At 52.7% G+C, this 230,686-nt stretch carries 199 protein-coding genes, 3 pseudogenes, 1 riboswitch and 1 other annotated feature (1 of these 204 cut by a window edge); of the genes and pseudogenes, 77 read left to right on the forward strand and 125 right to left on the reverse strand.

Annotated features, from left to right (window positions below; genetic code table 11):
* Nucleotides 1–160 precede the first annotated feature (160 nt).
* The gene (gene gmhB, locus SK32_RS11740) at nt 161–727 is read right to left on the reverse strand and encodes a D-glycero-beta-D-manno-heptose 1,7-bisphosphate 7-phosphatase (RefSeq protein ID WP_048212629.1); all 567 of its coding nucleotides are present in this window, start codon (nt 725–727) and stop codon (nt 161–163) included.
* A gap of 189 nt (nt 728–916) precedes the next feature.
* Between gmhB and metN the strand changes: the two genes are divergently transcribed.
* The 6 genes from metN to proS all read left to right on the forward strand — a co-directional run bounded on the left by metN (nt 917) and on the right by proS (nt 6,511).
* Nucleotides 917–1,948 carry a methionine ABC transporter ATP-binding protein MetN gene (gene metN / locus SK32_RS11745; RefSeq protein ID WP_048212630.1) on the forward strand — a complete coding sequence of 344 codons (1,032 nt, stop codon included), beginning with the start codon at nt 917–919 and terminating at the stop codon, nt 1,946–1,948.
* Nucleotides 1,941–2,594, forward strand: a complete 654-nt coding sequence (locus SK32_RS11750; RefSeq protein ID WP_006686810.1) for a methionine ABC transporter permease MetI — start codon at nt 1,941–1,943, stop codon at nt 2,592–2,594. The genes metN and SK32_RS11750 overlap by 8 nt, the downstream gene beginning before the upstream one ends.
* A 44-nt stretch (nt 2,595–2,638) precedes the next feature.
* A complete protein-coding gene (gene metQ / locus SK32_RS11755) occupies nt 2,639–3,454 on the forward strand; it encodes a methionine ABC transporter substrate-binding lipoprotein MetQ (RefSeq protein WP_048212631.1) in 816 nt (271 codons plus the stop codon).
* A gap of 116 nt (nt 3,455–3,570) precedes the next feature.
* On the forward strand, nt 3,571–3,975 hold the full coding sequence (gene rcsF, locus SK32_RS11760) for an Rcs stress response system protein RcsF (protein WP_043018504.1): 405 nt from the start codon (nt 3,571–3,573) through the stop codon (nt 3,973–3,975).
* Nucleotides 3,972–4,679, forward strand: coding sequence for a tRNA (N6-threonylcarbamoyladenosine(37)-N6)-methyltransferase TrmO (tsaA, locus tag SK32_RS11765; RefSeq protein WP_048212632.1), 708 nt, complete (start codon nt 3,972–3,974; stop codon nt 4,677–4,679). Before rcsF ends, tsaA begins: the two co-directional genes overlap by 4 nt.
* A 113-nt stretch (nt 4,680–4,792) precedes the next feature.
* Nucleotides 4,793–6,511, forward strand: coding sequence for a proline--tRNA ligase (gene proS / locus SK32_RS11770; protein WP_048212633.1), 1,719 nt, complete (start codon nt 4,793–4,795; stop codon nt 6,509–6,511).
* A 44-nt stretch (nt 6,512–6,555) separates the two neighbouring features.
* Here proS and nlpE read toward each other — a convergent pair whose 3' ends face one another.
* Genes nlpE through SK32_RS11785 form a run of 3 tightly spaced genes read right to left on the reverse strand, consistent with a single transcriptional unit; the run spans nt 6,556 to nt 8,249 of the window.
* Entirely contained in the window at nt 6,556–7,254 is a 699-nt protein-coding gene (gene nlpE, locus SK32_RS11775; protein ID WP_086523830.1) for an envelope stress response activation lipoprotein NlpE, read from the reverse strand.
* A 30-nt stretch (nt 7,255–7,284) separates the two neighbouring features.
* Nucleotides 7,285–7,707, reverse strand: a complete 423-nt coding sequence (gene arfB, locus SK32_RS11780) for an alternative ribosome rescue aminoacyl-tRNA hydrolase ArfB (protein ID WP_003018489.1) — start codon at nt 7,705–7,707, stop codon at nt 7,285–7,287.
* Nucleotides 7,704–8,249 (reverse strand): YaeQ family protein, encoded by a 546-nt coding sequence (locus tag SK32_RS11785; RefSeq protein WP_048212635.1) that lies wholly within the window; start codon nt 8,247–8,249, stop codon nt 7,704–7,706. Before SK32_RS11785 ends, arfB begins: the two co-directional genes overlap by 4 nt.
* Before the next feature lie 199 nt (nt 8,250–8,448).
* Here SK32_RS11785 and SK32_RS11790 point away from each other — a divergent pair, with 199 nt between their 5' ends.
* Together SK32_RS11790 and rof are read left to right on the forward strand one after the other, a co-directional pair.
* A complete protein-coding gene (locus SK32_RS11790) occupies nt 8,449–8,649 on the forward strand; it encodes a YaeP family protein (protein WP_005132083.1) in 201 nt (66 codons plus the stop codon).
* Entirely contained in the window at nt 8,636–8,896 is a 261-nt protein-coding gene (gene rof / locus SK32_RS11795) for a Rho-binding antiterminator (protein ID WP_048212636.1), read from the forward strand. The genes SK32_RS11790 and rof overlap by 14 nt, the downstream gene beginning before the upstream one ends.
* Before the next feature lie 59 nt (nt 8,897–8,955).
* On the opposite strand, the gene tilS is transcribed toward rof, so the two are convergent.
* From tilS to rpsB, 20 genes are all read right to left on the reverse strand, one after another.
* The gene (tilS, locus tag SK32_RS11800; RefSeq protein WP_048212637.1) at nt 8,956–10,248 is read right to left on the reverse strand and encodes a tRNA lysidine(34) synthetase TilS; all 1,293 of its coding nucleotides are present in this window, start codon (nt 10,246–10,248) and stop codon (nt 8,956–8,958) included.
* A 61-nt stretch (nt 10,249–10,309) separates the two neighbouring features.
* On the reverse strand, nt 10,310–10,699 hold the full coding sequence (locus SK32_RS11805) for a VOC family protein (protein ID WP_048212638.1): 390 nt from the start codon (nt 10,697–10,699) through the stop codon (nt 10,310–10,312).
* A 64-nt stretch (nt 10,700–10,763) separates the two neighbouring features.
* On the reverse strand, nt 10,764–12,902 hold the full coding sequence (gene ldcC / locus SK32_RS11810; RefSeq protein WP_048212639.1) for a lysine decarboxylase LdcC: 2,139 nt from the start codon (nt 12,900–12,902) through the stop codon (nt 10,764–10,766).
* A gap of 99 nt (nt 12,903–13,001) precedes the next feature.
* Nucleotides 13,002–13,961, reverse strand: a complete 960-nt coding sequence (accA, locus tag SK32_RS11815) for an acetyl-CoA carboxylase carboxyl transferase subunit alpha (protein ID WP_048212640.1) — start codon at nt 13,959–13,961, stop codon at nt 13,002–13,004.
* A gap of 12 nt (nt 13,962–13,973) precedes the next feature.
* Nucleotides 13,974–17,456, reverse strand: a complete 3,483-nt coding sequence (gene dnaE / locus SK32_RS11820) for a DNA polymerase III subunit alpha (RefSeq protein ID WP_048212641.1) — start codon at nt 17,454–17,456, stop codon at nt 13,974–13,976.
* 24 nt (nt 17,457–17,480) lie between these two features.
* Nucleotides 17,481–18,077, reverse strand: a complete 597-nt coding sequence (rnhB, locus tag SK32_RS11825) for a ribonuclease HII (protein ID WP_048212642.1) — start codon at nt 18,075–18,077, stop codon at nt 17,481–17,483.
* Nucleotides 18,074–19,222 carry a lipid-A-disaccharide synthase gene (gene lpxB / locus SK32_RS11830; RefSeq protein ID WP_048212643.1) on the reverse strand — a complete coding sequence of 383 codons (1,149 nt, stop codon included), beginning with the start codon at nt 19,220–19,222 and terminating at the stop codon, nt 18,074–18,076. The genes rnhB and lpxB overlap by 4 nt, the downstream gene beginning before the upstream one ends.
* Nucleotides 19,222–20,010 carry an acyl-ACP--UDP-N-acetylglucosamine O-acyltransferase gene (gene lpxA / locus SK32_RS11835; protein WP_005132096.1) on the reverse strand — a complete coding sequence of 263 codons (789 nt, stop codon included), beginning with the start codon at nt 20,008–20,010 and terminating at the stop codon, nt 19,222–19,224. Before lpxA ends, lpxB begins: the two co-directional genes overlap by 1 nt.
* 3 nt (nt 20,011–20,013) lie before the next feature.
* Entirely contained in the window at nt 20,014–20,469 is a 456-nt protein-coding gene (gene fabZ, locus SK32_RS11840) for a 3-hydroxyacyl-ACP dehydratase FabZ (protein ID WP_003018528.1), read from the reverse strand.
* 103 nt (nt 20,470–20,572) lie between these two features.
* Entirely contained in the window at nt 20,573–21,598 is a 1,026-nt protein-coding gene (gene lpxD / locus SK32_RS11845) for a UDP-3-O-(3-hydroxymyristoyl)glucosamine N-acyltransferase (RefSeq protein WP_040230032.1), read from the reverse strand.
* Nucleotides 21,599–21,601: 3 nt separating this feature from the next.
* A complete protein-coding gene (gene skp / locus SK32_RS11850) occupies nt 21,602–22,087 on the reverse strand; it encodes a molecular chaperone Skp (protein ID WP_005132103.1) in 486 nt (161 codons plus the stop codon).
* Nucleotides 22,088–22,209: 122 nt separating this feature from the next.
* Nucleotides 22,210–24,630, reverse strand: a complete 2,421-nt coding sequence (bamA, locus tag SK32_RS11855; RefSeq protein ID WP_048212644.1) for an outer membrane protein assembly factor BamA — start codon at nt 24,628–24,630, stop codon at nt 22,210–22,212.
* Nucleotides 24,631–24,659: 29 nt separating this feature from the next.
* Nucleotides 24,660–26,012: a sigma E protease regulator RseP gene (rseP, locus tag SK32_RS11860; RefSeq protein ID WP_048212645.1), complete on the reverse strand. Its 1,353-nt coding sequence runs from the start codon at nt 26,010–26,012 to the stop codon at nt 24,660–24,662.
* An 11-nt stretch (nt 26,013–26,023) separates the two neighbouring features.
* The gene (cdsA, locus tag SK32_RS11865; RefSeq protein WP_048212646.1) at nt 26,024–26,881 is read right to left on the reverse strand and encodes a phosphatidate cytidylyltransferase; all 858 of its coding nucleotides are present in this window, start codon (nt 26,879–26,881) and stop codon (nt 26,024–26,026) included.
* 12 nt (nt 26,882–26,893) lie between these two features.
* Complete coding sequence (gene ispU, locus SK32_RS11870) at nt 26,894–27,652, reverse strand: (2E,6E)-farnesyl-diphosphate-specific ditrans,polycis-undecaprenyl-diphosphate synthase (RefSeq protein ID WP_040230029.1); 759 nt, start codon at nt 27,650–27,652, stop codon at nt 26,894–26,896.
* A 188-nt stretch (nt 27,653–27,840) separates the two neighbouring features.
* Complete coding sequence (gene ispC, locus SK32_RS11875) at nt 27,841–29,037, reverse strand: 1-deoxy-D-xylulose-5-phosphate reductoisomerase (RefSeq protein WP_048212647.1); 1,197 nt, start codon at nt 29,035–29,037, stop codon at nt 27,841–27,843.
* Nucleotides 29,038–29,133: 96 nt separating this feature from the next.
* On the reverse strand, nt 29,134–29,691 hold the full coding sequence (gene frr, locus SK32_RS11880) for a ribosome recycling factor (protein ID WP_005132113.1): 558 nt from the start codon (nt 29,689–29,691) through the stop codon (nt 29,134–29,136).
* 139 nt (nt 29,692–29,830) lie between these two features.
* Nucleotides 29,831–30,556, reverse strand: coding sequence for a UMP kinase (gene pyrH / locus SK32_RS11885; protein ID WP_005132114.1), 726 nt, complete (start codon nt 30,554–30,556; stop codon nt 29,831–29,833).
* A gap of 145 nt (nt 30,557–30,701) precedes the next feature.
* Nucleotides 30,702–31,553: a translation elongation factor Ts gene (tsf, locus tag SK32_RS11890; RefSeq protein WP_005132116.1), complete on the reverse strand. Its 852-nt coding sequence runs from the start codon at nt 31,551–31,553 to the stop codon at nt 30,702–30,704.
* Nucleotides 31,554–31,817: 264 nt separating this feature from the next.
* Nucleotides 31,818–32,543: a 30S ribosomal protein S2 gene (rpsB, locus tag SK32_RS11895; RefSeq protein WP_005132117.1), complete on the reverse strand. Its 726-nt coding sequence runs from the start codon at nt 32,541–32,543 to the stop codon at nt 31,818–31,820.
* Between the two features lie 449 nt (nt 32,544–32,992).
* On the opposite strand from rpsB, the gene map reads away from it, so the two are divergent.
* From map to SK32_RS11915, 4 genes are all read left to right on the forward strand, one after another.
* Entirely contained in the window at nt 32,993–33,787 is a 795-nt protein-coding gene (gene map / locus SK32_RS11900; RefSeq protein ID WP_048212648.1) for a type I methionyl aminopeptidase, read from the forward strand.
* A 238-nt stretch (nt 33,788–34,025) separates the two neighbouring features.
* Nucleotides 34,026–36,698 (forward strand): bifunctional uridylyltransferase/uridylyl-removing protein GlnD, encoded by a 2,673-nt coding sequence (glnD, locus tag SK32_RS11905; protein WP_048212649.1) that lies wholly within the window; start codon nt 34,026–34,028, stop codon nt 36,696–36,698.
* 31 nt (nt 36,699–36,729) lie between these two features.
* On the forward strand, nt 36,730–37,554 hold the full coding sequence (gene dapD, locus SK32_RS11910) for a 2,3,4,5-tetrahydropyridine-2,6-dicarboxylate N-succinyltransferase (protein ID WP_003837532.1): 825 nt from the start codon (nt 36,730–36,732) through the stop codon (nt 37,552–37,554).
* Nucleotides 37,555–37,663: 109 nt separating this feature from the next.
* A complete protein-coding gene (locus SK32_RS11915; RefSeq protein WP_003018562.1) occupies nt 37,664–38,050 on the forward strand; it encodes a DUF3461 family protein in 387 nt (128 codons plus the stop codon).
* 87 nt (nt 38,051–38,137) lie between these two features.
* On the opposite strand, the gene cdaR is transcribed toward SK32_RS11915, so the two are convergent.
* The 3 genes from cdaR to dgt all read right to left on the reverse strand — a co-directional run bounded on the left by cdaR (nt 38,138) and on the right by dgt (nt 42,526).
* Nucleotides 38,138–39,295: a DNA-binding transcriptional regulator CdaR gene (cdaR, locus tag SK32_RS11920; protein ID WP_005132128.1), complete on the reverse strand. Its 1,158-nt coding sequence runs from the start codon at nt 39,293–39,295 to the stop codon at nt 38,138–38,140.
* Between the two features lie 150 nt (nt 39,296–39,445).
* Entirely contained in the window at nt 39,446–40,879 is a 1,434-nt protein-coding gene (degP, locus tag SK32_RS11925; protein ID WP_005132129.1) for a serine endoprotease DegP, read from the reverse strand.
* A gap of 129 nt (nt 40,880–41,008) precedes the next feature.
* Nucleotides 41,009–42,526 carry a dGTPase gene (gene dgt / locus SK32_RS11930; protein ID WP_048212650.1) on the reverse strand — a complete coding sequence of 506 codons (1,518 nt, stop codon included), beginning with the start codon at nt 42,524–42,526 and terminating at the stop codon, nt 41,009–41,011.
* 83 nt (nt 42,527–42,609) lie between these two features.
* Between dgt and mtnN the strand changes: the two genes are divergently transcribed.
* From mtnN to SK32_RS11945, 3 genes are read left to right on the forward strand one after another with little or no spacing between them, the layout of a single operon-like run.
* On the forward strand, nt 42,610–43,308 hold the full coding sequence (gene mtnN, locus SK32_RS11935; protein ID WP_048212651.1) for a 5'-methylthioadenosine/S-adenosylhomocysteine nucleosidase: 699 nt from the start codon (nt 42,610–42,612) through the stop codon (nt 43,306–43,308).
* Nucleotides 43,301–44,101, forward strand: a complete 801-nt coding sequence (btuF, locus tag SK32_RS11940) for a vitamin B12 ABC transporter substrate-binding protein BtuF (protein ID WP_048212652.1) — start codon at nt 43,301–43,303, stop codon at nt 44,099–44,101. Before mtnN ends, btuF begins: the two co-directional genes overlap by 8 nt.
* Before the next feature lie 37 nt (nt 44,102–44,138).
* Nucleotides 44,139–44,762, forward strand: a complete 624-nt coding sequence (locus SK32_RS11945; protein WP_048212653.1) for a TRIC cation channel family protein — start codon at nt 44,139–44,141, stop codon at nt 44,760–44,762.
* Between the two features lie 119 nt (nt 44,763–44,881).
* Here the strand turns inward: SK32_RS11945 and erpA are convergent, their stop codons facing one another.
* The 3 genes and pseudogenes from erpA to clcA form a co-directional block, all read right to left on the reverse strand.
* A complete protein-coding gene (gene erpA / locus SK32_RS11950; RefSeq protein WP_003018581.1) occupies nt 44,882–45,226 on the reverse strand; it encodes an iron-sulfur cluster insertion protein ErpA in 345 nt (114 codons plus the stop codon).
* Nucleotides 45,219–45,284, reverse strand: a pseudogene (gene yadW, locus SK32_RS26250) (small protein YadW). Before yadW ends, erpA begins: the two are co-directional and overlap by 8 nt.
* A gap of 23 nt (nt 45,285–45,307) precedes the next feature.
* Nucleotides 45,308–46,729: a H(+)/Cl(-) exchange transporter ClcA gene (gene clcA / locus SK32_RS11955; protein ID WP_048212654.1), complete on the reverse strand. Its 1,422-nt coding sequence runs from the start codon at nt 46,727–46,729 to the stop codon at nt 45,308–45,310.
* 168 nt (nt 46,730–46,897) lie between these two features.
* On the opposite strand from clcA, the gene hemL reads away from it, so the two are divergent.
* Nucleotides 46,898–48,178 (forward strand): glutamate-1-semialdehyde 2,1-aminomutase, encoded by a 1,281-nt coding sequence (gene hemL / locus SK32_RS11960; protein WP_048212655.1) that lies wholly within the window; start codon nt 46,898–46,900, stop codon nt 48,176–48,178.
* Between the two features lie 90 nt (nt 48,179–48,268).
* Here hemL and fhuB read toward each other — a convergent pair whose 3' ends face one another.
* The 6 genes from fhuB to hrpB form a co-directional block, all read right to left on the reverse strand.
* Nucleotides 48,269–50,251 carry a Fe(3+)-hydroxamate ABC transporter permease FhuB gene (fhuB, locus tag SK32_RS11965; protein WP_048212656.1) on the reverse strand — a complete coding sequence of 661 codons (1,983 nt, stop codon included), beginning with the start codon at nt 50,249–50,251 and terminating at the stop codon, nt 48,269–48,271.
* Entirely contained in the window at nt 50,248–51,138 is an 891-nt protein-coding gene (gene fhuD / locus SK32_RS11970) for a Fe(3+)-hydroxamate ABC transporter substrate-binding protein FhuD (protein WP_048212657.1), read from the reverse strand. Before fhuD ends, fhuB begins: the two co-directional genes overlap by 4 nt.
* On the reverse strand, nt 51,138–51,935 hold the full coding sequence (fhuC, locus tag SK32_RS11975) for a Fe3+-hydroxamate ABC transporter ATP-binding protein FhuC (protein WP_048212658.1): 798 nt from the start codon (nt 51,933–51,935) through the stop codon (nt 51,138–51,140). The genes fhuD and fhuC overlap by 1 nt, the downstream gene beginning before the upstream one ends.
* A gap of 47 nt (nt 51,936–51,982) precedes the next feature.
* The gene (gene fhuA / locus SK32_RS11980) at nt 51,983–54,217 is read right to left on the reverse strand and encodes a ferrichrome porin FhuA (protein ID WP_048212659.1); all 2,235 of its coding nucleotides are present in this window, start codon (nt 54,215–54,217) and stop codon (nt 51,983–51,985) included.
* A gap of 306 nt (nt 54,218–54,523) precedes the next feature.
* Nucleotides 54,524–57,058, reverse strand: coding sequence for a bifunctional glycosyl transferase/transpeptidase (mrcB, locus tag SK32_RS11985; RefSeq protein WP_048212660.1), 2,535 nt, complete (start codon nt 57,056–57,058; stop codon nt 54,524–54,526).
* An 80-nt stretch (nt 57,059–57,138) separates the two neighbouring features.
* Nucleotides 57,139–59,568, reverse strand: coding sequence for an ATP-dependent helicase HrpB (gene hrpB, locus SK32_RS11990; RefSeq protein WP_048212661.1), 2,430 nt, complete (start codon nt 59,566–59,568; stop codon nt 57,139–57,141).
* 73 nt (nt 59,569–59,641) lie between these two features.
* Here hrpB and thpR point away from each other — a divergent pair, with 73 nt between their 5' ends.
* The 9 genes from thpR (at nt 59,642) to panD (ending at nt 66,711) form a co-directional block, all read left to right on the forward strand.
* Nucleotides 59,642–60,172 carry an RNA 2',3'-cyclic phosphodiesterase gene (gene thpR / locus SK32_RS11995; protein ID WP_048212662.1) on the forward strand — a complete coding sequence of 177 codons (531 nt, stop codon included), beginning with the start codon at nt 59,642–59,644 and terminating at the stop codon, nt 60,170–60,172.
* A gap of 15 nt (nt 60,173–60,187) precedes the next feature.
* Entirely contained in the window at nt 60,188–60,892 is a 705-nt protein-coding gene (gene sfsA, locus SK32_RS12000) for a DNA/RNA nuclease SfsA (protein ID WP_048212663.1), read from the forward strand.
* 177 nt (nt 60,893–61,069) lie between these two features.
* Nucleotides 61,070–61,525 carry an RNA polymerase-binding protein DksA gene (dksA, locus tag SK32_RS12005; RefSeq protein WP_003829221.1) on the forward strand — a complete coding sequence of 152 codons (456 nt, stop codon included), beginning with the start codon at nt 61,070–61,072 and terminating at the stop codon, nt 61,523–61,525.
* Nucleotides 61,526–61,621: 96 nt separating this feature from the next.
* Nucleotides 61,622–62,518 (forward strand): tRNA glutamyl-Q(34) synthetase GluQRS, encoded by an 897-nt coding sequence (gene gluQRS / locus SK32_RS12010; protein WP_005124711.1) that lies wholly within the window; start codon nt 61,622–61,624, stop codon nt 62,516–62,518.
* Between the two features lie 71 nt (nt 62,519–62,589).
* On the forward strand, nt 62,590–63,984 hold the full coding sequence (gene pcnB / locus SK32_RS12015) for a polynucleotide adenylyltransferase PcnB (RefSeq protein WP_204266837.1): 1,395 nt from the start codon (nt 62,590–62,592) through the stop codon (nt 63,982–63,984).
* The gene (gene folK / locus SK32_RS12020) at nt 63,981–64,460 is read left to right on the forward strand and encodes a 2-amino-4-hydroxy-6-hydroxymethyldihydropteridine diphosphokinase (RefSeq protein WP_048212665.1); all 480 of its coding nucleotides are present in this window, start codon (nt 63,981–63,983) and stop codon (nt 64,458–64,460) included. The genes pcnB and folK overlap by 4 nt, the downstream gene beginning before the upstream one ends.
* 120 nt (nt 64,461–64,580) lie before the next feature.
* Nucleotides 64,581–65,372 (forward strand): 3-methyl-2-oxobutanoate hydroxymethyltransferase, encoded by a 792-nt coding sequence (gene panB, locus SK32_RS12025; RefSeq protein WP_048212666.1) that lies wholly within the window; start codon nt 64,581–64,583, stop codon nt 65,370–65,372.
* Between the two features lie 9 nt (nt 65,373–65,381).
* Complete coding sequence (panC, locus tag SK32_RS12030; RefSeq protein WP_048212667.1) at nt 65,382–66,236, forward strand: pantoate--beta-alanine ligase; 855 nt, start codon at nt 65,382–65,384, stop codon at nt 66,234–66,236.
* A gap of 94 nt (nt 66,237–66,330) precedes the next feature.
* Nucleotides 66,331–66,711, forward strand: a complete 381-nt coding sequence (gene panD, locus SK32_RS12035) for an aspartate 1-decarboxylase (RefSeq protein WP_000621526.1) — start codon at nt 66,331–66,333, stop codon at nt 66,709–66,711.
* A 5-nt stretch (nt 66,712–66,716) separates the two neighbouring features.
* Here the strand turns inward: panD and SK32_RS12040 are convergent, their stop codons facing one another.
* The 4 genes from SK32_RS12040 to SK32_RS12055 all read right to left on the reverse strand — a co-directional run bounded on the left by SK32_RS12040 (nt 66,717) and on the right by SK32_RS12055 (nt 70,243).
* On the reverse strand, nt 66,717–67,946 hold the full coding sequence (locus SK32_RS12040; protein WP_048212668.1) for a polysaccharide deacetylase family protein: 1,230 nt from the start codon (nt 67,944–67,946) through the stop codon (nt 66,717–66,719).
* 61 nt (nt 67,947–68,007) lie between these two features.
* Nucleotides 68,008–68,448, reverse strand: coding sequence for a PTS sugar transporter subunit IIA (locus tag SK32_RS12045; protein WP_048212669.1), 441 nt, complete (start codon nt 68,446–68,448; stop codon nt 68,008–68,010).
* Between the two features lie 101 nt (nt 68,449–68,549).
* Complete coding sequence (locus tag SK32_RS12050) at nt 68,550–69,320, reverse strand: ABC transporter permease (RefSeq protein ID WP_003829467.1); 771 nt, start codon at nt 69,318–69,320, stop codon at nt 68,550–68,552.
* Nucleotides 69,317–70,243, reverse strand: a complete 927-nt coding sequence (locus SK32_RS12055; RefSeq protein WP_048212670.1) for an ABC transporter ATP-binding protein — start codon at nt 70,241–70,243, stop codon at nt 69,317–69,319. The genes SK32_RS12050 and SK32_RS12055 overlap by 4 nt, the downstream gene beginning before the upstream one ends.
* Before the next feature lie 108 nt (nt 70,244–70,351).
* On the opposite strand from SK32_RS12055, the gene can reads away from it, so the two are divergent.
* Nucleotides 70,352–71,014, forward strand: a complete 663-nt coding sequence (gene can / locus SK32_RS12060; RefSeq protein WP_008786227.1) for a carbonate dehydratase — start codon at nt 70,352–70,354, stop codon at nt 71,012–71,014.
* A gap of 93 nt (nt 71,015–71,107) precedes the next feature.
* Here the strand turns inward: can and hpt are convergent, their stop codons facing one another.
* The 3 genes from hpt to cueO all read right to left on the reverse strand — a co-directional run bounded on the left by hpt (nt 71,108) and on the right by cueO (nt 75,352).
* Nucleotides 71,108–71,644 carry a hypoxanthine phosphoribosyltransferase gene (gene hpt / locus SK32_RS12065; RefSeq protein ID WP_003018658.1) on the reverse strand — a complete coding sequence of 179 codons (537 nt, stop codon included), beginning with the start codon at nt 71,642–71,644 and terminating at the stop codon, nt 71,108–71,110.
* A 278-nt stretch (nt 71,645–71,922) separates the two neighbouring features.
* The gene (tcp, locus tag SK32_RS12070; protein WP_048212671.1) at nt 71,923–73,578 is read right to left on the reverse strand and encodes a methyl-accepting chemotaxis citrate transducer; all 1,656 of its coding nucleotides are present in this window, start codon (nt 73,576–73,578) and stop codon (nt 71,923–71,925) included.
* Between the two features lie 154 nt (nt 73,579–73,732).
* A complete protein-coding gene (gene cueO, locus SK32_RS12075; RefSeq protein ID WP_048212672.1) occupies nt 73,733–75,352 on the reverse strand; it encodes a multicopper oxidase CueO in 1,620 nt (539 codons plus the stop codon).
* Between the two features lie 153 nt (nt 75,353–75,505).
* Here cueO and SK32_RS12080 point away from each other — a divergent pair, with 153 nt between their 5' ends.
* Nucleotides 75,506–75,853: a YacC family pilotin-like protein gene (locus SK32_RS12080; RefSeq protein ID WP_003018667.1), complete on the forward strand. Its 348-nt coding sequence runs from the start codon at nt 75,506–75,508 to the stop codon at nt 75,851–75,853.
* Between the two features lie 106 nt (nt 75,854–75,959).
* Here SK32_RS12080 and yacL read toward each other — a convergent pair whose 3' ends face one another.
* Nucleotides 75,960–76,322: a protein YacL gene (gene yacL, locus SK32_RS12085; RefSeq protein ID WP_048212673.1), complete on the reverse strand. Its 363-nt coding sequence runs from the start codon at nt 76,320–76,322 to the stop codon at nt 75,960–75,962.
* Nucleotides 76,323–76,496: 174 nt separating this feature from the next.
* A complete protein-coding gene (gene acnB / locus SK32_RS12090; RefSeq protein ID WP_048212674.1) occupies nt 76,497–79,094 on the reverse strand; it encodes a bifunctional aconitate hydratase 2/2-methylisocitrate dehydratase in 2,598 nt (865 codons plus the stop codon).
* A gap of 404 nt (nt 79,095–79,498) precedes the next feature.
* On the opposite strand from acnB, the gene SK32_RS12095 reads away from it, so the two are divergent.
* Both SK32_RS12095 and SK32_RS12100 read left to right on the forward strand, forming a co-directional pair.
* The gene (locus tag SK32_RS12095) at nt 79,499–81,136 is read left to right on the forward strand and encodes a DUF3300 domain-containing protein (protein ID WP_048212675.1); all 1,638 of its coding nucleotides are present in this window, start codon (nt 79,499–79,501) and stop codon (nt 81,134–81,136) included.
* A gap of 9 nt (nt 81,137–81,145) precedes the next feature.
* Nucleotides 81,146–81,940 (forward strand): DUF2950 family protein, encoded by a 795-nt coding sequence (locus SK32_RS12100; RefSeq protein ID WP_048212676.1) that lies wholly within the window; start codon nt 81,146–81,148, stop codon nt 81,938–81,940.
* 110 nt (nt 81,941–82,050) lie between these two features.
* Here the strand turns inward: SK32_RS12100 and lpdA are convergent, their stop codons facing one another.
* The 4 genes from lpdA to pdhR all read right to left on the reverse strand — a co-directional run bounded on the left by lpdA (nt 82,051) and on the right by pdhR (nt 89,145).
* A complete protein-coding gene (gene lpdA, locus SK32_RS12105; RefSeq protein WP_003018686.1) occupies nt 82,051–83,475 on the reverse strand; it encodes a dihydrolipoyl dehydrogenase in 1,425 nt (474 codons plus the stop codon).
* A 175-nt stretch (nt 83,476–83,650) separates the two neighbouring features.
* Nucleotides 83,651–85,537: a pyruvate dehydrogenase complex dihydrolipoyllysine-residue acetyltransferase gene (aceF, locus tag SK32_RS12110; protein ID WP_048212677.1), complete on the reverse strand. Its 1,887-nt coding sequence runs from the start codon at nt 85,535–85,537 to the stop codon at nt 83,651–83,653.
* Nucleotides 85,538–85,551: 14 nt separating this feature from the next.
* Nucleotides 85,552–88,215 (reverse strand): pyruvate dehydrogenase (acetyl-transferring), homodimeric type, encoded by a 2,664-nt coding sequence (gene aceE, locus SK32_RS12115; protein WP_040229997.1) that lies wholly within the window; start codon nt 88,213–88,215, stop codon nt 85,552–85,554.
* A 165-nt stretch (nt 88,216–88,380) separates the two neighbouring features.
* Nucleotides 88,381–89,145 carry a pyruvate dehydrogenase complex transcriptional repressor PdhR gene (gene pdhR / locus SK32_RS12120; RefSeq protein WP_003018699.1) on the reverse strand — a complete coding sequence of 255 codons (765 nt, stop codon included), beginning with the start codon at nt 89,143–89,145 and terminating at the stop codon, nt 88,381–88,383.
* A gap of 564 nt (nt 89,146–89,709) precedes the next feature.
* Between pdhR and aroP the strand changes: the two genes are divergently transcribed.
* The 3 genes from aroP (at nt 89,710) to SK32_RS12135 (ending at nt 93,595) form a co-directional block, all read left to right on the forward strand.
* Complete coding sequence (gene aroP / locus SK32_RS12125; RefSeq protein ID WP_086523581.1) at nt 89,710–91,083, forward strand: aromatic amino acid transporter AroP; 1,374 nt, start codon at nt 89,710–89,712, stop codon at nt 91,081–91,083.
* A 155-nt stretch (nt 91,084–91,238) separates the two neighbouring features.
* A complete protein-coding gene (locus tag SK32_RS12130) occupies nt 91,239–92,645 on the forward strand; it encodes a glycoside-pentoside-hexuronide (GPH):cation symporter (protein WP_048212679.1) in 1,407 nt (468 codons plus the stop codon).
* A complete protein-coding gene (locus tag SK32_RS12135; protein ID WP_048212680.1) occupies nt 92,645–93,595 on the forward strand; it encodes a glycoside hydrolase family 43 protein in 951 nt (316 codons plus the stop codon). Before SK32_RS12130 ends, SK32_RS12135 begins: the two co-directional genes overlap by 1 nt.
* A 92-nt stretch (nt 93,596–93,687) precedes the next feature.
* Here SK32_RS12135 and ampE read toward each other — a convergent pair whose 3' ends face one another.
* Together ampE and ampD are read right to left on the reverse strand one after the other, a co-directional pair.
* On the reverse strand, nt 93,688–94,542 hold the full coding sequence (ampE, locus tag SK32_RS12140) for a beta-lactamase regulator AmpE (protein WP_048212681.1): 855 nt from the start codon (nt 94,540–94,542) through the stop codon (nt 93,688–93,690).
* Nucleotides 94,539–95,102: a 1,6-anhydro-N-acetylmuramyl-L-alanine amidase AmpD gene (gene ampD / locus SK32_RS12145; RefSeq protein ID WP_048212682.1), complete on the reverse strand. Its 564-nt coding sequence runs from the start codon at nt 95,100–95,102 to the stop codon at nt 94,539–94,541. Before ampD ends, ampE begins: the two co-directional genes overlap by 4 nt.
* Before the next feature lie 87 nt (nt 95,103–95,189).
* Here ampD and nadC point away from each other — a divergent pair, with 87 nt between their 5' ends.
* The 4 genes from nadC (at nt 95,190) to hofC (ending at nt 99,335) form a co-directional block, all read left to right on the forward strand.
* Nucleotides 95,190–96,083 (forward strand): carboxylating nicotinate-nucleotide diphosphorylase, encoded by an 894-nt coding sequence (gene nadC, locus SK32_RS12150; RefSeq protein WP_048213473.1) that lies wholly within the window; start codon nt 95,190–95,192, stop codon nt 96,081–96,083.
* Between the two features lie 227 nt (nt 96,084–96,310).
* Nucleotides 96,311–96,748 (forward strand): prepilin peptidase-dependent pilin, encoded by a 438-nt coding sequence (ppdD, locus tag SK32_RS12155; RefSeq protein ID WP_048212683.1) that lies wholly within the window; start codon nt 96,311–96,313, stop codon nt 96,746–96,748.
* A gap of 9 nt (nt 96,749–96,757) precedes the next feature.
* Nucleotides 96,758–98,143 (forward strand): type II secretion system protein GspE, encoded by a 1,386-nt coding sequence (gene gspE, locus SK32_RS12160; protein WP_048212684.1) that lies wholly within the window; start codon nt 96,758–96,760, stop codon nt 98,141–98,143.
* Entirely contained in the window at nt 98,133–99,335 is a 1,203-nt protein-coding gene (gene hofC, locus SK32_RS12165; RefSeq protein ID WP_048212685.1) for a protein transport protein HofC, read from the forward strand. The genes gspE and hofC overlap by 11 nt, the downstream gene beginning before the upstream one ends.
* A 107-nt stretch (nt 99,336–99,442) precedes the next feature.
* On the opposite strand, the gene SK32_RS12170 is transcribed toward hofC, so the two are convergent.
* Entirely contained in the window at nt 99,443–100,486 is a 1,044-nt protein-coding gene (locus tag SK32_RS12170) for a GMP reductase (protein ID WP_040229985.1), read from the reverse strand.
* 225 nt (nt 100,487–100,711) lie between these two features.
* On the opposite strand from SK32_RS12170, the gene coaE reads away from it, so the two are divergent.
* The 3 genes from coaE to yacG are packed head-to-tail and all read left to right on the forward strand — an operon-like array spanning nt 100,712 to nt 102,279.
* Nucleotides 100,712–101,332 carry a dephospho-CoA kinase gene (gene coaE, locus SK32_RS12175; RefSeq protein WP_048212686.1) on the forward strand — a complete coding sequence of 207 codons (621 nt, stop codon included), beginning with the start codon at nt 100,712–100,714 and terminating at the stop codon, nt 101,330–101,332.
* Complete coding sequence (gene zapD, locus SK32_RS12180) at nt 101,332–102,075, forward strand: cell division protein ZapD (RefSeq protein WP_048212687.1); 744 nt, start codon at nt 101,332–101,334, stop codon at nt 102,073–102,075. Before coaE ends, zapD begins: the two co-directional genes overlap by 1 nt.
* 9 nt (nt 102,076–102,084) lie before the next feature.
* The gene (yacG, locus tag SK32_RS12185) at nt 102,085–102,279 is read left to right on the forward strand and encodes a DNA gyrase inhibitor YacG (RefSeq protein ID WP_005124648.1); all 195 of its coding nucleotides are present in this window, start codon (nt 102,085–102,087) and stop codon (nt 102,277–102,279) included.
* An 87-nt stretch (nt 102,280–102,366) separates the two neighbouring features.
* Here yacG and mutT read toward each other — a convergent pair whose 3' ends face one another.
* From mutT to leuO, 23 genes are all read right to left on the reverse strand, one after another.
* The gene (mutT, locus tag SK32_RS12190; protein ID WP_048212688.1) at nt 102,367–102,756 is read right to left on the reverse strand and encodes an 8-oxo-dGTP diphosphatase MutT; all 390 of its coding nucleotides are present in this window, start codon (nt 102,754–102,756) and stop codon (nt 102,367–102,369) included.
* Between the two features lie 56 nt (nt 102,757–102,812).
* Entirely contained in the window at nt 102,813–105,518 is a 2,706-nt protein-coding gene (gene secA / locus SK32_RS12195; RefSeq protein WP_048212689.1) for a preprotein translocase subunit SecA, read from the reverse strand.
* Nucleotides 105,519–105,577: 59 nt separating this feature from the next.
* Nucleotides 105,578–106,084 (reverse strand): secA translation cis-regulator SecM, encoded by a 507-nt coding sequence (gene secM, locus SK32_RS12200; RefSeq protein ID WP_048212690.1) that lies wholly within the window; start codon nt 106,082–106,084, stop codon nt 105,578–105,580.
* Nucleotides 106,085–106,491: 407 nt separating this feature from the next.
* Complete coding sequence (gene lpxC / locus SK32_RS12205) at nt 106,492–107,409, reverse strand: UDP-3-O-acyl-N-acetylglucosamine deacetylase (protein ID WP_048212691.1); 918 nt, start codon at nt 107,407–107,409, stop codon at nt 106,492–106,494.
* 100 nt (nt 107,410–107,509) lie between these two features.
* Nucleotides 107,510–108,661, reverse strand: a complete 1,152-nt coding sequence (ftsZ, locus tag SK32_RS12210) for a cell division protein FtsZ (protein WP_003018753.1) — start codon at nt 108,659–108,661, stop codon at nt 107,510–107,512.
* 185 nt (nt 108,662–108,846) lie between these two features.
* Nucleotides 108,847–110,109 carry a cell division protein FtsA gene (gene ftsA, locus SK32_RS12215; RefSeq protein WP_003018755.1) on the reverse strand — a complete coding sequence of 421 codons (1,263 nt, stop codon included), beginning with the start codon at nt 110,107–110,109 and terminating at the stop codon, nt 108,847–108,849.
* Nucleotides 110,106–110,939 carry a cell division protein FtsQ gene (gene ftsQ, locus SK32_RS12220; RefSeq protein ID WP_048212692.1) on the reverse strand — a complete coding sequence of 278 codons (834 nt, stop codon included), beginning with the start codon at nt 110,937–110,939 and terminating at the stop codon, nt 110,106–110,108. Before ftsQ ends, ftsA begins: the two co-directional genes overlap by 4 nt.
* 1 nt (nt 110,940) lies before the next feature.
* Nucleotides 110,941–111,861 carry a D-alanine--D-alanine ligase gene (locus SK32_RS12225; RefSeq protein ID WP_048212693.1) on the reverse strand — a complete coding sequence of 307 codons (921 nt, stop codon included), beginning with the start codon at nt 111,859–111,861 and terminating at the stop codon, nt 110,941–110,943.
* On the reverse strand, nt 111,854–113,329 hold the full coding sequence (murC, locus tag SK32_RS12230; protein ID WP_003018763.1) for a UDP-N-acetylmuramate--L-alanine ligase: 1,476 nt from the start codon (nt 113,327–113,329) through the stop codon (nt 111,854–111,856). The genes SK32_RS12225 and murC overlap by 8 nt, the downstream gene beginning before the upstream one ends.
* A gap of 51 nt (nt 113,330–113,380) precedes the next feature.
* Nucleotides 113,381–114,448, reverse strand: coding sequence for an undecaprenyldiphospho-muramoylpentapeptide beta-N-acetylglucosaminyltransferase (gene murG / locus SK32_RS12235; RefSeq protein WP_048212694.1), 1,068 nt, complete (start codon nt 114,446–114,448; stop codon nt 113,381–113,383).
* Nucleotides 114,445–115,689: a cell division protein FtsW gene (gene ftsW / locus SK32_RS12240; protein ID WP_048212695.1), complete on the reverse strand. Its 1,245-nt coding sequence runs from the start codon at nt 115,687–115,689 to the stop codon at nt 114,445–114,447. Before ftsW ends, murG begins: the two co-directional genes overlap by 4 nt.
* The gene (gene murD / locus SK32_RS12245; protein WP_048212696.1) at nt 115,689–117,005 is read right to left on the reverse strand and encodes a UDP-N-acetylmuramoyl-L-alanine--D-glutamate ligase; all 1,317 of its coding nucleotides are present in this window, start codon (nt 117,003–117,005) and stop codon (nt 115,689–115,691) included. Before murD ends, ftsW begins: the two co-directional genes overlap by 1 nt.
* A 2-nt stretch (nt 117,006–117,007) precedes the next feature.
* Entirely contained in the window at nt 117,008–118,090 is a 1,083-nt protein-coding gene (gene mraY, locus SK32_RS12250) for a phospho-N-acetylmuramoyl-pentapeptide-transferase (protein ID WP_003018774.1), read from the reverse strand.
* A complete protein-coding gene (murF, locus tag SK32_RS12255) occupies nt 118,084–119,442 on the reverse strand; it encodes a UDP-N-acetylmuramoyl-tripeptide--D-alanyl-D-alanine ligase (RefSeq protein ID WP_048212697.1) in 1,359 nt (452 codons plus the stop codon). The genes mraY and murF overlap by 7 nt, the downstream gene beginning before the upstream one ends.
* Nucleotides 119,439–120,926, reverse strand: a complete 1,488-nt coding sequence (murE, locus tag SK32_RS12260) for a UDP-N-acetylmuramoyl-L-alanyl-D-glutamate--2,6-diaminopimelate ligase (RefSeq protein WP_048212698.1) — start codon at nt 120,924–120,926, stop codon at nt 119,439–119,441. Before murE ends, murF begins: the two co-directional genes overlap by 4 nt.
* The gene (gene ftsI / locus SK32_RS12265) at nt 120,913–122,679 is read right to left on the reverse strand and encodes a peptidoglycan glycosyltransferase FtsI (RefSeq protein ID WP_003018783.1); all 1,767 of its coding nucleotides are present in this window, start codon (nt 122,677–122,679) and stop codon (nt 120,913–120,915) included. The genes murE and ftsI overlap by 14 nt, the downstream gene beginning before the upstream one ends.
* A gap of 15 nt (nt 122,680–122,694) precedes the next feature.
* Nucleotides 122,695–123,060, reverse strand: a complete 366-nt coding sequence (gene ftsL, locus SK32_RS12270; RefSeq protein ID WP_000625651.1) for a cell division protein FtsL — start codon at nt 123,058–123,060, stop codon at nt 122,695–122,697.
* Nucleotides 123,057–123,998 (reverse strand): 16S rRNA (cytosine(1402)-N(4))-methyltransferase RsmH, encoded by a 942-nt coding sequence (gene rsmH / locus SK32_RS12275; protein WP_006686694.1) that lies wholly within the window; start codon nt 123,996–123,998, stop codon nt 123,057–123,059. Before rsmH ends, ftsL begins: the two co-directional genes overlap by 4 nt.
* 1 nt (nt 123,999) lies before the next feature.
* Entirely contained in the window at nt 124,000–124,458 is a 459-nt protein-coding gene (gene mraZ, locus SK32_RS12280; RefSeq protein ID WP_003018792.1) for a division/cell wall cluster transcriptional repressor MraZ, read from the reverse strand.
* Between the two features lie 611 nt (nt 124,459–125,069).
* Complete coding sequence (cra, locus tag SK32_RS12285; protein ID WP_048212699.1) at nt 125,070–126,074, reverse strand: catabolite repressor/activator; 1,005 nt, start codon at nt 126,072–126,074, stop codon at nt 125,070–125,072.
* A 265-nt stretch (nt 126,075–126,339) separates the two neighbouring features.
* Nucleotides 126,340–126,831, reverse strand: coding sequence for an acetolactate synthase small subunit (gene ilvN, locus SK32_RS12290; RefSeq protein WP_003829566.1), 492 nt, complete (start codon nt 126,829–126,831; stop codon nt 126,340–126,342).
* 2 nt (nt 126,832–126,833) lie between these two features.
* Nucleotides 126,834–128,558 (reverse strand): acetolactate synthase 3 large subunit, encoded by a 1,725-nt coding sequence (gene ilvI, locus SK32_RS12295; protein ID WP_075551414.1) that lies wholly within the window; start codon nt 128,556–128,558, stop codon nt 126,834–126,836.
* A 319-nt stretch (nt 128,559–128,877) separates the two neighbouring features.
* Nucleotides 128,878–129,825 carry a transcriptional regulator LeuO gene (gene leuO, locus SK32_RS12300; protein ID WP_048212701.1) on the reverse strand — a complete coding sequence of 316 codons (948 nt, stop codon included), beginning with the start codon at nt 129,823–129,825 and terminating at the stop codon, nt 128,878–128,880.
* A 652-nt stretch (nt 129,826–130,477) separates the two neighbouring features.
* Between leuO and leuL the strand changes: the two genes are divergently transcribed.
* The 5 genes from leuL to leuD all read left to right on the forward strand — a co-directional run bounded on the left by leuL (nt 130,478) and on the right by leuD (nt 135,335).
* Nucleotides 130,478–130,564 (forward strand): leu operon leader peptide, encoded by an 87-nt coding sequence (gene leuL / locus SK32_RS26730; RefSeq protein ID WP_075551415.1) that lies wholly within the window; start codon nt 130,478–130,480, stop codon nt 130,562–130,564.
* 89 nt (nt 130,565–130,653) lie between these two features.
* Nucleotides 130,654–132,225, forward strand: a complete 1,572-nt coding sequence (leuA, locus tag SK32_RS12305; protein WP_048212702.1) for a 2-isopropylmalate synthase — start codon at nt 130,654–130,656, stop codon at nt 132,223–132,225.
* Entirely contained in the window at nt 132,225–133,316 is a 1,092-nt protein-coding gene (leuB, locus tag SK32_RS12310; RefSeq protein ID WP_048212703.1) for a 3-isopropylmalate dehydrogenase, read from the forward strand. Before leuA ends, leuB begins: the two co-directional genes overlap by 1 nt.
* 2 nt (nt 133,317–133,318) lie before the next feature.
* Nucleotides 133,319–134,719 carry a 3-isopropylmalate dehydratase large subunit gene (gene leuC, locus SK32_RS12315; RefSeq protein WP_048212704.1) on the forward strand — a complete coding sequence of 467 codons (1,401 nt, stop codon included), beginning with the start codon at nt 133,319–133,321 and terminating at the stop codon, nt 134,717–134,719.
* A 10-nt stretch (nt 134,720–134,729) separates the two neighbouring features.
* Nucleotides 134,730–135,335, forward strand: a complete 606-nt coding sequence (gene leuD, locus SK32_RS12320; protein ID WP_048212705.1) for a 3-isopropylmalate dehydratase small subunit — start codon at nt 134,730–134,732, stop codon at nt 135,333–135,335.
* A 100-nt stretch (nt 135,336–135,435) separates the two neighbouring features.
* Here leuD and SK32_RS12325 read toward each other — a convergent pair whose 3' ends face one another.
* Nucleotides 135,436–136,614, reverse strand: a complete 1,179-nt coding sequence (locus SK32_RS12325) for a sugar efflux transporter (RefSeq protein ID WP_048212706.1) — start codon at nt 136,612–136,614, stop codon at nt 135,436–135,438.
* Between the two features lie 115 nt (nt 136,615–136,729).
* Nucleotides 136,730–136,852: a glucose uptake inhibitor SgrT gene (sgrT, locus tag SK32_RS12330; RefSeq protein WP_048212707.1), complete on the reverse strand. Its 123-nt coding sequence runs from the start codon at nt 136,850–136,852 to the stop codon at nt 136,730–136,732.
* Between the two features lie 99 nt (nt 136,853–136,951).
* Here sgrT and sgrR point away from each other — a divergent pair.
* The 4 genes and pseudogenes from sgrR to thiQ all read left to right on the forward strand — a co-directional run bounded on the left by sgrR (nt 136,952) and on the right by thiQ (nt 142,045).
* A pseudogene (sgrR, locus tag SK32_RS12335) lies at nt 136,952–138,606 on the forward strand (HTH-type transcriptional regulator SgrR).
* Between the two features lie 33 nt (nt 138,607–138,639).
* A riboswitch (TPP riboswitch) is annotated at nt 138,640–138,763 on the forward strand.
* Between the two features lie 30 nt (nt 138,764–138,793).
* Nucleotides 138,794–139,777: a thiamine ABC transporter substrate binding subunit gene (gene thiB, locus SK32_RS12340; protein ID WP_048212708.1), complete on the forward strand. Its 984-nt coding sequence runs from the start codon at nt 138,794–138,796 to the stop codon at nt 139,775–139,777.
* Complete coding sequence (gene thiP, locus SK32_RS12345; RefSeq protein ID WP_048212709.1) at nt 139,753–141,363, forward strand: thiamine/thiamine pyrophosphate ABC transporter permease ThiP; 1,611 nt, start codon at nt 139,753–139,755, stop codon at nt 141,361–141,363. Before thiB ends, thiP begins: the two co-directional genes overlap by 25 nt.
* Complete coding sequence (gene thiQ / locus SK32_RS12350; RefSeq protein ID WP_048212710.1) at nt 141,347–142,045, forward strand: thiamine ABC transporter ATP-binding protein ThiQ; 699 nt, start codon at nt 141,347–141,349, stop codon at nt 142,043–142,045. Before thiP ends, thiQ begins: the two co-directional genes overlap by 17 nt.
* A 44-nt stretch (nt 142,046–142,089) precedes the next feature.
* On the opposite strand, the gene SK32_RS12355 is transcribed toward thiQ, so the two are convergent.
* Together SK32_RS12355 and araC are read right to left on the reverse strand one after the other, a co-directional pair.
* Complete coding sequence (locus SK32_RS12355) at nt 142,090–142,857, reverse strand: DedA family protein (RefSeq protein WP_048212711.1); 768 nt, start codon at nt 142,855–142,857, stop codon at nt 142,090–142,092.
* Between the two features lie 119 nt (nt 142,858–142,976).
* Nucleotides 142,977–143,822 carry an arabinose operon transcriptional regulator AraC gene (gene araC, locus SK32_RS12360; protein ID WP_048212712.1) on the reverse strand — a complete coding sequence of 282 codons (846 nt, stop codon included), beginning with the start codon at nt 143,820–143,822 and terminating at the stop codon, nt 142,977–142,979.
* 339 nt (nt 143,823–144,161) lie between these two features.
* On the opposite strand from araC, the gene araB reads away from it, so the two are divergent.
* The 3 genes from araB (at nt 144,162) to araD (ending at nt 148,185) form a co-directional block, all read left to right on the forward strand.
* Nucleotides 144,162–145,871, forward strand: coding sequence for a ribulokinase (araB, locus tag SK32_RS12365; protein ID WP_048212713.1), 1,710 nt, complete (start codon nt 144,162–144,164; stop codon nt 145,869–145,871).
* Nucleotides 145,872–145,881: 10 nt separating this feature from the next.
* Nucleotides 145,882–147,384 (forward strand): L-arabinose isomerase, encoded by a 1,503-nt coding sequence (gene araA, locus SK32_RS12370; protein ID WP_048212714.1) that lies wholly within the window; start codon nt 145,882–145,884, stop codon nt 147,382–147,384.
* A gap of 105 nt (nt 147,385–147,489) precedes the next feature.
* Entirely contained in the window at nt 147,490–148,185 is a 696-nt protein-coding gene (araD, locus tag SK32_RS12375; protein ID WP_048212715.1) for an L-ribulose-5-phosphate 4-epimerase, read from the forward strand.
* Between the two features lie 42 nt (nt 148,186–148,227).
* Here the strand turns inward: araD and SK32_RS12380 are convergent, their stop codons facing one another.
* Nucleotides 148,228–148,611 carry a DUF4751 family protein gene (locus SK32_RS12380; RefSeq protein WP_048212716.1) on the reverse strand — a complete coding sequence of 128 codons (384 nt, stop codon included), beginning with the start codon at nt 148,609–148,611 and terminating at the stop codon, nt 148,228–148,230.
* 596 nt (nt 148,612–149,207) lie between these two features.
* Between SK32_RS12380 and polB the strand changes: the two genes are divergently transcribed.
* From polB to rluA, 3 genes are all read left to right on the forward strand, one after another.
* Complete coding sequence (gene polB / locus SK32_RS12385; RefSeq protein ID WP_048212717.1) at nt 149,208–151,559, forward strand: DNA polymerase II; 2,352 nt, start codon at nt 149,208–149,210, stop codon at nt 151,557–151,559.
* A gap of 177 nt (nt 151,560–151,736) precedes the next feature.
* Nucleotides 151,737–154,643, forward strand: a complete 2,907-nt coding sequence (rapA, locus tag SK32_RS12390; protein ID WP_048212718.1) for an RNA polymerase-associated protein RapA — start codon at nt 151,737–151,739, stop codon at nt 154,641–154,643.
* Nucleotides 154,644–154,654: 11 nt separating this feature from the next.
* Nucleotides 154,655–155,314 (forward strand): bifunctional tRNA pseudouridine(32) synthase/23S rRNA pseudouridine(746) synthase RluA, encoded by a 660-nt coding sequence (rluA, locus tag SK32_RS12395; RefSeq protein WP_003018849.1) that lies wholly within the window; start codon nt 154,655–154,657, stop codon nt 155,312–155,314.
* Between the two features lie 95 nt (nt 155,315–155,409).
* Here the strand turns inward: rluA and djlA are convergent, their stop codons facing one another.
* Nucleotides 155,410–156,225 carry a co-chaperone DjlA gene (gene djlA, locus SK32_RS12400; RefSeq protein WP_048212719.1) on the reverse strand — a complete coding sequence of 272 codons (816 nt, stop codon included), beginning with the start codon at nt 156,223–156,225 and terminating at the stop codon, nt 155,410–155,412.
* 257 nt (nt 156,226–156,482) lie between these two features.
* Between djlA and lptD the strand changes: the two genes are divergently transcribed.
* From lptD to apaH, 6 genes are read left to right on the forward strand one after another with little or no spacing between them, the layout of a single operon-like run.
* Entirely contained in the window at nt 156,483–158,843 is a 2,361-nt protein-coding gene (gene lptD, locus SK32_RS12405) for an LPS assembly protein LptD (protein ID WP_048212720.1), read from the forward strand.
* A gap of 54 nt (nt 158,844–158,897) precedes the next feature.
* Nucleotides 158,898–160,184: a peptidylprolyl isomerase SurA gene (surA, locus tag SK32_RS12410; protein WP_048212721.1), complete on the forward strand. Its 1,287-nt coding sequence runs from the start codon at nt 158,898–158,900 to the stop codon at nt 160,182–160,184.
* Nucleotides 160,184–161,176, forward strand: coding sequence for a 4-hydroxythreonine-4-phosphate dehydrogenase PdxA (pdxA, locus tag SK32_RS12415; RefSeq protein ID WP_048212722.1), 993 nt, complete (start codon nt 160,184–160,186; stop codon nt 161,174–161,176). Before surA ends, pdxA begins: the two co-directional genes overlap by 1 nt.
* On the forward strand, nt 161,169–161,990 hold the full coding sequence (gene rsmA / locus SK32_RS12420; protein ID WP_048212723.1) for a 16S rRNA (adenine(1518)-N(6)/adenine(1519)-N(6))-dimethyltransferase RsmA: 822 nt from the start codon (nt 161,169–161,171) through the stop codon (nt 161,988–161,990). Before pdxA ends, rsmA begins: the two co-directional genes overlap by 8 nt.
* Nucleotides 161,991–161,992: 2 nt before the next feature.
* A complete protein-coding gene (gene apaG, locus SK32_RS12425; RefSeq protein ID WP_003018867.1) occupies nt 161,993–162,370 on the forward strand; it encodes a Co2+/Mg2+ efflux protein ApaG in 378 nt (125 codons plus the stop codon).
* A gap of 10 nt (nt 162,371–162,380) precedes the next feature.
* Nucleotides 162,381–163,229 (forward strand): bis(5'-nucleosyl)-tetraphosphatase (symmetrical) ApaH, encoded by an 849-nt coding sequence (gene apaH / locus SK32_RS12430; RefSeq protein WP_048212724.1) that lies wholly within the window; start codon nt 162,381–162,383, stop codon nt 163,227–163,229.
* Nucleotides 163,230–163,325: 96 nt separating this feature from the next.
* Here the strand turns inward: apaH and folA are convergent, their stop codons facing one another.
* From folA to SK32_RS12475, 9 genes are all read right to left on the reverse strand, one after another.
* Complete coding sequence (gene folA, locus SK32_RS12435; protein WP_003018873.1) at nt 163,326–163,805, reverse strand: type 3 dihydrofolate reductase; 480 nt, start codon at nt 163,803–163,805, stop codon at nt 163,326–163,328.
* Nucleotides 163,806–164,003: 198 nt separating this feature from the next.
* Nucleotides 164,004–165,866 carry a glutathione-regulated potassium-efflux system protein KefC gene (kefC, locus tag SK32_RS12440; protein ID WP_048212725.1) on the reverse strand — a complete coding sequence of 621 codons (1,863 nt, stop codon included), beginning with the start codon at nt 165,864–165,866 and terminating at the stop codon, nt 164,004–164,006.
* A complete protein-coding gene (gene kefF / locus SK32_RS12445) occupies nt 165,859–166,389 on the reverse strand; it encodes a glutathione-regulated potassium-efflux system oxidoreductase KefF (RefSeq protein WP_048212726.1) in 531 nt (176 codons plus the stop codon). Before kefF ends, kefC begins: the two co-directional genes overlap by 8 nt.
* Nucleotides 166,390–166,492: 103 nt before the next feature.
* Nucleotides 166,493–166,726, reverse strand: a complete 234-nt coding sequence (locus tag SK32_RS12450) for a YgdI/YgdR family lipoprotein (RefSeq protein WP_003018880.1) — start codon at nt 166,724–166,726, stop codon at nt 166,493–166,495.
* Between the two features lie 90 nt (nt 166,727–166,816).
* The gene (locus SK32_RS12455; protein ID WP_048212727.1) at nt 166,817–168,160 is read right to left on the reverse strand and encodes an MFS transporter; all 1,344 of its coding nucleotides are present in this window, start codon (nt 168,158–168,160) and stop codon (nt 166,817–166,819) included.
* Nucleotides 168,161–168,307: 147 nt separating this feature from the next.
* A complete protein-coding gene (gene fixX, locus SK32_RS12460; RefSeq protein ID WP_000203736.1) occupies nt 168,308–168,595 on the reverse strand; it encodes a ferredoxin-like protein FixX in 288 nt (95 codons plus the stop codon).
* Nucleotides 168,592–169,878 (reverse strand): FAD-dependent oxidoreductase, encoded by a 1,287-nt coding sequence (locus SK32_RS12465; RefSeq protein ID WP_048212728.1) that lies wholly within the window; start codon nt 169,876–169,878, stop codon nt 168,592–168,594. The genes fixX and SK32_RS12465 overlap by 4 nt, the downstream gene beginning before the upstream one ends.
* A 49-nt stretch (nt 169,879–169,927) precedes the next feature.
* A complete protein-coding gene (locus SK32_RS12470; RefSeq protein ID WP_048212729.1) occupies nt 169,928–170,869 on the reverse strand; it encodes an electron transfer flavoprotein subunit alpha/FixB family protein in 942 nt (313 codons plus the stop codon).
* 15 nt (nt 170,870–170,884) lie between these two features.
* The gene (locus SK32_RS12475) at nt 170,885–171,655 is read right to left on the reverse strand and encodes an electron transfer flavoprotein FixA (RefSeq protein ID WP_048212730.1); all 771 of its coding nucleotides are present in this window, start codon (nt 171,653–171,655) and stop codon (nt 170,885–170,887) included.
* A 480-nt stretch (nt 171,656–172,135) separates the two neighbouring features.
* Here SK32_RS12475 and caiT point away from each other — a divergent pair, with 480 nt between their 5' ends.
* The 6 genes from caiT (at nt 172,136) to caiE (ending at nt 179,218) form a co-directional block, all read left to right on the forward strand.
* Nucleotides 172,136–173,653: an L-carnitine/gamma-butyrobetaine antiporter gene (gene caiT / locus SK32_RS12480; protein WP_048212731.1), complete on the forward strand. Its 1,518-nt coding sequence runs from the start codon at nt 172,136–172,138 to the stop codon at nt 173,651–173,653.
* Between the two features lie 34 nt (nt 173,654–173,687).
* On the forward strand, nt 173,688–174,830 hold the full coding sequence (gene caiA, locus SK32_RS12485) for a crotonobetainyl-CoA dehydrogenase (RefSeq protein WP_005124373.1): 1,143 nt from the start codon (nt 173,688–173,690) through the stop codon (nt 174,828–174,830).
* Between the two features lie 111 nt (nt 174,831–174,941).
* Nucleotides 174,942–176,159, forward strand: a complete 1,218-nt coding sequence (caiB, locus tag SK32_RS12490) for an L-carnitine CoA-transferase (protein ID WP_048212732.1) — start codon at nt 174,942–174,944, stop codon at nt 176,157–176,159.
* 62 nt (nt 176,160–176,221) lie between these two features.
* Nucleotides 176,222–177,775 carry a crotonobetaine/carnitine-CoA ligase gene (caiC, locus tag SK32_RS12495; protein ID WP_048212733.1) on the forward strand — a complete coding sequence of 518 codons (1,554 nt, stop codon included), beginning with the start codon at nt 176,222–176,224 and terminating at the stop codon, nt 177,773–177,775.
* Nucleotides 177,776–177,829: 54 nt separating this feature from the next.
* Nucleotides 177,830–178,615 (forward strand): crotonobetainyl-CoA hydratase, encoded by a 786-nt coding sequence (caiD, locus tag SK32_RS12500; protein ID WP_048212734.1) that lies wholly within the window; start codon nt 177,830–177,832, stop codon nt 178,613–178,615.
* A 6-nt stretch (nt 178,616–178,621) separates the two neighbouring features.
* Nucleotides 178,622–179,218, forward strand: a complete 597-nt coding sequence (gene caiE / locus SK32_RS12505) for a carnitine operon protein CaiE (RefSeq protein WP_048212735.1) — start codon at nt 178,622–178,624, stop codon at nt 179,216–179,218.
* A gap of 76 nt (nt 179,219–179,294) precedes the next feature.
* On the opposite strand, the gene caiF is transcribed toward caiE, so the two are convergent.
* From caiF to SK32_RS26440, 11 genes and pseudogenes are all read right to left on the reverse strand, one after another.
* Nucleotides 179,295–179,690 carry a carnitine metabolism transcriptional regulator CaiF gene (gene caiF, locus SK32_RS12510; RefSeq protein ID WP_003018912.1) on the reverse strand — a complete coding sequence of 132 codons (396 nt, stop codon included), beginning with the start codon at nt 179,688–179,690 and terminating at the stop codon, nt 179,295–179,297.
* A 273-nt stretch (nt 179,691–179,963) separates the two neighbouring features.
* On the reverse strand, nt 179,964–183,191 hold the full coding sequence (carB, locus tag SK32_RS12515; RefSeq protein ID WP_048212736.1) for a carbamoyl-phosphate synthase large subunit: 3,228 nt from the start codon (nt 183,189–183,191) through the stop codon (nt 179,964–179,966).
* 17 nt (nt 183,192–183,208) lie between these two features.
* The gene (carA, locus tag SK32_RS12520) at nt 183,209–184,357 is read right to left on the reverse strand and encodes a glutamine-hydrolyzing carbamoyl-phosphate synthase small subunit (protein ID WP_048212737.1); all 1,149 of its coding nucleotides are present in this window, start codon (nt 184,355–184,357) and stop codon (nt 183,209–183,211) included.
* Between the two features lie 455 nt (nt 184,358–184,812).
* Nucleotides 184,813–185,634 carry a 4-hydroxy-tetrahydrodipicolinate reductase gene (gene dapB / locus SK32_RS12525; RefSeq protein ID WP_048212738.1) on the reverse strand — a complete coding sequence of 274 codons (822 nt, stop codon included), beginning with the start codon at nt 185,632–185,634 and terminating at the stop codon, nt 184,813–184,815.
* Between the two features lie 173 nt (nt 185,635–185,807).
* Entirely contained in the window at nt 185,808–186,722 is a 915-nt protein-coding gene (gene rihC, locus SK32_RS12530) for a ribonucleoside hydrolase RihC (RefSeq protein ID WP_048212739.1), read from the reverse strand.
* A gap of 66 nt (nt 186,723–186,788) precedes the next feature.
* Nucleotides 186,789–187,739: a 4-hydroxy-3-methylbut-2-enyl diphosphate reductase gene (ispH, locus tag SK32_RS12535; RefSeq protein WP_003018925.1), complete on the reverse strand. Its 951-nt coding sequence runs from the start codon at nt 187,737–187,739 to the stop codon at nt 186,789–186,791.
* A gap of 1 nt (nt 187,740) precedes the next feature.
* Nucleotides 187,741–188,190 (reverse strand): FKBP-type peptidyl-prolyl cis-trans isomerase, encoded by a 450-nt coding sequence (fkpB, locus tag SK32_RS12540; protein WP_003018929.1) that lies wholly within the window; start codon nt 188,188–188,190, stop codon nt 187,741–187,743.
* Between the two features lie 117 nt (nt 188,191–188,307).
* Nucleotides 188,308–188,805, reverse strand: coding sequence for a signal peptidase II (gene lspA, locus SK32_RS12545; protein WP_048212740.1), 498 nt, complete (start codon nt 188,803–188,805; stop codon nt 188,308–188,310).
* Nucleotides 188,805–191,621: an isoleucine--tRNA ligase gene (gene ileS / locus SK32_RS12550; RefSeq protein ID WP_048212741.1), complete on the reverse strand. Its 2,817-nt coding sequence runs from the start codon at nt 191,619–191,621 to the stop codon at nt 188,805–188,807. Before ileS ends, lspA begins: the two co-directional genes overlap by 1 nt.
* Nucleotides 191,622–191,658: 37 nt before the next feature.
* Nucleotides 191,659–192,597, reverse strand: a complete 939-nt coding sequence (gene ribF, locus SK32_RS12555; protein WP_003829725.1) for a bifunctional riboflavin kinase/FAD synthetase — start codon at nt 192,595–192,597, stop codon at nt 191,659–191,661.
* A 7-nt stretch (nt 192,598–192,604) separates the two neighbouring features.
* A pseudogene (locus tag SK32_RS26440) lies at nt 192,605–192,808 on the reverse strand (DUF2575 domain-containing protein).
* Nucleotides 192,809–192,925: 117 nt separating this feature from the next.
* On the opposite strand from SK32_RS26440, the gene rpsT reads away from it, so the two are divergent.
* The 3 genes from rpsT to SK32_RS12570 all read left to right on the forward strand — a co-directional run bounded on the left by rpsT (nt 192,926) and on the right by SK32_RS12570 (nt 197,090).
* Nucleotides 192,926–193,189, forward strand: a complete 264-nt coding sequence (gene rpsT, locus SK32_RS12560; RefSeq protein ID WP_003018940.1) for a 30S ribosomal protein S20 — start codon at nt 192,926–192,928, stop codon at nt 193,187–193,189.
* Nucleotides 193,190–193,636: 447 nt separating this feature from the next.
* Nucleotides 193,637–195,010: an MFS transporter gene (locus tag SK32_RS12565; RefSeq protein ID WP_048212742.1), complete on the forward strand. Its 1,374-nt coding sequence runs from the start codon at nt 193,637–193,639 to the stop codon at nt 195,008–195,010.
* 40 nt (nt 195,011–195,050) lie between these two features.
* Nucleotides 195,051–197,090 carry a glycoside hydrolase family 31 protein gene (locus SK32_RS12570; RefSeq protein WP_048212743.1) on the forward strand — a complete coding sequence of 680 codons (2,040 nt, stop codon included), beginning with the start codon at nt 195,051–195,053 and terminating at the stop codon, nt 197,088–197,090.
* A gap of 49 nt (nt 197,091–197,139) precedes the next feature.
* Here the strand turns inward: SK32_RS12570 and nhaR are convergent, their stop codons facing one another.
* From nhaR to dnaK, 8 genes are all read right to left on the reverse strand, one after another.
* Entirely contained in the window at nt 197,140–198,039 is a 900-nt protein-coding gene (nhaR, locus tag SK32_RS12575) for a transcriptional activator NhaR (protein WP_048212744.1), read from the reverse strand.
* 37 nt (nt 198,040–198,076) lie between these two features.
* Complete coding sequence (nhaA, locus tag SK32_RS12580) at nt 198,077–199,243, reverse strand: Na+/H+ antiporter NhaA (RefSeq protein ID WP_048212745.1); 1,167 nt, start codon at nt 199,241–199,243, stop codon at nt 198,077–198,079.
* A gap of 133 nt (nt 199,244–199,376) precedes the next feature.
* On the reverse strand, nt 199,377–200,636 hold the full coding sequence (locus tag SK32_RS12585) for an IS1/IS1595 family N-terminal zinc-binding domain-containing protein (RefSeq protein WP_048212746.1): 1,260 nt from the start codon (nt 200,634–200,636) through the stop codon (nt 199,377–199,379).
* Between the two features lie 26 nt (nt 200,637–200,662).
* Entirely contained in the window at nt 200,663–201,859 is a 1,197-nt protein-coding gene (locus SK32_RS12590) for an anaerobic sulfatase maturase (RefSeq protein ID WP_048212747.1), read from the reverse strand.
* A 103-nt stretch (nt 201,860–201,962) separates the two neighbouring features.
* Nucleotides 201,963–203,456: a sulfatase family protein gene (locus SK32_RS12595; RefSeq protein ID WP_048212748.1), complete on the reverse strand. Its 1,494-nt coding sequence runs from the start codon at nt 203,454–203,456 to the stop codon at nt 201,963–201,965.
* 20 nt (nt 203,457–203,476) lie between these two features.
* Nucleotides 203,477–204,241 carry an outer membrane protein OmpK gene (locus SK32_RS12600; protein ID WP_048212749.1) on the reverse strand — a complete coding sequence of 255 codons (765 nt, stop codon included), beginning with the start codon at nt 204,239–204,241 and terminating at the stop codon, nt 203,477–203,479.
* Nucleotides 204,242–204,682: 441 nt separating this feature from the next.
* Nucleotides 204,683–205,816 carry a molecular chaperone DnaJ gene (gene dnaJ / locus SK32_RS12605; RefSeq protein ID WP_003837322.1) on the reverse strand — a complete coding sequence of 378 codons (1,134 nt, stop codon included), beginning with the start codon at nt 205,814–205,816 and terminating at the stop codon, nt 204,683–204,685.
* An 85-nt stretch (nt 205,817–205,901) separates the two neighbouring features.
* Nucleotides 205,902–207,824, reverse strand: coding sequence for a molecular chaperone DnaK (gene dnaK, locus SK32_RS12610; protein WP_003018959.1), 1,923 nt, complete (start codon nt 207,822–207,824; stop codon nt 205,902–205,904).
* A 383-nt stretch (nt 207,825–208,207) separates the two neighbouring features.
* On the opposite strand from dnaK, the gene SK32_RS12615 reads away from it, so the two are divergent.
* The 3 genes from SK32_RS12615 (at nt 208,208) to satP (ending at nt 210,067) form a co-directional block, all read left to right on the forward strand.
* Entirely contained in the window at nt 208,208–208,612 is a 405-nt protein-coding gene (locus SK32_RS12615) for a DUF2541 family protein (RefSeq protein ID WP_048212750.1), read from the forward strand.
* A 26-nt stretch (nt 208,613–208,638) separates the two neighbouring features.
* Complete coding sequence (gene msyB, locus SK32_RS12620; RefSeq protein WP_048212751.1) at nt 208,639–209,346, forward strand: acidic protein MsyB; 708 nt, start codon at nt 208,639–208,641, stop codon at nt 209,344–209,346.
* A 154-nt stretch (nt 209,347–209,500) separates the two neighbouring features.
* Nucleotides 209,501–210,067, forward strand: a complete 567-nt coding sequence (satP, locus tag SK32_RS12625; protein ID WP_003018969.1) for an acetate uptake transporter — start codon at nt 209,501–209,503, stop codon at nt 210,065–210,067.
* Between the two features lie 34 nt (nt 210,068–210,101).
* On the opposite strand, the gene SK32_RS12630 is transcribed toward satP, so the two are convergent.
* From SK32_RS12630 to tal, 3 genes are all read right to left on the reverse strand, one after another.
* Nucleotides 210,102–211,409: an MFS transporter gene (locus SK32_RS12630; RefSeq protein ID WP_048212752.1), complete on the reverse strand. Its 1,308-nt coding sequence runs from the start codon at nt 211,407–211,409 to the stop codon at nt 210,102–210,104.
* A gap of 124 nt (nt 211,410–211,533) precedes the next feature.
* Nucleotides 211,534–212,121: a molybdopterin adenylyltransferase gene (gene mog / locus SK32_RS12635; RefSeq protein ID WP_003018973.1), complete on the reverse strand. Its 588-nt coding sequence runs from the start codon at nt 212,119–212,121 to the stop codon at nt 211,534–211,536.
* 110 nt (nt 212,122–212,231) lie between these two features.
* Nucleotides 212,232–213,185, reverse strand: coding sequence for a transaldolase (gene tal / locus SK32_RS12640; protein WP_005124064.1), 954 nt, complete (start codon nt 213,183–213,185; stop codon nt 212,232–212,234).
* A 274-nt stretch (nt 213,186–213,459) separates the two neighbouring features.
* On the opposite strand from tal, the gene SK32_RS12645 reads away from it, so the two are divergent.
* Complete coding sequence (locus tag SK32_RS12645) at nt 213,460–214,890, forward strand: alanine/glycine:cation symporter family protein (RefSeq protein ID WP_048212753.1); 1,431 nt, start codon at nt 213,460–213,462, stop codon at nt 214,888–214,890.
* Nucleotides 214,891–214,967: 77 nt separating this feature from the next.
* Nucleotides 214,968–215,741: a peroxide stress protein YaaA gene (gene yaaA, locus SK32_RS12650; protein ID WP_048212754.1), complete on the forward strand. Its 774-nt coding sequence runs from the start codon at nt 214,968–214,970 to the stop codon at nt 215,739–215,741.
* 84 nt (nt 215,742–215,825) lie between these two features.
* Here yaaA and thrC read toward each other — a convergent pair whose 3' ends face one another.
* From thrC to yjjY, 6 genes are all read right to left on the reverse strand, one after another.
* Nucleotides 215,826–217,112 carry a threonine synthase gene (gene thrC / locus SK32_RS12655; RefSeq protein WP_048212755.1) on the reverse strand — a complete coding sequence of 429 codons (1,287 nt, stop codon included), beginning with the start codon at nt 217,110–217,112 and terminating at the stop codon, nt 215,826–215,828.
* 3 nt (nt 217,113–217,115) lie between these two features.
* Nucleotides 217,116–218,045 carry a homoserine kinase gene (gene thrB / locus SK32_RS12660; protein WP_048212756.1) on the reverse strand — a complete coding sequence of 310 codons (930 nt, stop codon included), beginning with the start codon at nt 218,043–218,045 and terminating at the stop codon, nt 217,116–217,118.
* Between the two features lies 1 nt (nt 218,046).
* Nucleotides 218,047–220,509 carry a bifunctional aspartate kinase/homoserine dehydrogenase I gene (gene thrA, locus SK32_RS12665; RefSeq protein ID WP_048212757.1) on the reverse strand — a complete coding sequence of 821 codons (2,463 nt, stop codon included), beginning with the start codon at nt 220,507–220,509 and terminating at the stop codon, nt 218,047–218,049.
* Between the two features lie 23 nt (nt 220,510–220,532).
* Nucleotides 220,533–220,659: a sequence feature (Thr leader region), on the reverse strand.
* Complete coding sequence (gene thrL, locus SK32_RS24770; protein WP_032337689.1) at nt 220,589–220,654, reverse strand: thr operon leader peptide; 66 nt, start codon at nt 220,652–220,654, stop codon at nt 220,589–220,591. (Overlaps the previous feature by 66 nt.)
* A 206-nt stretch (nt 220,660–220,865) precedes the next feature.
* A complete protein-coding gene (locus tag SK32_RS12675; protein WP_048212758.1) occupies nt 220,866–221,552 on the reverse strand; it encodes a tRNA/rRNA methyltransferase in 687 nt (228 codons plus the stop codon).
* A gap of 399 nt (nt 221,553–221,951) precedes the next feature.
* Nucleotides 221,952–222,092 (reverse strand): YjjY family protein, encoded by a 141-nt coding sequence (gene yjjY / locus SK32_RS26035; protein ID WP_001541509.1) that lies wholly within the window; start codon nt 222,090–222,092, stop codon nt 221,952–221,954.
* Between the two features lie 95 nt (nt 222,093–222,187).
* Between yjjY and arcA the strand changes: the two genes are divergently transcribed.
* Nucleotides 222,188–222,904: a two-component system response regulator ArcA gene (gene arcA, locus SK32_RS12680; RefSeq protein ID WP_001194359.1), complete on the forward strand. Its 717-nt coding sequence runs from the start codon at nt 222,188–222,190 to the stop codon at nt 222,902–222,904.
* 60 nt (nt 222,905–222,964) lie between these two features.
* On the opposite strand, the gene creD is transcribed toward arcA, so the two are convergent.
* Genes creD through creA form a run of 4 tightly spaced genes read right to left on the reverse strand, consistent with a single transcriptional unit; the run spans nt 222,965 to nt 226,968 of the window.
* Complete coding sequence (gene creD / locus SK32_RS12685) at nt 222,965–224,311, reverse strand: cell envelope integrity protein CreD (protein WP_048212759.1); 1,347 nt, start codon at nt 224,309–224,311, stop codon at nt 222,965–222,967.
* 57 nt (nt 224,312–224,368) lie between these two features.
* Nucleotides 224,369–225,793: a two-component system sensor histidine kinase CreC gene (gene creC, locus SK32_RS12690; RefSeq protein WP_048212760.1), complete on the reverse strand. Its 1,425-nt coding sequence runs from the start codon at nt 225,791–225,793 to the stop codon at nt 224,369–224,371.
* Entirely contained in the window at nt 225,793–226,482 is a 690-nt protein-coding gene (gene creB / locus SK32_RS12695) for a two-component system response regulator CreB (RefSeq protein WP_048212761.1), read from the reverse strand. The genes creC and creB overlap by 1 nt, the downstream gene beginning before the upstream one ends.
* 12 nt (nt 226,483–226,494) lie before the next feature.
* The gene (gene creA / locus SK32_RS12700) at nt 226,495–226,968 is read right to left on the reverse strand and encodes a protein CreA (RefSeq protein WP_048212762.1); all 474 of its coding nucleotides are present in this window, start codon (nt 226,966–226,968) and stop codon (nt 226,495–226,497) included.
* Between the two features lie 211 nt (nt 226,969–227,179).
* On the opposite strand from creA, the gene robA reads away from it, so the two are divergent.
* The gene (robA, locus tag SK32_RS12705) at nt 227,180–228,049 is read left to right on the forward strand and encodes an MDR efflux pump AcrAB transcriptional activator RobA (protein ID WP_048212763.1); all 870 of its coding nucleotides are present in this window, start codon (nt 227,180–227,182) and stop codon (nt 228,047–228,049) included.
* Here the strand turns inward: robA and gpmB are convergent.
* The gene (gene gpmB, locus SK32_RS12710) at nt 228,046–228,693 is read right to left on the reverse strand and encodes a 2,3-diphosphoglycerate-dependent phosphoglycerate mutase GpmB (protein ID WP_005123948.1); all 648 of its coding nucleotides are present in this window, start codon (nt 228,691–228,693) and stop codon (nt 228,046–228,048) included. The genes robA and gpmB overlap by 4 nt on opposite strands.
* A gap of 52 nt (nt 228,694–228,745) precedes the next feature.
* Between gpmB and yjjX the strand changes: the two genes are divergently transcribed.
* The gene (gene yjjX / locus SK32_RS12715; protein ID WP_048212764.1) at nt 228,746–229,261 is read left to right on the forward strand and encodes an inosine/xanthosine triphosphatase; all 516 of its coding nucleotides are present in this window, start codon (nt 228,746–228,748) and stop codon (nt 229,259–229,261) included.
* A 55-nt stretch (nt 229,262–229,316) separates the two neighbouring features.
* Here the strand turns inward: yjjX and trpR are convergent, their stop codons facing one another.
* Both trpR and sltY read right to left on the reverse strand, forming a co-directional pair.
* The gene (gene trpR / locus SK32_RS12720; RefSeq protein WP_003837292.1) at nt 229,317–229,643 is read right to left on the reverse strand and encodes a trp operon repressor; all 327 of its coding nucleotides are present in this window, start codon (nt 229,641–229,643) and stop codon (nt 229,317–229,319) included.
* 89 nt (nt 229,644–229,732) lie between these two features.
* On the reverse strand, nt 229,733–230,686 hold the end of the coding sequence (gene sltY / locus SK32_RS12725) for a murein transglycosylase (RefSeq protein WP_048213474.1). 984 nt of this gene lie beyond the right edge of the window; only the last 954 of its 1,938 coding nucleotides appear in the window; its start codon lies off the right edge, out of view; it ends in the stop codon at nt 229,733–229,735.

The raw sequence follows: 230,686 nt of genomic DNA on the forward strand, positions 1-230,686 counted from the left end.
AACCCTCATTTTCAGGTTTTTCTCTTCAACCGGCCCGGCTGTTTGTGTGAAGTGATTCACATCCGCCGTGTCGATGGAGGCGCATTATAGGGAGTCGACTCAGGAAGACAAGCGGAAAAATGCATTTTTGTTTCAACCGCTCACCTTTTATCCATAACGTTTACTTTTGCTGCTTTTTTATCGCCATTGGCAGGTCCGCCAGACTATTTAGCACTAAATCTGCCGCATTTTCTGCTTCCGGAGTGACTGGCTTGCCAGTGCGCACTAATACCTTCGTTCCTACATTTGCAGCTGTCGCCGCCTGCATATCTTCTATTTTATCGCCCACCATATAAGAAGCAGCCATATCGATGTGCAGAAAGTCTCGCGCTGAGATAAACATACCCGGATGCGGTTTACGGCAGTCGCAGACCTGGCGGTACTCTTCGACTGTGCCCTGCGGATGATGAGGACAATAATAGATACCATCCAGATCAACATCACGATCGGCCAATGACCAATCCATCCATTCAGTCAACGTTTCGAATTGTGCCTCGGTAAATTTGCCACGGGCAATACCAGACTGGTTCGTCACGACAATCAGCGCATAACCCATCTTTTTAAGTTCACGCATGGCATCAATAACGCCGTCGATAAATTCAAACTCGTCGATCTCATGGACGTAACCGTGGTCCACATTAATAGTGCCGTCACGGTCGAGAAAAATTGCGGGTACAGATTTTGCCACCTTTTATAGCTCCTGAATAAGGCATGTGGCTCTAGTATCGCATGTTTCGGCGGGCAAGAAAGTGCTCATCGTGCAAAGCTAGATTGATTTAGACGTCTGGATGCCTTAACATCCATCTTGTTGACGGCGTCGACCGTCCCAGACAGACGAAAATGCCACGGCTAACTTAATTACGATAATAAATAACCAATGATTAAACTTTCGAATATCACCAAAGTGTTCCAGCAGGGGACTCGCACCATTCAGGCGCTAAACAATGTCAGCCTGCATGTTCCTGCCGGGCAGATTTATGGCGTTATTGGCGCCTCCGGTGCCGGTAAAAGTACGCTCATCCGCTGCGTAAACCTGCTCGAGCGCCCCACCGAAGGCAGTGTTCAGGTCGGCGGCCAGGAGCTGACGACGCTATCTGAATCCGGGCTGACTAAAGCGCGCCGTCAAATTGGCATGATTTTCCAGCACTTTAACCTGCTCTCTTCCCGCACCGTGTTTGGCAACGTTGCGCTGCCGCTGGAACTGGATAACACACCAAAAGAAGAGATTAAACGCCGTGTAACAGAGCTGCTGGATTTAGTCGGTCTTGGCGACAAGCACGACAGCTACCCGGCCAACCTTTCCGGTGGACAAAAACAGCGTGTGGCGATCGCCCGTGCGCTGGCAAGCAATCCCAAAGTACTGCTGTGCGATGAAGCCACCAGCGCCCTTGACCCAGCAACAACCCGCTCGATTCTGGAATTGTTGAAAGACATTAACCGTCGCCTGGGTCTCACCATTCTGCTGATTACTCATGAGATGGACGTTGTAAAACGTATCTGTGACTGCGTCGCGGTCATCAGTAATGGCGAACTGATTGAGCAGGACACCGTCAGCGAAGTGTTCTCACACCCGAAAACACCACTGGCACAGAAATTTATTCAGTCCACGCTGCACCTGGATATCCCGGAAGATTATCTGGAACGGTTAAAAGCAGAGCCGCAAGCCGACAGCGTGCCGATGTTGCGTATGGAATTCACCGGCCATTCCGTTGATGCGCCATTACTCTCTGAGACGGCTCGCCGCTTTAACGTGAATAACAACATTATTAGCGCGCAGATGGATTACGCCGGCGGCGTGAAGTTCGGCATCATGCTGACTGAAATGCACGGCACACAGGAAGATACACAAGCAGCCATTAGCTGGTTGCAGGAACACCACGTAAAAGTAGAGGTACTGGGTTATGTCTGAGCCGATGATGTGGCTGCTGGTTCGCGGCGTATGGGAAACGCTGGCAATGACCTTTGTGTCCGGTTTTTTTGGTTTTGTGATTGGTCTGCCGGTTGGCGTGCTGTTGTACGTCACGCGCCCGGGGCAAATCATTGAGAATGCGAAGCTCTACCGTACGCTCTCTGCACTGGTGAACATTTTCCGTTCCATCCCGTTCATCATCTTATTGGTGTGGATGATTCCGTTCACCCGCATGATCGTAGGCACCTCTATCGGACTGCAGGCCGCTATCGTCCCGCTGACCGTCGGCGCCGCGCCATTTATTGCTCGTATGGTGGAAAACGCCCTGCTGGAAATCCCGACCGGGCTGATTGAAGCCTCACGTGCGATGGGCGCTACACCGCTGCAGATTGTTCGTAAGGTATTACTGCCAGAAGCGCTGCCAGGGCTGGTCAATGCGGCCACCATCACCCTCATCACGCTGGTTGGTTACTCGGCGATGGGCGGTGCTGTCGGTGCCGGTGGTCTTGGCCAGATTGGCTATCAGTATGGCTACATTGGGTATAACGCTACCGTAATGAATACAGTACTGGTATTGCTCGTCGTTCTGGTTTATTTAATTCAGTTATCTGGCGATCGCATCGTCCGGGTAGTCACGCACAAATAACGTTACACACAACACTAAAAACTCATTAAGAAAAGGAAATAAGCATGGCGTTCAAATTCAAAACCTTTGCGGCAGTTGGAGCCCTAATCGGTTCTCTGGCACTTGTGGGTTGTGGCCAGGATGAAAAAGATCCTAACCACATCAAAGTGGGTGTTATCGTTGGCGCAGAGCAGCAGGTTGCTGAAGTCGCCCAGAAAGTGGCTAAAGAAAAATACGGTCTGGACGTTGAGCTGGTCACGTTTAACGATTACGTTCTGCCTAACGAAGCGCTGAGCAAAGGCGATATCGATGCTAACGCCTTCCAGCACAAACCGTACCTGGATCAGCAGATCAAAGATCGTGGTTACAAACTGGTTGCCGTAGGTAATACCTTTGTTTATCCGATTGCAGGTTACTCCAAAAAAATCAAATCACTGGATGAACTGCAGGATGGCTCTCAGGTCGCTATTCCAAACGACCCGACTAACCTCGGCCGTTCCCTGCTACTGCTGCAGAAAATCGGTTTGATTAAACTGAAAGATGGCGTTGGCCTTCTGCCGACCGCGCTGGACGTGATTGAAAACCCGAAAAACCTGAAGCTGGTTGAACTGGAAGCGCCGCAGTTGCCACGCTCACTGGATGACGCGCAAATCGCGCTGGCAGTCATCAACACCACCTATGCCAGCCAGATCGGCCTGACGCCAGCAAAAGACGGTATCTTTGTTGAAGATAAAGATTCTCCGTACGTAAACCTGATCGTGACGCGTGAAGACAATAAAGATGCTGAGAACGTGAAGAAATTCGTTGAAGCATACCAGTCAGACGAAGTTTACGAAGCGGCAAACAAAGTCTTCAACGGCGGTGCTGTTAAAGGCTGGTAATTTTAGGCTGTTTTCACAATCTGTAATATCATCAGGACGGGCGCTTGCCCGTCTTGTCATTTATGCAAGCACCTGATTCAATATCTGACGTTTAGATCATTCATTGAGGAAATATTATGCGTGCTTTACCGATCTGTTTAGTAGCACTCATGCTGAGCGGCTGTTCTATGTTAAGCAGATCCCCTGTTGAACCCGTTCAAAGCACCGCTACCCCGCCAAAAGCGGAGCCGGAAAAACCAAAAGCACCGCGCGCGACGCCGGTAAGAATCATCACTAACGCTGAAGATTTAGTGGGCAAACCGTTCCGCGATCTTGGCGAAGTTAGCGGTGAATCCTGCCAGGCATCCAACCAGGATTCCCCTCCGAGCATTCCAACCGCGCGCAAACGCATGCAGATTAACGCCTCTAAAATGAAAGCTAATGCGGTATTGCTGCACAGTTGCGAAGTGACCAGCGGAACGCCGGGTTGCTATCGTCAGGCGGTTTGCATCGGTTCTGCACTGAACATTTCGGCGAAATGAGCCATTTTCAGTTCGAGCAAATAGGCGTTATCCGCTCTCCTTATAAAGAAAAGTTCGCTGTGCCGCGCCAGCCGGGTCTGGTGAAAAGCGCCAACGGTGAACTGCATTTGCTCGCGCCCTATAACCAGGCCGATGCTGTTCGCGGCCTGGAAGCATTCAGCCATTTGTGGGTGATTTTTGTTTTTCATCAGACAATGGAAGGTGGATGGCGTCCAACCGTGCGCCCACCCCGTCTGGGCGGGAACGCCAGAATGGGCGTCTTTGCCACGCGTTCGACCTTTCGTCCTAACCCTGTCGGTATGTCGCTGGTTGAGCTGCGGGGCATCCGCTGCCATAAAGAGCACGTAATCCTCGAACTCGGTGGACTGGACCTTGTTGACGGAACGCCAGTTGTGGATATTAAGCCGTATCTGCCGTTTGCCGAATCGCTGCCTGATGCTCGCGCCAGCTATGCCCAGGACGCACCTCAGGCTAGCGTCGAGGTGACGTTCAGTGAAGATCTCGCGGAGCAGCTACCGAAGCTCGAACAACGTTACCCGCGTCTTCGTCAGTTTATTGCCGAAGTGCTGGCGCAGGATCCGCGTCCTGCCTACCGTAAAAATGAGGAAGAAGGCAAAACCTACGCCGTCTGGTTGCTGGACTTTAACGTCCGCTGGCGCGTCACACCGTCAGGATTTGAGGTCTTTGCTCTGGAAGCCCGCTAATTTGCGTCGCGTACTCTTTTGACATCCCTTTCTCGCTGGTAAACTAAACCACTTTTGTTTTGTGCCAGGCTCGTTTTGAGCCTGTTCGATCGTTCAACTGGAACCGTAACAACATGCGTACTAGCCAATATCTGCTCTCCACTCTGAAGGAGACACCTGCCGACGCCGAAGTCATCAGCCACCAGCTGATGCTGCGCGCCGGGATGATCCGCAAGCTGGCCTCCGGGTTATACACCTGGCTGCCGACCGGCGTGCGCGTCCTGAAAAAAGTCGAAAACATCGTGCGTGAAGAAATGAACAACGCCGGTGCGATCGAGGTGTTGATGCCGGTCGTTCAGCCTTCTGAACTGTGGGAAGAGAGCGGTCGTTGGGAACAGTACGGCCCGGAACTGCTGCGTATCGCAGACCGTGGCGATCGTTCATTCGTACTCGGCCCAACGCATGAAGAAGTCATCACCGACCTGATCCGTAATGAGCTGAGCTCTTACAAACAGCTGCCGCTGAACTTCTATCAGATCCAGACGAAATTCCGTGACGAAGTCCGTCCGCGCTTCGGCGTGATGCGTTCCCGCGAATTCCTGATGAAAGATGCGTACTCTTTCCATACTTCTCAGGAATCTCTGCAGGAAACTTACGACGCGATGTATGCCGCGTACAGCAAAATTTTCAGCCGTATGGGGCTGGATTTCCGCGCAGTACAGGCTGATACCGGATCTATCGGTGGTAGCGCTTCTCACGAATTCCAGGTACTGGCACAGAGCGGCGAAGACGATGTGATCTTCTCCGACTCCTCCGATTATGCGGCGAACATCGAATTCGCCGAAGCCGTTGCGCCGAAAGAGCCGCGCGCAGCAGCAACTCAGGAAATGACGCTGGTTGATACTCCGAACGCCAAAACCATCGCCGAACTGGTTGAGCAGTTCAACCTGCCTATCGAAAAAACCGTGAAAACCCTGCTGGTGAAAGCGGTTGAAGGCAGCAGCTACCCGCTGGTCGCCCTGCTGGTTCGCGGCGATCACGAGCTGAACGAAGTCAAAGCAGAAAAACTGCCGCAGGTTGCCAGCCCGCTGACTTTTGCTACTGAAGAAGAAATCCGTGCCGTCGTGAAAGCAGGTCCGGGTTCGCTCGGTCCGGTGAACATGCCTATTCCCGTAGTTATCGACCGTACCGTTGCGGTAATGAGCGATTTCGCCGCCGGCGCCAACATCGACGGTAAGCACTATTTCGGTATTAACTGGGATCGTGATGTTGCAACTCCGGAAGTGGCAGATATCCGTAACGTGGTCGCCGGCGACCCGAGCCCGGACGGCAAAGGTACGCTGATGATCAAACGCGGTATCGAAGTGGGCCACATCTTCCAACTGGGTACCAAGTATTCTGAAGCGATGAAAGCTGCTGTTCAGGGTGAAGATGGCCGTAATCAGATTCTGACCATGGGCTGCTACGGTATCGGGGTGACTCGCGTGGTTGCTGCTGCTATTGAGCAGAATTTTGACGATCGCGGCATTGTATGGCCAGACGCCATCGCACCGTTCCAGGTCGCTATTCTGCCAATGAACATGCACAAATCCTACCGTGTGCAGGAACTGGCTGAGAAGCTGTACGCTGAGCTGCGCGCACAGGGCATCGAAGTGCTGATGGACGATCGTAAAGAGCGTCCGGGCGTGATGTTTGCCGATATGGAGCTGATCGGTGTTCCGCACACTATCGTGCTCGGCGACCGTAACCTCGATAACGATGATATTGAATACAAATATCGTCGTAACGGCGAGAAACAGCTGATTAAAACCGGCGACATCGTCGACTTCCTGGTCAAAGCCATTAAAGGCTAATACCAACAAAAAGGCCCTGATTATCAGGGCCTTTTTTCTATCGATTAATTACACGCTTTACCGGGGATAAATTTCGCGTCTTTATCCACCATCAACGTTTTCACTTTCTCACCCGTATCCGGGTTTGACTCCAGCGTGAAATGCGCCTCAAGCGTCAGCAATACGGACTGTCCGTTTTCTGCACGCGCAGCTAAATAGTCACGTTCAAGCTGAGCATTATTCGCCACCGGCATCCGTTTACCCGTTGCGCAGTCGGTAAAGATTGCCGCGTCAGCCATATAGAAATACATGCCTCGCATCGGCATTGGCGTCACCGGTAAGCTGGCGGAAACTGGCTGGAGCGTGTAGTTAAACTGTGACTCAATCGGGTTACCTTCACGATCGAGCATTTCCAGCGCCTCGCCTTTAGCCCGGTAGTACGACTTTTCACCTTTGCTGTCCGTCAGCACCAGCTTATCAGCCGTACGCGCCCACGAGCCATATGAAGCAAACGAAGACGGTTCATCACGTACGCCCTGATAGCGTTCGTTCATTACCCATGTTCCATCTTTTTCCAGGAACAAAGAAGTTTCAATCCCTTCGCAGTCAGCGCAAGGCAAGATGCCACGCCAGCTTTGCTGCATCGGTTTTAATTCTGCCGCCCGCGTCGGCTGTAGTACTTCAACTTCAGTACGGTTATTACAGCCGATCAAGGAAAAAAGCGTGCATGCAGCGACTACGGACAATATTGCTGTTTTCACTATCAATTCCTTATAAATTTTTATTCCCGCTCGTCAGTCTTGCGTTCGACGAACTCTCCCACGCAGTGCTTTCACTGTGGATTTTTGCGCCTTCGATGACAACCTGCGCTCTTTCGAGGCGCGTGTAGGGCGAGTTGCCTGTCGGCTTTTTTGCACTGCGGTTAATTCTTTTATCACCGCTACCAGCCGGGAGATTGCCGCTTCCCGATTAAGTTCCTGGCTACGGTATTCCTGCGCCTTAATAATAATCACGCCATCACCGCTAATCAGATGATGGCTGGCGGCAAGCAAGCGTTCCTTGTAATACTCTGGCAGGCCAGAGGCCCGAATGTCAAAGCGCAAATGGATAGCCGTCGAGGTCTTATTAACGTGCTGTCCACCTGCACCCTGTGCCCGAATCGCCGTGATTTCCAGCTCGTTATCTGGGATAGAGACATTTCGGGAGATAACAATCATGAACGCGGCTGCCACGTGGTCAGGTGAATTTCCAGATTATTCTGAGAATCAGACAGCCAGATAGCGCCATCCTGAATAGTCGCCTGTAGCGCCATTGTACGACCGGCAAAGTCACTCAGTTGTGCCAGTTGTTCATCATCCAGATACCACACGGTAAGATTCTTAAACTGCGCGCATTTGCTTTGGTTCTGCTGCCACCAGATTTGCGCTGCACGGCTGTTATAGGCAAACAAAGCGACTTCAGCAGACTGGGTACACGCCTTCTTAAGGCGACGCTCATCCGGCAAGCCGAGTTCAATCCAGAGATCAATGCCCAGGTGGTCGTTGCGCAACCATGCTTCGGGTTCGTCTTCAGCGCTTAAACCCCGCGTGAATTGCAGCCGCTCGTCAGCATATTTAATCCATGCCAACAGACGCAACATCATGCGTTCCTGGGTTTCTGAAGGGTGACGCGCCAGCGTCAATGTCGCGTCAAGAAACTGGCTGCGGTCGAGATCCGCTACGTTGACGACGGCTTTATAGATTGTCGCTTTAAGCGCCATGGGAGAACTCCTTTTGAATCAGGCAGCCATTGTAGCGAAAACGGCGGCAAAAGGCTGCTAACGACTGACGTGTGTACCGTCTATCAAGGCGCTGATATTGCTTGAATGAGTATGGTATAGTCACCTTGCTAAACAGAGTTTATCTTCGTAGGCTTAGACTTGCATCCACGGTTAAGTCAGAGTGCTGACAGGAGGGCATGTGGAAAAATATTGTGAGTTAATACGCAAGCGGTACGCGGAAATCGCCAGCGGAGACTTAGGATATGTCCCGGATGCGCTGGGTTGCGTATTGAAGGTACTTAATGAAGTGGCGGCAGACAGCGCCCTTTCAGAGTCGGTCAGGGAAAAGGCGGCCTATGCTGCCGCGAACTTACTGGTGAGCGATTATGTCAATGAATGAAACGTATCAACCCATCAACTGTGATGATTACGACAATCTTGAACTCGCCTGCCAGCACCATTTGTTACTGACGCTGGCGCTCAAAGATGGCGAAGTTCTACAGGCAAAAGCAAATGACCTGGTTTCCCGTAAAAATGTGGAATATCTGGTCGCCGATGTTTCGGGTGAAACCCGTGAGCTTCGCCTCGACAAAATTGCCAGCTTCAGTCACCCGCAAATTGGTACCGTGGTGGTCAGCGAATCTTAACCTTTCTTGCACCTTATCCGGCCTACTTTCCATACGATACGTAGGCCTGATAAGCGCCATCAGGCACGCCACACCAGACTCACACCTTCTTCACCTTTTGCCAGCCCTTCATGCGTCACGAAAACCCCTGCTGCCGCAATCAACGTGTCACCGTAAAACAGTAATGGCGTGGTATCTCGCCGCCAGGGAGGAATACCCTGCTCCTGCCAGATTTTTTTAAGCTTACGCCCACCGTTGCGCCCGACAATATACAATAACCCAGGCGCTTTAAAACGGATACTGACGACTTCATCCGCTTGCGGCAAGCGCAAATCACCCGCAGAGATTAACTGAACCGAACCCAATCCGGCAGGCAGCGCCAACGGTGTTTTCCACTCTAACCACGGGATAACAGTTTCGCTTTGCCCATCGACTGACTTCACCCACCACAGCTGTGACTGATAACGACGGACCTCGTACTCCCCGAGGCGAAAACTTGGTGACGCATCTTCCCGCGCCAGTGCCACTTCCTGCCAGATACGTTCCAGCCCATCACGGGAAGGCATCGGCGCATTTAACCCCGCCAGCCAGCGACGAAGCAGCGCGGCACGACGCACGCCGCTCATCATCATTAATGGCGTCAGTAACAGTGTTCCGCGGGATGTGATGCAATCGGCTAAATCGCTGGCCAGCAGTTCATCCAATAAACTCTCCTGCTCGGCGCACAGCGCGGCGCTGCGAGCAGTGGCTTGCGCGAAGTGCGGCCAGCGCTGTTGGAGCAATGGGGTAACGCGCAACCTGAGGAAATTGCGATCGTAGGTATCATCCTGATTACTTTCATCTTCTATCCAGCATAATTTATGCTGTCGCGCCCAAGTTTCAAGCGCTTCTCGCGTTTGCGCCAGCAACGGTCGAATCAGTTGGGTTCCGGCGAACGGTGAGTTTTCGCCCATGGCGGAAAGTCCGGCAGGACCGCTGCCACGCTTAAGCGCTAACAAAAATGTCTCACATTGATCGTCCAGATGCTGAGCGGTCATCAGCACCTCTCCAGGCAGCAGCGTCTGCGCAAAGGCCTGATAGCGCGCGCGTCGAGCCTGCGCTTCGATGCCCAGGCCATCATCCTCAAGATGGACCCGTTCAACCACCAGCGGCACCTGCCACTGCGCACATACCGACTCACAGTGCTGTACCCAACTGTCTGCGTGCGGGCTTAATCCGTGATGAATATGGATTGCGCGTAGGGCGACATCAGGATGCTGCGCTCGCCACAGCACCAACTGATGCAGTAGTACGGTAGAGTCGAGGCCGCCGCTAAAGGCAACGAGGATCGCGTTAGTGTTCAGAAGTGAAGTGTTCAGTGTAAGTGTCGTCATAATGATTGCTTACAATAGCATTGCCCGGCACGTTACCGGGCTAACGCCACAATGACAAGCCTTACAGCTCGTACAGTTCAAGCGGTAATCCGTCTGGATCGTTAAAAAACGTAAAGCGTTTGCCGGTAAACGGATCGATGCGCACCGGCTCACATTTCACATGATGGGCTTCAAGATGAGCAATCGACTTTTCCACATCCTCGACGCTGAACGCCAGATGGCGTAAACCGCAGGCTTCCGGTCGACTCGGGCGGCAAGGCGGAAACGGAAAAGAAAACAGCTCAATCACGTACTGGCCGTTCAGCGCCAGATCGCCTTTCCAGGAGTCACGCTCTTCCCGGTAGGCTTCGCTCATTAACGTGAAACCTAATACATCGCAGTAAAATGCCTTACTGGCCCTGTAGTCCGTCGCAATAATGGCAATATGGTGAACCTGTTTTAACCCCAGCATGCTCTTCGCCTCTTTAATTTTACTCTCAGCACGTTACTCGTGCGCAACGGGTTCAGGCAAGTCGTTATGCCATTTTCAGGACTCTCACACGATACACGCCGTCCTCACCCAGTTTAGCGCCATGGATATCGGTTTCAAATCCAGGGTAGCGCTGCCCCACCGAGCACAGCATCAGCAGGAAATCGAGTACAGCACGGCTTTTGGCAGTGATCATTTCTCCGGGCATCAGTAGCGGCACACCGGGAGGGTAAGGCAGGATCATATTGGCGGAAACGCGCCCCACCAGTTGATCAAGCATTACCGTTTCGACCTCTCCTTTGATCTGCCGCTGCCAGGCCTGGTGAGGTGTCATTTTCATTTCCGGTAAGGTATCAAATGCCCGCAGCATCAGCCCGGAGAGATCGTGCTGGCGGATCAGATTGTGGATCCCCTGCGCCAGATCCTGAATACGCATATTACGATAGAAATCAGGATCTTCGGCATACAGATCCGGCAGCATATTTTTCACGCGTAAATTCAGGTCGTATGAACGTTTAAATTCCGTCAGGCCACGTAGCAGCCCCATCGCCCGGGTTTTATCAATACCAATGCTGAACAGGAACAACAGGTTATACGGTCCCGTTTTCTCGACGACGACGCCGCGTTCATCGAGGAATTTCGCCACCAGCGCTGCGGGGATCCCCTCTTCGCTCATATTTCCCTGTTCATCCATTCCCGGTGTCAGAATGGTCACTTTCACCGGGTCGAGGAACATGTGGTCGGCGTCAGCATCGACAAATCCGTGCCAGTCTTCACCTGGCGACACTGGCCAGCACTCTGCTTCATCCACCCTTTCCGGCTGCCAGATGTCAAAGAACCAGCCATCTGACTCTTCGCGTAGCCGCTGCACTTCTTTACGGAAATGCAGCGCCCGTTCCACCGAACGATTGATTAACCGCTTGCCTGAATTGCCACGCAGCATTGCCGCCGCCGTTTCGATAGACGCAACAATCGGGTAGCTTGGAGACGTAGAGGTGTGCATCATAAAGGCTTCGTTGAACGTGTCTTCGTCATAATCGCCCTTAATGTGGATCAGCGAAGCCTGTGACAACGCCGCCAGCATCTTGTGGGTGGACTGGGTTTCAAAAATCACCTTTCCCGGTACCCGTTCGCCGCTCATCCCGCTTTTCCCCTGATAGATCGGATGAAAATGGGTATACGGCACCCAGGCTGAATCAAAATGGATGGAGGGCACATCCAGCGTTTGTTTGATCCAGTTGGTGTTATACAACAGGCCATCATAGGTGGAGTTGGTGATCACCGCGTGGACCGGCCATTGCGCCTGATTGGTTTCCTCAACTTTGCGTTCAATGCTTGCGTGGGTAAATTCCCGACGGGGTATACCGCCGAGGATCCCCAGCGCGTTACGCGTAGGCTTCAGCCAGATTGGCACCACATCACTCATCATCAGCAAATGCGCCAGTGACTTATGGCAGTTGCGGTCAATCAGGAGAGTACTGCCTGCAGGTGCAGCATACATACCGACAATCTTGTTCGATGTCGAGGTGCCGTTGGTCACCATATAGCTCTGCTCGGCACCAAAAGTACGCGCGATATACTCCTCCGCTTCCAGATGCGGACCGGTATGATCAAGCAATGAGCCCAGTTCGGTTACGGAAATGGACACGTCGGCTTTCAGCGTATTGCCGCCAAAGAAATCATAGAACAGGCAGCCGACAGGACTTTTCTGGTACGCCGTTCCCGCCATGTGCCCAGGCGTGCAGAAGGTATACTTCCCTTCCTTCACATAGGTAAACAGCGCTTTGGTAAAAGGTGGCGTAATGTTGTCGAGATATTCATTGGTGTACTGGCGAATACGCGTAGCAATATCGTCAGACTGGCCCAATGCGTACTCAAAGAACCACAGCGCCATGCGCAGGTCGTGTGCGCTGACATCCATCGTCGAATGGGTATTAATAAAAGCGTAGAGCGGGAGATACTCATTGAGCTGATTGATGTCACTGCACAGATCCAGACTGTATTCATCCCAGTCAAAAATGACGCCGCAAATTCGCGGGTTATGCTCGATAAACTTCAGCAGGTCGACGCTATTCTGCGGCCAGATAATCTGAAATCCCTGCTGCTGCAGCGCACGTTCAAGTTCCTTGATGGGCTCATCTTTATAAAAGACGCCATGCGGTCCCATGATGGCAATGATATTCATGCGTTCCTCCTGGAAAAACCTTAGTTAAGCATAGCCTGGTCAAACTGCAGGTAAAAAAAAGGGCCACAGCGTTGTGGCCCTTTTCAGAATTAATGCAGTTTACGCGTAACCATAGCTCATCAGACGCTGGTAACGACGGTTTTTCAAATCTTCTTTGCTTAACACGTCGAGATCGGCGAGATCGGCCAGCAGTTGTGCTTTCAGGGATGCCGCCATCACTTCCGGGTTACGATGGGCGCCGCCCAACGGTTCCGGGATGATAGAGTCAATCAGCTTCAGCTCTTTCAGACGCGGGGCGATGATGCCCATCGCTTCTGCGGCCAGCGGCGCTTTGTCGGCGCTTTTCCACAAAATGGAGGCGCAGCCTTCCGGAGAGATAACGGAATAGGTGCTGTACTGCAGCATATTCACTTTATCACCCACGCCGATCGCCAGCGCGCCGCCGGAGCCACCTTCACCGATAACGGTACAGATAACCGGCACGCTCAGACGCGACATTTCACGCAGGTTGCGCGCAATCGCTTCAGACTGGCCACGCTCTTCCGCGCCCACGCCCGGGTATGCCCCTGGGGTGTCGATGAAGGTAATGATCGGCATGTTGAAGCGCTCAGCCATTTCCATCAGACGCAGCGCTTTGCGATAGCCTTCCGGCGCTGGCATGCCGAAATTACGACGGATTTTTTCTTTGGTCTCACGGCCTTTCTGATGACCAATGATCATCACCGGACGGCCATCCAGACGCGCGACACCGCCGACGATAGCTTTATCATCCGCATAGGCCCGATCGCCCGCCAGCTCATCAAATTCATCAAACGCCAGGCGGACATAATCCAGGGTGTACGGACGCTGTGGATGGCGCGCCAGTTGGGCTACCTGCCATGCGCCAAGATCGGCGAAGATTTTACGCGTCAGTTCTACGCTTTTTTCACGCAGACGATGCACTTCTTCATCGATGTTAATATCCAGTTTCTCATCCTGACGGCTAACCGCAGTCAGAGAATCGATTTTTGCTTCCAGCTCTGCAATCGGCTGTTCAAAATCAAGGAAATTCAGACTCATAGTATTCCTGTATTAGTCAAACTCCAGTTCCACCTGCTCCGAACCAATAAGGCCACGGAGATCGTTTAGCAAACGATCGCTCGGAGAGACACGCCACGTCGCGCCAAAACGCAAACGCGCACGTGCATCCGCCCTCTGATAGTAGAGATGTACTGGAATTGTCCCCGAGCGGTGGGGTTCCAGAGACTGACGGAGTCGGTTTAAAAGCTGGTCATCAATTTGCCTGTCCGTCAGCGAGATAGCAAGCCCGCGAGCATATTTTTCCCGGGCTTCGTCAATATCCATGACTTCACGGGCCATCATTTTAAGCCCGCCACTGAAGTCATCAAAGCTGACCTGTCCGCTGACGATAAGTATGCGGTCTTTTTCCAGCAATTGCTGGTATTTATCCAGAGCATCGGTAAATAACATCACTTCCAGACGCCCGGAACGGTCATCCAGTGTACAGATGCCGATACGATTGCCGCGCTTGGTGACCATTACCCGCGCAGCAATGACGAGCCCCGCAGCCGTGGTGACTTTACCACGTTCTGTCGGATGCATGTCTTTCAGCCTGTGGCCTCCAACATAGCGCTCAATTTCTTTTAAATACTGATTGATAGGGTGTCCCGTCAGGTAAAGACCTAACGTTTCACGCTCACCGTCTAATACCACCTGCTCCGGCCACGGCGTACAGTTGGCATAAGACTGTTCAATTTGTTCCGGCTCTTCCGCCAGTACGCCAAACATATCAGCCTGACCAATTGCTTCGGCTTTCGCATGCTGATCGGCGGCTTTTAGGGCATCGCTGAGCGAGTTCATCAACGCCGCGCGATGCGGGCCAAGGCGGTCAAACGCCCCGGACATGATTAGCTTTTCCAGCACCCGGCGGTTGAGTTTTTTGATATCCGTACGCGCACAGAGATCAAACAGCTCGCGGAAGTAACCACCTTCATTTCGCGCCTCAATAATAGCCTCAATTGGCCCTTCACCCACGCCTTTTATCGCGCCGATGCCGTAGACAATCTCGCCATCATCATTCACGTGAAAATGATAAAGCCCGGAGTTGATGTCCGGCGGCAGGATTTTGAGCCCCATGCGCCAGCATTCATCCACCAGTCCGACGACTTTCTCGGTGTTATCCATATCGGCGGTCATTACCGCCGCCATAAACTCGGCAGGATAATGCGCCTTCAGCCACAGCGTCTGGTAAGAAACCAGCGCATAGGCAGCGGAGTGCGATTTGTTAAATCCGTAACCGGCGAATTTCTCCACCAGGTCAAAGATTTTCATCGCCAGTTCGCCGTCGACGCCGCGCTTTTTCGCCCCTTCTTCAAAGGTGCCGCGCTGCTTGGCCATCTCTTCCGGCTTTTTCTTACCCATCGCACGACGCAGCATATCCGCGCCGCCAAGGGTGTAGCCGGACAACTCCTGGGCAATCTGCATAACCTGTTCCTGATACAGGATAATGCCGTAGGTCGGCTCCAGTACCGGTTTCAGACACTCATGCTGCCATTGTACGTCCGGGTAGGAAATCTCTTCACGACCATGCTTACGGTCGATAAAGTTATCTACCATCCCCGACTGTAGCGGACCCGGTCGGAACAGGGCCACCAGGGCTATCATATCTTCGAAGCAGTCAGGCTGCAGTCGCTTGATAAGATCTTTCATGCCGCGGGATTCAAGCTGGAAGACGGCTGTTGTCTCCGAGCGTTGCAGCATGTCAAAACTTTTCTTGTCGTCCAGCGGAATCGCGGCGATATCCAGCGGCGGTTCGCCGTTCTTCTCACGCCGCGCGTTGATCATCTCCAGCGCCCAGTTAATGATGGTGAGCGTACGCAGACCGAGGAAGTCGAATTTCACCAGGCCGGCGTATTCCACGTCGTTCTTATCAAACTGGGTAACCGGGTGCAGCCCCTGCTCATCGCAGTACAGCGGCGCAAAATCGGTAATTTTGGTCGGTGCGATAACCACGCCACCGGCGTGCTTACCCGCGTTACGCGTGACACCTTCCAGCTTGCGCGCCATATCAATAAGCGCTCTAACCTCTTCATCTGCCTCATAGATTTCCGGCAGTTGAGGTTCGGCTTCAAAGGCTTTAGCCAGCGTCATGCCCGGATCGGGCGGCACCAGTTTCGAAATACGGTCAACAAAGCCATACGGGTGACCCAGTACGCGGCCCACGTCGCGGATAACCGCTTTTGCCGTCATCGTACCGAAGGTAATAATCTGCGAAACCGCATCACGACCGTACATTTCCGCCACGTGTTCGATGGCCTGGTCGCGTTTCTCCATACAGAAGTCAACGTCGAAGTCGGGCATTGAGACACGTTCCGGGTTCAGGAAACGTTCGAACAGCAGGTCGAATTCCAGCGGATCAAGGTCGGTAATTTTCAGCGCGTAGGCCACCAGCGAGCCTGCACCGGAACCACGTCCAGGGCCTACCGGTACACCGTTATCTTTCGACCACTGGATAAATTCCATTACGATCAGGAAGTAACCCGGGAAGCCCATCTGGTTGATAACCTTAAGTTCAACTTCCAGACGTTCATCATAAGGCGGGCGCTTCTGCGCGCGAACTTCAGGATCGGGGAACAAAAATTCCAGACGTTCTTCCAGGCCTTCACGCGATTTCGCGACGAGGAAATCCTCGGTGGTCATGTCGCCAGTCGGGAACTGCGGCAGGAAGTATTCACCCAGGCGCACCGTCACGTTGCAACGTTTGGCAATCTCGACGGTGTTTTCCAGCGCTTCCGGGATATCGGAGAACAGCTCGCACATCTCCTCTTCACTGCGCATGTACTGCTGCGGCGAATAGTTACGCGGGCGTTTGGGATCATCAAGAGTGAACCCGTCGTGGATTGCTACGCGGATTTCATGCGCGTCAAAGTCACCGGTTTCAAGGAAGCGAACATCGTTGGTCGCGACCACCGGCAGGCCGCGTGTTTCGGCCAGCGCTACTGCAGCATGCAGGTAATTTTCTTCATCCTGTCGACCGGTACGGATCAGCTCAAGGAAGTAGCAATCAGGGAAATGCTCTTCATAAAACGCCACGCACTCGTCGACCAGTGCGTTGTTCCCACGCAACAGGCTGCGTCCGACGTCGCCCATACGGCCGCCGGAAAGCAAGATTAACCCGTCTTTTAGCTCAACCAGCCAGTCTCTGTCGATCACCGGCCCTTCTGCGCCATAGCCGCGCTGATAGGCTTTTGATATCAACAACGTCAGGTTCTGGTAGCCCGTATTATTAGCAGCCAGTACAGTCAGTTGCGTGAGTTCATCACCCAATAGTTCGCTACGGACATGAAAATCTGCGCCAACAATCGGCTTAATACCTGCGCCATGACCCGCTCCGTAAAACTTCACCAGACCACACAGGTTGGTAAAATCGGTGATCGCCAGCGCAGGCATGCCCAACGCGGCCGCCTTTTTCACCAGCGGCCCGGTTTTCGCCAGCCCATCGATCATGGAGTAGTCGCTGTGCACCCGCAGGTGAACGAAACGAGGTTCAGACATCTTCAGATTCCTTCGACACAAGAATCAGGACGTGAGTCCCAGTGCGCGTTTGACGGGGCCAAAACTACGGCGATGGTGCTCTGTTGCGCCATGCAGTGCCAACTTTTCCAGATGAAAAGCGGTCGGATAACCTTTATGCTGTGCAAAGCCATACTGCGGGAAAACCGTATCCAGCGCCGCCATTTCAGCGTCACGGGTGACTTTTGCCAGTATCGACGCAGCGCTAATCTCCGCCACGCGGCTATCACCTTTGACCACCGCCATTGACGGCATCGGTAATGCCGGGCAACGATTGCCGTCAATCAGTACGTATTCCGGCGCAATATGCAGACCCGCAACCGCACGCTGCATCGCCAGCATGGTGGCATGCAAAATGTTCAGCTCGTCGATTTCATGCGGTTCCGCACGACCCAAACTCCAGCTTAACGCTTTTTCTTTGATTTCATCGTAAAGTGACAGACGACGCTTTTCCGACAGTTTTTTTGAGTCGTTCAGACCAATAATAGGACGAGCCGGATCCAGAATGACCGCGGCAGTCACTACCGCGCCAACCAATGGACCACGTCCAACTTCATCCACACCCGCTACCAAATGCGTATGTGGATAAACAAATTCAATCATTGTGCTAACTCCAGGACTGCATCCGCCGCCTGCTCATCCGCATTGCAACGGATCTGCTGGTGCAATTCGCGGAACGTGTCGTGCATCGCATGGCTGGTTTTACCGTTCGCCAACAGAGGCAGCAACGCGTGCGCCAGCGCCTGCGGCTCACATTCATCCTGCAACAGCTCTTTAACCAGTTCTCTTCCCGCTAGCAGGTTAGGTAGCGAAACGTAATCAGTCTTCACCAGACGTTTTGCCAACCAGAAAGTGAAAGGTTTCATACGGTAGCCAACCACCATCGGGCATTTCGCCAGCATACATTCCAGTGCAGCCGTGCCAGAGGCCAACAGCGCAGCATCACTGGCGACCATTGCTTCGCGTCCCATTCCATTGAGCATATGCACGGAAAGTTCCGGGGCAACCTCAGCCTTGATACGTTCAAATTGCTCGCGCCGTTTGGCATTGACCAACGGCACGACGACTTCGAGATCCGGATAATGCTGACGTAATAGCTGCGCCGTTTTCAGAAAATCGGCGCTGAGCATCTCCACTTCTGCACCGCGACTCCCAGGCAAAAGCGCCAGGCAGTGAGCATCATGAGGAATGCCTAACACATCACGCGCTGCGTTTTTATCCGGATCCAGCGGCATGGCATCCGCCATAGTGTGGCCGATGAAGCGGCACGGGACGTTAAATTTGTCATAAAACGCTTTTTCGAAAGGCAGAAAGGCCAGCACCATATTGGTGGATCTGCCTATTTTGAAAACGCGTTTCTGTCGCCAGGCCCACACAGAAGGACTGACGTAATGAATAGTTTTTATGCCCTGCGATTTCAGGTTGCCTTCGAGGGTAATGTTGAAATCAGGCGCATCAATCCCGACGAAAACATCCGGCTTAAGGTCGGTGAATCGGCGAGTGAGATCGGCACGGATATGCAGTAAACGGCGCAGGCGCCCGAGCACTTCTACAATGCCCATTACTGCCAGTTCTTCCATTTCGTACCAGGCTTCACAACCTTCCGCCTGCATCAATGGACCCGCAATGCCAACAAACCGCGCATTGGGAACACGGGCCTTGAGTGCACGAATTAAACCGGCACCAAGAATATCGCCGGAGGTTTCTCCGGCGACAAGGGCAATCGTTAAAGGAGGCTGTTCAGTCATTAACGAATCAGACCACGCGTTGAGCGTTCAAAGAAGTCACTAAAAGCCTGAACATCGGGGTACTGCTTCGCCAGTTCGGCGATTTCCGGTTTCACTTCCTCAAGCGTTTTACCGCTGCGGTACAGCGCTTTATAGGCGTTGCGGATCGCAGTAATGGCTTCACGGGTGAAGCCGCGACGCTTCAGACCTTCGATATTAACGCCAAATGGCGTCGCGTGGTTACCCTGGGCGATAACGTATGGCGGGACGTCCTGGGCTACGCCAGAGCAGCCACCCACCATCACGTGTGCACCAATAATGCAGAACTGGTGCACCGCGGTCATGCCGCCGATGATAACAAAATCATCAAGCGAAACATGTCCGGCAAGTGTCGCGTTATTCGCCAGAATGCAACGGTTACCTACCGTACAATCATGCGCAACGTGTGCGTTAATCATCAGTAAGTTATCGCTGCCCACCTTCGTCAACCCACCGCCTTGCACTGTGCCACGATGAATGGTGACGCTTTCGCGAATGCGGTTGCGATCGCCAATTTCCACACGGGTCGGTTCACCAGCATATTTCAGGTCCTGGTTCACTTCACCGATGGAGGCAAACTGATAAATCTCGTTATCGCGACCAATTTTGGTATGGCCATTCACGACAACGTGAGACTTCAGTACGGTACCCTCACCAATTTCAACATGGGGTCCAACAATACAAAATGGGCCAATGTGAGCATTAGCGCCAATGCTTGCGCCGTCTTCGACAATGGCTGTTGGGTGAATAAAGGCGGATTTATCAATCACGTATCAGGCCTCCCGGCTACGGGCACACATCATCGTTGCTTCGCACACAACTTTACCGTCGACCAGTGCAACCCCTTTGAAACGGGTCAGGCCGCGGCGCGTTTTCTCGAAAGTCACTTCCATGATCATCTGATCGCCAGGCACGACGGGACGCTTAAAGCGTGCTTCATCAATACCAGCGAAATAATACAGTTCGCCCGGTTCCAGTTTTCCTACGCTTTTAAACGCCAGAATACCCGTGGCCTGCGCCATCGCTTCCAGAATCAACACGCCAGGAAAAATCGGTTTACCCGGGAAGTGGCCCTGAAAGAAAGGCTCGTTAACGGATACATTTTTCACTGCGCGCAGAAAACGACCTTCTTCAAAATCCAGCACGCGGTCTACCAGTAAAAACGGAAAACGGTGCGGCAGAAGTTCTAAAATCTCTTCAATATGCAGAGTATGAGTGTTAGTAGTCAAAATACTCTTCCTGTCAAAATATACTAAAAGGCAATAATAACACGGCCTGTCGCAATCGTATGAATGGGACAGGCCGAAAAGTCAGACATGCAAAGACGGTGCTTTAGTCTTGTTGATTAACCTTGCGCTCAATCGCTTTGAGGCGCTTGCTCATATCATCAATGTTCATCACCAGTGCAGCTGTTTTACGCCATACCTTGTTGGGTTGTAGCGGAATGCCTGAGGAGTAGACGCCCGGTTCAGTGATAGGACGCATCACCATACCCATGCCAGTTACCGTGACTTTGTCGCATATTTCCATATGCCCATTAATCACGCTGGCGCCGCCAATCATGCAGTAACGGCCAATCTTCAGGCTACCCGCCATAATGACGCCACCGGCTACAGCCGTATTGTCGCCAATCACGACGTTATGCGCAATCTGGCACTGGTTATCAATGATAACACCATTACCGATCACGGTATCGTCCAGCGCACCACGGTCAATGGTGGTACATGCGCCAATCTCAACACGATCGCCAATAATCACGCGACCAAGCTGCGGGATCTTCACCCAGTTACCGCGATCGTTCGCGTAACCAAATCCGTCGGATCCGACAACGGTGCTGGACTGGATCAGGCAATTTTCACCGATCTGAATGTCGTGGTAAATCGTCACATTCGCCCACAAGCGTGAACCTGCGCCGATTTTTGTGTTTTTTCCAACGAAGCAACCTGCGCCGATAACCACGTTATCGCCCAGTTCTACGCCAGACTCAATGACCGCATTCGCGCCCACAGAAACATTGTTACCCAACTTCGCCGTCGCATCGATTACTGCACTCGGTGCAATATTTTGCGCAGGCTGAGGCGTGGTATCTAAAATTTGCGCCATTCGTGCATAGGTCAGGTAGGGATTCTTCACTACCAGCACAGCACTCTTAGCAAATGGAAGGGAGTCCTGCGTCATCACAACGGCAGAAGCCTGGCATGCACTCAGGTGCTCACGGTACTTTGGATTCACCATGAACGTGATATTGCCAGTTTGCGCAGATTGCATGGACGCTACGCCGGTGATGACGATATCGCCATCACCGTGTAATTCTGCATCCAACTGCTCTGCTAAATCAGCCAGTCGAATTGAAGGCATTACTTATTTAACCTGTTTCAGTACGTCAGCGGTGATGTCTTTTACATCGCTGCTGTTGTATGCAACGGTGTTCGCGTCAACAACCAGATCGATGCTCTGGCTGCTCGCAACAGATTTCACAGCTGTCTGGATACGATTAACCAGCTTGCCGCGTTCTTCGTTAGAACGACGTTGACGATCCTGCTCGAAAGCCTGCGCTTTCTGAGAGAAAGTCTGGCGCTGAGCCATTACGTCTTTTTCCAGCTTGGTACGGTCGCTGCCTGCTTTCATTGATTGCAGACGCTGCATTTTAGATTGCAGGTCGGATTCCATACGCTGCAGTTCGCTGGCGCGGCCTTTGAACTCATTTTCCAGCGTAGTAGAAACACCCGTCTTCTGTGCAACCTGTTGGAACAGGCTACCCATGTTGACGATTGCAATTTTGTCAGCAGCCTGTGCGGACGTTGCCATCGCTAAACCGAGACCTGCAGCTAATAACCACTTTTTCACAATTAACTCCTTACCATCCCATTTGCACCCGAAGGTGCAGTTCTTTGCGTGGCCAGGCGATCCCATGCAAGATCGCCTAAAGTCAGCGCTACACTACCACTACATTCCTTTGCGAAGAACAATTACCAGGTTTTACCAATGTTAAACTGGAACTGTTCCGCTTTGTCTCCATCGTACTTCTTGAACGGTTGGGCGTAGGAGAAAACCAACGGCCCCAATGGGGACATCCATTGTAACGCGATACCCGCAGACATACGGATATTATTCGGATCGCTGTAGTCTGGCACGCCAACTGCACGGGTGTCAGCGGTATTCTGCCAGTTCGTATCCCACACGGTACCCATATCCCAGAAGAAGGAAGTACGGACCGAGTTAGCATATTTATCGCTGATAAACGGCGTAGGTGTGATAAATTCCAGGCTCGCTACAGCCATGGCGTTACCGCCGACTGCATCGTCTGATTGACAAGGTTTATTGTCAGTTCTCGAACACTCTTCATAGTTACTCGAATTGGAATCCGATTTAGCACCTGGCAAATAGACTGCTTTTGGACCAATGGTGTTTGACTGGAAGCCACGTACAGTGCTGGAACCACCCGCGTAGAAGTTCTCATAGAACGGCATCTCTTTGCCGCCAATGCCATCACCATAACCCAGCTTGGTGCGTCCCAAAACCACCCATTTGTGGTCGTCATCGATCGGCACATAGGTCGCCGTATCCAACGTCGCTTTATAGTATTCGTTATCAGAACCCGGGATGGTCACTTTACCGTTCAGGTTGACACGCGTACCTTCCGTAGGGAAATACCCACGGTCCAGCTTGTTGTAGGTCCAACCGTAGTTGAAGGTGAAATCATCCGCGGCAAAGCTGTTGGTATTGTCTTCACCCATGGATTCAAGATAACGATCCATCGCAATCTGCGGCTGCATGTTGGACAGTTTGTTATGTACATAACCCAGGCCTGCACGCAACGTGTTGTATTCGTTGACCGGGAAGCCCAGCGTTACGTCCGTACCATAGCTTTTGTTGGTATAGTCGGACAGATCTGCATCATCCGCCTGGAAGTCGTTATAGAAGACACGGCCACCGAGACTCACACCATCGACGGTGAAGTACGGGTTGGTGACAGACAGCTCAGTATAGGTCTGATAGTCGTTTTTGGTGCCGCTAATCCCGACGGAATAACCGGTACCTAACCAGTTATCCTGCTGAACGCCCGCCTGGAAGCTCACGCCACTTTCAGTGCCGTAACCCACACCGAAGTTAAAGCTACCGGTGTTGCGCTCTTTCACCTTATAAACCACATCAACCTGATCAGGACTGCCCGGAACACGTTGAGTATCGGTATCGACAGTTTCAAAGTAACCCAGACGGTTCAGACGCTCTTTACCCTGGTCAACCAGATCGCTGCCCAACCAGGCACCTTCCATCTGGCGCATTTCGCGACGCAGCACGGAATCTTTCGAGGTGTCGTTACCTTCAAAACGGATCTTACGCACATAGAAACGGTTACCCGCATCCACGTTTACACGCAATTTAACGGTTTTGTCTGCATCGTTGATTTCATGCTGCGACTGTACACGCGGGTAGGCATAACCATAGCGTCCCAGTAGCTTCTTGATATCATCTTCCATTTTGGTCACTTTAGTGCCGTTATAGAGTTCACCCGGTTCGATTTTCGTCAGGGTCTCAATTTCGGCAGAGTGCCCGGCCAGATTACCACTCACCTGGACCCCAGAAAGCTTGTACTGCTCGCCTTCTGTGATGTTAACGGTGATGTAGATACCTTTTTTATCCGGCGTCAGGCTAACCTGTGTGGAATCGATATTGAAGCGAGCATAGCCGCGATCCAGATAGTAGCTGCGCAGGGTTTCAAGGTCGCCCGCCAGTTTCTGTTTCTGGTATTTACGATCGCCCACCACGTTCCACCACGGTACTTCATCGCGCAGTTGGAAGTGAGAGATAAGCTCGTCGGTTGTGAAGGCATGGTTGCCGACGATATTGATCTGTTGGATCTTCGCCGAAACGCCTTCCTGGAAGACCAGTTTGAGGTCAACGCGGTTACGCGGCAACGGCGTGACCACTGCTTTCACACTGGCGCTGTATTTACCGACGCTATAGTAGAAATCTTCCAGGCCTTTTTCGATATCGGCAAGCGTTGTGCGATCCAGAGACTCGCCAACACGTACGCCAGACGCCTCGAGGTTTTGCTTGAGCATGTCATCTTTCACCGATTTATTACCGGAGAAAGTGATGCTGGCAATCGTCGGACGCTCTTTTACCTGAACCAGAAGGGTATCACCATCGCGCAGGACGCGGACATCCTCAAAGTTACCGGTGGCGAACAGAGCACGAATGGTATTACTGATATCTTCATCATTAACCGTGTCGCCTGTGCGCACCGGCATACTGAGGAGAGCCGCACCAACGGCGACTCGCTGTAGGCCTTCGAAATGAATGTCCTTCACTACGAACCCTTCAGCACCGTATACGGTGGCGCTGCTAAACAGCAGCGACGCTATGAGCAACTTTTTCATCGCCATCGTTATTATGCGTTCTTCCTAACACTCTCTTACAACCGAGAGAAATCATTGAAAAGTGCAAGCCCCATTAACAACACCAGCAAGATAGAGCCAATGCGATAACTAAAGTCTTGAACCCGCTCGGATACCGGACCGCCCTTCAGCTTTTCAATCGCCAGGAACAGCAGATGCCCCCCGTCAAGAACGGGCAACGGAAACAGGTTGATTATCCCTAAGTTCACGCTGATAAGCGCAAGGAACATCAGGTAATAAATAACCCCGAACTCCGCTGACATCCCAGCCCCCTGGGCGATAGAAATCGGCCCACTGAGGTTGTTCAGTTTTACATCACCGGTAATCAATTTTCCCAGCATACTGACCGTTAGCTTCATCAACTGCCACGTTTTATCCGAGGCTTCGAGGATGGCGCTGAATGGCCCATACTGGCGTACAGTCTTATACTCATCAGGCAGAGGAATAACTTTAGGCACCACGCCCGCAAAACCTTCTGCCTTCCCGTTAACCTGTTTTGAATCTGGGGTTAACGTTAAAGACAAGGAACTTCCTTGTCTTTCAATATCTAGCGCTAACGGCTTATCCGGATTATCGCGCACCAACGTCACGAACGTCATCCATTGCGTCAGCGGCTGACCATTGACTTTAACGATCCTGTCGCCAGCTTGCAAACCCGCCTTACTTGCCGCGGAGTTTACCTGCACTTCTGACAGCACCGGTTCAATCTGCGGACCACGAGGACGAATGCCCAAACTCGTGACGGGGTCCTGTTTGTCTGGCTCAAATGCCCATTGGCGCAAATCCAGCGTTTTATCCTGTCGCTGGTTACTACCAAACGGTGCCACGCTGAGGATAGTCTGCTCATCACCAATTTTGGCTACCAGCTGCAATCGGACGGTATCCCAATCAGGGGTTTCGATACCATCAACCGCTTTTAGTTCCGTACCGGGCTGAATTTGCGCCTGGGCAGCAATCGAGTTGGGTGTTATTTCACCAACAACCGGTCGAACGCCAGGGACACCGATGATAAACACCAGCCAGTAGGCAAAAATAGCGAAGAGGAAATTTGCAATCGGGCCTGCAGCGATAATGGCCGCGCGCTGCCCAACTGTTTTATTGTTGAAAGCATAGTGGCGCAGCTCCGGTACAACGGGCTCAGCGCGCTCATCCAGCATTTTGACGTAACCGCCGAGGGGAATTAAGGCGATCACGTATTCCGTACCCTGTTTATCGGTACGGCGCCAAAGCGCTTTTCCAAAGCCAATGGAAAAGCGCTCGACGCGGACTCCGCAGCGCCGTGCAACCCAGAAATGACCAAATTCATGCACGGTGATAAGTACACCAAGTGCAACGATGAATGCAGCCAGATTCCAGAGAATACTCAGCATAAGACCATCCGTTAGAGCGTCCTGAATACCAGTAACAACAGGCAAGCAAAGACCGGCACCGCAGCCGTCAGGCTGTCAATACGATCCAGAATACCACCGTGTCCTGGGATTAAGTGACCACTGTCCTTAATACCTGCTTCACGCTTAAACATACTCTCGGTCAGGTCACCCAGCACGGAGGCCAGGGCTGCAACGATGGAGCAAATGAGCAAGGTGACAGGCGCAACTTCAAGATTCGCCCACATACCATAACCCCACGAGATTACAGCTGCAGTGGCAAGTCCGCCAATAAAACCCTGCCAGGTTTTACCAGGAGAAACCTTCGGCGCCAGTTTATGTTTGCCAAACATCTTACCAAACATATAGGCACCAGAGTCCGCTCCCCAAACGAGGATCATGACATAGAGCAGCCATAGCGCGCCACTATAATGATTCTCATCATAGTGCCAGGCACGTAGCGCCAGCATTCCCCAAAAGAAAGGAACAATGGTTAACACGCCGAAAATTATGCGTAATGTTTTGGAATTACGCCAGACCGAGGCTGAACCGGGGTAAAACAACACCAGTAATAGCGCCACGGCCCACCAGCCCAGCGACGCCCAAAGCGACACTTCAACCAGCGGTTGGTGAATATTATGATGATACTCAGGCAGCAAAAACAGCATCAGTGCCAGCAATAGCCCGCACAAAACCGCCAACCAAACTCGCTGTGTACGCGTGGCAAAACCGCTTAACTGTCCCCATTCCCAGGCGGCCAGCATACAGACGACCAGCGTAACAATGGCGAACCCCACCGGCGGCAACAAAAACAACGCCGCGATGACAACGGGTATTAAAACAAAAGCAGAAATCAGGCGATACTTCAGCAAAAGCGACCCCCATCAGGCTTTTTCATCACCGGGCTCGGTGCCGCCGAAACGACGCTCACGATTAGCAAAGGCATGTAGCGCACCTTCAAAGTCTTGTTCATCGAAATCGGGCCAGAGAACATCCGTAAAGTAAAGTTCGGCATAGGCAATTTGCCACAACAAAAAATTACTAATTCGATGCTCTCCCCCAGTCCTTATCACTAAATCCACAGGAGCCAGCTCATGCATACACACTTGCTGACCAAGCATCTCTTCATCAATTTGCTCTGGACGCAACAGACCTTCCTGCACCTGTTGTGCCAGTTGCCTGACGCCCTGGACAATATCCCACCGTCCACCGTAATTCGCGGCAATATTCAGCGTTAACCCGGTATTCTGGGCGGTAAGCGCTTCCGACTTGCGAATCCGTTCTTGCAAACGTGTGTTAAATCGACTGATATCCCCAATAATACGCAGGCGCACGTTATGGCGGTGCAGGTTTTTCACTTCGCTATCAAGTGCCCACACAAACAATTCCATTAACGCACTGACTTCCTGCGCTGGTCGGTTCCAGTTCTCACTGCTAAAGGCATACAGCGTTAACGCGTCAATACCGTTATTGGCAGCAAAAGAGACAGCCCGGCGGACGGATTTTGCTCCGGCCTTATGCCCAAAGGCGCGGATCTTCCCTTGCTTTTTCGCCCAGCGGCCATTGCCATCCATGATAATTGCGACATGGCGACAACCATGTGCTGGCAAGTTCTCGCTTAATGGTTTAGTTGCAGACAACATAACGCGTTTTTAGTCCCTGAAAGGATTATACGGTACTCAGGAATACTGAAGCCTATCCACAAAAAAGCCGTGTCAAACCACGGCTTACCCGATCGAAAAAAAGCAAATACCTGCGATCAGGTGGCGCAGACTATATCACTGAAGCCCAACGCTAACAAATAGCACGATCCCTCACAGAGGGATTATCATCAGCTTGAGAGTCGTGTCACTTGTTTTGTCGCGACGTCTCTGGCGATGGCATCGACCCTCAGCACATCTTCAACGCTCTGCGGTTCCTGCAAATCCATCCTATCCAGTACGGACAAATTGAGATCGGCGATATCCGTAAATCGAATCTGCTGCGCCAAAAATGCAGCAACGGTAATCTCATTTGCGGCGTTCAGCGCAGTTGTCGCAGCCTGTCCTTGCTCAAACGCGTCCATCGCCAGTTTCAGGCACGGATAACGCTGATAATCAGGTGCGGAAAACGTCAACGCACTGAGTTTGCAAAAATCGACAGGCTTAACCCCAGAGCTCACACGTTCCGGCCATGCCATCGTATGGGCGATAGGCGTGCGCATATCAGGCTCACCCAACTGGGCCAGGACGCTACCATCCTGATAACGGACCATCGAGTGAATAACCGACTGTGGATGGATCAGCACTTCCATCTGGCTTGCACTGGCATTAAACAACCAACGCGCTTCAATGTATTCCAGACCTTTATTCATCATGGTGGCGGAATCGACGGAGATTTTTCGTCCCATCGACCAATTCGGATGACGACATGCCTGATCGGGAGTCATTAGAGCCAGATCGGGCAATGGCGTTTCACGGAAAGGGCCACCAGACCCGGTAAGCAAAACAGACACAACGCCGTTTTGCTCAAGGTCAGCGTATCCCAGATTGTGTTGGATAGGTTGCGGTAAACTCTGAAAAATCGCGTTATGTTCGCTATCTACCGGCAAAAGCTGCGCTTTATGCCGTTTCACGTCGTCCATAAACAGACGTCCGCAGGTTACCAGAGACTCTTTATTCGCCAGCAAAATGTTTTTGCCTGCGCGGATTGCCGCAAGCGTTGGCAACAAACCTGCCGCGCCAACTATCGCCGCCATGACCTGATCGACATCATCCAGCGCGGCCATATCACAGGCCGCCTGCTGCCCGCACATAACCTCGGTGCGACTTCCATGATCCCGCAATGCGGATTTCACCAGCGCTGCACTTTTTTCGTCATCCATCACCGCGTAGCGGGGGGAAAACTCAAGGCATTGCTCCACCATACGGGCGACATTTTTACCCGCTACCAACGCAGCAACACGAAATTTATCCGGGTTATGGCGTACTACATCGAGCGTACTGCAACCAATAGAGCCGGTTGAGCCCAGGATGGTTAATTGCTTCATGAGACATCCAGAAGAATTGAGACAGGATAAAAAAGCAAAACGCCGCCATCCAGCCTTCTCAGGCCTTCTAAGCGGCGTTTTTAGCGTACAGGCGAATCAGAACTGCATCAGTTCCGCTTCTTTCTCTGCCAGCGCCGCATCAACTTTCTTGATTGCAGCATCGGTCAGTTTCTGTACGTCGTCCTGAGAACGGCGATCGTCATCTTCGCTGATCTCTTTATCTTTCAGCAGCGCTTTCACTTTGTCGTTGGCGTCACGGCGTACGTTACGCACAGCAACACGCGCGCCTTCAGCTTCACCACGTACGATCTTGGTCAGATCTTTACGACGTTCTTCGGTCAGCGGTGGCAGCGGAACGCGGATGTCAGAACCCGCTGAGCTTGGGTTCAGACCGAGGTCAGAAGCCATAATCGCTTTCTCAACAGCCGGACCCATAGAACGGTCAAACACGTTGATTTTCAGGGTACGGGAATCTTCAACCGTTACGCTTGCCAGCTGGCGCAGCGGAGTCGGCGTGCCGTAATATTCTACGATAATGCCATCCAGCAGGCTGGGAGAAGCACGACCCGTGCGAATTTTGCTGATTTGATTTTTGAATGCTTCGACGCATTTGTCCATGCGTACTTCAGCATCTTTTCTGATATCGTTGATCACGTTACGAATCCTTGAAAGCTTGTTTCAGTCAGACCATACCCACCACGCAAGATGTGACAAGTATAGTCTTGATTAATTTTGAGGGACGTATCCCGCGACATTAAAGCGGAATATTACCTGCATTTAGCCGCAACGGGAATTATTCCGTGATTAACGTGCCTTCTTTTTCACCCATCACAACGCGGCGCAACGCACCCGGTTTGTTCATGTTGAAGACACGAATCGGTAATTTGTGGTCACGAGCCAGCGTGAACGCAGCCAGATCCATCACTTTCAGTTCTTTATCCAGTACTTCAGCATAGGTCAACTGTTCGTACATGGTTGCTGTTGGATCTTTAGCTGGATCGGCGGTAAACACACCATCAACTTTAGTGGCTTTCAGAACCACATCCGCTTCAATTTCAATACCACGCAGGCAGGCTGCGGAGTCAGTGGTGAAGAACGGGTTGCCTGTACCAGCGGACAAAATAACCACGCGGTTGTTACGCAACAGGCTGATCGCTTCCGCCCAGCTGTAGTTATCACACACGCCGTTCAGAGGGATAGCGGACATCAGGCGAGCGTTCACATAGGCGCGGTGAAGCGCATCGCGCATCGCCAGACCGTTCATTACGGTGGCTAACATGCCCATGTGGTCGCCCACGACGCGGTTCATCCCTGCTTTCGCCAGACCAGCACCACGGAACAGGTTACCACCACCGATCACTACGCCAACCTGGATTCCCAGCTCGACCAGCTCTTTGATTTCCTGAGCCATACGGTCAAGTATGCTTGCATCAATACCGAAGCCCTCTGAACCTTGCAGAGCTTCGCCACTTAACTTAAGCAGAATACGTTTGTAGACGGGTTTTGCATTGGTAGCCATGTTTCTTTCCTGAGACTGTCAACGAATGAGATGAGTTAATTCCAGCGACATTGTATGTCGCTTTTCAGCCCTGCCACTATAGCGCTTAGCTGAATTTACAAGTCGGGCGCAAAAAGAAGCCGCCCTCAGGCGGCTCCTTTTAAAATTAAGACTGCTTGGACATCGCAGCAACTTCTGCTGCAAAGTCAGTCTCAACTTTCTCGATGCCTTCACCCACTTCGAAGCGGATGAAACCAGTTACGTCAGCGTTGTGCTCTTTCAGCAGCTGAGCAACAGATTTGCTCGGTTCCATAACGAAAGGCTGACCAGTCAGAGAAACTTCGCCGGTGAATTTCTTCATGCGGCCTTCAACCATTTTCTCTGCGATTTCTTTCGGCTTGCCAGACTGCATCGCGATATCCAGCTGAACCTGGTATTCTTTTTCTACTACTTCAGCAGAAACGTCTTCCGGCTTAACGAATTCTGGTTTGCTTGCAGCAATGTGCATTGCCAGCTGTTTAACCAGTTCTTCATCAGCGCCAGTTGCAGCAACCAGAACACCGATACGCGCACCGTGCTGGTAGCTACCCAGAACTTCGCCTTCCAGGGAAGCCACGCGACGGATGTTGATGTTCTCACCGATTTTAGCAACCAGAGCAACACGTTCTTCTTCGAACTGTGCTTTCAGAACTTCAACGTCAGTGATTTTGCCAGCAACAGCAGCGTCCAGTACTTTGTCAGCAAATGCCTGGAAACCAGCATCTTTAGCAACGAAGTCAGTCTGGCAGTTAACTTCCAGAATGAAAGCGATATTGCCGTCGATTTTGGTTTTGATTACGCCGTCAGCAGCAACGTTGCCTGCTTTTTTCGCTGCTTTAATAGCACCGGACTTACGCATGTTTTCGATTGCCAGCTCGATGTCGCCATTAGCTTCAGTCAGTGCTTTTTTGCAATCCATCATGCCTGCGCCAGTACGCTCACGCAGCTCTTTTACCAGGGATGCGGTAATTTCAGCCATTCTAAAATCCTCGGAAGATTTGATCTGCCCGGCATGAAACCGCACAGATTTAAAAGTGAAAAAGGGGGCCATATACAGGCCCCCTAACCAAACGTGATACTACCTGGCCTATATCCGTCATTCTTCAAGCTGCTGGTGCGTTGTTTTCCTTACTCACCCCAGTCACTTACTGACGTAAGCTCCGGGGGATTCGTTGCGTCAACGCCTTCCAGCAACTCGAATTATCTAGGATATATAAGGGGTCGCTCTAACGAGCGTGCCTTATTATTCAGCTTCTACGAAGCTTTCTTCCGCCTGGGAAGCCAGATCCTGAGAACGGCCTTCACGAACGGTAGTAGCTACAGCGCCCAGGTACAGGGTCACAGCACGGATTGCGTCGTCGTTACCCGGGATAACGAAGTCAACACCGTCCGGATCAGAGTTGGTATCAACGATAGCAAATACCGGGATACCCAGGTTGTTTGCTTCTTTGATAGCAATGTGCTCGTGGTCAGCATCGATTACGAACAGAGCGTCCGGCAGGCCGCCCATGTCTTTGATACCGCCCAGGCTGTTTTCCAGTTTCTCAAGCTCACGGGTGCGCATCAGCGCTTCTTTCTTGGTCAGCTTTTCGAAAGTACCGTCCTGAGACTGAGTTTCCAGATCTTTCAGACGTTTGATGGACTGACGAACGGTTTTCCAGTTAGTCAGCATACCGCCCAGCCAGCGATGGTTCACGAAGAACTGGTCGCAGCTGTTAGCAGCGTCTTTCACCGCTTCGCTTGCAGCGCGTTTAGTACCAACGAAAAGGATTTTACCTTTACGAGCAGAGATCTTGTTCAGTTCAGCCAGAGCTTCGTTGAACATCGGTACAGTTTTCTCAAGGTTGATGATGTGAACTTTGTTACGCGCACCGAAGATGAACGGCTTCATTTTCGGGTTCCAGTAACGGGTCTGGTGACCGAAGTGAACACCAGCCTTGAGCATGTCGCGCATGGAAACAGTTGCCATGATTAAAACCTCTATATATAAAAGTTGGGGTTAAGCCTCCACGCATCCCATATTACCGACCCTTAAGGGCACCCCGGAATATGTGTCGATACGTGTGTGTTGTTACACAAAGTGAGATTTGTCGCTCCCGTCCATCGTGTGTAGTCTGCGAATAGAACGGAAGTCCGGCGCGCTTTATACCACAAATACGCCGTCGACACCAATAATTGTTGGTACTGTGTGCTGAATGAACGATGAATTTCGTGTTACAGGAAGGCGGCAAATTTTTGAATCTCCAGGAGCTTACATGTAGTAAGTGACTGGAGTGAAAAAATACAGCCAACGCACCTGTGGCACGAAAGGCGAAGTTTAGAATGATTCTCAATTTGGCAGCATGTATGCGGGACTGATACCATTGGCAGCACTTAAACAATTATTGCCGATATCATCGGCACTGATGGACAGAATTCATGGCTATCTCAATCAAGACCCCTGAAGAAATCGAAAAAATGCGCGTCGCAGGCCGCCTGGCCGCTGATGTACTGGAAATGATCGCACCGTTTGTTAAACCGGGCGTCAGCACCGGCGAGCTGGATCGCATTTGTAACGACTACATCGTGAATGAACAGCAGGCCATTTCCGCATGCCTGGGCTATCACGGTTATCCGAAATCCGTGTGCATCTCTATTAATGAAGTCGTGTGCCACGGGATCCCGGACGATGCCAAGCTCCTGAAAGACGGCGATATCGTCAACATTGACGTCACAGTGATTAAAGACGAATACCACGGCGATACGTCCAAAATGTTTATCGTCGGGAAACCGACCATTCTTGGCGAGCGTCTGTGCCGCGTCACGCAGGAAAGCCTGTACCTGGCGCTGCGCATGGTAAAACCAGGTATTCGCCTGCGTACCCTGGGTGCTGCAATTCAGAAATACGCGGAAGGCGAAGGTTTCTCTGTGGTCCGTGAATACTGCGGTCACGGCATTGGTCGCGGCTTCCATGAAGAACCGCAGGTTCTGCATTACGATGCGGACGACGGCGGTGTGGTACTGCAGCCGGGCATGACCTTCACCGTAGAACCGATGCTGAATGCCGGTGATTACCGTATCCGCACCATGAAAGACGGCTGGACGGTGAAAACCAAAGACCGGAGCTTGTCTGCTCAGTACGAGCATACTATTGTGGTGACGGAAAACGGCTGTGAAATTCTGACGTTACGCACGGATGACACCATCCCGGCGATCATCACACACGGCGAATAATGTTTTGCCTGATGGCGATGCCCCTGCATCTTATCAGGCCTACAAATTGCACCTTTACTCAAAATCATTCGAGTTGCTTCAAGACGGCAAGAGAGTGAATCTCCAGAAGCGTACAAAAGTACGTGACTGGAGTGAACGAGCGCAGCCAACGCAGAAGCAGCTTGAAGGATGAAGAGTAAATCCGTAGGCCGGGTAAGGCGCATTAGCCGCCATCCGGCTTTTTAATGGGTGGCGCATAATGAATACTCTTCCTGAACAGCACGCAAATACTGCCCTCCCCACCCTGCCTGGCCAACCGCAAAACCCAGGGACATGGCCACAGCACGACCTCAACTGCCCCGGCATTAAAGCGCATATCGACGCTTTCCAGCACTGGTTAGGCGAAGCGTTTGACAGCGGGATCTCCGCAGAGCAACTCATTGAGGCCCGCACCGAGTTTATTGACCAGTTACTTCAGCGTCTGTGGATTGAAGCCGGTTTCGGTCAGATTGCCGATCTGGCGCTGGTTGCTGTTGGCGGTTACGGACGCGGCGAACTGCATCCCCTTTCCGATATTGACCTACTGATCCTGAGTCGTAAAAAGCTCCCTGACGCACAGGCCGAAAAAGTCGGCGAGCTGTTAACGCTGCTATGGGACGTGAGGCTAGAGGTTGGGCACAGCGTGCGGACGCTGGAAGAGTGTCTGCTGGAGGGGCTATCGGATTTAACCGTCGCCACCAACCTGATAGAAACACGCCTGCTTATCGGCGACGTGGCGCTGTTTCTGGAGCTACAAAAGCATATTTTTAGCGAAGGTTTCTGGCCGTCCGATAAATTTTACGCTGCCAAAGTGGAGGAACAGAATCAACGCCATCAGCGCTATCACGGCACCAGCTACAACCTGGAGCCGGATATCAAAAGCAGTCCAGGTGGACTGCGCGACATCCACACCCTGCAATGGGTCGCCCGCCGTCATTTTGGTGCCACGTCGCTGGATGAGATGGTCGGCTTCGGCTTCCTGACGCTGGCGGAGCGCGCCGAACTGAATGAATGTTTGCATATTCTGTGGCGCATTCGCTTTGCATTGCATCTGATCGTGAACCGTTACGATAATCGTCTGCTGTTTGATCGACAGCTCAGCGTGGCTCAACGCCTCAATTATGGCGGTGAAGGCAATGAGCCGATCGAGCGGATGATGAAAGACTATTTCCGGGTCACGCGACGAGTGAGTGAACTGAACCACATGCTGCTCCAGCTGTTTGACGAGGCGATCCTCGCCATGCCGGCTGATGAAAAACCGCGCCCAATTGATGACGACTTTCAGTTGCGTGGCACATTGATTGACCTGCGCAATGACGACCTGTTTATCCGCGAGCCCGAGGCTATTTTGCGGATGTTTTACATCATGGTACGCAATAGCGCGATCACCGGAATTTACTCCACCACACTGCGTCATTTGCGTCATGCCCGCCGTCATTTAACTCAACCGCTGTGCTACATTCCGGAAGCGCGCTCGCTATTTCTCAGCATGTTGCGCCATCCGGGTGCAGTGAGTCGCGGCCTGTTGCCAATGCATCGGCACAGCGTGTTATGGGCCTATATGCCGCAGTGGTCACACATTGTCGGTCAAATGCAGTTTGACCTGTTTCATGCTTATACGGTGGATGAGCACACTATCCGCGTAATGCTCAAGCTGGAAAGTTTTGCCAGGGAAGAGACTCGCCCGCGCCATCCGCTGTGTGTGGATCTGTGGCCGCGCCTGCGTCAACCGGAACTCATTCTGATTGCTGCGCTGTTCCACGATATCGCCAAAGGACGTGGCGGCGATCACTCTATTCTGGGGGCTCAGGACGTACTCAAGTTCGCCGAATTACACGGACTCAACTCGCGTGAAACAAATCTGGTCATGTGGCTGGTACGCCAGCATCTGCTAATGTCGGTGACCGCTCAGCGCCGTGATATTCAGGATCCGGAGGTGATCAAGCAATTCGCTGAAGAAGTACAAACGGAACATCGTCTGCGCTTTTTAGTGTGCCTGACCGTCGCAGATATTTGCGCTACTAACGAAACACTGTGGAATAGCTGGAAGCAAAGCCTGTTGCGCGAATTATACTTCGCCACGGAAAAACAGCTGCGTCGTGGAATGCAAAACACGCCGGATATGCGCGAGCGTGTGCGCCATCATCAACTGCAGGCGCTGGCACTACTGCGAATGGACAACATTGACGAAGAAGCGCTGCACCATATCTGGTCGCGCTGTCGCGCCAACTATTTCGTGCGCCACAGCCCAAATCAACTGGCCTGGCATGCGCGTCATCTGCTGCAGCACGATCTCAGTAAACCACTAATCCTGCTCAGCCCGCAGGCCACGCGCGGCGGGACAGAAATTTTCATCTGGAGCCCTGACCGCCCTTACCTGTTTGCCGCCGTCTGCGCCGAACTGGACAGGCGTAATCTTAGCGTTCACGATGCACAGATTTTCACCACCCGTGATGGCATGGCGATGGATACGTTCATCGTTCTGGAGCCGGACGGCAGTCCGCTGTCGTCAGACAGGCACGAAGCGATCCGTTTTGGGCTGGAACAAGCCATTACTCAACGCAGTTGGCAACCGCCGCAGCCGCGTCGCCAACCGGCAAAATTACGCCACTTTACCGTCGATACTGAGGTTACTTTTCTTCCGACCCATACCGACCGTAAATCATTCCTTGAGCTTATCGCTCTCGACCAGCCTGGACTGCTGGCGCGGGTCGGGCAGATTTTTGCCGATCTGGGAATTTCGCTGCATGGCGCCCGAATTACAACCATTGGCGAGCGAGTAGAAGATTTATTCATAATCGCCACCGCCGACCGGCGTGCCCTTAATAATGAGCTGCAGCAGGAAGTACATCAACGGTTGACAGAGGCCCTCAATCCAAACGATAAAGGGTAATGTTTTTATTTATTATGGAAAGAGTTTAACAATGCAGCAGTTACAGAACGTTATTGAGTCCGCTTTCGAGCGCCGTGCCGACATTACTCCGGCAAATGTAGATACCGTAACCCGCGAAGCGGTGAATCAGGTTATTGCTTTACTGGATTCCGGTGCACTGCGCGTCGCAGAAAAGATTGAGGGTCAGTGGGTCACGCATCAGTGGCTGAAAAAGGCGGTCCTGCTCTCTTTCCGTATTAACGATAATCAGGTTATCGAGGGTGCGGAAAGCCGTTACTTCGATAAAGTACCGATGAAATTCGCCAACTACGACGAAGCACGCTTCCAGAAAGAAGGTTTCCGCGTGGTTCCGCCAGCGGCCGTACGCCAGGGTGCGTTTATCGCCCGTAACACCGTGCTGATGCCGTCTTACGTGAACATCGGCGCTTATGTGGATGAAGGTACGATGGTTGATACCTGGGCGACCGTGGGTTCCTGCGCGCAAATTGGTAAAAACGTTCACCTGTCCGGCGGCGTTGGCATCGGTGGCGTACTGGAGCCGTTACAGGCTAACCCGACCATCATCGAAGACAACTGCTTCATCGGCGCACGTTCTGAAGTGGTTGAAGGCGTGATCGTCGAAGAAGGCTCTGTTATCTCTATGGGCGTGTACATTGGTCAGAGCACCCGTATTTACGATCGTGAAACCGGCGAAGTGCATTATGGCCGCGTTCCGGCGGGCTCTGTGGTTGTCTCCGGCAACCTGCCGTCGAAAGATGGCAAATACAGCCTGTACTGCGCGGTGATCGTGAAGAAAGTCGACGCTAAAACGCGTGGCAAAGTGGGTATCAACGAACTGTTACGTACCATCGACTAACAGCAATTTGAAAAAGCGGGCTTAGCCCGCTTTTTTTACATCTGCGAGTGGCATAAACAAGGCTTTTCGTTAATTATTCAATGGTTATAGTGAGCTTAAGGGTACCGCTATGTATGACAATCTGAAAAGTCTGGGCATTACTAATCCTGAAGAGATCGATCGTTACAGCCTGCGGCAAGAAGCCAACAACGATATCCTGAAAATCTATTTCCAAAAGGATAAAGGTGAGTTTTTTGCCAAGAGCGTGAAGTTCAAATATCCCCGTCAGCGTAAAACAGTGGTCGCCGATGGCGTCGGTCAGGGCTACAAAGAAGTGCAGGAGATCAGTCCAAACCTGCGCTATGTGATCGACGAACTGGATCAGATCTGCCAGCGCGATCGCAGTGAAGTCGATCTTAAACGCAAGATCCTCGATGATTTACGTCATCTGGAAAGCGTCGTGACTAATAAGATCAGCGAAATTGAAGCCGATCTGGAAAAACTGACGCGTAAGTAACCGCATGTGAATGTATTCGTAGGCCGGGTAAGGCGAAGCCGCCCCCCGGCATTTTGCCTGATATGTGTAGTGTCATCAGGCAAGGAATTAATGCTGTTCATCCAGTTGCAACGCCACATACAACAACAGTCGGTCGTCAAAATTCCCCAAATCCAGCCCGGTTAGCTCTGAAATTCGGTTCAGGCGATATTCCAGCGTATTACGGTGGATAAACAACGCTTTTGAGGTCGCCAGCGGCTGAACGTTATGCCGAAACCACGCCGCTAAAGTCCGACGCAGCAAGCCGTTGTTATCCATCGCTTTCAGCCGAACCAGCGGACGGGCCAGCTCATTAGCCTGCCAGCCGCCGCGCAGGCTGTCCAGCAGCACTGGCAACATTAAATCCTGGTAAAAATAGCTGCGGCTTTCCGGCATGCGCTGCTTACCGACCATCATGGTCGTGCGCGCCGTACGATACGAACGGGCAATGCTGCCCGGCCCGGTAAAATAGTTGCCCAGCGATACGCGAAAGCGTAGTTGTCCGTTCTCTTTCATACGGGCGATCAACTGTTCAACACGCTTGCGATGATCTTCTGCATCCCAGCGGCCAAACTGATTCAGTGCGGGTTTCAGAACTACCATCTCAGTCAGTGAAACAATCGCAATCAGGTTATTTCGTTCTGGTGTCGTCAACGCATTTTGTAATTGCTGTAGTTCAGCCATGGCACTGTCTACACCAAGCTGACCGCTGTCGACCTCCACCACCGCTACCACGCGCGGCTGGTTCAGATCTATACCCAGCCTCTGCGCCCATTCCACCAGCGCCGGGGTGTTTTCTTCAGCCTGAATCAGGTTCATCACCAGTTCTTCGCGCAGACGACTGTCCTGAGCGAGCAGATGCATCAAACGCGACTGCTCCAGCATCATTTCGGCGGTCATACACACCAGTTCACCGTATTTACGCAAATGCTCCGGCTCACCGGTTAAGCCAATAACGCCAACGATTTCGCCTTCGAGCCGCAGCGGCAGGTTTATCCCCTGACGCACGCCGTGCAAATGTCGCGCTACCGCATCATCAATATCGACTACCCGGCCCTGTGAGAGCACCAGCAGTGCCCCTTCGTGCAATTCACCAATACGTTCGCGATCGCCACTGCCGATTATCCGCCCACGGGCATCCATTACGTTGATATTGGTATCAATGATGCGCATCGTGCGCGCCACAATATCCTGCGCCATTTTGGTATCGAGATGCCAGCCAGCCATAAAGCCCTCCTGTGAGCAGTGCTCAAGCATAGGGAAGAAAACAGGCTGCGACATTGTGCAAATGCACAAAGCAGAAGAGAGAAGTATGGAGTTGTGGTAGGTATCACAAAAAGAAACCCCTTCCCTGATATGGGAAGGGGTTCAGAGGGATTATTGCATCAACAGATAGATAGAGCTGTCACCACGCTGAATGTTTAGCGCCAGAACAGCCGGTTTACTGTCGAGAATTTTGCGCAGTTCCGCGATGTTTTTCACCGGTTGCTGGTTAGCACCAATGATGACATCCCCTTTCTTCAGGCCAATCTGTGCCGCCGGCGAATTCGGTTTCACATCGCTTACCACGACACCTTTGTCCTGGCCTTTGTTACTCATATCCGCACCTTCAATGCCTTTGAAGATAGAGCTGGAATCAACCTGAGTCTGGCTGCTCTGCTGCAGTTCCAGGTTCACCGTTACCGGCTTACCGTCGCGCAGCAGGCCAAGGTTAATTTTGCTACCCACTGGCATGGTGCCGACCTGCGCACGTAGGGCAGCGAAGCTGCTGATTGGTTTACCGTTCAGGGAGGTAATCACGTCCCCAGCTTTGATACCGGCTTTCGCTGCAGAAGAGTTCGGCATAACCTGGCTGACGAATGCCCCACGCTGGGCATCCACTTTCATCGCTTTCGCCAGCTCAGAGCTCAGCTCAGTCCCCATAATACCCAGCTCACCGCGTTTAACCTGGCCGAACTCAACCATCTGCGAAGTCAGGTTTTTCACCATGTTGCTTGGGATAGCAAAACCGATCCCGATGTTGCCACCGTCCGGCGCGAGGATCGCGGTGTTAATCCCGATCAACTCACCATTCAGGTTAACCAGCGCACCGCCAGAGTTACCGCGGTTGATCGCCGCATCCGTCTGGATAAAGTTCTCGTAGTTTTCGGCATTCAGGCCACTACGCCCCAGTGCAGAAACGATACCTGATGTCACCGTTTCACCGAGGCCAAACGGGTTACCAATCGCTACAGTGTAATCACCCACGCGCAGCGCATCAGAATCTGCCAGCTTAATTGCCGTCAGATTTTTCGGATCCTGAATTTGAATCAACGCGATATCAGAGCGCGGATCTTTTCCGACGATTTTTGCGTCAAACTTACGCCCATCGCTCAGTTGAACCTTGATCACCGTGGCATTATCGACCACGTGGTTGTTGGTCACAACATACCCTTTCGCGGCATCAATGATGACGCCAGACCCCAGCGCCATAAATTTCTGCTGCTGGCCACCGCCGTTGTCAGCGCCCGGAGCACCGCCCTGGCAGAACGGTGAGCTCTGGAACGGAGAACCGTCCTGGCAGAACGGAGAGTTATCACCAAAGAACTGCTGGAAATTACGCGGCATACGCGGCGTATTGACCGTCGTGCTCCCCTCGACATTAATACTCACCACCGATGGCATCACTTTTTCGAGCATCGGGGCCAGGCTTGGCATCTGTTGGGCTGTTGTCGCTGAAGACGCTGTCTCAGCCGCCGTTGCAGACAGGGGGGACAACGCCAAACCTAAACTCAGAGCCAGTGCACTCATTGCTAATGTGGTTTTTTTCATGTGTTTCGTTCTCGATTAACAGGTCACGCAAAATTGCTGTATACCTCAGAGTCGTTTTATAGCGCTAAGTTCCAGAATGAAGTTTAAGGAAAAAGTAAAATTTTATTGTCCGTCTTTACAAATGAGTATTTATTGTTCTACCGCCATCAGCCGTCTATATTCATCCCAGGCATACAAGTCAGTCATCCCGCTGATATAATCCTGAATTAAACGGCAGCGGTAATAATATTCCATGACCGGGAACTCGGCACTACCCGGCAATATTTTACTGACCGCCTCAACATAAGCAAGACGATGGCGGGTAGACAACTTTTGAAATAATCGTGATTCGATAGGGAACTGTTTTAATCTTTCGTGTTCAACCAGTCCGCTAAAGTCGGATAATGACATTTTTAGCAGTGGTTGGTAGATTTCCAGAAGCCCACTGATAACCCGATAGCCTTGCAATTCCAGCTGTTCCACATCTGGATGACTAAACACATGTTTTACCGCTACATTTTTATATACCCCTAGCAACTGACTGAAGCTACTGGCATCTTCTAATAAAGCGTGATTAAAACTCCCCTCAAAAATTTGCGGCAAATTATCAATAAAACGCTGAGCGGCGTACGGTACCAGCTTATTCAGCGTATTAACGCGTAAATACATAAAGAACTGATCTTCAGTACTGCGGCTTAATGTATTTGAACGAGATTTTTCCCAGGCGTTCTCAACAACCTGACTAAACAGGGAACCTTTTTCATGATGCCCCCACGCCTCATACAGATGGTGGTAAAGCTGCTCGACGCTGAAGATTCTTTTCTCAACAGCATCCTCCAGATCAGCCACACAATAAGAGATATCGTCCGCTGCTTCCATAATCCAGGTTAATGGAAAGCGACTGTAAGGTGCTAAGGATAATTCTTTACGTAACCGCTCAATATACGGTTCCTCGGAAAGGTAATAGCCCGGTTTCTTCATTAAATAGTTATGCGTCGCCGGCGTACCTCCACGCCACCATGCCGGGCGCGTATATTTTAAAATTCCCCCCACCTGCGACCAGGTCAGGTTCATGCGCATCAGAGTATGCACCAGCCGAATGCCCTGCGCATTGCCTTCAAAATGGCACAGGTCCTGACGTACCTTGCGGCGAATATCATTGAGCGACTCTTCACCTTCACGCAAACGTAACGCAGACACCAGGCAGCGATCGTCGCTTAACGGCTGACTTTCAGCGTCAGCCGGATAGAGTCGCTGGCGAAACCAGTCATTAATCGCTGCCTCGCCAAAATGACCAAACGGCGGATTGCCGATGTCATGCATCAGGCAGGACATTTCGACGATGCTTTCAAAGGGACCGGTCAACTCATCCAGGCCGTACTGCTCCAACAGCTTTTGCTCTTTCAGTCGGCTGAGGATCTCTTTGGCGATATAACGCCCTACCTGCTGAACTTCCATCGAGTGCGTCAGGCGCGTACGCACCGCCGCGTTACGCTCCAACGGAAAGACCTGGGTTTTTTGCTGCAGTCGGCGAATAGCCGGAGAATTGATAATGCGTCCACGGTCGCTTTCGAAAATGCGCAGGATCTCATGCTCAGATTTCACGCCCTGCGGTGAACGGTAACGACGATGCCAGTTTATTTTTTTTCGGAAATCGATCTGTGCCATGTCCTCTCCCGCCTGAGAAATGCGCTACCCCTTAAGCGCATGATAGACTATGCCCTCAAATCTGGCTTATCGCGAGTAAATCTATGAAAATCGGCATCATTGGTGCAATGGAAGAAGAAGTTACGCTGCTGCGTGACAAAATCGAAAACCGTCAGACAATCGCTCTTGGCGGTTGTGAAATTTACACCGGCCAACTGAACGGTACTGAGGTTGCGCTACTGAAATCAGGCATCGGTAAAGTAGCTGCGGCGCTGGGCGCTACGCTGCTGCTTGAACGCTGCAAGCCGGACGCCATCATCAATACCGGTTCTGCGGGTGGCCTGGCTTCTACGCTGAAAGTGGGTGATATCGTGGTTTCTGACGAAGCGCGCTATCACGATGCTGACGTCACCGCATTCGGCTATGAATTTGGCCAGCTACCGGGCTGCCCGGCCGGTTTTAAAGCCAACCCGACACTGATTGCTGCGGCGGAATCCTGCATTGCCGAACTCAATCTGAACGCCGTCCGTGGACTGATCGTCAGCGGCGATGCCTTCATTAACGGTTCCGTTGGTCTGGCAAAAATTAAGCATAACTTCCCACAAGCGATTGCCGTTGAGATGGAAGCAACCGCAATTGCGCACGTGTGTCACAACTTTAATGTGCCGTTTGTTGTCGTTCGCGCTATCTCTGACGTCGCCGATCAGCAGTCCCATCTCAGCTTTGACGAGTTCCTGGTCGTTGCCGCGAAACAGTCAAGCCTGATGGTTGAAACGCTGGTGCAGAAACTGGCACATGGCTAAATACATCTCCAGGGCGCTGGTCGCCCTGCTTTTCATTCTTCCGGCGTGGCTTTACGCCGCGCCGCGCGTTATTTCGCTTTCCCCAGCCAACACTGAACTGGCCTTCGCCGCCGGTATTACCCCCGTTGGCGTCAGCAGCTATTCAAACTACCCGCCCGAGGCCAAAAATATTGAAGAGGTCTCAACCTGGCAAGGCATGAATCTGGAACGTATTGTGGCGCTCAAACCCGATTTGGTTATTGCCTGGCGTGGTGGGAATGCTGAGCGACAGGTTAATCAACTGACCGCCCTGGGAATTAAGGTCATCTGGGTCGATGCCGTCACCATCGAGCAGGTCGCAGATGCATTGCGTCAACTTGCGCCATGGAGTCCCAAGCCTGAACAGGCAAAGCAAGCAGCGCAAACCCTGCTTGATGAGTATGCTTTACTAAAGTCTCAGTATGCCAACAAACCTAAAAAACGTGTGTTTCTCCAGTTTGGCGCAAATCCTCTATTTACCAGTGGAAAAGGTTCCATTCAAAACCAGGTTCTTGAGGTATGTGGTGGAGAAAACATCTTTTCCGGCAGCCGGGTTCCATGGCCGCAGGTCAGCCGCGAACAGGTACTGGCAAGAGCCCCTCAGGCAATTGTTGCTACCGGCGGTTCAGGCGAAATTCTTAAAATTGAGCAATACTGGGGAAATCAGCTAAAAATCCCGGTTATTACTCTTGATAGTGACTGGTTTGAACGCGCGAGCCCGCGTATTATCCTCGCCGCAAAACAACTCTGTAATGCGCTTTCACAAGTAAATTAGCGCCTGCCCCCACCAGGTCTGTTGTGAGGATGTAAAGATGCTCGTCTATTGGCTGGATATTGTCGGTACCGCGGTATTTGCTATCTCTGGCGTATTGCTTGCCGGAAAACTGCGTATGGACCCCTTCGGCGTTCTGGTCCTGGGCGTGGTAACCGCCGTCGGTGGCGGTACGATCCGCGATATGGCGCTGGATCATGGCCCCGTATTCTGGGTTAAAGATCCCACCGACCTGGTGGTGGCGATGATCACCAGTATGTTGACGATCGTGCTGGTGCGTCAGCCAAGACGCTTGCCGAAATGGATCCTTCCGGTGCTGGATGCCGTTGGCCTGGCGGTGTTCGTGGGTATTGGCGTGAATAAAGCGTTTCTCGCCGGAACCGGACCGTTGGTGGCGATTTGTATGGGAGTGATTACCGGCGTCGGCGGCGGAATTATTCGCGACGTGTTAGCGCGTGAAGTGCCGATGATTTTGCGCACCGAAATCTACGCCACGGCGTGTATTATCGGCGGGATCGTGCATGCGACAGCGTTTTATACCTTTAATGTATCGCTGGAAAACGCCAGTATGATAGGGATGATTGTCACCCTGTTGATTCGGCTTGCCGCCATTCGTTGGCATTTGAAATTGCCGACGTTTGCGCTGGATGATAACGGGCGTTGATGTGACGATGCAAAACATGTAGGCCGGATAAGGCGTTTACGCCGCCATCCGGCACATTGCCCGGTGGCGCTACGCTTACCGGGCCTACACCATCAGACCACCGGTATTGCAGACAGCAATCAGATGCTGAAAGAGGAACCACACCCGCAGGTGCTTTTGGCGTTCGGGTTAGTCACAACGAAGCGAGAACCTTCCAGACCTTCGGTATAATCAACCGCACCGCCTACCAGATACTGCAGGCTCATCGGGTCAACCACCAGACCAACACCTTGTTTCTCAATGGTCATATCACCATCGTTTACCTGATCATCAAAGGTAAAACCGTACTGGAAACCGCTGCAACCACCGCCGGTGATATACACGCGTAATTTCAGATTTGGGTTATCTTCATCTGCGATCAGGCTTTTTACTTTATTGGCTGCTGCTTCAGTAAATTGCAGTGGCAGCGCTACGTCATCACTCATATTTTGCTCCAAACGACATTGGCAATTGGGCAAATTATAACCCAATGGTTAAGGCCATTATCTAATACCCTGGTATTTCGTTCAAGTATTCTCGCCCGTGGCGGTACTCTGGCTTTTTGCCGCCTGCTCCGCTTCCTGTTTAGCCAGCGTGCGGGCAAGGATAGTCGAGTATAGCGGTTTTCCCCCCATAAACTGGGCTAATAGTGTTGCGCCAAGACAGGTAATAATCATTGGCAAAATGAGCTGATAGTTATCCGTCATTTCCAGCACCAGCACAATGCCCGTTAACGGCGCACGCACTGAAGCGGCCAGCAATGCCCCCATCCCGGCAATAGCAAACGTCCCCGCCTCCAGATGATACTGCGGAAAAGAAGCTGCTGCAGCCATGCCAAATGCAGTTCCCAGCAATGTGCCTAACGCCAGCATCGGGGCAAATATCCCACCAGGCGCGCCGGATGAGAAGCACAGCAGCGTGGTGATCACCCTGGCGATAAAGATAAACAGCAGCAGGCCCACGCTGAAATTGCCCGCAGCGGCAATCGGGATCAGGTTAAACCCGCCACCTGCAGCTTCCGGTTGAATCAAACCGAGGATCCCGCACAGGCCGCCGATCGCACCGCCCATCAGCACCCATTTTTTAATTTCACCACCGTGAAAGCGTTGAAACATATCCTGGGTACGCAACACCATGGTATTGAACAACGGCCCGACGCAACCAAAAATAATCCCGAGGATGAGGTACAACCACAGCGTATTAACCGGCGCATTGGAGAGTTTCCCGACCTCAATAATCGGGGCCTCGCCGTTGAAAATACGAAATACAATGCTCGACATAATCACGCCGGTAAATACGGCTTTGATCGACACGAGGTTATAACGAAACTGTGGTCGCATCTCTTCAATAATGAACAGAATGCCGGCCAAAGGCGCATTAAACGCGGCTGACAGCCCCGCAGCCGCACCGGTTGCCAGTAAGGTGTGCCGCGCTTCGGCGCTACGCATGCGGAAAATATCCAGCACCATGCGCCCGATATTGCCACCAATCTGCACGGTTGGTCCTTCTCGCCCAAGCACCATTCCGGCACCCAGCGTACCCATACCGCCGATAAATTTTACCGGCAGCACACGCCACCAGCGCACCGGGCGGAGCTCTTCCAATGCGCCTTCAATCTCAGGGATCCCCGAACCACCGGCTTCCGGGGCAAATTTACGCACCAGAAAATAACCCACCATCGCCAGCAATGCAGAAAGAATAAACGCCAAAGGCCATACCAGGACGGCGTGGTCAGCAACCTGTGCCAGCGTGCCAATACGCAGATTCTGCACCCAGGTCACGGCTTTCTCAAACGCCACACCCACCAACCCCGTCACTGTCCCCACCACGGCGGCCATAAAGAGGATCGCCAACGGCGTTTTGTCACGATCAAGGAGTCGACGGATCTGATCCCTGCGCCGTAAACGCACAATTTGTTGTGCTTCAAAAGAAGGGGTGTCTGTTTTCATCAGATAATCATTAATTGGTAATACAAATACGGAAACGGCATTCTACTCGCACGTTTCGTGAAAATCCCCTGTAAATCGTATTGTTTCAAATACGCAAAACTTTCATAACCTTCTCTGAATAACTAGAATAGCGGGCATTTACTTTTTCTACGAACCAGGACCCCATCCATGAGTAAGTCTGAAAACCTCTACAGCGCAGCACGCGAACTTATCCCCGGCGGCGTTAACTCCCCCGTTCGCGCCTTTACTGGCGTGGGTGGTACTCCGCTGTTTATTGAAAAAGCTGACGGCGCATATCTGTATGATGTCGATGGTAAAGCCTATATCGATTATGTCGGCTCCTGGGGGCCGATGGTGCTGGGTCACAACCACCCGGCAATTCGCAATGCCGTGATTGAAGCGGCAGAGCGCGGTTTAAGCTTCGGCGCGCCGACCGAAATGGAAGTAAAAATGGCGGCGCTGGTCACTGAGTTAGTGCCAACCATGGATATGGTACGTATGGTGAACTCCGGCACGGAAGCGACGATGAGCGCGATCCGTCTGGCGCGCGGTTTCACCGGTCGCGATAAGATCATCAAATTTGAAGGCTGCTACCACGGTCATGCCGACTGTCTGCTGGTCAAAGCCGGTTCCGGCGCGTTAACGCTGGGTCAGCCTAACTCCCCGGGCGTTCCGGCTGATTTCGCGAAACACACCCTGACCTGCACCTATAACGATCTTGCCTCAGTACGTGCGGCATTCGAACAGTATCCGCAGGAGATCGCCTGCATCATCGTTGAACCGGTCGCGGGCAACATGAACTGCATCCCGCCGCTGCCGGAATTCCTGCCAGGCCTGCGTGCGCTGTGCGATGAGTTTGGCGCGCTGTTGATCATCGATGAAGTGATGACCGGTTTCCGCGTGGCGCTGGCCGGTGCGCAGGATTATTACGGCGTCGTGCCGGATCTGACTTGTCTTGGCAAAATCATCGGTGGCGGAATGCCCGTTGGCGCATTCGGTGGCCGTCGCGATGTGATGGACGCACTGGCGCCGACCGGACCGGTTTACCAGGCGGGGACGCTTTCCGGTAATCCAATTGCGATGGCGGCAGGTTATGCCTGTCTGACCGAAGTCGCCCAGCCGGGGATTCATGAGACGTTGAACGAACTGACGACGCGTCTGGCAGAAGGTCTGCTGGAAGCTGCCGAAGAAGCAAATATTCCACTGGTGGTTAACCATGTCGGCGGGATGTTCGGGATTTTCTTCACCGATGCCGAAACCGTGACCTGCTATCAGGACGTGATGGCCTGCGATGTTGAACGCTTCAAGCGTTTCTTCCACATGATGCTGGATGAAGGCGTTTACCTGGCGCCGTCCGCCTTCGAAGCGGGCTTTATGTCCGTGGCGCACAGTGAAGAAGATATCAATAACACCATCGACGCCGCACGCCGGGTGTTTGCGAAATTGTAAGTGATGAATTGCCGGGTGGCGCTTACGCTTATCCGGCCTACATTTGCCCCCGTAGGCCGGATAAGGCAGTTATGCCGCCATCCGGCATAATTAACGACTCTGTTTTCTCAGCAGATAGATAAAGTACGGCGCGCCAATAAACGTCGACAGCAGTCCCGCTGGGATCTGATACGGAAACAGCACCATACGCCCACACCAGTCGGCAAACACCAGCAACACGCCTCCCGCCAGCGCCGAAATCAGCATATGCGGCATCGCCCGGCGAAAGCCCATCATACGGGCAATATGCGGCGCCATCAGCCCGACAAAGCTCAACGGTCCAATGGTCATGGTTGCTGTTGCCGTCAGCCCTGCCGCCAACAGCAGTAATCCTACTCGCGACGGCGTAATAGCCATACCGACAGCCCGCGCCGTATCGCCGCCAAGCGGTAATATCGTCAACCAACGACGGCACAGCGGCGTCATTGCCAGCAGCATAACCATTACAATTCCGGTGCGCAGCACCTGTTCGCCCGTCGCGTTATAGGTTGAGCCGGAGATCCAGGTTAGCACCCCCGCCATACGCGGATCGCCGCTGGCCTGCAGCATCATCAGCAGCATTGTAAACGCCGTGCTGAGCGCCATCCCTGCCAGCAACATGCGGTGCGGTGAAAAGCCCCCGCGCCCGGCGGCAATCATAATAATAAGCAAGGTGGCTGCTGCCCCGAGGCTCCCGGCCGGCATCAGCCAGCCAAAGGCATTTCCGGGGACCAGAAATAGCATTAACACCACGCCAAATGCCGCCCCGGAACTAATGCCTAATACTTCCGGGCTGGCCATTGGGTTTCCGGTCAGACGCTGAATAATACAACCCGCCACAGCCAGCATTACGCCAGCCACCAGTGCGGCCAGAATACGCGGCCAGCGCCAGGGCATCAACTCATCCAGCATTGCACCACTGGCCCATGTCCAGCCGTGCGCATCGCGACCAAACGCGAGCGCCACAATAACGGTCAGCAGCAATATCGCCCCGCCTGCCAGGGCAAACATCAGTACATTCTGGCGCTCAGCAGCGATGCGGTTACTGGCATTCATATCCGGCGCGCTCATACTTCTAAGGCGCGGCAACAGCCACAGCAGCAATGGCGCGCCAATCAGCGCCGTCACCGAACCGGTGGAGACTTCCATCCATACGCGGGTCAGCCACAGAATAATTTGGTCAGAGAGCCAGAGGATCAATGCCCCAATCAGCGGAGCCAGCATCAGACGCGCCAACAAACGCCGCGCGCCGAGCATTTTCGCCAGCAGCGGTGCAAACAGGCCGATAAAACCGATAATCCCAACCGCGTTAACCAGTAAGGCGCTGAGAACAATGGCCAGCGATAACGCCGCCAGACGTGCCAGCGACAGCGCCAGACCGAGGTTACGCGCCACGCCGTCATCCAGTCCCATCAGCGTCATCGGGCGCAGTAACAGCAGCGTCAGCATCACGCCGCCCAGCAACTGCGGCCACAGGCGCTGTACGCCGCTCCAGTCGGTTTGCGTTAGCGTACCGCTGCTCCATAAAAACATGCTTTGCAGCTGATCGTGATGGAAGATAACCATCAACTGATTAATTGCCCCGCAGTACAGGCTGACCACCAGCCCGGCAAGGATTAACGTCACCGGAGAAAGACGCTTGCCCCAGGCAACGCCAAACACCAGTGCCCCAACAACACATGCTCCCGCCAGCGCCGCGAATTGCGTGGTCAGCGCACCGGGAATCGCCCATAGCGTGGTGACGGTAATGCCCAACTGCGCACCGGTTGCGACGCCCAGCGTGGTTGGCTCTGCCAGTGGGTTACGCAGCACCTGCTGAAATAAGACGCCGACCAGCCCCAGCCCGGCACCGACCAGCAGTGAAATCGCCAGCCTCGGCAGCAAACTGTAGTGGAAAACCATCTGCTCAATGATATCGATATTCGGTGACCAGATAGCCTGTTGCCACTGGCTACGCGGTAGAGCAGCGGAAAAGTTAAACCAGGTCAGCCAGCAGGCAGCCACAAACAGAACCGCCAGCAGAAGGATCGGGAATAGTGCAATTCGTTTACTCACGCTTTGCCCCCCAGCGCATTATCCAGAATGCGGGCAAAATGCATCGCCGATAGCGTTGCACCATAGAACCAGACGGCGGGAACACGCTGAAAACGTCCGGCGCGAACAAATGGCATCGCCTGCCACAACGGTGTGGACATCAGTGCCTGCATATCCTTGTTGTTACCGTGATCGAAGCACAGCACATCAACATCTTTGTAGGCGGCAAGCCGATCAATTCCTACTGCGGTGCTGCCCCAAAAGTTGGTTTCGCCTTGCCAGGCGTTGCGGATCCCGTACTCATCCAGCACCTCCTGAAACAAGCAGTTAGGCCCAAACACCAGCATATGGCGAGGATCGAGCAGGGTCATCAGCAGTAATGGCCGTGAGCCTCGCTGAACAAAGCGCGGTTTCAGGCTGGCAATCACGTGTTCGTACTGCGCCAGATGACGTTCGGCAGCGGTCTGCAGATTCAACAACTGCGCCAGTTCTTGCAACGACTGACGCGCAACCGCCAGCGGCTTTTTGCCATCACTGAAGTTAAAGCCACGACCCGGCGCAATACGTGCAAGTTTCTCAGGTGCAGGACCGTAACCTGCCGACCAGACCATAAATGAGGGTTTCATTTCGGTCAGCAGTTCGAGGTTAGGTTCAGTACGTAATCCGACATCGATGACGGAGTCTGGCAGCACGGGTTCGTTGACCCACAGTTTGTAGTTTGGAACATCCGCGACGCCGTAAGGTGCAACACCCAGCGCCAACAGCAGCTCAACCGGAAGCCATTCCAGCGCCACTATACGCTGTGGATCAACCGCCGCCGCACGGGCTGTATTCATTTGCCACAGTAGCGGCGACAACGCCATTGCCGTTAGCAGCCGTCGACGGGAAAGATGAGGTAATCCAATCATTAATAGACAAAACTCACGGGTGCGGCACCGGCCGGATGCGGCAAAATGCCCATCGGGATACCGTAAATCAGTTCCAGGGTTTCACTACGCATCAGTTCCGCGGGCGTTCCCTGGGCAATCATTTCACCGCCGCGCAGCGCGACCAGGTAATCACAGTAGCGGGCCGCCATGTTGATATCATGCAGTACGGCAACCACAGTCAACCCACGCTGTTGGCTCAAGCGATGCACCAACGCCAGCACGTCAACCTGATGCGCGATATCCAGCGCCGAGGTCGGTTCATCAAGCAGCAGGCAGCGGCTGTCCTGCGCCACCAGCATGGCAATCCACGCACGTTGACGCTCGCCGCCAGACAAGCTATCTACCAGGCGATGCGCCAGCGGCTTTAAGCCGACCAGCGAAATAGCCTCTTCTACTTTCTCTCTGTCAGCCACGCCAAAACGTCCCAGCGCCCCATGCCACGGATAACGACCAATCGCCACCAGCTCACGTACCGTCATCCCTTCGGCCAGCGGTAACTGCTGGGGTAAATAGGCAACCTTACGGGCAAACGCTTTGCTGCTCCAGCTCTCCAGCGGCTGCTCATCAAGCAGGATTTCACCTTCTGACGGCGGCTGATGGCGTCCCAGCATTTTCAATAAGGTGGATTTACCGGAGCCGTTGTGGCCGATAAGACCGGTCACTTTACCCACGGGAAAGGTTAACGAGAGAGGATGCAAAAGCGTGCGGCCAGGCACACGGAAGGAGACATTCTTCAACGCAAACGTCGTGTCGGGATGGGATCTGTTTTCCTGCATAGCAGCCAACTTGTAAAACGGGCACGCAAAGCGTGCCCAAAGAGAAATTAGAAACGGAAGGTTGCTGTTGCAACGACCTGACGTTCTGCGCCCCAGAAGCAGCCATAGGTTTGGAAGCAACTAGAAACGTATTCACGGTCCAGCAGATTGGTAACGTTGACGGCAACACTAGAGCCTGCCATACCAAAACGCGCTAAATCGTATTTAACAACCGCATCCATTACAGCAGCACTTCCCACTTTAAAGGTGTTTGCAGGATCGCCATAGCTAGAACCGATAAAACGTCCACCGGTTCCCAGTGTCAGTCCCGACAGAACGCCTTCGTTAAAGGTATAATCGCCCCAGAGTGATGCCATATGTTCAGGAACTTGTTCTACGTTGTTCCCTTTGAGATTGGTATCCTTGGTATATTCCGCATCAGTGTAAGTATATGAAGCTGTCACATTGATATTGGCATTCAAGGCCGCTTTAGCTTCAAATTCAAAGCCCTGAGAACGTACTTCGCCTGACGGAACTTGCAGATTCGAGTTGGTCGGATCAGTTGTCAGCGTATTCGTCTTCGTCAAATGATATGCCGCAGCCGTAATCACCACCGGCAGATCTTTCGGCACGTATTTTACACCTGCTTCATATTGTTCACCCTTAGATGGCGCAAAAGCCATGCGTGGAGTGCTGTAGAGATCGAATGCGTTTGGTTCAAATGACTGGCTATAGCTAACGTACGGAGAAATACCATTATCAAACAGGTAGTTTACACCGCCACGCCATGTGAACTGATGATCGTTACGCTCAATATAACCCGCTTGCGGCGTGGTTGAATTCTGGCGAATTGTCGTTGCTTGCTGTGACCAGTCATAACGACCACCCAGCGTAAAGACCCACTTATCCCATTCCGCCTGATCCTGGATATAGATACCGGTTTGTTTGGTTTCGTTCATCTGATAAGGCTCGGTAGAATCGAAAGCAAAATCATCCAGAGGCTGTGGGTTATAAAGATCCAGAACAGGAGCTGTACCAAATTTAGCATTGATATCATTACGCATACGCATGAAGTCAATACCTGTCAGCAATGTATGCTCCACCGTTCCCGTCGCGAAATTGCTCTGTAACTGGGTATCAACACTGAAGTTCTGCAAACGTTCGTCATCGACAACGGTGCCACGGCCAAGATAGTGATCGCGCTGATCGACCGGAATTGCCTGGCAAGGCGCATTAAACGTATTTGTTGTACAGATACCCGTGCCGTACACGCTCTGCTGCGACGTTTTCATTTCAGCAAAACGTAAATTCTGCCGGACGGTGAAAGTGTCATTAAAGCCGTGTTCAAAGCTGTATCCCACCATTTTCTGATTGCGGGAATAAGTATTATTTGAAGCACCTTCATTAAAATCTGTCGGCAGACGCTTGCCGTTAGGTAGCGGTTCAACCGTACCCTCCTTCGGCAACCAACCGTAGTAACCCGTTTCGGGTTCATTCTGGAAATAGGAGAGGAATGTAAAGTTGGTCTTGTCGTCAGGACGCCATGAGAAGGACGGAGCAACGGTATAACGCTGTGATTCAGAACCCTGCTGTTGCTCATTTGTGGAACGAGCCAGCCCGGTTAAACGGTAAGAGAATTCACCGTTATCATCTAATGCGTCACTAAAATCAAACCCAGTCTGGAACAGATTATCTGTTCCCATTTTGAACTGAACTTCTTTTAGCGGCTCGGTGGTTGGACGTTTACTAACCATCGAAATAATCCCACCAGGATTACTCTTACCGTACAACACGGAAGTTGGCCCACGCATCAACTCAACACGCTCCAGCATGTAAGGATCGATAACCGCGTCGTTATAGAAGTTTCCTTGTAGTTTCAGACCATCCAGATAGTTGTTCTGGCTTAAACCGACAGAGGTAAAACCACGGATGCTGACAAAATCGTAGGTATTCGAAGCGCCACGGTTACTGACCACAACGCCCGGGGTATAACCCAGTGCTTCCTTTACGGAACGAGACTGATGGATCTGCATCTCTTCACGCGTCACAACCGAAACAGACTGCGGGGTCTTTTCGATAGGCGTATCAGTCTTGGTTGCGGTGGCGGAACGCTTCGCGGCAATCGTCGGCGAAGGCCCCCATGCGCTTTCTTGTGCGGCAGGTGCTGCGGTTACGGTGATTGTTTCTTCTTTCGGTTGAACCGCCGCCTGTGCATACACAGACATGCCGCTAACCGCTGTGGCTACCACGACTGCAATTTTACGCAGTGAGGAGTTTGGCTGAGCAGTTTTAAGACGCGCCATTGGTATTTCTCTGATGAAAGTGAATGATAACGTAAACGAGAATTATTATTATAACGGGAGCATGATATTCGAAACGCTGTTGCGATCGCAAGCACTACGCGCCCCTACTAAAACTAAGGGGTTAAGAAATAACCAGATGAAAAGAAAGGGTTAATAAATTAAGCTGAAATGTTTTAACGGAAGACGTACCGGATAGCGACACGGCTGCTCAAATTCCGTAGGCCTGATAAGCGCAGCACCATCAGGCAAAACAAAACCGAATGGCGTCAAAAGAAAAACCCGCCGGAGCGGGTTTTGAGGTAGGCATTAGTTGCTGCCAAACATATCCTTGATCCAACCTGCGACGCCGTCGCTGTCTTTCTTCTCCTGCTGCGGCGGCTGTTGTTGCTGCTGCTGTTGAGGCTGCGACTGCGTTGATTGATCGAACGGATTACCTGACTGCTGCTGCATCTCACCTTGCTGACACAACGAATCCGGATCGGTAGTCCACACTGGCAGCGTACGCATACCACCACTGCACACAAAGTTACCGTCGTAATCTACGCCCATATCAACAACATCCTCCGGCGGCGTCAGCACCAGTGGTGTTGGCGTCTGGTTCGCCAGATAACGCTGATAAATCGACATCGCGCCGCTGGCACCGTACAACTTGGTTGGCTGGTTGTTATCGCGGCCTACCCAGGTAATCGTCACCTGGCTGCCGTCGATACCGGCAAACCAGGTATCCACGTTGTTGTTGGTGGTCCCGGTTTTCCCTGCCAGATGCAGCCCTGGGTACTTCGCGCCAAGCTGGCGACCCGTACCGCGTTGAACCACCTGTTGCATGGTCCACAGCGTCATATATGCCGCCTGTGCAGGCACTGCGCGCTCTGCCTGCGGGAAGCTTTGATACAGCACGGTCCCATCTTCAGCAATGACCGAACGCAGTGCTGATAATGGCGCACGGTTACCCCCGCTGGCGATGGTCTGGAACGCCTGTGCCACTTCAATTGGCGTCAGGTTCAACGCCCCCAGCAGCATCGCCGGAACCGGATTGAGCTGATCTTTCGGGGCGCCCAGTTTCGTCCAGGTCTCGGTAACCGCGGGCAGGCCCAGCGCCATCCCCAGATTGACGGTCGGGACGTTCATTGAACGCGTTAACGCATCCACCAGCATTACTTTACCGCTTTCGCTATAGCGACGGTCATCGTTCTGCGGTGACCACACCTGACCGTTCGGCTGGCGCAGCGCAATCGGCGCATCGGCGATCCAGGTATTCAGGCGATACAGCTTCGGCTGGCTCAGCGCCGTCAGATAGGTTGCCGGTTTTGCCAGAGAACCGATGGAACGACGGGCCTGCATCGCGCGGTTATAGCCCGCAAACTGCGGCTCTGCGCCGCCGACCATCGCACGAACCTCGCCGCTAAAGCGGTCAACGACCACAATCGCGGTTTCCAGATCGCTCAGCTTGCGCTGTTTCTTCAGCACCGGAATGCCTTCCACCGCCGCTTTTTCTGCCGCATCCTGTGCCACGGAATCAAAGGTGGTGAAAATTTTCACACCGGAGAGATCTTTGACTTTATCGCCCAGCTTCGCCTGTAGCTCCTGACGTACCATCTGCATAAACGCTGGTTGTGGTGAAATCACCCCGCCACGCGGCTGCACGCCTAACGGGCGCGCGCTCAGCATGTCATACAGGTCCTGATCGATAATCTGCTGCTGTTGCAGCAGGCGCAGCACCAGATTACGACGCTCCAGCGCCAGCTTCGGATTACGCCATGGGTTGTAGATTGACGCCCCTTTAACCATCCCCACCAGCAACGCCTGCTGGTCGAGACTCAGTTCTTCCACCGGACGACCGAAATAATAGAGACTCGCCAGCGGGAAGCCGCGAATTTCATTATCGCCGCTTTGACCGAGATAAACTTCGTTCATGTACAGCTCAAGAATGCGGTCTTTGCTGTAGCGCGCATCCATGATCAGCGCCATATAGGCTTCGTTCGCTTTACGCCAGTACGAGCGCTCGCTGGACAGGAACAGGTTTTTCACCAGTTGCTGTGTCAGCGTACTGGCTCCCTGCACCGTACGACCGGCCGTCAGATTCGCCAGCACCGCACGTCCAATGGAATAGAGGCTGATGCCGTCGTGCTCATAGAAATGGCGGTCTTCGGTCGCCAGCAGCGTATCTACCAACAAATCCGGGAAGCCGCTACGCGGAACGAACAGACGCTGCTCACCGTTAGGGGAAGACAGCATGGTGATCAAACGCGGATCGAGACGGAAGAAACCGAACTGGCGGTTGTTATCCATATTCTCAATAGTATCCAGATGATCGCCATCAAAGGTCAGACGCGCACGCACCTGCCCTTCTTTACTGTCCGGGAAATCAAACGGACGGCGGATCATCTCAATGCTCTTCGCCTGCACGGTAAATTCGCCCGGGCGCGTCATTTTCGTCACCTGACGGTACTGTGTCGCCTCCAGCAGTTTCACCATCTCGTTCTTGCCGATGGGCATTTCTGGCTCAAGGTTAACCATCCGGCCATAAACAGCCGCAGGCAGTTGCCAGACTTTGCCATCAATGCGGCTACGGATTTTTTGGTCCAGGTACACGCCATATATCGCGATCAGCACCAAAAAGACGATCGACAGTTTTACCAGCAGCCAGAACCAGCCACGCTTACCACGAGGCTTACGCCCTTTGCCCTTACCCTTACGCGGCATCGGTTCTTCATCCTCATAGTCATCATCATAATCGTCGTCATACTCGTCATCTCTGAGTTGACGACGGCTCACCTTTTGTTTCACCGGACGTGACGGTTTCCCTTTACGTCCAATTGGCTCGCGGTCATTCCCCGCCATGCTTTTTCTCCGCAACATTCAGGCGCAAAGGCCCGATTCTCTGTTCTTCCGTCAGGCGACAGAAGAAGAAATCTCTCAATTTATGAATACTTTTTGGTGCGCCGCGTTGGCGCGGTATTCGCCGGATCGTCCGGCCAGACGTGTTTGGGATAACGCCCTTTCATCTCTTTTTGTACCTCACGGTACGATCCTTTCCAGAATGCGCTCAGATCGCTGGTGACCTGTAGCGGTCGCTGGGCCGGAGAAAGCAGCTCCAGCACCAACGGCACACGCCCCCCGGCGATGGTTGGCGTATTCGCTTCGCCAAACATTTCCTGCATCCTGACCGCCAACACCGGGGGATTATCCTCGTGATAGCGGATGGCTATCCGGCTTCCCGTCGGCACAGTGTAATGCGCAGGCAGTTCACTATCCAGACGTTGCAGCATTGACCAGTCCAGCAAACCGCGCAATGCCTGAGCCACATTTAATGCTTTGAGCGCGCGTAAAGAGTGCACACCGCTCATATGCGGCAATAGCCAGCTCTCCAGCGCCGCCAGAAGAGAATCCTCATCTACCGCAGGCCAGTCGTACTCCGGCAACCAGTTTGCCGCGCAATGCAGGCGCAGCCGAAACTGTTCAGCCTCCGGCGTCCAGTTGAGCACACTTAGCCCTTTATCGCGAATACCATTCAGCATCGCCTGATGCAACTCGTCTTCCGAAGGTTTAGCCAACGGCTGCACTTTTAGCGTCAACTGGCCTATCCGCGTGAGGCGCAGTGCTTTTAACGTTCCCTGGGCTTCATCCCATTCGATGGTATCGGACTGTTGCAGCAGTTCAGGACACGTCTGCATCAACGCTTCAATATCCAGCGGCAAGGCCAGTAAAATACGCGCATCCGGTGACGCGCTTCCTTGCAATAACAACGGCGCAATCAACCACTCATGGCGTCCAAGGGCGTCATCGGAATCCAGCATCGCCCCCATCCCGTTGGCCAGTTGATAACGTCCATCCAACCCGCGACGGCGCGCGATCCTGTCGGCAAAGGCCTGCGCCAGTAAAAGTGCTAACCGTTCGCTATCGGGCTGGCCTCCCCGCACATTCAGGCGCTTCAATAGCTGCTGGCTACGCAGTTGCCAGGCGGGCTGATTTCGTGAAAATGCGACGGCTAAATCGGTACTGCCACCGCGCGGCGGCTCTTCCAGAATCGCGGCCAGTTTCGCCGCCGTTGCCGCTTCGTTATCATTGTTGGTGCTAACCAGCATAGCTGCTAAACGGGGATCATTACCCAACGCCGCCATTTTCTGCCCCGTGGCACTTAGCCTGTTGCCCTCCAACGCACCCAGCATCTGTAACAGCCGTTTTGCCGCCTGCAGGTTGATAGCGGGCGGCGTATCCAGCCAGTTCAACTGTGCAGGATCGGTGCATCCCCATTGCAACAGTTCCATCAGCAGACCGGACAGATCGCTCTGTAATATCTCAGGCTCTCCCTGCGCCGCCGCTCTTTCCGCCTGCTCTTTGGCAAGCAGATGCAGACAGATACCGGGCTCCAGACGACCTGCACGCCCGGCTCGCTGGGTCATCGATGCCTGGCTGATGCGCTGGGTAATCAACCGCGTTAAACCGGTGCGCGCGTCATAGCGCGCCACGCGTTCCTGGGCGCAGTCCACCACCAGCCGGATGCCTTCAATCGTTAAGCTGGTTTCGGCAATATTGGTCGCCAGCACCACTTTGCGCTTACCTTGCGGCGCGGGCAAAATCGCCAGGCGCTGCTCGGCCAGCGTCAATGCGCCGTACAGCGGACACAACAGAATATCGCTACCCACGCGGCCTGCCAGCTGTTCCTGCACGCGCTGAATTTCCCCTACACCCGGTAAAAACAGCAGCAACGAGCCACTCTCGTTACGTAGCAACTCCGCGGTGGCAATAGCAACCGCCTCATCAAAACGTAAATGCGTCGCCAGCGGCTGGTAGCGCCGTTCAACAGGAAACGCACGTCCTTCGGAAACAAGGGTAGGCGCTTCAGGCAACAGCTGCTGCAAACGCCCGTTGTCCAGTGTGGCTGACATAATCAGCAGTTTTAAATCGTCCCGCAAGCCTTGCTGTACGTCCAACAGCAGCGCCAGTGCCAGATCCGCCTGCAGGCTGCGCTCGTGAAATTCATCAAGGATCACCAGACCAACGCCCTGCAATTCTGGATCACGTTGGATCATGCGTGTGAGCACGCCTTCCGTGACCACTTCAAGCCGGGTTTGCGGCCCCACGCAGCTTTGCGCACGCATGCGATAGCCCACGGTTTCGCCGGGCTTTTCGTTCAGCGACTCCGCCAGTCGTTGTGCCACATTGCGAGCCGCCAGGCGACGCGGTTCCAGCAGGATAATGCGCCCCGATATCCCCTGATGCGCCAGAAGCTGTAGCGGCAGCCAGGTCGATTTCCCGGCACCGGTCGGCGCGGTCAGCAGGACCTGCGGTGAAGCATCAAGGGCGGTAAGCAGTTCAGGCACTATGGCGGCAACGGGCAACGACGTCACAAATGACTCCAGAGGGTTAACATTCTTCGCGCTGCATTGTAGCATCGCGTTAATTCATAACCGAGTATCCATCATGTCTGAGCCGAAACGGCTGTTCTTTGCCATTGAATTGCCTGCTGAGGTTCGGGAGCAGCTCATCCACTGGCGAGCCGCACAATTTCCGCCAGAGGCGGGCCGTCCGGTCGCCGCAGACAATCTGCACCTGACGCTGGCTTTTTTAGGGAATGTGAGTGCCGAGAAACAGCAGGCGCTATCACAACTGGCTGGACGCATTCGCCAGCCGGCGTTCACGCTCAGGCTGGACGATGCAGGGCAATGGCTGCGTTCGCGGGTTGTGTGGCTGGGAATGCGTCAGCCGCCACGCGGGTTATTGCAACTGGCCAATATGCTGCGAGCACAGGCCGCACGCAGCGGATGCTACCAGAGCCCACAGCCCTTTCACCCGCATATCACGCTCTTGCGCGATGCCAGTCATGCAGTCGCCATCCCGCCACCCGGTTTTTGCTGGTCATTTCCGGTTACGGAGTTTGCGCTTTATGCCTCGTCATTTGAGCGAGGACGCACTCGCTATTCAACCTTGCAACGCTGGGTGCTGAGCAAATAATCAAGGGTATTATTCATGCAATTTTCTCCCCCTTTACAACGCGCTACGCTAATTCAGCGCTATAAACGTTTTTTAGCGGATGTGATCACACCGGATGGCACAACCTTGACGCTACACTGCCCAAATACCGGAGCAATGACCGGATGCGCAACTCCGGGTGATACCGTCTGGTATTCAACATCAGAAAATATTAAGCGGAAATATCCACATACCTGGGAATTAACGCAAACCGCATCTGATGCATTTATTTGTGTTAACACGCTATGGGCCAATCGCTTAACGAAAGAGGCTATTCAGAATGAACTCATTGCGGAGCTTTCTGGCTACAGCGTGTTGAAAAGTGAAGTAAAATACGGCGTAGAAGGCAGCCGTATTGATTTTTTGTTACAGGCAGATTCCCGGACTGACTGCTATATTGAAGTAAAATCAGTCACGTTGGCGGAAAAAGAGTATGGTTATTTTCCCGATGCCATAACTGAACGAGGTCAGAAACATCTTCGGGAATTGATGAGCGTAGCGGCTGAAGGTAAACGTGCCGTCATATTTTTCGCGGTACTACATTCAGCCATTACACGGTTTTCACCCGCGCGCCATATCGATGCAAAATATGCGCAGTTATTAGTCGAAGCACAGCTAAAGGGGGTCGAAATTCTGGTTTATAAAGCGGAACTTTCTGCCCATGGTATGACTCTTAAAGAGCCGTTGCCCATTGCCTTGTAATGGTGTAAACAACGGGTTAATTAATATTCTGGCCGCGTGCGCAAATACGCTTTTCCTCACAGGGTTGTCAAGTGTTACGTATAGATAATTGCTATCCGGAAAAGCATCTGCTATTTATAGCGACCTGATTTTTCCCCCGAACATGGGGATCGATAGTGCGTGTTAAGGAGAAGCAACATGCAAGAAGGGCAAAACCGTAAAACATCGTCCCTGAGTATTCTCGCCATCGCTGGGGTGGAGCCGTACCAGGAGAAACCGGGCGAAGAGTATATGAACGAAGCCCAGCTGTCGCACTTCAGGCGTATTCTTGAAGCATGGCGTAATCAACTCAGGGATGAAGTCGATCGCACTGTGACTCATATGCAGGACGAAGCGGCTAACTTCCCTGATCCGGTTGACCGTGCCGCACAGGAAGAAGAATTCAGCCTTGAGCTGCGTAACCGTGACCGTGAGCGCAAACTGATCAAAAAGATCGAGAAGACACTGAAGAAAGTAGAAGACGAAGATTTCGGCTACTGCGAATCATGCGGCGTAGAAATTGGTATTCGTCGTCTGGAAGCCCGTCCAACAGCCGATCTGTGCATCGACTGCAAAACGCTGGCAGAAATTCGCGAAAAACAGATGGCGGGTTAATCCCGTAGACTGTTGCATGCCGGGTAGCATTACGCTAATCCGACAGTACCTGGGCGGGAGTTTCTCCCGCCTTATTCTTTTATATTATCCATCGACATGACAGACAAACCCTACATTGGCCGTTTTGCCCCTTCACCTTCCGGTGAACTGCATTTTGGTTCCCTGGTAGCCGCCCTCGGCAGTTATCTGCAGGCCCGTGCACAGCGCGGAATCTGGCGGGTACGCATTGAAGATATCGATCCCCCTCGTGAAGTTCCCGGTGCTGCAGAGACGATTCTGCGTCAGCTGGAACATTATGGACTGCACTGGGATGGCGAAATCATGTGGCAGTCGCAACGCCATGACGCCTACCGTGAGGCACTGGCCTGGTTACAACAACAAGATTTAAGTTACTACTGTACCTGCACACGCGCCCGTATTCAGAGTATTGGCGGGATTTACGACGGTCATTGCCGTGCGTTACGCCACGGGCCGGAAAATGCAGCGGTACGCATCAAGCAACAGCATCCCGTTTTACACTTTAACGACCTGCTGCGCGGCAATATTCACACCGACCCAGAGCTTGCACGGGAAGACTTTATTATCCATCGACGCGACGGACTGTTTGCTTATAACCTTGCAGTAGTGGTTGATGACCACTTCCAGGGAGTAACAGAGATTGTACGCGGCGCGGATCTCATCGAACCGACTGTACGCCAAATTTCGTTGTATCAACAGTTCGGTTGGCAAGTACCGGACTATATTCATCTGCCGTTGGCGCTCAACGAGCAAGGCGCTAAACTTTCTAAACAGAATCATGCGCCTGCCCTGCCGCAAGGCGATCCACGCCCGGTTCTCATTAACGCGTTGCGCTTCCTCGGCCAGAACACTGTAATACCGTGGCAAGCGCTGAGTGTGGAAGAATTACTGCAAACTGCGGTGCAAAATTGGACGCTTACGACTGTGCCGGGTTCAGTGAATGTAAATCCGGCATTCTCAAATGACTCATGCTGAGCTATGATTAGCCGCGATTTTTACACAGCAACACTTGTTCTGACTGAAGTTTGACACTACCGAGGTGCACTATTTTTACCCGAGTCGCTAATTTTTGCCGCAAGGTGCTAAGCCGTGAGGAGCGCGAGGCCGAGCTTGCCGTCGCCCGTCCGCATATGACGGTAATCCCGCGTGAGCAGCACTCTATCTCCCGCAAAGATATCAGTGAAAATGCCCTGAAGGTAATGTACAGGCTCAATAAGGCCGGATACGAGGCATGGCTGGTAGGCGGTGGCGTACGCGATCTTTTGCTGGGCAAAAAGCCGAAAGATTTTGATGTCACCACCAATGCAACGCCAGATCAGGTGCGAAAACTGTTTCGTAACTGTCGCCTGGTTGGGCGTCGATTCCGTCTGGCCCATGTCATGTTTGGCCCGGAAATTATCGAAGTTGCGACTTTTCGTGGACACCATGAAGGCAGTGAGTCCGATCGCACAACGTCACAGCGCGGGCAAAACGGTATGCTGCTGCGTGACAACATCTTCGGCTCCATCGAAGAAGATGCCCAGCGCCGCGACTTCACGATTAACAGCCTGTATTACAGCGTGGCCGATTTCACCGTGCGTGATTACGTCGGAGGCATGCAGGATCTCGAAGATGGCGTCATCCGCCTGATTGGTAATCCGGAAACGCGCTACCGCGAAGATCCTGTACGTATGCTGCGTGCCGTGCGCTTTGCCGCCAAACTCGACATGCGTATCAGCCCGGAAACCGCAGAGCCGATCCCACGTCTGGCAACGCTGCTTAACGATATTCCCCCCGCACGCCTGTTTGAAGAAGCGCTCAAACTGTTACAGGCGGGCTACGGGTATGAAACCTATAAAAAACTGCGTGAGTACAGCCTGTTCCAGCCGCTGTTCCCAACCATCACCCGCTATTTCACCGAAGACGGTGACAGCGCGATGGAACGCATCATTGCCCAGGTACTAAAGAATACCGACACCCGTATCCACAATGATATGCGCGTGAATCCGGCATTCTTGTTTGCGGCGATGTTCTGGTACCCGTTACTGGAAGCAGCGCAGAAAATCGCACAGGAAAGCGGTCTGGCCTATTACGACGCTTTCGCACTGGCGATGAACGATGTACTGGACGAAGCCTGCCGCTCGCTGGCTATTCCTAAGCGTCTGACGTCGCTCACCCGTGATATCTGGCAGCTTCAGTTACGCATGTCCCGTCGTCAGGGCAAACGCGCCTGGAAGCTGATGGAGCATCCAAAATTCCGCGCTGCCTACGACTTGTTGGCCCTGCGTGCCGAAGTGGAAAATAACGCCGAACTGCAGCGTCTGGCGCAGTGGTGGGGCGAATTCCAGGTTTCCGCGCCGCCGGAACAAAAAGGCATGTTGAACGAACTCGACGAAGAACCAGAACGCCGCCGCCATCGTCGTCCGCGCAAACGTGCGCCACGTCGCGAAGGTTCCGCGTGACCCTCGCTTATATTGCGCTCGGCAGCAATTTAGCCTCACCTCTGGAGCAGGTTAATGCTGCCGTGCAAGCGATCGGCGACATTCCCGACAGCCGCATCGTCGCCGTTTCCTCGTTTTACCGTACGCCGCCGTTAGGCCCACAGGATCAGCCAGACTACCTGAACGCGGCCGTGGCGCTGGAAACGACTCTCGCGCCCGAAGAACTGCTTAATCACACCCAACGCATTGAGCTACAGCAGGGTCGCGTACGTAAAGCTGAACGCTGGGGCCCGCGTACGCTGGACCTCGACATCATGCTGTTTGGCGATGAAGTGATTAACACCGAACGTCTGACCGTGCCGCACTACGACATGAAGAACCGCGGCTTCATGCTGTGGCCGCTGTATGAAATTGCGCCTGAACTGAGCTTCCCGGACGGAACCAGCCTACATCAACACCTCGCCCAACTCGGTGCAGCAAAACCTGCACACTGGTAAAGTAATCCTTTCCCTTTAGCGTTTACTGCTTTCGCGCCAAACGATTGCTTAAATCAATTGCCCCCCTGAATGTGACTGCTAGAATGCCGTTAAATATGACTTTCACCATCAGGAAATGTTATGAAACCGACAACAATCTCATTGCTGCAAAAATACAAGCAAGAGAAGAAACGCTTCGCGACGATTACGGCTTACGACTACAGCTTCGCGAAACTCTTTGCCGACGAAGGTATCAATGTGATGCTGGTTGGCGACTCGCTGGGCATGACCGTTCAGGGCCATGATTCTACCCTCCCCGTCACCGTTGAAGATATCGCCTACCACACCCGCGCCGTGCGTCGCGGGGCACCCAACTGCCTGCTGCTTTCCGATCTCCCGTTTATGGCCTACGCTACGCCAGAACAAACCTTTGCAAATGCCGCGGTGGTTATGCGTGCGGGCGCCAACATGGTCAAGGTAGAAGGCGGTGCGTGGCTGGTCGATACGGTGAAAATGCTCACCGAACGCGCGGTCCCGGTGTGCGGTCATCTGGGGCTGACCCCGCAGTCCGTCAACATTTATGGTGGCTATAAGGTGCAAGGCCGTGGTGATGCCGGGCAAACGCTGCTCGACGACGCGCTGGCGCTGGAAGCGGCTGGCGCTCAGTTGCTGGTGCTGGAATGCGTACCGGTTGAGCTGGCGAAGCGCGTCACCGATGCGTTGTCGATTCCGGTTATTGGTATTGGCGCAGGTAACGTCACTGATGGACAAATCCTCGTCATGCACGATGCATTTGGCATTACCGGCGGCCATATCCCTAAATTTGCCAAAAATTTCCTCGCTGAAGCGGGCGACATGCGCGCCGCAGTACGGCAGTATATTGCTGAGGTTGAATCCGGCGTCTATCCGGGTGAAGAACACAGTTTCCATTAAGGAGTCCAAGTGTTAATTATTGAAACTCTGCCGCTGCTGCGCCAGCACATTCGTCGTCTGCGTCAGGAAGGCAAACGCGTCGCGCTGGTTCCGACAATGGGCAACCTGCACGACGGCCATATGAAGCTGGTTGATGAAGCAAAGGCTCAGGCTGATGTGGTGATCGTCAGTATTTTTGTCAACCCAATGCAGTTTGACCGTCTGGAAGACCTGGCGCGCTATCCACGCACGCTGCAGGAAGATTGCGAAAAGCTGAACAAACGCAAAGTCGATATCGTCTTTGCGCCATCAGAGAAAGAAATCTATCCGCAGGGCACGGAAGGTCATACCTATGTTGATGTTCCGGGACTGTCTACCATGCTTGAAGGCGCCAGCCGTCCGGGCCACTTCCGTGGTGTTTCCACTATCGTCAGCAAGCTGTTTAATTTGATCCAGCCAGATATCGCCTGCTTTGGCGAGAAGGATTTCCAGCAACTGGCGCTGATCCGCAAAATGGTGGCGGATATGGGTTATGACATTGAGATCGTCGGCGTACCGATTATTCGCGCCAAAGACGGCTTAGCCCTAAGCTCGCGTAACGGCTATCTCACGGCAGAGCAGCGTAAAGTCGCCCCTGGCTTGTACAAAGTGATGAGCCGCATTGGCGAAAAATTACAGGCTGGGGAACGCGATCTGGAAGAGATTATCGCCATTGCTGAACACGAGCTGAATGAAAAAGGCTTCCGCGCCGACGACATTCAGATCCGCGACGCCGACACGCTGCTTGAACTGACTGAAAGCAGTAAACGCGCAGTGATTCTGGTTGCCGCCTGGCTGGGTCAGGCTCGTCTGATCGATAATCAAAGCGTTACATTAGCCCAGTAGACAGGGGTTAAAAATCAGGCAATACTGCCTGAAAATTCTCAAAGCAGGTCAGTAGCACCTGCTTAGCCAAGGTAAACGACAGGGTATAGAAGTTATGATTCGCACCATGCTGCAAGGCAAGCTCCACCGTGTAAAAGTCACGCAGGCGGACCTGCACTATGAAGGCTCCTGCGCCATCGACCAGGATTTCCTTGATGCCTCCGGTATTCTGGAAAATGAAGCTATTGATATCTGGAACGTGACGAATGGGAAACGTTTCTCAACCTATGCAATTGCGGCTGAACGCGGCTCCAGAATCATCTCGGTGAACGGTGCGGCAGCGCATTGTGCAGAGGTTGGCGACATTGTGATTATCGCCAGCTTCGTCACCATGTCTGATGAAGAAGCCCGTACATGGCGCCCGAAAGTGGCTTACTTTGAAGGCGACAACGAAATGAAGCGTACCGCGAAAGCTATTCCGGTACAGGTTGCCTGATAGCCTTACCCCTGCGGCTGGTTGCTTATCAGCCGCGACATCGTCTCCAGCGAATCCGTTCTTAAAATATAAAGCCTTTTCAATAAGAACGGATTATCTCCCGGTTTAACCTTCCCTCTCACCGTGGTGACCGCCATGTGGAATCCCGCGTCGCCTGTTGCTTTTACCGCCGTGGCGTTATAACCGCCAAACGGGTACGAAAGATACAGGACGTGAGGGTTAAACTGGGACAATGCCCGGCGCGAACGGGCGAAATCGAACAAAATATTGTGATAGCTGCGACTCAGCAGGATCGGCCGGCGATTCGCATCAACCCGATGTAAAAAATGGGTGTGCGACTGGAAGTCGAACACGTCCCGGATCTCATTCAGTTCAGAGATGCTCATAAACTGCAGCGATTTCGGATCCCACTTCTGCGGGTGCCGCTTGATGCGTGAGGAGATGATAAACGCTGTTGCCTTCATGCCGTGCTGCTTCAGAATCGGATAAGCATAACGACTCACCGACTTGAGACCATCATCAAAAGTCAGCACCACCGCCCGTGCAGGCAGGTTCATTTTATTCTGCACGTAGCCTTCCAGTTGATACATCGTCAACGTGGTGTAACCACGATCCTGGAGCCAGGCCATCTGGTTACTGAACGCACGCACAGAGGTCGTCGTGGAGGTGTGGCGAAAACGGGTATTCTCTTCATCACGCAGAATATGATGGTAGGTCAACACGGGAATACCGTGGTCTTCCTGCGCATCCAGCGCACTGATATAGGCCAGCCTGCCACCAATGCGGATCTGAAACCAGGTCTGATTAAGTCGGTCTTTGAGCTTACTAATGATGGGATAGCGCAGGTTGTCCGCCAGTACGCCAAACGGGGCGCTACCGACATCCGGAGCATTATAAACGGGCGTGTCTTTCCAGGTTACCAGGCTTTGATTGCTGAGCGGCTTGTTGAGGTCGCCTAAACCATCGTCAACCTTCTGCCGGCCCTGAACAGGCTCCAGGTGTCCCTTATCGATAAACCCGGTACCAAAGCCAAAGGGGAATTCATAGTAGTCAGCGGCCATCGGTTCTACTGAGAGGATTTGACCGGCGCGAATATTCCCGACCGTCACCATTTTATTACCGATCTGCGCCCACACGGCAGCCGCTTCGGTCGTTTGCATATAACGAGCAGGCAACGCCGCAGCAACGCTGCCAGAGAACAGGAGCAATAAAACAAGCAGAAGGCGCATAACCATATGAGATAACCGAGGCGAGAAACCCCGGCTATTGTAGCAAAAGCGCCATCAATACCAATGATTAATACTCATACAAATCATGCTTCAACACGAAGGGGGGATTTTTTTGTTGCTGATGCCAGAGACTGGAGACTTCAGGCCCGCCAAGCGCAACGATGCAATCGCGGAACGCAGAACTGCTCATTGATTCCCGCGACGAAATCATTCGCTCAAGTAATGAATAGCTGATACCAGAAATGACTTCACACTGGGGATGTTTATGGCTCATTAACGAAGCCACGCGGTAAGGCGCAGCCCCGGCCATATCGGTCAGGAATATCACGCCCTCGCCTGAGTCTGTGGCATGCAGGGCATGGCACATCATACGGCTTAGCATGTTCGAGCTGAGACCTCGCCAAAAACTCACCGCCTGACACTGGACCAAAGGGCCGTGCTTTTTTTCCAGACGCTGCAGCATATCCTGTGCCTTATCGTCATGACAGGTAATTACCCAACCTAGCATCGCCTACCTCCTTAGCAGGCAAGTAGTTTATCAGGGTGATAAATATGTAAGGGTGATAAACATCAAAAGTTTCCTCTCCCGTTCAGGGAGAGGAAAAGAGGTTAGCTGCGCAGTCCGCGCCCGCGCTGAATCAGATACCAGCACAGTAAATAAAACGCGGCGATAAACACCACCAGCACACCGAAGGTCGTCACCAGCGGCACATCGTGAATGCCGAGGAAACCGTAGCGGAACCCGCTAATCATGTAGACAATCGGGTTCAGGTGCGACAGTCCCTGCCAGAACGGCGGTAACAGCGTTAACGAGTAGAAAACGCCCCCCAGATAGGTCAGCGGCGTTAACACGAAGGTCGGGATCAGACTGATATCGTCAAAGGTTTTGGCGAAAACCGCGTTCAGCAAGCCCGCCAGCGAAAACAGCACCGCCGTCAGCACCAGCGTCAGCGCCACGAAGACCCAGGAGTGCACCTGGAACGGCACGAAGAACAGTGAGATAGCCGTGACCAGAATGCCCACACACAGACCGCGAGCCACGCCACCGCCGACAAAACCGGCGATGATTACGTGCGTCGGTACCGGTGCAACCAACAGTTCTTCAATGTTGCGCTGAAACTTGGCGCTAAAGAACGACGACGCCACATTAGCGTACGAGTTGGTAATCACCGCCATCATGATAAGCCCCGGCACGATAAACTGCATGTAGCTAAAACCGTGCATTTCACCGATCCGTGAGCCAATCAAATTACCAAAGATAATAAAATAGAGCGTCATGGTGATAACGGGCGGCACCAGGGTTTGCACCCAGATACGCATAAAGCGGTGGATCTCTTTCGCCCAGATGCTTTTCAGCGCGACCCAGTAAAGCTGCATCATGCGCGATCTCCTTGTTTTTCATGAACCAGAGAAACAAACAGCTCTTCCAGCCGGTTCGCCTTGTTCCGCATACTCAATACCTGAATACCCTGAGCGCTCAGCTGCGAGAACACGCTGTTCACCCCCTGTTCGCGCAGAACTTCAACTTCCAGCGTGGAGGTATCAACCAGGCGGTATTGATAGCCTTCCAGCTTAGGTAGCGGACTTTTCGCCGCCAGATCGAGAATAAACGTCTCAGATTTGAGCTTAGAGAGCAGATTTTTCATCGAGGTGTTTTCCACCAGCTCGCCGTGCTGAATAATGCCGATATTGCGACACAGCATTTCCGCTTCTTCAAGGTAGTGGGTGGTTAGAATAATCGTCGTACCTTTATCGTTTAAATCCTTTAAAAAGCCCCACATTGAGCGGCGTAATTCAATATCAACACCGGCAGTTGGTTCATCAAGGATGAGTAATTTTGGCTCGTGCATCAGCGCACGGGCAATCATCAGGCGGCGCTTCATCCCGCCGGAAAGCATGCGCGCACGCTCGTTACGTTTTTCCCACAGGTCGAGTTGTTTTAGATAAATTTCACTGCGTTTAACCGCCTCTTTATACTCTACGCCGTAGTAACCGGCCTGGTTGACCACGATCTGCTGCACGGTTTCAAACGGGTTAAAGTTGAACTCCTGCGGCACCAGCCCAAGCTGACGCTTGGCGTTAACCGTGTCTTTATCGAGATCGTAGCCGAACACGCTCACCCGCCCGGAGGTTTTATTCACCAGCGAGCTGATAATACCGATGGTGGTGGACTTCCCCGCGCCATTGGGACCTAGCAGCGCATAGAAATCACCCGCTTCGACTTGCAAATCTATGCCACGCAACGCCTGAACGCCACCGGGATAGGTTTTTTTAAGTTGTTGAAGTTCCAGAGCAATGGTCATGGTTTTTTACTTACCTTACGTTCTGACATTTTATATATAGTTTAAATAATGCCGGAGTTACCCTATATTAGCCCATCGAATTTATCTGGCTTCGGGTTGTACAACTCCATGAAAGACATAGATACACTCATCAGCAACAATGCACTATGGTCAAAGATGCTGATAGAAGAGGATCCCGGATTTTTTGAAACGCTGACGCATGCGCAGAATCCGCGTTTTCTATGGATTGGATGTTCCGATAGCCGCGTTCCCGCTGAACGTTTAACCGGTCTTGAACCGGGTGAACTGTTTGTTCACCGTAATGTTGCTAATCTGGTCATTCACACCGACCTGAACTGTCTCTCAGTGGTTCAGTATGCGGTGGATGTGCTGGAAGTGGAACACATTATTATTTGTGGCCACTATGGTTGCGGCGGCGTCCAGGCGGCTATTGAAAATAAAGAACAGGGGCTGATTGATAACTGGTTGCTGCATATCCGCGATATCTGGTTTAAACACAGCTCACTGCTGGGCGAAATGCCGCAGGAACGTCGCATGGACACCCTGTGCGAACTGAATGTTATGGAGCAGGTCTATAACCTGGGCCACTCAACCATTATGCGTTCAGCCTGGAAACGCGGTCAGAAAGTGACAATTCACGGCTGGGCTTACGGTATTCATGATGGTCTGCTGCGCGATCTGGACGTCACGGCTACCAGCCGCGAAACACTGGAGCAACGCTACCGACAGGGGTTGTCGAACCTCAGCCAGAAGCACAGCAACCATAAGTAAGGTGATATTGCCGGGTGGCGGCTACGCCTTACCCGGCCTACAAATCAGCGCCGCAGGCCTGATAAGCGAAGCGCCATCAGGCGCTCCAGCCCATTACTCGTCCAGCAACACCACTTTGCCAACATACGGCAGATGGCGATAACGTTGTGCATAGTCAATGCCGTAGCCAACAACGAACTCATCTGGAATGGAAAAACCGATAAACTCGACCGGTACGTTCACTTCACGGCGAGAAGGTTTATCCAGCAACGTACAAATCGCCAGAGATTTAGGTTCACGCAGGCTCAGGATTTCACGCACTTTTGACAGCGTGTTGCCGGAGTCGATGATGTCCTCAACAATCAGCACGTCTTTGCCACGAATGTCTTCATCCAGGTCTTTGAGGATTTTAACATCACGCGTGGTGGACATTCCGCTGCCGTAGCTGGAGGCGGTCATGAAATCGACTTCGTGGGAGACATGCACTTCACGGCACAGGTCAGCCATAAACATAAATGAACCGCGTAACAGGCCTACCAGCACCATATCACTGCCGCTGTCCTTGTAACGCTCGTTAATCTGACGTCCCAGTTCGGCAATACGCGCTTTGATCTCCGCTTCCGGGATCATGACTTCTACAGTATGTTTCATAAAAGAAATAACTCACTGATTTTTATCAGTTAACACATCATGCAAATCGAAAGAAAGCACTTACCTTGATACACCGCCAAAGAGACGGTGGCTCGCACTAACCACAAAACTTGCGACAGCATACAAACAATTCAGTGGATGAAGTATACCAGCAAAGAGACCGCATTCCTCTGATAGTTACTCAGAGAGCCTGCGCACGCATTTTAACGCGCTCTGAATACACGAAAGCCGGGCAACGAACCCGGCTTTTAGCGTGAGCAAAATCGGACTTTTTCAGGTCAGAACGTTTCCCAATGTTGATCCTGGGTAGTAGAGACAACGCGATCCTGGCGCGGAGCGTCCTGCAGTGGTTTTCGAGCCCCACTCACCGCCTTCTCGCGGGTAATACGAAATACCGCAACGGCCTGCCGCAACTGCTCGGCCTGTTGCTCCAGAGAGGCCGCCGCCGCCGCAGACTCCTCCACCAGCGCGGCGTTTTGCTGGGTCACGCTGTCCATCTGCGAAACCGCGAGGCTAACCTGTTCAATCCCCCGACTCTGCTCTTCAGAAGCAGACGCAATTTCGCCCATGATATCGGTCACACGGGTCACCGCCGCGACAATTTCTGCCATGGTTTTACCGGCATCCGAAACCTGCTGCGATCCCATGCCTACACAGTGGGTTGAATTATCAATCAGCGCTTTGATCTCTTTTGCTGCCTGGGCACTACGGCTTGCCAGAGTCCGGACTTCACCTGCCACAACCGCAAAACCGCGCCCCTGCTCTCCGGCTCTGGCCGCTTCTACCGCGGCGTTCAGCGCCAGAATGTTGGTCTGGAAGGCAATACTGTCGATAACGTTCGTGATCTGCGCGATTTGCTGCGAGCTGTCCGCTATTTCACTCATCGTATGCACAACGGTATCAACAACACGACCACCGCGAGCGGCAGTATCAGAGGCGTTTTTCGCCAATTGGGTTGCCTGTTTCGCATTGTCCGTATTCTGCTTCACTGTCGCGGTCAACTGCTCCATGCTGGCGGCCGTTTCCTCAAGCGAGGCCGCCTGCTGCTCGGTGCGCGAAGAAAGGTCGTTGTTGCCCGAGGATATTTCAGCGGCCCCGGTATGAATTGACTCCGAGCTATTGCGTACGGCAGTGACTGTCGAAATCAGCGACTGTTGCATCTCTTCCAACCCCATCGCCAGTCGGCCCATTTCGTTGCGACCTTCAACATTGAGCTTATGGGTTAAGTCTCCACCGGTAATGACGCGAATATGCTCCATAATCTGCGCCAGCGGTTTAAGCAGGATGTGTTGCAACCCGCTCCAGATCATGCCCAGAACGATCAGCACAACCAGAACGATGCCTCCCAGTGTCCACTGCATACGGGAAAAACTAAGCTGATTCTCCGCAGCAGCATGCTGCAGCAGCGCATTATTCTCGTTTCGCCAGTGCTCATAGCTCGTTTCCATCTCATCCTGCGCTTTCTGGGCATCAAGATCGCCATAAGCCTGATAGTTATTCGCTCGCAGATACTCAATCGATAATTTCATCACTTCGTGCATCTGGCGATACTGCTTTTCCATTTCACTGGCGATCTGCGGATCTTGCCCTGTCACCTGCGGTAATCCCTGATACTGGGCGAAATAGCCTTCGGCCTTCTTCATTGAATCACTGGCGGTATTGAGCAGCGTGTTGATCGCGGCCAACGAGGCGGGATCGCGCTGATTTTTTAAAAAGCGGATGGCGACGCGCGTCACCGTAACACGGGTTTTAATCAACGTATTGACGCTGTCACTCAGATTTTCTTGCTGAGCGTTGAGGGTGCCTGAGTTCTGGAAATTATGCCTGTCATTGTTTACCGCAGAGTAAAACAGGCTTCCCGTAACGGCCTGCAGTAAACAGAAAATGGCGAGAACCAGCAGAATACCGGTAATAACACGAATATGTTTAATCACGTTTTTTCATCCATTGAACTCACATTGGGTATGTGATGATTATCGGCCCCAAAGGCGATTACTTTATGTTCAATGGCAGAATATGCAGGGGATGTGCCTTACCCAGCCGACAAGAAATATCCTGCAGGCCGGGCAAGCGCAGAGACGTCGTTGTTTAAACCGTAAAACCGAGCATCATGCCGGTGTCTTCGTGCTCCAGCAGATGGCAGTGCGCCATATAGGCATGTTCTTTCGGCGCATCGTGGTCAAACTTCACCAGTACCTCGCTGACGCCGCCCTCTACCCGCACAGTGTCTTTCCATCCCGTACGGTGCGCAGCAGGCGCTTTGCCATTTTCAGACAAAATGCGGAACTGCGTGCCGTGAATGTGGAACGGGTGCAGCATCATGTCGCCCTGACCAGAAATGACCCAGCGTTCATGCTGGCCTTTCGTCGCGGCAAACATCGGTTTATTCATATCAAACGCCAGCCCGTTAATCCGGTTGGCATTATGGAAATCGAATGTGCCATCCTGCTTCATGTTGCCCATGCCGCCATGCTGCATATTCCCCATCTCACCGTGGTTCATATTGTCATGATCCATGTTTCCGTGGCCCATATTGTCGTTATTCATATGGCCCATCATCTGCCCATGATCCATCCCTGCCATGGCCTGCCCGCCGTATTTCTTCATCAGCATTTGCATGCCCATCATGTCGAGCATCGGATCCATAGACAACTGCAGTTTGCGTACCGTCACCCCATCAAGCGACGGCAGCGCCGGCATAGCTGTCAGCGTATCCGGCAGCGTGCCGGAGGCGGTAATCAGCAGCGGCTGAACGCGCATCACCGGATGTGGCTTATCAAATGGCGCGATCGCCATCCCCATCTGACTGACAGGCAATGTGACCAGATCGAAAGCTTTTCCGTCGCTCACATCCACCAATACTTCAAAACGCTCACCCATCAGCATCGGTAGTTCGGTCACTTTTACCGGCTCAGCTAACAATCCACCATCACTGGCAATCACGTACAGGGGACGGTTATCGCTAGCCGCGATATTCAGTGAGCGTGCGTTACAGCCATTCAGCAGACGCAGGCGCAACCAGCCGCGAGGCGCGGCATGTTGTGGGTAAATCGTCCCATTGGTTAGCAGCGTATCGCCAAACCAACCGACGGCGGCGGTCATCATATCCAGCTGATAATTAATTTGTCCGTCAGCGGAAAACTGTTTGTCCTGAATAATCACCGGCACATCGTCGATACCCCACTGCTTCGGTAGCAATAGTTTGCGGATCTCGTCATCTTCAATCAGTACCAACCCAGCCAGGCCCATCGCAACCTGACGTCCGGTTTTCCCGTGTTGATGCGGATGGAACCAACAGGTTGCAGCCCGTTGCGCGGGGGTAAAGGTCACTGAACGCTTCCCGCCCGCCGGAATAACACCTTGCGGCCCGCCATCGACTTCTCCAGGGATTTCCAGCCCATGCCAGTGCAACGTCGTCTCTTCGGCCAGCTGATTATGGATATCCACGCTCACCGCCTGACCTGTATTCAGTTTTACTGCGGGTCCGAGCAGGTTACCGTTATATCCCCAGGTGGTGGCGGTTTTCCCCGCAAACGTCGACTGCCCGGCTTTCACAATCAGCTGTATGCGATTAGAAGCATCCGCAGTTAACAGGTCTGGAATGGGTAACGCAGGACGGTCAGCCGCAAAAGCGGTGCGGCTCCACAAAGGTAAAGCTGACGCGACGCCCAGCGCCACGGAATACTTTAAAAAGTCACGACGTTGCATATTCATTTCCTTATATTCAGCAGCTTAAGCAGGCTATCTTTTAAGCATAAGCCCTCCCCCTACGGGAAGGTCAAGTGAACGGCTGATAATAAAGGTCGTCGCTTCGCTCGCAGTATGCTAACGTTTAATTTCCGTGATGCAGTGGTAGAAGCAATGAAGACGTTTTTCAGAACAGTTTTGTTCGGCAGCCTGATGGCCGTATGCGCAAACAGCTATGCGCTGAGTGAGTCCGAAGCCGAAGATATGGCCGATTTAACGGCAGTTTTTGTTTTTCTGAAAAATGACTGTGGATACCAGAATTTGCCCAACGGGCAGATACGTCGCGCACTGGTCTTTTTTGCTCAACAGAACCAGTGGGACCTCAGTAACTACGACACCTTCAATATGAAAGCACTCGGTGAAGACAGCTATCGCGATCTCAGCGGTATCGGCATCCCTACGGCAAAGAAATGCAAAGCGCTGGCGCGCGACTCCTTAAGCCTGTTGGCTTACGTTAAATAAGGCACCGTGCCCGATGGCGCTACGTTTATCGGGCCTACGAACCGGGAATGACATCGTTGCGCCAGGCCGGGTAAACGCAGCGCCCCCCGGCAGAGCCGAGTGCGAATTAACGCTGTTGCACAAATTCACGATACGCGGCAACCACCTGCAAGAAATCTTCAACGCCGCACAGAGATAAACTCTCTTCGTCGTAGTAATTCATTCCTTCTTCCATTTCATCGCCCGTGAACTCCAGTTGATTGGCGCGAACCATAACCTCTTCGCCATCCAGCCAGAGCGTGTATTCATGCCCTGCTCGCTGCCAGGAACGTTCACTGCCTTTTACCGCACGCGCCGCCTGTTCCACTTCATCAAGTAAGGCCAGGTTATCTTTCACTTCTTCATTAAACCAGTGCCCCACCACTTCGTGGCCCATGGACATACGCACCTTTACCACTCCGGTAATATCGCGCAGAAATTCGTAATCCATAATGTGTTCCTCTGCTCCCGGCAGTGCGCCAATACCGCACTGCACCTTGCTGTAATTATCGCAGCAGCGCGGCAGAAAAAAAGCGTAGCGGGTATAAGGAATAGAAATAAAAATGCCCGAAGAAGCTGACCTCTCCGGGCATTGATGCGTTTTTGCGCAAAATGCGCTAGCGAATTATACCGCCGTCTGGAAAATCACACCTTCCGCTTTCTCAGTGTACTGAGACAGCTGGTCGAAGTTCAGATAACGGTAGGTGTCGACAGCCGTTTTATCTACCTGTGCCACATAGGTCTGATACTCTTCCGGCGTTGGCAGTTTGCCAATCAGTGCCGCGACCGCTGCCAGCTCCGCAGAAGCCAGGTAGACGTTCGCCCCAGTCCCTAAACGGTTCGGGAAGTTACGAGTAGAAGTCGACACCACGGTTGAGTTGTCCGCCACGCGCGCCTGGTTACCCATGCACAATGAACAGCCTGGGATCTCAATACGCGCCCCGCTCTTACCAAAGACGCTGTAATAGCCTTCCTCGGTGAGCTGTGCCGCATCCATACGCGTTGGTGGAGCCACCCACAGACGGGTCGGTAACTGGCCCTTATGCGCATCCAGCAGCTTACCCGCTGCACGGAAGTGACCGATGTTGGTCATGCAGGAACCGATGAACACTTCGTCGATCTTCTCACCCTGCACGTCAGACAGCAGACGCGCGTCGTCCGGATCGTTCGGCGCGCACAGGATCGGCTCTTTGATATCCGCCAGATCGATGTCGATCACTGCCGCGTATTCTGCGTCAGCATCAGCTTCCAGCAACTGCGGATCCGCCAGCCATTTTTCCATGCCCTGCACACGACGTTCCAGCGTACGGCGATCGCCGTAACCTTCGGCGATCATCCATTTCAGCAGAACGATGTTAGAGCTGAGGTATTCAACGATCGGCTCTTTGTTCAGCTTGATGGTACAACCCGCAGCGGAACGCTCAGCGGATGCATCGGTCAGTTCAAATGCTTGCTCAACTTTCAGATCCGGCAGACCTTCAATTTCCAGAATGCGGCCAGAGAAGATGTTTTTCTTGCCTTTCTTCTCAACGGTCAGCAGACCTTGTTTGATCGCATACAGCGGAATGGCGTGAACCAGGTCACGCAGGGTGATACCCGGCTGCATTTTGCCTTTGAAACGCACCAGAACAGATTCCGGCATATCCAGCGGCATCACGCCGGTCGCAGCCGCAAACGCCACCAGACCAGAACCCGCCGGGAAAGAGATACCGATCGGGAAACGGGTATGAGAGTCACCACCGGTACCTACGGTATCCGGCAGCAGCATACGGTTCAACCAGGAGTGGATAACGCCGTCGCCCGGACGCAGCGACACGCCGCCACGGTTCATGATGAAGTCAGGCAGAGTATGGTGGGTGGTCACGTCAACAGGTTTCGGATACGCAGCGGTATGACAGAACGACTGCATCACCAGGTCAGAAGAGAAGCCCAGGCACGCCAGGTCTTTCAGTTCATCGCGGGTCATTGGGCCAGTGGTATCCTGAGAGCCGACGGAAGTCATCTTCGGTTCGCAGTAGGCCCCCGGACGGACGCCGGTTACGCCACATGCGCGGCCAACCATTTTCTGTGCCAGAGAGAAGCCGCGGCTGCTTTCCGCTACATCTTTCGCCTGACGGAATACATCGCTGTGCGGCAGCCCCAGCGCTTCACGCGCTTTGGTGGTCAGGCCACGACCGATAATCAGCGGAATACGGCCACCGGCACGTACTTCGTCAACCAGCACATCGGTTTTCAGTTCGAAGGTAGCCAGCAGTTCGTTGGTTTCGTGGTTACGCACTTCGCCCTTGAACGGGTAAACGTCAATCACGTCGCCCATGTTCAGGTTGCTTACGTCCACTTCAATTGGCAGCGCGCCCGCATCTTCCATAGTGTTGAAGAAAATAGGTGCAATTTTGCCACCCAGACACAAGCCACCACCGCGCTTGTTCGGTACATGAGGAATATCATCACCCATAAACCACAGCACGGAGTTGGTCGCAGATTTACGCGAAGAACCAGTACCGACAACGTCACCCACATAGGCCAGCGGGTAACCTTTTTTCTGCAGTTCTTCGACCTGTTTGATCGGACCTACCACGCCCGGCTGATCCGGTTCGATACCTTCGCGGGCGTTTTTCAGCATCGCCAGCGCGTGCAGCGGGATATCCGGGCGAGACCATGCGTCCGGTGCCGGAGAGAGGTCATCGGTGTTGGTTTCACCGGTCACTTTAAAGACGGTAACGGTGATTTTTTCAGCCAGAGCCGGACGGTTGAGGAACCATTCGGCATCAGCCCAGGACTGCATGACCTGCTTCGCATATTCGTTGCCCGCTTTGGCTTTTTCTTCCACATCGTAGAAGTTATCGAACATCAGCAGCGTTGAAGAGAGCGCTTTGGCGGCAATCGGCGCCAGTTTGGCATCATCCAGCGCGTCGATCAGCGGATGAATGTTGTAACCACCCTGCATGGTGCCCAGCAGTTCAATGGCTTTTTCTGGCGTGATCAGCGGAGAGGTAGTGTCACCTTTAGCGACAGCGGCGAGAAAACCGGCTTTAACGTAAGCGGCTTCATCTACACCAGGGGGAACGCGGTTAATCAACAGGTCTAACAGGAATTCTTCTTCGCCCACAGGCGGGGTCTTCAGCAGCTCGACAAGTGCAGCCATTTGGGTTGCGTCTAAGGGTTTCGGCACAATCCCCTGGGCAGCACGCTCAGCTACGTGCTTACGGTATTCTTCTAGCACGACGATATCTCCTCGCTCTCATTGTCATAATGCGGCGCTTTTGTATATGGGCGATTCTCTTCACGCTCCTGTGAGACAGCAGTTAGTAGGGTAAATGCCCGGTACCGCAAAAGGCACAATAACAGGATTTTCGTTGGGTGTTAATCTGTTTACAAAAAAGCAACATAAAAAATTGGCTGAATCGTTAAGGATGGTCTAACGCTCTTCGTCATGGCAGAAGGGGAATGATAATTTCGCCCGCAATGTTTAGTCACATTATTTAGTTCCCTGGTAATAAACTTGCGTTAACGATCCCAAGATTCGTCAAAAATTAAACTATTGTCTCTTTATACTCACGGAACACTGCACCCACTGGCGGCAGGCATAATGACTATGACGATTCTTAATGAGTCGGGAGAGATAAAATGACGTTGCCCTTTAAGCCCCATATCATTGCTCTGGCGTGCAGTGCAGGGTTATTTGTCGGTGCGGGCGTACTGTATGTAAACAGCCGCACACCAGAAGCCCCCTCTCAGCCTGCCCCGGCAGCAGCGCCTCAACCGCCCGTTGCGGCGGCTCCCGCAGTAGCCCCGGTTGCGCCAACAACGTATACCACAGCTCAACTCGATCAGTGGGTTGCCCCTGTTGCGCTCTACCCTGACCCGTTGCTGTCTCAGGTGCTGATGGCCTCAACATATCCATCGAACGTGGTGCAGGCGGTTCAGTGGTCTCGTGATAATCCGACACTGCAAGGTGACGCCGCCATTCAGGCAGTGTCCGGCCAGTCATGGGACCCCAGCGTGAAGTCGCTGGTGGCATTTCCGCAATTGATGGCCTTGATGGGCGAAAACCCTGACTGGGTACAAAACCTGGGGAATGCGTTTCTGGCACAACCACAGGACGTGATGGATGCCGTACAGCGCCTGCGTTTGCTGGCTCAGCAAACAGGCTCGCTAAAATCCACTCCGCAGCAAACGGTCACGAACACCCAGAAAACAACCGTGATTCAGACGCCGTCATCATCAACGACGAAAGTGACCAGCAGCGCGCCCACCTCGACGGTTATCAAAATTGAGCCGACCGATCCACAGGTGGTATATGTGCCGAACTACAATCCAACCGTTGTTTACGGCAGTTGGCCTAATACCGCCTACCCCCCTGTCTATCTGCCGCCCCCTCCGGGCGAGCAGTTTGCCGATAGCTTCGTCAAAGGTTTCGGCTATAGCCTGGGCGTTGCGACGACGTATGCACTGTTCAGTAACATCGACTGGGATGACGACGACCATCACCATGATGATGACTATCATGACCATGACGGCCCTCACGGCGGTAATGGCTACCAGCACAACGGAGATAACATCAATATTGATGTTAACAATTTCAACCATATATCCGGACAAAACCTTAAAGGGCAAAACATTGCCTGGCAGCATAACCCTGCGTACCGTAACGGCGTGCCTTACCAGAACGACGCGGTCGCACAACGTTTTCATCAGACCAACGTTAGCGGGGGATTAAGCGCCACTCAACATACACCGACCACCACTGCCACACGAGACAGCCAGCGTCAGGCCGCAATGACGCAGTTCCAACAGCGTAGCCAGACCTCCCCGGCAAACTTGTCGGGTCAGACATCGCGGGATGCTCAACGCAAAGCAGCCTCTTCACAGCTAAATCAAATTGCCCAGCGCAATAACTATCGTGGCTATGACGAAACACAAAACAACAGCCGTCGTGAAGCAGCACAGAAAACGCTGAATAAATCCACTACGCAACAGCAGCACCGCTCTGAACTGAAGTCAAAAGCTCAGCAGCATCCGGTTTCACAGCAGCAAAGGGAAACCGCTCGCCAACGCGTTGAATCATCCAACTCGCAACAACGTCTGGCCTCCCGTCAGAATACGCATTCAAACGTCTTCAGCGGGAATGACAGTCGCTCACCGTCGTGGCAGTCCCAGCAACTGCGTGGGCAGGAAAGCCGTCGCGCGGGCAACCTCAACAGCGGGCAGCGCGCTGCGGCACGTAAAAATTTTTCTGAGCACCACGAATTTCGCCGTCGTTAACCGGAGCCGATGATGAAAAAAATTATGTTAAGCGCCCTGTTGCTCTCCTTGCCGCTGGTGAGCTATGCGCAACAGGCGTTCACCTCCCCCGAAGACGCGGCCAGTGCATTTGCCGCTGCGGTGGCGCAGCAAAATGAAAAGCAGCTCACGGCGCTACTGGGTGAAAACTGGCGACATTTTTTGCCACCAGAAGGGGCCGATCCGGAAGCAGTGGCACGCTTTAATCGCGACTGGAAGGTGAGCCATCACATTGTGCTGCAGGGCAATATGGCGCATCTCAACGTAGGGCAAGATGACTGGCAGTTACCCATACCGATGGTGAAAACCAGCAAAGGTTGGGCGTTCGATATGACCGAAGCCCAGGAGGAGATCCTCACTCGAACGATCGGTCGCAACGAGCTTTCAGCCATCGAAGCGCTGCACGCCTACGTTGACGCGCAGCAAAGCTATTACGCGCTGAACAAATCGTATGCGCAAAAAATTGTCAGTAGCGAAGGTAAAAAAGATGGGCTTTACTGGCCCGTCACACCAGGCGAAGCGCCAAGCCCTCTGGGACCCGCCTTCAGCCCACAAGAACCCGGCACGGGTTATCACGGTTATCGTTTCCGCATACTGCCGGACAAAGCCAGTGGTTTCGCCATGATTGCATGGCCGATTAGCTACGGTCACACCGGAGTGATGAGCTTTATGATTAGCGGCGATGACAATGTTTATCAGGCCAACCTTGGCGAAGCATCACAACAGAAAGCACAGGCGATGACTGAGTACAGCCCTGAAAAAACCTGGCATCCCGTAGCGCCCTGAACAGCCAACGCATTGGTTGTCTCGTCATTAAGAGACTGCCGGGAAAATTGCGGTGAATCTTAAGGCAAAAAAAACGCCTCCGAAGAGGCGTTTTCACAAAAGCGGGAAGATTACTTCTTCTTCGCTTTCGGGTTTGGCAGGTCGGTGATGCTACCTTCGAACACTTCTGCCGCCAGGCCCACAGATTCGTGCAGAGTCGGGTGCGCGTGGATGGTCAGCGCGATGTCTTCAGCGTCACAACCCATTTCGATCGCCAGACCGATTTCGCCCAGCAGCTCGCCGCCGTTGGTACCGACAATCGCACCACCGATAACACGGTGAGATTCTTTGTCGAAAATCAGTTTGGTCATACCGTCTGCGCAGTCGGAAGCGATAGCACGGCCAGAAGCAGCCCACGGGAAGGTGGCGGTTTCGTAGCTAATGCCTTTTTCTTTCGCTTCTTTCTCGGTCAGACCAACCCATGCCACTTCTGGTTCAGTGTACGCGATGGATGGGATAACTTTCGGATCGAAGTAGTGTTTCTTACCGGCGATAACTTCAGCGGCAACGTGACCTTCGTGAACACCTTTGTGCGCCAGCATCGGCTGACCGACGATATCGCCGATAGCAAAGATGTGCGGCACGTTGGTGCGCAGCTGTTTGTCAACGCGGATGAAGCCACGGTCGTCAACTTCCACGCCAGCTTTGCCCGCGTCGAGGTTTTTACCGTTCGGTACACGACCGATAGCTACCAGCACGGCATCGTAACGCTGAGCTTCAGCAGGCGCTTTTTTGCCTTCCATGGAAACGTAGATACCGTCTTCTTTCGCTTCAACGGCGGTCACTTTGGTTTCCAGCATCAGGTTGAATTTCTTGCTGATGCGCTTGGTGAAGACTTTAACCACGTCTTTATCGGCAGCCGGGATAACCTGGTCGAACATTTCAACCACGTCGATCTCTGAACCCAGCGCATGGTACACGGTACCCATTTCCAGACCGATGATACCGCCGCCCATAACCAGCAGGCGCTTAGGAACAGTTTTCAGTTCCAGTGCATCGGTGGAATCCCACACGCGCGGATCTTCATGCGGAATAAACGGCAGTTCGATCGGACGGGAACCCGCCGCGATGATTGCGTTGTCGAAGTTGATCACGGTTTTGCCGTTTTCGCCTTCAACTTCCAGGGTGTTCGCCCCGGTAAATTTACCCAGACCGTTAACCACTTTCACTTTACGGCCTTTGGCCATACCAGCCAGACCGCCGGTCAGTTGAGTGATAACTTTTTCTTTCCAGGTACGAATCTTGTCGATATCGGTTTTCGGCTCGCCAAAAACGATACCGTGTTCAGCCAGCGCTTTGGCTTCTTCGATAACTTTTGCTACGTGCAGCAGCGCTTTAGAAGGGATACAGCCGACGTTCAGACAAACACCACCAAGGGTGCTGTAACGTTCTACGATGACGGTCTCCAGACCTAAATCTGCGCAACGGAAGGCAGCAGAGTAACCTGCAGGGCCTGCCCCAAGTACCACGACCTGAGTTTTGATTTCAGTGCTCATCATGACCTCTTAATTTATACCCGTCGTCCACCGGGTCGTTCTATCCGCCCGTATTTTACAAAATTGTTAACAATTTTGAAACAACAAACGGCAACCGATTTGTCTTTCGCACAATAACCTCACTGACTTCATGAGATTACCAGAAAAAAGCCGGCCGTCGGGCCGGCTTTTTCGCTTACATCACCAGGCGGCGAATGTCAGACAGCATGTTGTTGATGATGGTGATAAAGCGCGCACCATCAGCACCGTCAATTACACGGTGGTCGAAGGAGAGCGAAATCGGCATCATCAGACGCGGCATAAACTCTTTACCGTTCCACACTGGCTCCATAGAGGACTTGGAGACACCGAGGATAGCCACTTCCGGCGCGTTAACAATCGGCGCGAAGTGGGTAGTACCCAGGCCGCCGATGCTGGAGATGGTGAAGCAACCGCCCTGCATTTCGCCAGCAGTCAGCTTGCCATCACGCGCTTTCTTGGAGATCACGGTCAGTTCACGAGACAGCTCGGTAATACTCTTCTTGTTCACGTCTTTGAAGACCGGAACAACCAGACCATTCGGCGTATCTACCGCTACACCGATGTTGATGTATTTCTTCAGGGTCAGGCGCTGACCGTCTTCAGACAGGGAGCTGTTGAAGCGCGGCATCTGTTCCAGTGCTGCGGCAACGGCTTTCATGATGAAGACTACTGGGGTGAATTTCACGTCCAGTTTACGTTTTTCAGCTTCGGCGTTCTGCTGTTTACGGAACGCTTCCAGATCGGTGATATCGGTCTTATCGAAGTGAGTAACGTGCGGGATCATCACCCAGTTACGGCTCAGGTTAGCACCCGAGATTTTCTGGATACGGCCCAGTTCCACTTCTTCGATTTCACCAAACTTGCTGAAGTCCACTTTCGGCCATGGCAGCATGCCCGGGATACCGCCGCCTGCTGCTGCAGCCGGAGCCGCTTCAGCACGCTTGATAGCATCTTTCACGTAAGCCTGAACGTCTTCACGCAGGATACGACCTTTACGGCCAGACCCTTTCACTTTCGCCAGGTTCACACCGAATTCGCGCGCCAGGCGACGAATCAGCGGCGTAGCGTGGACGTAAGCGTCGTTCTCAGCAAATTCAGATTTGCCTTCCGCTTTCGCGGCCGGAGCAGGCGCTGCGGCTTGTGCAGGTGCAGCGGCCGGAGCCGGAGCAGCGGCTTGTGCAGGGGCAGCAGCCGGTGCTGCGCCTTCTACTTCGAAGACCATAATCAGAGAACCGGTTTTAACTTTGTCGCCGGTGCTGATTTTGATTTCTTTCACGGTACCCGCGAACGGTGCCGGAACTTCCATAGAGGCTTTGTCGCCTTCTACGGTGATCAGTGACTGCTCAGCGGCAATTTTATCGCCCACTTTCACCATCACTTCTGTGACTTCAACTTCGTCACCGCCGATGTCCGGTACGTTAACTTCTTTCGAACCAGAAGCAGCCGGAGCCGCTGCTGCCGGAGCGGCAGCCTGAGCCGGAGCAGCAGCAGGCGCTGCGCCCGCCACTTCGAAGACCATAATCAGGGAGCCGGTAGACACTTTATCGCCGGTGTTGATTTTGATCTCTTTCACCACGCCCGCGAACGGCGCTGGAACTTCCATGGAAGCCTTGTCGCCTTCTACGGTGATCAGAGACTGTTCAGCCGCAACGGTGTCGCCCACTTTAACCATGATCTCGGTAACTTCAACTTCGTCGCCGCCGATGTCCGGTACGTGTACGTCTTTCGCTGCCGCAGCAGCAGGTGCTGCTGCCGGAGCCGCTTCTTTCTTCTCTTCTGCCGGAGCAGGTGCAGCTGCTGCTGCACCGTCGGCGGAATCGAAAATCATGATCAGTTTGCCGGTCTCAGTTTTGTCGCCAACAGAGACTTTGATCTCTTTAACGATACCAGCCTGAGGAGACGGAACTTCCATAGAGGCTTTGTCGCCTTCTACGGTGATCAGCGACTGTTCAGCTTCAACTTTGTCGCCCACTTTGACCAGGATCTCGGTGATTTCAACTTCATCAGCCCCGATGTCCGGTACATTGATTTCGATAGCCATTATTCTTTTACCTCTTACGCCAGACGCGGGTTAACTTTATCTGCATCGATGTTGAATTTGATGATTGCGTCAGCAACCACTTTCTTATCGATTTCGCCACGTTTAGCCAGTTCGCCCAGGGCCGCTACAACCACATAGGAAGCATCAACTTCGAAGTGGTGACGCAGATTTTCACGGCTGTCAGAGCGACCGAAGCCGTCAGTACCCAGTACGCGATAGTCATCAGCCGGTACATAAGTACGAACCTGTTCGGCAAACAGTTTCATATAGTCAGTAGATGCCACTGCCGGCGCATCGTTCATCACCTGAGCGATGTACGGAACGCGCGGCGTTTCCATCGGGTGCAGCATGTTCCAGCGCTCACAATCCTGGCCATCACGTGCCAGTTCAGTGAAGGAAGTGACGCTATACACGTCAGAGCCTACGCCGTAGTCGTTCGCCAGGATCTGTGCTGCTTCACGGACGTGACGCAGGATAGAACCGGAGCCCAGCAGCTGAACTTTACCTTTCTTACCTTCGAGGGTTTCGAGTTTGTAGATACCTTTACGGATACCTTCCTCGGCACCTGCTGGCATTGCCGGCATGTGGTAGTTTTCGTTCAGCGTGGTGATGTAGTAGTAAACGTTCTCTTGTTTCTCACCGTACATACGCTCCAGACCATCGTGCATGATGACCGCAACTTCGTACGCGTAAGACGGATCGTAAGAGATACAGTTCGGGATAGTCAGAGACTGAATATGGCTGTGACCATCTTCGTGCTGCAGACCTTCGCCGTTAAGCGTCGTACGACCGGAAGTACCACCGATCAGGAAGCCGCGAGCCTGTTGGTCGCCAGCCTGCCAGCACAGGTCACCGATACGCTGGAACCCGAACATGGAGTAGTAAATGTAGAACGGGATCATCGGCAGATCGTTGGTGCTGTAAGAGGTCGCAGCAGCCAGCCAGGATGCGCCAGCACCCAGCTCGTTGATACCTTCCTGCAGGATCTGACCTTTCTCGTCTTCTTTATAGTAAGCAACCTGCTCACGGTCCTGCGGGGTGTACTGCTGACCGTTCGGGCTGTAGATACCGATCTGACGGAACAGACCTTCCATACCGAAAGTACGCGCTTCGTCAGCGATGATCGGCACCAGACGATCTTTGATCGACTTGTTCTTCAGCATCACGTTCAGGGCACGAACGAAAGCGATAGTGGTGGAGATTTCTTTGTTCTGCTCTTCCAGCAGCGCACCGAAGTCTTCCAGAGCCGGCAGTTCCAGCTTCTCGGTGAAGTTCGGCTGACGAGCAGGCAGGTAGCCGTGCAGTTTCTGACGCTGAGCGTGCAGATAGGTGTGCTCTTCAGAACCTTCCGGGAAGGTGATGTAAGACAGGTTTTCAACCTGCTCATCGGTCACAGGAACGTTGAAACGGTCGCGGATGTAACGTACGCCGTCCATGTTCATTTTCTTAACCTGGTGAGCGATGTTTTTACCTTCGGCGGTGTCACCCATGCCGTAACCTTTGATGGTATGGGCGAGGATTACAGTTGCTTTGCCTTTGGTTTCCTGCGCTTTTTTCAGTGCAGCGTAGACTTTCTTCGGATCGTGACCACCGCGGTTCAGAGCCCAAATCTGCTCGTCAGTCCAGTCAGCAACCAGCGCTGCGGTTTCCGGGTATTTACCGAAGAAGTGCTCACGTACGTATGCGCCGTCTTTGGATTTGAAGGTCTGGTAGTCGCCATCAACGGTTTCGTTCATCAGTTGGATCAGTTTACCGCTGGTGTCTTTACGCAGCAGCTCATCCCAACGACCGCCCCACATGACTTTGATAACATTCCAGCCAGCACCTGCGAAGATGCCTTCCAGTTCGTTAACAATCTTGCCGTTACCGGTGACCGGGCCGTCAAGACGCTGCAGGTTACAGTTGATAACAAAGACCAGGTTGTCCAGTTTTTCACGGGTGGCGATGGTGATCGCACCTTTAGATTCTGGCTCGTCCATCTCACCGTCGCCCAGGAAGGCGTAAACGGTTTGTTTAGAGGTATCTTTCAGGCCACGGTGTTCCAGATACTTCAGGAATTTAGCCTGGTAGATAGCACCGATTGGGCCCAGACCCATAGATACGGTCGGGAACTGCCAGAATTCAGGCATCAGTTTCGGGTGCGGGTAGGAAGACAGGCCTTTGCCATGTACTTCCTGACGGAAGTTGTTCATCTGCTCTTCAGTCAGACGACCTTCCAGGAATGCGCGAGCGTAGATGCCCGGAGAGATGTGGCCCTGGAAGTAAATCAGGTCGCCGCCATCCTGCTCATTGCGTGCACGGAAGAAGTGGTTGAAACAAACGTCATATACCGTTGCGGAGGACTGGAAGGATGCCATGTGGCCACCCAGCTCGAGGTCCTTTTTAGACGCACGCAGTACGGTCATGATGGCGTTCCAGCGGATAGCAGAACGAATACGACGTTCCAGCTCCAGATTGCCCGGGTATTCCGGTTCATCTTCAACGGCAATAGTGTTTACATAATTGCTGGCCCCTGCACCTGCCGCTACTTTCACGCCGCCTTTGCGGGCTTCTGAAAGCAGTTGGTCGATCAGATACTGAGCACGCTCAACACCTTCTTCACGGATGACCGATTCGATCGCCTGTAGCCAGTCGCGAGTTTCGATCGGATCCACGTCATTTGGGAAACGTTCTGACATGGGGGTATTCCTTATCTATCTAATACGTTGAGTTATCTGGAACCTGTCCCATTGTGTTCTCGCTCGCGAGAGCACAATAAGACAGGTTCTGCGTTTAGTTGCCGCGCACTTTATATGGCGCTTGATTTACAACATCTTCTGGTTAACGTTCTGCCAGAAAAATCACTAATTCTTTCGTTGCTCCAGACGGCGTAAGGCGCGTTCACGACGGCTTTCCTCACGGCTTCTGTCCAGCAGGATCTCTTCGATAAAGGCCAGGTGACGGTGCGACGCTTCACGCGCCTCCTCCGGCTTCCCGGCGATAATTGCTTCAAAGATACGGGTACGGTGACTGCTTACCAGCGGCAGCATCTCGCGACGCGCATACAGCAATTCGAAGTTTTGCCGAACGTTCTGGGCCAGCATCGGCTCCATACACCTTAGCAAATGGAGCAGCACCACATTATGTGCCGCTTCGGTGACAGCAATTTGATACTGCAGTACCGCATCAGATTCGCCGTCAAGATCGCCGGACTGTTGAGCCAGCTCGATCGCATGGTGGAGTTCACGGATTCGCGTTTTGTCTTCATCCGTGCTGCGCAGTGCAGCGTAATAGGCAGCAATACCTTCCAGCGCATGGCGCGTCTCAAGCAGGTCAAACTGGGATTCAGGATGGTCGGAGAGCAGCTCTACCAGTGGGTCGCTAAAGCTTTGCCACAGGCTGCTCTGAACAAAAGTGCCACCACCCTGACGACGAAGCAGTAACCCCTTCGCTTCAAGGCGTTGGATCGCCTCGCGTAAGGAGGGGCGGGAGACGTCGAACTGTTTTGCCAGCTCGCGTTCCGGTGGGAGTTTTTCTCCGGGGCGAAGTGTCCCCTCAAGAATTAAAAACTCCAGCTGCTGCTCAATCACATCGGAGAGTTTTGGTTGGCGGATTTTGCTGTAGGCCATGATTTCCTGTCTTAAGCCATTTGCCCGGAGTCAATTGGTCTTACCAATTTCATGTTCTTGACGCTAAAGTAACAAAGTATTCACCTTCTGTCCATACAGGTTTTGATTGAAATCAGTAAAGGAGGCATATTTTAACAACATTACAGAAATAACGTTTCAAACATGTAACTATGCACAAATGTTAAATTTACCCATCCCGAGGTAGTTTTAACCGAATTGAAACGAAAAAATATATTATCTGAACCGATTCACCTGCTTATTTATCGATTTATCAATCACTATTTTCGAATAAAAATTCAAATTGGAAATTTTGTGGTAGATAAACTCGCGCTTACAAATGGTTTCTTTTTATTCAACTCGTCTCTCACGCCGCATAAAGCAGGTGCATTCGCGCTCGCATAACATTATTCTGATCAAGACAAAAGTCTTTAGGCAACATTTCATAATTCATTGCTGTAAATAAATTAATACAACAAACGGAATTGCAAACTTACACACGCGTCACTGCGTGGTTCAAAATATAAGTACTCGAAAGATGAAGAGTAAAACCACACACGAGGTTTCATGATGGAAAGTCAACAGCATGGCGATCAGCTAAAGCGCGGCCTTAAAAACCGCCATATACAGCTTATCGCGCTGGGTGGCGCGATTGGTACCGGGTTATTCCTCGGGAGCGCATCCGTTATTCAGTCTGCAGGGCCGGGTATTATTCTGGGTTACGCTATTGCCGGCTTTATCGCCTTTTTAATTATGCGTCAGCTAGGTGAAATGGTGGTTGAAGAGCCGGTAGCAGGCTCCTTTAGCCACTTTGCTTATAAATACTGGGGCAGTTTCGCAGGTTTCGCCTCTGGCTGGAACTACTGGGTGCTGTACGTTTTGGTTGCCATGGCTGAGCTGACGGCCGTGGGTAAATACATTCAGTTCTGGTACCCGGAGATCCCAACCTGGGCCTCTGCGGCCGCCTTCTTCGTGATTATTAACGCCATTAACCTGACCAATGTGAAAGTGTTCGGTGAGATGGAGTTCTGGTTTGCCATTATTAAAGTCATTGCCGTAGTCGCGATGATCATCTTCGGCGGCTGGCTGCTATTCAGCGGCAACGGCGGGCCGCAGGCCAGCGTCAGTAACCTGTGGGACCAGGGTGGCTTCCTGCCGCACGGCTTCACCGGTTTGGTAATGATGATGGCAATTATTATGTTCTCTTTCGGTGGGCTGGAGCTGGTCGGGATCACCGCAGCAGAAGCCGATAACCCGGAGCAAAGCATTCCTAAAGCCACCAACCAGGTCATTTACCGTATCCTGATTTTCTATGTGGGTTCGCTGGCTGTACTGCTTTCCCTGATGCCATGGACGCGTGTTACGGCTGATACCAGCCCGTTTGTCCTTATTTTCCACGAACTGGGCGACACCTTTGTTGCCAATGCGCTGAACATAGTGGTGCTGACCGCTGCCCTTTCTGTCTATAACAGCTGTGTCTACTGTAACAGCCGTATGCTGTTCGGCCTGGCTCAACAGGGCAACGCGCCAAAAGCGCTGATGAACGTCGACAAACGCGGCGTACCGGTGAACACCATTCTGGTTTCCGCGCTGGTTACGGCTCTATGTGTGCTGATCAACTATCTGGCGCCAGAATCCGCCTTTGGCCTGCTGATGGCGCTGGTGGTTTCCGCCCTGGTGATCAACTGGGCAATGATCAGCCTGGCGCACATGAAGTTCCGCAAAGCAAAACAGCAGCAGGGGGTTACCACCCGCTTCCCGGCACTGCTCTATCCGCTGGGTAACTGGGTGTGCCTGATTTTCATGGCTGCAGTACTGGTGATTATGCTGATGACGCCGGGCATGGCGATCTCTGTGTACCTGATCCCGGTATGGATTGCCATTCTTGGCATTGGCTATCTGTGCAAACAGAAAACAGCCGGTGCCGTGAAAGCGCATTAATCCTTCCCCCCACCTGCACCAGGTGGGGGTTGTTACCTGCCTCACACTTTCCCACAGATGACTGTTTAGTCCATATCAGCGGCGCTATCCTGCAACGCAAAAACACCAACACCAGACAATAATTCTCTCCATATCACATTAATGGAGTGCGCTTGATGGAAACCAGAAAGCTGTCGGTTAAAGAAAAGATCGGCTATGGAATGGGCGATGCCGGATGCAACATCATATTCGGCGCTATCATGCTGTTTGTTAACTATTTTTACACAGATATTTTTGGTCTTGCGCCTGCACTTGTCGGCGTATTGCTGCTTTCTGTACGCGTTATTGATGCCGTTACTGACCCTATCATGGGTGCAATGGCCGATCGTACCCGCAGTAAATATGGTCGGTTTCGTCCATGGCTTCTGTGGATGGCTTTCCCCTACGCATTATTCAGCGTATTGATGTTTACCACTCCGGAGTGGACGTATAACAGCAAAGTTATCTATGCGTTTGTCACCTACTTCCTGCTCTCTATTACCTATACAGCAATTAACATTCCCTACTGTTCACTCGGTAGCGTCATCACCAACGATCCGAAAGAACGCGTCGCCTGCCAGTCGTATCGCTTCGTGCTGGTCGGGATTGCAACTCTGCTACTCTCACTCACGCTACTGCCAATGGCAGACTGGTTTGGCGGGGAAGATAAAGCCAAAGGCTATCAGATGGCGATGGCCGTGCTGGCTTTCATTGGTATGTGCATGTTCCTGTTTTGTTTCGCGACCGTGCGCGAACGTGTACGCCCTGCGGTACCCACGAACGACGATTTGAAAGCCGATCTGAAAGACGTGTGGAAGAACGATCAGTGGGTGAAAATCCTGCTATTAACCTTGTGCAACGTCTGTCCGGGCTTTATTCGTATGGCCGCCACCATGTACTACGTCACCTGGGTTATGCAGCAAAGCACACAGTTCGCTACGTTGTTTATCAGCCTTGGCGTTGTCGGCATGATGATCGGCAGTATGCTCGCGAAGGTATTAACCGATCGCTGGTGCAAACTGAAAGTCTTCTTCTGGACCAACATCATCCTGGCGATTTTCTCCGCCGCATTTTACTTCTTCGATCCGAAAGCCACCATGATGATTATGGTGCTCTACTTCCTGCTCAACATCCTGCATCAGATCCCATCCCCGCTGCACTGGTCGCTGATGGCGGATGTCGATGACTACGGCGAGTGGAAAACCGGTAAACGCATCACCGGGATCAGCTTCTCCGGCAACCTGTTCTTCCTGAAACTGGGGCTGGCGATTGCCGGCGCGATGGTGGGCTTCCTGCTTTCCTGGTACGGCTACGATGCAGGCGCTAAAGCGCAAAGCGACTCCGCGATTAACGGCATTATGCTGTTGTTCACTATTATTCCGGGCGTAGGCTACCTGATTACTGCAGGCGTGGTTCGCCTGCTGAAAGTTGACCGCGAGTTCATGCAGCAAATCCAGACAGATTTAGAAAAGCGCCGCGCCAATTACCGTGAACTGAATGAATACCACGAGATAAAAACAACTGAAACCGTAAGGAAAGCCTGATGAATCAGTGGCCTAACCCCTTTATTGAACAACGTGCCGACCCGTTTATTTTACGTGACGGTAGCCACTACTATTTCATTGCTTCAGTGCCCGAATACGATCGCCTGGAGATCCGCCGGGCTGACTCTCTGGGGGAATTACGCACCGCGGAACCCGTTGTTGTCTGGCACAAACCGGACAGCGGCCCTATGAGCCAACTCATCTGGGCGCCTGAAATCCATCATCTGGCAGGTAAGTGGTACATCTACTTTGCGGCCACGCACACTCAGGCGCTCGATACGTTGGGTATGTTCCAGCATCGCATGTTTGCGTTGGAGTGCGCAGATGCCGATCCGCTAAGTGGTAAGTGGGTTGAAAAGGGGCAAATAAAAACCCAGTTTGATACCTTCGCGCTTGATGCCACAACCTTTAACCATCAGGGAAAACAGTGGTATCTGTGGGCGCAGAAATCGCCCGATATCGCCGGGAACTCCAATATCTACCTCGCTGAGCTGGAAAATCCATGGACGATTAAAGGCGAGCCAGTGATGCTCAGCCATCCAGAATATGACTGGGAATGCCGGGGTTTTTGGGTCAACGAAGGTCCGGCCGTCATGGTTCACGGCGACAAGCTGTTCATCAGCTATTCCGCCAGCGCCACCGATGAGAATTACTGTATGGGATTATTGTGGATTGACCTCAACGCCGATCCACTCAACCCGCAGAACTGGCACAAATCACCGCGCCCGGTCTTTACCACCAGCTACGAAAACCGCCAGTTCGGCCCAGGACACAACAGCTTTACGCAAACGCCGGAAGGTGAAGATGTGCTGGTGTACCACGCGAGAAATTACACCGAAATCGAAGGCGATCCGCTGTACGACCCAAACCGCCACACTCGTCTGAAACTCGTGCGTTGGGACGAAAACGGCATGCCAGATTTTGGCGTGCCGCCTGCTGATACGAACTAAGCCGTTGCACTGTCCGGTAGCGCTAACGCTTACCGGGCCTACACGTTTTTTCATTGTAGGTCGGATAAGCGTTAGCGCCATCCGGCACAACGCTATACTAATGCCCCATAAATGGTCAGCAGCGCAATGACCACCACCACCACAAACGAGGTTTTCTTCGCCATCGAAACGGCAGCTTTTGGCGTTTCGACTTTATCGGTATGGGGTTCGCGCGCCAGCGAGAACTGCGCCAGACGCGTCAACACCTGATATTGCGAAGTATGCATATCCGCAAGCGAGGCAAACCAGGCCGGTAGCGCTTTCTCGCCGTGTCCTAACAGCGCATAGACCACGCCCGCCAGGCGCACCGGGATCCAGTCCAGCACATGCAGGATCGCATCGATACCCGACTGCAGACGCTGATGCGGCGTCTGATAGCGCGCCAGCCAGGACTGCCAGGCACGTAAAAAAGCATAACCCACCAGCGTCACCGGTCCCCACGGGCCACCGACAATCAGCCAGAATAACGGCGCCAGGTAAAAGCGAAAGTTGTTCCATAACAGCGCGTTCTGCAGTTCACGCAAAAACTCACGCTCATCACAGTCCGGCGGCACGCCATGGATAAGCGTTAGCTCGCTGGCCATCGCCTCACGAGCGTGAGCGTCATCGCGAGCCGCCGCGTTCAGATAGGCATGATAATGAAGACGCGTCTTGCCAGCGCCGATGCACAGCAGGCCAATTAAGATCCACGCCACCAGCAAGGGCACGTTAAACAGCAGCCCATGGAGTGCGCGCAGCAGCAGGAACGTCACCCCCATCGCAACCAGGGCCATGCCTACCGTACGCATCATCGAGAAATGCTTAACCCGACGGAAAAGAGCTTCAACCCGGTGATCAAGCTGCCAGTGCTCACCCAGCTTAAACAGGCGTTCAACAATCAACACCAGTAATGTTGTAAACAGCGTCATGTCATCTCCTTGTGTGACGAGGGGGTGACCAGGGCGCGAAACCTTGCCCAGTCAAATGAGGGGCCGGGATCGGTCTTACGCTCGGGCGCAATATTGCAATGCCCAGTCATGTTACTGGCAATCGCCGGATAACGCTGAATCAGCGTCTGCGTCACGGCAGCCAGTTGCTGGTACTGCGCATCGGTATAAGCCAGCGTATCCGTCCCTTCAAGCTCAATACCAATTGAGAAATCATTACAGCGTTCGCGGCCCTGATAGCTCGAGACGCCGGCATGCCAGGCGCGTTTATCAAAGGGGACATACTGCACGATCTCACCATCACGGCGGATCAGACAATGGGCAGAAACGCGCAAATGGGCGATTCCGGCAAAATAAGGATGGGCATTGGGATCAATCGTGCCCGTAAACAGCGCGTCGATCCATGGGCCGCCAAATTCACCGGGTGGCAGGCTGATATTATGCACCACCAGCAAAGAAGGGCTTTCGTCATCCGGGCGGCAATCGTAATGCGGAGAGGGAACGCGTCGCGCCTCTGCCAGCCAGCCCTCGTCTAACAACATGCAGAATCTCCTTATTGGTGGTGCTCATATCAGGTTCAGGGTAGCATGTTTCCACCTTATGATTCGTTAGCAATTTGGAGTTTTATCATGCCGCCTCGCCGCTATAACCCTGACTACCGACGTGACGCGCTGTTGGAACGCATAAATCTGGATATCCCTGCCGCTGTCGCTCAGGCGCTGCGTGAAGATTTAGGCGGAGAAGTTGATGCCAATAACGATATCACCGCACAGCTTTTACCCGAAGATATGCGCTCCCACGCTACCGTAATCACCCGTGAAGATGGCGTTTTTTGTGGGAAGCGTTGGGTGGAAGAGGTCTTTATTCAACTGGCTGGCGATGATGTCAGCGTCACCTGGCATGTCGAAGATGGCGACAGCATTAAGGCTAATCAGCCGCTGTTTGAACTGGACGGCCCTTCCCGCGTACTGCTGACCGGTGAACGTACCGCACTCAACTTTGTGCAAACGCTGTCTGGCGTAGCGAGTGAAGTCCGTAAATACGTCGACCTGCTGGCGGGGACAAAAACCCAGCTGCTGGATACGCGTAAAACCCTGCCTGGGCTGCGTACGGCGCTGAAATACGCGGTATTGTGCGGCGGCGGCGCAAATCATCGTCTGGGGCTTTCTGACGCTTTCCTGATCAAGGAAAACCACATTATTGCGTCTGGTTCGGTGAAACAGGCCGTGGAAAAAGCCTTCTGGCTGCACCCGGATGTGCCGGTTGAAGTCGAAGTAGAAAGCCTGGATGAACTGGACGACGCGCTGAAAGCCGGGGCGGACATCATCATGCTCGACAATTTCGAAACCGACCAAATGCGCGAAGCGGTCAAACGTACCAACGGCCAGGCGCGTCTGGAAGTTTCTGGTAACGTCACCTATGAAACGCTACGCGAATTCGCGGAAACCGGCGTGGATTTCATCTCTGTGGGCGCGCTGACCAAGCACGTTCGCGCGCTCGACCTCTCGATGCGTTTTCGCTAATCGCTGACTGTTCTGCCCGATGGCGCTTCGCGTATCGGGCCTACAGCCCCCAGCCGTATACGCCGCCGATCGGCAGTTTATTCGAGCGTCTTCGCAAATACGTTGTCTGATTCTGTAATTTCGTAACATTCATCTGAACCGGCCTTCTCGTTCTATTTTTTGCCCCTCGCCTAAAATCCCTTCGATTTGCCAAAGTAGCGCCAGCTAACTCAAGGAGCAAATCAACAATGGACAAACAACGAGGCTTCACGCTTATCGAACTGATGGTGGTCATTGGCATCATTGCCATCCTCAGCGCTATCGGTATCCCCGCTTATCAAAACTATCTGCGCAAAGCCGCGCTGACAGACATGCTGCAAACCTTTGTCCCCTACCGTACTGCCGTCGAACTCTGCGCGCTGGAGCACGGCGGAACAGAAACCTGTGATGCCGGAACAAATGGCATCCCCCCAGTGACCACCACCCGCTATGTCTCAGGTATGAGCGTGGAAAAAGGCGTGGTCAGCCTCAGCGGGCAGGAAAGCCTGAACGGGCTAAGCATCACCATGACGCCGGGTTGGGACAACGCCAACGGCATAACGGGCTGGAATCGCAACTGCGCTATCCAGAATGACAGCGCGCTGCAACAGGCTTGCGAAGACGTTTTTCGTTTTGATGCCAACTAAGGAAAAGAGATGAATACCACCCAACTAACGGCGCTGTGCCAGCGCTATCAGGCCATATTACTGGATGCAGACAATGACGCGGTGCATATCGCCGTTGTGGATGCCCCTTCCCACGAACTGCTGGATGCACTGCATTTTGCCACGACCCGACGCATCGATATTGTGTGCTGGACGCGTCAGCAAATGGAGGGCCACACACACGCGCCGCGTAAAATGCTCCCGGCCATCATCACAGAAAGCAGCGCAACTGCCGCAGGGTTGCTGAACCATGCTTTTCAATCCGCGTTGGCACAACGGGCTTCTGATATTCATATTGAACCTGCGGAGAATCACTACCGGATCAGGATACGTGTGGATGGCGTACTACACACATTACCGGAAGTCACAACCGAGATGGGCATTGCTCTCACTGCAAGATTAAAGGTATTAGGCAGTCTGGATATTGCCGAGCACCGACTCCCGCAAGATGGACAATTTACCGTGGAGATTTCAGGTGACCCCATTTCGTTTCGCATCGCCACGCTGCCTTGCCGATGGGGTGAAAAAGTAGTGCTACGCCTGCTTCATCAGGTTAATCAAACGCTGGAGGTCAACGCACTGGGCATGCATGAGGCACAGTTGGCTGCGTTTTCACAAGCATTACAGCAACCACAGGGTTTGATTCTGGTCACCGGGCCGACCGGGAGCGGCAAAACGGTTACCCTGTACAGTGCGCTACAAACCCGAAACACCCCCGATGTGAATCTCTGTAGTGTAGAAGATCCGGTCGAGATCCCCATTGAAGGACTCAATCAGACACAAATCCATCCTCGCGCCGGACTTAATTTTCAGGGTGTATTACGTGCACTACTGCGCCAGGATCCCGACATTATTATGGTAGGCGAAATCCGCGACGGCGAAACAGCTGAGATTGCCCTGAAAGCCGCACAAACCGGTCATTTGGTTCTTTCGACACTGCATACCAATTCCACCAGTGAAACACTGATACGCCTGCAGCAAATGGGGGTGGCACGCTGGATGATTGCCTCCGCGCTGACATTAATAGTTGCGCAGCGATTAGTCAGAAAATTATGCCCACATTGTCGGCGACGACTTGATACTCCCATAACACTCCCGGCAACACTTTGGCCCACGCCACTACCGCGTTGGCAGGCACCCGGTTGCCAACACTGCTATCACGGGTTTTATGGTCGAACAGCTCTGTTTGAAGTACTGCCCATTACGCCTGCGTTGCGGCAACGTATTGCCGATGGTTCATCCGCAGACGTTGTGGAATCGGATGCTCAGCAAGCGGGCATGAGTACTCTTTTCGAGGATGGCTGCCAAGCGGTGGAACAAGGGTTAACGACATTTGAAGAACTGATCCGCGTACTGGGCACGCCCCATGCCAACTAAACACCTCTGGCGCTGGCAAGGAATAACCCACGAAGGTCAACCTGTAGCAGGGATGCTATGGGCTGATACCCGACCATCGCTCCTGTTTGTGCTCGAACAGCAGCAGATTACGCCAATTCACATTAACCGGATGCGCGTTAAAACCTCGCACTGGAGCAGAGCAAACAGTGCCGAAGCCATACGCCAGTTGGCAACACTGCTTAAAGCGGGATTGACGCTTTCCGCTGGGTTAACTCTGCTCGCTGAACAGCATCCCAGCAACCAGTGGCAGGCATTACTGCGCACGCTGGCTTACGATATGGAACAAGGCATTGCGCTGTCAGCCTCGCTTTCGCGGTGGCAACACGTATTTCCCCCGCTGTACCAGGCAATGATCCGCACCGGAGAACTAACGGGCAAACTGGATGACTGCTGCTTTGAACTTGCCCGTCAGCAAAAAAACCAACAGCAACTCGCTGATAAAGTCAAAAAAGCACTACGCTACCCCATTATCATTCTTGCCATGGCGATAATGGTCGTGCTGGCGATGCTGCATTTTGTGTTACCTGAATTTGCCGCCATCTATCGCACGTTCAACACCCCGCTACCGACGCTCACTCAGTGGATTATGGCCGCGGCACACTACAGCAGTCGATGGGGATGGCTGGCAGGGTTGCTCTGCCTGGTGCTGGGAACAACATACGGGTTGATAAAGCAGAAACCCTACTGGCTTATTCTGCGTCAGAAAATACTGCTGCACTTCCCCATCATCGGGCCGATGGTCAGGGGGCAAAAACTTACACAGATCTTCACCGTACTGGCATTAACACAAAACGCGGGCATTCCCTTTCTGCAAGGTCTGGAGAGTGTCACTGAAACCCTTAACTGCCCTTATTGGTCCCAACGTTTGGCACAGGTGCATCACGATATCAGTGCCGGGAAGCCGGTATGGCTGGCGCTTAAAAATAGCGGTGAATTTAGTCCACTTTGCTTGCAACTGGTGAGAACCGGTGAAGCTTCCGGCTCTCTGGATGCGATGTTGCAAAACCTCGCCCGACATCACAGCGAGTACACGCTATCTCAGGCCGAAAATTTGGCGTCATTACTTGAGCCAGCCTTGCTTGTCATTACGGGGTTGATTATCGGTACGCTGGTTGTGGCAATGTATCTACCGATTTTTCATCTGGGAGATGCAATGAGTAGTGTGGGATAAATTTAAATGTCGGATGACGGCATAAACGCCTTATCAGGCCTACACAGAGCATGAGCGTAGGCCTGATAAGCTGTGCGCCATCAGGTGTTTAACAGTACGACCTGTTCTTACAGGCTATTGAAAACGCGGTTTTCTTGTTCCTGTACACGAATAAACGTTGTACGTTTGGTCAGCTCTTTCAGACGGGATGCACCGACATAAGTACAGGCTGAACGCAGTCCGCCAAGGATATCGCGAGCGGTATTATCAACCGGGCCGCGCAGAGGCAGCTTAACGGTTTTACCTTCAGCGGCACGATACTGAGCAACACCACCAACATGGCGCGTCATAGCAGACTCAGAGCTCATACCGTAGAACAACATGAATTTCTCACCGTTCTCTTCAACGATTTTACCGCCGCTTTCTTCATGGCCGGCCAGCATGCCGCCGAGCATCACGAAGTCCGCACCACCGCCAAACGCTTTTGCCACATCACCCGGCATTGTGCAGCCACCGTCGCTGACAATCATGCCGCCCAGGCCGTGCGCTGCATCAGCACATTCAATGACGGCAGAAAGCTGCGGATAGCCAACGCCAGTTTTTACGCGGGTGGTACATACAGAACCTGGGCCAATGCCCACTTTGACGATATCAGCACCGGAAAGCACCAGTTCTTCACACATCTCGCCGGTGACCACGTTGCCAGCACAGATCGTTTTTGTCGGCCAGGCCGCACGTGCTTTCGACACAAACTGAACAAAGTGCTCTGAATAGCCATTTGCCACATCAATGCAGATAAAGTTCAGAGCTGGATTCAGTGCCAGAATCTGTTTGGTTTTTTCGAAATCAGTGTCCGACGTCCCGGTTGAAACCATCACGTGTTTCAGTACATCGGCTGAGGAATCTGCAATGAAAGCGGCCCAGTCTTCAACAGAATAGTGTTTATGCACAGCGGTCAGGATGTCGAAGGAGGCAAGCGCCGTTGCCATGGCAAACGTCCCAACGGTGTCCATGTTCGCGGCGATAATCGGCACGCCGGACCAGGTCTGACCTGAATGTTTAAAGGTGAATTGACGTTCCAGTTCAACATCGGAACGACTTTTGAGAGTAGAGCGCTTAGGGCGGATAAGAACGTCTTTGAAACCTAACTTCAGATCTTCTTCGATACGCATGTGCGGATTCCTGGGGTTAATGGCGAAAAATCGAAACTCACAACTCCAGTGACGCTATCATACGCACTAATCAATGCCGCGCAAGACTGCGAAATTCTCTTTTTTTACGCTACAATCCCATAAATTTACCTGGCGAATAGTAGGTTAATCCTGCAGCAGCCTCGCCTTCGCACGCTTAACTTTTAACTGTTTGATAATCAAACTTAAACTCCAGGATCTGCATCTATGAGGTATACGGTAGCCTTAACCGGCGGCATTGGCAGTGGTAAAAGTACCGTTGCAAATGCGTTCGCTGACCTCGGAATAAACATCATTGATGCAGATATTATTGCGCGCCAGGTGGTTGAACCCGGCACACCCGCCCTTAAGGCGATTGCAGAACATTTTGGTTCCGAGGTGATAGCCACGGACGGATCGTTGCAGCGACGCATTTTACGCGAACGCATTTTTTCCGATCCTGATGAGAAAAAATGGCTAAATGCATTGCTCCACCCACTTATTCAGCAGGAAACACAGCGTCAGTTTCAGCAAGCGACCTCTCCTTATCTGTTATGGGTCGTCCCCTTGTTGGTAGAAAACGCGCTGTATAAAAAAGCCGATCGCGTACTCGTCGTGGATGTCACCCCTGAGACTCAACTCAGGCGAACCATGCAGCGCGATGATGTTACGCGCGAGCACGTTGAACAAATTTTGGCTGCCCAGGCAACACGTGAAGCACGCCTTGCCGTGGCAGATGATGTTATTGATAATAATGGCGCACCGGATGCTATCGTCTCGGATGTCGCCCGCCTGCACGCACTCTATTTGCAATTCGCGTCGCAGTTTGTCTCACAGGAAAAACCGTAATGCACACCCAGGTCCTTTTTGAACACCCTCTCAATGAGAAGATGCGTACATGGTTGCGCATTGAGTTTCTGATCCAACAACTCTCCATTAATTTGCCCATTGTGGATCACGCAGGTGCACTGCATTTTTTCCGCAATGTGGGGGATTTACTGGATGTATTTGAACGTGGCGAAGTCCGTACTGAACTCCTCAAAGAGCTGGAAAGACAGCAGCGAAAACTTCAGGCCTGGGTTGAAGTTCCGGGCGTCGATCAAAGCAGAATCGACTCTTTACGTCAGCAATTAAAAAGTGCGGGCAGTATTCTGATTTCTGCCCCGCGCATCGGACAAACCCTGCGTGAAGACCGTCTGATTGGCCTTGTTCGTCAGCGTTTAAGTATTCCCGGCGGATGCTGCAGTTTTGATTTGCCGACTTTACATATCTGGCTGCATCTGTCACAGACTCAGCGTGACACACAGGTTGAGACCTGGCTTGCCAGCCTGAACCCGCTCAACCAGGCATTGTCTCTGGTCCTGGATTTAATCCGCAACTCAGCACCGTTTCGTAAGCAAACCAGCCTGAATGGTTTTTACCAGGACAACGGCGATGATGCAGACCTACTGCGTTTACAGTTGCCGCTCGCTTCGCAGCTTTATCCGCAAATATCGGGTCATAAGAGCCGCTTTGCCATTCGCTTTATGCCACTGGATAGCGAGAATGGTCAGGTGCCTGAACGCCTCGATTTCGATCTGGCGTGCTGTTAAGGAGTTAAGATGTCTGAACAAACTATCGTAAACTGCCCAACCTGCGGTAAAGCAGTCGTGTGGGCAGAAGTCAGTCCGTTTCGTCCATTCTGCAGCAAACGTTGTCAGTTAATCGACCTGGGTGAATGGGCCGCGGAAGAGAAGCGTATCCCAAGCTCCGGCGATCTGTCAGAAAGCGATGACTGGAGCGAAGAGCAGAAGTAATTCAGCGACAACGGCAGGCCGGATAAGCGTTGCGTCCCCGCAATAATTTGCCGGATGCGGCGTTGCCTTATCCGGCCTACAACACCATTAGCCAGCAATCAACTTTTCAATGACCGGCGCATTCGCGGGCGGGAAATCCTGCGCATTCAGAGCGGCTTGCGCAATCCACTGCGCTGGCTGCCCCTCTTTTCCCCATGGCTCTCCTTCCCAGCTTTCAACCAGCCAGAACCACAGCGTGATATGTCTGTCCGGAAACTGATACTCCAGCTTTTCGAACAATGAGCTTTGAGTCGGCGTAATACCAACTTCTTCCTGTAGCTCGCGAACCAGCGCCTGTTCCGGCGTTTCGCCCGCTTCTATTTTTCCGCCGGGGAACTCCAGCTTATTTGCCATATGAGCATCGGCGGCACGCTGAGTGATAAAAATCTCGTTGTGCTTATTACGAATAATTCCAACAGCGATTTGCAGTACTTTCATATTTATCGTCCATAAAAAAGGCGCAGAATTCTGCGCCTTTTCAGTGAGTTATTTTCTTAGCTCAGACGGCCATGGCACTGTTTGTATTTTTTACCGGAACCGCAAGGGCACGGATCGTTACGACCCACTTTACGATCGCCGGTTTGTGCCGCCAGCTCTTCTGCCGCAGCAGAATCATCATCTTTGTGGCTCAGCTGCTGCATCTGCGCTAAACGCTCAGCATCTTCGCGACGCTGCTGCTCCATCGCTTCTACTTCTTCAGGCATACGCACCTGAACTTTGCTCAGGGTGCTGATCACTTCGTACTTCAGTGATTCCAGCATTGATGCAAACATAGAGAAGGATTCGCGTTTATATTCCTGCTTCGGATCTTTTTGCGCATAACCACGCAGGTGGATACCCTGACGCAGATAGTCCATCGCCGCAAGGTGCTCTTTCCACAAGGAGTCGAGAGTTTGCAGCATCACGCCTTTTTCGAAGTGACGCATCATCTCTGCGCCCACAACATCTTCTTTACGCTGATAAACTTCTACGGCGTTTGCCAGAATACGTTCGCGCAGCGTTTCTTCGTGCAGCTCAGGCTCTTTATCCAGCCACTCTGAAATCGGCATCTCGAGGTCGAAATCGTTTTTCAAACGTTCCTGCAGACCCGGAATATCCCACATTTCTTCCAGGGACTGCGGCGGAATGTACGCATCAATGGTGGCTTTGAAGACATCTTCGCGAATGCTGTTGATGGTTTCGCTAACGTCGGACACATCCAGCAGTTCATTACGCTGGCTGTAGATGGCACGACGCTGATCGTTGGCAACGTCATCGTATTCCAACAGCTGTTTACGAATATCGAAGTTGCGGCTTTCTACTTTACGCTGCGCGTTAGCAATCGCTTTGGTTACCCATGGATGTTCAATCGCTTCACCTGGCTTCATACCCAATTTACGCATCATGCCAGACACGCGGTCGGAGGCAAAAATACGCATCAGCGCATCTTCCATCGACAGGTAGAAACGAGAAGAACCCGCATCCCCCTGACGACCGGAACGGCCACGCAGCTGGTTATCGATACGGCGAGATTCATGACGTTCGGTACCAATGATGTGCAAACCACCGGAGGCCAACACCGCGTCGTGACGCACCTGCCAGTCAGCTTTAATCTGTGCGATTTGTTCTTCTGTCGGATTTTCCAGCTCGGCGACTTCTGCCTGCCAGCTACCGCCCAGCACGATATCCGTACCACGACCCGCCATGTTAGTGGCAATGGTCACGGCTGAAGGATAGCCCGCCTGTGCGACGATTGCTGCTTCGTTAGCGTGGAACTTGGCGTTCAGCACGTTATGTTTGATGCCTGCCTTGGTCAGCTCGTTAGAGACCACTTCAGATTTTTCAATGGAGATAGTCCCCACCAGCACCGGCTGACCATTCGCGGTACGCTCTTTAATATCTTCGATAATGGCCTGAATTTTTTCCGCTTCGGTCATGTACACCAGATCCGGTAAATCCTTACGGATCATCGGACGGTTAGTTGGTACAACTACGGTATCCAGCTTGTAGATGGAGCTAAATTCAAAGGCTTCGGTATCTGCTGTACCGGTCATACCGGCCAGTTTTTCGTACAAACGGAAGTAGTTCTGGAAGGTAATAGATGCCAGCGTCTGGTTCTCGTTCTGGATCTCTACGCCTTCTTTAGCTTCAACAGCCTGGTGCAGACCATCGGACCAGCGACGCCCCTGCATGGTACGGCCGGTGTGTTCATCAACGATGATAACTTCGCCGTCTTTCACGATGTAGTCAACATCGCGGGTAAACAGCACGTGCGCACGCAGTGCGGCAGTCACGTGGTGCATCAGCATAATGTTGCCCGGAGAGTACAACGACTCGCCTTCATCCATAATGCCTTCTTTCACCAGCAGTTCTTCAATCAGAACCAGACCACGTTCGGTAAGGTTAACCTGGCGCGATTTCTCATCGACAGAGAAGTGGCCTTCGCCCTGGAATGTGTCAGAATCTTCCTTCTCCTGACGGATCAGGTTTGGAATGATTTTGTTCACTTTCTTGTACATTTCCGAGCTATCTTCAGCCGGGCCGGAAATGATCAGCGGAGTACGTGCTTCATCGATCAGGATGGAGTCGACTTCATCGACCAGCGCATAATGCAGTTTACGCTGAACGCGCTCTTCCGGGCTAAACGCCATGTTGTCGCGCAGGTAGTCAAAGCCGTATTCGTTGTTGGTACCGTAAGTGATGTCAGCATTGTAAGCTTCACGCTTGGCCGGAGCCGGCAGACCTGACATGTTGATACCTACGGTCATACCGAGGAACTCAAACAGTGGGCGGTTATTTTCGGCGTCACGCTGAGCCAGATAGTCGTTCACGGTAACGACGTGTACACCTTTCCCGCTTAATGCGTTCAGGTAGGCTGGCAACGTTGCGGTCAGTGTTTTACCTTCACCGGTACGCATTTCTGCGATACAGCGATCGTTGAGGACCATACCACCCAGCAGCTGAACGTCGAAGTGACGCATACCGAACACACGCTTACTCGCTTCACGGACTACCGCAAATGCTTCCGGGATCAGGCTTTCCACGCTGGCACCTTTTTCCAGACGGGCGCGGAATTCAGCGGTCTTCGCTTTCAGCTCATCATCGGAGAGTTTTTCCATCTCCGGTTCCATCGCGTTGATGACGTTGACCACTTTGCGCATACGACGCAGCGTACGCTCGTTACGGCTACCGAATACTTTCGTTAATAATTTGATTAGCATAATAAAATCTCAAACGCCCCGCGGTGCGGAGTCAAAATTATAAGTTGGAAGGTTCTTTTTTAGCTGAGGCGTTGAGGACCAGCGCGGATACCCTGCTGCTGGCTTATCCAGACAGGAACACTAAACGCGGCCAGAGAAGTGAAATGGGCATATGTCACGCGACTTACTGTCGCCGGCGGTCTGCCTTCCTGCGTCAGCATCGCGCTAAGCGTATTCAGTAACGCAAGATGGTGCGCCTGGATTGGCAACGGCTCTTCGGCAACGGGCAGCGCCTGAGGGGCCATAGCAAAAGAAAGATGGCGTATAACCGTACGAATGGCATGTTGATGCCAATAATCAACAGTAAAATTCGGGCGACGGTTAGTGGCTTCCAGCAAAGCAAGCTGGTTAAAGTTAACTTTAGCGCCTTGATCGTGATTGCTGGCGGTCGCCTTCGCGGGGGTATTAGGTTCAGCAGCATTACCGATCGCGGGCAGGCCAAAACTTGCCGCGACCATCCCTAATAAGAGATGCGGCCAGAAGTACCGTCTGCCTAACTGTCGCCAGCGCGTCAGTATTCCACTCACGTTATTGCCACCTGATCTACCCTGCGTTTGGGGTTATAAATGCAAAACCATTTTTTGCGCACAAATATTACCATTAATGCGTTCGCACCACAGCAGTAATGACGCAAGTCGCGGGTAAATATGCTTAAGAAAGCAGCGATCGCTCAGTATTTTAATCTGACAGCGGGAAAAAAGTCGCATCGAAAAAGACGGTGAGCTATTGGAGGATAAAAAAAACGACTGGCTCACCTGGCCGGAGAGAGTGCCAGATTGACCAGTCGAATTTATACGACAGATATACACTTCATCCTTCAAGCTGCCTCTTTGTTGGCTGCCTTCTCTCACCCCAGTCACGTACTGGTCGTACGTTCCTGAGGATTCGCTCAGTTGCCGCCTTGATGCAACTTGAATGATTTTGTGTATAGTTATTATGCCAGTACAGTCGAAGGCGCTTTGAACGCCAGCGGCAGTTCTGCGTCGTCCTGGAAGGTCACATATTCCCAGGCTTCCTGTTTTGCCAGGACCGCCTGCAACAGTTTGTTATTCAATGCATGACCGGATTTATACGCGGTAAATGCACCAATAATGTTGTGACCACACATGAACAAGTCACCGATCGCGTCGAGCATTTTGTGACGAACGAATTCATCTTCAAAACGCAGGCCGTCTTCGTTCAGTACGCGATAATCGTCAACAACGATGGCACAATCGAAGCTGCCGCCCAGGCACAGGCCGCGGGACTGCAGATATTCGATATCACGCATGAAGCCGAAAGTACGCGCACGGCTGATCTGACGCATGAACGCATCAGCAGAGAAGTTCATCGCATAGCGCTGGGTGCTGGAGTCGATCGCCGGATGGTTAAAGTCGATGGTGAAATCCAACGTAAAACCATTATACGGCTTAAACTCAGCCCACTTGTCGCCATCTTCGACGCGAACGGTCTCTTTGATGCGGACAAATTTCTTCGCACTGTTCAGTTCTTCAATACCTGCATCAAGCAGCAAGTAAACGAACGGAGCAGCACTACCATCCATGATCGGGATTTCCGGGGCATTAACCTCAATAACGATGTTATCGATACCTAAGCCCGCCAGAGCAGCATTAAGATGCTCAACGGTTGAAATCCGCACATCATGCTCGTTGACCAGACACGTACAGAGCATGGTATCACGCACAGATTTGGCATCGGCCGGGAAATCTACCGGAGGATTCAAGTCGGTGCGACGATAGATGACCCCGGTGTTGGCCGGCGCAGGGCGTAATGTCAGGGTGACTTTTTTGCCGGTATGTAAACCGACGCCAGTCGCCTGAACGATACGTTTAAGAGTCCTTTGTTTGATCATCGTATAATCTCGCCAAATTACCTATCCAACCGAAGTGTACTATACATTCGGTGGGCCAGTTTAGCACAAAGAGCCACAATCCCCAAATTCCAGCTAATTCTTAATCAGCTTGCTTACGCAGGAATGCAGGGATATCCAGATAATCCGGCTCTTTAGTGGTCTGCGGCGTATTGTCGTTAACCACCTTCGCTACCGGTTTTTGCTCTTGCGTCAACGGCGCCATACCGTGCTGCTGGTAACGATCCATTACCGGCTGCTGAACCTGCTTGTTGGTCACCAGAGTGATTTCAGGACGCTTGTCCATACCAATTCCAGTGGCAACAACGGTAACGCGCAGTTCGTCGTTCATATCCGGGTCCAGAGAAGTACCGATAACCACAGTCGCGTTATCCGATGCAAATGCACGGATGGTGTTACCCACGGTTTCGAACTCATCCAGACGCAGGTCGAAGCCCGCAGTAATGTTAACCAGCACGCCACGCGCGCCAGACAGATCGATATCTTCCAGCAGAGGTGAAGAGATAGCCATTTCAGCCGCTTCTTCAGCGCGATCTTCACCGCTCGCCACGCCAGAACCCATCATCGCATAGCCCATTTCGGACATCACGGTGCGCACGTCGGCAAAGTCGACGTTCATCAGGCCCGGACGGGTAATCAGTTCAGCGATACCCTGGACTGCGCCTTTCAGCACATCATTCGCTGCGCCAAACGCATCCAGCAGGGAGATACCGCGACCCAGCACTTTCAGCAGTTTGTCGTTCGGGATAGTGATCAGAGAGTCCACATGTTTGGACAGCTCGGTGATACCCTGCTCCGCGAATGCCATACGCTTCTTGCCTTCAAAGTTGAAAGGCTTAGTCACGACAGCAACGGTCAGAATACCTAAATCTTTTGCTACTTCAGCAACCACTGGCGCTGCACCGGTCCCGGTCCCGCCGCCCATGCCTGCTGCGATGAACACCATGTCTGCGCCGTCAAGCGCTGCACGCAGAGCTTCACGGTCTTCGTCTGCCGCATTGCGACCGACTTCCGGGTTTGCACCCGCGCCCAGACCCTTGGTGATGCCGCTACCAATCTGAATGGTCTGTCCAACCGCCGTTTTACGCAACGCCTGGGCGTCGGTATTCACCGCGAAGAATTCAACACCTTCGATGCGCTCGCGCACCATGTGTTCAACGGCATTACCGCCGCCGCCGCCGACGCCGATGACTTTAATCACCGCGTCATTGGTCAGTTCCATAGGTTCAAACATAGTTTCTCTCTCCGTTTTACACTTTATCCTTCAAGCCGCCTCTTTGTTGGCTGCCTTCACTCACTCCCGTCACATAGTAAACTATGTGACGGGAGATTCGCTCAGTTGCCGTCGCGATGCAACTTGAATGACGTTGTGTATGTGCCTGTCGCCTGAGGCCGTAATTATTGCCGGCCTCATAAAAATTAAAACTCTTTTCGCAGCCAACTATTGAGTCGTTTAATCCACGAGCCAACTGATGCCGTTACACGTTTTTCAACTTCAGCTTCACCACTTAAATGGGATTCTTTCCCGTAATGAAGCAACCCCACTGCCGTTGAATAATACGGCTCCTGGGCATAATCTGTCAGACCGGTAATATTGAGCGGCGCACCAATACGCACCTGCGTATGAAACACGCGCTGAGCGCAGGCCGCAAGACCTTCAATTTGCGCAGCACCACCGGTTAACACAATCCCCGCCGCCAGATGATGTTTCACACCCTGCTGGCGAAGTTGTTCCTGTAATTGCAAAATTTCTTCGTTGACCAGGTTAAGCAGCTCGGTATAACGCGGCTCAATGACCTCAGCCAGAGTCTGACGTTGCAGACTGCGTGGCGGACGACCACCGACGCTTGGCACTTCAACGCTCTCATCTTTACCAACGATAGAACCCAGCGCACAACCATGACGCACTTTGATGGCTTCAGCATCGCTCGGCGGCGTACCAAAGGCATACGCGATATCGCTGGTGACCACATTCCCTGCATAAGGGATTACTTTGGTATGGCGCAACGCCCCGCCAGTATAAACGGCGATGTCCATTGTACCACCACCAATATCGACCACGCAGACACCCAGCTCACGTTCGTCTTCCGTTAACACGGAATAACTGGCTGCCAACCCGGCAAATATCAGTTGGTCAACTTTCAGGCCACAGCGTTCAACGGCTTTGACGATGTTCTTCGCCATGTCGTTGTGGCAGGTAATCAGATGTACTTTTGCCTGCATACGCACGCCGGAAAGACCGACCGGATTTTTAATGCCTTCCTGGTAGTCAATGGCGTATTCCTGTGGAATAACGTGCAGTACACGATGTTCATCGCGCACACGTACGGATTTTGCCGTATGCACAACATTTTCCACATCTTCCTGGGTCACTTCCTCTTCGGAAATGGGCACCATACCAATTTCATTCTGACAGCTAATATGTTTACCTGAAAGCGCCAGATACACTGAGGAAATCTGGCAATCTGCCATCAGTTCAGCCTGGTCAATGGCACGCTGTACGCATTTCACCACTGACTCAAGGTCATTCACCCCACCTTTATCCATACCTCGCGATGGGCAACTGCCCACGCCAATGATATTGACCATACCGTCGGGCAGAACTTCCCCTACTAAAGCGGCTACCTTCGCGGTGCCAATCTCCAGTCCAACTACCAGTTTTCTGTCCGTCGCCTTGATCATTGTTGTTCTGCCTGTGCCTGATTCTGTTGCTGATTAGATTCCTCAGGAGGCAAGGGAACCCAGCCTACTGCCGCTCCTGAGTCATAACGCAAATCAACGTAGCTAATCCGTTTGCCATCGGTTTGCGCCTGCTGCTGTAAAACCGGGTAGAGTTCCACAAAGCGAGCCAAACGTTTTATCGTATCGCCCCTGCCAAGATTGAGCTTAATATCGTTATTAAGCGTTAACTGCCAGGAACGACGAGCGGTCATCGCCGCTTCCTTCAGGGTGAATCTATCCTTAGCCAGCACCTGCCCCATATCGCGGAACCCTTGCAACACTTCACTTGCGCTACCTTCCGGACCGTACAACATGGGTAATACCTGCTTATTGGCCCGACCGGTTGGGACGCTGAATGTATTGCCATCGGCATCCACCATATGTTGGTCATTCCAACGCGCTATTGGCACATATTCAACCAGATGAATCTTCAATTCATCAGGCCACTGCTTTCTGACGCTCGCCTGCTTAATCCAGGGAAGGCGTTCAATCTGACTCTGAATGATGTTCACATCCTGAGTCATAAAGGTTCCCGGAGCGCCCAGCGCCAGGATGGACTGACGAATATCGTCATTGCGCGTGTAATGTCGCTCACCGGTCAATACCAGCTTCGACAATGGCAAACGCTGCGCATCTTCCATCCATCCCAACACGACCCAGCCGCTGACAAACACGGTGCACAGCACTGTCAGCAGGAACAGTATTCCTGCAAGACGCGTTCCATTATTGCGGCGTGAGGAGTTTACTTCTTCTTCATCACCGTTTCGCGTGTTCAGCGCAGCCTGCGACATATCAGTCCGCCAACGCCAGAATTCGAACCACCAACTGCGAGAAGCTCAGGCCCGCCTGACGCGCCGCCATCGGCACCAGGCTGTGGCTGGTCATACCCGGAGAGGTATTCGCTTCCAGCAGATAAAACTGGCCATCGCTGTCCAGCATGACGTCAATACGGCCCCAGCCTTTACAGCCCAATGCGTTCCACGCATTCAGGACTAACGCCTGTAATTCGGCCTCCTGGCCAACTTCCAGACCTGCAGGGCAGAAATATTGTGTCTCATCAGACAGATACTTCGCCTCATAATCATAGAAGGTTCCCGCGGGTTGGATACGTATTGACGGTAAAATTTCTTCACCAAGTATCGCAACTGTGAATTCTGGCCCACTGAGCCATTTTTCAATCAGTACTTCTTCATCATGCTGAAAAGCCAATGCTAATGCAGTTTGCAAAGCATTTTCTTCTTCAACTTTTGACATCCCGACGCTGGAACCTTCACGGCTTGGCTTCACAATCAACGGCAAGCCTAACGCAGAAATTCTCGTAACCACTTCATCGCTAAGTCCTTTTTCAAACTCAGCACAGGTCAATGCCACCCATGGCGCAACGGGCAATCCAGCCCCCTGCCACAGCAGCTTGCTGCGCAGCTTGTCCATTGAGATAGCCGATGCCATAACGCCGCTACCGGTATACGGCAGGCCGATCTGCTCCAGCATGCCCTGCAACGTACCATCTTCACCGCCGCGACCGTGCAGAGCAATAAACACCTTCTGAAAACCCATTGATTTCAGAAGAGTGACATCAACCTCTTTCGGGTCAACCGGATGGGCATCTACACCACCTTCACGCAACCCGGCGAGTACAGCCGCGCCAGAATTCAGCGACACTTCTCGTTCTGCGGAGGTGCCCCCTAACAGGACCGCGATTTTATCAGCCATGTTGTTCCTCCTCCGGGTTTTGCGGCTTCAGTTTGATTTCAGCTAAGGAACGTGCGATTTTGCCGATATTTCCAGCACCTTGCACCAAAATCAGATCGTTGCCGGTTAATACCGGCGCCAGCATGTCTGCCACCTGAGCCGGATCGGATACCAGAATCGGGTCGATCTTACCGCGACCACGGATCGTACGGCACAGCGAGCGGCTGTCCGCCCCCGGAATCGCGGCTTCACCCGCGGCGTATACATCCAGCATCAACAGCGCATCGACCTGGGTCAGCACGTTGGCAAAGTCGTCATACAGATCGCGTGTACGCGTAAAGCGGTGCGGCTGGAACAGCATTACCAGATTTTTGTCCGGCCAGCCCGCGCGTGCAGCTTTAATCGTGGCATCCACTTCCGTTGGGTGATGGCCATAATCATCAACCAGCATCGCCGTCCCGGCTTTACCGTTTACCGGCTCAAGCGGGAATTCGCCGAGGAAGTCAAAACGGCGTCCGGTGCCCTGGAAACTTTCCAGCGCGCGCAGAATTGCGTCGTCTTCAATGCCTTCTTCTGTTGCCACTGCCACCGCCGCCGCCGCGTTCAGCGCATTGTGACGGCCTGGTGCGTTCAATGTCACACGTAAATCGGCCATCCCCTGACGTAGCAGCGTGAAGTGCCCTTGTGGACCAATCTGCTGATAATCTTCGACGCGCACATCAGCATCATCGCTGAAACCATAGGTTGTGGTTTGACGACCAACCCGCGGCAACAACTCGCGGATCACCGGATCGTCAACGCACATCACCGCACGACCATAAAACGGCAAGTTATGCAGGAAATTAATAAACGTCTGCTTTAAATTTTCGAAGTCGCCATGGTAGGTATCCATATGGTCAGCTTCGATATTGGTGACAATCGCCACCATCGGCTGCAAATGCAGGAACGACGCGTCGCTCTCATCCGCTTCGGCAATCAAATAACGGCTATGCCCCAGACGAGCATGGACGCCTGCTGCTTTCACCAAACCGCCGTTGACGAAAGTCGGATCCAGACCCGCTTCCGCATAGATGCTGGAGACCATCGCCGTGGTCGTGGTTTTACCGTGGGTCCCGGCAATGGCGATACCGTGACGAAAACGCATCAACTCTGCCAGCATCTCCGCACGGCGGATCACCGGGATACGCGCTTCATGGGCCGCAACAATTTCCGGGTTATCCGCAGAAATAGCGCTGGACACCACCACCACGCTCGCATCACGCACGTTTTCCGGGCGATGATTAAAGAAAATCGTGGCGCCCAGATTCGTCAACTGCTGCGTCACCGGATTCGGCGCTAAGTCAGAACCGCTGATCTGATAACCTTCATTGGCCAAAACTTCGGCAATACCGCCCATACCGGCACCACCGATGCCGACAAAGTGGATGTGCCGAACGCGACGCATTTCGGGCACGATGGAACGCAGTTTTGCCAGTTGTTGTGTATTCATTCTTTAGCCATTAACTTCTCAGTTCATGCGATGCAAAAGGCATCACCACAATTACACCCGGGCAGCCCGGCTCACTTCAATTGCAACACGCTCTGTGGCATCCGGTATGGATGCGGCGCGCGCACGTTCTGCCATGGTTAATAAGGTTTCTCGCGACCACCCGGCAAGGGTGCTGGCGACGGCATCCACAGTAAACTGCGGCTGCTCAAGAATTTTGGCAGCGCCCGCTTTCTCCAGCGGCAGCGCATTCCAGTACTGCTGTCTGTCTTTGTGCTGGAACGGCACAAACAACGCCGGCAAACCTGCGGCAGCAATCTCGCTCACCGTCAGCGCGCCTGAGCGACAGACCACAACATCCGCCCACGCGTAGGCTGCCGCCATATCATCAATAAATTCAGTGACCTTGTGTTGCGGTTGTCCCGCATCGGCATAAGCCTGCTCAACGGTTTGCTGCGCGCCTTTACCGCTCTGATGCCAGATAGTCACTGCGTCGCCAAGTTTTGCGGCGACCTGAGGCATCGTCTGGTTCAGCACGCGCGCGCCCTGCGAACCTCCGACGACCAGCACGCGCACCGGACCTTCACGCCCAGCCAAACGTTCTTCGGGTAACGGCAGTGCAAGGACATCAGTACGCACTGGATTCCCCACCACGTCCGCATTCGGGAAAGCACCAGGGAAGGCCTGCATCACCTTCGTCGCGATCTTCGCCAACCATTTGTTGGTTAATCCCGCAATACCGTTCTGCTCATGCAGAACTACCGGAATGCCTAATGACCAGGCCGCCAGACCGCCAGGGCCGGACACGTAGCCGCCCATACCCAGCACCACATCAGGCTTAAACTGCTTCATGATGGCGCGCGCCTGACGCCAGGCATTAAAAATACGCACGGGGGCGGCAAGCAGCGCGTTAACACCTTTGCCACGCAAACCGGAGATGCGAATAAAGTCAATTTCAATGCCGTGTTTCGGCACTAAGTCCGCTTCCATACGATCGGCGGTGCCCAGCCAACGAACCTGCCAGCCCTGGGCCATTAAATGGTGCGCAACCGCCAGCCCCGGGAAGACATGTCCACCGGTACCGCCCGCCATCACCATTAACCGCTTCGGTTGACCACTCATCGTGCACCTCGTGTAAACGCCTGGGCTTTTTCCAGACGCGTTTCATAATCAATACGTAACAAAAACATGATGGCTGTCGACATGATCAACAAGCTTGAACCACCATAACTGATCAACGGCAACGTCAGACCTTTGGTTGGCAGCATACCTGCCGCCGCGCCGACGTTTACCAACGCCTGGAAGCTAAACCAGATCCCGATGGAGCAGGCTAAAAAACCTGAAAAACGGTGGTCAATTTCCAGCGCCTTACGACCAATCGACATCGCGCGAAAAGCGACGAAGAATACCATTAAAAGAGCGAGTACCACACCGATATAACCCAGCTCCTCCCCAATAATGGCGAAGATAAAGTCGGTGTGTGCTTCCGGCAAATACTCCAGTTTTTGGACTGAATTACCCAATCCCTGGCCCCACACTTCACCGCGACCAAAAGCCATCAGAGACTGTGTCAGCTGATAGCCGCTGCCAAACGGATCTTCCCACGGGTTCCAGAAGGAAGTTACGCGGCGAATACGATACGGCTCGGCAAGGATCAGCAGTACGACCGCCGAAATCCCCATGCCGATGATGGCGATGAATTGCCACAATTTGGCGCCAGCCAAAAATAGCATCGCCAACGTGGTAACAAACAGCACCACCACCGTACCGAGGTCAGGCTGCGCCAGCAGTAAAATAGCCAGCACCAGGATCACGCCCATCGGTTTTAAGAAGCCGCGCAGGTTGTTACGCACCTCATCCACTTTACGCACCAGATAATTGGCGAGATAACAGAACAGCGACAGCTTGGTAAATTCCGCAGGCTGAATACGCAGCGGGCCCAACGCAATCCAGCGCGACGCCCCGTTAACGGAGCTACCCACCACCAGTACGATCAGCAGCATGATGATTGAGGCTATCAGCATCGTCGTACTGTACTTTTGCCAGAACTCCATCGGCAGACGCAGCGTCACCATCGCCAGACAGAACGCGAGGAAGATATACAGCGCGTCACGTTTAGCGAACAGGAAGGGATCGCCTGCCAGGCGTTGCCCTACGGGCATCGATGCCGATGTCACCATCACAAAACCGATCGCTGCCAGACCAAAAGTCAGCCACAGCAGCATGCGGTCATACATGATCAGGCTGTCGGCGTCTTTATCACGCGAAGCCATCACCCAGCCTTTAAGCGCCGCAAAGATCCACGCCAGGACACCCAATCCCGGTACGCGCGGCATTCTCAGACGAGGGAGAGATAAACGCATCAACCCAACTCCTTCGCCAGACGGGCAAAGACGTCGCCACGTTGCTCAAAGTTCTTGAACTGGTCAAGGCTGGCGCAGGCTGGCGACAGCAGCACCATATCGCCCGGCTTCACGCGCGGCGCAAGCAGACGCATAGCCTGCTCCATGGTTTCAGTTTGTTCCGCAATCTCAGGTCGCAGAGCGGCGAGTTGCGCGCCATCGCGACCAAAGCAGTACAGACGAATATTGTTGCCGCTCAGGTAACGTTGCAGCGGCATAAAATCAGCGGATTTTCCGTCGCCGCCCAGCAGCAGGTGCAGCGTGCCGTCAACGTGCAGGCCATTCAGCGCGGCTTCGGTACTGCCCACGTTGGTGGCTTTCGAATCGTTAATCCAGCGTACGCCGTTATGGTTCAGCACCAACTGAAAACGGTGCGCCAGACCGGTAAAGGTGGTCAGTGCTTTCAGGCTCGACGCCCGTGGCAGACCCGCAGCATCCGCCAGCGCCAGCGCTGCCAGGGCGTTGGTATAGTTATGCTGGCCGGTAAGCGTCATCTCTTTCACGTTGAGGACTTTTTCCCCTTTCACTCGCAGCCAGGTTTCGCCCTGCTGACGATTCAGGTGATAGTCCCCCATATTGACGCCAAAGCTCACGCAACGCTCATCTGCACCACGAACCGGCATAGTCAGCGCATCATCGGCGTTGACCACGCATACTTTCGCGTTCTCATAGACGCGCAGTTTGGCTGCACGGTACTGCTGCAGTCCAAACGGATAACGGTCCATATGATCTTCAGTGACGTTCAAAATGGTGGCCGCGACAGCCCGTAAGCTGGAGGTTGTCTCCAGTTGGAAGCTGGACAGTTCCAGAACATACAGTTCACGTTCGTCATCCAGCAGCATCAGCGCAGGCAGGCCAATATTACCGCCAACGCCGACGTTTACTCCGGCCGCTTTCGCCATTTCGCCAACCAGCGTCGTGACGGTGCTTTTACCGTTGGACCCGGTGATCGCGACGATCGGCGCCTGTGCTTCGCGACAAAACAGCTCAATGTCGCCAACAATTTCAATCCCTGCATCAGCAGCGGCGCTCAACGAAGGATGCGCCAGGGCAACACCAGGGCTGGCGACGATGAGATCGGCAGCCAGCAGCCAGTCATCATTCAGGCTGCCAACATGACGCTCAACCGCTTCCGGTAATTTATCCAGGCCCGGCGGCGTCGCACGGGTATCCATCACGCGCGGCGTCACGCCACGCGCCAGAAAGAAATCCACGCAGGACAGCCCGGTCAATCCCAGACCGATAATGACGACTTTTTTACCCTGGTAATCAGCCATGATTAACGTACCTTCAGCGTTGCCAGGCCAATCAGCACCAGCATCAGCGAAATAATCCAGAAGCGCACAATAACGCGCGGTTCCGGCCAGCCCTTCAGTTCATAGTGGTGGTGAATCGGCGCCATACGGAAGATGCGCTGTCCGCGCAGCTTAAAGGAGCCCACCTGCAGAATGACCGACAGCGTTTCTACAACAAATACGCCGCCCATGATCACTAACAGGAACTCCTGACGCAGCAGTACGGCAATAATGCCCAGCGCGCCACCCAGTGCCAGTGAACCGACGTCGCCCATAAAGACCTGCGCCGGATAGGTGTTAAACCATAGGAAACCTAATCCCGCGCCGACAATCGCCGTACAGACAATCACCAATTCGCCAGCGTGGCGTAAATAAGGAATGTGCAAATAGTTGGCAAAGTTCATGTTACCGGTAGCCCATGCCACCAGCGCAAAACCCGCTGCTACGAACACGGTCGGCATAATCGCCAGACCATCCAGGCCATCGGTGAGGTTTACCGCGTTGCCAGTACCCACAATCACGAAGTACGCCAGCAGCACGTAGAACAGCCCCAGTTGCGGCATCACGTCTTTAAAAAATGGCACCACCAGCTCGGTAGCCGGGGTGTCTTTACCAGCGAGGTACAGCGCAAAGGCTACACCCAGCGCAATCACCGACATCCAGAAGTACTTCCAGCGGGCAATCAGGCCCTTGGTATCTTTGCGCACCACTTTGCGGTAGTCATCGACAAAACCGATAATGCCGTAGCCAATCAATACCACCAGCACGCACCATACGTACGGGTTCGACGGATATGCCCACAGCAGTACGGAGATAACTATCGCGGTGAGGATCATGATCCCACCCATGGTTGGCGTACCGCGTTTACTGAAGTGCGATTCCGGACCGTCGTTACGTACGACCTGTCCAAAGGACATTTTTTGTAAGCGGGCAATCATGCGCGGGCCCATCCACAAAGAGATGAACAGCGCGGTCAGCAGGCTGACGATGGCGCGAAACGTCAGATAGGAAAAGACGTTAAAGCCGGAATAATATTTGACCAAATGTTCGGCCAGCCAAACTAACATGTCCCATTCTCCTGTAATGCGCGTACTACCTCTTCCATGGCGGCACTACGTGAACCCTTCACTAAAATCGTCATGATCTGATGTTCTGCAATCAGTGCTTTAAGATGCGCGGTCAGCGCGGTTTTATCCGCAAAATGCTCACCAACGCCGCTGGCATGGCTAATTGCCTGACTCAGTTTCCCTGTACTCAGCACACGGTCGATACCCGCCGCCTTCGCAGCGATACCCACCTGCACGTGGCAGGCTTCACTTTCCGCGCCAAGCTCTGCCATATCGCCAACCACCAACACGCGGTAGCCAGGCATTTCAGACAGCACCTGTACCGCTGCGGTCATTGAGCCGACGTTAGCGTTATAGGAGTCGTCCAGCAGCAGCTGATTTTCTGCCAGTTGAATCGGAAACAGGCGTCCCGGGACCGCTTGCAAATCTTTCAGACCCGCTTTGATCGCCTCTGGCGTCGCGCCTACCGCCATAGCGAGCGCAGCCGCTGCCAGGGCGTTAGCAATGTTGTGACGACCCGGCAGCGGTAGCAGAACATCAATGCTTCCGGTTGGGGTTTGCAGCGTAAACTCCGTGCCGTGTGAGGTCACATGTACGTTGGCCGCCGAAAAGTCGCTGTTAGCCGCATTCGGCGAAAAACGCCAGACTTTGCGATTGCCAATAATGCTCTGCCAGTTCAGCCAGTCGTTGTTGTCGGCATTCATAATGGCGATACCGTTCGCTGACAGGCCGGTAAAAATCTCACCTTTTGCCTTCGCCACGCCCGCCAGAGAACCAAAGCCTTCCAGATGCGCGGCGGCCAGGTTGTTCACCAGTGCCGCTTCCGGACGCGTCAACCCAACGGTCCAGGCGATTTCACCCTGATGATTGGCGCCAAGTTCAATCACGGCATAGTCATAATCGTTGTTTAAGCGCAGCAGCGTCATCGGTACGCCGATGTCGTTATTCAGGTTGCCCGCGGTATATAACGTGTTGCCACACTGGCTCAGAATGGAGGCCGTCATCTCTTTAACAGAGGTTTTACCGGATGAGCCGGTAAGCGCGACAACGCGCGCCGGCACCTGAGCGCGTACCCAGGCCGCCAGTTCACCAAACGCCAGACGCGTATCTTTCACAATCAGCTGCGGCAGGTCGGTGTCCAACGGGCGGCTGACCAACAGCGCACCGGCCCCGCTCTCTTGTGCCTTGTCGGCAAAATCATGGGCGTCAAAGCGTTCGCCTTTCAGCGCCACAAACAGGCAGCCTGGCGTCACTTTACGCGTATCGGTTGTCACCGCATCAAGGGCCAGATCGGCCCCTTTCAGTTCGCCACGGAGGATCTCCGCCAGTTGGCTGAGCGTTACGCTAATCATGCGATAACCCCCAGCAGACGTGCTGCCGTCACGCGATCGGAGTAGTCGAGACGGTGTGCACCAACAATCTGGTAATCTTCATGGCCTTTGCCAGCGACCAGCACCACGTCATTTTCTTTTGCCTGCATGATGGCGCTAGTGACCGCTTCAGCACGGCCTTCCATTACTTTGGCCTGCCCGGCATCCAGCATACCCGCCAGAATGTCATTGATAATGGCGCGAGGCTCTTCGGTGCGCGGGTTGTCATCCGTAACCACAACGACATCGGCAAACTGCTCGGCAATGGCGCCCATCAACGGACGTTTACCTTTGTCGCGATCGCCGCCGCAGCCAAAGACGCACCACAGCTTGCCAGTACAGTGCAGACGGGCCGCCTGCAGCGCTTTTTCCAGTGCATCCGGCGTATGGGCGTAATCAACTACCACGGTGGTTTTGCCCGGCGCGCTGAACACTTCCATGCGCCCGCAAACCGGCTGCAGTCGTGCCGCCGTTTTCAGTAAATCAGCTAACGGATACCCCAACGCCAACAGTGTGGCCAGCGCCAGCAGCAAATTGCTGACGTTAAACGCCCCCATCAGGCGGCTTTCAATTTCGCCGTCGCCCCATGAGGAAGCAAATCGAATCGTCGCGCCGCTATCGTGATAATCCACGTCAATCGCTTTTAACCAACGACCGTGACAGTTCGGGTTAATGTGGTCTTCCATTGATACGGCAACCGCATCGGGAAGTTTAGCCAGCCAGCGGCGACCGACTTCATCATCCGCATTAACAATGGCCTGCCCGCAATGGTGCGTGGAATACAGCAGCCATTTCGCGGCTTCGTAGTGCTCCATATCGCCGTGATAATCGAGATGGTCACGGCTTAAGTTGGTAAATACTGAGGCCGCAAATTTCAGCGCCGCCACGCGGTGCTGAACCAGACCATGCGATGAAACTTCCATCGCGCCAAAGGTCGCGCCCTGTTCAACCAGACCCGCCAGCACATGCTGAACGTCAACGGCTGAACCAGTAGTATTTTCCGTCGGGATCACTTTACCCAGCAGGCCATTACCTACCGTTCCCATTACCGCACTGGTTTCACCAAGCAGTTGGCTCCACTGTGCCAGCAGTTGGGTGGTGGTGGTTTTACCGTTCGTTCCGGTCACACCGACCAGACGCATTTTTTCAGAAGGCTCGTGGTAAAAACGGCCCGCCAGTGCAGATAAGCGTTCGTTAAGCTGGCTCAGATAGATAACCGGTACACCGTGCATTTCGCGGATTTCACCGTCAGCAGCTTCATCTTTTGCTTCTGCAATAATGGCAGCCACACCTTGCGCTATCGCCTGCGGGATATACCGACGCCCGTCCGCCTGATGACCCAATACTGCGACAAAGAGATCGCCCGATGCAGCCACACGGCTGTCGAGTGTCATCTCTCGCAGTGCTCGCTCCGGTGCACCCGGCACCCATGGAGCAAGAAGGTCGCGCAAATTACGATCTGCCACCTGTTGCCTCGCCTTGATTATTCACAAATTCATTTTTATCGCCCGTTGTCAGCGCATCCGGCTCGATGTTCATGGTGCGCAAAACGCCGCCCATGATGGCACCAAAGACCGGCGCGGAAACGGCGCCACCGTAATATTTACCCGCCTGCGGATCGTTGATAACAACAACCAGCGCGAAGCGCGGCTGACTCGCAGGCGCAACACCTGCGGTATAAGCAATGTATTTATTGATGTAGCGGCCATCTGGCCCGACTTTTTTCGCCGTACCGGTTTTAATAGCGATGCGATAGCCTTTAATCGCCGCCTTCACGCCGCCGCCACCAGGCAGCGCCACGCTTTCCATCATGTGCACCACGGTGCGTACGGTCGCTTCCGGGAAGATACGCTCGCCCGGAACTGGAGGATCAACTTTGGTAATCGACAGCGGGCGATAAACGCCATAGCTGCCGATCGTTGCGTAGACTCGCGCTAACTGTAACGGCGTTACCATTAGCCCATAGCCGAAAGAGAAGGTGGCCCTCTCTATGTCAGACCACCGTTGTTTTTGAGGATATAAGCCACTGCGTTCTCCGACCAACCCCAAATTGGTCGCTTTTCCCAGCCCAAAACGTGAGTAAGTATCTACTAACGCTGAGGACGGCATCGCTAACGCCAGCTTGGAAACACCGACGTTACTCGACTTCTGCAAAACCCCGGTAAGGGTCAATTCGCTATAACGCGCCACGTCTTTAATTTCGTGGCCATTAATTCGGTAAGGAATGGTGTTAAGTACGGTATTTTCACGTACCACGCCACGCTGCAGCGCGGTCATCACCACCATCGGTTTAACGGTAGAACCCGGCTCAAACACGTCGGTAATGGTACGGTTACGCATCGCGTCTTTCGGCGTACCGGTGAGATTGTTCGGGTTGTAAGACGGACTGTTGGCCATTGCCAGCACTTCACCGGTGTTCACATCCACCAGCACCGCACTGCCTGACTCAGCCTTGTTAAACGCCACGGCGTTATTCAGTTCACGGTAGACCAGCGCCTGTAAACGCTCATCAATACTCAGCGCCAGGTTGTGCGCCGCCTGGCTGTCGGTAGAGGAGATATCTTCAATGACGCGACCATAGCGGTCTTTACGTACAATACGTTCACCCGGTTGTCCGGTGAGCCATTTATCGAAGCTCTTCTCAACGCCTTCAATCCCCTGGCTGTCGACGTTGGTAAAACCGATGAGGTGAGCGGTCACTTCTCCGGAAGGATAGTAACGGCGGGACTCTTCACGCAGGTGGATACCTGGCAGCTTCAGTTTTTTGATGTAGTCAGCCATGTCAGGGTTTACCTGACGCGCCAGATAGATAAAGCGCCCTTTCGGGTTGGCGTTAATGCGGGAAGCCAGTTGATCGAGCGGGAGATTCAGCGCGGTTGACAGCGCTCTCCAGCGTTCGCCAACGCTCACTCCGCCTGCATCATGTACTTCTTTCGGGTCGGCCCATATAGCTTTAACCGGAACGCTCACCGCCAGCGGACGACCAGAGCGGTCGGTAATCATCCCGCGCGAGGTGGACACTTCCTGGACGCGCAGAGAGCGCATGTCGCCCTGACGTACCAGCATGTCCGGCGCGATGATTTGCAGCCAGGCAACGCGCCCCAGCAGAAAACCCAGTGCCAGCAAAATACAGCCGCACAGTAACGCAAAACGCCAACTGATAAAGTTGGCTTGTTCTTCCTGGCGTTTTGGTTTGTGCGTTTTTGCCGCTGCTTTCATGCGTCGCGTTTATCCTTATTTTTGTACTACGATGTTTTCTTGTGAGGGATCAACATGCTGCATTTGCAGCTTTTCCGTTGCGATCCGTTCAACACGGCTATGGTCGCCGAGCGCGTTCTCCTCAAGGATCAAGTTGCGCCATTCGATATCCAGCGCATCTCGCTCCAGAACCAGCTGCTCACGCTGCGCGGTCAGTAACCGCGTATGGTGTGCTGTTGTCACGACGGTAACCGCCGTCAAAATAATGCAAATGAACAGGCAGAGTGGCAGCTTCCCAAACCGCAAAAGATCGTCACCGATCACACCAGGCAAGGCATGGCGCTCGTTGCTTCCTATCGATCCCTTAACTTTGCTGAGGGCTTCTGTCACTCTGCTGATCATGCGTTCGTCCTCTCTGCAATACGCAGAACTGAACTACGGGCACGAGGATTTTCAGCTACCTCTTCTTCGCCCGGCATCATCTTGCCTAGTGCTCTTAACTCACGGCCGCCCAGCTTTTTGATCTGCGCTTCGGTCATCGGTATTCCAGCCGGAACCTGAGGACCACGGCTTTGTTCGCGCATAAAGCGTTTCACAATGCGATCTTCAAGCGAATGGAAACTGATTATCGAAAGGCGACCACCTGGTGCCAGCACGCTGAGCGAGCTTTTTAGCGCCTGCTCTATCTCCTCCAGTTCACTGTTCACCCAAATGCGCACCGCCTGGAAGGTACGGGTCGCGGGATGTTTGAATTTGTCTTTCACCGGCATTGCCGCCGCAATCACTTCCGCCAGCTCTTTGGTGCGAGTCATCGGTTCGATGCGATTGCGCTCGACAATGGCGCGAGCAATGCGTTTGCCGAAGCGTTCTTCGCCAAAGGTTTTAATCACCCAGGCAATGTCTGCTTCATCGGCGGTTTGCAGCCATTCAGCCGCTGACTGACCGCGTGTTGGGTCCATACGCATATCTAACGGACCGTCACGCATAAATGAGAATCCGCGCTCCGCGTCATCAAGCTGCGGAGATGAAACCCCAAGATCGAGAAGAATCCCGTCGATCTTACCGGTCAGTCCGCGTTCGGCGACATAGTCAGCCAACGCAGAAAAAGGTCCATGTACGATGGAAAAACGGGGATCGGTAATCGTCTTTGCAACGGCAATAGCCTGCGGATCGCGATCGATTGCCAGTAAACGTCCCTCTTCACCAAGCTGTGAGAGGATCAGACGTGAATGACCACCGCGACCAAATGTCCCGTCAATGTAGATGCCGTCTGGACGAATATTCAGGCCGTTTACGGCTTCATCCAGCAACACCGTGGTGTGTTTATAATTTTCCATCATCTTATAGAGACAAGTCCTGCAATCGTTCCGACAGCGCGCCGGTCACAGACTGCTCAGCGTCGATATCTTCCTTGACCTGTTGATACCAGGTCGTTTCATCCCACAGCTCAAACTTATTGAACTGCCCAACCAGCATCACTTCTTTCGTTAGCCCTGCGTGTTGTCGCAGAATGGGCGCGATCAATAAGCGACCGGCGTTATCCATCTGACATTCGCTGGCATGACCCAACAATAAGCGCTGTACGCGACGCTCAACTGGATTCATGCTCGACAGACGCGATAACTTCTGCTCGATAATTTCCCATTCAGGCAGGGGGTACAGCAGCAGGCACGGGTGATGGATGTCAATGGTACAAACCATTTGACCGGTAGCGCTCTCGAGCAGTTGATCCCGATAACGGGTAGGCACCGATAAGCGCCCTTTACTGTCGAGATTAACTAACGTTGCTCCCCGGAACATGCCAGTCTCACCCCCGATTACCACTTTATCCCACAAATTCCCACTTAAAGGAGTTTACGGAGCGGAGGAAAACCTTGTCAAGCAAGTCACGGCGCTTAGCGGAGCAAAAAACCCATTGTTTACGGCTAATATCTGCGTTGAACAAATTCCGTACAGCAAACGAAGCAAATTAACGTCATGAATATTTGTAAGAAAAAAATCCAACAACTCATCATTGTTTAAAACAACTCAATATCAACCGAGGAAAATATAAAGTGTCAGTTTGCGACGCGAGCGGCATTTTAGGACAATATGCAGCGAGATAACAGTACCAGTTCATCGGTCTGTACGGCCCGTACGGCCAAGGAAGGTGAGAGATTGCCGCAATTCGGCGGCAAAGTGTTTGTTAATTCGGCAAATCCACACAAGCATGTAACAAAATAATACAAACGTAACGCGCCGTTACGTATCAATAACCCAAAAAAGGATAGTTGCATTTTTAAATTAGGATAATTAAAGAATAAATTTCAGATAATTCTAAAGAATATTCTTAAATAGAATAAGGTTATTTCTGAGAATAAAATATTTGATGGCATCGAAGCATTCTCTCCAATGCCATCAATAGCAACCACTTAGTTACGGCTAAGGATGCCGCGGCGGTACAGATTACGCCGAATGCGCGTTAATCCTGGTTTTGGTTTACGCGGTTCATCAAGGCTTGCAAGGACGATCTCCAGCACACGTTCAGCCACATCTCGGTGGCGCTGTGCCACTGCCAGCACCGGACATTGCAGGAAGTCGAGCAGTTCGTGATCGCCAAACGTGGCAATGGCTAAATCGGATGGCAGTTGCCCATCGCGACGCAATGTCACATCCATCACCCCCTGCAATAGCGCAAATGAGGTGGTGAACAGTGCCTGAGGCATCGGATGTGTTTCCAGCCATTTATCAAACAGCTGCGCTGCTGCCTCCCGCTCATAGCTATTGGCATACAGGAAGTGCACGTCACGCGGATCGTCTTTCCACGCGGAACGGAAACCCTGTTCGCGCAGGAAACTGACCGATAATTCAGGGAGCGCCCCCAGATAGAGCACGGTTTCAGCAGGGAATTTACGCAATTCCTCCGCCAGCATTTCCGCATCATCCTGGTCTGCGCCGACAACACTGGTGAAGTGTTCACGATCCAGCGCACGATCCAGCGCCACAATCGGGAATGAACTGTTCGCCCAGCGCTGATAGAACGGATGTTCCGGCGGTAATGAGGTAGACACAATAATGGCGTCAACCTGACGCTGCAAAAGGTGCTCAATACAGCGCATTTCGTTATCCGGCTGATCTTCAGAGCAGGCAATCAGCAGTTGATACCCACGCTGACGCGCCTGACGTTCCAGGTAGTTTGCAATGCGGGTATAACTCGTATTCTCCAGGTCCGGGATTACTAACCCGATAGAACGTGTGCGTCCAGCACGGAGCCCGGCCGCCACAGCATTAGGGTGGTAATTATGTTCGCGCACCACCGCCATGACTTTTTCGACCGTTTTGTCGCTTACGCGGTATTGCTTTGCTTTGCCATTAATAACGTAGCTTGCAGTCGTTCGCGAAACGCCGGCCAACCGAGCGATTTCATCCAGTTTCACAATTGCCCCTTGCGTAAAATGTACAAACCATAACCTTTAAGATGGCATGGGTTAAATTTATTAACATCTAAGCGCAGAATAATGACTGCGGCAACCGCTTTTGTCTCTGGTTACTGCTGATTTCGCAAAAAAAAAGCGCAACAGGTAGCATCAGCGAAAACGGGTACGTTACCTGTAGGCCGGATAAGGCATTTACGCCGCCATCCGGCATGACCTCCACGATGATGCCTGATGGCACTGTGCTTATCAGGCCTACAGTCGGCTATTAACGCATGATTTTATCGCCTCGGGAGAGTCCCACCACGCCGGAACGGGCAACTTCCACAATTTTAGCGACTTCACGCAGCGTTGCCAGAAACGCATCCAGCTTATCGCTGGTGCCCGCCAGTTGTACGGTGTAGATCGACGGCGTAACGTCGATAATTTGCCCACGAAAAATCTCCGTGTTGCGTTTCACCTCTTCCCGGCCATACCCGCTGGCCTGGATTTTCACCAGCATGATTTCTCGTTCAACGTGGGCGCCCTGTCCCAGCTCGCTAACGCGCAGAACATCCACCAGTTTGTGGAGCTGCTTTTCGATCTGCTCAAGGACTTTCTCATCCCCTACCGTCTGAATCGTCATCCGTGATAAGGTCGGATCGTCAGTCGGCGCGACGGTCAGGCTTTCAATGTTGTAACCACGCTGAGCGAAGAGGCCTATTACGCGCGATAATGCCCCAGACTCGTTTTCCAGTAATACTGATAATATCCGGCGCATAATCAGGTCCTCTCCGTTTTGCTTAACCACATCTCATCCATACCGCCCCCTCGAATTTGCATCGGGTAGACATGCTCACTGCCATCGACGGTGACATCAACAAACACCAGCCGGTGGTTGCGCACATGTTCTAGTGCTTCACCCAGTTTGCTTTCCAGCTCATCCGGATGATTTATCTGGATACCAATATGCCCATATGCTTCAGCAAGACGAACAAAATCAGGCAGCGACTGCATATAAGACTGCGAATGACGCCCGGAATAGATCATGTCTTGCCACTGTTTCACCATGCCGAGATAGCGGTTGTTAAGGTTGAGTACCAGCACCGGCAGCTCATATTGCAGCGCCGTCGACAGCTCCTGGATATTCATCTGAATGCTGCCATCCCCGGTGACGCAGACTACTGTTTCATTCGGCAGTGCCATCTTCACCCCTAACGCTGCGGGTAAACCGAATCCCATGGTGCCGAGGCCACCTGAGTTGATCCAGCGACGCGGTTTATCAAACGGGTAGTACAGTGCAGCAAACATCTGATGTTGGCCCACATCTGAAGTGACATACGCATTGCCTTTCGTCAGATGCCAGATAGTTTCAATGACGGCCTGCGGTTTAATGCTCTCACTCTGGGTGTCATACTTCAGGCACTGCCGGGCGCGCCAGTGCTCAATCTGTTGCCACCAGTCACGGTTATCATCCAGCGGCTGCTGTGATTTTTCATGCGGCAGCAGCTCAAGCATCTGATCCAGCACCAGGAGAGCATCGCCCACGATTGGAATATCCGCCGTGACGGTTTTTGAAATAGAGGTGGGGTCGATATCGATATGTAACACGGTCGCATTCGGGCAATATTTTGCCAAATTATTGGTTGTACGATCGTCAAAGCGCACGCCGACCGCAAATATCACATCCGAATGATGCATAGTCATATTCGCTTCATAGGTACCATGCATACCCAACATGCCCAGCGCCTGACGATGCGTTGCCGGAAACGCACCTAAGCCCATCAGTGAGGAGACAACCGGCAGATTTAGTGCTTCAGCAATCTGCCTCAGCTGTTCGTGGCAGGCAGCATTCACCGCCCCGCCCCCCACGTACACAACCGGTTTTTTCGCGGCTACCAGCGTCTGCAGAGCACGTTTTATCTGTCCTTTGTGCCCGGTCGTCGTCGGATTATACGAACGCATGCTCACCGACTCCGGCCAGCTGTAAGGCAGTTTCTTCGCCGGATTCAGAATATCTTTCGGCAAATCCACTACCACCGGTCCCGGACGACCGCTTGCCGCCAGCCAGAAGGCTTTTTTCAGCACCTGCGGGATGTCTTCCGTTTGTTTAACCAGAAAGCTGTGTTTTACCACCGGGCGAGAAATCCCCACCATGTCGCACTCCTGGAAGGCATCGTAGCCAATCAGAGAGGTAGCCACTTGTCCGGAGAGGATCACCAGCGGGATGGAGTCCATGTACGCCGTTGCGATACCGGTGATCGCATTGGTTGCTCCCGGCCCTGAGGTGACCAACACAACGCCCACTTCCCCCGTCGCACGTGCCAGACCATCGGCCATATGGACCGCTGCCTGCTCATGGCGGACCAGCACATGATCAATACCACCGACCGTATGCAAAGCATCATAAATATCGAGGACTGCGCCCCCGGGATACCCGAATACCTGCTTCACACCCTGATCGATGAGCGATCGGACGACCATCTCGGCTCCAGACAACATCTCCATGGCTTGCCTCCACTCTTATAATGAATAACGGTTTAACAACACATTAACCGCTGACAATAAGGCATGGCAATTGACACTGAAGTGGTGGCGTAACGGCGGATAAGAATAAAACGGAGGAAAGAATCGAATAAACGGAGAATTAAACCAGTATAAGCAAATGAAATGACAAATAATCTCTTAAAAATGAGTACTTACAGCGATTACTCTATTTTTTCACCCTCCCAGGCAAAAACCAAAAGCAGATTTCAGCATAAAACTTCAAATAAAAATAAAAAAGCAGAATAAACCAGACGCATCATCGGATTTACTCTGCCATAGGTCACTGCTTACAGATGGAGACTAACAGCTCTTCCATCCATTGATGTCCTTTATCCCGACCAGCGGCTTCATGCCAGGAAAGATAACAAGTCCGGCTATTCAGTTTTAACGGTAGCGGCAATATTTGCAGTTCTAAAGCCTCAGAGAACTCTTCTGCTAACCAGCGTGGCGCAATAGAAACCAAATGAGTTTGGGATACAATATTCAGTACGCTGATTAATGCCATTCCCTGATAAGCTACACAGGCTTGTTTATCCTGAGTGTCATACCAGGGTTGACTGAATGACGCAAAGCGTTCGAGAGAAACTACCGCATGCTGTTCATTATAAACATCACTCTCCAGTAATGGACCGCTAATGCGCGGGTGTTTTTTACTTGCGACTAACACCATTTCATCATTGAATAACGGGATGCTGGTGAACTCAGGACGGCGGAATTCTTCATAACTAATAACAAATTCTGTTTCCTGATACCGTAATTGATGTTCTGTATTTTGGTTGAGCGAGGATTTAAATACAACATGAATATTAGGTGCAACTTGCTCAACGCGATTGTAAATCAAGGACGTGAGGATATTATCCAATGGGCTACAGACGCAGAGATTAAATACACGTGAGCTGCTGGCGGGTTCAAAACCGGACCCTGGCAGTTCATTCTGCACCAATTGCAGCGCCTGACGAATAGAGCCAAATAGCTGAAAAGCCCGTGCAGTTGGCTGGATGCCTCGGCCATAGCGCACAAAGAGCTCATCATTAAACATAACCTTCAGACGCGCGACTGCGTTGCTGACTGCAGGCTGAGACATACCCAGAGAATGCGCTGCGCGAGTAATATTCTGTTCTTGCATCACCGCATCAAAAACGGTTAATAAATTAAGGTCAACCATGCGCAGCTGCGGTTTCCCCATCTCTAAAAGATTAGGTTTATCTATTATTTTTTCTTCTGGCATATTTAACTCCACTGTCACTCAAAACTCCCTTTTCCCAGACGGAGCTCAGAAATAACCTCCGCTAATATGATTTACCATGCATATAAAATAAGAAAAAGGGAAAGCATTAAAATTAGGAAAACATAAAGACCCTGGCCTGAATGAACAAAAACCAATGCGAGCGCAGTGGGGCAGAGGTCGCTGCACGATGATTCATACGTTTAAATGTCGAAAACAATATAAACATAACCATGACAAATACACAATCATGCACGAAGTGAATGTATATTTAAGATTTAATTAAATGTTTATATCATTAACACCGCGATGCTTAACATTTATTTATCAATCATTTTTCCCACGGCACCTCAAATCTATTCAGAATTAATATAAAAACCAATAAATCATAAAGATAGAAAATCCATCCACAAGTTATCTCTTCAATATGCCGTTACAATAGCTGAAAACAAATATGCTCAAATATGTCAAATCGTGAAAAGTATGTAATCCACACGCTGATTTATTTTATACAACCATAAAAATTCAGCACAATTCGCTCAAAGTTCAGGAGATTTTTTCCGCCGAGTGGGGGCATTTGTGGGGGATGGGGTTGACATCAATCTTCATATCCAGTACCACTAAAAGCATATCGCATTCGCCTGGAGCTTGATTGATGACTTACATTGCTCGTTTTAACGGTCTACTACTACTAAACGCATTCTCATTGCGCGGTAGACTGGTGGACGACATTCAGCATTAAGTCAGCTCCAGTTAAGACAAAAACCCGCGCCATTGCGCGGGTTTTTTTATGCTCGAAGCAAGGCGCCCTAAACACCAAGGACTTAAACCATGAGCCAGCAAGTCATTATTTTCGATACCACCTTACGCGATGGTGAACAGGCGTTACAGGCAAGCCTGAGTGTGAAAGAAAAACTGCAGATAGCTCTGGCCCTCGAGCGTATGGGCGTTGACGTGATGGAAGTGGGTTTCCCGGTCTCTTCTCCAGGTGACTTTGAGTCCGTACAAACCATCGCTCGTCAGGTTAAGAACAGCCGCGTGTGTGCCTTAGCACGCTGCGTAGAAAAAGATATCGACGTTGCCGCGGAATCGCTGAAGGTCGCTGAGGCTTTCCGCATTCATACCTTTATCGCCACCTCGCCGATGCATATCGCGACGAAATTACGCAGCACGCTGGATGAAGTGATCGAACGAGCAATCTATATGGTTAAGCGTGCGCGTAATTATACAGATGACGTGGAGTTCTCATGTGAAGATGCGGGACGTACTCCTATCGCCGATCTGGCCCGCGTGGTCGAAGCCGCCATTAACGCCGGTGCCAAAACCATCAATATCCCTGATACCGTCGGTTACACCATGCCATTTGAGTTTGGTGGAATCATTTCTGGCCTGTATGAACGCGTACCGAATATCGATAAAGCCATCATCTCCGTGCACACCCATGATGATTTAGGTCTGGGCGTTGGCAACGCGCTGGCGGCCGTTCACGCCGGTGCTCGCCAGGTGGAAGGCGCAATGAACGGTATCGGCGAACGCGCCGGTAACTGCTCACTGGAAGAAGTGATCATGGCGATCAAAGTACGCAAAGATATTCTGAACGTACAGACCCGCATTAATCACCAGGAAATTTGGCGTACCAGTCAGTTAGTCAGCCAAATCTGCAACATGCCTATCCCGGCCAACAAAGCGATTGTCGGTAGCGGCGCGTTTGCCCACTCTTCCGGTATCCATCAGGACGGTGTGCTGAAAAATCGTGAAAACTACGAAATCATGACGCCTGAATCCATCGGCCTGAACCAGGTACAGTTAAACCTGACCTCCCGTTCCGGACGCGCTGCGGTAAAACACCGTATGGACGAGATGGGATATAAAGAAAATGAATACAACCTGGACAACCTGTACGACGCCTTCCTGAAACTGGCGGATAAAAAAGGTCAGGTATTTGATTACGACCTGGAAGCACTGGCCTTTATTAACAAACAGCAAGAAGAGCCAGAGCATTTCCGTCTGGATTACTTCAGCGTGCAGTCCGGCTCAAATGACATCGCCACCGCCTCCGTCAAGCTGGCCTGCGGTGAAGAAGTGAAAGCCGAAGCGGCGAACGGTAACGGCCCGGTCGATGCCATTTATCAGGCCATCAACCGTGTTACCGAATACAACATTGAACTGGTGAAATACAGCCTGACCGCCAAAGGGCACGGTAAAGATGCGCTGGGTCAGGTGGATATCGTCGCCAACTATAACGGTCGCCGCTTCCACGGCGTCGGTCTGGCGACAGATATCGTCGAATCTTCCGCTAAAGCAATGGTTCATGTGCTGAACAACATCTGGCGCGCCGAAGAAGTCGAAAAAGAATTGCAACGCAAAGCTCAGAACAACGAGAACAACAAGGAAACCGTGTGATGTCGAAGAATTATCATATTGCTGTTTTGCCGGGTGACGGTATTGGCCCGGAAGTGATGGCGCAAGCCTTGAAGGTACTGGACGCAATCCGCAACCGTTTTAACATGCGCATTACCACCAGCCACTACGATGTGGGTGGTGCGGCCATTGATAACCACGGCCAGCCGCTGCCGCCTGCGACGGTTGAAGGCTGTGAGCAAGCTGACGCCATTTTGTTTGGCTCCGTTGGCGGCCCGAAATGGGAACATCTGCCGCCTAACCAGCAACCCGAGCGTGGTGCGCTGCTGCCGTTGCGTAAGCACTTCAAATTATTCAGTAACCTGCGTCCGGCGAAGTTGTACCAGGGGCTGGAAGCCTTTTGCCCGCTGCGCGCCGACATTGCAGCTAACGGTTTCGACATCCTGTGCGTACGTGAACTGACCGGCGGGATCTACTTCGGTCAGCCAAAAGGCCGCGAAGGCAGCGGACAACATGAAAAAGCGTTTGATACCGAGGTTTATCACCGTTTCGAGATCGAACGTATTGCGCGTATCGCGTTTGAATCCGCTCGCCAGCGTCGCCGTAAAGTCACATCGATTGATAAAGCGAACGTACTGCAAACATCGATTCTGTGGCGCGAAATCGTCAATGAAATTGCGAATGAATATCCGGACGTTGAACTGGCGCATATGTACATCGACAATGCGACGATGCAGTTGATCAAAGATCCCTCCCAGTTCGACGTGCTGCTGTGTTCCAACCTGTTTGGCGACATTCTGTCTGACGAATGCGCCATGATCACGGGCTCAATGGGGATGTTGCCGTCTGCCAGCCTGAATGAGCAGGGCTTTGGCCTGTACGAGCCCGCTGGCGGTTCTGCACCCGATATCGCAGGGAAGAATATTGCCAATCCTATCGCCCAAATTCTGTCACTGGCGCTGCTGTTGCGTTACAGCCTGGATGCCAATGATGCGGCAACCGCCATTGAGAGCGCCATCAACCGCGCATTAGAAGAAGGTATTCGCACCGGTGACTTAGCTCGTGGCGCTGCCGCAGTCAGTACCGATGAGATGGGCAATATCATCGCTCGCTACGTCGCAGAAGGGGTGTAATCATGGCCAAAACGTTATACGAAAAATTATTTAATGCGCACGTCGTCTTTGAGGCGCAAAACGAAACCCCGCTGTTGTATATCGACAGACATCTGGTGCATGAAGTGACCTCTCCGCAGGCGTTTGATGGGCTGCGTGCGCATGGACGTCAGGTGCGCCAGCCGGGTAAAACCTTTGCCACCATGGACCACAACGTTTCGACACAAACGAAAGACATTAACGCTTCCGGCGAGATGGCGCGTATTCAGATGCAGGAATTGATCAAAAACTGCAATGAATTTGGTGTCGAATTGTACGACCTGAATCATCCGTATCAGGGGATCGTCCACGTAATGGGGCCTGAACAAGGCGTGACGTTGCCGGGTATGACCATCGTCTGCGGCGACTCCCACACCGCCACCCACGGCGCGTTCGGCGCGTTGGCCTTTGGTATTGGCACCTCTGAAGTTGAACACGTGCTGGCGACGCAGACCCTGAAACAAGGGCGCGCCAAAACCATGAAGATTGAAGTCAACGGTAAAGCAGCCCCTGGTATTACCGCCAAAGATATCGTGCTGGCGATTATCGGTAAAACCGGTAGCGCGGGCGGCACCGGGCACGTGGTTGAGTTTTGCGGCGAAGCCATTCGCGAACTGAGCATGGAAGGCCGTATGACCCTGTGTAACATGGCCATTGAAATGGGTGCCAAAGCGGGTCTGGTCGCACCGGATGAAACCACCTTTAACTATGTGCAAGGGCGTTTACACGCACCGAAGGGCGAAGATTTTACCCACGCGGTTGAGTACTGGAAAACGCTGAAAACCGACGATGGTGCCACCTTTGATACCGTCGTCACCCTGCAGGCAGAAGAGATCGCGCCGCAAGTCACCTGGGGAACGAACCCGGGTCAGGTCATCTCGGTAAACGATAATATTCCCGACCCGGCATCATTTACCGATCCGGTGGAACGCGCATCGGCTGAGAAAGCGTTGGCTTACATGGGATTAAAACCGGGCATTCCGTTAACAGAAGTTGCTATCGATAAAGTGTTCATCGGTTCCTGCACCAACTCGCGTATTGAAGATTTACGCGCCGCAGCGGAAATCGCCAAAGGCCGTAAAGTCGCACCGGGCGTACAGGCGCTGGTGGTGCCGGGTTCTGGTCCGGTGAAAGCGCAAGCGGAAGCAGAAGGTCTGGATAAGATTTTTATCGAAGCTGGGTTTGAATGGCGTTTACCGGGCTGTTCGATGTGTCTGGCGATGAACAATGACCGCCTGAATCCGGGTGAGCGCTGTGCCTCCACCAGCAACCGTAACTTTGAAGGCCGTCAGGGCCGTGGTGGTCGCACGCATTTAGTCAGCCCGGCCATGGCCGCCGCAGCCGCCGTTACCGGTCATTTTGCCGACATTCGCAGCATCAAATAAGGAAACTACCATGGCAGAGAAATTTACCCAGCATACCGGCCTGGTTGTCCCACTGGATGCCGCCAACGTTGATACCGACGCCATTATTCCCAAACAGTTTTTGCAGAAGGTGACGCGTACCGGTTTTGGCGCCCATCTGTTCAACGACTGGCGTTTTCTGGACGAAAAAGGTCAACAGCCTAATCCTGAGTTCGTGCTGAACTTCCCGGAATATAAAGGCGCGTCCATTCTGCTCGCGCGGGAAAACTTTGGCTGCGGCTCTTCTCGCGAACATGCGCCGTGGGCGCTGACCGATTACGGTTTTAAAGTGGTGATCGCCCCAAGCTTCGCCGACATCTTCTACGGTAACAGCTTCAATAACCAACTGCTGCCGGTCACCCTGAGCGATGCGCAGGTGGATGAACTGTTTGCGCAGGTGTTAGCCAATCCAGGCATTAAATTTGAAGTGGATCTGGAAGCGCAGGTGGTGAAAGCGGGCGATAAGTCTTACAGCTTTAAAATCGACGACTTCCGCCGTCACTGCATGCTGAATGGTCTCGACAGCATCGGGCTGACGCTGCAGCATGAAGCGGCCATCACCGAGTACGAAAACGAGCAGCCAGCGTTTATGCGCTAGTCTTTTGTTATACCGGATGCGCTGCGCTTATCCGGCCTACATATGCGCTCCAATTGTAGGCCGGATAAGGCGTTTACGCCGCCATCCGGCACTTTATAAATCAAACATCCTTCACCCGCCCGGTCATCACCAACGTAACCACTGAAATCGCCGCGATTACCCAGTAAACGGCAAAATGTCCGTAACTTTGCGCAACAGCACCCTGAATCACCCCCGCCAGAATGACGCCGGTCGAAATACTGTTGGTAAATAATGTGGTCGCTGAACCCGCGCGTCCGGGCATCAGATCCTGAAACCACAGCATCCCTATCCCAGCGACAATACCGATGAATACGGCGTTAAACAGTTGCAAAATAAGCAGAGCCGTATGGCTATGAAAGAAGATCAGCCCCAGATAAAACAGCACGCCGGCCGCCACGGCGACGATCATCATTCGCCGTTTACCAAAGTGCTTCACGTAGTAGCCCGCCAGAATCATCGCCGGAATTTCCAGCCCGGCAGCCGTCCCCATTAAAATGCCCGCCAGCTTATCGGGCAGCCCTAAATCCTGGCTAATCCACAGCGGCATATCGATGATGTACATGGTATTGCAGGTCCACATCAGCGTGGAGGCAATAAACAGCATCCGCACATTTTTGTCCTGCCAACCGCCGGTCTGTTCCAGCGGCACGTCAACGGACTGCTCCACCCGAGCGACAGACGGCAGTATCAGCGCAATCAGCACCAGGCTAATGGCAAAAATCCCTGCGGCAATGGAAAACATCGCCGTAAAGCCGTAATTCAGCGCCAGCATGAAGGCCAGCGGCGGTCCGATCACCCAGGCCAGCGAAAGCTGCGCACGCATCACCGAACTAAACATCACCACTTCACGCGCGGAGTTATCCGCATATTCCCGCGCCAGCGCAAACAGCTGCGGCATGGCGGTATTCGCCAGCGAGGCCAGCAGCACACCGCAGGTGATCAACGTGAGATAATGGCGATTAAACGCAAACAGCAGCGCGTTGCCAATCGCCATCAGGCAGCAAAACATGATCAGCTTGCGCCGATCGCCCTGGCTGTCGGATCGTTTTGCAAGCCCGAGGCTAACCACGATCCCGGCAATCGCATTGACGGTGTAAAACAGCCCGACCCAAAATGGTTGCGCCCCGACTTCGCGGCTCAGGAACAGGCTCAGCGTGGGGGCCTGCAACGCCCCTGCCACGCCCATCATAAAAGCGACCAGCATAAATGCCGCGTAAACGCCGTTGAGGCGCCGTCCCATGGTCATAATCCAGAGCATTGTTATCCCTATTGGCTGGGCTGATACGAAAAAAGCCAGCAGAAAAAATCTGCTGGCGGGTGATTTTACACCAATACTCAGTCACACATGATGTCTGCAATGCGTAATTCAGAGGTCAGGCTGTCACCTCCCACTGCATCAGTTCTTCGAGCATCTTTAAGCGCTGCGGTGCGCTCAGGCAAGCCAACCAGGACGTTTTTTCCGTCGCGGTAAAGTACTTCAACCAGAATTGACGCATAGATGACCCCTTCGTTGTCTCATCGCTTCATCGGAATCTATTATTGGCTTAATATAGGGATAATAAAATTGCTGAGTTTTTCGCAGGAGTTCCCCTTTTATGTCTTCTGGTCGTTTGCAACAACAGTTCATCCGTCTGTGGCAATGCTGTGACGGCAAAACGCAAGACACCACGCTGAACGAGCTGGCAGAGCTGCTTAGCTGCTCGCGCCGCCATATGCGTACCCTGCTTAATACCATGCAGGAGCGCGGTTGGTAACGTGGGAAGCCGAGGTTGGACGCGGTAAACGCTCACGCCTGACATTCCTCTACACCGGGCTGGCGCTCCAGCAGCAACGCGCAGAAGACCTGCTGGAACAGGATCGCATCGATCAACTGGTGCAACTGGTCGGTGACAAAACGGCCGTACGGCAAATGCTGGTTTCCCACCTCGGCCGCAGCTTTCGTCAGGGTCGGCATATCATGCGCGTTCTCTATTATCGTCCCATGCGCAACCTGCTACCTGGTACGGCGCTACGCCGCTCCGAAACCCATATCGCCCGACAAATCTTCAGCGCCTTACTTCGCGTAAATGAGGAAAATGGGGAACTGGAAGCGGACATTGCCCATCACTGGCAGCAGATTTCACCTTTACACTGGCGATTCTTCCTGCGCCCGGGGATCCATTTTCATCACGGTCGTGAGCTGGAGATGGACGATGTGATCACCTCATTGACCCGCATTAACACGTTGCCTCTGTACTCGCACATTACACAAATCGTCTCTCCCACGGCCTGGACGCTGGATATCCATCTGTCCCAGCCCGACCGTTGGCTTCCCTGGTTATTGGGGCAAGTCCCCGCCATGATCCTGCCGCGAGAATGGGAAACGCTGAATAACTTCTCCAGCCACCCGATTGGTACTGGCCCATATGCGGTGATGAGAAACACCAATAACCAGCTGAAAATTCACGCATTTGATGATTACTTTGGTTACCGGGCGCTGATCGACGAAGTGAACGTTTGGGTGTTACCTGACATCGGCGAAGAGCCAGGCGGCGGTTTGACGCTAAAAGGTCCCACAGAGGATGAAAAGGCGATTGAAAGTCGCCTCGAAGAAGGTTGCTACTACCTGCTGTTTGATGCACGATCCCACCGCGGCGCAAATCAGGAGGTCCGCGAGTGGGCTAGCCGCGTACTCTCGCCAACCCATTTAATTTGCCACGCCGACGAACAGTATCAGCGACTGTGGTTCCCCGCCTACGGCTTACTGCCTCGCTGGCATCACGCCAGACCCGGCCATGGCGAAAAACCAGCCGGGCTGGAAACGCTGACGCTCACTTACTATCGCGATCACATCGAACACCGGATTATCGCGCAGATCATGAAAACGCTGCTGGCTGCGCATCAGGTGCAGTTGACTATTCAGGAGATCGACTACGATCAATGGCATGCGGGAGAAATCGTCAGCGATATCTGGCTAAACAGCGCCAACTTTACCCTACCGCTGGACTTCTCGCTGTTCGCCCATTTGTGCGAAGTCCCGCTGCTGCAAAACTGTATCTCACGGGACTGGGAAAACGATGCGGCTCGCTGGCGAACGGGCGAAATGAGCCTGGCAGCATGGTGCCAACAGCTGCTCGCCACAAAGGCCATTGTGCCATTAATCCACCACTGGCTGATCATTCAGGGACAGCGCAGTATGCGCGGGTTACGCATGAATACCCTCGGCTGGTTTGATTTTAAATCGGCGTGGTTTGCTCCGCCGGATCCTTAATTGCTGCTAAGCAACAAAATCATTACACTAACGCCGTTCTCAACGGGGTGCTAAATAAAAACATACACAGAATCATTCGATCTGCGTATGGGCTGAGAGATACCCGTCGAACCTGATCCGGATAATGCCGGCGAAGGGATTTGAGGCTTATCTCAAGTCCTTTGCCACCCAACTCTTGAGGTGCAAAGTGTTTAAAAAATATCTTCCGCTTTTACTGCTGTGCGCAGCGCCTGTCTTCGCCAAACCTGTACTGACCGTCTATACCTACGACTCGTTCGCGGCTGACTGGGGCCCGGGCCCAACAATCAAAAAAGCCTTTGAAGCTGACTGCAACTGTGAATTAAAACTGGTCGCGCTGGAAGATGGTGTTTCATTGCTTAACCGCCTGCGCATGGAAGGAAAAAACAGTAAAGCCGACGTTGTACTCGGTCTGGATAACAACCTTCTGGAAGCCGCCACACAAACCAAACTGTTTGCCAAAAGTGGTGTAGCAAACGACACCGTTAACGTACCCGGCGGCTGGAAAAACGATACCTTCGTTCCGTTTGACTACGGCTATTTCGCCTTCGTTTATGATAAGAACAAGCTGAAGAATCCGCCCAAAAGCCTGAAGGAACTGGTTGAAAGCGACCCAAAATGGCGCGTCATTTATCAGGATCCGCGCACCAGCACGCCGGGTCTGGGTCTGCTGCTATGGATGCAGAAAGTCTATGGCGATAAAGCGCCAGAGGCGTGGCAGAAACTGGCAGCCAAAACCGTCACCGTCACCAAGGGCTGGAGCGAAGCCTACGGCCTGTTCCTGAAAGGTGAAAGCGATCTGGTGCTCAGCTACACCACCTCTCCGGCCTATCACATCATCGCCGAGAAAAAAGACAACTACGCCGCCGCTAATTTTAGCGAAGGCCACTATTTGCAGGTGGAAGTCGCCGCGCGTACCACGGCCAGCAAGCAGCCGGAACTGGCCGAGAAGTTCCTGAAGTTTATGGTGTCTCCGGCATTCCAGAATGCGATTCCGACCGGCAACTGGATGTATCCGGTGGCGCAGGTCGCCCTGCCGTCAGGATTCGAGCAACTGACTAAGCCAGCCACCGCGCTGGAATTTACGCCGCAGCAGGTTGCAGCTCAACGCCAGGCATGGATTAGCGAATGGCAACGCGCCGTCAGCCGTTAATCCCCGGCTGGCTGGTTCCAGGGCTTTCAGTTGCCACATTGATGGTGGCTGTCGCGCTGGCCGCATTTCTGGCGCTGTGGTTTAACGCCCCGCAGGGAGAATGGCTCTCACTGTGGCAAGACGACTACCTGTGGCACGTGGTGCGCTTTTCTTTCTGGCAGGCTTTTTTATCCGCAGTGCTATCGGTTGTCCCGGCGATTTTCCTTGCCAGAGCGCTCTATCGCCGCCGTTTTCCAGGACGTCTGGCGCTGCTGCGTCTGTGCGCAATGACGTTAATCCTGCCGGTGCTGGTCGCGGTCTTCGGTATTCTTAGCGTCTACGGACGCCAGGGCTGGCTGGCCTCACTCTGGCAAGTCTTCGGGCTGGAATGGACCTTTTCACCGTACGGTTTGCAGGGCATTCTGCTGGCGCACGTCTTTTTCAATCTGCCGATGGCCAGCCGTCTGCTGTTGCAGTCGCTGGAGAATATTCCCGGCGAGCAGCGGCAGTTAGCCGCTCAGTTAGGTATGCGCGGCTGGCATTTCTTCCGTTTTGTTGAATGGCCGTGGCTGCGTCGTCAGATCCTGCCCGTCGCAGCACTCATCTTTATGCTGTGCTTCGCCAGCTTCGCCACCGTTTTATCGCTGGGCGGTGGGCCGCAGGCCACCACCATCGAGCTGGCTATCTATCAGGCGCTGAATTTTGATTACGATCCTGCCCGCGCAGCCATGCTGGCGTTGATCCAGATGATTTGTTGTCTGGCACTGGTGCTGCTCAGCCAACGTTTGAGCCGCGCCATCGCCCCCGGCACCACGCTGGTTCAGGGCTGGCGGGATCCCGACGATCGTCTGCACAGCCGTCTGGCTGACTTAATTCTGATTGTTCTCGCTCTGTTGCTGTTGCTTCCGCCGTTGCTGGCGGTGATTGTCGATGGCTTAAACCGCCATGTACTGGATGTTCTTAGACAACCCGTACTGTGGCAGGCGCTGGGAACCTCGTTGCGCATTGCGCTGGCGGCAGGTGCGTTGTGCGTCATACTCACCATGATGCTGTTATGGAGTAGTCGTGAACTGCGTGCCCGACAACGGGCGCTGGCAGGACAAATGCTGGAGCTGAGCGGCATGATGATCCTCGCCATGCCGGGTATCGTGCTGGCAACCGGCTTCTTTCTGCTGCTCAATAACACTATTGGGCTTCCCGAATCTGCCGACGGCATTGTTATTTTTACCAATGCGCTGATGGCGATCCCTTATGCATTGAAGGTGCTGGAAAACCCAATGCGTGACGTCACTGCGCGCTATAGTATGTTGTGCCAGTCGTTGGGCATTGAGGGATGGTCGCGCCTGAAAGTGGTTGAACTGCGCGCCCTGAAGCGCCCGCTGGCACAGGCGATGGCATTTGCCTGTGTGCTGTCGATTGGCGATTTTGGCGTAGTGGCGTTATTTGGCAATGAGGATTTCCGCACCCTGCCGTTTTATTTATATCAGCAGATTGGCTCTTATCGCAGTCAGGATGGTGCGGTTACGGCGTTATTACTGCTGATCCTGTGCTTTACGCTGTTTACCGTTATTGAGAAATTGCCGGGTCGAAATGTTAAAACTGATTGATATCACATGGCTTTATCACCATTTGCCCATGCGCTTTACGTTGTCGGTCGCGCGCGGTGAGCAGGTAGCGATACTCGGGCCAAGCGGCGCCGGGAAAAGTACGCTTCTGAATCTGATTGCCGGCTTTCTGACACCTGCCAGCGGCACGATGATGATTGCAGGTGAAGATCACACCACCACACCGCCCTCTCGTCGCCCCGTTTCGATGCTGTTTCAGGAAAACAACCTGTTCAGTCATCTGAACGTGCAGCAAAATATCGGCCTGGGCCTGAATCCAGGATTGAAGCTGAACGCATCGCAGCGGGAGAAAATGCTCCATATCGCCCGGCAAATGGGTCTTGATAACCTGCTGGACAGGCTTCCGGGCGAGCTTTCCGGCGGGCAGCGACAACGTGTGGCGCTGGCGCGTTGCCTGGTGCGCGAACAGCCTATTTTGCTACTTGATGAACCGTTCTCTGCGCTTGACCCTGCGCTGCGCCAGGAGATGTTAACGCTGGTGGCTGAGGTCTGTCGCGATAAGCAACTTACGTTGCTGATGGTTTCGCACAGCGTAGAAGATGCGGCGCGCATTGCGACGCGTTCGATTGTGGTCGCCGACGGACGCATCGCCTGGCAGGGCAAAACGGATGCGTTATTAAGCGGTCAGGCCAGCGCCTCGGCGTTATTGGGCATTAAAGCATAATGCGTTGCCGGATAAGGCGAAGCCGCCATCCGGCAAAGGAATCGTCAGTAACCCACCACTTTGCGCAGAATATCGATATACACCGGCATCAGCGGATGGCGCAGCAACACCACCAGCGCAACCACGCCAATGCCGAGCGTCAACGGCGCCAGATACAACAAACGGCTGCGGGGGAAATACGCGGTTAAGCGATCGACAGCCGCTTTGCCGCTGCGCCACAACCGCCAGCAAAACCAACCGCCTACCCACAGCAGTAGCGCCGTGGCCAGCAGCAACCATTTGAAATCCCCACTCTGCATATCAGCAGGAATATCGATTGCCGCCCCCGCCAGGATCCCCGGCAGAAAATAGAACGGCGGCCACAACACGCAGCCGATGATATTGGGCACAATAAATTTCGCGACAGGCAGATCCAGCATGCCCGCCACCATCGGCACCAGCGGTCGCGTCGGACCAACAAAACGTCCCACCAGAATAGTAAACATGCTGTGCTGATGCAGCGCGTGCTCGGTTTTATCCAGCAATGCCTTGTTCTTTTTCATGAACGACCAACGGTGCAGCGGCTTTTTAAAGCGCCAGCCCAGCCAGAAGGAGATCCAGTCTCCCAATAAGCAACCAATGATGCCCGCAAGCCAGGCATGCCAGAAGTTCAGTTCGCCACTGCCAATCAGCGCCCCCAGCCCGGCCATCATCACGGTACCGGGCAGGATCAGGCCAACCAGCGCCAGCGACTCCAGAAAGGCCACCAAAAGTACGGCGATCAGAGAGTACAGGGCGGACTGGAGAATAAAGTGTTCCAGCAATGCTTGCATAATGTGTCCGTCAGATTTACGAAGCAGGGATTCTGCTAACCCTTCTCAACTTCGTCAAGCCATCAATTGTCTGAATAGATTGCGAGTTATGACAACTTTCAGGACACATCATTCACTTTTTATTCACATCCGGCGCGAAACTCGCTCGGACTGGCACCGGTACATTTTTTGAAAACGCGCGAGAAATAGAGCTGGTCGTCGAAGCCAACATTGCGACCCACCGTAGCAATAGGCATACGGGTGGTACTTAGCAATAGCTTGGCCTGGCTGATACGCTGATCCTCGCGCCAGCTTAATACGCTGATGCCCAACTGTTGGCGGAACAGATGCGACAACCGGGACGGTGACAGGCAGACATGCTGCGCAACGCTGGCAATATCAAAATTACTGTCCGCCAGATGATCGCTGATGTACTGGCAGGCATCGCGCACGCGATTGTCCATGGGTGGGTGCAGCGATTCATTAATGGCGTCCATACGTCTGAGCAATAATTGCTCCAGCAGGTTTATCGCCAACAGTTCGGAATAGCGCCCTTCCCCCTGTCCGGCATGAATGATCTGTCCAAACAGTTCGTTAAAATGCGGCTGGTGCGCTTCATCCGGGCGGAAAAAACCGGTCTGGGCAAAGATTGCCGGCCAGGCCAGCCACTCCTGCCAGTAGGCGCGCGGGCGAAAATAAACCCACTGGTGATACCACTCGCTGGCATCAGGATGGCGTCCGTAGTGGTGAATTTCTCCGGGAGGAAATAGCAAAATATCCCCAGGACGACAGACAAACTGCTGGCCCTGATTATTGATAACCCCCTCGCCACGGATGGTGAGATTGAGGATGTAGCCCTTCATCCCCAGCGGCCTGTCGATAAAAAAATCCAGGTATCCGTTCGCCTCAATGGGGGTTAATCCGGCCACCAAATGCGCGTTAAACGAATAGCCTGGCAGCAGGGGATCGTTTTGCGTTTCAGCCATAATTTCAATACTCCCTAGGTTCTGCCAAGAAACAATTTGTCCATATTATGCCAGACATCATCGCCGTCGCCGCTGCGGGCCGCTGTGTTTGCGGTAATGGACCATCAACCCCGCTTGTGAAAAGCACTTTGTAAAAAACATGTCCCAAGCCAACGTCAAAATCGGCTAACAAAAGTGTCTATAACTACGGCAGAAATGTCCACATTGATTATTTGCACGGCGTCACACTTTGTGATGCCACAGCATTTTAATCCATAAGATTAGCGAATCCTGCCTGACGGTTTTTATCCCTGGTCACTACTGTTTATCCATACCCGTATTTTTGGATGGAGTAAAACGATGGCGATTACAATTGGCCTCGATTTTGGTAGTGATTCAGTACGCGCGTTGGCAGTAGAATGCGCCACCGGTGAAGAAATCGCCACCAGCGTAGAGTGGTATCCACGTTGGCAGGAAGGGCAATATTGTGATGGCCCGAACAACCAGTTTCGCCATCATCCGCGCGACTATATTGAATCGATGGAAGCGGCGCTGAAAACCGTGCTGGCCGAACTGAGCGCTGAACAGCGTGCGGAAGTGGTCGGAATTGGCGTTGACAGTACCGGCTCAACCCCGGCGCCCATTGATGCAGACGGTAACGTACTGGCGCTGCGTCCGGAGTTCGCTGAAAACCCGAATGCCATGTTTGTCCTGTGGAAAGATCACACCTCAGTCGAAGAAGCCGAAGAAATCACCCGCCTGTGCCACACACCGGGCAAGATCGATTACTCCCGCTATATCGGCGGCATTTATTCCAGCGAATGGTTCTGGGCCAAAATCCTGCATGTGACCCGCCAGGATGATGCGGTCGCAGAGGCTGCGGTTTCATGGATTGAGCTGTGCGACTGGGTTCCGGCCCTGCTCTCCAATACCGTACGCCCGCAGGATATTCGCCGCGGACGCTGCAGCGCCGGACACAAATCCCTGTGGCATGAAAGCTGGGGCGGTCTGCCGCCAGCCAGTTTCTTTGATGAGCTCGACCCCATCCTCAACCGCCATCTGCCATACCCAATGTTTACCGATACCGTCACGGCCGACCTGCCGGTTGGCACCCTGTGCGCCGAGTGGGCACAGCGCCTGGGGCTACCGGAAAGCGTGGTGATTGCAGGCGGCGCTTTTGACTGCCATATGGGCGCAGTCGGCGCGGGCGCACAGCCCAATACGCTGGTAAAAGTCATCGGCACCTCAACCTGCGACATTCTGATTGCCGACAAACACAGCGTCGGCGAACGCGCGGTGAAAGGCATATGCGGCCAGGTTGATGGCAGCGTAGTGCCTGATTTTATTGGCCTCGAAGCTGGCCAGTCCGCTTTCGGCGATATCTATGCCTGGTTTAGCCGCGTACTGAGCTGGCCGCTGGAGCAGCTTGCCGCGCAGCATCCGGAGCTGAAGACCCAGATTAAAGCCAGCCAAAAACAACTGTTGCCAGCGCTCACCGAAGCCTGGGCGAAAAATCCGTCGCTGGATCACCTGCCGGTGGTACTCGACTGGTTTAACGGTCGCCGTACGCCCAATGCCAACCAACGTTTGAAAGGGGTGATTACCGATCTCAATCTGGCCACCGACGCACCAGCGCTGTTCGGTGGGCTGATTGCCGCCACGGCCTTTGGCGCGCGCGCAATTCAGGAATGCTTCACCGAACAGGGCATTGCGGTTAATAACGTGATGGCGTTAGGTGGCATCGCCCGCAAAAACCCGATCATCATGCAGACCTGCTGTGACGTGCTGAACCGTCCGCTACAAATCGTTGCTTCCGACCAGTGCTGCGCACTCGGTGCGGCTATCTTCGCCGCCGTAGCCGCTAAGGTCCACGCGGACATTCCCGCCGCCCAACAAAAAATGGCGAGCGCCGTAGAAAAGACGATGCAACCTCGCCCAGAACAGGCTCAACGTTTTGAACAGCTTTACCGCCGCTACCAGCAATGGGCAGTAAGCGCTGAACAACAATACCTTCCGACTGCCATGCCGGCGCAAAAAACACCGGTAAACCAGGCAACCCTGACACATTAAGGACACGACAATGACGATTTTTGATAACTATGAAGTGTGGTTTGTGATTGGTAGCCAGCATCTGTATGGCCCTGAAACCCTGCGTCAGGTAACCCAACATGCCGAGCACGTCGTTAACGCACTGAATACTGAAGCTAAACTGCCCTGCAAACTGGTCTTAAAACCGCTGGGTACCTCGCCTGACGAAATCACCGCTATTTGTCGTGACGCCAACTATGACGATCGCTGCGCAGGGATGATGGTCTGGCTGCATACCTTCTCGCCGGCGAAAATGTGGATCAACGGCCTGGCGATCCTCAACAAACCGCTGATGCAGTTCCACACCCAGTTTAACGCCGCCCTGCCGTGGGACAGCATTGATATGGACTTTATGAACCTGAACCAAACCGCGCACGGCGGTCGTGAGTTCGGCTTCATCGGCGCACGTATGCGTCAGCAGCACGCCGTGGTCACCGGTCACTGGCAGGACAAACAGGCACACGAACGCATCGGCTCCTGGATGCGACAGGCCGTGTCCAAACAGGACACTCGCCATCTGAAAGTCTGCCGTTTTGGCGACAACATGCGCGAAGTTGCGGTCACCGATGGCGATAAAGTTGCCGCGCAGATCAAATTCGGCTTCTCGGTAAACACCTGGGCCGTGGGCGATCTGGTGCAGGTCGTGAACGCAATTAGCGACGGCGAAATCAACGCACTAATCGATGAGTATGAAAGCTCTTACACCATGACGGCGGCAACGCAAGTCCACGGTGAAAAACGTCAGAACGTCCTGGAAGCCGCCCGTATTGAACTGGGGATGAAGCGCTTCCTGGAACAGGGCGGATTCCACGCCTTCACCACCACATTTGAAGATTTACACGGCCTGAAACAGCTCCCGGGTCTGGCCGTACAGCGTCTGATGCAGCAAGGCTATGGCTTTGCTGGCGAAGGCGACTGGAAAACCGCCGCTCTGCTTCGCATCATGAAGGTGATGTCAACCGGTCTGCAGGGCGGCACCTCATTTATGGAGGATTACACCTACCACTTCGAGAAAGGCAACGATCTGGTACTTGGTTCGCACATGCTGGAAGTGTGCCCGTCCATCGCGGTGGAAGAGAAACCGATCCTCGACGTACAACACCTCGGCATTGGTGGTAAAGACGATCCCGCCCGTCTGATCTTCAACACCAAAACCGGCCCGGCCGTGGTTGCCAGCCTGATCGATCTCGGCGATCGCTATCGTCTGCTGGTTAACTGCATCGACACCGTACCAACCCCACATGAGCTGCCGAAACTGCCGGTGGCAAACGCACTGTGGAAAGCCCAGCCGGATCTGCCAACCGCATCTGAAGCCTGGATCCTTGCCGGAGGCGCGCACCACACCGTGTTCAGCCACGCGCTGGATCTGAACGACATGCGTCAGTTCGCTGAAATGCACGATATCGAGATCGCGGTGATCGATAACGATACCCGCCTGCCAGCCTTTAAGGACGCGCTGCGCTGGAACGAAGTGTATTACGGCTTCAAACGTTAACAACTGCCGGATGACGGCGTAAACACCTTATCCGGCCTACAAGAATGTGCGATTTGTAGGCCGGATAAGCGTAGCGCCATCCGGCAAGATTCATCGGAGAGCATCATGTTAGAAGATCTCAAACGTCAGGTACTGGAAGCCAATCTGGCGCTGCCTAAGCACAATCTGGTCACCCTGACCTGGGGCAACGTTAGCGCCGTCGATCGCAAACGCGGCGTATTTGTGATTAAACCATCCGGTGTCGATTACAGCGTCATGACTGCCGACGATATGGTCGTTGTCAGTATCGCAACAGGCGAAGTGGTGGAAGGCCAGAAAAAACCCTCTTCTGATACACCAACGCACCGCCTGCTGTACCAGGCATTCCCGACGATTGGCGGCATTGTTCACACCCATTCTCGTCACGCAACCATCTGGGCGCAGGCGGGCCAGTCAATCCCGGCCACGGGTACAACGCATGCGGACTATTTCTATGGCGCCATCCCCTGCACGCGTAAAATGACCGACGTCGAGATTAACGGCGAATATGAATGGGAAACCGGGAATGTGATCGTCGAAACCTTTGAGAAACAGGGGATTGATGCCGCACAGATGCCTGGCGTATTGGTGCATTCTCACGGTCCGTTTGCGTGGGGAAAAAATGCCGAGGATGCAGTACATAACGCGATTGTGCTGGAAGAAGTCGCCTATATGGGGATTTTCTGCCGCCAACTCGCACCGCAGTTACCGGATATGCAGCAAACGTTGCTGGATAAACATTACCTGCGTAAACACGGTGCTAAAGCCTATTACGGTCAGTAAAAAAAATACAAGCGCGTCCGGAAACAGCGACGCGCTCTCTTATTATTCGGTTATATATTCCGCAAACGCACTTCGATACACACAATTATTAGCACAAACGTATTTAATCACATTATCGTAATGTCCCAGTGCCTCTTCGCCATCCAGCGAATGAAAGAAAATATAATCTGCAATTGTTGACTGCCAGCGCTGGCCATTCAACAGATAATTAATAACCGTATCACGATGCCCATTTATTCTGTCCTGTCCCTGCCAGTGAAAGAAGGCATTCCCACGCTCAATAACCTCAGTACGCCAGATTTGTCCTGACCATGTTCTATACTCAATGTAGTGACTTACCGACTTAATGGTCGGGTTAGATAGCTGAGTATTAACAAATAAATAGTGATCATATCCCACCTGTAACGCCTGAGTATAAACATTCATAATACTACTCCATCACACAACGCACCCAAGCTATTGATATAAAGCATCCTAGCTACCAGATAAATATAAATTATATTAAGCGATAAAAATCAAATTATGCAGAGAGATATTCCCGACGAAATCGAACCGAAAATCCGTTTTTTATCCAGACAATAGCAATCCTTCAATATATTATATTCAACCTGACAACCAGAATGCTTTGATTAAAATAGTTACACTAACCATGAATAAAAACAAATAAAAAGAGCACAATTTTTTCTGAACCGAGGGATAAGTAACAGAATGGGTTAAGTACTATTCTGAAAATGTGAACAAAACGCCTGAAACGGACTATCAACTTATGAAAAATACACAATCAAAAAGCAGTAATTTAAATAAACAATCAAAACAGGCTAATCAAATAATTTACGGTGGTATAATCAGAAACTATATTCATATATTAAATAGTTCGACACTGAAAATTTGTACCCGAAAAGAATTTTACTGTCACTGCTACCGCATCATCCCGCGCCTGCCATCTTATAACTGTACAAAATGACAGTATAGTCGTGCAAACCAGGCTATACTAATTCCTGGTTTTTTGACGGATACACAGCGTGGCGCAGGCTGGTTTTATTTTAACCCGACACTGGCGGGATACCCCGCAGGGGACAGAGGTTTCATTCTGGCTGGCAACAGACAATGGGCCACTGCGGGTTACGCTTGCGCCACAGGAATCCGTCGCGTTTGTCCCCACACACCAGACGCCTCGCATAACGTCATTATTACGTACAGAGAACGGCTATCGTCTGACGCCACTTCAGTTACAAGATTTCCACCGCCAGCCCGTTTCGGGCCTGTATTGCCGTTCGCACCGCCAGCTTATGCGGCTGGAAAAACTGCTGCGTGAAAATGGTGTGACGGTTTACGAGGCCGATGTGCGTCCACCAGAACGTTATCTGATGGAACGCTTTATTACCTCCCCGGTTTGGGTCGAAGGCGACAAGCATGACGGAACGCTGATTAATGCGCGGCTGAAGCCGAACCCGGACTACCGACCACCGTTAAAATGGGTATCGCTGGATATCGAAACAACGCGTCACGGCGAGCTGTATTGCATCGGCCTTGAAGGTTGCGGGCAGCGTAATGTCTATATGCTCGGCCCGCCGAATGGCGATGCCTCCCGGCTGGATTTTGAACTTGAGTACGTCGCCAGCCGCCCGCTGTTGCTGGAAAAACTTAACGACTGGATTGCCTGTCACGATCCCGATGTGATAATCGGTTGGAACGTGGTGCAGTTCGATTTACGCGTCCTGCAAAATCATGCTGAACGTTATCGTATCCCACTGCGTTTTGGTCGCGACAACAGCGAACTGGAGTGGCGTGAACACGGTTTTAAAAACGGTGTTTTTTTCGCGCAGGCCAAAGGGCGTCTGATTATTGACGGCATTGAGGCACTCAAATCCGCATTCTGGAATTTCTCGTCATTCTCGCTGGAAACGGTATCGCAGGAACTCCTTGGCGAAGGGAAGTCGATCGATAATCCCTGGGACAGAATGGACGAAATTGACCGCCGTTTTGCTCAGGATAAGCCCGCTCTTGCCACTTACAACCTCAAAGACTGTGAGCTGGTCACGCGTATTTTTCATAAAACCGAGATCATGCCGTTTCTGCTGGAACGTTCGACGGTAAACGGTCTGCCTGCCGACCGGCACGGTGGTTCGGTTGCCGCTTTCGGACACCTCTACTTGCCGCGGATGCACCGCGCCGGTTACGTTGCGCCCAATCTGGGGGAAGTTCCCCCTCATGCCAGCCCCGGCGGCTACGTGATGGACTCGCGCCCAGGCTTATACGACTCGGTACTGGTGCTGGATTATAAAAGCCTGTACCCCTCAATAATTCGTACTTTTTTAATCGATCCGGTGGGGCTTATCGAAGGGATGGCGCAGCCGGATCCGGAGCACAGCACCGAAGGGTTCCTTGACGCCTGGTTCTCACGTGAAAAGCACTGCCTGCCGGAAATCGTTACCCGGATCTGGCATGGGCGCGATGAAGCAAAACGCCACGGGAATAAGCCGCTCTCGCAGGCGCTGAAAATCATCATGAACGCATTTTACGGCGTACTTGGCACCACAGCTTGTCGCTTCTTTGATCCGCGCCTGGCCTCGTCGATCACCATGCGCGGCCATGCGATCATGCGCCAGACTAAAGCGCTGATAGAAGCACAGGGTTACGATGTCATCTATGGCGATACTGACTCGACCTTTGTCTGGCTCAAAGGTGCGCACACGGAAGAGAATGCCGCCAGAATTGGTCGTGAGTTGGTGAGCTATGTCAATAACTGGTGGGCGCAATCGCTGAAGCAGCAAAATCTGACCAGCGCGCTGGAATTGGAGTTTGAAACCCATTTTTGTCGCTTCCTAATGCCGACCATTCGCGGTGCCGATACCGGCAGCAAAAAACGCTACGCCGGGATGATTCAGGACGGTGCTGAGCAACGAATGGTGTTTAAGGGACTGGAAACGGTACGAACCGACTGGACACCGCTGGCCCAGCAGTTTCAGCAGGAGTTGTACCTGCGAATTTTTCGTAACGAGCCCTATCAGGAGTTCGTTCGCGAGACTATCGACCGTCTGATGGCGGGTGAACTGGATGAACAACTGGTGTACCGTAAGCGTCTGCGCCGCCCGTTGAGCGAATATCAGCGGAATGTTCCGCCGCACGTTCGCGCCGCACGTCTCGCCGATGAGCAGAATGTCAAACTGGGGCGTCCGCCGCAGTATCAGAATCGTGGAACGATTAAATATGTCTGGACGACAAATGGCCCAGAACCTGTTGATTATCAGCAATCTGCACTCGATTACGAGCACTATCTGACTCGCCAAATCCAACCGGTTGCCGAGGGAATTCTTCCCTTTATTGATGATAATTTTGCTACACTACTCACAGGACAACTGGGGTTATTTTGACGCGTGACGAAACCGCCGCCATCCAGTACCATAGCGCCCTTTCCATTCCTGGACCCATTTAACACCACTACCACTGATTTATTAGCCTGGTAGCGGGGTCGTATGCTCTCAAAACCTCGGGCTCGCCCGAAAAATGACGAGTATTGCCTGCAATTAAAGATATAGAGCCGAACACATATGCCTTTTACACTTGGTCAACGCTGGATCAGCGATACAGAAAGCGAATTGGGACTTGGTACCGTTGTCGCCATGGATGCGCGAACCGTCACTTTACTTTTCTCATCGACGGGCGAAAACCGTCTGTATGCGCGCAGTGATTCCCCCGTGACCCGCGTGATGTTCAATCCTGGCGATACGATAACAAGCCATGAAGGCTGGCAACTGCATGTCGATGAAGTAAAAGAAGAAAACGGCCTGCTTGCTTATATCGGAACTCGCCTCGATACCGAAGAAACTGGCGTCATGCTGCGTGAAGTGCTGCTCGACAGCAAGCTGGTGTTCAGTAAACCGCAGGATCGCCTGTTTGCTGGCCAGATTGACCGTATGGACCGCTTCGCACTGCGCTATCGTGCGCGTAAATTTCAAAGCGAGCAGTACCGCATGCCGTGGAGTGGCCTGCGCGGTCAGCGCACCAGCCTGATCCCACACCAGCTTAACATCGCCCACGATGTCGGCCGCCGCCATGCGCCTCGCGTGTTACTGGCAGACGAAGTTGGCCTAGGCAAAACCATTGAAGCCGGGATGATCCTGCATCAGCAACTGCTGTCTGGTGCTGCCGAGCGCGTACTGATCATCGTTCCTGAAACTTTACAGCACCAGTGGCTGGTCGAAATGCTGCGCCGTTTCAACCTGCGTTTCGCGCTGTTCGATGACGAACGCTATGCGGAAGCGCAGCACGACGCCTACAACCCGTTTGAAACTGAGCAACTGGTTATCTGCTCTCTGGACTTTGCCCGTCGTAGTAAACAACGTCTGGAGCATCTGTGTGATGCGGAATGGGACCTGTTGATTGTCGATGAAGCCCATCACCTGGTATGGAGCGAAGATGCGCCCAGCCGCGAGTATATGGCCATTGAACAGCTGGCAGAGCGCGTGCCGGGTATCCTGCTGCTGACCGCAACGCCGGAACAACTCGGCATGGAAAGTCACTTTGCGCGTTTGCGCCTGCTGGACCCAAGCCGCTTCCACGATTTTGCCCAGTTCGTTGAAGAACAAAAAAATTATCGCCCGGTTGCCGATGCGGTTGCCATGCTGCTGGCTGGCAACAAGCTGAGTAACGATGAGCTAAACATGCTCGGCGACATGATTGGCGAACAGGATATTGAGCCGCTATTACAGGCTGCGAACAGCGACAGTGATGACGCCCAAAGCGCGCGTCAGGAACTGGTTTCGATGCTGATGGACAGACACGGCACCAGCCGCGTGCTGTTCCGTAACACCCGTAATGGTGTGAAAGGCTTCCCGAAACGCGAACTGCATACCATCAAGCTGCCGCTGCCAACCCAATACCAGACAGCCATCAAAGTATCGGGCATTATGGGCGCACGTAAGAGCGCGGAAGATCGCGCTCGCGACATGCTCTACCCCGAACAGATTTATCAGGAATTTGAAGGTGATACCGGTACCTGGTGGAACTTTGATCCGCGCGTTGAATGGCTGATGGGTTACCTGACCAGCCACCGTTCACAGAAAGTACTGGTGATCTGCGCGAAAGCCACCACCGCGTTGCAACTTGAGCAAGTGCTGCGCGAGCGCGAAGGTATCCGCGCCGCCGTGTTCCATGAAGGGATGTCGATCATTGAGCGCGACCGTGCCGCCGCCTGGTTTAGCGAAGAAGATAGCGGTGCCCAGGTGATGCTGTGTTCTGAAATCGGCTCAGAAGGCCGTAACTTCCAGTTCGCCAGCAATCTGGTGATGTTTGACCTGCCGTTTAACCCGGACCTGCTGGAACAACGTATCGGCCGTCTGGATCGTATTGGTCAGGCGCATGATATTCAGATTCACGTCCCGTACCTGGAAAAAACCGCGCAATCCGTACTGGTGCGCTGGTACCACGAAGGTCTGGATGCGTTCGAACACACCTGCCCGACCGGCCGTACCATCTACGACACGGTCTATAACAATCTGATCGGCTACCTGGCTGAGCCAGAAAATACCGATGGCTTTGACGATCTGATCAAAACCTGCCGCGAACAGCATGACGCGCTGAAAGCACAGCTGGAGCAAGGTCGCGATCGTCTGCTGGAGATCCACTCTAACGGCGGTGAAAAAGCGCTGGCACTGGCTGAGAGCATTGAAGAGCAGGACGACGATACCAGCCTGATCGCCTTCGCCATGAACCTGTTTGATATCGTTGGTATTAATCAGGATGACCGTGGCGACAATCTGATCGTGCTGACCCCGTCCGATCATATGCTGGTGCCTGATTTCCCTGGGCTGCCGGAAGATGGCTGCACCATTACGTTTGAGCGTGATGTCGCTCTGTCGCGTGAAGACGCTCAGTTTATTACCTGGGAGCATCCGTTAATCCGTAATGGTCTGGATCTTATCCTCTCTGGTGACACCGGCAGCAGCACCATTTCGTTGTTGAAAAACAAAGCATTACCGGTCGGAACTCTGTTGGTTGAGCTGGTGTATGTGGTTGAAGCGCAGGCGCCGAAACAGCTGCAGCTGAACCGCTTCCTGCCACCAACGCCGGTACGTATGCTGCTGGATAAAAACGGCAATAACCTCGCTGCACAGGTTGAGTTCGAAACCTTTAACCGTCAGCTCAGCGCCGTTAACCGCCACACCGGCAGTAAACTGGTCAACGCCGTGCAGCAGGACGTTCATGCTATTCTGCAACTCGGTGAAGCACAGGTGGAAAAATCAGCCCGCGCGCTGATCGACGCGGCGCGTAAAGAAGCGGACGAAAAACTGACTGCGGAACTCTCCCGTCTGGAAGCGCTGCGTGCCGTTAACCCGAACATCCGTGATGACGAACTCAGCGCAATTGAAAGCAACCGTCAGCAGGTGATGGAAAGCCTGGATCAGGCGGGCTGGCGTCTGGATGCCCTGCGCCTGATCGTCGTGACGCATCAGTAACGGAGCCATACATGGGGATGGAAAACTACAATCCGCCGCAGGAACCCTGGTTGGTCATCCTGTATCAGGATGAGCACATTATGGTGGTCAATAAGCCGAGCGGTTTGTTGTCTGTGCCGGGTCGTCTGGATGAGCACAAAGACAGCGTGATGACGCGTATTCAGCGCGACTATCCGCAGGCTGAATCCGTCCATCGTCTGGATATGGCCACCAGCGGCGTGATTGTAGTCGCGCTAACCAAAGCGGCAGAGCGCGAGCTAAAACGCCAGTTTCGCGAGCGCGAACCGAAAAAACAGTATGTTGCACGCGTCTGGGGGCATCCCGCTCCGGCCGAGGGTCTGGTTGATTTACCGCTGATTTGCGACTGGCCGAACAGGCCAAAGCAAAAAGTGTGTTATGAGACCGGAAAATCCGCGCAAACAGAATACGAAGTTGTGGAGTTTGCCGCGGATAATACCGCCCGGGTGGTGCTCAAACCCATTACCGGACGCTCCCACCAGTTGCGTGTACATATGCTGGCTTTAGGGCATCCAATCCTCGGCGACCGCTTCTATGCTCCGCCGGAAGCGCTGGCGTTAGCGCCGCGCCTGTTGCTGCATGCAGAGATGTTAACCATCACGCATCCCGAATACGGCAACAGTATGACGTTTAAAGTCCCGGCGGATTTTTAAATTCTGAGCCAATTTATGCCGGGAGCGCTTCGCTTGCCCGGCCTACATTCATTAACGTAGGCCGGATAAGGCGCTAGCCGCATCCGGCAATTCAATCACTTGAATCCTTTTTGCTCCTTAATCAGCTCGTAAGCCTTTTGGATTTCCTGCGCTTTTTGCTTCGCCATTTCCATCATCTCTGGCGGCAGACCTTTCGCGACCAGTTTGTCCGGATGGTGCTCGCTCATCAGCTTACGGTAAGCGCGCTTTATGGTAGTCGCATCATCGGTCGTTTTCACACCCAGCACATTACAGGCGTCTTCCAGCGTCGGGCCGCGTTGCGCCTGCTGCCAGCCACCGCCGCCAGACTGCTGCTGATATCCGCCGCCAAACTGCGCGCCGCCCTGCATCATGCGCAGGAACTGATCAAATTGGGCTCGTGAGATCCCCAACTCTTCAGCAATCACATACAGCACTTCACGCTCGTTAGGATGTAACGACCCATCGGCAAATGCCGCCTGGATTTGAATTTCCAGAAACATGCGGATCAGATCGAATCGACCAAAACAGACGCTGCGAAACTGACGCATCTTTTCACGTAATGGATAATTATCCGATTTTCCTACCCGGAAGGCGTGTTGTGCAGCCGTTCGCGAGTCACCGTGCAAATTCATCCGATCCATCAACTGGCTGGCGATATGAATATCGGCTTCCGTGACGCGACCTTTGGATTTGGTCAGATGCCCCATCACCTCAAAAGTGGTGGCAAAAAAAAGCGCCTGGCGTTCACGTTGGTTGGCAAACCACGCCATTTTGCGCATGCGGGCTTTGTCGAACATGTGGCCAACTAACAGCCCCAGAACCACACCCCAGAAGCCGCCACCCATCATTAAGGCCACGGCTACACCAATTATCTTTCCCCAATACTGCATAGACTCCCCAAATCTTTATGCTCTCAGCCAGGCTATGTCCCACAATATATAAGGTGCTTTTACCGATTTACGGCTGCGGTCAATTGTGGGACATCGCCTATAATTTGCATTATCATACCTGTCATTCAATGCCGTGCCTAACACCACGGATGCCTAAATGGGCAGGATTAACACTAGCGCAGTGAAGATGAGATAAGTTAGGCTGTGACCGTTTGTCACGCGCGACGCTACTGATGATGGAACAATAAATACAACGTATGAAAAAACGTATTCCCACTCTTCTGGCCACCATGATTGCCAGTGCCCTCTATAGCCATCAGGGCCTGGCAGCCGATCTCGCCTCACAGTGCATGTTGGGCGTGCCGAGCTATGACCGTCCTCTGGTACAGGGCGAGACTAATGAATTACCCGTCACCATCAATGCCGACAACGCTAAAGGGAATTATCCCGATGACGCGGTGTTTACCGGCAACGTGGACATCGCACAGGGTAACAGCCGCCTGCAGGCCGACGAAGTACAGCTTCATCAGAAGCAGGCTGAAGGCCAGCCGGAGCCAATACGTACCGTCGATGCGCTGGGCAACGTCCATTATGATGACAATCAGGTTATTCTGAAGGGACCGAAGGGTTGGTCTAATCTGAATACCAAAGATACCAACATCTGGGAAGGTGATTACCAGATGGTGGGCCGTCAGGGGCGCGGGAAAGCGGACCTGATGAAACAGCGCGGTGAGAATCGCTATACCATTCTGGAAAACGGCAGTTTTACCTCCTGTCTTCCGGGTTCCAATACCTGGAGCGTCGTCGGTAGTGAAGTGATCCATGACCGTGAAGAACAGGTCGCTGAAATCTGGAACGCCCGTTTTAAACTGGGCCCGGTTCCGGTGTTTTACAGCCCCTATTTGCAGCTACCTGTCGGCGATAAGCGCCGTTCCGGTTTCTTGATCCCGAACGCAAAATACTCCACCAAGAACTATTTTGAGTTCTACCTGCCATATTACTGGAATATCGCGCCCAACATGGACGCCACCATTACGCCGCATTATATGCATCGCCGTGGCGGCGTGATGTGGGAGAACGAATTCCGTTACCTGACCCAGGCGGGCGCAGGTCTGATGGAACTCGACTACCTGAATTCCGACCGGGTCTACGACGACGAACATCCGAATGATGATAATTCACGCCGCTGGCTGTTTTACTGGCAACACGCCGGTGTGATGGACCAGGTGTGGCGTTTCAACGTCGACTATACCAAAGTCAGCGACTCCAGCTACTTTAATGATTTTGACAATAAGTACGGTTCCAGTACCGACGGTTATGCGACACAGAAATTCAGCGTCGGCTATGCGGTGCAAAACTTTGATGCAACGCTCTCAACTAAACAGTTCCAGGTCTTTGACGATCAGAACAACAGCAGTTATTCCGCTCAGCCACAGTTAGACGTCAACTTCTATCAGAATGACGTTGGTCCATTTGATACCCGTATTTATGGACAGGCGGTGCATTTCGTCAATACCAATGACGACATGCCAGAAGCGACGCGTGTTCACCTTGAGCCGACCATCAACCTGCCGCTATCCAATCAGTGGGGGAGTATCAACACTGAAGCGAAACTGATGGCGACGCACTACCAGCAGACCAATCTGGACTGGTATAACAACAATCCGAGTAACGTAAATAAACTCGACGATTCCGCTAACCGCGTCATGCCGCAGTTCAAAGTTGACGGTAAGCTGGTCTTCGAACGTGATATGGAAATGCTGGCGCCAGGCTATACCCAGACACTGGAGCCGCGTGCGCAGTATTTATATGTGCCGTATCGCAACCAAAGTCATATCTATAACTATGACTCTTCCCTGCTGCAATCTGACTACAGCGGCCTGTTCCGTGACCGCACCTATGGCGGCCTGGACCGTATTGCCTCCGCAAACCAGGTAACGACAGGTGTCACATCTCGCGTTTATGATGACGCGGCCATTGAACGTTTTAATATTTCTGTGGGTCAAATCTACTATTTCACCGAGTCTCGCACTGGCGATGACAACATTAAATGGGAGAATGACGACAAAACCGGTTCACTGGTATGGGCTGGCGATACTTACTGGCGCATCTCCGATCGTTGGGGTTTACGCAGTGGGATACAATACGACACACGTCTGGACAGTATCGCCACCAGCAGCAGCAGCATCGAGTACCGTCGCGACGAAAACCGTATGCTGCAGTTGAACTACCGCTATGCCAGCCCGGAATATATCCAGGCGACCCTGCCGTCGTATTACTCTACGGCAGATCAGTATAAAAACGGGATTTCTCAGGTGGGTGCAGTGGCGAGCGTGCCGATCGCTGAGCGTTGGTCAATCGTCGGAGCTTACTACTTCGATACCAATGTGAACAAAGTGGCGGATTCCATGCTGGGCTTACAGTACAACTCCTGCTGTTATGCCATTCGCGTCGGCTATGAACGTAAGCTGAATGGTTGGGATGACACCCAGAAACACGCGGTATATGACAACTCGATCGGCTTTAATATCGAACTGCGCGGCCTGAGCTCTAACTATGGTCTTGGCACCAACCAGATGCTGCGTTCGAACATTTTGCCGTATCAAAGCTCTTTATGATCTGATTGATTTACAACGTAATCCGCATTGCGGTTAATTGATAATGGAAAAAGTATGAAGAACTGGAAAACGCTGCTTCTCGGTATCGCCATGGTCGCGAATACCAGTTTCGCTGCCCCACAGGTAGTCGATAAAGTCGCAGCCGTCGTCAATAACGGCGTCGTTCTGGAAAGCGACGTCGATGGCTTAATGCAGTCAGTAAAACTGAACGCGGGTCAGGCAGGTCAGCAATTACCGGACGATGCCACGCTGCGTCATCAGATCCTGGAGCGTTTGATCATGGATCAAATCGTTCTGCAGATGGGTCAGAAGATGGGCGTAAAAATCTCTGATGAACAGTTAGATCAGGCCATCGCCAATATTGCCAAGCAGAACAATATGACGCTGGATCAAATGCGCAGCCGTCTGGCTCAGGATGGTCTGAGTTATTCGACCTATCGCAACCAGATCCGTAAAGAGATGACCATCTCTGAAGTGCGTAATAATGAAGTTCGCCGTCGCGTCACGATCCTGCCACAGGAAGTTGATGCCCTGGCGCAGCAGGTCGGCAACCAAAATGATGCCAGCACCGAACTGAACCTGAGCCACATTCTGATCCCACTGCCGGAAAACCCAACTTCCGATCAGGTAAACGAAGCGGAAAGTCAGGCGCGTTCAGTGGTTGATGAAGCACGTAATGGTAGCGATTTCGGCAAACTGGCCATCACTTATTCTGCCGATCAGCAGGCGCTGAAAGGCGGCCAGATGGGCTGGGGACGCATTCAGGAACTGCCGGGCATCTTCGCCCAGGCGTTAAGCACCGCGAAAAAAGGCGATATCATCGGCCCAATTCGCTCTGGTGTCGGCTTCCATATCCTGAAAGTCAACGACATGCGTGGCCAAAGCCAGAGCATCTCCGTGACTGAAGTTCATGCCCGCCATATTCTGCTGAAACCGTCGCCGATCATGACCGATCAACAGGCGCGTCTGAAACTGGAACAAATCGCGGCAGATATTAAGAGCGGTAAAACCACCTTTGCGGCAGCGGCTAAAGAGTTTTCTCAGGATCCGGGGTCTGCCAACCAGGGCGGTGACCTGGGTTGGGCTGCAGCCGATATTTTCGATCCGGCTTTCCGCGATGCGCTGACTAAACTTCATAAAGGCCAGATGAGCACCCCGGTGCACTCCTCATTCGGCTGGCATCTTATCGAGCTGCTGGATACGCGTAATGTTGATAAAACTGACGCGGCACAGAAAGACAGAGCTTATCGCATGCTGATGAACCGTAAATTCTCGGAAGAAGCAGCGACCTGGATGCAGGAACAGCGCGCCAGTGCGTACGTTAAAATTCTGAGCAACTAATGACTCAAATTCAACGTGTTGTGATCACTCCCGGCGAACCTGCCGGGATTGGTCCGGACCTTGTGATCCAGCTTGCACAGCGCGAGTGGCCGGTAGAACTCGTTGTTTGTGCTGATGCCACGCTACTCCGTGACCGGGCAGCCATGTTCGGTTTACCGCTCTCGCTCCTTCCCTACTCTCCAGATATCCCAGCCCAACCACAATCAGCGGGTACGCTGACGCTATTGCCGGTTGCGTTGCGCGCGCCTGTCGTCGCGGGCCAACTGGCGGTAGAGAATGGGCAATATGTAGTCGACACGCTGGCTCGCGCCTGCGATGGTTGTCTGCAAGGTGAGTTTGCGGCGCTGATTACCGGTCCGGTTCACAAGGGCGTCATCAATGACGCTGGCGTCCCGTTTACCGGGCATACCGAGTTTTTTGAAGAGCGTTCACAGGCGAAGAAGGTTGTCATGATGCTGGCAACCGAAGAGCTGCGTGTTGCCCTGGCGACCACACATCTGCCGCTTAAAGCCGTTGCTGAAGCCATTACCCCGGCATTATTGCGAGAAGTAATCGGTATTCTGCATCATGATCTACGCACTAAGTTTGGCCTGAACGATCCGCGTATTCTGGTGTGCGGCCTTAACCCGCATGCCGGTGAAGGCGGTCATATGGGAACGGAAGAGATAGACACCATCATCCCGGTACTGGATGAACTGCGTGCGCAGGGGATGAAATTAAACGGTCCACTGCCCGCAGATACGCTGTTTCAGCCTAAATATCTCGACCACGCGGATGCCGTGCTGGCAATGTACCACGATCAGGGCCTCCCCGTGCTAAAATACCAGGGATTTGGTCGCGGTGTGAATATCACGCTGGGCCTGCCCTTTATTCGCACATCCGTCGATCACGGTACCGCGCTTGAACTTGCGGGACGTGGACAAGCAGATGTCGGCAGTTTTATTACGGCGCTTAATCTCGCCATCAAAATGATTGTTAATACCAATGAATAATCGAGTCCATCAGGGCCATTTAGCCCGTAAACGTTTCGGGCAAAACTTCCTCAACGATCAGTTTGTGATCGAAAGTATTGTCTCTGCTATCAACCCGCAGAAAGGTCAGGCCATGGTCGAAATCGGCCCGGGCCTGGCTGCATTGACCGAACCTGTAGGCGAACGTCTGGACAAGCTCACGGTCATTGAGCTGGACCGCGATCTCGCCGCACGCCTGCAAACGCACCCGTTTTTAGGGCCGAAGCTGACTATTTATCAGCAAGATGCCATGACCATGAACTTCGGTGAGCTTTCACAAACGATGGGTCAGCCGCTGCGCGTATTTGGCAACCTGCCGTACAACATCTCCACGCCGCTGATGTTCCATCTTTTTACCTATACTGATGCCATTGCCGACATGCATTTCATGTTGCAAAAAGAGGTGGTCAATCGTCTGGTTGCAGGGCCAAACAGTAAAGCGTATGGTCGATTAAGCGTCATGGCGCAATATTACTGTAATGTGATCCCGGTGCTCGAAGTTCCACCGTCGGCTTTCACACCAGCACCGAAAGTAGATTCCGCCGTTGTACGCCTGGTCCCTCACGCGACGATGCCGTACCCGGTTAAAGATGTTCGCGTCCTGAGCCGCATTACCACCGAAGCGTTTAATCAGCGCCGTAAAACGGTACGTAACAGCCTCGGTAATCTGTTCAGCGTTGAAGTGCTGACAGAGTTGGGCATTGACCCGGCAATGCGAGCGGAAAATATCTCTGTCGCGCAATACTGCCGGATGGCTAACTATCTGTCAGAAAACGCGCCTTCGAAGGAGAGTTAAGCATGATCAATTCGCCCCGAGTGTGTATTCAGGTACAAAGCGTCTACATTGAGGCGCAATCCTCACCTGATGATGAACGTTACGTTTTTGCTTATACCGTGACTATCCGCAATTTGGGGCGAGCGCCAGTGCAGCTGTTGGGGCGTTATTGGTTGATAACCAATGGTCATGGGCGCGAAACCGAAGTTCAGGGTGAAGGTGTGGTTGGCGTTCAGCCCCATATCGAACCTGGCGAAGAGTACCAGTACACCAGCGGCGCCGTTATTGAAACGCCGCTGGGCACCATGCAGGGTCATTACGAAATGATCGATGAGCAGGGCATCGCCTTTACTATCGATATTCCCGTATTCCGACTTGCCGTTCCAACACTCATTCATTAAAACAATTTCTATGGCGACATACCTTATTGGCGACGTTCACGGTTGTTACGATGAACTGGTAGCCTTGCTGCATCAGGTAGACTTTACCCCTGGAAAAGACACCCTATGGCTCACCGGCGATTTGGTCGCGCGTGGGCCGGGTTCGCTGGACGTTTTGCGCTACGTGAAATCACTGGGCGACAGCGTGCGGTTAGTATTGGGTAATCACGATTTACACCTGCTGGCCGTATTTGCTGGTATCAGTCGTAATAAACCTAAAGACAGGGTCACATCGCTGCTCGAAGCACCTGATGCCGACGAATTACTCAACTGGCTCCGCCGTCAACCGCTGTTGCAGGTAGACGAAGAGAAAAAACTGGTCATGGCGCACGCTGGCATTACCCCTCAATGGGATTTGCAGACCGCGAAAGACTGCGCACGGGACGTAGAAGCCGTGCTGTCGAGCGACTCGTATCCGTTTTTTCTTGATGCGATGTATGGCGACATGCCGAACAACTGGACCCCGGAGCTGACGGGGCTGGCGCGCCTGCGTTTTATTACCAACGCGTTTACCCGCATGCGTTACTGCTTCCCCAATGGTCAACTGGATATGTACAGCAAAGAGTCACCAGAAGACGCACCTGCCCCGCTGAAGCCGTGGTTTGCCATTCCTGGACCTGTCAGTGAAGCGTACAGCATTGCATTCGGGCACTGGGCATCGCTGGAGGGTAAAGGCACGCCAGAAGGTATTTACGCGCTGGATACGGGGTGTTGCTGGGGAGGCGATCTCACCTGTCTGCGCTGGGAAGACAAACAGTACTTTGTGCAGCCATCAAATCGCCATCTGAATCTGGATCCTGGTGAAGCGGTCAACGCCTGAGAGATTTATGCCTGATGACGCTACGCTTATCAGGCCTACACTTGGCACAAGAGTAGGCCGGATAAGGCGTTTCGCAGCCATCCGGCATTTACAGGATTAACGACGCTCCAGAATCTCGAAGCAGTAGCTGTGAGAGTTTTGCGCGTCGGCATCATGGAACTCACTGAAAACAGACTCCCAGTCATCCGGTTCGTAGTCCGGGAAATGCGTATCCCCTTCGACTTCAGCATCAATGTGCGTCAGATACAGCTTCTGCGCTTTTGGCAGGAACTGCTCATACACGCGCCCACCGCCAATCACCATAATCTCTGGTTCATCACCGCAGGCCGCAATGGCTTCATCAACAGACTTCACCCACTGCACACGATCGTCGGTGCCAGGCTTGCTGCTGATGACGATATTTTTACGCCCAGGTAACGGTCGCCCGATGGATTCCCAGGTGTGGCGTCCCATGACAACCGGCTTGTTTAAGGTATTACGTTTAAACCAGGCGAGATCGGCAGGGAGGTTCCACGGCATGGCGTTCTCCATACCGATGACGCGATCTACCGCTAACGCCGCAATCAGACTGATCATTGAATATTTCCCGGATACAAAAAAATTGTCGCCACTATACGGAAAGCGCAATCTTTCGTCGACTGGCGGAAAGAGGATGAACAGGAAAATTTTCCGTTCTGCTGGCGAACCGACCTATTTAAGGTGGTACGCCAGCATTACAGTAGTTCAAAAACAGCCAATTAGCAGTAAAGTTTGCAGAACATCACATTTTTTACCCTATGCTGACGGTTTCACTTCCGGCTCATCGGCGACGTCGCCCGTATGCTTACCCTCATCCGTGCCTTGCCAGCCATGGCGTTGAATCAACGATAAATGTTGACGATCTTCGGCAATAATTTCACTCAGCATTGCGCTGGTGCGTTTATAAACGGCCGCACGCGAAATCGCGTCATCTTCACCTTTCACCATCTCCTCAACCATCAATATATTGAAGCGCCGGAAGACATCGGCCCGCTCACGCGCTTCATAGCGCCCAAGCCCGAGCCCCTCCAACGCCAGACGTCCGGTCTTCAGTGCACCTTCAAAGGTTTCACGTTCCGGCATATCCACGCCCGCCTGGCGCAGGCGGATGTAATGATCCACGTCGCGCGCACGGGCAATAATTTGCAGATGCGGGAAATGCTCTTTCACCATTTCGGTTAACTGCAGGCTGGTTTGCGGATCGTCAATGGCATTAATAATGACTTCAGCTTTCGCCGCCCCGGCAGACTCCAGCAGATCCATCCGGGTCGCATCGCCATAGAAAACCTTCATGCCGAATTTACGCAGCGTTTCGATATGGTCCGGGTCATGATCAAGAACCACCATTTTGACCCCGCTCGACAACAACAGACGACCGGTTATCTGGCCAAATCGCCCAAATCCAGCGATGATCACCCGCGGTTGCTCCTCATCGATTTCATCCGCTTCCCGCGCTTCACCGGTCGCCGATTTTTCCAGACGCGTAAGAATCACCAGTAAAATCGGCGTCGCCGCCATCGACAGCGCGACCGCCAGCGTCAGCGATTTCGCCCAATCAGGGTCAAGCACGTTTGCCATTTGCGCCGCGCCAAACACCACGAAGGCAAACTCACTGCCCTGCCCAAGTAATACGGCAAACCAGCGACGCTGCTTGTTCGGCACCTGTAAGGGTTTCGCTATCAGCCACAGCATGACGGTTTTAATCACCAGGAAACCAACCAGCAGAATGATAATACGCAAAGGATTATCAATCAGCGTACCGAAGTCGATAGACATCCCCACGCCGATGAAGAACAGCCCCAGCAGCAGCCCCTTAAACGGCTCAATATCACTTTCCAGCGCGTGGCGATACTCAGAGCTCGCCAGCAGCACGCCAGCCAGAAACGCCCCCATCGCCATCGACAGGCCAACCTCTTCCAGGAGCAGACCAAAACCGAAAACGAGGAACAGCGCGACGGCGCTGAATACTTCCCGCAGGCCCGAACGCGCAACAAAACGCAAGGCCGGACGTGTGACATAACGCCCTAACAGCACCACCAGCACCAGCGCGCCCGCGACCTTAAGGGCGGACAATGCAAATGCCCCAAGCGTGGTCGATGCACCGCTCGCCGCCAGTAACGGGATCATCGCCACCAATGGAATAGCGGCGATATCCTGGAACAGCAGCACGGCAAACGCGCTACGGCCCATTTGCGAAACCATCAGGTTGCGTTCATTCATTGCCTGCATAGCGATGGCCGTTGAGGAAAGCGCCAGCGTCATGCCGATCAGTTCCGCTACCTGCCAGCGCAGGCCAAGGAACATACAGAACAAACCAATTAAGCCGCCGCAAACCACCATCTGTAGCGCACCGCCGCCGAACACCGAGGCCCGCAGCTTCCACAAACGCTGTGGATCCAGCTCCAGACCAATGACAAACAGCATCAGCACCACGCCGATCTCGGCAAAATGCAGGATGGATTCGGCGTCCGTCACCAGCCTCAAACCCCATGGTCCGATAATGCACCCGGCAATGAGATAGCCCAGCACCGACCCTAACCCCAGCCGCACGGCAATGGGGACTATCAGCGCCGCCGATCCGAGATAAATCAGCGCCTGTATCAGCGTATGGCTATCCATGGTGTTCCTCCTGCCATTCCATCAGACGCTGTTTGTAGTGACGCGCCTGCGCCTGCAGCGTTTCGTCATCACAGATAAACGTACAGTGCATCGCAAACGGCGGCAGCCATTTGAGTCCGCAATATAACGCCGTCGCCTGTAAAGGCTGGGAAAGCACGTCAAACCCGGGGTGGGAACCGATATCAAAGTGGTTTTCACCGCCACCGGTGGTTACTGCCCACATCAGGTGTTTGCCATGCAGCGCGGTACCGCCGTGACCATACGCCCAGCCGTGGGAGAGGACCTTATCCATCCACAATTTGAGTAACGGAGGAGTGCTGTACCATTGCATGGGATGTTGCCAGATAATCAGGCTCGCACGTGACAGCGCGTCCTGTTCTGCGGCGATATCGATATTGAAATCGGGATAGAGTTCATAGAGCGAACGAACCTCCACCCCTTCCAGTGTCCTTACCTGCTCAAGCATCCGCTTATTCGCATGCGAATGCTGCGGATAGGGATGCGCATAAATGATGAGAATCATGATTAGCCTGTATCACTGCATTATTGTAATAACAGTGAGTTTAGTCACTTAATCCACAGGCTAACAGTCAATATTATTGAGTGGCTGAATGGAGAAAACTGAACTAGTTATCCAGTTCGCTCATATCCTTAACCTGATCGCGGTTAATTTGTTCCGTCTTGCCTGTTTGCGCGTTTTTGTACGACACCAGGCCGGTATCATCATCAACCTGCGGTTTGCCGTCAGTGACGATTGTTTTGCCATCGGTGGTTTTAACCGCCTGGTTTGAGGAACAACCGGCCACGGTAAACAGTGCTGCGGCGGTAAAAATTGAGGTAATCAGGATATGTTTTTGCATGGTGTTCTCCCTGCTTTTCAGTTGTTTTCAGTGATATACCCGTTAACTGTAGGCTAACTAACTGAGTTGCAGGGAAAATACAGAACACTCCTAATAGCCCGCCCTGGTCACGGGCTTACTGCGAATCGTCATTTGACTGGTTTGCGTCAGCGTCAGACCTCGCGTTTCCGGGGCGAAAGCGATGGACACAAGCAGGCCAATCAGCGAAATTCCTGCGCCCATCAGCATGACATTGCTGATACCGTATTTGGTGATGAATACCGGCAGCGCCCAGGTTGAAACAATAGTACCGATACGGCTTAAGGACATAATCACCCCGACGGCAGAGGCACGAATATCGGTGGGGAACAGTTCGTTAGGGTATAGCCACTGCAGGTTTCCCGGTCCCCCCGAGAAAAACGCGTACACCGCAAACGCCAGCACCACCAGCCACGCCCCCATATCAGGAATTAACCCCAGCACAGCCAGCGCCAGCGTCATCATAATAAAGCTGCCAATCAACAACGGTCGGCGGCCCGCGCTATTGAGCCAGAACATGGGCGGAATGCACCCCAGCATAAAGCACAGGCTTATCACCACATTGCCCAACGCGGCGCTTTTCCCGGCACCAAGCCCCAACAGTCCAACAATCTGCGGGCCGAAAGTATAAATAGCAAACATCGGGATCACCTGACAGGTCCAGATGGCGGCAACAAACAGGACAAATGGAAAGTGACGACGATTAAACAACTGAAGGAAACGCGTCTCCTGCGGTGCTTCTTCGTCGAATACCACCGGTTCGCCAAACAGTTTGATCATCATCTCTTCGCACTCTTTCACCCGACCTTTACGCAGCAACCAGCGTGGCGATTCAGGAAGATCGAAACGCCCAATCAGGATCAAAATGCAGGGGATCACCGCGCTGCCCAACATCCAGCGCCATCCGCCCTCAACATCATACAAACAGTAACCGACCAGATCGGCACAGGTGGCGCCGACATACCACATCGCGGCGATAAAACCGATGGAGAAAGCGCGCTGGCGGGTATTGGAGAACTCGGTAATCATCGAGGTAGCAATCGGATAATCGGCACCAATCACAATGCCGATCAGCACGCGCATCACTAACAATTCAACGGGCGAGGAAACAAACATGGTTGCTGCCGATATCACGCCAATGGCGATAATATCGATGATGAACATTTTGCGCCGCCCGACCTTATCGGAAATGTAGCCAAACAGCGACGTCCCCACAAACAGACCGGCGAGCGTGCCGGCGCCCAGCAGACCAATCCACTGTGCGTCCAGTTTCAATGCTGGCGTGAGCTGCTCCAGCGCCACGCCAATCATCACCAGCACATAACCATCCAGAAACGGCCCACCGCTTCCCCACAGCATTATCCGGCGGTGAATAGAGGTAAATTTGATGTCATCAAAGTTCCTGGGCTGCTGCATAGCGACTTCCTGTTTCAACACGGGCAAAGCGTCATCTATAGGCCGGATAAGGCGTTTACGCCCCCATCCGGCACTGGCGTCACATGATTGCCGGATGGCGACGCTAGCGCGTCTTATCCGGCCTACGGGTGCACAACCTCGTACTTATTAACCGTAGCGAAACTCCACGCCAAATGTCCCACGCGGGTATTCCCACTTTTCCAGCGCTGTATCGAGCCCGAGAATGCGGCACGTTCCGCACTCCAGGCATCCGGCGTAATCAAACCGTACGCTGCCGTCGTCCTGCTTTTTATACAGCCCTGCTGGACAGGCCTTAATCAGCACTTCCAGCGCCTGTTTATCAGGATCGGTTTTGAGAATGATATGTGGGCTGTCTTCATCGACATTGAACTTATTGACGCCCAGTTTGACGTCCACATTGACGGGAGATGTCATAATACGGTCACTCCTTTCAGGCCATCTTTCATCAGGTTGATGAAGCCCACTTTCTTCGCATGGCGCAGGATTTTTTTACGCATTGGCACCGGGGCGGAACCATCTACGGTGAACAGGTCGCGTGCGATACTGACCGCCATTTCGGGATAGGCGGTAAACATGCGCGGGTTATCAAGAAAAGCAGGAAGCTTCTGGTACATACGCATATCGCGCATCGGGCCATCGTCCAGATGCTGACGGTATTCACCCAGCGACTGCTTGCTAAAGTCGTCGCGTTTCATGGCTGAAAGCACCGTTTTCGCCGCCGCTTCGCCAGCGGATATGGCGAGATCCATACCACGGATGGTAAAGCCGAGGTTCATACACATTCCGGCAGCATCACCGGCAATCAGCACTCCGTCCCCCACCAGTTCAGGCTGCATATTGATACCGGCTTCCGGAACAACATGCGCGGCATATTCCACCAGCTTGCCACCGGCGATCAGCGGGGCTACTGCCGGATGCTGTTTGAAATCTTCCAGCATTTGCGGGACCGATTTTTTCGCGTTTTTCAGGTGATGAAGGCCGCAGACCAGTCCCAGAGAAAGGGTTGTTTCATTCGTATACAGGAAGCCACCGCCCATCAATCCATCGGTTGGCGATCCGGCAAACAAACAGGCTGCGCCTTCGTTCCCCTGTAACTGGAAACGATCTTCAATTACCGATTTTGGCAGTTCGATCAGCTCTTTTACGCCGACGGCAACATGCGATGCCTCGACGCGCTTTGCCATACCCAGCTTTTCAGCCAGCAGAGAATTCACCCCGTCGGCGAGGATCACCACTTTGGCTTCCAGAATATCGCCGTCGGCTTCCACGCCCACGACTTTACCCTCGCGCTGCACAACGTTATCCACACGAATACCGGTGATAAGCTGGGCGCCCGCCTCCTCGGCCTGCTCCATCAGCCAGGCGTCAAATTTGCTACGTAAGACGGAATAAGAAACCTGCGACGATACGGCGTCTTCGCCATTGCAATAGTCGATGGTCATCGCCCCTTTGTCGGTCATAAAGGCGAGCTTTTCGTGGGTGATTATGCGTTCAATGGGGGCCTGCTCAGCAAAACCGGGAATGATGCGCTCCAGGCTATGCGCATACATGCGCCCACCGGTGACATTCTTCGCGCCAGCAGAATTGCCGCGCTCGATAACCAGCACCTGTGCGCCTTCCCGAGCCAGCACCAGCGCCGCAACCGAACCAGCCAGACCTGCACCCACGATGATGGCATCAAAGATATCTTCGGACATACCTACTCCTGTCAGCGGCAGGACGCCTTCGCATCCTGCCCGAAATGGTTTAACGCGCTAAGGCAGCCGTCAGCGCAGGCAGGATCTTCAGCGCATCACCAACGATGCCGTAATCCGCATACTGGAAAATCGGCGCATTTTTATCTTTGTTAATGGCGAAAATCGTCTGCGCGCCGTTGGCGCCGACCATATGTTGGATCTGCCCGGAAATCCCTACCGCCAGATACAGTTCAGGCTTGAGCATCAGGTTGGAGATACCGACGTAGCGTTCGTGCTCCAGCCACTTCTCGTTTTCCGCCACCGGACGGGAACAGGCCAACTCAGCGCCAATCGTCTGGCACAGCGCTTCGGCCAGAGAGATATTTTCTTTGCTGCCGATACCTCGTCCCACGCTGACCACCAGGCGGGCTTTGTCGAGATCGACGCTGTTGCTCTGACGCGCCTGAGTTGCCGTACGGGTCACGGCAACGGCCGGATCCTGCCACTGTACGGTATGCATCTCGCCGCGGCGGTTAGTATCCGGTTGCTGCGCGTCAAACGTTCCGCTACTGAGCGTTACCACGGCAAACGGTGAAGCGATTGTTTCTGCTCCCATCGCCAGGCCGCCGTAAACCATATGTTTGACCGCCGCTTTTCCATCCTGCACCGAGACTGCGCTGGCGTCATTTGAGACTGCAGCCGACAAGCGAAAGCCCAGCTTTGCCGCTAACAGCTTGCCCCGACGCGTATTCGGCAGCAGCACTGCGCCGCCCTCGCTGTGCTGACGAATGGTCTGAGCCATCACATCGGCGTACTCTTCAACCATACGGTCTTCTGGTTTGCCGCTGAGCAACCAGACATGATCTGCCCCCAAATGACATGCCGTTGCGCTGTCCGCATCGCTGAGCACAAACGTGTTAACTTTTTCACCTAAAGCCTGCGCACCTTTCATCAGTTCCGGCAGACGAGAAGGGGTATCGCTGAATACCCAGATACTGGAAAATTTGTTCATAACATCCCCTGATAATTAAATGATTTTGCGAAGATTCTCGACAAACGCGGCAATCTGTTCTTCACCGTCACCTTCAATCACAACGCGCTGACGCTCGCGCTGTTTCGGCGCAGCAACCTGTTGTGTGGAATACGCCTGCACGCTGTTCAGACCAATGTCTGCAGGCGACCAAACCTGAACCGGTTTTTTCGCCGCGCCAAGAATGGCTTTCATGGAAGGGATTTGAGGGGTGTTGATATCCGTTGAGACCGCGATCACCGCCGGGAGCGGGATGCTCAGTGTTTCGACTTCATCTTCCAGCTCACGCTCTACCGTCAGCGTGCTATCGGTAAGAGAGAGGATTTTACTCACGCCATTAATCGTGGGAACGTTCAGCGCTTCGCCCACCAGCAGACCAACCTGCTGAGCATAGAGATCGGAAGAACCGTCACCACAGATAATCAGATCGAAACCGGCTTTTTGCGCAGCGGCAGCCAGCGCAGTGGCAGTTTGTTGCGGCAGCGCCTGTTCAAATTGATCGTCAATGACAACAATCAGTTCATCAGGGCCACGGGAGAGTACATCTTTGCGCCCTTTTGCATTGGTCAGCGCTTTGCCGCCGACGCTCATGGCGACAACCTGGGCCTCTCCTGCCTGTTGTTTTAACTGACAAGCCGCTTCGATCGCATTCAGGTCGTACTGGCTGATTTTGCCATCCGCTTTGCTGAAATCGAGTGAACCATCAGTATTATTAATCGCAATATCCTGTTCATCAGGTACGCATTTGTAGCAAGTAATTATCTTCATTGCATCTCCAGAAATCATGAAGGAAACGTATTTATATCGGCGGTGTTAAATACAGATATCACGCTCTTTAATTCGGAAATAAAACCTTAATCACCAATATTGAAAATGTCACACATTGAAATTCGTAACTTTCAATAGTGTTACGTACCTCACCAATATTGAAAGAGTCACGTCAAATATGAAAATTTTCAATATTGTCTGCGGGTTCAACAATATTGAACGCTAGTCACTTAAAAAAGTTAAAAAAACACAATCAATACATTGATTAATAACAAAAAATACAGGATTCTTAAGCAAATTAACCAGCATAAAAAAGTGTGACACAGATAACAGAACCACCCGAAATGAATACTCATTATGAGTTACTCACTGAGGCGACCCCAGAGGTTAAAAGTTATCAACAAATCATTAATAATAAATAAACAAAAGATCGTTCACGGGCTCGCTAAATAAATTTCGTTTTCACACTGGAATTCACTTATGAAAAATGAAAAGAGAAAATCGGGAATTGAACCGAAGGTTTTTTTTCCGCCATTAATAATAGTTGGAATACTTTGTTGGCTAACAGTAAGAGATCTCGATGCCGCTAACGTCGTTATTAATGCGGTATTCAGTTATGTCACCAATGTCTGGGGCTGGGCATTTGAATGGTATATGGTCGTCATGCTAGGCGGCTGGTTCTGGCTGGTTTTTGGCCCGTATGCCAAAAAGAAATTAGGCGACGAAAAACCGGAGTTTAGTACCGCCAGCTGGATCTTTATGATGTTCGCCTCCTGTACTTCAGCCGCGGTGCTGTTCTGGGGCTCTATCGAGATCTACTACTATATCTCTACCCCGCCGTTCGCCCTGGCGCCCAACTCCACCGGTGCGAAAGAGATAGGCCTGGCATACAGCCTGTTCCACTGGGGGCCGTTGCCGTGGGCAACCTACAGCTTCCTCTCCGTGGCCTTCGCCTACTTCTTCTTTGTGCGCAAGATGGATGTGATCCGTCCCAGCTCTACGCTGGTACCGTTAGTGGGCGAAAAGCATGCGAAAGGGCTGTTCGGCACCATCGTTGATAACTTCTACCTGGTGGCGCTGATTTTTGCGATGGGTACCAGCCTCGGTCTGGCGACGCCGCTGGTAACCGAGTGTATGCAATGGCTGTTCGGTATTCCGCATACGCTGCAATTAGATGCCATCATCATTACCTGCTGGATCATTCTGAACGCCATTTGCGTAGCCTGCGGCCTGCAAAAAGGGGTCAGGATCGCCAGCGACGTGCGTAGCTACCTGAGCTTCCTGATGCTGGGCTGGGTGTTTATTGTCAGCGGTGCCAGCTTCATCATGAACTACTTCACCGACTCGGTCGGCATGCTGCTGATGTATCTGCCGCGCATGCTGTTCTATACCGATGCCATCGGCAAAGGCGGATTCCCGCAGGGCTGGACTGTTTTCTACTGGGCGTGGTGGGTCATTTACGCCATCCAGATGAGTATCTTCCTGGCACGTATTTCTCGTGGTCGTACCGTACGTGAACTGTGCTTCGGGATGGTACTGGGCCTGACAGCTTCGACCTGGATCCTGTGGACCGTCCTTGGCAGCAATACCCTGCTGCTGATGGATAAAAACATTCTCAACATCCCACAGCTGATTGAACAACACGGCGTGGCGCGCGCCATTATCGAAACCTGGGCCGCCTTGCCATTCAGCACCGCCACCATGTGGGGATTCTTTATCCTCTGCTTTATTGCCACCGTCACGCTAATTAACGCCTGCTCCTACACCCTGGCGATGTCCACCTGTCGCGAAGTTCGCGATGGTGAAGAACCGCCGCTGTTGGTGCGTATCGGTTGGTCCGTTCTGGTCGGCGTCATCGGCATCGTTCTGCTGGCGCTGGGTGGGCTGAAACCCATTCAGACCGCAATTATCGCCGGAGGATGTCCGCTGTTCTTCGTCAACATCATGGTGACGCTGTCCTTTATTAAAGACGCCAAAGTGCACTGGAAAGACAAGTAATTCTTATTAACCCAATTGATCAAGAGGCTGAAAGATGGATTTCAACTTAAATGACGAGCAGGAGCTGTTTGTCGCCGGTATTCGTGAACTGATGGCCAGTGAGAACTGGGAAGCTTATTTTGCCGAGTGCGATCGCGACAGCGTCTACCCTGAGCGTTTTGTAAAAGCACTGGCGGATATGGGCATCGATAGCCTGTTGATCCCGGAAGAACACGGCGGGCTGGAAGCCGGTTTTGTCACCGTTGCCGCCGTCTGGATGGAACTCGGACGTCTTGGCGCACCGACTTACGTGTTGTACCAATTACCTGGCGGTTTTAACACTTTTCTGCGTGAAGGTACTCAAGAGCAAATTGATAAAATCATGGCGTTCCAGGGAACCGGTAAGCAGATGTGGAACTCTGCGATCACCGAACCGGGAGCGGGATCGGATGTTGGTAGCCTGAAAACCACTTATACACGTAAAAATGGTAAGGTTTATCTTAATGGCAGTAAGTGCTTTATCACCAGTAGCGCCTATACCCCGTACATCGTGGTGATGGCGAGAGATGGCGCATCGCCGGATAAACCTGTTTATACCGAGTGGTTCGTTGACATGAGCAAAGCGGGTATCAAGGTCAACAAACTGGAGAAACTCGGTCTGCGTATGGATAGCTGCTGTGAAATCACCTTTGACGACGTTGAGCTGGACGAGAAAGACATGTTCGGTCGGGAAGGCAACGGTTTCAATCGCGTGAAAGAAGAGTTTGACCATGAACGCTTCCTCGTCGCGCTGACCAACTACGGTACGGCAATGTGCGCGTTTGAAGACGCCGCGCGCTACGCCAATCAGCGCGTGCAGTTTGGCGAAGCTATCGGCCGTTTCCAGCTGATTCAGGAGAAGTTTGCGCATATGGCGATCAAACTGAACTCCATGAAAAACATGCTGCTGGAAGCCGCATGGAAAGCGGATAACGGTACCATTACCTCGGGCGATGCGGCCATGTGCAAATACTTCTGCGCCAACGCGGCATTTGAAGTGGTAGACACCGCCATGCAGGTGCTGGGTGGCGTGGGTATCGCGGGTAACCATCGCATCACGCGCTTCTGGCGTGACCTGCGCGTTGACCGTGTTTCTGGTGGTTCTGACGAAATGCAGATCCTGACGTTGGGTCGTGCGGTACTCAAGCAATACCGTTAATCGACCCCTTGTAGGCCTGATAAGACGCTCGCGTCGCCATCAGGCAATTATGCCGGATGGCGCTGTGCTTATCCGGCATACATACCGCAAAAAAATGCCAGGAGCAAAATTATGGATCACTTACCAATGCCAACCTTTGGCCCACTTGCCGGGGTACGCGTTGTCTTTTCAGGGATCGAGATTGCCGGTCCGTTCGCCGGACAGATGTTCGCCGAATGGGGGGCTGAGGTTATCTGGATTGAAAACGTTGCGTGGGCCGATACCATCCGCGTACAGCCTAACTATCCGCAGCTCTCACGTCGTAACCTGCACGCCCTGTCGCTCAATATTTTCAAAGATGAAGGTCGGGAAGCGTTTCTGAAGCTGATGGAAACCACCGATATCTTCATTGAAGCCAGTAAAGGCCCGGCCTTTGCCCGTCGCGGCATTACCGATGAAGTGCTGTGGGAACACAACCCGAAACTGGTTATCGCCCACCTTTCCGGCTTCGGCCAGTTTGGTACCGAGGAGTACACCAATCTTCCGGCTTACAACACTATCGCGCAGGCGTTCAGCGGCTATCTGATTCAAAACGGTGATGTTGATCAGCCGATGCCAGCCTTCCCGTACACCGCCGATTACTTCTCCGGGATGACCGCAACGACAGCGGCGCTGGCGGCTCTGCACAAAGTCCGCGAAACGGGTAAAGGTGAAAGCATTGATATCGCCATGTACGAGGTGATGTTGCGCATGGGTCAGTACTTCATGATGGATTACTTTAACGGCGGCGAAATTTGCCCACGTATGACCAAAGGCAAAGACCCGTATTACGCTGGCTGCGGTCTGTATAAATGCGCCGATGGTTACATCGTCATGGAGCTGGTCGGCATCACGCAAATCAACGAGTGCTTCAAAGATATTGGCCTCGCCCACATTCTTGGCACACCGGAAGTCCCGGAAGGCACCCAGCTTATCCATCGCGTGGAATGCCCTTACGGCCCGCTCGTGGAAGAGAAACTGGACGCGTGGCTGGCAACACACACCATCGCCGAAGTCCAGGCGCGCTTTGCTGAGCTGAATATCGCCTGCGCGAAGGTGCTGACCATTCCGGAACTGGAAGGCAACCCGCAGTACGTTGCCCGTGAATCGATTACTCAGTGGCAAACGATGGATGGTCGCACCTGCAAAGGACCGAATATCATGCCGAAATTTAAAAACAACCCAGGGAAAATCTGGCGTGGCATGCCGTCACACGGCATGGATACCGCCGCCATTCTGAAAAATATTGGATATAGCGAAGCAGACATAAATGAGCTGGTCGGCAAAGGCCTGGCCAGAGTTGAGGAATAAACGCGACGCGCTGACCCGCGAGTGGGTTAGCGCTCACGCCTGATTTCAGTGGATAAAGCAATATGGATATCGTTGGCGGACAAAACTTACGTCTGATGTGGGACGACCTGGCCGGGGTGTACGGAGATAAAACGGCGTTAATTTTCGAATCCAGCGAAGGAAACGTTCGGCAATTTAGCTATGCCTCGCTCAATGAAGAGATTAACCGCACGGCAAACCTGTTCCATTCTTTAGGGATCCGCAAGGGCGATAAGGTCGCATTGCATCTGGATAACTGTCCGGAATTCATTTTTTGCTGGTTTGGGCTGGCAAAAATTGGCGCCATTATGGTGCCGATTAATGCCCGCTTGCTGGGCGAAGAAAGCGCCTGGATCCTGCAAAACAGTCAGGTAAGCCTGCTGGTCACCAGCGCCCAGTTTTATCCTATGTACCGCCAGATACGGCTGGAAAATACCACACCGCTTAATCATATCTGTCTGATTGGCGAGCAACTTCCGGTTGAGGACGGCGTGAGCCACTTTACCCAACTGCAATCCCGCCAGTCCGCCACGCTGTGCTATACACCTGCGTTATCCACTGACGATACGGCGGAAATTCTGTTTACCTCTGGCACCACCTCACGGCCTAAAGGGGTGGTGATTACCCACTACAACCTGCGATTTGCCGGCTACTACACTTCCTGGCAAATCGCTCTGCGCGATGATGACGTCTACATGACGGTGATGCCCGCTTTTCATATCGACTGTCAGTGTACCGCCGCAATGCCCGCATTCTCCGCTGGCAGCACCTTTGTGCTGCTAGAGAAGTACAGTGCCAGGGCGTTCTGGAATCAGGTGCATAGATATAAGGCGACGGTTACCGAATGCATTCCGATGATGATCAGAACGCTGATGGTACAACCTGCCGCGCCAACCGACAGACAGCATCACCTGCGCGAAGTAATGTTCTATCTCAATTTATCCGCACAGGAAAAAGACGCCTTTACCGAACGCTTTGGCGTCAGGCTGCTGACCTCCTACGGTATGACCGAAACCATCGTCGGCATTATTGGCGATCGCCCCGGAGACAAACGGCGTTGGCCCTCCATTGGCCGCGTGGGTTTTAGCTATGAAGCCGAAATCCGTGACGATCGCAACCGTCCCCTGCCCGCCGGAGAAATTGGCGAAATCTGTATTAAAGGCGTGCCGGGCAAAACAATCTTCAAAGAGTACTATGCCCAGCCGGAGGCTACCGCCAAAGCGCTGGAACCTGAAGGCTGGTTACATACCGGAGATTCGGGCTATCAGGATGCGGATGGCTATTTTTATTTCGTCGACAGACGCTGCAACATGATTAAACGCGGCGGAGAAAATGTCTCCTGCGTCGAGCTGGAAAATATTATTTCTGCGCATCCGAAAATTCAGGACATTGTGGTTGTCGGTATTAAAGATTCAATCCGTGATGAAGCCATTAAAGCGTTTATCGTCCTTAATGAAGGTGAAACATTAAGCGAAGCCGAGTTCTTCAGCTTCTGCGAAAACAATATGGCGAAATTCAAGGTTCCCTCGTTTATGGAGATAAGAACCGACCTGCCGCGCAATTGTTCAGGAAAAATAATCAAAAAAAATCTGAAATAACCCTCCCGGTAGGAATTCCTCCTGCCGGGAAATCTATTTATCTGGAGATGAACTATGAGTGAATCATTACATCTGACCCGTAACGGCCCGATTCTGGAAATTACCCTCGACCGGCCTAAAGCCAATGCCATTGATGCCAAAACCAGCTTTGCCATGGGTGAAGTGTTTCTTCATTTTCGTGATGACCCGGAATTACGCGTAGCGATAATCACCGGCGGCGGTGAGAAATTCTTTTCTGCGGGCTGGGACTTAAAAGCGGCAGTTGAAGGTGAAGCGCCGGATGCCGATTTTGGCCCAGGCGGCTTTGCCGGTTTAACCGAAATTTTCGACCTCGATAAACCGGTCATCGCTGCGGTAAACGGCTATGCGTTTGGCGGTGGTTTTGAGCTGGCGCTGGCGGCGGATTTTATCGTCTGTGCGGAAAATGCCAGCTTCGCGTTACCAGAAGCCAAACTGGGGATCGTGCCTGACAGCGGCGGCGTACTGCGTCTGCCGAAGCTACTGCCACCGGCTATCGTCAACGAAATGGTGATGACAGGCAGACGAATGAGCGCCGAAGAAGCGCTACGTTGGGGTATCGTCAACCGCGTTGTCAGCCAGAGCGAACTGATGGATAGCGCGCGCGAACTGGCGCAGCAGCTGGTGAATAGCGCCCCGCTGGCTATCGCCGCGCTGAAAGAGATTTACCGCGCGACCAGCGAAATGCCGGTAGAAGAAGGCTACCGTTACATCCGCAGTGGTGTGCTGAAGCACTATCCGTCGGTGCTGCACTCGGAAGATGCGCTGGAAGGACCACAGGCATTTGCGGAAAAACGCGATCCGGTGTGGAAAGGACGCTGATAACCGATGAGCTATTACGCCTTTGAAGGCCTGATTCCGGTAGTACATCCAGAGGCGTATGTTCATCCCAGCGCCGTGTTGATTGGTGATGTGATCGTGGGGGCTGGCGTTTACGTCGGCCCACATGCCTCACTGCGCGGTGACTATGGTCGCCTGATTCTGGAGGCAGGTTCTAACTTGCAGGATGGCTGCATCATGCACGGTTATTGCGACACTGACACCATCGTGCATGAGAATGGGCATATCGGCCATGGCGCAATCCTGCACGGTTGCGTGGTGGGCAGGGACGCGCTGATCGGCATGAACAGCGTGATTATGGACGGTGCGGTGATTGGCGAAGAGAGCATTGTCGCCGCCATGAGCTTTGTCAAAGCCGGCTTTCAGGGGGAGGCAAGGCAACTGCTGGTCGGTTCACCTGCTCGCGTACTGCGCGACGTCACGGATCAGGAGCAGCACTGGAAACGGCTGAACACCAAAGAGTATCAGGATCTTGCGGTCCGCTGCCGAGCAGGTTTACGCGAAACACAGCCATTAACGCAGGTCGAAAAAAACCGGCCGCGCCTGCAAGGCACGACAGATGTGAAACCGAAATCGGCCCAGTAATCTATGCCGGATGCGCTGACGCTTATCCGGCCTACGCGTCAATCACCGTTTATACCGCCATCAGGCAAACTGACAATTAGCGACGCATACTCTTGGAGAGCATCATCTGCCATTTCTGCTCACGGTTGAGCTCTGTTGGGGGAACGGCAGACAGCCGCGGCGTTTTCGCCACACTCACCTTTTTTTCCTGCAAATTGTGGCTCAATCGGTTGTAGAGGTGAGAATCAATACTGATGACTTTTACCAGACGCTGGCACTGGCAGCCCCGGCCTGCAATCTGATTAGGGATCATCTTAACTTCACAAACAATTTCTCCCACTTCCGACAGAATATAAGAGAGCGTATTAATTGCTTTGCAGTGCTCAATATCAAAATGGCGGGAAATTTCCTTTGCGGTGATCCAACGATCCTCAGCCATCATCCAGTCAGCAATTAACAAATAAAGCGGTCTTTCAACATATTTTTCACACATAAGCACACCATTTCACAAATTAAAAATCTGGCTACGGCCTGTCCAAATTAATAAAAACTAAGCCATATTAAAATTGTGGATATAAAGGATAGTATGCGACTTGAATGTTGATTAGTGTGAGCTATATCGTGCTTATTACATTGAAAATGTGGTTATGAAAGTGCATTTGGCCAGGAATGACCTTACACGAATTTAAAAAAGGGTTTCTTTACAGAAACCCTTTCGAGATTATATTGCAGGTCAGGTTAACGCAATTATCACCGAACCTATTTTTTATGACTTTTTGATCTGTGCGTGCATTTCCTGCACAGAGGTCACCTTCTCAGTGGCATCGGCATTCAGCGCCATCGCCGTCGCGAAACCGCCGTTCAGGGTAGTGTCATAATGCACTTTGTACTGCAGTGCGCTGCGGCGAATCAGCTTGGAGTCTTCAATCGCCTGACGCCCTTCGGTGGTGTTGATGATGTAAGTGTACTCGCCATTCTTGATACGGTCCTGAATGTGCGGACGCCCTTCATGCACCTTGTTAACCAGACGTGGATTGATACCCGCTTCGCCCAGCACAATCGCCGTGCCGTGCGTTGCATCCAGCTCAAAACCAAACTTCAGCAGTTTCGCCGCCAGGTCAACCACGCGCTCTTTATCGCCTTCGCGAACGGAGAGCAGCGCACGACCCTGTTTTTTCATGGTGGAGCTGCTGCCCAACTGTGCCTTAGCGAACGCTTCTGCGAAGGTACGCCCCACGCCCATCACTTCCCCGGTAGAGCGCATTTCCGGCCCTAACAGCGGGTCAACGCCCGGGAACTTGTTGAACGGCAGCACCACTTCTTTTACCGAGTAGTACGGCGGGATAACTTCCTTGGTGACGCCCTGCTGTGCCAGCGTTTTTCCGACCATTACGCGTGCCGCGACTTTTGCAAGCGCAACACCCGTTGCTTTGGAGACGAATGGAACGGTACGCGCCGCACGCGGGTTCACTTCAATCAGGTAAACTTCGTTATTCTTCACCGCAAACTGAACGTTCATCAGACCGCGAACCTGCAGTTCGAAGGCCAGTTTCTGCACCTGCTGGCGCATTACATCCTGAATTTCCTGGCTCAGCGTGTACGCAGGCAGAGAACATGCGGAGTCACCGGAGTGTACGCCCGCCTGTTCGATGTGCTCCATAATGCCGCCAATCAGCACCATTTCGCCGTCGCAGATAGCGTCCACGTCCACTTCAACTGCATCATCAAGGAAACGGTCCAGCAGTACCGGCGCATCGTTAGAAACGCTGACCGCAGTCTGGAAGTAGCGACGCAGGTCGGCTTCGTCATAGACAATTTCCATCGCGCGACCGCCGAGAACGTAGGACGGACGTACCACCAGCGGGTAACCAATCTCTTTTGCCTTTTCAACAGCCTGTTCAATGGCCGTTACGGTAGCGTTCGCCGGTTGTTTCAGCTTCAGACGGTCAACCGCGTGCTGGAAGCGCTCACGGTCTTCCGCACGGTCGATGGCATCCGGGCTGGTACCGATTACCGGCACGCCTGCGGCTTCCAGCGCGCGCGCCAGCTTCAGCGGAGTCTGACCGCCGTACTGCACGATAACGCCTTTCGGCTTCTCGATGCGCACGATTTCCAGCACGTCTTCCAGCGTTACCGGCTCGAAGTACAGACGGTCGGAGGTGTCGTAGTCGGTAGAGACGGTTTCCGGGTTACAGTTGACCATGATGGTTTCATAGCCGTCTTCGCGCAGCGCCAGCGAGGCGTGTACGCAGCAGTAGTCAAATTCGATACCCTGGCCGATACGGTTTGGACCGCCGCCCAACACCATGATTTTATCACGGTCGACGGACGGATTTGCTTCACACTCATCTTCATAAGTGGAGTACATGTAAGCAGTGTCGGTGGCAAATTCTGCCGCGCAGGTATCCACGCGCTTATAGACCGGGTGCAGGTTGTACTGGTCGCGCAGCTTGCGGATTTCCGCTTCGCGAACGCCGGCCAGTTTCGCCAGACGCGCATCAGCGAAACCTTTACGCTTCAGTACGCGCAGGAAGTCAGCGTCGAGGCCGTTGATGCCAAGGTCGGCTACTTTTTCTTCCAGGCGCACCAGCTCTTCAATTTGTACCAGGAACCAGCGGTCGATGTTGGTCAGGTTGAACACGCCGTCGACGGACAGGCCCGCGCGGAAGGCATCGGCGATATACCAGATACGCTCAGCGCCCGCGTCTTTCAGCTCGCGGCGAATTTTGGTCAGCGCTTCAGGGTCGTCGAGGCTTACTTTCGGGTCGAAGCCGGTCGCGCCGACTTCCAGACCGCGCAGCGCTTTCTGCAGCGATTCCTGCTGGGTGCGGCCAATCGCCATCACTTCGCCGACAGATTTCATCTGCGTGGTCAGACGGTCGTTAGCACCGGCGAATTTCTCGAAGTTGAAGCGTGGAATCTTGGTCACAACGTAGTCGATGGACGGCTCAAACGAGGCCGGAGTACGGCCGCCGGTGATGTCGTTCATCAGCTCGTCGAGGGTATAACCTACGGCCAGCTTGGCGGCGACTTTCGCAATCGGGAAGCCGGTAGCTTTGGACGCAAGCGCCGAGGAGCGGGATACGCGCGGGTTCATCTCGATGACAATCAGGCGACCGTTTTTCGGGTTTACCGCAAACTGGACGTTAGAACCGCCGGTTTCCACGCCGATTTCACGCAGTACCGCCATCGAGGCGTTACGCATGATTTGATATTCTTTGTCAGTCAGCGTCTGGGCAGGTGCTACGGTGATGGAGTCACCGGTATGGATGCCCATCGCATCGAAGTTTTCGATGGAGCAGACGATGATGCAGTTGTCGTTTTTATCACGCACCACTTCCATCTCGTACTCTTTCCAGCCAATCAGCGATTCATCAATCAGCAGCTCGTTGGTTGGGGAAAGGTCCAGACCGCGTTCGCAGATTTCTTCGAACTCTTCGCGGTTGTAGGCGATACCGCCACCGGTGCCGCCCATGGTGAAGCTAGGACGGATAATGCACGGGAAGCCAACGTCAGCGGCAACCGCCAGCGCTTCTTCCATGGTGTGAGCGATGCCTGAACGCGCGGTGTCGAGACCAATTTTCTTCATCGCGATGTCGAAGCGACGACGGTCTTCCGCTTTATCAATAGCATCCGCCGTCGCGCCAATCATGGTCACGCCGAACTCAGCCAGTACGCCCTGGCGTTCCAGTTCCAGTGCGCAGTTCAGCGCTGTCTGACCGCCCATGGTTGGTAGCACCGCATCCGGGCGCTCTTTCTCAATGATTTTGCGTACCACTTCCCAGTGAATTGGCTCGATGTAGGTGGCATCGGCCATTTCCGGGTCGGTCATGATGGTTGCCGGGTTGGAGTTCACCAGAATAACGCGGTAACCCTCTTCACGCAGGGCTTTACACGCCTGCGCGCCGGAATAGTCAAACTCACACGCCTGACCGATAACAATCGGACCCGCGCCCAGAATCAGGATACTTTTTATGTCTGTACGTTTTGGCATGGCTCTTTTACTCCTGATTATTTCGCGGACTGACGGTATTGCTCAATTAACTCGATAAAGTGGTCGAACAGCGGTGCGGCATCGTGCGGACCCGGACTCGCTTCAGGGTGCCCCTGGAAGCTGAATGCCGGTTTGTCGGTACGATGAATCCCCTGCAAGGTGCCGTCGAACAGTGACTTGTGGGTCACGCGCAGGTTGGCAGGCATGGAGGCTTCATCTACAGCAAAACCGTGGTTCTGCGCGGTGATCATCACGGTGTTGTTATCAATATCTTTTACCGGATGGTTGCCGCCATGGTGGCCGAACTTCATCTTAATGGTCTTCGCACCGCTCGCCAGCGCCAGCAGCTGATGGCCGAGGCAGATACCAAATACCGGAATATCGGTTTCGAGGAATTTCTGAATCGCGGTAATCGCGTAGTCGCACGGCGCCGGGTCGCCAGGGCCGTTGGACAGGAAGATACCGTCCGGATTCATCTTCAGAACGTCTTCTGCTGAGGTTTTCGCCGGTACAACCGTCAGGCGGCAGCCGCGGTCCGCTAACATACGCAGAATGTTACGTTTAGCACCGAAATCGTACGCCACAACGTGGAACGGCAGTTCATCGGTAGATTTGGCTTCCGGCAGGTCACCGGCCAGCGTCCAGCTACCTTGCGTCCAGCTATACGGCTCCGCAGTGGTGACTTCTTTCGCCAGGTCCATACCGTTCAGACCAGGGAAAGCTTTTGCTTTTTCCAATGCCAGCGCCGCATCCGGGTTATCACCCGCGATGATGCAGCCGTTCTGTGCACCCTTTTCACGCAGCAAACGCGTCAGCTTACGGGTATCGATATCAGCAATCGCCACAATGTTATGGCGCTTCAGGTAAGAAGAGAGGTCTTCGGTATCGCGGAAGTTGCTGGCAATCAGCGGCAGGTCGCGGATGACCAGGCCTTGCGCATGTACCTGTGAAGATTCTGCATCGGCTTCATTGGTGCCGACATTACCGATATGAGGATAAGTAAGAGTGACGATTTGGCGGGAATAGGAAGGATCAGTGAGGATTTCTTGATAACCGGTCATTGAAGTATTGAAAACGACTTCCCCAACCGCCGAACCTGTTGCCCCTATGGCCCGACCGTGAAACTGGGTTCCGTCTTCCAGAACCAATAGCGCTGACTTAATCAAAACACCCTCCAGAGAATATTCACTCACTTTATTTGCATATTAATTCATTAACACATCATGAATCAATGCAAATTTGCTTACCTATGGATTTCTGGCAAACGGCGGCATTCTAGAGATAGCCCACGTAAAAGTCTACCCAAAAGGGTAATTTTTATTATTATTTTGCGCCACTGGGATAAATCACACGATTTAACAGGCAAAAAGATCAGCTAACTCGGGGTGGAAAACGCTTGCGGTGGATGAAGAGTGTAAAAATATGAAGCACGATAGAAAAAAGTGGACCATCTGGTCAAAATTTACAATGAGATAACATAAATACCTAACAAAACATATATAAATACTCATCTAAAAGAAAAAATACATTAAAAATCAAAAAATAAAAGGGCAATAAAATATTGCCCTATGTAATCAATTGCTTATGATTACAATAACCACATCACGAAGGGTAAAAAAACTTACAAATTGCGTAAATCAAGCACATCTCGCATATCAAAAAGACCATTTGATTTAGATTTCAGCCAAACCGCCGATCTCACGGCGCCGTTGGCGAATGTCATACGGCTGGACGCTTTATGCGTGATCTCAATACGCTCGCCAATATCGGCGAACATCGCGGTATGTTCCCCGACGATATCCCCCGCTCGCACCGTGGCAAAACCAATCGTGCCCGGTACGCGCTCGCCGGTGTAACCCTCACGGGAATAGACTGCGCAGTCTTTCAGATCTTTATCCAGCGCCCCGGCAATCGCCTCGCCCATCGCCAGCGCAGTGCCTGACGGCGCATCCACTTTGTGGCGGTGATGCGCTTCAATAATCTCTATATCGGTGTAATCACCCATCACTTTCGCCGCTTTCTCCAGCAGCTTCAGCATGACGTTGACGCCGACGCTAAAGTTAGCGGCGAAGACGATGCCAATATCCTGCGCGGCATCGCGAATAGCCTGTTTTCCCGCCTCATCAAAGCCGGTGGTGCCAATTACCATCCCTTTCCCATGCTGGCGGCAAAACGCCAGATGCGCCAGCGTGCCTTCCGGGCGGGTAAAATCGATGAAAACATCGAAATCATCTTTCACCGCTTCAAGGCTACTTTGTACCGTAACGCCCGTTTTCCCGGCTCCGGCTAACTCTCCGGCATCGCTTCCCAGTAAGGAAGAGCCTTCGCGCTCCAGCGCCGCGCCAAGCTGTACGCCATCCATGCCAAGAGTGGCCTGAATCAACTGACGCCCCATGCGTCCACCGGCTCCCGCGATGGCAACGCGGATTTGTGCATCATGCATAGCTATTCTCTTTTGTTAATTTTACGTAAATCGTTTTCAGATTAACCAGCGTATCGCTGCGCCGCCAGCCGAAAACGTCGATAATTAGAATTTAATGATAAACAGGGAAAGATATCAGTAAAAGGCATGACGCCACGGAATAAGCAGCGTCATATCGTTATATAACGCGGAAATCAGGGGGCCAGTGCCAGTACCTCTGCCACCCACTGCTGGAAACCTTCAACGTTCAGGCCCAACGCAACCTGCGCATTTGCTGGATGCCCCAGACGTCCTTCGATGTCCACCACCGTCGTACCCGAGGTATATTCGCCCAGGGTTTCAACCGCCACGAAACACGACTGCAGGGTAAACAGTTCCGGGCGCACCAGCCAGGCAATGGCACACAGATCGTGCATTCGCAGCCCCGTATTCATACTGCCGCTACGGTAATGGCTAAATAGCGTGTGCAGCATTTTTCCCGTCTGGTTAAGCTGGGGGAGCGTCGCCAGATAGTCCGGGGCGAGCATGGCCTGGTTAGTGACATCCAGCCCACACATCACAATCTCCAGCCCGCTCTGGAAGACTTTCGCGGCTGCCTCGGGATCGATAGCAATATTAAACTCGGCGTTGGGTGTGAAGTTCCCGCGCCCGGCAGAGCCCCCCATAATCACCAGGCGCTTAATGTTAAATACGCATTCAGGATAATGGGTCAGCAGCAGCGCAATGTTGGTCAGCGGGCCAATTGCCACCAGCGTCACGGGCTGCGGGGCATGCATCAGCGCATCGCGAATGGCCTGGAATGCGGGTTTTGCCATCGCCTGGCGGTCGTGCTCGACAAATTCATACCCTTCCATACCGGACTCACCATGCACGGAAGCGGCATCACGCAGCGGTCGCACCAGCGGCATCGATGCTCCCTGCGCCAGTGGAACATCCGCATTCCAGAAGTGCAGCAGTTGCAACGCATTACGGGTGGTTTTTTCCACCGACACATTGCCTGCGACAGTGGTCATCAGTTGCAGATCCAGCTCAGGGGCAAACAGCGCGGCGGCAATGGCGGCGGCATCATCAATGCCGGGATCGGTATCAAGAATGATCGGTAAGCGCATGGTTTCTCCATAAAAAAATGCCAGACGTTGAGTCTGGCATCTTCTCATAATCGTAACCGGAAAGACTTACTCTACTTCACGAACATCCACACGCAGCTCTTTCGGCACTTCGAAAACGATGTTCTCTTCGCGGCCTTCCAGCGGAATAGCTTCCCCACCGCCAAGTTCCTGCAGGCGAGCAATCACGTTTTGCACCAGGATATCCGGTGCCGAGGCTCCGGCCGTCACGCCTACGCACTTCGCCTCTTTCACCCACGCTTCCTGGATGTCGGTCGCATCGTCAATCAAATACGCCGCTTTCCCCATTCGCTGTGCCAGTTCAGCCAGACGGTTGGAGTTAGAGGAGTTTTTCGAGCCGACCACCAGCACCACATCGGCCTGCTCCGCCAGCGCGCGAACCGCTTCCTGACGGTTGGTGGTGGCATAACAGATATCATCTTTGCGCGGCCCGACAATTTTCGGGAAGCGTTGACGCAGAGCATCAATAACGTCAGAAGTGTCGTCAACGGAGAGCGTGGTCTGCGTCATGAAGGATAATTTGCCTTCATTTTTCACATTCAGTTTCAGCACATCATCTGGTGATTCAACCAGGTACATTCCCCCTTGCGGGTTGCTGTACTGGCCCATCGTGCCTTCGACTTCCGGGTGACCGGCGTGACCAATCAGAATCGACTCTTCCCCACGGCGGCTGGCGCGGGCGACTTCCATATGTACTTTGGTCACCAGCGGGCAGGTTGCATCAAAAACCGTGAGGTCGCGGCCTTTGGCTTCGTTACGCACCGCCTGAGACACGCCGTGGGCAGAGAAGATCAGGATCGCACCGTCCGGCACTTCACTGATTTGCTCGATAAAAATAGCCCCGCGCTCGCGCAGGCTATCCACCACATAACGGTTATGCACCACTTCATGACGGACATAAATCGGCGCGCCGTAAATAGCCAGCGCGTTTTCGACAATGCTGATAGCGCGGTCTACGCCAGCGCAAAAACCGCGCGGGTTGGCCAACAGGATCTGCATTTTACGCCTCCAGTGCCGGTTCGACTTCCAGCACTTCAATATCAAAATGAACGGTATGCCCAGCCAGCGGATGGTTGAAATCAACCGTGATCGAGTCACCGTTGATTTCGCGGATAACACCTGGCATCTCACTGCCGTCCATTGCGGTAAAGAGCATGATAGCGCCAATTTCTGGCTCGCCCGCGTCCATAAATTCCCGACGCGAGAAATACTGAATTAAGTCCGGACTTGATACGCCAAAGGCGGCATCCGGCTCCAGAGCAAAGGTGGTTTTATCGCCTTCTTTTAGCCCCAGCAGGTGTTGCTCCAGTCCTTCAGACAGAGAACCGTCGCCCAGGCGAAACAGCGCAGGCTTGCCGTTATTGCGGGTTGACTCTGCGGTGGAGCCATCGTCGAGCTTAAGGGTGAAGTGCACCAGCACCGCACTGTTACTCTGTACTGATTTAGACATGCAGGTTGCTCTTTAAAATTGCTGCCGCCTGTCTGCCCGGTGGCGCTACGCTTACCGGGCCTACAAGGATCGCAGTAAATTGTAGGCCGGATTAGCATAGCGCCATCCGGCATTTTTTTATGCGGCTTTTTTCTCTTTCGACGGCAGGAAGCCTTCGAGAACAATCAATGCCGCCCCGATACAGATAGCCGTATCGGCCAGATTGAAGGTCGCGAAATGCCAGTCGCCGACGTAAAAGTCAATCATATCAACCACGAAGCCGTGCCACAGGCGGTCGAACAAGTTGCCCAGAGCACCGCCAATGATTAACGCATACGCGATGTTATTCAGCTTCTGCGTCGCCTTCGAGCGATACATCATCACCATCAGAATGACGCAAATACCGATGGCAATACCGGCAAAGAACCAACGTTGCCAGCCACCGCTGTCGGCTAAGAAGCTAAACGCCGCGCCATAGTTACGCGCATAGTGCAGATTAAGCGACGGGAACAGCGACACCGTATCCCCCAGAGCAAAGTTCTGGAGGATCAGGTATTTGCTGCCTAAGTCGATAATCAGCACGGCTACCACCAGCCACAGCCAGCGTAGTCCTGTTGAACAGAGAGGCTTACTCATCAGGCAAACTTACGTTGTTCGCCATCACCGGCGATGTTGCTGACACAGCGTCCGCAGATATCTGCATGTTCCGCCACCTGGCCGACGTCGGTAGTGTAATGCCAGCAGCGCGGGCATTTCTCACCTTCGGCTTTGCTCAGTACGATTTTCAGACCTTTGAGCAGTTCGCTCTGCTGAGCATCAGCTGGAGCCGCTGCAAAATCTGCAACCGTCGCGCCGGAGGTCAGCAGAACAAAGCGCAACTCTTCGCCCAGCGCGGTCAGTTTCGCCGCCAGCTCAGGTTCAGCGTACAGGGTCACTGCCGCTTCCAGAGAACCGCCGACTTTCTTATCCGCACGCGCCTGCTCGATAACCTTGTTCACTTCGCCGCGCACTTTCAGCAGCTCGTCCCAGTAGGCATCGTTCATCGCTTCGGTTTCGCCTAAGCCAAACAGACCTTCGTACCATTCACCGGTAAAGACGTACTTCTCACGATCGCCCGGCAAGTAGCCCCAGATTTCATCGGCGGTGAAGGACATGATCGGCGCCATCCAACGAACCAGCGCTTCTGCAATATGGAACAGCGCAGTCTGGCAGCTACGACGCGCCACACTGTCCGCTTTCGCGGTGTACTGACGGTCTTTGATGATGTCGAGATAGAACGAACCCATTTCTACGGAGCAGAAGCGCATCAGGCGCTGTACCACTTCGTGGAAGTCATAAGCTTCATAGGCTTTCAGGATTTCGTCCTGTGCCGCTTGCGCACAACCTACCGCCCACCTGTCCAGCACTACCATATCTTCCGGTTTCACCATGTCTTTAACCGGATCGAACCCGTTCAGGTTCGCCAGCAGGAAGCGCGCGGTGTTACGGATACGACGATAGCTGTCGGCAGCACGTTTCAGGATTTCGTCAGAAACGGCCATTTCACCGGTGTAGTCGGTAGAAGCAACCCACAGACGCAGAATATCCGCGCCCAGTTTGTTCATCACGTCCTGCGGAGAAACGGTGTTACCGATAGATTTGGACATCTTACGGCCCTGACCATCAACGGTGAAACCGTGGGTCAGTACCTGGCGATAAGGTGCTTTGCCTTTCATGGCGGTGGAGATCATCAAAGAAGACATGAACCAGCCACGGTGCTGGTCAGAACCTTCCAGATACATATCTGCCGCATGACCCGCAAACTCAGGACGCACATCCACGACGGATGAGTGGGTTGAACCGGAGTCGAACCACACGTCCAGCGTATCCGGGACTTTGACATACTGGTCAGCTTCGTCGCCGAGGATATCTTTCGGATCGAGATCCCACCACGCCTGGATGCCGTCAACTTCAACGCGTTTAGCCACTTCTTCCATCAGTTCGATAGCGCGCGGATGCAGCTCTTCGGTGTCTTTGTGAACAAACAGAGACATCGGCACACCCCACGTACGCTGACGGGAGATACACCAGTCAGGACGGTTGGCAACCATCGATTCAATACGCGCCTGGCCCCAGTCCGGGATCCACTGTACGCCTTTGATCTCTTTCAGCGACTGCGCGCGCAGGCCTTTCTGATCCATGCTGACGAACCACTGCGGGGTCGCACGGAAGATGATCGGTGACTTGTGACGCCAGCAGCATGGGTAGCTGTGCTGCATCTTCTCAACGTGCAGCAGCGCGCCTTTTTCGCTCAGCAGCGCAACGATTTTGTCGTTGGCTTTAAAGACGTTCACACCGTCCAGATCCGGATAGGTACCCGCCAGGTATGCGCCGTCCGGGCCAACCGGGTTAGCGATTTCCAGACCGTATTTCTGGCTGATGACGTAGTCATCCGGACCGTGACCGCCAGCGGTATGGACCGCACCGGTACCCGCATCCAGCGTCACGTGATCGCCCAGAATCGCCGGCACGTCAAAGCCCATAAACGGATGGGTAAAGCGCAGCAGTTCCAGCTCAGCGCCTTTCACGGTGCCGAGAATAGTGTATTCAGCCGCGCCAATACGCTGCATGACGCTTTCAACCAGATCTTTCGCCAGAATCACAGCCTGGCCGTCAATCTGCACCAGCGCATAGTCAAAATCAGGTGCCAGAGAGATTGCGCGGTTCGCCGGTAACGTCCACGGGGTAGTGGTCCAGATAACCAGAGAGATCGGGCCGTTGACGTCAGAAACGCCAAATTTCGCTTTCACCGCATCCTGATCGGCAGCGTGGAACGCCACGTCGATGGACGGGGAGGTTTTGTCATAATACTCAACTTCCGCTTCCGCCAGCGCGGAACGGCAGTCAACGCACCAGTGCACCGGCTTCGCACCTTTGTGCAGGTGACCGTTGCCGATGATTTTACCCAGCGCACGAATGATGTTGGCTTCAGTTTTGAAGTCCATGGTCAGGTACGGATGCGACCAGTCGCCCAGTACGCCAAGACGGATAAAGTCTTTACGCTGACCATCAACCTGGGTCGCTGCGTATTCACGGCACTTGGCGCGGAACTCAGCAGCGGTGAACTTCTCGCCCGGCTTGCCGTATTCCTGTTCTACTTTCAGCTCGATCGGCAGACCGTGGCAGTCCCAGCCCGGAACGTACGGCGAGTCATAGCCCGTGAGTCCTTTGGACTTCACGATAATGTCTTTCAGAATCTTGTTAACCGAGTGACCAATATGAATGCTGCCATTCGCATAAGGAGGGCCATCATGCAGAATGAAGGTTTTTTTGCCTTTTTTGGCCGCACGAATGATGCCGTACAGGTCATCATCAGTCCAACGCGCCAGCATTCCCGGTTCGCGCTTGGCGAGATCGCCGCGCATCGGGAACCCTGTTTCCGGCAAATTCAGGGTTGATTTATAGTCACTCATCAGATTCTCGGTTCCGTATTTAAAACTCGTATAGGCATTAAGCCGGTTTTGTTAGCCCAAAAAATTCACGGGCAGTCAACTCATCACGCGCAATCTGCGCTTTTAGTTCATCCAGCGAGGCAAATCGCTGTTCGCTGCGTATTTTTTTACGCAGTACTACATCTATATGGCGACCATACAGGTCCATTACAACGTCCAATAGATGCACTTCCAACTGCTGGCGTACGCCTGCTACCGTCGGGCGGGTGCCGATGTTGGCGACGCCGGGCAACGGTTTGTCACCCAGTCCCATCACTTCAACCGCATAAACACCTTTCACCGGAGAAACCTGGCGACGAAGCGGTAAGTTTGCCGTCGGAAAACCGATGGTACGCCCTAACTCATCACCGTGAACGACGCGTCCTGAGATAGTAAAAGGATGCCCAAGCAGGCTTTCGGCCAGTTGCAGGTTATCTTCGGCCAGCGCCTGACGTACTGCGGTGCTGCTGATACGCACACCGCCCTCACAGAAGGTTTGGGTACTGGTGATATCAAAACCATACTCAGCGCCCGCTTCCTGTAATAACAAGAAATCACCCGCACGGCTAGCGCCAAAGCGGAAATCATCGCCAACGGCAAGAAATTGTACACCAAGGCGCTTAACCAGCAGATCGCTGATAAAAGTCTGCGCCGTTAATGCGGCAAAACGTCGGTCAAAACGCACGCACAGCACGTAATCCACACCGCATTCGGCCAGATAACGCAGTTTTTCCCGCAGGCGTGTAAGGCGCGCAGGCGACTTATCCGTCGCAAACAGCTCCAGCGGCTGCGGCTCAAAAATCATCACCATTACTGGTAAATTGCGTTTGCGCCCTTCTTCCCGTAAGCCCTGCAGCAACGCACGGTGACCACGGTGCACGCCGTCGAAATTACCAATAGTCAGCACACACCCATGCGGGGCCTGACTGAGATTATGTATGCCTCGTATCAGCTTCATGTCTGGCTCAAAACAGTGAAAATCGTGAAAGTATACCCTGTACCGCGGTCAACGTTAACCGGCGATTGTTTCTACGAAACAGAAAGAGGATGGTTTTCATTGTTATGAAACAAATTGACGCCCTTCACCGGCACACCAATGCAATTTTTCTCGTCGAAAAGCTGTATTCACGCCACGCAAGCTGGTAGAATCCTGCGCCATCACTACGCAACGAGTGCTGGAATTTAAACGGCGCTTATTTGCACAAATCCATTGACAAAAGAAGGCTAAAAGGGCATATTCCTCGGCCTTTGAATTGTCCATATAGAACACATTTGGGAGTTGGACCTTGGCTAATATCAAATCAGCTAAGAAGCGCGCCGTTCAGTCTGAAAAGGCCCGCAAGCACAACGCTAGCCGTCGCTCTATGATGCGTACTTTCATCAAGAAAGTATACGCAGCTATCGAAGCTGGCGACAAAGCTACTGCACTGAAAGCATTTAACGAAATGCAACCAATCGTGGACCGTCAGGCTGCTAAAGGTCTGATCCACAAAAACAAAGCTGCGCGTCATAAAGCAAACCTGACTGCACAGATCAACAAACTGGCTTAATCGCCTGTCTGTTGTCGCTTTGTGAAAAAACCCGCGCAAGCGGGTTTTTTTATGCCTGTCGTTTGTACAACCAGCTTCGAAGGCAACCGTCATCCACTGACCTTGTTCGTACTCCTCTGGGCCGCTTCTCTTTTCAGCCAGCCGCCTTACCGGGCACATGAAAGTCATTTTCTTTCACTGTTTAATTTTTTTAATTTCATTGCTAATCAAATTGTGACCGTCATAGCAAATGACATAATTACTCCCCCAAAAACGAATAAACGCAATCCTGATGTAAGATTTGATAATTGATCACAATGCCCGTGTTAACTATTTTTCACCAAACCAATTAACCACTATTTCTCTCCAAAGGTTTAATTTTTTAGATAAAAAATAACAACTACCCTACTGCTTAGAAAGTAAAAGCTGTTTTTCTGGGCGTATCGCACCAATATCGGAGTTATTATTATGAGTTCTGTTATTGAGGATACCCAGTCTTGCGGGTCAGCATCATTATCTTTACTACAGCGTATTAGCTACGGCTCTTTGGATGTGGCAGGTAATCTGCTGTACTGTTTCGGTTCAACCTACATCTTATATTTCTACACTGACGTTGCGGGTATAAGTCTCGCCGTAGCAGGTGTCATCCTGCTACTGGCGCGTATCGTAGATGGTATAGATGCCCCAATCTGGGGGATCATTATCGATAAAACACGTTCACGTTACGGTAAATGTCGTCCCTGGTTTTTATGGCTGCCGCTGCCTTTTGGTGTATTCAGCGCGCTGTCATTTTGGTCTCCAGATATCAGCATGACAGGAAAAGCCATATATGCAGCAATATCCTATATGATTGCCAGCATTTTATTTACCGGACTTAATACACCGCTCAGTGCAATATTACCTCTGATGACCCTGTCCCCTAAGGAACGGCTGGTATTAAATTCCTGGAGAATGACTGGAGGACAAATCGGGGTTTTATTAATGAATGCCACAGCATTACCCCTGGTTGCATTTTTAGGTAACGGGAATGATCATGCCGGATTTATTTACACGGCGATTCTGTTTGCTGCGATATCCTGTTCGCTAACGCTTTTCGCCTTTAAAAATATCCGCGAAATGGATGCGGATAAAATACAGCAAGAACCCAAACTGCCGATGAAAAAAAGTTTCACGGCGATGAAAGGTAACTGGCCATGGATCCTGATGGTGCTGGCCAATCTGATCTTCTGGATTGCCCTGCAACAGCGGTCCACCACCATTGTTTATTATCTGACCTACAACCTCGTTCGCAAAGATCTGGTTCCGCTGATTAACAGTCTGGCGACGATTCAGATCCTGTTTATCATCGCCATCCCTTTCTTTAGCAAATACCTGGCTAAAACCTGGATATGGGTAGGCGGCTTGCTGGTCGCCACGTTTGGCGGCGTCTTGATGTGGCTGGCGGCGGACAACATACCTTTCCTCATCGCGGCCTGGGTGCTCGGCAATATAGGTAGCGGAATCGCCTGCTCAATGCCGTTTGCCATGTTGGGCTTTGCCGTCGACTTCGGTGCCTGGAAAACGGGCATCAAGGCCACCGGCATTCTTATCGCCTTCGGCAGTACTTTCTGCATCAAGATGGGCAGTGGTCTGGGTACCGCTTTCGCCGCCTGGATCATGAACAGTTTTGGCTATATCCCGAACCAGACCCAAAGCGCTGCGGGCCTGGAAGGCATTACCTGGGCCTTTATCTGGGCGCCCGCCCTGCTCTTCGCACTCGCGGCGATCCCGCTACTTTTCTTCCGTAAGTACGAAGCAATGGAAGAGAGGATTCGCCACGATCTGGAAACCATCACCCAATAACTTTCTTAATCTTTACCCTCAAAATATGGGAGGCACCACCATGCCATTTGTGCAACATGACCCGCGTCGTCTGGTCTGGCAGCAAAACGATCGCTATTTGTGGATTGAACCCTGGGGCGAGAACAGCCTGCGCGTACGCAGTGGCCGTCATCTTCCGGTTATGCGAAATGAGGACTGGGCGCTCACGGAGCCAGTCACAGAAAGCGCCTGCCACATCGTTTATGAGCACCACCAGGCGACGCTGACCAACGGCAAAATTATCGCTATCGTCAATCAAAAAGGACAAGTTACCTTTTACCGCCATCCACACAAACCCCTGTTGCAGGAGTTCTGGCGTCTGCGGGGCGAAATCGGCGAGGACGAATCTTCCCACGGCCAGTATGTCAGCGCACTCAACCTTGAGGGACGCGAATTCCGCCCTATTCAGGGCGGGAAATATTCACTTAAAGCCCGCTTCGAAGCCACCGAAGGGGAAAAAATTTACGGCATGGGCCAATATCAGCAGGCCAATCTGGATCTCAAAGGATGCGTGCTCGAACTGGCCCAGCGTAACTCTCAGGCCTCGGTGCCCTTTATGCTCTCAAGCCTGGGCTACGGATTTTTATGGAACAACCCGGCGGTCGGCCGCGTGACGTTCGCCCATAACGTGACCGAGTGGGAAGCTCAGGTCAGCGAACAGTTGGACTACTGGATCACCGCTGGCGATACCCCGGCAGAAATTAGCCAGGCGTATGCGCTCGCCACGGGCACGCCGCCGATGATGCCGGATTACGCCATGGGCTTCTGGCAGTGCAAGTTACGCTATCGCACCCAGGAGGAGTTGCTCGCCGTCGCCCGCGAGTACAAACGGCGCAATCTCCCCATCTCGGTAATCGTTATCGATTTCTTCCACTGGCCAAATCAGGGGGACTGGATGTTCGACTCGCGCGACTGGCCCGATCCCGATGCCATGATCGCCGAGTTAAAATCGCTGGGTATTGAGCTGATGGTCTCCGTCTGGCCGACGGTGGATAATCGCACCGAGAGCTATCGGGAAATGCGCGAAAACGGCTGGCTGGTACAAACGGAGCGCGGATTGCCGATTAATATGGATTTTCTCGGCAATACCACTTTCTTTGATGCCACCCATCCCGGCGCTCGCGACTACGTCTGGAGTAAAGCAAAACGCAACTATTACGATAAAGGCGTGAAGCTCTTCTGGCTAGACGAAGCCGAGCCGGAGTTCAGCGTTTACGACTACGATAACTATCGCTACCACGCCGGACCGGTGCTGGAAGTGGGCAATATCTACCCGCGAATGTACGCCAAAACCTTTTTTGACGGCATGAAAGCCAATGGCGAAGACCAGGTTATCAACCTGCTGCGCTGCGCCTGGGCTGGAAGTCAGAAATACGGCGCGCTGGTGTGGTCAGGTGATATCCACTCATCGTTTCGTTCTCTGCGCAATCAGTTTGCCGCCGGGATGAATATGGGGATTGCAGGTATCCCATGGTGGACAACAGATATTGGCGGCTTTCATGGCGGCAATATTCGCGACCCACGCTTTCATGAGCTACTGATTCGCTGGTTCCAGTGGGGCGTGTTTAGCCCGGTGATGCGCCTGCACGGCAACCGCGATCCGCAGATTTTACCGCAGCAGCCTTATCGGGACGGGATTGCCCAGTGCCCTACCGGCGCGCCCAACGAGATCTGGAGCTACGGTGAGGATGTGTGTGATGTGCTAACGGGTTGCCTGACACTGCGTGAGAAGCTCAAGCCCTACATCAAAGCGTTAATGGCAGAAACGCATAACTACAATACACCGGTGATGCGTACCCTATTTTTTGAGTTCCCCGATCAGCTAAAAAGCTGGGAAATCACCGACCAGTACTGTTTCGGCCCCGATCTGTTGGTTGCGCCCGTTATGCATGAAGGTATGCGCGAACGCGACGTTTGGTTGCCAGAAGGGGAAACATGGACGGATTTTGCGACCGGCGAGAGCTATCAGGGAGGACAAACGCTGCGCTATGACGCTCCCCTGAACAGAATTCCGGTATTTATCCGCGAAAGCGGGCAGTATCGTAATATGTTGAAACTGTAGTCATAGTCCGGCTGCGGTTAGTACACCGCAGCCGGCAACATGAAGGCGTTTAGACCTGTGGCGGCTTGAACAGTGCTGAGTAGTTGGCATTGCAAATACGCTGCACCGCCGGATGCTGGATCATCCTCTCCGCGAATATGGCGTGATACTCCTCCATCACATTCTCAACGCGTCCAATTTCAACAATAGAATCATCAGCATAGAAATTGTGTGAATACAGCGTAGGGGCAACGAATATCGCGTTATGCGTTGCGCCAAACGCTTTCATCAGCGCGGCGTCATCAAACTCGCCAAGGATTTCAACGTTCAGTCCTTGTGAGTTAATCCAGTTCAACAGCTTACGTCCAAGCATCGAACGACGACCAGGGATCAGCAATCGACGCTCTTCCAGACAGGCCGGAAACGGTTTCTCAGGCAGCGGCCTGGTGCACCAAAAGCTCACGCTGCATTCGCCAATCCGCACCGAGAACAGCCCTTCCTGCTGCGTTGAGTCGATCGGGCAATCGGAGATAATCATATCCAGCTTATGCTGGCTGAGCTGCTCCAGCAGCATCTCGTGTGTTGATTCAAAACAACGCAGATGGATTTGCTCGTTCTCAACCACAGCAGCATCCAGCACGCTGCTAACCAGTTGCTTCGATAATGCATCCGCCACGCCGACATCAAACAGCAAATTCGACTCTTTGCGATAGTTCACGATATCCAGCATTTCCTGGCTTAAGGTGAACATTTTATCCGCATAACGGAAAACTAATTCGCCTAATTCGCTGGGTTCCAGCCCTCGCCCCTTACGCTTAAACAACTTCCCTTGTAAGCGTTCCTCAAGCGCTTTGATCTGCCCGGTAATAGTTTGCGGTGTCAGATAAAGCGCTTCTGCGGCACCCACCACCGATCCTTCTTTATACACATGCCAGAAGTAATACAGGTGGTTGTAATTTATATGAGACATACTCTCTCCCTGAAATTGTCACCAAAGAGTTATCTGCTCAGGCTGACGTATTCAACCGGGTACGCAGCCAGCTATAACCAATAACTGCCGACAACAGTGAACCAATCAGGATCCCCAGTTTTGCCCAGTTAATCAGCTCCGGGTCAACGTTACCAAACGCCAGACTGGCGATGAAAATCGACATCGTAAAGCCGATGCCGCACAGAATACCGACCGCCATAATTTGCTGGAAACTTGTGCCTTCAGGCAGTTGCGCCACCTTGAGACGTAATGCCAGCCAGCAGAACAGGCTGATCCCCAGTGGCTTACCGATAAGCAGGCCGGCGATAATTCCCAGCGGCAGGATAGAGGTCAATCCATCCAGCGTCACGCCCTGCAGCGAAACACCTGCGTTAGCGAAGGCAAACAGCGGCAGGATCAGATAAGCCACCCACGGATGCAGGACATGCTCCAGACGCTTTGCCGGTGAGCGCCCATGTTTTTCCTTTAACGGAATGAAGAAACCAACGATCACGCCTGCCAGAGTGGCATGCACGCCGGACTTCAGCACTGCCGTCCATAGCACGACGCCAACCAGAATATAAATACCGGTGCGTCTGACACCGCACAGATTCAATGCCGCCAGGACGAGAATTGCGCACGCGGCGACGCCCAGAGACAACAACGAGAGATCGCTGGTGTAGAACAACGCGATGATCACAATCGCGCCGAGGTCATCGATAATCGCCAGCGCCATCAGGAAGATTTTCAGTGCCAGCGGAACGCGACTGCCCAATAGCGCCAACACGCCTAATGCAAAAGCGATATCCGTTGCTGCCGGAATTGCCCATCCTTCACGAGTGATAGGGTCGGCATAGTTGAATGCCAGATACAGCAACGCCGGGACAATCATGCCGCCAATCGCGGCAATAATTGGAAACGCCGCCTGACGCAGGCTGGCAAGCGAGCCCTGCATTAACTCACGCTTCACTTCCAGACCAATCAACAGGAAGAATACCGCCATCAACGCGTCGTTGATCCACAGCAGCATATTTTTGTTGATTTCAAGCGCGCCAACCCGCAGTTGGACAGGTGTTTCCAGAAAGGCGTGGTACCATCCACTGGTAACCCCGATATTTGCCATCAGCATAGCGACTGCGGCTGCGATGATCAGGATGATGCCTCCCGAGGCGTCGCTACTAAAAAAACGATGCAGATGTTTCACTTTTATTCTCTCTATTGGGTGAATACTTCGTAATTACTATCTTACACCCGCAAAAAGCTCGTTAAAATTAGATTATTCATGATGAATAAATCGGCTTTTCCGAGCATTATCTAATGAGAAAACACAGGATTAGTTAGTCTGCATCTGAGTGATGCCTCGCATTAAACGCGTATCTGAGATGGTCCAGCGTTGCCGTCACATTTGCCGGAGACATACGGTTGAGGTGTGCCAGAAAAGGATGTGTATCGATAAAATGGATAAAACGGGTCGCACTCACAAGCGTGGCGCTGCGTTGCATACTCGTTTTTCGGTTCTCTGTTAAGTTGCATACTGCCAGCGCGTAGTCACGCGTGGTGAATGTTCGCCAAACGTTATTACGGATGCCGCCCCCCATAAACAACCTTGGCGGAATATCTTTTTGCGGTGCTGATTCTCCACGTTCTCTCACAAAAGCAATGTGGCAACGCCCTTGCTGAACATGCTGTATATTCGCCATCATACATCCTCCCAGGATAAAGCATTCCTGATCGAGGTAATGCTGAATATTGAGAGAACGTTCATCCGTGAGCATTTTAACCAACTCGAAATGGCGATAAGCTGGCAAAACGGGTTTAACTAACATCCCCGGATCATTTTTGTGCAATATTGCAGGACCGTAATCCACATCAAAAAGCGTCTCCCGCCGCATCGTTATCACTTCTTTACGTTGCACAATATGCGCCAACGTACCGGGAGGCAGGCGTTCTTCATAGTCAGAATGATACTGATACTCAGCCTCTACGGGATGTGCTGAGTAATTTGTCGTAACGGCAACAATTCGACCGGTATTCTCTTCTGCAGTGACCAACACATACAGAAAACTATCACTACCGTTAAATTTGATCCGAAAAGCGCGCGTGCTCATGGCGATATCAAACGTAGGAAAAGTAAATTCGCGTTCCGCCAGATTTGCATTGCGAGAGAGTTTCTGTAACTCCCGATTCAACCCGGTGCTATCCAGCACGAGTGCGGTGCGAATATCCGCCAGTGTCGCACCTTCCTGAATCAGCGTGGCGAGATAATCCTGACGCGCATCTGTTTTCTGCCTGACAGGATAAATAAATGTTTTATGACAACGCTGACAGTAAATACGCGGTTCTCCTTGCGCAGAAAAACCGTACTTTTTGAGTGAAATTCCCCCGCAGTGGGGGCAGGATTTTATCAGTCCTTTCCATGCCTGATTAACCGACTGACGAAAGCGGTTGAGTGATCGTTCCGAAATAATGGGGAAGAGAAAACCGCAGGCCCGGCATAGTATATTTTTCCCTTGGTTTTGGTAATCCGGGCTGTTCAACATACCCATATTTTTGCAGCCGGGCGTTTTACAACTATCGACATTAATCCAGGAAAACATATTCACTCCCTGCGAATACGATACGTTCAAGCAAATACTGATTTTATCTCTACAGGTGAAAAACCATTTTCGTAGAGTGTTTTCATGGCACTCATCGTCATTGCGGTATGAGAGAAAAACGACTTATATCCCGCGCACAAATAGTTGTGATTTCTTTTACCTGATATTGACGGCAAAAAACGATGCTTAGGACAACCGCCATAACAGGCGAACTGCCATGAGCAGGAGTCACATTCTTGTGCCATTGTGCGTCGCTTATCCTCGCCAAACTGCCGGTTTTTTTCGCTATTGTTCATCGCGCGCAGCGTCGAATCCTGAATATTCCCCAACTTGTACTGCGGATACACAAAATGATCGCAGTTATACACATCGCCGTTCATTTCCATGGCGAATGCGCTACCGCAGGTTGGTGCAAACACGCATACCTGCGGTGGTAACCCGCACCACGCCGCGAGCGTCTGCTCAAACATCTGTATGCCGATATCACCAATATCGTTACGGACCCAGACATCAAAAATAGCGTTGAGAAAATGGCCAAATTGCAGTGAATCAACCGACCACGGCATCATTCTTGTTTGTCCGCCTTCAGGATGTGCCAGACCAATACCGCCCTCTTCAGCGCTTCTTTCGATGAGCGGAATAAACTGCATATAGCGACTGCCAATGCTTTTCAGATAGTTATAGACTCGCACCGGGTGATGCATATTCGTGTGATTCACCACCGTCAGCGTATTAAATTCTACACCGTGGCGTACCAGACATTTAACGGCCTGTTCAACTTTCCCATGCGTCGGTTTACCTGAACGAGTAACCCGCCATTCATCATGTAACGCGGCATCACCATCAATAGAAACGCCCACCAGGAAGGCGTGTTGCTTAAAAAAAATAGCCCATTCGTCGTCAATCAATATACCGTTAGTCTGGAAGGTATTTATAATCGTTTTACCGCCAGAATAACGCTGCTGCAATGCCAGCGCTCGCCGATAAAATGCCAACCCCATCAGCGTAGGTTCCCCCCCCTGCCACGCAAAAATCACGTCATTCACATCCTGCGCGGCAATATGCTGTTTGATGAATAACTCGAGCATGTCATCTGACATTCTGTAATTCGCTTTTCTATCCGGATAAAGCATCTCCTTTTCCAGATAAAAACAGTATTTACAGTCCAGATTACATACCGAGCCTGTCGGTTTAATCATGACCTGACAACTTTTTGTCTGCATTGTGATAGCTCCATAAATAAAAGAACCTGGCTCAGCACAAAAGCGTTGAACCAGGCGGGCATAGCCCTAAGTGGCATACCTTATGTTTCTTATAATTATTCAGTTAGCCCCAGGTGACTGGCGTTGGCTTGTCACCGCGAGCTTTCATCAGCGAATCGTTGTCAATGTCCTGTTTGTATTTCAGGAACTTGCCATACAGTTGTTTCTCGATTTCAGGTTGTTTCCCAATCTGATTAAGCGTTTCAAAGCGATCTTTTTTCAGGTTGTAGAGGTATTTGGGTTTATTTTCACGATCGATAATCATCTTCCAGTCGCCATCACGGATCGCCCATTCGTCAGTAGGATCATCCTGGAACGGCATATCAATACCAAAAATAAGTGGCTTCTGACGCGCTAACGTTTTCTGTTCCAGTAATGGAACCAGAGACTGCCCATCGTAGGTACGATCTGTTGGCAGTTTAAAGTTCATCATGTTTGCTAACGTCGGCACCCAGTCAAGACCATAAACTGGCGTATCCGTTACCATCCCCTGCGGAATATGTTTACCGTACTTGATGATTGCCGGAACACGGATACCGCCTTCCCAAAGGTTATCTTTACGGCCGCGAAGCCCATCCGTTTCACCCGCCAGGTTCAGTTCATATACTTTGCGAGCCTCGCGTGTCACTGGGCCGTTATCACTGGTGAAAATGACAATGGTGTTATCTTCTTCACCCATTGCCTTGATCTTATCCATTACTTTACCGACCTGAGCATCCATATAGCTGATGTTCGCGTAGTATTCGCCTGTTCCTCGCCACGGCTTATCCGCCCAGTCGCCATAAAACAGATCCGGATGCTGTTTCTGGTAAGCGCTCATATATTGCGAATACATGTCGAGGTACTTTTTCGGTGAGGCCAGCGGACTGTGAACTTCCGTGAACGCGACATATAAGAAGAACGGTTTGTCGTCTTTCTTGTTATCCAGCCAGTTGACGACTTCAGAACTGACAAGCTCGCCGCTCATGGTGTCAGCACGACCAATATGCTGTCCATTACGGATCCAGCCAGTGGGATGCACCATGCCATAGCGGGGACGTTCTTTTGCGTTATCAAGCGTAGCATCCGTGACGAATCCCGCCGGGTTTACCAGGGTGTAGTCAAACCCCATGTCCTTCGCCTGCGGTTGATCGGTGCGATCGCCCCCGGCATTCAGATGCAATTTCCCCATCATCGCCGTGTCATACCCCTGTTGCTTTAACAGGTTGGCAATCGTCAGTTCATTCCGTCCCAACGCGACATCTTTGCCTTCAGGGATCCAGGAACGGATCCCTGTACGGAATGGCATACGTCCCGTTAATAAACCCGCACGAGAAGGAGAGCACAGCGGCGCGGGCGTATAGTAGTCGGTAAATTTCACCCCTTCCTGTGCCAGCTTGTCGATATTAGGCGTTTTGACGATTTGATGGCCATAAGTCGCGAGATCGCCATAGCCCAAATCATCAGCCATAATAATCACTAAATTAGGCTGTTTCGCTGAAGCTGCATATGTTGTTTGTAATGCGCTCCCGGCACATAATGCCAGTCCAACTAAACTCGCCACGACTGTTTTTTTCATTTCCGATCCTTTGGTTTTATTTAAAATGAATACCCAATCATATAAATCATCTGATCCCCGTAACCGTCATAACCCAGTTTGTTTTCAAAATAGCGATACGTCACCGTAGCTTTCCATCGTGGATAAAATTTCCACGCCAGTGTTAATCCGCCATTTAATCCATTCCGGCCAAATTGCTGTTCCGCATAAGCATCATTTCTATCAAGCTCAATTTCATTCCAGTCAGATAAAACAAATTTCTCACCAAATAAAGTAAAATTGTAAGCCGCAGTCCAGCCAATAACGTAGCCATTCCAGCCGCTGGTTTGTCCATATCGTTGTGATACATAATCACCAGATTGGTTATGCAAACCTATATAGGGTTTTAAAAACCCCCAATCTCCGCTCCAGCCGAGATAACCCAGACCATAAAACATATCCAGATCGTCGCCCCAGGAGTTATCCCACTGGCCATAAATCTTACCAAAGAAGGTATAATCAGAATCAAAGAGACGCACATGGGTCATCGCCGACACCGTATGATTTCGACCGGCTACAGCATGATTTAACACATTACTTTCAATAAATGAGTAAAATTCGGCTTCTCGAAAATTGACACCAAAATCCGCTGTTGCTTTCCAAACCTCGCCACGATGTACATTGACAAACCCGCTATTCCAGTCGGCATAACCGGCATTAATCGACCCAAAAGAATTTTTATACTCCAGAGCTTGTGCTGCATGGCTAAAAAGAGAAGGCACTATAAGTATAAGACAAGCTAATAGTCCATTTTTTATCCGAGGCATTGAATGTATTCCCCATAATTATAATTAATCCATCAATAAATATTGTGTTACCGCGGTGACAAATAATAATGAAATAGAATGACAGGATAGTGATGTAAATCTCACATCAAGGAAGGTGAATCGTTATTACTGGTAGTGTGTCAGAATATGTTGTTTGAGAGGAGATAAGTAATTATTTCGCCAGAAATATGACTGTAGTTGCCTTTTAAATTAGGTTGGCCGTGATTATTTATTGATGTTAAAACAATCACATCAACCAGGTATGCGGCTGTGAATAGTCAAAAAAGATGTTAGTTCTAAAACCGTAGCACTGCTCCACACATCATACTATTCCAACAAGGTAAAATAATATATCCGATGCCGGTAAGGGTCTGGATATCCATCTGCCAGGTAAAAAAAAGGCCATCTCATCGCTGAAATGGCCTTTTCTCTACTTTTATTTTAGCGCGTCAAATCGTCAAAGAATTTCTTCACACCGTCGAAGAAGCTTTTGGAACGCGGGCTGTTTTGTTCACCCGTCGGGCCACCAAAGCTATCCTGCAGATCTTTCAACAGCTGTTTCTGTTTGTCGTTGAGGCCCACCGGGGTTTCAACCACCACACGGCACAGCAGATCGCCCTGTGCGCCGCCGCGTACAGACTTAACGCCTTTACCACGCATGCGGAACAGTTTACCGGTCTGCGTTTCACCCGGAATTTTTAACTTCACGCGACCATCCAGCGTCGGGACTTCAATCTCGCCACCCAGGGCTGCCATTGCAAAGTTAATCGGCACTTCGCAGTACAGGTTATTGCCTTCACGCTCGAAGATTGGGTGCTGTTTAACCTGCACCTGCACGTACAGATCACCTGCTGGCGCGCCATGCTCACCGGCTTCGCCTTCACCAGACAAACGGATACGGTCGCCGGTATCAACCCCTGCCGGGATTTTAACGGACAGCGTTTTGCTCTTCTCAACGCGACCATGCCCGTGGCATTTGTTGCACGGATCTTTAATCAGCGTACCGCGGCCCTGACAGTGCGGACAGGTCTGCTGTACGGCAAAAAAGCCCTGACGCATCTGTACCTGACCAGAACCATGACAGGTTGGACAGGTTTGCGGCTGAGTGCCTGCCTTCGCGCCGCTGCCGTGGCAAACGTCACACTCTTCCAGAGTCGGAATACGGATCTCTTTGGTGACGCCACGCACGGCTTCTTCCAGAGTGAGATCCATGTTGTAACGTAAATCAGCACCACGTGAGGCGCGCTGACGACCACGACCGCCGCCAAAGATATCGCCAAACACGTCACCAAAGATATCGCTGAAGTCAGCCCCGCCGCCAAAACCGCCGCCGCCGCCCATGCCGCCTTGCTCAAACGCAGCATGACCGTACTGATCGTAGGCCGCACGTTTTTGCGCATCGGTCAGGATCTCGTACGCTTCTTTGATCTCTTTAAACTTGGCTTCGGCCTCTTTATCACCCTGGTTGCGATCCGGGTGATATTTCATGGCCAGGCGCTTGTAGGCCTTTTTGATTTCACGCTCTTCCGCTGATTTGGAAACGCCTAAAATCTCGTAATAGTCTTGCTTAGCCATCTCTTTTTATCTGCCCCTAACATGCGTGCACGGGCGGAGAGGAAACCTCTTCGCCCGTGCCAGTAATTACCCGTTCAAAGGGCGATTATTTTTTGTCTTTCACTTCTTCAAACTCGGCGTCGACAACGTCGTCATCTTTCGCGTTATTTGCAGAAGCATCAGCGCCTGCTGCACCAGCCTGTTGCTGTGCGTGCTGCTGCTGAGCGATTTCCATCAGTTTCTGGGAAACCTGTGCCAGCGCCTGCATTTTCGCTTCGATATCCGCTTTGTCTTCACCTTTCAGAGAAGTTTCCAGCGCGGTCAGTGCAGACTCGATGGCAGTTTTGTCGTCAGCCGGCAGTTTGTCGCCTGCTTCTTCAACCTGCTTGCGAGTGCTGTGCAGCAGATGGTCACCCTGGTTACGGGTCTGAACCAGCTCTTCAAACTTACGGTCAGATTCTGCGTTCGCTTCTGCTTCGCGAACCATTTTCTGAATTTCTTCTTCGTTCAGACCAGAAGAAGCCTTGATGGTGATCTTCTGCTCTTTACCGCTGTTTTTGTCTTTCGCGGAAACGTGCAGGATACCGTCGGCATCGATGTCAAAAGTAACTTCGATCTGCGGCATACCGCGCGGAGCCGGGCTGATGCCATCCAGGTTAAACTGACCCAGATCTTTGTTATCAGCAGCACGTTTACGTTCACCCTGCAGCACATGGATGGTTACCGCAGACTGGTTGTCTTCAGCGGTAGAGAACACCTGGCTGTGCTTGGTCGGGATGGTGGTGTTCTTCGCGATCAGCGGAGTCATTACGCCACCCATGGTTTCGATACCCAGAGACAGCGGGGTAACGTCCAGCAGCAGCACGTCTTTAACATCACCGGTCAATACACCACCCTGAACAGCAGCACCGATTGCTACGGCTTCGTCCGGGTTAACGTCTTTACGCGGTTCTTTACCGAAGAACTCAGCGACTTTCTTCTGCACCATCGGCATACGCGTCTGACCACCAACGAGGATAACGTCGTTGATATCAGATACGGACAGGCCAGCATCCTGCAGAGCAACTTTCAGCGGCTCGATAGAACGGTTAACCAGGTCTTCAACCAGGCTTTCCAGTTTCGCACGGGTCACTTTGATGTTCATGTGTTTCGGACCGGTCGCGTCTGCAGTGATGTACGGCAGGTTCACGTCGGTCTGCTGAGCGGAAGACAGCTCAATCTTCGCTTTCTCAGCGGCTTCTTTCAGACGCTGCATCGCCAGCGGGTCATTACGCAGGTCGATACCCTGATCTTTCTTAAACTCGTCAACCAGGTAGTTGATCATACGGCTGTCGAAGTCTTCACCACCCAGGTGGGTATCACCGTTGGTTGCCAGAACTTCGAAGGTTTTTTCGCCGTCAACTTCGTCGATTTCGATAATAGAGATATCGAAAGTACCACCACCGAGGTCATATACCGCGATAGTACGGTTGCCGACTTCTTTATCCAGACCGTAAGCCAGCGCAGCTGCGGTTGGTTCGTTGATGATACGTTTTACTTCCAGACCTGCGATACGACCGGCGTCTTTAGTTGCCTGACGCTGAGCATCGTTAAAGTATGCAGGTACGGTGATAACTGCTTCAGTTACCGGCTCACCCAGGTAATCTTCAGCCGTTTTCTTCATTTTTTTCAGCACTTCAGCAGAAATCTGCGGCGGTGCCAGTTTCTGACCTTTTACGTCAATCCATGCATCACCGTTGTCAGCACCGATGATTTTGTACGGCATGATAGCTTCATCACGCTGTACTTCTTCGTCCTGGAAGCGGCGGCCAATCAGGCGTTTAATCGCAAACAGGGTGTTTTGCGGGTTTGTCACTGCCTGACGTTTAGCCGGCTGACCAACCAGAGTTTCACCATCCTGGGTATAAGCAATGATAGAAGGCGTGGTGCGATCGCCCTCGGCGTTCTCCAGCACACGTGCAGTAGTGCCATCCATAATCGCTACACAAGAGTTGGTAGTACCCAGGTCGATACCAATAATTTTACCCATCTAAACGTCTCCACTAAAAATTCGGTCATCATGTGGTTGTGAATCTGTAATAAGGGCGAAACGTGCGGTTTCAACTACCCTGAATCGTTTTTTTTCAGACTCACCACTGCGGTTGCTTACAAGATGGGGTCGTAACCCACGTCATCAAGGGGGGCATGAAAATTTTTTTTAGCGCAGTGGCGATAAAATCGTAGAGAAAAGGCAGAAAGCTGAAAAAATGAATAGTCGCCAATTAAAATTAATTCATAAAACCAATGAAAGCTGTAAAGTTATTCACGGAAAAATTGTAATAAAAAGAAAATATTACAAGCATGAATCGTGATTCTGACAGCGGTAAGATGGTCTGAAACGACACACTTTTACAGCCGTCAAAGAGAAATTCCATGAAATCCGTATTAACCCTTTCCGCCAGCCTGCTTATGGGCCTGCTGCTGAGCAACGCCGCACACGCTAACGATCATAAAGTCCTCGGCGTGATCGCCATGCCCCGTAATGAAACCAACGATCTGACGCTGAAACTTCCCGTTTGCCGCGTGGTGAAACGCATTCAACTTACGGCCGATCATGGTGATTTACAGCTCAGTGGTGCATCGGTTTATTTCAAGGCTGCCCGCATGTCCAGCCAGAGTCTGAACGTGCCTTCCTCCATCAAAGAAGGGCAAACGACCAATTGGATCAACATCAATAGCGACAACGACAATAAGCGCTGCGTGAAAAAAATTACCTTCTCAGGCCATACAGTGAACTCTTCTGATATGGCAACGTTGAAAATCATTGGCGACGACTAATCCCTTCTGCACAAGTAGAATTCAGTATGAATGTCACGTATTTGAATGACGACGATCTCGACTTTCTTCAGCATTGCAGTGAGGAGCAGCTCGCCAATATTACCCGCCTGCTTACGCATAATGAAAAGGGGAAAGCCCGTCTGTCGAGCGTTCTGAGTCATAACGAATTGTTTAAATCGATGGAGGGACACCCGGAACAGCACCGCCGCAACTGGCAACTGATTGCTGGCGAGCTTCAACATTACGGCGGTGACAGTATTGCCAACAAATTGCGCGGACACGGGAAATTATACCGGGCGATTTTGCTGGATGTCTCAAAGCGGCTAAAGCTCAAAGCAGATAAAGAGATGTCTACGTTCGAAATTGAACAATATCTGCTGGAACATTTTTTACGCAACGCCTGGCAAAAAATGGATGCTGAGCACAAGCAAGAATTTCTTCAGGCGGTCGATGCAAAAGTCTCTGAGCTGGAAGAACTGTTGCCACTATTAATGAAAGACCGCAATCTGGCAAAAGGGGTGTCTCACCTGCTCTCCGGCCAGTTAACCCGAATTCTGCGTACGCACGCTGCTGTTAGCGTCATCGGGCACGGATTACTGCGCGGAGCCGGACTTGGCGGCCCGGTAGGTGCGGCCTTAAACGGGGTTAAAGCGGTGAGCGGCAGCGCTTATCGCGTGACGATCCCAGCGGTACTCCACATCGCCTGCCTGCGCAGAATGCTCAACCACACATAAGCGTGATGCCCATCACAGGGAAAATAATTCATTTTCCCTTCGTGAGATCATAGACAGTGCCCTCTCCCCTGATTATTATGCCGCGCCCCGAAGACAGCGATCGTTATTCGGGGAAACTATTTCACCATTCAATCAATGATGATTTTGAGGAATTATGGGCAACACTAAGTTGGCTAATCCGGCACCGCTGGGCCTGATGGGCTTTGGCATGACCACCATTCTGCTTAACCTGCACAACGCGGGTTTCTTCGCTTTAGACGTTATTATTCTGGCGATGGGCATTTTCTACGGCGGTATCGCGCAAATTTTTGCCGGTCTTCTGGAATATAAAAAAGGCAACACCTTCGGTTTAACCGCCTTTACCTCCTACGGTTCGTTCTGGCTGACGCTGGTTGCGATTCTGCTGATGCCGAAAATGGGCCTCGCGGATGCAACCAATGGTCAGTTCCTGGGCGCTTACCTGGGTCTGTGGGGCGTGTTCACTCTGTTCATGTTCTTCGGTACGCTGAAAGCCGCGCGCATGCTGCAGTTCGTGTTCCTGAGCCTGACCGTGCTGTTCGCCCTGCTGGCCGTGGGCAACATTGCAGGTAACGAAGCAATCATTCACGTTGCTGGCTGGGTTGGCTTAGTGTGTGGCGCAAGCGCCATTTACCTGGCGATGGGTGAAGTGCTGAACGAACAGTTTGGCCGCACCATCCTGCCAATTGGTGAAGCACACTAATCTGCCTTTATCCCCCCGCAAGGGGGGATAATCTTTACAGACGCTGTAATTCTCCCTCTACGCCTGTATCACGATGATAAATATCCTGGCGCAGCCAAATCCCCAGCCCTAAACCCACCAGCGATAACGCCAGCACATACCAGGCCGGAGCCATTGGTGACACGCTCATTAACATTGTTACCGCGATTGGCGTCAAACCACCGAAAATGGCATAGGAAACGTTGTAGGAAAAGGAGATGCCGGTAAAGCGGACTTCCGCCGGAAACGCCCGCACCATCACGTAAGGCACAGCGCCGACTACGCCAACGCATAGCCCCACCAGCCCGTATAACAGGAACAAGTGCTGAGGATGGCTGCCGGTCAGGTGATAGAAAAACCAGCTCGAGCAGGCCAGCAACAGGCTGCCGACAGTAAAGGTTTTGCTGGCACCAACCCTGTCGACAATAAATCCGGCCAGCAGACAGCCGACGCACAGCATAATGGTAGCGACACTGTTGGCCTGTAACGTTAGCGCGGGTGCAAAGCCATATTGCTTTTGCAACCAGACGGGCGACATCAGGATCACCACTACAATCCCGGCCGAGAGCAGCCAGGTCAGTAGCATTGACACCACCACCGCTTTTTTATGTTTGCTCACCACCGACTTTACCGGCAGTTCCTGCGCCAGCGCCTTACGTTGCTGCATCTCGAGAAAGATGGGCGTTTCCTGCAGCCAGCGGCGCAGATACATTGCCACCAGCCCAAACGCGCCCCCCAGCAGGAAAGGGATACGCCAGCCGTAGTCATGCACCGCCTGTTGCGTAAAACTGGTGTTCACCAGCGTAGCCACCACTGACCCCAGCAGAATTCCCACCGTTAGCCCGGCGGTCAGCGTGCCACAGGCAATGCCGATGCGGCGCTCCGGTACGTGCTCCGCCACGAACACCCACGCTCCCGGCACTTCTCCGCCGATGGCAGCGCCTTGCAAAATGCGCATCAGCAGTAACAGCAACGGTGCGAGGATCCCCATTGAGGCGTAAGTGGGCAACAGCCCAATCGCCAGCGTCGGTATCGCCATCAGTAAAATACTCAGGGTGAACATTTTCTTACGCCCGACCAGATCGCCAAAGTGCGCCATGATGATGCCGCCCAGCGGACGCGCCAGATATCCGGCGGCAAAAATGCCGAAGGTTTGCACCTGGCGTAGCCATTCCGGGATGTCAGCGGGGAAGAAGAGTTCACCAACAACAGCGGCAAAGAAGACGAAGATAATGAAATCATAAAACTCAAGCGCACCGCCGAGGGCAGCAAGCGTAAGAGTTTTATAATCCTGGCGATTCAGCGGTCGAGTGTGTTGTGACATAGCAAACCATCAGTCAGTGGAGTTATTGAATCTGTCTGTCGATATATGTAAAGCAAAAATTACTATATCGTAAACAATTCAATACTCCACTGTGATTGGCACTTATGTCATGATCGGGCTACTTTCAGGCGTTTGTATCGCGAATTGCGCTTTTAGGACGAAAAGATGCTACAACAGCCGGTGCAGTTTCCACATACGGCCCATCCAGCAACTGTATACAATACGGTACACTTGCAAAAATACCCGGTACGATAACCTTACCGTCGGCATCTTTTACGCCTTCCAGCGTTTCTTTGATCGATTTCGGTTGCCCCGGCAGATTCAGGATCAGCGCCTGTTTACGAATCACGCCGACCTGACGAGAGAGGATCGCCGTTGGCACAAAGTGCAGACTTATCTGGCGCATCTGTTCGCCAAAGCCCGGCATCTGACGGTCAGCGACGGCAAGCGTGGCATCAGGCGTCACGTCGCGACGTGCCGGACCCGTTCCGCCGGTAGTCAGCACCAGATGACAGCTCATTTCATCCACCAGCTCGCATAAGGTCTGTTCGATGATCGCCTGTTCATCCGGGATCAACCGCGTTTGCAGTTCAAAGGGGGTGGTAAGGGCAGACGCCAGCCACTCTTCCAGGGCCGGGATACCTTTATCCTGGTAAACGCCGCTGGAAGCACGGTCAGAAATGGACACCAGGCCAATGCGTAAAGTATTCATAATTATTCCGTTTAAACAGTCTCGTTAAACAGAATGATACACTGCGAAAGGAAGGACAGACAGGTTTCAGAAGAGGTAGCGTGACCCATATCAGGGCCACGCTCTAATGATTACAGCAGATCGCCGATCATTTTTTCCAGTTTACCCTGGTCTACAGCAAACTTACGGATACCGTCCGCCAGTTTGTCTACAGCCATCGGATCCTGGTTGTGCTGCCACAGGAACTCAGCTTCGGTGATGCGTGCAGGACGCGCTTTCACTTCGCCGGAGAAGGACAGTTTACGTTCGATAGCGCCTTCGCTTTCCGCCAGCTCTTTCAGCAGTGCCGGAGCAATCGTCAGACGATCGCAGCCTGCCAGCTCAATGATTTCGCCGATGTTACGGAAGCTCGCGCCCATGACTACGGTTTCGTAACCGTGCTGTTTGTAGTACTCGTAGATTTCCGTTACGGAAACCACACCCGGATCTTCTGCCGGTGCATACTCTTTCTTGTCGGTGTTGGCTTTGTACCAGTCAAGAATACGACCAACGAACGGAGAAATCAGGTATACGCCAGCTTCAGCACATGCACGCGCCTGCGCGAAGGAGAACAGCAGAGTCAGGTTACAGTTGATGCCTTCTTTTTCCAGCTGCTCAGCGGCACGGATACCCTGCCAGGTAGAAGCCAGTTTGATCAGAATACGATCGTTGCTGATGCCAGCATCGTTGTACAGTTTGATCAGGCGTTTTGCTTTCGCGATAGACGCGTCGGTGTCGTAGGACAGGCGAGCATCAACTTCAGTAGAGATACGACCCGGGACCAGTTTCAGGATCTCCAGACCGATATTGACGGCCAGTTTGTCGGTCGCGTCGACGACCTGTTGAGCGCGGTCGTTGCTCTGCTGCTTAGCCCAGGCTACAGCGTCATCAATCAGCTTGCGGTATTCTGGGATCTGCGCTGCGTTAAGAATGAGAGAAGGGTTAGTTGTGGCATCCTGAGGCTGATACAGCTTCATTGCCGCGATGTCTCCGGTGTCGGCCACTACTGTGGTGAACTGACGAAGGGAGGTCAATTTGTCCGTCATGATAGCGATTCTCTTTAAACAGCTTGTTAGGGGGATGTAACCGATCTTCCCTGATGATAGCACGACGCACTCTCAGCGCAACCGCCGGGATTGTCCAACTCACTGCTCATTCCCGATTACGCATCTTAAAGCCCCTGATGCGCAATTAAGGGTTATCCCCATTGTTATGGTAAACTCCCGCAATCACTCTCCTGACAAGGTATATACTGTTCGATAATTGGTAGCGCTTACATGGGAATATTCGCGCGTACCGGCATCAACAAGAGGGATGTTAATGCCTGATTTTTTCTTGTTTATTAATGAAATACTCTGGGGATCGGTGATGATCTACCTCCTGCTTGGTGCAGGATGTTGGTTCACCTGGCGTACCGGGTTCGTGCAGTTCCGCTACATTCGCCAGTTTGGCACAAGTCTTAAAAACAGCATTAGCCCGCAGCCGGGTGGCTTAACCTCGTTTCAGGCATTGTGCACCAGTCTTGCCGCACGTATTGGTAGCGGGAACCTGGCCGGCGTAGCGTTGGCGATCGCCGCTGGCGGCGCAGGGGCCGTCTTCTGGATGTGGGTTTCAGCAGTCATTGGTATGGCAACGTCATTCGCCGAGTGCTCACTCGCGCAACTGTATAAAGAACGCGATAGCAAAGGACAGTTCCGCGGTGGCCCTGCGTGGTATATGGCACGTGGGCTGGGCATGCGCTGGATGGGCGTACTCTTTGCCATCTTTTTACTTATTGCCTATGGACTGATTTTTAACAGCGTTCAGGCAAACTCTGTCTCCCGCGCATTGGCATTTGCGTTCGACATCCCTCCCCTCGCTTCCGGCATCGCTTTGGCGATACTGTCATTCCTGGTGATCATTGGCGGTATTAATGGTGTTGCCCGTCTGATGCAATGGTTTGTGCCGATGATGGCGCTGCTGTGGGTTGGATGTAGCATCATCATCTGCCTGTGGCATATCGGGCAGCTTCCCGACATTATCGTCACCATTATAAAAAGCGCCTTTGGCTGGCAGGAAGCCGCGGCGGGTGCGGCCGGATATACGCTAAGTCAGGCTATTGCCAACGGTTTTCAGCGCGGCATGTTTTCTAACGAAGCCGGAATGGGATCTACGCCGAATGCAGCCGCGTCGGCAGCCTCCTGGCCACCGCATCCTGCGGCACAAGGCATTGTGCAAATGATCGGTGTGTTAGGCGACACTCTCGTTGTCTGTACGGCCAGCGCCATGATTATTCTGTTGGCAGGCAATGGCGCCGGCTATGTGCCCATGGAAGGCATCCAGTTGCTGCAGAAGGCCATGGTCTCACTGACCGGCGAATGGGGGGCTGGGTTTGTCGCATTTATTGTGATTCTGTTTGCCTTTAGCTCAATTGTCGCCAACTACATCTATGCGGAAAACAATCTCGTCTTCCTGAAACTGGACAATATGCGTGTCATCTGGCTATTGCGCATCGCCACCGTTAGCACCGTTATCGGCGGAACATTAGTCAGCTTCCCGTTGGTCTGGCAGTTGGCCGATATCATTATGGCTTGTATGGCCATCACTAACCTGACGGCAATTCTGCTGCTTTCTCCGGTTGTCCATACCATCACCAGCGACTATCTGCGCCAGCGCAAACTCGGTGTGCGCCCGGAATTTGATCCGCACCGTTATCCTGATATCAGACAACAGCTTGCACCGGATACATGGGATGAAACGCCGCGCAGCTAGCGCGGCAATCACAACCATCGATCAATTCTGTCGTTTTTTTTGCTAAAGTCGCAGTAAATCTCCTGCAAGGACTGGATATGCTGATTCTGATTTCACCTGCAAAAACGCTCGACTACCAAAGTCCGCTGGCAACGACACGCCATACGCTACCCGAACTGCTGGATCACTCTCAGCAGCTTATCCATGTGGCGCGCCAGCTCTCTGCGCCACAGATTGGTAAGCTGATGGGAATTAGCGACAAGCTGGCGGATTTGAATGCCACGCGTTTCCATGACTGGCAGCCTGACTTCACGCCGGACAATGCGCGCCAGGCCATTCTGGCGTTTAAGGGCGACGTGTATACCGGATTGCAGGCTGAAACCTTCAGCGAGGCGGATTTCGACTTCGCTCAGCAGCATTTACGCATGCTGTCCGGGCTGTATGGTGTTCTGCGCCCGCTGGATTTGATGCAACCCTACCGTCTGGAGATGGGCATTCGTCTGGCCAATGCGAAGGGTAAAGATCTCTATCAGTTCTGGGGAGATACCATCACCGATAAACTTAACGAAGCGCTGGGAGCACAAGGCGACAGCGTGGTGATTAACCTCGCCTCAGACGAGTATTTTAAATCCGTGAAGCCGAAAAAGCTGAACGCAGAACTGATTAAACCGGTATTCCTTGATGAGAAGAACGGCAAATTCAAAGTCATCAGCTTCTATGCCAAAAAAGCCCGCGGCCTGATGAGCCGCTACATCATTGAAAACCGCTTAACGCAGCCAGAACAGTTGACCGCTTTTAACAGCGAAGGCTATTTCTTTGATGAAGAAGCGTCAGGAAACGGCGAACTGGTGTTTAAACGCCACGAGCAATAATTTACATGCCGGATGACGGCTAACGCCTTATCCGGCCTGCAGGTTTTGTAGGCCCGCTAAGCAAAGCGCCAGCGGGCACCACCATTAACCGCGAGTCATCATCAGCTTACGCAGTTGCGCAAAATCAGCGGGCAGATGATGCGAAAGCAGCGGCAAGTCTGCACGTTCAGCCAGCTCTTTTGGTAGATCCAGCGTGACATTCAGAATCTGTTCAACGCTTTCTTTAAATTTCGCCGGATGTGCGGTGCCAAGGAACAGGCCATATTCGCCCGGATTCAACTGGTCACGCAGTGCACGATACGCCACCGCCGCATGCGGCTCTGAGGTGTAACCAATCTTCTGCAGTTCGCGCATGGTGTCCTGCGTCGTTGCATCATCAACGGCGGCATAACCCAGCTCATTCAGACGCCAAATTTTACGGCGGAACAGTTCTTCCACGCGCGGCCAGTTGTTCGGCTGGCTGACATCCATGGCATTCGATAACGTCGCCTGAGTCGCTTTCGGCGCCCACTCACCTTCAGCAAGGAAACGCGGAACCGTATCGTTGACGTTAGTTGCCGCAATAAAGCGCTTCACCGGTAAGCCCAGTGATTTCGCCAGCAGCCCGGCGGTCAAATCGCCAAAGTTACCGCTGGGAACGGAAATAACCAGCTGATTCCGCGCCTCTTGCGGCAGTTGAGCCACGGCTTCAAAGTAGTAGCAGATTTGCGCCAGCAGGCGACTGATGTTGATGGAGTTTGCGGAATTCAGCCCCAGAGCAGCCTTCAGCTCTTCATCATCAAACGCCTGTTTCACCAGCGCCTGGCAGGCATCAAAATCACCGTCGATGGCGACAGTTTCAATATTGCCGCCCAGCGTACAGAACAGTTTTTCCTGTAATGGGCTGATCTTGCCATTTGGGTAGAGGATCACCACACGCACATTTTTCAGGCCATAAAAAGCATGTGCAACTGCGGCCCCGGTGTCTCCGGATGTCGCAGTCAGGATTGTCACCGGTTTGTCGCCGCTGATGTGCGTTAGCATTTGCGCCATAAAGCGCCCGCCAAAGTCTTTAAACGCCAGTGTCGGACCATGGAACAGCTCCAGACAGCCGATATCACCTTCGACCTGAGCGACCGGTGCCGGGAAGGCAAACGCCGCACGCACGCGCTCTTCCAGGATCTCTTGTGGGATCTCCGTGCCAATAAATGCGGAAAGGATCTTAGCGCTGCGGCTGACGAAGTCCTGGTTCAGCATCTCATCCACTTCTGTCAGATTAAATTCCGGCAGCTCGTGTGGAAAAAACAATCCCTGATTCTTGCCAAGCCCTTGCGTGACGGCCTGCGCAAAGTTGACCTGTTCGTTGTGATCTTTCAGATTATAGAGTTTCATTGATTATCCCAGTACCCGTGCGCCCGCCGTGTCCAGCCGGCAAATATGAACAAAGCCTTCCTGATTTTGCAGGTAATTTTTACCCAGCCAGTCTGCTACGCGCTGTGCCGTATCCGGCTTATCGCATAAGGCGAACAGCGTCGGCCCCGAGCCGGAGATGCCGCTGGCCAGCGCGCCGATTTCCGCTACCGCCTGACGCGCCTGGCTAAAGCCAGGCAGCAAGCGGGTACGGTACGGCTCAGCAATGACGTCCTTCATCAGCTTCGCGGCAAGCCCAGGCTGACGGGAATAGCAGGCATGGATAAATCCAGCCAGATGTCGCCCGTGGGCAATACAGTCCTGACGACGATATTGCGCAGGTAAAATCGCCCGCGCTTCCGCTGTGGAAACTTTAATACCTGGATATGCCAGCACCCACAGCCACTCATCAAAGCCTGGCACCTGCTGGCTGATAATGCCGTTTTCTTCGATCATTAGCTGCATGCCGCCCAAAAAGCACGGGGCGACATTATCGTAGTGAATACTGCCGGAGATACGCCCTTCCAGTTCACCCATAATCGCCAACAGTCGCGTATCGTTGAGCGGTTTACCGCAGTACTCATTCATCGCGACCAGCGCCGCCACAACGGAACAGGCGCTGGAGCCTAACCCGGAGCCAATCGGCATATTTTTTTCCAGCGTCATCGCCACCGGAACGTTTTTACCCAACTCCTGACAGAAACGCTCCCAGCACTGGTAGACGATATTTTCTCGCGGCTCAGACGGCAGCTTGTTAGCAAAACGCCCGAGATTGTTCAGGCTGAACTGGTCAGCCGTCTCAACCGAGACCACGTCACCCAACAGTGAACCATCTACGGGGGTTACCGCCGCGCCAAGCACATCGAACCCGACGCTCATATTGGCACTGGAAGCCGGGGCATAAACTCTCACCATGTCAGACTCCTAACTTCCATGAAAGGGTGCGTAACAGGTCGGCGAATACGCCCGCCGCCGTCACGTCGTTACCCGCACCATATCCACGCAGCACCAGCGGTAGCGGCTGATAATAGTGGCTGTAAAACGCCAGCGCGTTTTCACCGTTTTTCACTTTGAACAGCGGATCGTTGCCGTCTACTGCCTCTATTTTCACGCGACAGACGCCGTCTTCTTCAATATTGCCAACATAGCGCAATACTTTCCCCTCATCACGGGCTTTCGCCACGCGCGCGGCAAACTCGTCATCCAGCTGCGGCAATTTCGTCATAAACGCGGAAACATCACCGGAATCATCAAACTCTTTTGGCAGGACCGGCTCAATAACAATGTCAGAAAGCTCCAGCTCACGACCGGTTTCACGGGCGAGGATCAGCAGCTTACGCGCTACGTCCATACCGGAAAGATCGTCACGCGGGTCAGGTTCGGTGTAACCCATCTCACGCGCCATGGTGGTGGCTTGCGAGAAGCTCATTCCTTCATCCAGCTTGCCGAAAATAAACGACAGTGAGCCGGAAAGAATACCGGAGAAACGCTGCAATTCATCACCTGCGCTGAGTAGATTTTGCAGGTTTTCAATAACCGGCAAGCCCGCGCCCACGTTGGTATCGTAGAGGAATTTACGCCGGGACTTCGCCGCTGCAAAACGCAGCTGATGGTAGTAATCCATCGACGAGGTGTTAGCCTTTTTGTTCGGCGTAACCACATGGAAGCCTTCGCGCAGGAAATCAGCATATTGATCCGCCACCGCCTGGCTTGACGTACAGTCGACGATCACCGGATTAAGCAGATGATATTCTTTTACCAGACGAATTAAGCGCCCAAGGTTGAATGGCTCTTTCGCGCTTTCCAGCTCCGCCTGCCAGTTTTCCAGATTCAAACCATGGACGTTGGTCAGCAGAGCCTTCGAATTCGCCACGCCGCACACGCGCAGATCGATATGTTTGCCCTTCAACCAGCTTTGCTGGCGCTTGAGCTGCTCAAGCAGTGCTGAACCCACCCCGCCTACGCCAATGACAAAGACTTCAATCACCTGGTCGGTGTTGAACAGCATCTGATGGGTAACGCGTACGCCAGTGGTTGCATCGTCGTTATTCACCACCACCGAAATAGAACGCTCAGACGAGCCTTGCGCGATGGCCACGATATTGATGTTCGCGCGGGCCAGCGCAGCAAAGAATTTCGCCGAAATGCCGCGCAGCGTGCGCATGCCATCACCCACAACTGAGATGATAGCCAGACGCTCAGTCACCGCCAGCGGCTCCAGCAGGCCTTCTTTCAGTTCGAGATAGAATTCATCCTGCATCGCGCGTTGCGCACGCGCGCAGTCGCCCTGCGGAACGCAGAAGCTGATGCTGTATTCAGAAGAGGATTGCGTGATCAGCACCACCGAGATACCCGCACGCGACATCGCGGCAAAAACGCGCGCCGCCATGCCCACCATGCCTTTCATTCCCGGGCCGGAGACGCTAAACATCGCCATGTTATTAAGGTTAGAAATACCTTTCACCGGCAAATCGTCTTCATCACCGCTGGCGCCGATCAACGTGCCCGGCGCTTGTGGATTGCCGGTATTTTTAATCAGGCACGGGATCTGGAACTGAGCAATTGGGGTAATGGTGCGCGGATGCAGAACTTTGGCGCCGAAGTAAGAAAGCTCCATCGCTTCCTGATAAGACATCGACTTCAGCAATCGGGCGTCGGGTACCTGGCGCGGATCGCAAGTATATACGCCGTCAACATCGGTCCAGATCTCACAACAGTCCGCGCGTAAACAGGCGGCCAGTACGGCGGCAGAGTAGTCGGAGCCATTGCGCCCCAACACCACCAACTCACCTTTTTCATTCCCGGCAGTAAAGCCTGCCATCAAAATCATGTGGTCCGCAGGAATACGACTGGCGGCAATGCGGCGCGTAGATTCGGCGATATCAACGGTAGATTCGAGGTAATGGCCTACCGCCAGCAATTTCTCGACCGGATCGATAACGGTAACGTGGTGCCCGCGCGCCTCCAGCAGGCCAGCCATGATAGCGATCGACATTTTTTCGCCACGGCAAATAAGCGCGGCATTGATGCTGTCCGGGCACTGTCCCAGCAGGCTGATACCGTGCAGGACATGTTTAATTTGGGCAAATTCTTGTTCAACGAAGGCTTTGAGCGGAGCCAGCGGAAAACCCGGCTGCGCGGCGGCGAGACCAACCAAAAGCTCTGAGAAAATACGTTCGGCGTCACTGATATTGGCTAAAGCGTCCTGACCACCGATGGTCTTCTCAATCATCGCCACCAGATGGTTGGTAATTTTTGCGGGGGCAGAGAGCACGGTCGCGACCTGCCCCTGCCTGGCATTGCTTTCCAGAATATCGGCAACTCGCAGAAAGCGCTCTGCATTTGCCACTGATGTACCGCCGAACTTCAACACTCGCATGGTTTACCTCATTGCCTTTGGTCGAAAAAAAAGCCCGCACTGTTTAGGTGCGGGCTTTTTCTTGTGTTTCCTGTACGCGTCAGCCCGCACCGTTACCTGTGGTAATGGTGATGGTTGTTGTAATGGTGATGCTGATGCGTTTCATGATGTTGTGTGCTCTGTAATTATTTATGACCTGTCTTGTATTCTTTTAGGGTTAAAGTATCTGCTGACCTAAGTCAATAAATTTTTAAATTGATCACATTCCGAAACTTGTTCACGAGCGACTGCTTGCCCTTTTATTTTCAACCAATACAGCGTGCGCACCCCACTTGAAGTCAGAATCAAACACTAAAAAATAAAACAAACAAGACATTTTATTTTGTAATATTTTTTTCGATATCATGTAAAAAACGGTGCAACATTGCCGTGTCTCGCTGCTCTAACAGACCCATTCGCTGTTGCAGCCAGTCCGTCAGCTTAATGTCGTCAGAAACGTTCAGCGTGGCTAATAAACGCAAAACACGTTCGCGCAATGCCTGTAGCTGATGCTCATCCGTCACCTCAATGTTTCTGGCCGGTTGTTGTATTAAACCTGCTAATTGATAGCAATACACCATCACCGCCTGCCCCAAATTGAGTGATGGATAGTCAGCCACCATAGGTACACCGGTGAGTACATCCGCCAGAGCCAATTCTTCGTTGGTCAACCCCGAATCTTCACGACCAAAAACCAGCGCGGCGTGATCCATCCACGTTGATTTTTCCTGCAACAGGGGAACCAATTCGACCGGCGTGGCGTAATAATGAAACTTCGCCCGGCTGCGCGCCGTGGTGGCGACGGTAAAATCCACGTCGTGAAGCGCCTCCGCTAATGTTGGGAAAACGTTAATATTATCAATAATATCACCCGAGCCATGCGCAACCCATCGCGTCGCAGGCGCCAGATGAGCCTCGCTATCAACGATCCGCATTTGTGTGAATCCCATGGTTTTCATAGCACGAGCTGCCGCGCCAATATTTTCGGCTCTGGCGGGAGCAACCAGAATAATTGTTAAACGCATTTTGATACTCTTTTTGACCGGCCTGCAGATAATTATGTGATGTGCATCAACATATTACGCAGCGCGAATTTACATATTTTTAACAGAAATCACTGAAAAAGCATTTTACATTCAGTAAAAAATGCTAAACTATTTCCTGCATGTACTATTGCTTTTTATGTTAACAGAAGTTGCATATCCTTCTGTTTATCCATGATAATTTGATTTAGAATGGTTCTCATAGATTGGATTCATTACATTTATTAATTAGCGCGTGCAACTAGTTGTAATATTGCAATTTTGTGATGAAAGCTATCATTTAGATACGTTGATTTCATCAAACTGTTAACGTGCTACAATTGAACTTGATATATGTCAACGAAGCGTAGTTTTATTGGGTGTCCGGTACGTCTTAGCCTGTTATGTTGCTGTTAAAATGGTTAGGATGACAGCCGTTTTTGACACTGTCGGGTCCAGAGGGAAAGTGCCCACGACCAAGCTAATGATGTTGTTGACGTTGATGGAAAGTGCATCAAGAACGCAATTACGTACTTTAGTCATGTTACGCCGATCATGTTAATTTACGACATGCATCAGGCAGGTCAGGGACTTTTGTACTTCCTGTTTCGATTTAGTTGGCAATTTAGGTAGCAAACATGCAGACCCCGCACATTCTTATCGTTGAAGACGAGTTAGTAACACGTAACACGTTGAAAAGCATTTTCGAAGCGGAAGGCTATGATGTATTCGAGGCGACAGATGGCGCGGAAATGCATCAGATCCTCTCTGAATATGACATCAACCTTGTGATTATGGATATCAATCTGCCAGGTAAAAATGGTCTTCTGTTAGCGCGTGAACTTCGCGAACAAGCTAACGTTGCACTGATGTTCCTGACGGGCCGTGATAACGAAGTCGATAAAATTCTCGGCCTCGAAATCGGCGCTGACGATTACATCACCAAGCCGTTTAACCCACGCGAACTGACTATCCGTGCTCGTAACCTGCTGTCCCGCACCATGAATCTGGGCACAGTGAGCGAAGAGCGTCGTAGCGTCGAAAGCTACAAGTTCAATGGTTGGGAGCTGGACATCAATAGCCGCTCTCTGATTGGCCCTGACGGCGAGCAGTATAAACTGCCACGTAGCGAATTCCGTGCCATGCTTCACTTCTGCGAGAATCCGGGCAAGATCCAGTCTCGCGCAGAACTGCTGAAAAAAATGACCGGCCGCGAACTGAAGCCGCATGACCGTACCGTTGACGTAACAATCCGCCGTATTCGTAAGCATTTCGAATCCACGCCGGATACACCAGAAATCATCGCTACCATTCACGGTGAAGGCTACCGTTTCTGCGGCGATCTGCAGGATTAATGTCATCCTGACTGGTATAAAAACGGCGCTTTATGCGCCGTTTTTCATTCTACTACGCCCCTATTTCCACAACCGTAATTCATCGTCCTCAGTTGCGTTCTCCTTTTTGGGCTTTGGCTGTGCAAGCCGGTGCCAATCAAGATGACGCGTCAGGAACATCACCCCACAAAGCGCCAGTAACAGCACGCCCGTTCCCAGCAGTAACGCGCTGTCCTGCGAACGCAACAGTACCCACATCACGCCATCCAGTCCCAGCAATGCTGCGGTAAAAAACAGACTGTTACGCCATCCCTGTAGTATCGCCTGTAAATACACGCCGTTCATCAGCGCGCCAACCAGGCTTGCCGTAATCCACGCCGCAGTAAAACCCACATGCTCCGACAGCGCCAACAACAGCAAATAGAACATCACCAGTGATAATCCCACCAACAGATATTGCATCGGGTGCAGACGCAGACTGGTCATACTCTCGAGCACAAAGAAAGACATGAAAGTCAGTGTAATCAATAAAATGGCATACTTTGTCGCCCGATCTGTCAGTTGATACTGATCCGCAGGCGTAGCCACAGCGACGCTAAACGCAGGCATGCCCTGCCAGCCAATCTTCTCATCGCCGAAGCGTTCTCCCAGATTATTCGCGAACCAGCTACTTTGCCATTGCGCCTTAAACCCTGACTCACTGATTTCACGCTTAGCCGGAAGAAAATCGCCGAGAAAGTTAGGGTGTGGCCAGTTGCTGGTCACAGTCATTTCGCTATTACGACCAACCGGGACGACAGAAAAATCACCGGTTCCACTCAGATTAAGCGACAACACGACACTGAGATTTTTTTCCGCCCAGCCGGCATCCGCTAGCGGAATGTGGATCCCCTGAGCACGGCCATCCAGCCCAGTACCGGGTTCGACCGCCAGTGATGTTCCATTAATCTGCGAAGCCTTCACGACGCCAATCCCGCGCGCGTCGCCCACGCCAACCACAATAAACGGTTTACCGACGCTGACATTGGGATGGTTTAAATCGCTCAGCCGTTCGGCGTTAAACTCAGCCTTCACCGATAAATCGTTGTGCCAGACCTGTCCTTCATAAATACCTATCTTCCGCGCTTCAACGTTCTGGTTACCCTCAACAACCAGCGATTCCGGCAACCAGAAGTGGATGTAGCTGCGCTTTCGCTGGATCTGTTTGTCACCTTCCAGCTCGGTATACAGTTCCGTCACCGGGACGGCAATCAGCGGGCCTACCACCTTTTGCGGCCCACTGGTGCTCTGTCGAATAGCATCTTCTACCTCACTACGGTAGTCCGACCGCTCAACAATAATCTGCCTGATCATCGTCAGTGGAATTAACAGCAGCAGCATAGCGCCACCTAAGGTGACTATTTTCCAAAACAGGGGGGATTTAAACATAGCGTTCTCCTTTGCGATATCAGCAAGGTAGAACAGCTATGTGCGGGGAATTTGAAGTTATGTGAAGTGACGGTGAAGTGTAAACGAGGCCTGCGCCCCGCCTTCTGGTCGGTTGCATAACGTCACGTCACCTCGATGCAATCGCGCAACCTCACTGACAAACGCCAGCCCCAGCCCACTACTCTTATGCCCATTCTCACGGGGCAGCGAGTAGAAGCGTTCAAAAATACGCGGCAACGCAAAGTCAGGTATGCCACTACCGTTATCACTGACCTGTATTGTGACGCGGTCCTCCTGCGAATGCGCGCTCAATACAATTGTCCCGTTCTCCAGCGTAAAATCGATGGCGTTATCCAGCAGATTACCCAACGCTTGCTCCAACAGTGCGGCATCGGCGGCAACCGTCAGCGATGAAGGTACAACGGTAAGCGTGATGTTTTTAGCCGCCAGTTGCACACTACGCGCCTCTTTAAGCTGGGTAAAAAGCGCATCTACCGCCACCGGCGTCAACGTAATGTCCTGTCGATTCTCCAGTCGTGCCTGGCGTAGCAAAGTTTCGACCAGCGCCTGCATGCGCGCATTCTGCGTCAGAATATTATCGGTGAAACGCGCAACCACGTTCGGCGGCGGCCCTTCGCGCAAAATCTCAGCCGCGCCGCGGATCGCCGCCAACGGGCTTTTTAACTCATGCGTCAACGCATAGACGTACTGCTCAATATAATTCTTGCCCTCCAGCTTCAGACGCATACTTTCCAGCGCCTGCGCCAACTTGCGTAGCTCACTGCTACCAAGATCAGGAAGCGCAACGGGGCGATCCTCAGTGACAGAATCAGCATAGCGTGCCAGCCGCGCGATAGACCGGTTTATCCACCATACCATCCCAAAGCCAATCACTAAGGCGATCCCCAGTAACACGGCGCTGGCCCACAGCATCCGCCGCTCACTGCGTTTAATCACTGGCGTCATTGCCGCATTCGGTTTACCAACGCTCAGCACCCCGATAATACGTCCGCCGTCAACAATCGGTGCGGCAACATACATCACCGAACTTTCCGGATCGGCCGTGTTCTGTGGCGTACTTCGTGCGCCATACTGCCCACGCAGCGTTAACCATACGTCGTTCCAGCGAGAATAATCTTCGCCGACGGCCTGGTTGGCGGAATCAAATACCACCTTGCCCTGCGCGTCCGTCATGTAGACGTGATACTCATTGCGCACTTTGTTAATGCCACTGATATTGGCGCGAAAAGGACGATCGTGCAGTTGCGAAAAGGCCTGTGCCAGCCTGCCGTTGGCGGGAGAGTCAGAGAGCAAGTCATCACGTGCCAGCGCGGCCAGCAGCGTGGCGGTATCAATTAAAGTGCCTTCGGTCGCCCGGCGCACGCCTGGCTTAATTTCCTGCACAAAGATAGACAGAACGAACCAGGCGGCGACGGCAACAATCAGAAAATAGCCGAGCAGCAAACGCATGCCAATGCGCATCAGACGCTCCTCAAGCTGTATCCCATACCGCGATGCGTATTGATGGGGGAAAGCTCGGGGTTGATGGCCCGCAGCTTGGCGCGCAACGTTTTGATGTGGGTATCAACCGTTCGGTCAAAGGTATCCTGGGCATCGGCCCAGACTAAATCCATTAACTGTTGGCGTGAGTAGACGCGTCCCGGCGACAACAGTAATGTCTTCAGCAACAAGAATTCATAGCGCGTCAGATTTAACGGCATCCCAAACCAGGTAATCTGTGCGGCAAGTTCATTGAGCTCAAAATCCCCACAGCGCGTCGCCGGTGAAGGCGTGGAGAATTTTCTCACCCGCCGCAGCAATGTACGCACGCGGGCGCACACTTCACGCGGAGAGAAGGGTTTCGCCACATAATCATCCGCACCAATTTCCAGCCCCAGCAGGCGATCGACTTCATCGCTACGCGCAGTCAGAAAGAGGATCGGTAATGCCGGATGGCGTTCCAGCAAGCGTCGGCACAGTTCAAAACCACTGATATCCGGGAGTCCGACATCCAGAATGATCGCATCCGGACATCTCTGGCGTGATTTTTCCAGCACGGGCAATCCACGCTCAAAAGCTTCAACGCTAAAACCTTCCTGCTGCAGCATGTAGATAAGCGTATCCGCAATCCCCTGCTCGTCCTCAACCAACCAGATCAGCGCCTGTTGCATTTTGCCTGCCTGTTATCGCTGCCACGGCATGATAGGTACCGCGCTGATAGCATTTTTGGGCGATCCATCAACCACCTTATCTGAATAGGCCAGATAGGCCAGCGCATTACGTTTTGCATCATAAAAACGCACGACCTGTAAGGATTTAAACACCAGCGATGTACGTTTCTTAAAGACCACCTCGCCCTGGGCTTTGCCGTTTTTAATTCTGTCGCTCAGCTCCACCGGCCCCACCTGCTGACAGGAGATAGCCGCGTCGGAAGTATCTTCAGCCAAACCCAGTCCACCTTTAATTCCACCGGTTTTGGCGCGGCTAACGTAGCAGGTCACATTGGTGACATCAGGATCATCAAATGCCTCGACCACAATTTTATGATCCGGTCCAAACATTTTGAACACGGTATCGACAGATCCAATCTGCTCCGCATGGGCAACCTGCGCCATCATCAGCAGAATTGAGGAAATGACTAAGCTCTTATATTTCATATTGTTACCATTTTTAAAAGTTACTCTGTGCAATTATTCGACATTCTAAGATAAAACGTATATAGATCACAGGATTACAATAATCACGCTTTCGTATGTCCGAAAAAAGCATTTATGAGCAAAAAAAACACTGAATGCTAAAACAGCAAAAAATGCTATTATCCTCATACCTGACGTCAGGTACTCGTTGTTGAAAGGATGAGGATATTTTATGGATCAGGCTGGCATTATTCGCGACCTCTTAATCTGGCTGGAAGGCCATCTGGATCAGCCTTTGTCGCTTGACAATGTGGCGGCAAAAGCAGGCTATTCCAAGTGGCATCTGCAGAGAATGTTCAAGGACGTGACGGGCCATGCTATTGGCGCCTATATCCGCGCCCGCCGTTTATCGAAGTCCGCAGTGGCGCTACGCCTGACTGCGCGTCCGATTCTGGACATCGCCCTGCAGTATCGCTTTGACTCTCAACAAACCTTTACCCGCGCGTTCAAGAAACAGTTTTCTCAGACGCCTGCGCTGTATCGTCGTTCGCCGGAATGGAGCGCTTTCGGTATTCGCCCGCCGATGCGACTGGGTGAATTTGCGATGCCTGCGCATGAGTTTGTCACGCTTGAAGATACGCAACTGCTTGGCACTACGCAAAGCTATTCCTGCTCGCTGGAACAGATTTCAGATTTCCGTCATGAAATGCGGATCCAGTTCTGGCGCGACTTCCTCAGTCAGGCTCCTGCGATCCCGCAGGTTCTGTACGGACTCAATGAAACGCGCCCCAGCATTGAGAAAGATGACGAACAGGAAGTGTTTTATACCACCGCGCTCACACCAGAGCAGGCCAACGGATACGTGCAGTCGGCGCAACCCATCCTGTTACAGGGCGGCGAATATGTGATGTTTACCTATGAGGGTCTGGGGACGGGCGTGCAGGAGTTTATCCTGACGGTTTACGGCACCTGCATGCCGATGCTGAACCTGACGCGCCGTAAAGGGCAGGATATCGAGCGATACTACCCGGCAGAAGATGCCAAAGCGGGAGATCGCCCTATTAACCTGCGCTGCGAATTCCTGATTCCGATTCGCCGCTAGCGCTGCAGTTCATCCAACGCAGGGGCGTCCAGATGAGAGATGTCCCCTGCCGTTTCAACTACCCATCCCGGTGCCAGCCATAAACTTTCCTGGTAATCGACACGAGAAATAGAGCAGTTGCGCAGACGCAGGCGACGTTCAGCCCATGCCGGTAATCCCAGAATCGTACTCACCAGGCAACCCAGCGCGATACCATGACTGACCAGCAGCGGTCGACTCCCCGGCGGCAGTTCCAGACAGGATGCCAGCGCCGCGTTAACGCGATCGCTCAGTTCCTGCATCGATTCCCCTTCAGGAATACGGCCATCCACCGTACCGTTCACCAACTGACGACGCCAGCCCTCTTCCTCCGGCGTCAGCGTATCAATATGACGTTGCTCCAGCACGCCCATATTCAGTTCACGCAGACGTGAGTCATAGGTGATATCACAGCCGCAGGCCTGGGCGATGATTTCTGCGGTGCGTCGTGTACGACCTAAATCGCTACTGATGACATGCGTAATACCAAACGAGCGGGCGCGTTCACCCACCTGCATGGCTTGCTGCTCACCTTTAGCGGTCAGTGGGCTGTCTGACTGGCCTTGAATACGTCGCTCGGCGTTCCACTGCGTTTCGCCATGGCGAACAAGGTATACCTGTAACATGCTTTTTTTCCGTTATACTGCGATGCGATGAATTTTCAAACTGAGCTTAATTATGCACAAGGTTATCTCTGCGACCACCAATCCTGCCAAAATTCAGGCAATTCTGCGGGCATTTGAAGAGATTTTCGGGGAAGGATCCTGCCATATTGAACCCGTCGCCGTCGAGAGTGGCGTGCCGGAACAGCCTTTCGGAAGCCAGGAAACGCGCACTGGCGCACGAAATCGCGTTAATAACGCGCGTCGTCTGCACCCGCAGGCTGATTTCTGGGTCGCTATTGAAGCGGGAATTGACGATGACGCCACCTTTAGTTGGGTGGTAATTGATAACGGCGTCCAGCGCGGCGAAGCCCGTTCAGCCACGTTGCCATTGCCTGCTGTCATTCTCGACAGAGTCCGCTTGGGTGAAGCGCTCGGCCCGGTAATGTCGGACTATACAGGTATTGATGAAATTGGCCGTAAAGAGGGTGCAATCGGCGTCTTTACCGCAGGTAAGCTGACGCGCTCGAGCGTCTACCACCAGGCGGTGATTCTGGCGCTCAGCCCGTTTCATAACGCGGTGTATTTATAGCATTGTGCCGGATGTTCAATCGTAGGCCGGATAAGGCAAAGCCGCATCCGGCGGATCAATTTTTCCCGAGCAACACCTGTTCCAGCCACTGACGCAGATCCACCGGTGCGGATTTGAGGCTGTTCGACCCTCGCGTAATAGTAGCAATCCCCGCCCCGAGCTCGTTTTTAAGCTCACGCTGGCTCATCTCACCGCGCAGCAGCTCTTCAATGATACGCACACGCGTGCCCAACGCTTCACGCTCATCCGGCGTTAACATCAAATTGAGCAGTGGCAGGTGTAAATCTTGTTCGTAGGCGTGTTTAAGCAGATCGACAAAACGTAACCACTCCTGGTGACGTTGTTCTGCCATCTCTGCTGAATAGGGTGATTGCTGAGTCATAAGATATCGCCATCGTTGCGGGGGAAGCGTGCTTGCCTCCCCCTTTTGTACTCTTTAACGAGTACGATAGCATAACACAATCGACACGATCAGTAACGACGTTGCCATTCTGCGTCGCTCATCAACTCCGGTTTATCGCCGAGGAAATAGCGATAGTACGCATCGTAAGCCAGCACGTTCTTCACATAACCACGCGTCTCTGAGAATGGAATGCTCTCGACAAACGCGACGGCATCAATGCGGCCAGCGCTATTGCCAAGCCAGGTGCGAACGCGCCCCGGACCGGCATTATAGGCTGCTGACGCAAAGATGCGGTTATTGCCAAATTGCTGATACACGTACTGCAAATAGCTGGTTCCGATGTTGATGTTGGTATCAGGATCCAATAGCTGGCTCGGACTGCTGTAACCTGGAATCGAGAACATTTTCACCGTATGCGTCGCCGTACCCGGCATAATCTGCATCAGCCCGCTTGCGCCTACCGGTGATTTAACTTTCGGGTTCCAGGCGCTTTCCTGACGCGCTATCGCCATCGCATAACTTGGCGGAATATCTTTGCCGCGGGTATAGCGGGTAAACAGATCCTTGTAGGCCAGAGGGAAACGTTCTTCCAGGTGATCCCACAGCTTACCGGCGATCGTGGCCTGAACGCTCAGATCCCACCAGTGATTGTTGAACGCGTAACGCGCCAGTTGTGCCTGTTCAGACTTCGTGCGGCTGGTAACCAGATTCGCCCACTCACTGCGCGCGGTATTATCCATGTTCCAGTACATCAGTTCACGAACACGCGCCATTTCTGGTCCCTGAGTTAGCGCAGAGTCAACGTTGTCCGGCGCTTTATCCACTTTCAGCGCGTACTCTTCGCCCAGACGCTGTGCCGCCACCATCGGGTAGAAACCGCGCTGCTGCATGAGTTGGTGCAGGATCTCTTTGGCTTCCGCATCGCGTCCGCGCTCCAGCAGCAGATCCGCTTGCCAGTAGCGCCACTCATCTTTTTCTTTGGCTTCCATTGGCAGACGCGCCAGCCAGGTATTCAGGCCACG

It is taken from the genome of Citrobacter sp. MGH100, assembly GCF_001034465.1.
Lineage (GTDB): Bacteria > Pseudomonadota > Gammaproteobacteria > Enterobacterales > Enterobacteriaceae > Citrobacter > Citrobacter youngae.

Bases quoted from the DNA above. Each gene is read 5' to 3' on its own strand.
- murG (WP_048212694.1), bottom strand. From the start codon at position 114,448: ATGAGTGGTCAACCGAAGCGGTTAATGGTGATGGCGGGCGGTACCGGT.
- aceF (WP_048212677.1), bottom strand. From the start codon at position 85,537: ATGGCTATCGAAATCAATGTACCGGACATCGGGGCTGATGAAGTTGAA.
- djlA (WP_048212719.1), bottom strand. From the start codon at position 156,225: ATGCAGTATTGGGGAAAGATAATTGGTGTAGCCGTGGCCTTAATGATG.
- arfB (WP_003018489.1), bottom strand. From the start codon at position 7,707: ATGATTGTTATCTCCCGAAATGTCTCTATCCCAGATAACGAGCTGGAA.
- lpxB (WP_048212643.1), bottom strand. From the start codon at position 19,222: ATGACTGAACAGCCTCCTTTAACGATTGCCCTTGTCGCCGGAGAAACC.
- thrA (WP_048212757.1), bottom strand. From the start codon at position 220,509: ATGCGAGTGTTGAAGTTCGGCGGTACATCAGTGGCAAATGCAGAGCGC.
- hpt (WP_003018658.1), bottom strand. From the start codon at position 71,644: ATGAAACATACTGTAGAAGTCATGATCCCGGAAGCGGAGATCAAAGCG.
- rcsF (WP_043018504.1), top strand. From the start codon at position 3,571: ATGCGTGCTTTACCGATCTGTTTAGTAGCACTCATGCTGAGCGGCTGT.
- rnhB (WP_048212642.1), bottom strand. From the start codon at position 18,077: ATGATTGAATTTGTTTATCCACATACGCATTTGGTAGCGGGTGTGGAT.
- caiT (WP_048212731.1), top strand. From the start codon at position 172,136: ATGAAAAATGAAAAGAGAAAATCGGGAATTGAACCGAAGGTTTTTTTT.
- SK32_RS12615 (WP_048212750.1), top strand. From the start codon at position 208,208: ATGAAATCCGTATTAACCCTTTCCGCCAGCCTGCTTATGGGCCTGCTG.
- yaaA (WP_048212754.1), top strand. From the start codon at position 214,968: ATGCTGATTCTGATTTCACCTGCAAAAACGCTCGACTACCAAAGTCCG.
- sgrT (WP_048212707.1), bottom strand. From the start codon at position 136,852: ATGCGTCAATTCTGGTTGAAGTACTTTACCGCGACGGAAAAAACGTCC.
- lpdA (WP_003018686.1), bottom strand. From the start codon at position 83,475: ATGAGCACTGAAATCAAAACTCAGGTCGTGGTACTTGGGGCAGGCCCT.
- thiP (WP_048212709.1), top strand. From the start codon at position 139,753: ATGGCAACGCGCCGTCAGCCGTTAATCCCCGGCTGGCTGGTTCCAGGG.
- SK32_RS12100 (WP_048212676.1), top strand. From the start codon at position 81,146: ATGATGAAAAAAATTATGTTAAGCGCCCTGTTGCTCTCCTTGCCGCTG.
- SK32_RS12135 (WP_048212680.1), top strand. From the start codon at position 92,645: ATGAATCAGTGGCCTAACCCCTTTATTGAACAACGTGCCGACCCGTTT.
- sfsA (WP_048212663.1), top strand. From the start codon at position 60,188: ATGCAATTTTCTCCCCCTTTACAACGCGCTACGCTAATTCAGCGCTAT.
- leuC (WP_048212704.1), top strand. From the start codon at position 133,319: ATGGCCAAAACGTTATACGAAAAATTATTTAATGCGCACGTCGTCTTT.
- dapD (WP_003837532.1), top strand. From the start codon at position 36,730: ATGCAGCAGTTACAGAACGTTATTGAGTCCGCTTTCGAGCGCCGTGCC.
- mrcB (WP_048212660.1), bottom strand. From the start codon at position 57,058: ATGGCGGGGAATGACCGCGAGCCAATTGGACGTAAAGGGAAACCGTCA.
- aceE (WP_040229997.1), bottom strand. From the start codon at position 88,215: ATGTCAGAACGTTTCCCAAATGACGTGGATCCGATCGAAACTCGCGAC.
- leuL (WP_075551415.1), top strand. From the start codon at position 130,478: ATGACTTACATTGCTCGTTTTAACGGTCTACTACTACTAAACGCATTC.
- msyB (WP_048212751.1), top strand. From the start codon at position 208,639: ATGAATGTCACGTATTTGAATGACGACGATCTCGACTTTCTTCAGCAT.
- ilvI (WP_075551414.1), bottom strand. From the start codon at position 128,558: ATGGAGATGTTGTCTGGAGCCGAGATGGTCGTCCGATCGCTCATCGAT.
- SK32_RS11785 (WP_048212635.1), bottom strand. From the start codon at position 8,249: ATGGCGCTTAAAGCGACAATCTATAAAGCCGTCGTCAACGTAGCGGAT.
- SK32_RS12380 (WP_048212716.1), bottom strand. From the start codon at position 148,611: ATGAATGTTTATACTCAGGCGTTACAGGTGGGATATGATCACTATTTA.
- pdhR (WP_003018699.1), bottom strand. From the start codon at position 89,145: ATGGCCTACAGCAAAATCCGCCAACCAAAACTCTCCGATGTGATTGAG.
- caiF (WP_003018912.1), bottom strand. From the start codon at position 179,690: ATGTGTGAAAAATATGTTGAAAGACCGCTTTATTTGTTAATTGCTGAC.
- leuB (WP_048212703.1), top strand. From the start codon at position 132,225: ATGTCGAAGAATTATCATATTGCTGTTTTGCCGGGTGACGGTATTGGC.
- ftsA (WP_003018755.1), bottom strand. From the start codon at position 110,109: ATGATCAAGGCGACGGACAGAAAACTGGTAGTTGGACTGGAGATTGGC.
- murF (WP_048212697.1), bottom strand. From the start codon at position 119,442: ATGATTAGCGTAACGCTCAGCCAACTGGCGGAGATCCTCCGTGGCGAA.
- gluQRS (WP_005124711.1), top strand. From the start codon at position 61,622: ATGACAGACAAACCCTACATTGGCCGTTTTGCCCCTTCACCTTCCGGT.
- yacG (WP_005124648.1), top strand. From the start codon at position 102,085: ATGTCTGAACAAACTATCGTAAACTGCCCAACCTGCGGTAAAGCAGTC.
- ispU (WP_040230029.1), bottom strand. From the start codon at position 27,652: ATGTTGTCTGCAACTAAACCATTAAGCGAGAACTTGCCAGCACATGGT.
- SK32_RS12130 (WP_048212679.1), top strand. From the start codon at position 91,239: ATGGAAACCAGAAAGCTGTCGGTTAAAGAAAAGATCGGCTATGGAATG.
- SK32_RS12045 (WP_048212669.1), bottom strand. From the start codon at position 68,448: ATGCTAGGTTGGGTAATTACCTGTCATGACGATAAGGCACAGGATATG.
- murD (WP_048212696.1), bottom strand. From the start codon at position 117,005: ATGGCTGATTACCAGGGTAAAAAAGTCGTCATTATCGGTCTGGGATTG.
- fixX (WP_000203736.1), bottom strand. From the start codon at position 168,595: ATGACATCTCCCGTCAATGTGGACGTCAAACTGGGCGTCAATAAGTTC.
- fhuA (WP_048212659.1), bottom strand. From the start codon at position 54,217: ATGGCGCGTCTTAAAACTGCTCAGCCAAACTCCTCACTGCGTAAAATT.
- mraZ (WP_003018792.1), bottom strand. From the start codon at position 124,458: ATGTTCCGGGGAGCAACGTTAGTTAATCTCGACAGTAAAGGGCGCTTA.
- thiQ (WP_048212710.1), top strand. From the start codon at position 141,347: ATGTTAAAACTGATTGATATCACATGGCTTTATCACCATTTGCCCATG.
- SK32_RS12050 (WP_003829467.1), bottom strand. From the start codon at position 69,320: ATGATGCAGCTTTACTGGGTCGCGCTGAAAAGCATCTGGGCGAAAGAG.
- apaH (WP_048212724.1), top strand. From the start codon at position 162,381: ATGGCGACATACCTTATTGGCGACGTTCACGGTTGTTACGATGAACTG.
- thpR (WP_048212662.1), top strand. From the start codon at position 59,642: ATGTCTGAGCCGAAACGGCTGTTCTTTGCCATTGAATTGCCTGCTGAG.
- SK32_RS11805 (WP_048212638.1), bottom strand. From the start codon at position 10,699: ATGCTGGGGTTAAAACAGGTTCACCATATTGCCATTATTGCGACGGAC.
- rapA (WP_048212718.1), top strand. From the start codon at position 151,737: ATGCCTTTTACACTTGGTCAACGCTGGATCAGCGATACAGAAAGCGAA.
- ftsL (WP_000625651.1), bottom strand. From the start codon at position 123,060: ATGATCAGCAGAGTGACAGAAGCCCTCAGCAAAGTTAAGGGATCGATA.
- mutT (WP_048212688.1), bottom strand. From the start codon at position 102,756: ATGAAAGTACTGCAAATCGCTGTTGGAATTATTCGTAATAAGCACAAC.
- arcA (WP_001194359.1), top strand. From the start codon at position 222,188: ATGCAGACCCCGCACATTCTTATCGTTGAAGACGAGTTAGTAACACGT.
- rseP (WP_048212645.1), bottom strand. From the start codon at position 26,012: ATGCTGAGTATTCTCTGGAATCTGGCTGCATTCATCGTTGCACTTGGT.
- bamA (WP_048212644.1), bottom strand. From the start codon at position 24,630: ATGGCGATGAAAAAGTTGCTCATAGCGTCGCTGCTGTTTAGCAGCGCC.
- SK32_RS12600 (WP_048212749.1), bottom strand. From the start codon at position 204,241: ATGCCTCGGATAAAAAATGGACTATTAGCTTGTCTTATACTTATAGTG.
- hemL (WP_048212655.1), top strand. From the start codon at position 46,898: ATGAGTAAGTCTGAAAACCTCTACAGCGCAGCACGCGAACTTATCCCC.
- ampD (WP_048212682.1), bottom strand. From the start codon at position 95,102: ATGTTGTTAGACGAGGGCTGGCTGGCAGAGGCGCGACGCGTTCCCTCT.
- creB (WP_048212761.1), bottom strand. From the start codon at position 226,482: ATGCAACAGGCGCTGATCTGGTTGGTTGAGGACGAGCAGGGGATTGCG.
- lptD (WP_048212720.1), top strand. From the start codon at position 156,483: ATGAAAAAACGTATTCCCACTCTTCTGGCCACCATGATTGCCAGTGCC.
- lpxD (WP_040230032.1), bottom strand. From the start codon at position 21,598: ATGCCTTCAATTCGACTGGCTGATTTAGCAGAGCAGTTGGATGCAGAA.
- caiC (WP_048212733.1), top strand. From the start codon at position 176,222: ATGGATATCGTTGGCGGACAAAACTTACGTCTGATGTGGGACGACCTG.
- rihC (WP_048212739.1), bottom strand. From the start codon at position 186,722: ATGCGCTTACCGATCATTCTTGATACCGATCCCGGCATTGATGATGCC.
- mraY (WP_003018774.1), bottom strand. From the start codon at position 118,090: ATGTTAGTTTGGCTGGCCGAACATTTGGTCAAATATTATTCCGGCTTT.
- araD (WP_048212715.1), top strand. From the start codon at position 147,490: ATGTTAGAAGATCTCAAACGTCAGGTACTGGAAGCCAATCTGGCGCTG.
- map (WP_048212648.1), top strand. From the start codon at position 32,993: ATGGCTATCTCAATCAAGACCCCTGAAGAAATCGAAAAAATGCGCGTC.
- gpmB (WP_005123948.1), bottom strand. From the start codon at position 228,693: ATGTTACAGGTATACCTTGTTCGCCATGGCGAAACGCAGTGGAACGCC.
- SK32_RS12455 (WP_048212727.1), bottom strand. From the start codon at position 168,160: ATGCAGCAGCCCAGGAACTTTGATGACATCAAATTTACCTCTATTCAC.
- SK32_RS12565 (WP_048212742.1), top strand. From the start codon at position 193,637: ATGAGTTCTGTTATTGAGGATACCCAGTCTTGCGGGTCAGCATCATTA.
- SK32_RS11915 (WP_003018562.1), top strand. From the start codon at position 37,664: ATGTATGACAATCTGAAAAGTCTGGGCATTACTAATCCTGAAGAGATC.
- apaG (WP_003018867.1), top strand. From the start codon at position 161,993: ATGATCAATTCGCCCCGAGTGTGTATTCAGGTACAAAGCGTCTACATT.
- leuD (WP_048212705.1), top strand. From the start codon at position 134,730: ATGGCAGAGAAATTTACCCAGCATACCGGCCTGGTTGTCCCACTGGAT.
- dksA (WP_003829221.1), top strand. From the start codon at position 61,070: ATGCAAGAAGGGCAAAACCGTAAAACATCGTCCCTGAGTATTCTCGCC.
- creC (WP_048212760.1), bottom strand. From the start codon at position 225,793: ATGCGCATTGGCATGCGTTTGCTGCTCGGCTATTTTCTGATTGTTGCC.
- folA (WP_003018873.1), bottom strand. From the start codon at position 163,805: ATGATCAGTCTGATTGCGGCGTTAGCGGTAGATCGCGTCATCGGTATG.
- nhaR (WP_048212744.1), bottom strand. From the start codon at position 198,039: ATGTCTCATATAAATTACAACCACCTGTATTACTTCTGGCATGTGTAT.
- murC (WP_003018763.1), bottom strand. From the start codon at position 113,329: ATGAATACACAACAACTGGCAAAACTGCGTTCCATCGTGCCCGAAATG.
- creD (WP_048212759.1), bottom strand. From the start codon at position 224,311: ATGTTTAAATCCCCCCTGTTTTGGAAAATAGTCACCTTAGGTGGCGCT.
- robA (WP_048212763.1), top strand. From the start codon at position 227,180: ATGGATCAGGCTGGCATTATTCGCGACCTCTTAATCTGGCTGGAAGGC.
- SK32_RS12465 (WP_048212728.1), bottom strand. From the start codon at position 169,878: ATGTCCGAAGATATCTTTGATGCCATCATCGTGGGTGCAGGTCTGGCT.
- ampE (WP_048212681.1), bottom strand. From the start codon at position 94,542: ATGACGCTGTTTACAACATTACTGGTGTTGATTGTTGAACGCCTGTTT.
- SK32_RS11945 (WP_048212653.1), top strand. From the start codon at position 44,139: ATGCTCGTCTATTGGCTGGATATTGTCGGTACCGCGGTATTTGCTATC.
- SK32_RS12590 (WP_048212747.1), bottom strand. From the start codon at position 201,859: ATGCAGACAAAAAGTTGTCAGGTCATGATTAAACCGACAGGCTCGGTA.
- SK32_RS12645 (WP_048212753.1), top strand. From the start codon at position 213,460: ATGCCTGATTTTTTCTTGTTTATTAATGAAATACTCTGGGGATCGGTG.
- pdxA (WP_048212722.1), top strand. From the start codon at position 160,184: ATGACTCAAATTCAACGTGTTGTGATCACTCCCGGCGAACCTGCCGGG.
- erpA (WP_003018581.1), bottom strand. From the start codon at position 45,226: ATGAGTGATGACGTAGCGCTGCCACTGCAATTTACTGAAGCAGCAGCC.
- dnaE (WP_048212641.1), bottom strand. From the start codon at position 17,456: ATGTCTGAACCTCGTTTCGTTCACCTGCGGGTGCACAGCGACTACTCC.
- ilvN (WP_003829566.1), bottom strand. From the start codon at position 126,831: ATGCGCCGGATATTATCAGTATTACTGGAAAACGAGTCTGGGGCATTA.
- fkpB (WP_003018929.1), bottom strand. From the start codon at position 188,190: ATGTCTAAATCAGTACAGAGTAACAGTGCGGTGCTGGTGCACTTCACC.
- cdaR (WP_005132128.1), bottom strand. From the start codon at position 39,295: ATGGCTGGCTGGCATCTCGATACCAAAATGGCGCAGGATATTGTGGCG.
- carB (WP_048212736.1), bottom strand. From the start codon at position 183,191: ATGCCAAAACGTACAGACATAAAAAGTATCCTGATTCTGGGCGCGGGT.
- SK32_RS12170 (WP_040229985.1), bottom strand. From the start codon at position 100,486: ATGCGTATCGAAGAAGATCTGAAGTTAGGTTTCAAAGACGTTCTTATC.
- yacL (WP_048212673.1), bottom strand. From the start codon at position 76,322: ATGGATTACGAATTTCTGCGCGATATTACCGGAGTGGTAAAGGTGCGT.
- rluA (WP_003018849.1), top strand. From the start codon at position 154,655: ATGGGGATGGAAAACTACAATCCGCCGCAGGAACCCTGGTTGGTCATC.
- rsmH (WP_006686694.1), bottom strand. From the start codon at position 123,998: ATGATGGAAAATTATAAACACACCACGGTGTTGCTGGATGAAGCCGTA.
- SK32_RS12570 (WP_048212743.1), top strand. From the start codon at position 195,051: ATGCCATTTGTGCAACATGACCCGCGTCGTCTGGTCTGGCAGCAAAAC.
- caiE (WP_048212735.1), top strand. From the start codon at position 178,622: ATGAGCTATTACGCCTTTGAAGGCCTGATTCCGGTAGTACATCCAGAG.
- fhuC (WP_048212658.1), bottom strand. From the start codon at position 51,935: ATGCAGGAAAACAGATCCCATCCCGACACGACGTTTGCGTTGAAGAAT.
- dnaJ (WP_003837322.1), bottom strand. From the start codon at position 205,816: ATGGCTAAGCAAGACTATTACGAGATTTTAGGCGTTTCCAAATCAGCG.
- ldcC (WP_048212639.1), bottom strand. From the start codon at position 12,902: ATGAATATCATTGCCATCATGGGACCGCATGGCGTCTTTTATAAAGAT.
- ftsI (WP_003018783.1), bottom strand. From the start codon at position 122,679: ATGAAAGCAGCGGCAAAAACGCACAAACCAAAACGCCAGGAAGAACAA.
- caiD (WP_048212734.1), top strand. From the start codon at position 177,830: ATGAGTGAATCATTACATCTGACCCGTAACGGCCCGATTCTGGAAATT.
- nadC (WP_048213473.1), top strand. From the start codon at position 95,190: ATGCCGCCTCGCCGCTATAACCCTGACTACCGACGTGACGCGCTGTTG.
- ftsW (WP_048212695.1), bottom strand. From the start codon at position 115,689: ATGCGTTTATCTCTCCCTCGTCTGAGAATGCCGCGCGTACCGGGATTG.
- SK32_RS12095 (WP_048212675.1), top strand. From the start codon at position 79,499: ATGACGTTGCCCTTTAAGCCCCATATCATTGCTCTGGCGTGCAGTGCA.
- secA (WP_048212689.1), bottom strand. From the start codon at position 105,518: ATGCTAATCAAATTATTAACGAAAGTATTCGGTAGCCGTAACGAGCGT.
- trpR (WP_003837292.1), bottom strand. From the start codon at position 229,643: ATGACTCAGCAATCACCCTATTCAGCAGAGATGGCAGAACAACGTCAC.
- ileS (WP_048212741.1), bottom strand. From the start codon at position 191,621: ATGAGTGACTATAAATCAACCCTGAATTTGCCGGAAACAGGGTTCCCG.
- zapD (WP_048212687.1), top strand. From the start codon at position 101,332: ATGCACACCCAGGTCCTTTTTGAACACCCTCTCAATGAGAAGATGCGT.
- SK32_RS12470 (WP_048212729.1), bottom strand. From the start codon at position 170,869: ATGAACAAATTTTCCAGTATCTGGGTATTCAGCGATACCCCTTCTCGT.
- can (WP_008786227.1), top strand. From the start codon at position 70,352: ATGAAAGACATAGATACACTCATCAGCAACAATGCACTATGGTCAAAG.
- degP (WP_005132129.1), bottom strand. From the start codon at position 40,879: ATGAAAAAAACCACATTAGCAATGAGTGCACTGGCTCTGAGTTTAGGT.
- SK32_RS12475 (WP_048212730.1), bottom strand. From the start codon at position 171,655: ATGAAGATAATTACTTGCTACAAATGCGTACCTGATGAACAGGATATT.
- kefF (WP_048212726.1), bottom strand. From the start codon at position 166,389: ATGATTCTCATCATTTATGCGCATCCCTATCCGCAGCATTCGCATGCG.
- araC (WP_048212712.1), bottom strand. From the start codon at position 143,822: ATGGCTGAAACGCAAAACGATCCCCTGCTGCCAGGCTATTCGTTTAAC.
- tsf (WP_005132116.1), bottom strand. From the start codon at position 31,553: ATGGCTGAAATTACCGCATCCCTGGTAAAAGAGCTGCGTGAGCGTACT.
- btuF (WP_048212652.1), top strand. From the start codon at position 43,301: ATGGCTAAATACATCTCCAGGGCGCTGGTCGCCCTGCTTTTCATTCTT.
- satP (WP_003018969.1), top strand. From the start codon at position 209,501: ATGGGCAACACTAAGTTGGCTAATCCGGCACCGCTGGGCCTGATGGGC.
- dapB (WP_048212738.1), bottom strand. From the start codon at position 185,634: ATGCATGATGCACAAATCCGCGTTGCCATCGCGGGAGCCGGTGGACGC.
- proS (WP_048212633.1), top strand. From the start codon at position 4,793: ATGCGTACTAGCCAATATCTGCTCTCCACTCTGAAGGAGACACCTGCC.
- rsmA (WP_048212723.1), top strand. From the start codon at position 161,169: ATGAATAATCGAGTCCATCAGGGCCATTTAGCCCGTAAACGTTTCGGG.
- leuA (WP_048212702.1), top strand. From the start codon at position 130,654: ATGAGCCAGCAAGTCATTATTTTCGATACCACCTTACGCGATGGTGAA.
- dnaK (WP_003018959.1), bottom strand. From the start codon at position 207,824: ATGGGTAAAATTATTGGTATCGACCTGGGTACTACCAACTCTTGTGTA.
- SK32_RS12355 (WP_048212711.1), bottom strand. From the start codon at position 142,857: ATGCAAGCATTGCTGGAACACTTTATTCTCCAGTCCGCCCTGTACTCT.
- tsaA (WP_048212632.1), top strand. From the start codon at position 3,972: ATGAGCCATTTTCAGTTCGAGCAAATAGGCGTTATCCGCTCTCCTTAT.
- araB (WP_048212713.1), top strand. From the start codon at position 144,162: ATGGCGATTACAATTGGCCTCGATTTTGGTAGTGATTCAGTACGCGCG.
- SK32_RS12040 (WP_048212668.1), bottom strand. From the start codon at position 67,946: ATGGTTATGCGCCTTCTGCTTGTTTTATTGCTCCTGTTCTCTGGCAGC.
- SK32_RS11750 (WP_006686810.1), top strand. From the start codon at position 1,941: ATGTCTGAGCCGATGATGTGGCTGCTGGTTCGCGGCGTATGGGAAACG.
- SK32_RS12055 (WP_048212670.1), bottom strand. From the start codon at position 70,243: ATGACCATTGCTCTGGAACTTCAACAACTTAAAAAAACCTATCCCGGT.
- leuO (WP_048212701.1), bottom strand. From the start codon at position 129,825: ATGCCAGAAGAAAAAATAATAGATAAACCTAATCTTTTAGAGATGGGG.
- pyrH (WP_005132114.1), bottom strand. From the start codon at position 30,556: ATGGCTACCAATGCAAAACCCGTCTACAAACGTATTCTGCTTAAGTTA.
- aroP (WP_086523581.1), top strand. From the start codon at position 89,710: ATGATGGAAAGTCAACAGCATGGCGATCAGCTAAAGCGCGGCCTTAAA.
- kefC (WP_048212725.1), bottom strand. From the start codon at position 165,866: ATGGATAGCCATACGCTGATACAGGCGCTGATTTATCTCGGATCGGCG.
- gspE (WP_048212684.1), top strand. From the start codon at position 96,758: ATGAATACCACCCAACTAACGGCGCTGTGCCAGCGCTATCAGGCCATA.
- dgt (WP_048212650.1), bottom strand. From the start codon at position 42,526: ATGGCACAGATCGATTTCCGAAAAAAAATAAACTGGCATCGTCGTTAC.
- yjjX (WP_048212764.1), top strand. From the start codon at position 228,746: ATGCACAAGGTTATCTCTGCGACCACCAATCCTGCCAAAATTCAGGCA.
- SK32_RS12630 (WP_048212752.1), bottom strand. From the start codon at position 211,409: ATGTCACAACACACTCGACCGCTGAATCGCCAGGATTATAAAACTCTT.
- caiB (WP_048212732.1), top strand. From the start codon at position 174,942: ATGGATCACTTACCAATGCCAACCTTTGGCCCACTTGCCGGGGTACGC.
- metQ (WP_048212631.1), top strand. From the start codon at position 2,639: ATGGCGTTCAAATTCAAAACCTTTGCGGCAGTTGGAGCCCTAATCGGT.
- creA (WP_048212762.1), bottom strand. From the start codon at position 226,968: ATGAAATATAAGAGCTTAGTCATTTCCTCAATTCTGCTGATGATGGCG.
- ispH (WP_003018925.1), bottom strand. From the start codon at position 187,739: ATGCAGATCCTGTTGGCCAACCCGCGCGGTTTTTGCGCTGGCGTAGAC.
- mtnN (WP_048212651.1), top strand. From the start codon at position 42,610: ATGAAAATCGGCATCATTGGTGCAATGGAAGAAGAAGTTACGCTGCTG.
- SK32_RS12450 (WP_003018880.1), bottom strand. From the start codon at position 166,726: ATGCAAAAACATATCCTGATTACCTCAATTTTTACCGCCGCAGCACTG.
- lspA (WP_048212740.1), bottom strand. From the start codon at position 188,805: ATGAGTAAGCCTCTCTGTTCAACAGGACTACGCTGGCTGTGGCTGGTG.
- lpxC (WP_048212691.1), bottom strand. From the start codon at position 107,409: ATGATCAAACAAAGGACTCTTAAACGTATCGTTCAGGCGACTGGCGTC.
- caiA (WP_005124373.1), top strand. From the start codon at position 173,688: ATGGATTTCAACTTAAATGACGAGCAGGAGCTGTTTGTCGCCGGTATT.
- ppdD (WP_048212683.1), top strand. From the start codon at position 96,311: ATGGACAAACAACGAGGCTTCACGCTTATCGAACTGATGGTGGTCATT.
- rof (WP_048212636.1), top strand. From the start codon at position 8,636: ATGTCAATGAATGAAACGTATCAACCCATCAACTGTGATGATTACGAC.
- coaE (WP_048212686.1), top strand. From the start codon at position 100,712: ATGAGGTATACGGTAGCCTTAACCGGCGGCATTGGCAGTGGTAAAAGT.
- surA (WP_048212721.1), top strand. From the start codon at position 158,898: ATGAAGAACTGGAAAACGCTGCTTCTCGGTATCGCCATGGTCGCGAAT.
- cueO (WP_048212672.1), bottom strand. From the start codon at position 75,352: ATGCAACGTCGTGACTTTTTAAAGTATTCCGTGGCGCTGGGCGTCGCG.
- hofC (WP_048212685.1), top strand. From the start codon at position 98,133: ATGCCAACTAAACACCTCTGGCGCTGGCAAGGAATAACCCACGAAGGT.
- SK32_RS12080 (WP_003018667.1), top strand. From the start codon at position 75,506: ATGAAGACGTTTTTCAGAACAGTTTTGTTCGGCAGCCTGATGGCCGTA.
- ftsZ (WP_003018753.1), bottom strand. From the start codon at position 108,661: ATGTTTGAACCTATGGAACTGACCAATGACGCGGTGATTAAAGTCATC.
- glnD (WP_048212649.1), top strand. From the start codon at position 34,026: ATGAATACTCTTCCTGAACAGCACGCAAATACTGCCCTCCCCACCCTG.
- yjjY (WP_001541509.1), bottom strand. From the start codon at position 222,092: ATGACTAAAGTACGTAATTGCGTTCTTGATGCACTTTCCATCAACGTC.
- SK32_RS12585 (WP_048212746.1), bottom strand. From the start codon at position 200,636: ATGTTTTCCTGGATTAATGTCGATAGTTGTAAAACGCCCGGCTGCAAA.
- accA (WP_048212640.1), bottom strand. From the start codon at position 13,961: ATGAGTCTGAATTTCCTTGATTTTGAACAGCCGATTGCAGAGCTGGAA.
- tal (WP_005124064.1), bottom strand. From the start codon at position 213,185: ATGACGGACAAATTGACCTCCCTTCGTCAGTTCACCACAGTAGTGGCC.
- ribF (WP_003829725.1), bottom strand. From the start codon at position 192,597: ATGAAGCTGATACGAGGCATACATAATCTCAGTCAGGCCCCGCATGGG.
- SK32_RS12325 (WP_048212706.1), bottom strand. From the start codon at position 136,614: ATGCTCTGGATTATGACCATGGGACGGCGCCTCAACGGCGTTTACGCG.
- ftsQ (WP_048212692.1), bottom strand. From the start codon at position 110,939: ATGTCGCAGGCTGCGCTGAACACGCGAAACGGTGATGAAGAAGAAGTA.
- rpsB (WP_005132117.1), bottom strand. From the start codon at position 32,543: ATGGCAACTGTTTCCATGCGCGACATGCTCAAGGCTGGTGTTCACTTC.
- tilS (WP_048212637.1), bottom strand. From the start codon at position 10,248: ATGACGACACTTACACTGAACACTTCACTTCTGAACACTAACGCGATC.
- fhuD (WP_048212657.1), bottom strand. From the start codon at position 51,138: ATGATTGGATTACCTCATCTTTCCCGTCGACGGCTGCTAACGGCAATG.
- SK32_RS12675 (WP_048212758.1), bottom strand. From the start codon at position 221,552: ATGCGTTTAACAATTATTCTGGTTGCTCCCGCCAGAGCCGAAAATATT.
- thrB (WP_048212756.1), bottom strand. From the start codon at position 218,045: ATGGTGAGAGTTTATGCCCCGGCTTCCAGTGCCAATATGAGCGTCGGG.
- panD (WP_000621526.1), top strand. From the start codon at position 66,331: ATGATTCGCACCATGCTGCAAGGCAAGCTCCACCGTGTAAAAGTCACG.
- mog (WP_003018973.1), bottom strand. From the start codon at position 212,121: ATGAATACTTTACGCATTGGCCTGGTGTCCATTTCTGACCGTGCTTCC.
- ispC (WP_048212647.1), bottom strand. From the start codon at position 29,037: ATGAAGCAATTAACCATCCTGGGCTCAACCGGCTCTATTGGTTGCAGT.
- clcA (WP_048212654.1), bottom strand. From the start codon at position 46,729: ATGAAAACAGACACCCCTTCTTTTGAAGCACAACAAATTGTGCGTTTA.
- panB (WP_048212666.1), top strand. From the start codon at position 64,581: ATGAAACCGACAACAATCTCATTGCTGCAAAAATACAAGCAAGAGAAG.
- thrC (WP_048212755.1), bottom strand. From the start codon at position 217,112: ATGAAACTCTATAATCTGAAAGATCACAACGAACAGGTCAACTTTGCG.
- SK32_RS12225 (WP_048212693.1), bottom strand. From the start codon at position 111,861: ATGGCTGATAAAATCGCGGTCCTGTTAGGGGGCACCTCCGCAGAACGA.
- metN (WP_048212630.1), top strand. From the start codon at position 917: ATGATTAAACTTTCGAATATCACCAAAGTGTTCCAGCAGGGGACTCGC.
- SK32_RS12595 (WP_048212748.1), bottom strand. From the start codon at position 203,456: ATGAAAAAAACAGTCGTGGCGAGTTTAGTTGGACTGGCATTATGTGCC.
- araA (WP_048212714.1), top strand. From the start codon at position 145,882: ATGACGATTTTTGATAACTATGAAGTGTGGTTTGTGATTGGTAGCCAG.